Source organism: Bradyrhizobium sp. CCBAU 11434 (assembly GCF_028128895.1).
In the GTDB taxonomy this organism is placed as follows: Bacteria; Pseudomonadota; Alphaproteobacteria; order Rhizobiales; family Xanthobacteraceae; genus Bradyrhizobium; species Bradyrhizobium zhengyangense.
Genome location: NZ_LBJX01000100.1, coordinates 57672 through 288357, shown reverse-complemented (window position 1 = coordinate 288357; position 230686 = coordinate 57672). Strand labels below are relative to the sequence as shown.

Sequence of the window (230686 nt, the reverse complement as noted above, 5' to 3'; positions counted from 1 at the left end):
ACCCTGCTGCATCCAGTCGTTCTCCGGCAGTCGAAGCGTTGCTTCGCTGATGACATCGGAGAGCGTCGTCAGCCAGCGGCCGCGCAAGGTGCCGGGATCGACGGCGATACCGGCATAGATCAGCGCGCGCTCGCCGTCATCGACGGCGAACATCTCGCCGGTAAAGGCCCAGAGGTGATCGATCGCCCGTTGCGCGCGTGCGTGGCTCTCGTCCGTGCCGTCGCCAAGCCGTATGATCCATTCCGAAGCGTGGCGCAGGTGATAGGCGCTCTCCTTCTCCGACTTCGCGGCGATCGCGGCGAGCGTCGTATCGCGCGAGGTCATCATCGCGCGCCAATAGAGGTCGGCGAAGGCGGAATAGAAGAACTGTCGCACCAGCGTCTGGGCGAAGTCGCCATTCGGCTGCTCGACCAGCAGCAGATTGCGGTACTGCCTGACATCCCGCAGGTAAGCGAGCTTGTCCTCGTCGTTATTCCCGCCTTCGGCCTTGGCGGCGTAGCTGTAAAGCTCGCGCGCCTGGCCGATGAGGTCGAGCGCGATGTTGGAGAGCGCCATGTCCTCTTCCAGCATCGGCGCGTGCCCACACCATTCCGACAGCCGGTGACCGAGGATCAGCGCATCGTCAGCACGGCGCAGGGCGTAGAGCACCAGCGGCGTTTCGGAGACCTGGATGTTTGCAGTGGGCATCACATGTGCCCCACTTCCTCGGGCACCTCGTAAAAGGTCGGATGCCGGTAGATCTTCGATTCCGCCGGCTCGAACATCATGCCCTTCTCGGCGGGGTCGCTCGCGGTGATCGCGGTCGACGGCACGACCCAGATCGACAGGCCCTCACCGCGCCGGGTGTAGATGTCGCGGGCGGCTTGCAGGGCCATGGTGGCATCGCTCGCATGCAGCGAGCCGACATGCTTGTGCGCGAGCCCGTTGCGGCTGCGAATGAAGACTTCCCACAACGGAGTGTTCGGCGTGGCCATATTGATCTCCCTATTCCGCGGCTTGTGCGGTCTGACGCTGCGCGCGCTTTGCGGCATAGGCGGCCGCGGCCTCGCGCACCCAGGCGCCGTCATCATGTGCCTTGCGGCGCGCGGCCATGCGGTCGCGGTTGCAGGGACCGTTGCCGGCAAGCACCTGCTTGAACTCGGTCCAGTCGATCTCGCTGTAACGCCAGTGCCCGTCCGCATCCTGCGTCATGCCGGGATCGGGAATAGTAAGGCCGAGATATTGCGCCTGCGGCACAGTGGCGTCGACGAACTTCTGGCGCAGCTCGTCATTGGAAAAGCGCTTGATCTTCCACTTCGTCGAGGTGTCGCTGTGCTGGCTGGTCGCATCGGGCGGACCGAACATCATCAGCACCGGCCACCACCAGCGGTTCAACGCATCCTGCGCCATCGCCTTCTGCTCGTCCGAGCCGCGGCACAGGGTGAGCATGATCTCGTAGCCCTGGCGCTGGTGGAACGACTCTTCCTTGCAGACGCGGATCATCGCGCGCGCATAGGGGCCGTAGGAGCAGCGGCATAGCGGAATCTGGTTCATGATCGCGGCGCCGTCGACCAGCCAGCCGATGGTGCCGATGTCGGCCCAGGTCAGCGTCGGATAGTTGAAGATCGAGGAATACTTTGCTTTCCCCGCGAGCATGGCATCGACCAGCTCTTCGCGAGAGCTGCCGAGCGTTTCGGCGGCGGCATAAAGGTAGAGCCCGTGGCCGCACTCGTCCTGCACCTTGGCGAGCAGCGCAGCCTTGCGGCGCAAGGTCGGCGCGCGCGTGATCCAGTTACCCTCGGGCAGCATGCCGACGATTTCGGAATGAGCGTGCTGGGAGATCTGACGTGTCAGCGTCTTGCGATACGCCGCCGGCATCCAGTCATTCGGCTCGATGCGCTCCTCGGCATCGATGCGGGCCTGGAACTGCGCGGCTCGGCCCGCGTCCTCAAGACCCTGGTCGTCGGTCTCGGCCGTATTCAGCGCCTGGGTATACATGCGCAGTCCTCCCGTTTTCTTGGAGGCAATATATAACAAGAATTATGTCATGCAAGATATTTCTGTAACATGTAGATCAAGCCTCGAACCTCCTTTCCAGGAGCTTTCGCGCCGGGGGCAGCGGGCCTTTTTCATTGGTCCCATGGCGATCAAGCCATTGTTCCGACGGAGCAAGCAGCGCGCGATAGATCTCGCCGCAGAGCGTGCGGGCCGCCCTGCCCGGCCAATCCGCCGGCAATAGGCTTACGGGCAGCAGCGGATCGCGCAGCACGACGCGGCGGTAATAGTGGATCAGCAGGATCCGCGCCGTGAAAGCGTCGGCCTCGGACAGCTCCGTGCCGCGCGCGAGTGCGACGCGCAGCGGCTCGAACGTCTTGATGAATTTCAGATAGGCATCCGCCGTGCGTTCCAGCGGCCAGCTCGCACTGAGCAGGCGACGGCCGCTATCATCCTCAGCCGAGACTTCGAGGCGGATGGCGCCTGCCGCCTCCTCCGGCACCGGTACGCCTGACGGCGCGACCCACACGCCCGGCAGCGGGCTCCCGAAGCCCGCGTTGCGGAGCGCCTCGCGCGAGACGTCGCGATCCTCGCCATTGCCGATCAGCAGCAGCTCGAAGCGCCCGGTCCAGTCGGACGGCGGCGGATCGTAGATGTGACGCGTCGCGGCTTCGAACGTCTCACGTCCTTTCTCGGCGAGGCGATAAAAGCTGTTACGGCCCACCTTCTCGCGCGTCAGCCAGCCATCGGCAGCAAGGCGCGACATCGCCGTGCGCACCACGCTGCCATCGATGTCGAGGCCCTCAAAGAACGCCAGCAGCGTACCAAGCCACACCGAACCGCCGCGCGGCACGACGGCATCGCCGAACATCGTGATGACGATGGAGCCGGTACGTGACGGCTCACGCTTGAGCTGATCGATGATGCGAGAAAGCGGATGCGCCATGCGCGAGGCATAGCGCGTTTGGTGCGGGCGGGACAATGGATGGGAGCGACGGTCTTACTCTCCCTCTCCCCGTTCTTACGGGGGGAGAGGGTTGGGGTGAGGGGCCTCTCTCCTCGAATGAGATCGACGTGAGACCTGTACCCCCTCACCCGGATCGCAAGAGAGCGATCCGACCTCTCCCCGCAAGCGGGGAGAGGTGAAGATGCGCGCTACCGATGCGGATCGGGATAGGCGAGGCTGCGCCAGCCGCTGCGATCGAACGGCCGCCACGCGCCTTCCTTCTGCGCGAGACGGTCGGCGACCGCGTAGACGGCGGCGGGATGATGGCCCATGCCGCAATGGCTGCTGTCGACCTCGATGCTCTCGGTCTGCGCGCCGGTCTTTTCCATGCAGCCTTGCCAGGCGCAGACGCCGTCGGTGCGGCTGAAGATGGCGGTGGTTGGCACCGGCGGCGGCACGGCAAGCTCGCCACCGAAGCGCGGATCAACTTCGTCGGACTTCCGTCCGCTCGCCCATTCGTAGACGCGCCAGGCATTGGTCGACCGGGGGTTACCCGCGAAGGGGCTGCCGAGGGTGATCACCTGACGCACGCGCTCAGGCATCATCTTGGCGAGTTGGCGCGCATAGAGGCCACCAAGGCTCCAGCCGACCAGGCTGATCTTGCGACCGTGCGTGTCGTTGAGCTCCTCGACCAGATCGATCATCCCATCCTGCACGCCCTCGCGCAGGCCGTAATTGCGGCCCTGACGCCAGCCGCTGACCGCATAGCCCTTGCTGGTCAGAAAGGTGCGCAGCGCGCCCGTGGAGGCATCGGAGGCCACAAGGCCGGGCAGCACCAGCACCGGATGCCCGTCGCCACGCGGCGCGAGGCTCAGCAGCGGCAACGCGCCGAGGAATGCGCCGAACTCGTGGATCGCGCGCCCTTCCAGAAACATCAGAGTACGGGACGGCGGACGCAGCGTCTGGGCAGTAGCGGTCATCAATGGATCCCCTTGGAAAGAATTCCTGAAGAGCCCGCCGGCCGCGATGCCGGCAATGGGCATGAATTCCAATACGCCGGCTTCTTGATCGTTCCGCAGCGCAACATGAATCAGCTAGGCGGCCGGTTCCACACATTCAAGCGGGACAGATGCTGGGCCACAATAGGCTCGCGCGTTAATGCTGTTGGGCGTGACGCAAAAGTCACAACAATCGGAGCAGAAATTCTACGCAGTAGAGCGCAAGACCGGCGAGCCCGCCGATCAGCGAACCGTTGAAGCGGATGTATTGCAGGTCGCGTCCGATGTTGATTTCGATCAGCGAAATCAGCTGCGCCATGTCCCACGATTTGACCTGGTCGGAGATGAAGGTCGAGACGCCGCTCTTCTGGTCGGCGACGAAGCTGCGCAGCACCGTCACCAGGCCCTGGTTGATCTCACCGCGCAGCTCGGCATCGCCGGCGAGCGCATCGCCCGCCGAAACGAACATGCCGGCGAGATGATGCTGCAGCACCTGCGTTTCACCGGATGCGCTGCGCTCGATGAAGGAGCGCGTGTTGGCCCAGACGGTGCGGGCGAGATCGGCAAGCTCTGGCCGCGCCAGGAAATCGCGCTTCAAGCCATCGATGCGATCGATATAGGCCTGGTCGGTACCGAGCCGATCGACGAAGCTCAGCACCATGCGGTCGAACTCGCCGCGGAACGGATGCTTGGGATCGCTGCGCACCTCGTTGAAGAAAGCCGTTGCCGACGAGACAATCTTGTTCACGAGAAACTTGTCGGCGCGATAGAGGTTGAGCAGGGTCGGCAACTCCGCGCGCACCTTGTCGCGGATCATTGCCATGGTCTCTTTCTGGGTCAGCGTCTCGTGCATCACGCGCAGCAGATCGTCAAACAGGATCTGGTGCCGCCCCTCCGCGACGAAGCCGCGCAGCGTGCCGGCTGCGAGCGGCGCGAGGTCGATCGCCTGGATTTGTGTCGACATGCGGCGGATGATGAAGGTCATCAGGCCGGAGCTTTCCGTCGCGGACACGGCCTCCGGCAATAGCCGCAGAGCAAAGCGAGCAAGATCATCGCTGCGTTTGCGATCGCGCAGCCAGTCGGCGACGAAAGAGCCGAAATCGATCTCTCTCAGCTTGGCGTCGACCGGACCAGCCTCGAGGAAATGCACCTGGATGAACTCGCCGAGCTTGTCGGCGATGCGGGCCTGATTGCTCTGGATGATCGCGGTGTGCGGAATCGGCAGGCCGAGCGGCCGCTTGAACAGCGCGACCACAGCATACCAGTCGGCGAGCCCGCCGATGGTGGCGGCTTCCGCGAAAGCGGCGATGAAGCCGAACGCGGGATGCACCGGCAGCAGCCATTTCGCGACGACGAACAGCAGAAGCGTCGAGGCCAGCACCAGCGTCGCCAGCGCCTTGACGCGGCGCAGCTCGGCTGCCCGTTCCGCGTCGGCAGGTGTATCAAACGAGAAGTTGGTAGATGAATCCATGACTGCATCACAGTACTCCGTCATTGCGAGCGAAGCGAAGCAATCCAGAGTCTTTCCACGGAGGGACTCTGGATTGCTTCGTCGCATCAGCGCAAAATTGCTACGCAATTTTGTCGCGAGCTCCTCGCAATGACGGCAGCGCAAACAAAAGGCCCGCCGAAGCGGGCCTCAAATTTCAGTTTGGTCTCAGGGCGCCAGATCAGGCGGTCTTGTTGTAGACCTTGGCAAAGTTGTCCTGAGCGGACTTCGCACCGTTGGCGGCGAGCTTGCCGAGATAGTCGGCGGTCGCCTTGGTGCGCGAGACGAACGCTTCGCCGCGGGCGCGGAGCAGGCTCGACTGGATCTCGACGGCTTCGCTGAACGACTTGGCGGACGCGAGCTTGTCGATACCCGCGAAGAACGCCTCGGCGTCCTCGTAGATCGCCTGCTGAATGTTGCGGCTGATCTTGCCGGCTTCAGTGACGGACTCGGTCACCGCGTTCTCGACGGCGGCGGTCACGCGCTCGGAGCCAGCGAACACCTCGGCAGCACGGTCCTTGGCGGTGTTGGCGGTCTTCTTGACGAATTCGCGGGCAGCCTCGGGAACTTCCAGGTTCTGGATGTTCTTGAAAGCGTCTTTGAAGCCCTCGAAGGCGGTGTTGGTTTCGGTGGTCATGGGGGTTCTCTCCATCCTCATTGGGTTGAGCTATGGGCTCACCCCGTCCTCGATGGCCCGGGGCACGGCTTATATGGCATAGTTAATTGTGCGATGCAACAATCATGTTGCATCGCGATATCACGAATTCGTGATCGGCCTTATTTGGAGGCATTCTGATGCCTCCCTGGCCCGCCGCCCTACTGTGCATGGGGTTGATTTCGAGTTTTGGTCGGTAGGCGACGCCTTTAATGCTGGACGGCGCCTGGCAGCCCATACGCCTCCATCTGGGCCTGGACCTGCGCGATGTTGTGGCCGAGCACGACGATGTCGTGGGTCTTGCCGGCGACGTCCCGGACATGGTCCCGGAGCAGCGCCTCGGCCTTGAAGCCGAGGCTCTCGAACAGCGCGATCGCCGCCTGCTGGTCGACCGTCATCTGGACCGAGAGCTTCTCCAGCCCCGCCCCGAGCGCGAGCGCAAAGGTCTCCTGGGACAGCGCCTTCCCCACCCCCTTCCCGCGCACGTCCTGCGACACCACCATGCGGATCTCGCCGACATGGGGCGACCAGGAGTGCGGATCGCGCACCAGCGTGCCGCAGCCGACGACCTTGCCGTCCTTCACCGCGAGCAGGCTCTGAATGGCGCCGCGCTCGATCTCCTTGACCCAGGCCGACAGCACCTTCGGCTCGCTGATGTTGCGCGGCAGGAACAGCAGGTCATGGGTCGGCAGGCCCTTGCCGAAGGCGAGCACGGCCGCTTCATCAGCAGGCGACATCAGGCGGATCTCGATATCGCCCGCGTCAGTCTTGACGTGACGCGGATAGGAACGCTGCTCACTCATGTCGATCTTGTCCCCAGCCAGGAATCCAGTTTCGGCCATAGCCGCTTGATGGCGTTGGCGCCGGCGACCAGCGAAACGTGACCGCCTTTCAGCATCACCTCTTCCTTGTCCACCGAGCCGATCTTCGCGATCAGATGCTTGGCCGCATCATAAGGCACGATGTGATCGTGCTCGGCGACCGCGTGCAGGATCGGCACCTTGATGTTCGCGAGCTTCGCTGGCCGCCCCCCGACCGACATGGTGTCGTTGTAGAGCTTGTTGTCCCACATCAGGTCTTTGGTGATGGTGCGGAAATATTCGCCCGCCAGCGGCAGCGTGTCGGTCGCCCAGCGGTCGAACATCCGGTACGATTTCACGAACTCGTCGTTCCAGATGTTTTCCCACAGCTGGATCTGGCTCGCGGCGCGCGAGGCCGGACGAAGCATCTCGAACGAGGACAGGATCATCTCCGGCGGCACGTTGCCGACGCTGTCGACGAGGCGGTCGACGTCGAAATAGCGGCGGTCGGAGAAATTGGAGAACAGCTTCATCTCGCGAAAGTCGATCGGCGTGGTGAAGCAGATCAGATTCTTCATCGGCCCGTCCGGGAAGATCGAGCCGTAGAGCAGCGACAATACGCCGCCGAAGCAATAGCCGATCACCGAGACGTCCTGCTCGCCGGAATCGGCCTGCACCCGGCGGACGCAATCCGGGATGAAGTCGAGGACATAGTCCTCCATGCGCAGGCTTCGCTCCTCCGGCCGCGGTGCGCTCCAGTCGAGCATGTAGACGTCGTAGCCGCGCCTCAGCAGGAACTCGATGAAACTCTGGCCCGGCACGAGGTCGAGGATGTAGCCGCGATTGGTGGTCGCCATCACGACCAGCACCGGCACGCGATAGATCTCGTCCGACATCGGCCGGTAGTGGTAGAGGCTCATCGTGCCGCGCGAATGCAGCACGTCCTTTGGGGTCGATCCGAGTGTCGGACCGGAGGTCGAGAAATATTCCACGCCCTTGATGCTGCGCTGGATGGCGCGCTGCACCTCGGCCTGGATGCGCTCCGGGATTGCTGCGAAATCAAGTCCCGTCGGCGCGTTCATTTCGGCCCTCCGCCTTCGGACGGCGGACGTTTCGTGCGAGGCGGCCGCGGTGCGGTATCGATCGGCGATCCACCTGACGCCGCCGACATCTGGCTCAGCATCGACTTGATCTCGCCGATCTGCCCCTCGATGGCTTGCAGGCGCTCGGCAATGCCGGTCATCTGCTCGCGGCTCGGCAGATTCATCGAGAGGAGATATTTCTCCATGAGATCGCCGAACTGTTTCTGAGCACCCGCAGCAGCGCCGCCGGCGCGATTCATGGCCTGCGAGAATTCGGGCGTCTCCATCGCCTTGGTGGCGAAGGAGTTGAAGCCCTTCTCCATCTCGCCAACCATCTTCTGCCACAGGGCGACAGGGTCGGTGATCTTGTCGGTCATCGGCGTCCTCCAGGTCTCGAGGGCTTCTTGCGCCCCTCTTTTGTCGCCATACCACACCGTTGCGACGGGCCGGTCAACGGCTAAGCGACAGGGCGATGTCGCACGCACGGCTTCTTTGCGACGGCAAACCATGCGATACAATTCCGGCCTGCCACAGGGGAACAATCCGGTGAACGCCTCCACCCATCAGCCGCCGCAGACCGTCCGCGCCAACGGCATCGACATCTGCTATGAGATCTTCGGCAACGACAATGCCGAGCCGCTGCTGCTGATCATGGGGCTCGGGGCGCAAATGATCCATTGGGACGATGCGTTCTGCGAGCAGCTCGCCGCCCGCGGCTTTCGCGTGATCCGTTTCGACAACCGCGACATCGGAAAGTCGAGCCATCTGACCGGGGGCAAGCGCCTGACGCCGCTCGAACTGCTCAAGCTTCGCTTCCTTAGGATTCCGGTCGCCGCGACGTACAAGCTGATCGACATGGCCAAGGACACGGTCGGCCTGATGGACGCGCTCGGGATCAAATCGGCACATCTGGTCGGCGCATCGATGGGCGGCATGATCGCGCAGGAGGTGACGCTATCGTTTCCGCAGCGCGTGCGCTCGCTGACCTCGATCATGTCGACGACAGGCAATCCGCGCGTGCCGCCGCCGACGCGGGAGGCCGCCGCGATGCTAATGGCGCCGCCGCCGCGCAGCAAGGAAGAGTTCGTCACCCGCTTCGGCGAGACCTGGAAGGTCTTGCGCGCCGGCTCCTTTCCCGAGGAAGAAGCGCTCGACCCAGGTCGTGCCGAACGCGTCTTCGCCCGCGGGCTCAATCCCGCTGGCGTCGGCCGGCAGCTCCGTGCCGTGCTGGCCTCCGGCAGCCGCAAGGAACGGCTGCATGGCGTGAAGACGCCGACGCTCGTGATCCACGGCACGGTCGATCCGCTGGTCCGCCCTGAAGGCGGCAAGGACACGGCGGAGTCAGTTCATGGCGCGAAGTTGTTGATGATCGAGGGCATGGGCCACGCGCTGCCGATGCGGTTCTGGCCAGAGATCATCGGCGCGATCGACAAGCACGCGCATGGTGCAGCGGCGAAGGCAGCTTAAGACTTCTTCGCGATCCAGATCACATGGCGCGCGCCGCCGCCTCTGCCGGTGGCGCGGACGGCGACCTCGTTGACGTCGAAGCCGGCGCGCCCGAGACGCTTGGTGAAGGCGGGGTTCGGTCCTGACGACCAGACAGCGAGCACACCGCCGGGCCGCAGCGCAGCCTTCGCCGCCGCCAATCCGCTCGCACTGTAGAGCGCGTCATTGCCCTTCCGCGTCAGCCCTTCCGGCCCATTGTCGACGTCGAGCAGGATCGCGTCGAAGGCCGAGTCCTTCGCACGGATGATTTCGCCAACATCGGTCTCCCGGATGCTCACCCTGGCATCATCGAGGCTGTCGCCGAAGACCTCCGCCATCGGACCTCGCGCCCACGCAACCACCGCCGGCACCAGTTCAGAGACTATGATCTTTGCCTTGCTTCCGAGCACGGCGAGCGCAGCGCGCAGCGTAAAGCCCATGCCGAGGCCCCCGATCAGAACAGCGGGCTTTGCGACTTTCTCGATCTGCTTCGCCGCAAGCGTCGCGAGCGCGGCTTCGGAGCCCGACAGGCGGTTATTCATCAGCTCGTTAGTGCCGAGCTTGATCGAGAACTCCTTACCCCGCCGCATCAGGCGGAGCTCCTCGTCGGAGCCGGGGATTTTGGCGGTGTCGAGCTTTTCCCAGGGAATCATGGCGGACGTTTAGCACGATTGGCTGGCGGTCACCCGCCGGCCCACACGTCCAGCACGTAGCGGTTCTTCGTACCCATCTCCTCGATCCAGCGGGCGCCCGCAGCCGCATCGCCACCGCTCTTCTCCCGGTAGATCGCAACCAGCGCCGCCTTCACGTCAGGCTCCATCCTGCTGCCGTCGCCGCAGACGTAGATGATCGCGCCCTGCTCGATCAGCGGCCAGACCTTGTCCTTCTGCACGGCGAGCACGTGCTGGACATAGGTCTTCGGTCCTTCCGCCCGCGAGAACGCAGTGAACAGCTCGGTGATGCCGCTCGCAGCCAGTGCCTTCAGCTCGTCAGCATAGAGAAAATCCTGATCGGGATGGCGGCAACCGAAAAACAACATGGACGAGCCGAGGCTGGCCCCCTTGGCCTTGCGCGCCGCTCGCTCCTGGAGGAAGCCGCGGAACGGCGCGAGTCCCGTGCCCGGGCCAATCATGATAACAGGCACGGATGGATCGTCGGGCAGCCGGAAGCCAGCCTTGGTCTCGCGGACAGTCGCGTAGACCGTATCGCCCGCGCGCCGGTTGGCGAGGTAGTTCGAGCAGATGCCCTTGTAGGTGCCGCGCCCTGAGGCCGCCGGTCCTTCGACCACGCCGACGGTGACGCTGCAACGCGCAGGGTCGACCGATGGCGAGGACGAGATTGAGTAATAGCGCGGCGCAAGCAGCGAGAGCATTTCCAGATAGACGTGGAATGGCAATTCGCAGGCTGGGTATTCGAGCAACAGGTCAAACACCGACTTGCGCTTGCCCAAAATCTCGGCGCGGTATCGCTCGAGCGTGTCAGGCTCGTCGCCGACGAAAGCCAGCAGCTTCGGCTTGGTGACCGGGCAGCGGGTGTGCTCGGCCATGGTCTGGATTTGCTTCCGTGTCGCAACCTGCTGCAACTCGACGAACTCGCTGAGCAGGCGTCCGACGGACACGGCATTGCCAACCGGCAATTGCGCGCGGCGGCCCTCGGCAACCTGAAGCCTGATCTGGTCGGCCGGCAGGAAGCCGAACCGCCGGGCGACGGAATCCACCAGCGTCGGATCGTTGCGCGGAACGACGCTCAAGTGATCCCCGACGCGGTAGCTGATATTGGCCGGCAGTTGAACCTCGATATGACGTGTCGAGCGCTCCGACGGATTGGCCCCTGACTTGTTCTGAAGCTCGTCATTGGCCAGCACCTTCATCGCGACGGCGCCACCCTGGGCGACGATGGTGTTGACGGCGGTCACCGCGACAGGCTCGATCGCGTAGAGCGGATCGTCCTCTGCGGTGCGGGTGAAATTCCAGTCGATGCCGAATTCCTTGGTGGCGACCTGGGCAGCCGCTGGGAACCATTTCTGGAACTGACCGTCGAGATCGCTGCGCGCATCGCCCTCGCCGCGCGGATAGACCGCGCGGGCGCCATGCATGGACAATTGCTCGTCGATGAAGCGCGGCACCGATTGATAGGTCGCGGCCCAGTCGCTGTTGCCGCAGCCGAACACGGCGTAGCGCACACCGGCAAAGGCATCCTTCGGCAGATCCTCGCCGAGCCATTTGACGAATTGCGTCGCATTGTCGGGCGGGGCGCCGTTATACGACGCGCAGATGATCAGCACGCCGCCCTGCTGCGGCAGCTTCCCGACATACTCGTCGAGCGGCCCAAGATGCACGGCAAAGCCGTTGATCTCGGCAAGATCGGCCATGCGCGTTGCAAGCTCCTCGGCGGTGCCGAGATTGGAGCCATAAAGAACCAGCATCGGCGTGTTGTGACCGGGCCGCGTGGTCGGCTGGCGCGGTGCCCGTGGCGCAGACGCCGTAGCTGCGACCGGGCCGCCATAGGCACCGCGCTCGCGATCGGCGCGCGGACGCACCTTGATCTTGAAGCCTTCCGGCTTCATTGTCAGCGTTTCCTTCAGGTGCATCTGATAGCGCTGATGGTCGATCAGCTTGAAGCGCTGGAGGATCATGCCGAGCGCGAGCGCGGCCTCGTGCATGGCGAAGCCGCGACCGATGCAGGCACGCTGGCCGTTGCCAAACGGCTTCCAGGCATTGATCGGCCGTTTTGCTTCGGCTTCCTTGCTGAAATTCTCGGGATCGAACGCATCGGGATTGGGTCCCCAGACGCTGGGGTCGCGATGCAGTGCGGTCACCAGGATCGTGATGAACGTGCCTTTCCTGAGCTTGTACTTGCCGCCGCCAATGGTCTCGTCATTCAGTGGTGAGATGCCGTAGGCCGGCGCCGGTGGCCACAGCCGCAGCGCCTCCTTCAGGATCTGCGTGATGTAAGTGAGCTGCGTGACCTGCTGGTAGGTCGGCTTCGCGTTGACGTCTGGGCCGAAGACGCGATCGACCTCGTCATAGGCCTTCTTGAGAATATCCGGGTGCTTCAGAAGCGCATAGAGCGTGTAGGACAAAAGGCCGCTGGTGGTCTCGTGGCCCGCGATCAGGAACGTGTTGATCTGGTAGCGGATGTTGACGTCGTCGAGCTGCTCGCCGGTCGAGCGGTCGACGCCGGTCATCATCGCGGCGAGCATGTCCTTCTTGTCGTCAATGCCTTCCGCGCTCTTGCGGCGCTCGGCGATGATCTCGTCGACCATCTTGTTCATGAAGGCGACGTCTTCGCCAAGCGTCTTTCTGCGCTTCTGCATCCAGAGCTGCTCGAACGGCAGGCCGCGCGTCATCATGATGGTTTCGAGCGAGCGCACCAGCGACTCGACGAAGGGGTGGTAGTCGCGCCGGTAGAACGAGTTGAAGCGGTATTCGAAGCCACAGAGGCCGATGGTATCGAGTGTCAGCGCGGTCATGTCGTGGACGACGTCGATTTCGTCGTCGGCGTTCAGACGCTCCCATTTGTGGACGAGCTGCTCGGCGATATCGACCATGCTCGGATGGTAGGACTGCATGGCGCGGTTACCGAACGGCTGGAGCAGGATGTTGTGCGCCTTGCTCCAGTTCGGCTCCTTGGTATCAGCCGTGAACAGGCCGTCGCCGCCGACCGCACGCACACGCCGCAGCGCACCGCGCACCGTCTTGTCGAAGCGCTTCTCATCGGAGAGCTCGTCGACGAGATCATGGCCGGACACGACGACGATCGGCGAGCCCATCATATCGAGCCAGAAGATAGGGCCGAGCTCCTTGGCAAGTCGCGTCAGATGCTGCACGGGCGCAGCCGAATCCAGCGACAGCATGTTGCCGACCACTGGCTTGGTCGGCGGCTGCGGAATCGGGTCCAGACGGTTCTTCGATGACATTGCTACGCTTCCCCCTGCTCGCAATGACGAGCTAACCAAACCGCCTTCTACGCCATTCGATCAAGATGGCGCTGACCTCTTCCGGCTTCTCCTGCTGCGTCCAATGGCCGCTGTCCTTCACCAGGTATTTCTCGAGGTCAGCCACCAGTCTCTCCATGCCGTCGGCCGCCGACGGCGGCAGCACCGCGTCGTTCTCGGCCATGATCATCAGCGACGGCACGGTGATGTGGTGATCGAGCCCCTTCGAGCGTTCCCAATTGCGGGTGAAATTACGATACCAATTGATGCCGCCGGTGAAGCCGGTTGTCGTGAAGGTGTCGACGAATACTTTCTTCTCGTCTGCCGAGAGGATCGGCGTACGCGGATCGACCTTGGCATCATAGGCCGCGATCATCTGAGGAAACGCCAGATTGGTCTTTGACGATGCGCCAACGCCGGCGATCGGCGGCTCCTCTGATTTCGCCGCCGGCCGCGCCAACGGTTTGCGCATGAAGGCATCAAAGGTCTGCTCGACGCGGCTACCGAAAATCCTGTCCGGCTCGCGCGCGGGATCCTGGAACTGGACAATGTACATGTCGTCGCCGAAGCGCTGGCGGAACAGCGCGATCGGATCCATTGGCGCACGGTCCCAGTGCGGCGTGTTGACACCGACAACGCCGGCAACGCGCTTAGGGTGCCGAAGCGGCATCTGCCAGACAACGAAGCCGCCCCAATCGTGGCCGACGAAGATCGCCTTCTCGATGTCGAGATGATCGAGCAGCCCGACGAGATCGCCGGTCAAGTGCTCCATGTCATAGGCTTCGAGCGGCTCTGGCCGGTCGGTTGCGCCATAGCCGCGCTGGTCCGGTGCGATCACGCGGATGCCGGCTTCGCTCAGCGCTTTGATCTGGTGGCGCCAGGAGAAGGCGAGCTCGGGCCAGCCATGACACAAGACAACCGGCGGCTTGTCAGTTACTGGGCCCGCCTCGTAATAGCCCATGCGGATTCCGTTCGTCTGCGCGAACTTGAGCAGCGGCATTTCGATCATTGCAATAATCCTGACTTCCTATTCAGCCGCGCCTTTGACTTCGGCCGCGGGCGGCGCATAGGCCGCCTCCAACGCAGCGAACTCCTCCGGCAGCATGTCGCACATCACCTGCACATGCGGAATGATGTTGGCGCCGACGATGAAGCCGAAATCGAGCTGGTCGCGATAGCTCTGCACGGTGATGTTGAGCGCCTGCCCGTGCGTCGAGATCGACACTGGGAAGATGTGCAACAGCTCGGCGCCGGCCGCATAGAGCGTCTGCCGCGGCCCCGGCACGTTGGACACGGTGATGTTGGCCGCCGGCGGCAGCACATCCGACAGGTCCGAGCGGCTGTAGAGCAGCGCCAGGATCTGGACGATGATCGGAGTCCCCAGCATCGAGATGTTGGAGACTTGCGGCATCAGGGCCCGCAACGGATGCGACATCTCCTTGGACTTGGTCGACTGCGCGATGATAGCCTCGAGCCGCGCCTTGGGATCCGCGATATTGGTCGCGATCGAGCAGATCATGCCGAACACCTGGTTGTTGGCCTCGGTGTTACCCTCTTCGCGTAGCGAGATCGGCACTGCAGCGGTCAACGATTTCGCCGGCAGCGTGCCGTACTGCAGGAGGTAGCGGCGGACGACGCCGGAGGCGAGCGCCAGCACGACGTCGTTGAGCTTGCCGCCGGCCTGCTTGGCCAGCGCCTTGGAGCGCGACAGCGAGATCGACACGCCGGCAAAGCTCCGCTCCGATGAAATCGTCTTGTTGAGCATGGTCGGCGGCGACACCATGCTGGCGAGGCTTTCGCGCGACTTCGGATCGGAGATCTTTCCGAGAACGTCGGAGACGCTCTTGACCATGGTTGGAATATTTCCGGCGAAGCGTACTGCGCTCTCGATCTGGTACATCGCGTTGTCGAACAGGATCGAGCCGATGTCGCTCTTGCCGGTGCGCGGCAACTGCAGATTCTTCGCAGCCGCCGACGCTTCGAGCGGCTGGCTGAAGAGTTGCTGATAGGAATCGAGCAGGTTGGCTGCGATGTCGCGCGGCTCCTGCCCGGGCTTGGACGCGCCCGTCGGCGGCTCGACCTTCCGCGGGATCGGCGAGATGTCGTAGATCATGTTGGTCAGGGCCGCGCCGGCGCCGCCGTCGATGGCGGCATGGTGCATCTTGGAATAGAGCCCGACCTCATTGTCCTTCATGCCTTCGAACACATAGAATTCCCAGAGCGGGCGGGCACGGTTCAGGAGCTTGGCATGCATCCAGCCGACGATGCGTTCGAGCGTGGCGCGGTCGCGCGGCGCCGGCAGGCTGGCGCGGAAGATGTGACGGTCGATGTCGAACTGGTCGTCTTCAACCCAGGTCGGATGATCAATGTCGAGCGGCGCCTTCTCCAGGCGCGCCTTGAGGATCGGCGCGATGTGCAGCCGCGAGACGATCATCGCCTTGAAGTCTTCGAAAAAGTCGCCCTTGTAGTCGTCGGGCAGGCGAAAGATCGCCATGCTGCCGACATGCATCGGCATCTCAGGCGTTTCCAGATAGAGAAATGATGCGTCCAGCGACGACAGTTTCTTACCGTCAGCCATAGTTCCCTCCACTCATATTCGACTGGCGCCTTGCTGGCGCTTCTCGTCAGGCCGATATTGCCCGCTCCGGCGGGGCATATGCAATGGCAAACGGTCCGGCCCGATCAAATGGCCAGAACTCCCCCTCCGGTTGCGCCAGGCGATCGGCCACGGCCCACAACGCCGCGGGGTTCACCCCGAGCCCGATATGGCTGGCGAAATACACTTCGAGGTTCTCGGCGCGCTCGGAGGGGCGCAACAGGCAGGTCCGCCAATTCACGACGCCATCTGCGCGCGAATAGATCGATGTCGCCGGCACCTTGAGATCCCCGGCGATCGCCTCGCGCAGCTCGGCAAAGTCCTCGACCCGCTCGCCGGATAGCGCCTCGTACAGCGCGGTCGCATTGGTCGCCCGCACATCATTGGCAAAAGGGCTGCCGAGTGTGATGACATAACGGACCAGCTCGGGCGCCTGCAGCGCGAGATCGCGAGCATAGACACCGCCGAGGCTCCATCCGACCAGGCTGACCTTGCGCCCAGTTGCGGCATGGATCTCGGTGAGACGGGCGCGCAAGGCTTCCCGCATCCGCGCCAGCCCGCCGAGATTTCGACCCATCCGCCAGGCATGGGCCTCATAGCCGAGTCCGCCGAGATAGCGCCGCATCGGTGCCATCGACAGATCGCTGGCGAGAAAGCCCGGCAGCGCCAGCACCGGATGGCCATCGCCCCTGGGCGCGCGCATCAGCAGTGGTGACAGCAGGACGCTGGCGTTGAATTCGAACAGACTGCGCGCCTCGGCGAGCAGCAGGCCAAGGGCTGGCGGACGAAGCCCGTCCGAGCCTGGCGCTCCGTCGCGCGCGTCGGGCATTACTTCTTCTTGTCGCCGCTGCGCGGGGCGCCGAGACCGGCCATGGTGACGAACATGTCCTGAAACCGTTCCGCCAGCTTGGGATCGAAGGTGAACCAACTCTGGATCAGCGATTCCGGCGAGACCTTCTCGATGTTGCTCAAAACCTGCTGCTGGAGCTTGTCCATCACCGCGGTCTGCATCGGCGACACATCAGGCAATCCGAAAAACTGGCGGGCCTCGAGGGGGGTGCAGTCGATTTCGATGTTAACTTTCATGTCCCCTCCGGATGAGATTCGAGCGGCGTCACGCAGTATCACCGCGACACGGTGTGCGACGCAAGCGACCTGAGCCGGGGGACGGGGAGCCGGCTTCCGCAACCGGCGGATATGGTCAATCAAATTGTCGGCGCGAACGGGCGCTGGCGGACCGTTTCCACCCTCATTTTCGAGGCCTGACCGGGCCGAAAGTCCAATGTCGCCCGCACGCCTCTCTCCCCTAAAAGCTGGTCAGCATTGCTGCACAGCGGCGCAACTTGGCGCGTTCCTTGCTGGAATGGCGCTTGCACGGGCCGAGAACTCTGGGCAACATGGATCGATCATCCCCACCGAACAATCAAAAATCACGGTGCGGGCGAGTGGAGAGGGTCAAGAATGTCAGTCGGACGAAGTTTGTTTGCGGCGACGCTCGCCGGTGTGGTTGCGTTGGCGGTCTCGCCGGCGTCGAGCCAGACGCTGCGCTACGCCAACCAGGGTGAGCTGAAGTCGCTCGATCCCTACACGCTGAATGAGTCGACCACCAGTGCGCATCTCGGCCATGTCTATGAGGGCCTGGTGGCCCGCGGCAAGGACCTGAAGATCATCCCGGCGCTCGCCGAAAGCTGGGAGACGCCGGAGCCGACACGCTGGCGCTTTCATCTGCGCAAGGGTGTGAAATTCCACAACGGTGACCCCTTCACCGCTGATGACGTCGTATTCTCGGCCGAGCGCGTGCGAGCGAAAGGCTCGAACTTCCAGAGCCGCGTTCCTGCCGACGCCAAGGTCGTCAAGATCGACGATTACACCGTCGATTTCGTCCTGACCTCGCCCAATCCGATCCTGACCGCGTTGTGGGCGACCTGGTACATCATGGACAAGAAATGGGCAGAGGCGAACGATGCGGTGGCACCGACGCCCGCGGCCGCGACGACCCCGAGCTACGCCTCGCTGCATGAAAACGGCACCGGGCCCTTCACCATCGAGAGCCATCAGCCGGGCGTGAAGACTGTCTTCAAGGCCAACCCGAACTGGTGGCGCAAGCCGGAACATAATTTGAAGGAGATCGTCTTCACGCCGATCGCCAACCCCGCCACGCGTGTCGCGGCCCTGTTGTCGGGCGAGGTCGATGTGATCGAGCCAGTTCCGGTGCAGGACATCGAGCGCGTGAAGGCGAGCCCCAATGCCACCGTCCTGACCGGACCTGAACTCCGCACCATCTTCGTCGGCATGGATCAGGCGCGCGACGAGCTCCTTTATTCGAACGTCAAGGGCAAGAACCCGTTCAAGGACGTTCGCGTCCGCGAAGCCGTCTACCGGGCGATCGACGTCGACTTGATCAAGAATCGCGTCATGCGCGGGCTGTCCACGCCGTCCGCACTGATGGTCGCACCAGAGATCTTTTCCGCGAAGGACTTAATCCGGCCGAAGTTCGACCCCGACGCCGCCAAGAAGCTTCTGGCGGACGCCGGATATGCCGACGGTTTCGAAGTGACGATGGACTGTCCGAACGACCGCTACGTCAATGACGCGGCCATCTGCCAGGCGATCGTCGGCATGCTCGCCCGCATCAACATCAAGGTGGATCTGTTGGCGCAGCCCAAGGCCCAGTATTTCGCCAAGGTGCTGAAGCCCGGCGGCTACAAGACCTCGCTGTTCTTGCTGGGCTGGACCCCGGATACGCTCGATTCCCAGAACGTGCTGCACGACATCATGGGCTGCCGGGACGATCCCAAGGATCCCAACCGCGGCGAAGCCAATCTCGCCGGCTATTGCAACAAGCAGTTCGACGAGCTCGCCGACAAGGTTCTCGTGGAGTCCGATGCGGCCAAGCGCGATCAGCTGATCAAGCAGGCCTTCGAGCTGTCGATGAAGGACTGGGCCTATATTCCGCTGCACCAGCAGGCGCTTGCCTGGGGCGTATCGAAAAAGGTGAAGCTGACCCAGCGTGCGGACAACATGGTCATGCTCTACTGGGCGACCAAGCAGGAAGAGTAAGTATCGACCTCTTGTGAAGTCCCGGAAGCCATCGCTTTCAAGATCTGGCTTCCGGGACTTGCTATTTGGAAGACTTGCCGTTTCAGGTTAACGCAATGATGCGTGCTGCTGAAGAGATGTGAAAGGAACAGATGCTCGCTTTCACACTGCGCCGAGCCATCCAGGCCATCGGTGTCATGATCGCCGTCGGGATCATCTCATTTTCGATGTTCCGCTTCGCCGGCGACCCCGTGAACCAGATGGTCGGAATGGATACCTCAGGCGCCGAGCGCGCCGCGATCCGCAAATCGCTCGGCCTGGACGATCCCTTCATCGTGCAGTTCGGCCGCTACGTCGGCAACGCTGCGCAGTTCAAATTCGGCGTGTCCTACCAGTTCCGCCTGCCCGTCTCCGACCTGCTGATGGAGCGGATGCCCGCAACGCTGGAGCTCGCGATTTGCGCCACCATCTTCGCGATGATTAGCGGAATCCTGATGGGGGTCTATTCGGCGCTTCGCCGCGACAGCTGGCTCGCGCACATCTTCCAGGCCGTCTCGCTGATCGGCATCTCGCTGCCGACCTTCCTGATCGGCATTCTCATGATCTACCTTTTCTCGGTGACGCTCGGTTGGCTGCCCTCGTTTGGCCGTGGCGACGTCGTGCATATCGGCTGGTGGACGACGGGGCTGCTGACGCTGTCGGGCCTGAAGGCGCTCATCATGCCCTCGATCACGCTTGGCCTGTTCCAGATGACGCTGATCATGCGGCTGGTGCGCGCCGAGATGCTGGAAGTGCTGCGAACCGACTATATCCGCTTCGCCCGCGCCCGCGGTCTGACCACGCGGGCAATCCATTTCGGACACGCGCTGCGCAACACGCTGGTTCCCGTGATCACCGTTGCAGGTCTACAATTCGGCTCGGTCATTGCTTTCGCGATCATCACCGAAACCGTGTTCCAATGGCCTGGCATGGGGCTCCTGTTCGTGCAGGCCGTTCAGAACGTCGATATCCCAATCATGGCAGCGTATTTGATGATGGTGTCCTTGATCTTCGTCACCATCAACCTCGTGGTTGATATCCTCTACACCATCGTCGATCCGCGGCTGCGCTCGACGGTCAGCCGGGCACACTGACATGAGCGAAGCCGTCGTTCCCCACCCGACCGAGAAGCGAGCTGCGGCGGCGCCTGGCTGGTTCAGGCGCGCGCTCGACAGCGACTTGTTCTATTCGTTCCGTCGCTCCAAGATCACGATGATCGCAGCGGGCGTGACGCTGCTGTTCTTCCTGATCGCGATCTTCGCCTCGGTGCTATCGGTGCAAAATCCGTTCGACCCGGCGCAGCTCCAGCTGATGAATTCGCGCATCTCGCCGCTCTGGACCGCCGACGGCCAGAGCCCGTTCCTGCTCGGCACCGACGAGCAGGGCCGCGACGTGCTGTCGGCGATCCTCTACGGCCTGCGCATCTCGCTGCTCGTCGGCGTGCTCGGCGTGGTTTTGTCCGGCGCGATCGGCATCCTGCTTGGGCTGACGGCGGGCTATTTCGGCGGCGCCGTCGATGGGCTTATCATGCGCATTGCCGACGTGCAGCTTTCGTTTCCGGCCATCCTGATCGCGCTCTTGATCAACGGCATTGCCAAATCGGTCTTTGGCAACAAGCTCGACGAGATGAGCATGCTGGCCGTTCTGGTCTTCGCGATCGGTCTAAGCTTTTGGGTGCAGTATGCGCGTACGGTGCGTGGTTCGGTCCTGGTCGAGAAGAACAAGGATTACGTCGCGGCCGCGCAATTGATCGGCCTTCCCGCCCCCGTGATCATGCTGCGCCACGTGCTGCCGAACACCACGGGGCCGATCCTCGTGATCGCCACCATCAACCTCGCGCTCGCCATCATCACCGAGGCAACGCTCTCGTTCCTCGGCTCGGGCATGCCCGAAACCATGCCGTCGCTCGGCACGCTGATCCGCATCGGCAACGGCTATCTGTTCGCAGGCGAATGGTGGATCGTCGCCTTCCCCGGGATCGCACTCGCGGCGCTGATCCTGTCGATCAATCTGCTCGGCGACTGGCTGCGCGACGCGCTCAACCCCAAACTCCGATGAGTCTACAGCGTTCATGACCGAACCCGTTCTCTCCGTCCGCAATCTCAAGGTGGAGTTCGCCTCTCGCCGCGGCACGTTGCGCGCCATCGACGGCGTCTCCTTCGACATCGCCAAGGGTGAAGTGCTCGGGGTGGTCGGCGAATCCGGCGCCGGCAAATCCGTGACCGGCCTTTCGGTGATCGGCCTGATCGACCCGCCCGGCCGCATTGCCGGCGGCGAGATTCGCCTCGCCGGCCTGCGCATCGACGATCTGCCGCCGGAGGAGATGCGCCGTATCCGCGGCAAACGCATCGGCATGATCTTCCAGGATCCGCTGACCTCGCTCAATCCGCTGTACAGGGTCGGCGACCAGATCGTGGAGACGATCCGGACCCATCTCAATCTGTCCGAACAGGCCGCGCGCCGCCGCGCCATCGACCTGCTCGCCGAAGTCGGCATCCCCGCGCCGGACAAGCGCATCGACGGCTACCCGCACGAGTTCTCCGGCGGCATGCGCCAGCGCGTGGTGATTGCGCTTGCGATCTGCGCCGAGCCCGAACTGATCATCGCGGACGAGCCGACCACCGCGCTCGACGTCTCCGTACAGGCGCAGATCATCTCGCTGATCAAGCGGCTCGGCCGCGACCACGGCACCGCCGTGATGCTGGTCACCCACGACATGGGCGTGATCGCGGAGACCTCGGATCGCGTCGCGGTGATGTATGCCGGTCGTGTCGCCGAGATCGGACCGGTGCAGGACGTTGTCAGGAATCCGCTGCACCCCTACGCCAAGGGCCTGATGGGCGCGATCCCGACGCTTGCCGGCGACGACAAGCGCCTGGTGCAGATCCCCGGCTCGATGCCGCGGCTCTCGAACATCCCGCGCGGCTGCTCGTTCAACCCGCGCTGCGCCTCCGTTTTCGATCGTTGCCGGGTGGACCGGCCGGAGCCGCTGTCGCGCGGCGCGCAATCGGTTGCCTGCCATCTCTATGACCCCGCGTCGGCGGAGACCGCGGCATGAGCACTCCCTTCGTCCAGGGCACAAATCTGCGCCGCGTCTTCGACGTTTCAAAGCCTTGGCTCAACCGCGTGCTCGAGGGCGGCCAACTCGAATATCTCAAGGCCGTCGACGGCGTCACCTTCGATATCAAGAAGGGCGAGACCTTTGCGCTGGTCGGTGAGTCCGGTTCGGGCAAAACCACGGTGGCGCGGATGGTCGTCGGCCTGTTGCCGCCGAGCTCCGGCGACGTCCTGATCGACGGCGTCTCGATGACCGATCCACGGCAAGCCCCGGCTCGCCGAAAGCTGCGCCGGCGCATCCAAATGATCTTCCAGGATCCCTATGCGAGCCTGAACCCGCGCTTCCGGGTCGATGGCATCATCTCCGAGCCGATCCGCGCCTTCGACCTGATCCAGGGCGAACGCGACATCCAGGCCCGCGTCGGCGAGCTGCTCAGCCTCGTCGGCCTGCATCCCGACGACCGGCTGAAATTCCCACACGAATTCTCCGGCGGCCAGCGCCAGCGTATCGCGATCGCGCGGGCGCTCGCCTCCGACGCGGAATTCATCGTCTGTGACGAGCCGACCTCGGCGCTCGACGTCTCCGTGCAGGCACAGATCCTGAACCTGATGCGCGACCTCCAGGACAAGTTCGGCCTGACCTACATGTTCATCAGCCACAACCTCGCCGTGGTCCGCCACATGGCGAGCCGGGTCGGCGTGATGTATCTCGGCCGTATCGTCGAGATCGCGGAGGGGCGCGAGCTGTTTGCCCGCCCGCGCATGCCCTACACGAAGATGCTGTTGGGCGCTGTGCCTGACCTCGCCATGAGCGGCCGCCAGCGCATTCCGGTGAAAGGCGAGATCCCGAACCCGATTAATCCGCCGTCGGGCTGTGCCTTCAATCCGCGATGTCCGCTGGCGTTCGAGCTTTGCCGCAAGGAAGTTCCAAAGCTGATCGACGGCGTCGCGTGCCATGCCGTTAACACCGCGCCGGTCCCGGCATAACGCGCGCGTGCCATGCGGCCTGTGCATTTGGCATCCCAGCGCCTGATGTGATCAATTGCGCGCGCCGTCAATGAGGTAGCCCATGGCCAGCAAAGTCAATCCGGACCCTTTCACGACGCGTCCCGAGATCGAGGGCACGTTCGGGGTCGTCGCGTCAACGCACTGGATCGCGACTGCCGTCGGCATGGCTATCCTGGAAAAGGGCGGCAACGCGTTCGATGCGGGCGTCGCTACCGCCTTCGCCCTTCAGGTGGTCGAGCCGCATCTGAATGGCCCCGGCGGCGATGTCCCCATCATCGTGCACGACGTGAAACGTGGTCGCACCGAGGTGATCTGCGGCCAGGGCCCGGCCCCGGCGCGCGCCACCATCGCGCACTACAAGAGCGAAGGCCTCGATATGGTGCCAGGCACGGGTCTGCTCGCCGCCTGCGTGCCCGGCACCTTCGAATCCTGGATGATGCTGCTGCGCGACTACGGCACGATGCGCGTGCGCGACGTGCTGGAGCCCGCGATCTCCTACGCCCGCGACGGCTATCCGCTGGTTGAGCGCGCCTGCGCCACGATCCAGACCGTCGAGCAATTGTTCCGCAAGCACTGGCCAACTTCGGCCGCGGTCTATCTGCCGAACGGCGAGGTGCCGAAACCCGGCACGATCTTCACCAACAAGACGCTGGCTGCGACCTACGCCAGCATTTTGAATGAGGCCGAGAGCGGCGGTGGCGGCCGCGATGCCGAAATCGAGCGCGCACGCAGGGCCTGGTCGCAAGGCTTCGTGGCCGAAGCCATCGACAGGTTCTGCCGGACGCAGGAGGTGATGGACGTCAGCGGCTCCCCGCATCGCGGCGTGCTATCCGCCCATGACATGGCGCGCTGGCAGCCGACGGTCGAGGCGCCGCTCACCTATGATTATGGCCGCTACACGGTCTGCAAGGCCGGCGTCTGGAGCCAGGGCCCTGTGACACTGCAACAGCTGGCGCTGTTGAAAGGCTTTGCACTCGACGGGCTCGATCCGACCGGGCCGGAGTTCATCCATCTCCAGATCGAATGCGCGAAACTCGCCTTTGCCGACCGCGAAAAATTCTACGGCGACCCCAAGTTCTCCGACATCCCGATCGGAACGCTGCTATCGGACGCATATAACGACGAGCGCCGCAAGCTCGTCACCGACAAGGCATCGCTCGATTTCGTGCCCGGCACGGTCGAAGGTTTTGGTGGTGTGGTGAAGCTGCGCCGCGCCGAGGGACAGCGCGAGGCGGTTGGCGCGCTCGGCGCCGGCGAGCCGACCGTGGGACGCTTCGGCGAGGTGCGCGGCGATACCGTGCATTTCGATATCATCGACAAGGCCGGCAACATGGTGTCCTCGACACCGTCAGGTGGCTGGCTGCAATCCTCGCCTGTTATTCCCGAGCTCGGTTTCTGCCTCGGCAGCCGGGCCCAGATGTTCTGGCTGGAGGAAAATCATCCCGGCTCGCTCGCGCCCGGCAAGCGGCCACGCACGACGTTGTCGCCGACCATGGCACTGCGCGACGGCGAGCCGTATCTCGCCTGGGGCTCGCCCGGCGGCGATCAGCAGGACCAATGGATCACGCAGTTCTTCCTGCGCCACGTCCATTGCAACCTGAATCTGCAGGAGTCTATCGACGCCCCGGCCTGGCACTCCGAGCATTTCCCGATCTCGTTCTGGCCGCGCACCGCGCGTCCTGGCGTGCTCGTGGTCGAGAACCGCGTGCCGAAGGCAACGATCGAGAATTTGCGCGAGCGCGGCCATATCGTCGAGGTCGGGCCCGACTGGTCGGAGGGCCGTCTCACCGCGGCCTCCCGTGTCGGCGTGCGCCGCCGCGCCGCCGCCAATCCGCGCGGCATGCAAGGCTACGCCGCCGGACGCTGAAGGCATCTCATGACCTGGTCGATCATCGCGCGAGATCCTGCCACCGGCCAGTTCGGCATTGCGGTCGCGACCCGCTTCTTTGCCGTCGGCGCCCGCGTGCCCTATATCGCGGCCGGCCTCGGCGCGATCGCAACCCAGGCCTTCGTCAATCCCTATTACGGCATCGATGGCGTCAAGCTGCTCCGCGAAGGCCTTAACGCGCATGACGCGCTCGCCACGCTGCTCGCGACCGATGACGGCCGCGAGAGCCGCCAGATCCACATCATGGATGCGAGCGGCGCGGTCGCCGCGCATACCGGGCGCGACTGTGTCGACTGGTGCGGGCACATCGCCGGCAGCGGATTCTCGGTCGCCGGCAACATGCTTGCGGGCGCCGATGTGCTCGCCGAGACGGCGAAAACCTACATCGCCAATGACAGCCTGCCCTTCCCGCGCCGCCTGCTCGCGGCAATGCGTGCAGGCGAAGCTGCCGGCGGCGACAAGCGCGGCAAGCAATCGGCTGCGCTGCTTATCCACGGCGAGGAGGAATGGCCGGCGCTGGACATCCGCGCCGACGATCATCCCGATCCGCTCGGCGAGCTCGAGCGGCTCGAACGGGTCAGCCACGAGCTCTGGGTCCACTTCCGCCCCTCCATGCCGACCCGGCAAAATCCGGCCGGCAACACCGATCGCAGTGTCATCGATGCCAGCATCGCTGCGGCGCGGGCAAGACAAGCATGAGCCCTCTCATCGAGATCAGGGACCTGCGTATCCGCTTTCACGGCGACGACGGCCGTATCACCCATGCCGTCGATAGCGTCGATCTCAGCGTTGCTAATGGCGCGACGCTCGGTCTCGTTGGCGAATCCGGGTGCGGCAAGAGCGTGACTTCATTGGCGATCATGGGGCTTTTGCCAAAGCAGACGACGGAGATTACTGGCGCGATCCGCTTCGACGGTTTTGATCTCCTGAAGACCCCGGACCAGACTCTGCGCGATTTGCGTGGCAACCGGCTCGCGATGATCTTTCAGGAGCCCATGACGTCGCTCAACCCGAGTTTTACGATCGGCGACCAGATCATCGAGACGATTTTGCGCCATCGCGGCGGCTCGCGGAAAAGCGCGCGCGAGCGGGCCATCGAGTTGCTGCGCCGCGTGCACATACCCTCGCCCGAGCGGAGGATCGACGAATATCCGCACAAGCTCTCCGGCGGCATGCGCCAGCGCGTGATGATCGCGATGGCGCTCGCCTGCGATCCGCAGCTGCTGATCGCGGACGAGCCGACCACCGCGCTCGACGTCACGCTACAAGCCCAGATCCTGGAGTTGATGCGCGAGTTGAAGGCCGCCAGCGGCGCCGCCATCATCCTGATTACTCACGATCTCGGCGTCGTCGCCGAAGTCTGCGACGAAGTCGCGGTGATGTATGCCGGCGAAATCGTCGAGCGCGCGCCGGTCGAAGAATTGTTTTCGGTTCCGCAGCATCCCTACACCATTGGTCTGCTTGGCTCGATCCCGCGGCTCGACCATCGCGCCGAGCAGCTGGCGACCATCGAAGGCATGGTGCCGAACATGGCGCAGCCGCCCGCCGGCTGCCGCTTCGCGGCGCGCTGTCCCTTCGTGCTGGAGGCCTGCACCAAGGCGCCGCCGCCACTGATCGCCGTCAGCCCCGGCCACGTCTCGCGCTGCATCCGCACGCCGCTCGAATTGCTGGTGTCGTGATGGCTCTCCTCGAGGTCAACGGCCTGGTCAAGCATTTCGTCGCCGAGCGCTCGTTGCTCGGCCGGGCGCGCGCGCATGTCAAAGCCGTCGATGGCGTGTCGTTCTCGCTCGAGGCCGGAAAGACTCTCGCCCTGGTCGGCGAGTCCGGCTGCGGCAAGTCCACCGTCAGCCGCCTGGTGCTGCGGCTGATCGAGCCGGATGCAGGCAGCGTGCAGTTCGACGGCCGCGATCTGCTCTCCCTCGATGCCGATGCGCTCCGAAAATTCCGCCGCGAGGCGCAGATCATCTTCCAGGACCCCTACGCCTCGCTCAATCCACGCATGACGGTTGCGCAGATTCTGACCGAGCCGCTGGCGCTGCACGATCTCGTGCCACCGGCGCAGCGGCGCGAGCGCGTCGCGGAAATCTTGCGGCTGGTCGGGCTCGAGCCGCGACTGGCGCGGCGCTATCCGCACGAGTTCTCCGGCGGCCAGCGCCAGCGCATCGCCATTGCGCGCGCGCTCGCGGTCCAGCCGAAGCTGATCATCTGCGACGAGCCGGTCTCGGCGCTCGACGTATCGATCCGCTCGCAGATCCTAAACCTGCTGCGCGAGCTTCAGGATAGACTTGGCCTCGCCTATATCTTCGTCTCGCACGACCTCGCCGTGGTCAAGCACATCGCAGACCGCGTCGCAGTGATGAATCTCGGCTGCATCGTCGAAGAGGCCGACGCGGACAAGTTGTTCGCCCAGCCCCGCCATCCCTATAGTCGCGCGCTGCTGTCCGCGATTCCCCTGCCGCAACCCCACGCCAAGCGGGCGAAGGTCGTACTGCAAGGCGAGATCCCGAGCGCTCTTAATCCGCCATCTGGCTGCCGCTTCCACACCCGCTGCCCCTTCGTGATCGACCGCTGCCGCGCTGAGGCGCCGGCGCTGGTGGCGGACGGCGCTGGCCACGCCACTGCCTGCCACCGGGTCAGCGAACTGCCTTCGGCCGACACGATCCTGCCCGCAACGGCCGGATTTTCACCGGCACTGGCAAAATTAGTCGCGGCTTTCAGCCGAAAGACGGAAGGCGCGAACCCGGCTGGTGTTGGTATACAGAGTGCAAGGCCTACAACGACGTAGCCGGAGCAATGGGGACTGTCCGATGAATATGTTTCGCCTGGCCGCGACGGCTGCCGTCGCCCTGCTGACGCTTGGAGCCGCCCAAGCCCAGACCACGCTGCGGATTGGGCTTGCCGAGGATCCTGATATCCTCGATCCCACCATGGCGCGCACCTATGTCGGCCGCATCGTGTTCGCCGCCTTCTGCGACAAGCTGTTCGACATCGACGAGAAGCTGAACATCGTGCCGCAGCTCGCGCTGTCGAGCGAGACCGTCGATGACGGCAAGGGCCTCGTGATAAAGCTCCGGCCCGGCGTGAAATTCCACGACGGCGAGCCGTTCGATGCTGAGGCCGCCAAGTTCTCACTGGAGCGCCATCTGACCTTCCCCGGCTCGTTCCGCAAGCCGGAGCTCGCCTCGCTCGACCACATCGATGTCGTCGATCCCCTCACCATCAAGCTGGTGCTGAAATCGCCGTTCTCACCGCTGCTCGCCCAGCTCACCGATCGCGCCGGCATGATGGTGTCGCCAAAGGCCGCGAAGGAAGCCGGCGACAAGTTCGGCCTGCATCCGGTCTGCGCCGGCCCTTACAAATTCGTCGAGCGCGTGCAGCAGGATCGCATCGTATTCGAGAAGTTCGCCGACTACTGGAACAAGGACAACGTCTTCATCGACAAGATCGTGTTCCAGCCGATCGTCGACGCCACTGTGCGGCTGGCGAACCTGAAATCCGGCGGCCTCGATCTGATCGAGCGCGTGCTCGCCACTGACCTCAAGGAGGTGCGCAGTGATTCACGGCTCAAGGTCGCCACCGCCATCGAGCTCGGCTATCAAGGCGTCACGCTCAACATCGGCAAGGACAAGGCCAAGGGGCCGCTCAGCCAATCAGCAAAAGTCAGGCAGGCGCTCGATCTTGCCATCGACCGCGAGGCGATCAATCAGGTCGTCTTCAACGGCGAGTTCCAGGTCGGCAATCAATGGGTCAATCCTGACCATCCCTACTATCAGAAATCCCTTCCGGTCCGTGCCCGCGACGTGGAGAAGGCCAAGGCCCTGCTGAAGGAAGCTGGCGTGAAGCCGCCGGTCAGCGTCGATTTCCTGGTGCCGAAGGGCGCGGAGACGGAGACGCCCGCGCAGGTGATCCAATCGATGGCCGCGGAAGCCGGCTTCGACATGAAGATCCGCGTCACCGAATTCGCAACCGGACTGAAGCAGGCTGAGGCCGGTGACTACCAGGCCTTCATGCTCGGCTGGAGCGGCCGTGTCGATCCTGACGGCAACAGCTTCATCTTCCTGCACAGCAACGCGCCTCAGAATTACGGCGACTGGAATAATGCGCAGGCAGACAAGGCACTGGAAGACGCGCGGCTCGTGACGGATCCCGCCAAGCGCAAGGCCAGCTACGAAATCCTGGCCAAGCTCGTCCAGGACGAAGAGCCGATCCTCTATCTCTACCATCGCCGCATCATCATTGCGCACACCACCAAGCTCGAAGGCTACAAGCAGATGCCCGACGGCCTCGTGCGCGTTGTCGGCCTCAAGCTGAAGTAACGCTGCAAGGATGCTGAACTTCCTCGCCCGCCGGCTTGCGCAGATCGTCCCGACGCTATTCTTCGTGTCGGTGCTGATTTTCTCGCTGCAGCAATTGCTGCCGGGCGATCCCGCGCTGGTGATGGCGGGCGAAGAACGCGATCCGGCCGTTATCGAGCAAATCCGGCACCAATACCGGCTCGATCAGCCCGTCCCCGTACAATATGCGTACTGGATCAAGGGTGTGCTTGTCGGCGATTTCGGCGAATCGCTACGCAACAAGATGCCAGTGCGCGAGCTGATTGCGCAAAAGCTGCCGGTGACGCTGCAGCTCGGCGCCATGGCGATCATCATCGCCTTCCTGATCGGCATCCCCGCCGGGATCGTCGCGGCCGTGAAGAAGGGGACGGCTTGGGACTACGGCGCCAATTTCTTTGCGCTGTGGGGCATCTCGACGCCGAATTTCTGGCTCGGCATCATGCTCATCTTCCTGTTCTCGATCGAGCTCGGCTGGCTGCCGGCCTCCGGCTATGTGCCTCTGACCGAGAACTGGCGGGCGAGCCTTGCCGCCACCATCATGCCGGCCTTCGTGCTCGGGAACGCCATTGCAGCGATCCTGATGCGGCATACCCGCAGCGCCATGCTCCAGGTGCTGGAAAGCGATTACGTCCGCACCGCGCGTGCCAAGGGCCTGTCCGAGCGCTCGGTGATTCTCAAGCACGCCATGCGCAACGCGCTCACGCCCATCATCACACTCGGCGCCCTCGAACTCGGTACGCTCTTGTCCGGCGCGGTACTGACCGAGCAGATCTTCTCCATTCCCGGATTCGGCAAGCTGATCGTGGACGCCGTGTTCAACCGCGATTACGCCGTCGTGCAGGGCGTGGTGCTGGTGACCGCCACGGTCTACATCACGCTCAATCTGGTCGCCGACGTCGCCTATATCCTCGTCAATCCGCGGCTGAGGGGCTAGGCCATGACCGACGCCGTGCTCGCGGCCACCTCCGTCACCGATGCCGGGGAGCTCGACAGTCCGGCGCGCCGGGCACGACGTCGCCTGTTCAAGCGCAAGGCTGCGGTCGCGGGCCTTTTGGTCCTCATCGTGTTCATCCTGCTTGCGCTGCTGGCGCCTCTGATCGTGCCATACGACCCCATCGCGACAAGCTGGAGCCTGGTGCGCAAGCCGCCGACAGCAGCGCACTGGTTCGGCACTGACGAGCTCGGCCGCGATATCCTGAGCCGCGTCATCTATGGCGCACGCGCCTCGCTGCTGGCAGGCCTGATCTCGGTTGCGATTGCGCTTGGCATCGGCGTCCCTCTTGGCCTGCTCTCCGGCTATCGCGGCGGATTCGTCGATGCGCTGATCAGCCGGATCACCGATGCGATGCTCGCCTGTCCGTTCCTGATCCTGGCCATTGCGTTGGCGGCGTTCCTTGGTCCGAGCCTCGGCAATGCCATGATCGCGATCGGCATCTCGGCAACGCCGGTCTTCATCCGTCTCACCCGTGGTCAGGTGCTGAGCGTCAAGGCCGAGGACTATGTCGAGGCGGCCCGCGCGCTCGGCAATCCCGACTGGCGAATCGCGGTCTCGCACATCCTGCCGAACATCCTGCCCGCACTGCTGGTCCAGGCGACGCTGTCGATCGCCGCAGCCATCATCGCGGAAGCCGCCCTGTCGTTCCTCGGGTTAGGCCAGCAGCCGCCTTCGCCATCCTGGGGCAGCATGCTCAATGCAGCGCAACGTTTCCTGACCCAGGCACCCTGGATGGCGATCTGGCCGGGGCTGGCGATCTTCCTCGTGGTCTTGTCACTAAACCTGCTTGGCGACGGGCTGCGCGATGCGCTGGATCCGCGGCAACGTTAGATAACAATCTCGCGCATCACGCGCCGGCAATCCATCTCATATTCGAGATCGACCACCGGCGGCCGCGCGAAGTGCCAGGTGAGCCCCGAGCGCAGCGCGCCGCGCCGAACCAGTTCGTCGACCAGCGTGTGATGGAAGTCATGCACGGAATAGGCCTGCACGCCCGTGGTATCCTTCCAGCCGAATCCGAACGTCGTCATCCGACTCTCCATCTGCGAGGTCGTGGTGAAGCGTACCTTCTCGCGCAGGCCTTCCGGACTGAGGTCGCGGTAGCGCACCGTGCGCTCGACATAAGTGCCGCTGCCCTCGCGTGCCTCAGCACCACCGGCGATCACGAAGGACGGCGCCTTCGAATTCGTCGGGCGCGTGAACGAGAACGCGTAGAACGACGGCTCCGCGGGCGGATCGATCTCGGGACAGACATTGCTGCGTGCGACCGGATTGATGCTGCCGTCGAAGATGCCCCACTCCGACAGCGTCTTCACATAGTGCAGGTTGAACGCGCGAAAGCCTTCTTCGCTGAAGGCCGCCGGCGAGCGCAACTCGCAGGCACAGAAGGCCGTCAGTGGACGCCCCGCCGCCTGGATGTAGTTTGCAGCCAGCGCAAACCCGTCGGCGAGCGGGACCAGACGATCGAACCTGACACGCTCGATCTCATAGCCGTCGTTGGCAGCAGCACCAGCAGAATACTGGAACACGGAGGGGATGAACCGGTAATTTCCGGCGGAGAATTCACGCGTCATGTCGAACCCTAATCCAGTTGGATACGAATGCCTTTGGCGCCGTTGAGCAGGCGTCTCAAGTGAAAGCCGGCGAGCGGATCATCGGCGTGCATCCCGACCAGCGCGGCGAAGGCCGGCATCGCCGCGACGTCGCCCGCCTGCATCCTGGCAAACGCCTCGGCATATTGTGCTGTCGCGGGTGCATCAAACCTGTCATGTGGCAGCGGCTCGAATGCGCGCAACGGTTCGCTGCGTCCGCGGAGCATCAAATCACCCACCGGGCGACCCTGAAAGTTCGAGGCTGCCTCGGCGACACTGGAGCTGACACAGATGCGGGTGCCGAGCTGCTTGTTGGCGGCCTCCAGCCGCGCCGCGATGTTGATCGTGTCCCCATAAGCGGTGTAGTCGAAGAAGCGATTGCCGCCGAAATTGCCGACCAGTGCGGATCCTGCGTGAATGCCGATACGGGTTGTGCCAAAATTGACGCCGCTCGCCTTCTGACGCACGCAAAAATCCTGCGCCCAGCGGTCGAGATCGTGCGCGCAGGCGACCGCGCGCGTCGCATAATCGGGCTGATCGCCGGGCGCATTGAACAGCACATGGATCGCGTCGCCGATGATCTTGGCCACCGTCCCCTCATGCGCGAAGATCACTTCGGTCATCCCACCGACATATTCATTGAGGAGCGCGCCCAGGGTCTCAGGCGCCGCGCTCTCGACCAGCGATGTGAAGCCGGTGATGTCAGTGAAGATGACGGCGACATCGCGCCATTGCACCTCGATTCCCTCGCCGTCACCGCTTGACGCCAGACGTTTGGCGAGCTCGGGCGAGAAATGGCGCGACAACGCGGCGTGGGCCCGCTCGGCCTCCGCCTGACGGCGCCGCACCTCGCGCAGCATCTCGATGTGGCGAAGGGTCTTCGCGATCGTGGTCTCGAGGTCGGCGAAATCTATCGGCTTGGTGAGAAAATCGAATGCGCCGCGGTTCATGGCGGTGCGGATATTGCTCATGTCGCCATAGGCCGAGACGATGATGGTCGACTTCTTGTCCTCGGCTTCCTGCAGCTTTTGCAACAGCGACAGCCCGTCCATCCTGGGCATGTTGATGTCCGAGACCACCATGTCGACATGCGGATTCTGCTCGAGCGACTCCAGCGCTTCGAGACCATCGCGTGCGAACATGATGGCGACGAGCCCATCACGGATCTGCCTGCGGAATTTTTGCAGGATCAGCGCCTCGAGATCGGGCTCATCGTCGACGAAGAGGATGGTCGGGGTCATGCCGCCTGCTCGAGCCTCGTGTCGATCTGCTGGCGCAGCAGCGCGAAATCGATCGGCTTGGTGAGGAGCCCGGTGGCGCCGCGCTCGATCGCCTTGCGATACGTCTCGGCATCGCCGTAGGCCGTGATCATGATCACAGGAACATGCGGATGCTCCGCGCGCACCCTGGGCAGCATATCGAGCCCGCTCATGCCGGGCATGTTGATATCAGACAAGATCAGGATCAACGAGGGGTCGCGCACCTCGGCGGCACGCTTCAGCGCATCGGGCGCAGAGGGTGCGAATTCCATCTGGAAACGGCCGGCGCGCAGGTCGCGCCGGAATTGCTGCCGGAACAGCGCCTCGACATCGGGCTCGTCATCGACGACCAGGATGTAAACGTTCACGTCTTGCCTCCGGAAGTGCCGCCTGCCGCCATTGCGCGCGGCAAGGTGATGATGAATTCGGTGAAGACACCGGGTGTGGTGTTCACGTCGATCGTGCCGCCATGCTGTTTCACGACGATGTCGTGGCTCATGGACAGGCCAAGCCCCGTTCCCTCGCCTGCCGGCTTGGTGGTGAAGAAGGGATTGAACATCTTCTCCTTCACCTCCTGCGGAATACCCGTGCCGTTGTCGCGGATCCGGATCTCGACCCTGTTGCCGAGATCCTTCGTCGCTGCGCTCAGGGTCGGCTCGAAGCTGTCAGCAGCGCTCTCCTTGTGCTTGGCCGCCGCATAGAACCCGTTCGAGATCAGGTTGAGGAAGACGCGGGTCATTTCCTGCGGGTAGACATCGACCATGCCGGCTGCGGGGTCGAGATCGCGCTTGAGCGTGACGTTGAAGTTGGGCTTCTCGGCGCGCGCGCCGTGATAGGCCAGATTGAGGCTCTCCTCCACGATCGCGTTGATGTCGGCGGGGCGATGCTCGCCGGAGCCTTCGCGGGAATGCAGCAGCATGTTCCTGACGATGGAATCGGCGCGCTTGCCGTGCTGCACGACCTTCTCGAGATTGCCCTTGAGCATACTTGTCAGCTCGTCGACCTCTTCCTTGGTCTTGTCGTCGAGAGAAGCCGTGTGCAGAACCTCCTTGAGCTCGTCGATCAGCTCGGTCGATACCGAGGAGAAATTATTGACGAAGTTGAGCGGGTTCTTGATCTCGTGGGCGATGCCCGCCGTGAGCTGGCCGAGCGAAGCAAGCTTTTCGGTCTGGATCAGGCGGCCTTGAGCGGCGCGCAGGTCGTCGAGGGATCGTGATAGCTCTCTGGTGCGCTCCTGGACTTCGTCGAACAAGCGTACATTCTCAATCGCGATCAAGGCCTGGTCTGCAAAGGTCGTTGCGAGCTCGATCTGTTTTTCGCTGAAGGGACGCACGACATGCCGCGTCAAGACGAAGACGCCGATGGGCGCCCCCTCCCGCAGCAGTGGAACACCTAGCATCGTACGCACGTTGGCGCGTCTTCGCGCAGACGAAGGTGCATACTCCGGATCGGCCTGCACATCGGGAATATGGACTGTCTTGCGATCGAGCAATGTGCGTCCCACGACGCTTCCGCGCTCCGGCACGGAAGCAAATGTCCGAAGCTTGTTCTCCTGCTCCGCATCGAGGCCGCAGCTTGCTGACAGATAAAAGACGCCATCGCGGGGTCTGAAGATCGTTCCTTCGTCGGCATCGCACAAGCGGGCAGCCGATCCCACCAGCGTGTCGAGCACGGTCTGCAGATCAAATGTCGAGCGGCTGATCACCTTCAGCACATCGGCGGTTGCGGTCTGCTGCTGTAGCGCTTCGCGCAATTCGGCGGTCCGCCGCTCGACCTTGTTCTCGAGGTCGGCATAGGATTCCTGCAAGCGCGAGCCCATGTCATTGAACTGGTCCGCCAGCCCCTCCAGCTCGTCGCCAGTCTTGATCGAGATGCGCTGAGAAAAATCGCCGCCGCCGATCCGCTCGGCGCCGCTGCGCAGTGCCTGGATCGGGCCGACCATGCGGCGCGCCAGGAAAATTCCCGCGAGCACCGCAAAAATCGATGCGGCGAGCAGCACGAACGCGAGCCGCTGCAACGAGGCGTAGAGCGAGGCATAGGCCTCCTCGACGGGCAGCTCGACGAACATGGTCCAATGCAGCGGCTCGATCGGGGCCGAGGCGGTCAGAACCTTCTGACCCTGGATGTTGACCGCCTCCTGAAGCGCATCGGGCATGGCGCCGCCGCCGGCCTGCGCTGCGCGTACCTGTGCAAGGCCGGACATGTCAGTGTTGCGCAGCACCAAGCTGATGTCGGGATGCGCGATCAGCCGCCCTTCGGGGCCGACCACGTAGGCGTGCCCATGCTGGCCGACCTTGATCTGGGAGACGACATCCCAGATCAGCTTCAGGTTCACTTCCGCGATGCTGACCCCGGCATCCTTCCGTGCCCCGGCCAGTGCCAGCGTCATGTAGGGCTCGGACTCGCGGCGAAAATAGACCGGTCCGTAATAGACCTTGTGCGCCACGGCTTCCGTGAACTTTGGATCACCAGACAGATCGATGCCGCTGTCGATCGCGTCCATCGCCAGCCGTGAGACGCGCAGGCGCTCCTTGCCGGTCGAATCCACCTGGGCGAGCTCGGTGATCGCAGGCACCTGGCGCAGCAGGCGCAGCGCGTCGAACCGGCGCGGCTCGACCGAACCCGCAGACCAGGGCAGCTGCGTGGTCCAGCCGAGCTGGCTCTCGATCTCCTTGACGAACTGGCTGATCTTGGCGGCGGCCGCCTCGGCCTGCTCGTGCTGGACCCGGATCAGAGCGGCCTTGTGCTCCCTGTAGTAGAAGAAGACCTCGAACAGGCCATTGGCCAGCAGGGCGACCGCGACCACGGCCACGAACAGCACGACATATTTGGTGAACAGCCGGGTCCTGATCCCCCGACCCGCCTCGGCGGATGCGATCCCGTTCCCGGCCGCGCTCGGCAGAGTCCTGGTTTGCGGGGTGTCGGGATGGACCGAAATGCTCATTGCCCCGAGCCTAGCAAGAAGGCCGCACCTTGTCTCTTGCCACAACGGCAAGATTACTCGATGACCTCGTCGGCAAGTGCAAGCAAGGTCGGGGGAATTTCAAGCCCGGTCGACTTGGCCGTCTTCAGATTGATCACCAGGGGATAGCGGGTCGGCAGCTCGAATGGCAGATCGCCGGGGTTGGCCCCGTTGAAAATGCGGGCGACCAGGGCCGCCGCCCGCTCGAAGGATTCCGAGGAATCCGCGCCATAGGACATCAGACCGCCGTCGCGGGCGAACTGGTCGAATTCGTAGATCGCCGGCAGTTTCCGGACGGCAGCAAACTCGAACACGCGCTCCCGGTTGAGAATGGTCAGCGCATCCGCCACCATCAGGATGCCGTCAGGCAAATCGTTGTTCATCACCGAGAAGGCTTCGTCGAAATCGTCCGGCTCGCGCACGCCGAGCGCCTGTACGGTCAGTCCAAGCGCCTGGGCTGCCTTTGCGGACGCCTGATAGCGCATGGTCATGCCAAGATCGTCCTTATTCCAGAGCATCGCAACCTTGGTCAGCTTTGGCGACAGCTCCTTGAGCAGCGACAGCCGCTTGGCGCTGAGCGTCGCCGCGACATCCGAAATCCCGGTGATCTTGCCACCCGGATGCGCCAGGCTCTCGATCAGCCTGGTTTCGACGGGATCGCCGACACCGCTGGCCGCAACGGTGGCGAGGCCGGCCGCTTTGGCGGCCATCGCGGTCGGGTAGCCAATGATGACGATGACGTCGACATTCTTGGCCTTCAGTTCCGACATCAAAGACGGCAGCATCGCGACGTCGCCCAGCGCACCCCGCGCCTCAAAGGTCAGGTTCTGGCCAAGCTTGAACCCCCGCTCTTCAAGCACCTTGACCAGGATCTTGCCGCCGGGGCTCTCCGCCGTAACAGGCACGATCGGCGTCACGGTGCCGATGCGATAGATGCGGCCCGGCGTATCGGCCGACGCCATGCCCGGCCGAGCCAATGCCGCCCCGCCAAGCACCGCCAGAAATTCACGCCTCTTCATCCGACGCCTCGCCTCAAGCGCACATTCGTGGCGCTCCAGCCATCATATTATGAGATTCTGCACGACAAAAAAAAGCGGCAACAGCGATGGCTGTTGCCGCTTCGCACGTTCATGGAGCGTCGGTCAGGTCGGCCGCAGCGCCTTGGCATTGAGGTCGAGCTCGTTGACCTGCTTGTTCCGCTCGGAATCGGCGGCCGCGCGATGGTCGGTCGCCAGCACGACATAGACGGCCGGCAGTACGAACAGGGTGAACAGCGTCCCGATCGACATACCGGCGACGACCACGAGGCCGATCGAGAAGCGGCTGGCGGCGCCAGCGCCGGTCGCAGTCAGCAGCGGGATCAGACCGGTCACCATCGCAGCCGTCGTCATCAAGATCGGCCGCAAGCGGATGCGGGCCGACATTTCGATGGCCGAGCGGCGGTCAAGCCGTTCATTCACCTGGAGCTCGTTGGCGAACTCCACCATCAGGATGCCGTGCTTGGTGATCAGGCCGACCAGGGTGAGCAGACCGACCTGAGTGTAGATGTTCATGGTCGCCACGCCGAAGAACAGCGGGATCAAGGCACCGACGATCGCCATCGGCACCGAAATCATGATCACCAGTGGATCGCGCAAGCTCTCGAACTGGGCCGCCAGCACCAGGAAGATGATGATCAGCGCGAAACCGAAGGTGATCGCGAGCTGGTTGCCCTCCTGCACATACTGCCTTGAATCCGCGAGATAGTCGTGGCTGAAGCCCTGCGGCAGCTTCTTGGCCTCACCCTCGAGGAAGTCCACTGCGGCGCCGACGGTCACGCCGGGCATCGGCACGGCCGAGAACGTCGCCGAGTTGAGCTGATTGTAGTGCGTCAGCGAGTTCGGATCGGTCTTGGTCTTGATCGACACTACGGTCGACAGCGGGAGCTGCTGGCCGGTGTTGGTCGTCACGTAAAAGCCACCAAGCGATTCCGGCGAGAGACGGTCGCTGCGCGGCACCTGCGGGATCACCTGGTAGGACCGGCCCTCGAGATTGAAGCGGTTGATGTAGTTGCCGCCGAGCAGAACCGCGAGCGTACTACCGAGGTTCTGCATGTTGACGCCGAGATCCTGCGCCTTGCTGCGGTCGATCGTGACCGTCACGCTCGGCTGGTTAAAGGCGAGGTCGCTGTCGGAAACGATGAACATGCCGCTCTTGCGCGCAGCGTCCTTCAGCTTCTCCATCTGCTCAAAGACGGTCTGATAGCCCGCGGTGGAATTGATGACCATCTGCACCGGCAGACCGCCCGGACCACCCGGCAGCGGCGGCAGGTTGAATGCGAACGCCTGCACGCCCTCGATCTTGGAGAGCTCGGCCTGAACCAGCGGCTTCAGCGCGATCGACGAGCGCTTGCGCTCCTCCCACGGCTTGAGCAGCATGCCGGCAATACCGCCCTGCGGGCCGTTGATGCCGTTCAGCACGAAACGCAGATCGGTCTCGGGGAAGCTTTGAAACTTCTTGTCGAGCTTGTCGCCGTAGAAATCGACGTAATCGATGTTGGCGTATTTCGGCGCCTTGGTCACCGCGAAGACAATGCCCTGGTCCTCCTCAGGTGCCAGCTCCTTCGAGGTGTGCATATAGAGGAAGCCGACAAGCCCGAGGATCGTGATCGCGAACAGGCCGGTAATCGCCTTGTAATCGAGCGACCGGTCGAGCCTGCGGCCATACCAGCGCGTCACTGCGCCAAACACCTTGTTGACCAGCTTGGCGAAGCGGCCTTCTTCGGTGTTCTTGAGCAGCACTGAGCACATCATCGGCGACAAGGTCAGCGCGATCACGCCCGATACGATCACCGAGCCGGCGAGCGTGAAGGCGAATTCCCGGAACAGCGAACCGGTGAGACCGCCGAGGAAGCCGATCGGGGCATACACCGCGGCAAGGGTAATGGTCATCGACACGACGGGACCGACGATCTCGCGCGCGCCTTCGAGCGCCGACTGTACCGGTGTCTTTCCCTCCTCGAGATGTCGATGGATGTTCTCCACCACCACGATGGCGTCGTCGACCACGAGGCCGATCGCGAGCACCATCGCGAGCAAGGTCAGCAGATTGAAGGTGAACCCGAGCGCCAGCATCAGGGTACAGACACCGATCATCGACAACGGGATGGTGACAACAGGAATGATGACCGATCGCAGCGAGGCCAGGAACAGGAAGATCACCACGATCACGATGATCACGGCTTCGCCCAGCGTCTTCTTCACCTCGTCGATCGAGGATTGGATGAACTTGGTCGAGTCGTAGGCGACCTTCATCTTCATCGATGGCGGCAGGTTGCGCTCGAGCTCGGGGAACAACGCCCGGACGCCCTTGACCAGCGTCAGCGGATTGCCCTGCGGCGTCGCGTTCACGCCAATGAAGATCGCGTGCTCGCCGTTGAAGGCGACACTCGCATCGGTGCTCTGCGCGGCAAGCTCGACCGTGGCTATGTCCTCCATGCGGACGAAGCCACCATCCTTGGCCTTGACGATCATCTTCCTGAACTGGTTGACGTCGGTCAGACTGGTGTTGGTCGAGATGTTGGAAACGACCAGATAGCCCTTGGTCTGGCCCGCGGCGGACTGGAAGTTGTTGGCCTGAATCGCGGCCGCAACATCGGACGGCGACACGCTGCGGCCGGCCATCTTCACGGGATCGAGCCAGATCCGCATCGCAAAGGTCTGTCCGCCAAGAATGTCGGCGGAGGCGACGCCGTCGACGGTGGACAGCACCGGCTGCACCACGCGCGTCAGATAATCCGATATCGCCGAGCCCGACAGTTCCTCCGAGGAGAAGCCGAGATACATCACGGCCGTGGTCTGGCCCGTGGTCTTGGTGACGATCGGGTCGTTCGATTCCTTCGGAATCAGATATTTGACCGAGTTCGTCTTGGCCAGCACCTCGGTGAGCGCCTGGTTCGGATCGAAGTTCAGCTTGATGTAGACCTGGATCGTCGAGGTGCCGAGCACCGAGGACGAGGTCATGTAGTCGACGCCCTCGGCCGAGGCGACCGCCTGCTCGATCGGCGTCGTGATGAAGCCCTGGATCAAATCCGCGGACGCGCCGGGATAGACGGTCGTGATGTTGATGACCGTATTCGACAGCTTCGGGTACTGCCGGATCGGCAGCACCATCGCCGCGCGCAGCCCGATCAGCAGGATCAGCAGACTGACGACGACCGACAGAACCGGGCGCTTGATGAAAATATCAGTAAAGGCCATCGCGGCGATCTCGATTTCGCTTGTCTCAAGAAACGTGATCCGGCCAGGCCGGATCACGCGATGTATTTATTGTCAGTAGCGCGGCGGCTGCGCCGGGACCGACGGAGCGGGGTCGGTCGAAATTGCGACAGCGGCGCCCGACTGCAGCTTGAGCTGGCCGACGGCGACGACCTTGTCGCCCGCCTTCACGCCCTTGATGATCTCGACGCGGCCGTTGACCCGATTGCCGGTCTGCACGAACGTGCGCACCGCGCTCAGCGTCGTCTTGCCGTCGTCTTCCTTCTTCTCGGTGATCATGAACACGGAGTCGCCGTACAGCGTGTAGTCGACCGCCGTTTCCGGAACGGTGATCACGGCCGGCTTGTCCGGCAGCACCACCGTGGTGGTCACGAACATGCCGGGCTTCAGGATCTTCTCCGGGTTGGCAACCGTTGCCTGCACGCGAATGTTGCGGGTTTCGGCAGCAATCTGAGGCTCGATCGTGGTGATCTTGCCGTCGAAGGTGCGGCCCGGATAGGCGTCGACCTTCAGCCGTACCGACTGGCCAACCTTGAGGTTGCCCGAGTCCTTTTCCGTCACCGTGAAGTTGGCCCAGAGCTCCGACAGGTCGGTCAGCGACACGATCGCCGTACCCGCGGTGAGGTATTGTCCGACCTCGACCTTGCGGACACCGAGATCGCCGGAGAACGGCGCGCGCACCAGCTTCTGCGAGATCAGCGCTTCCGTCTTGCTAATGCCGGCCATGGCCTGGTCATAGGTCGCCTGCGCGGCATCGACGGTCGACTGCGGACCGAACTGGCGCGCCGCCAATTGCTTGGCGCGGTCGAGCGCGAGTTGCGCGCCAGTCGCCTGCGCCTTGTAGTTGGCAAGATCGCCCTGCTCCGGCCCGTCGAACAGCTGCACCAGCGGCATGCCGGCCTCGACGTGCATGCCCGGCTCAAACTTGATCTCGATGACGCGTCCATTGACGTCGGAGGTGACGTCGACCTGGTGCACGGCAGCGAGGCCGCCGACTGCGGTCAGCAGGTTCGGCACCACTTCGGACTTCGCTTCGGCCGCGCTCACCAGGGTCGGCGGCGGCTTGTTGTTGGCAAAGAACTGCTTGATCATCTGGCCACGGAAATAATTGAACCAGACGAAACCACCGACGAGCACGCCCAGAAGCGTGCCGATGATGATGAACCAGAGCACCGGCCGAACCGGACGCTTGGGGGCCTTGCTGTCGATCGGTTCGCCCGAAATCTTGTGTTCGGCTACGATGTTCATGTCATGCACTCTCTGCAATCGCCGTCTTGTCCGCACCCGGGGCCAATTCGTGGCCCAGATGCGAAGCAATTGCGGCGTCGTTAAGTCCGATGCCTCTCAGGAGAAACTCACAGAGCTGCCGCTCCAGATCGTTCGCCCCGCCATAGGCGAGACAGTGCACCGAGGGCAGCCTGGTCAGCGCAGCGGTCATCACCGTGTGGTGCGCAAACCAGAACAGGTTGAGCGGTTCGCTGCCGCAGGCCCGCGCATCCCCGGCAGCGACTGCGCGTTCGAGCGAGGCGACGAAGACCGCGCCGATCAGCGTCTCGATCTTGGCATATAGCAAACGGGCAAACTCGCCGTCATCCAGATGACTGGTGACCATCAGTCGCAGACGCTGGGCCTCTTCCTGGTCGGGGCCGGCGGCGGTCTCCAGGAAATGCTGGACCATGCTGCGGATCAGCTCGACCAGGGTGGCCGTCGACGGCTCCCGCTCGAGCAGTTCCATCAGCGCCGGGTCTGCCTCGCACTCATCGCTGAGGATTTCGGCATACAGCGCCGCCTTGGAAGGGAAATGCTTGAACAGCAGTGCCTCGGAAATGGCAGCGGCGGCCGCCACGCTCTTCGTCGTGGTGCCGGTATAGCCGTGTCGGGCAAAGCAGCGTTTTGCGGCTCCGAGGATCAATTGACGCCTCAGGTCGCTCGTCATACGCAATGAGCTCATGCTAGTGAGTAAGCACTCACCCACGCAAAAGTCAAGCCAAATGGTGCGACGCAACCTAGATGGGTGGGATCTGTTGGAAATTGGTCACAGGTTACCTCCGCGGGGAGAACGCCGCCTGCGGGGACCGGATCAGGAGGGACCGCGTCAGATCGGCTGGAAACCGAGGTCGCCGCGGATCCGATTGACGATGTAAGTCCCGTCCCGGCTCGGCAGGATCCGCTCGACGTTGGCGCTGTCGATCTTCACATTGGCAAAGCGCGGCCCTCCCGAGAGGTCGTGGATGGTCTTGGCGAAGGCTTCGACCTCGGCCATGGTCGAGATCGCACGGCTGTCGGCAATGCCACAGGCCCTGGCGACGCCGACCAGGTCGGCGGCGGCCGAGGTGTGGCTGGTCTGGCCGCCGGTCTCGCCATAGGCCTCGTTGTCGAGCACCACGATTGAGAGATTGGACGGCTTCTGCAGGCCGATGGTGGCAAGGCTCCCCATCCCCATCAGCATCTCGCCGTCGCCGGTGATGACCAGCACCGGCAGTTTTGGCTGCGCCAGCGCCAAGCCTAGCCCAATCATCGCAGCGCCGCCCATGCCACCCCAGAGATAGAAATTGCGGGCATGGTCGCCGGCGGCAGTGATGTCGTTAGTGGAGGCGCCGAGGCCCCCGATGGCGACCACGTCCTTACGATCCGCAAGCAGCGCGGAGACCACCTGGCGGCGGTCGAGAAGATTGGCCTTGCTCATTTGGTGAAAACCTTGGCCCCGATCAGGCGTTGCGACAGCAGGACGGCGGTGGGCGTGAGCGCGTTGTAGGCCTGGGCGGCTGCCGCCTCCAGCACCGCCGGCACTTCGGCTGCGTTCGAGGCGCGGAGCACCTTGACGCCGGACAGTTCGAGCACGCCCTGCGTGGTCGAGCCCATCGGCACCTGCCACGGATTGAACTCGCCCCACTCGCCGCGCATGGTCACGAGGGTGAGGAACGGAAAGCGCAGGATCGGGATCAGCGACAGCATGTTGATACAGTTGCCGACGCCGCTCGACTGCATCAGCAGGACGCCGCGCTGGCCGCCGGTCCAGGCGCCCGCGAGCAGCGCCACGCCCTCCTCCTCCGTCGTCAGGGGAATGCCCCGCATCGTGGATGAGCCGAGCACACGCTGGATCAGCTTCGAATGGCCGGCGTCGGGCACGTAAGGCACCTGCCGCACGTCGAAGCGTTGCAAGGTCGCGAAAATGTCGTCGGGCCAGGTCGGCGTCGTCGTGTCGGCAGCGTCAGCGCGGGCGTGCATTTTTCTGTCCGGTCGGCTAGCAAATCACGGCGAGACTGTAGACGGTGATCCGCACGGCTCGAAAGAGCGAAAACGGCATATCGGTCTCATCAGGCGAGTATGGCGGATGAACGCAAGTGCGAAAGAATTGGCGGCCAGGTTCGATCTGGCGAAGCTGACCAGTGAATTCTACGACGATCCCTACCCGACTTATCGTGCACTGCGGGAGAACGAACCGGTCAAGCGCCTTGCGAGCGGCACCGTGTTCCTGACGCGCTACGACGACCTTCTCACCACCTACAAGAACACAAAGTCGTTCAGCTCCGACAAGAAGCGCGAGTTCGCGCCGAAATATGGCGATACGCCGCTCTACGAGCATCACACCACGAGTCTCGTCTTCAATGATCCGCCCGCTCACACCCGCGTGCGGCGCCTGATCATGGGCGCGCTGTCGCCGCGCGCGATCGCCGGCATGGAGGGCGACCTCGTCAAGCTGGTCGACGGATTGCTCGATGCCATCGCCGCCAAGGGCCATTGCGAGCTGATCGAGGATTTTGCCGCCTCGATCCCGATCGAGGTGATCGGCAATCTGCTCGACGTGCCCCATGACGAACGTGCGCCGCTGCGCGACTGGTCGCTGGCGATCCTTGGCGCGCTCGAGCCGGTCGTCTCGCCGGAGGTTGCCGCGCGCGGCAACAAGGCCGTGACGGATTTCCTCACCTATCTCGAAACGCTGGTCGCGCGCCGGCGCCGGCAGCCGGGCAACCCTGATCGCGACGTGCTGACACGCCTGATCCAGGGTGAAGACAACGGCGAGCGGCTGACCGAGAAGGAGCTGCTGCACAATTGCATCTTCCTGCTCAATGCCGGTCACGAGACCACCACCAATCTGATCGGTAACGGCCTCGTGGCGCTGCATCGCAATCCCGACCAGAAGCAAAGGCTGATCGACAGCCCTGACCTGATCAAGACCGCGGTGGAAGAGATCCTTCGCTACGAAAGCTCGAACCAGCTCGGCAACCGCATGACGACCGAGCCGGTCGAGCTCGGCGGCGTCATGCTGGAGGCCGGCACATCGGTGACGCTGTGCATTGGCGCTGCCAACCGCGACCCCGCGCAGTTTCCCGACCCTGAACGCTTCGACATCGCGCGCACGCCGAACCGGCATCTTGCCTTTGCCACCGGCGCGCATCAATGCGCCGGCATGGCGCTGGCACGGCTCGAGGGCGCGATTGCGATTTCGCGCTTCCTGGCGCGCTTCCCGAACTATGCCGTGAGCGGCCAGCCCGTGCGCGGCGGCCGCGTGCGGTTTCGTGGCTTTCTGAGCGTCCCCTGCTCGATCGGCTGAGGCGTCATGACCATCGATCAATTGCGCGAACGCTGGGCAGATCCCGCCCTGACGGTGCTGACAGTGCTGATGGTGGTCATGATGTTCGTGGTCGCGCCGTTGCAGGCGCTGGGGCTGTTCGCGTTCCAGGTGTCCGAGCTGGTGCTGGCGCTGCTGCTCGTCGTCGGCATCTTCGTGATATCAGGCAGCCCGTTCGCGGTGGTCGGCATGCTGATCGCGCTCGGCATGATCGTAACAGGCGCTATCCTGAGGATCAGATCGCCATCCATCCTCGACCTGAATTTGTTTGCCGGCTCGTGGTTCATCGTGGGAACAACCATGGCCTGGGCGGTGGCGCGGCAGACCTTTGCGCCGGGTCGCGTGACCTACCATCGCGTGATCGGCGCGGTGCTGCTCTATCTGACCGTCGCGGTGATCTTCGCGGCGCTCTACACTTTCATCGGCTCGCTCGATCCAGCCGCCTTTGTCAGCATGAAGGTGGAGGACAGTCCGAAGCTCGCGAGCGAGGTGATCTACTTCAGCTTCGCGACGATGACCACGACCGGATATGGCGACGTCGCGCCGCTGCATCCCGTCGCGCGCAGCCTGTGCAACATGGAGGCGATTTTCGGCCAGCTCTATCCGGCGACGCTGCTGGCCCGGCTGGTCACGCTCGAGATCGAGCATCGCAGGCAGGATTCCTGAGCCCCAACGATCCAAAAGTCGAAAACAACCCCATGCACAGTAGACGGCGGGTTGATCGACAATAACAGGTGGGCACACAGAACCATTTGATACGCCAGAGCAAATCGGCAGCATCGCGCATGACGAGGCGCTCGGGACATTGCGCCCCCCGGCAGCAGGGCTCAACCTTTGGCGGCAAGCTGCTTGCCTGTGCGATTGGCTATCGCGAGATGGCGGCATGGAGTAGAATTCATCGACAACGACGCCAGGCACAAGTGCGCACACCATTGAGCTCCGTCACAGCGAGGCGGCCTCAAGCAGGAGGGGTGGCAGATGGCAGATAAAGTTGCTCGCCGACCGCGCGATTTAGCAGAATGGCATCCCAGCAAATATGCGCTCTGGAGTGAGCGCTGGGGCGATGCGGTCAACGAACCGACCTCTATCGTGCTGCGTCATCCAACGGCTCCGTTTCTGAGAACCGTTCCCAAAATTGATGATTCCAATATGCAACGCGTGGGAAATGCTTACCTCGAAGCGGTGGCAGGCAATCCCGATATCGATCCGCCCATCCGTCTGCCGCGAGTGTTCAAGACCAACTCGCCGGACTTCTTCAAGCGTCGCTTTTCGGGCTTGATGCGGTGGCTGCCCCTTGGCTGGCCTCCTGCCGATCCACACGATGACACGGCCGGCGACCCGTTCGTGTCGTTCCGAGTTGAGCGCGAGCGGGCGGGCGAGATCTTCGATCAGACCGTGATTTTGGTGGCTTCCGAGTGGATTCCCGATCCCAGCTCCAAACTTAAATCGACCGGCCATTTCCTGGGCTCGGGGTTCGGCATCCGCGTCGTCGCGCATGTGCGGCCCAAGAATAAAAAATACGAAATACGCATCACCGGGATGACCGCGTCACTTCCGTTCGGTCCTTACAGCACCGCCGAAGTGTTCGGTTTGTTGAACAAGGACGAGAAAGCGTTCGCAGCGATCTTCAATACGGACAAGCTTGCTCGGGTCAAAGCCGAGATGTCCGGTCAGCTTGGTTTGAAAGATCAATCCGTCTCCATTCGCGGCGTCCGGATCGCCACCACATCCGACGGAGAGACAGCGCTTGTCCAATGGCAAGCTACGAGCAAGCCCGAAACGGAGGGCGGGCGAACCGGGGCCACACCATATTCGTTCGTGTTCTCCGGGACGCCGACTGAGGCTGGGGCTCTTGTCAGCAAGGTTGAGCTCGTCGCCGACGCGCTGACGCCTGGACACGCGTGGGTGTTTCCGCTTGATCCTGCCTCGCAGCAGCCGCCGGCCGATCTTCGCAAGCGGCGCCCGACACGCAGCGAAGAGACACTCGACCAATATCGCGACGATGAGGCAATCACCGCGTATCGGTCGGATCCGTTGATCTTCCCGCCAACGACGTTTCCGCTGCCATCAGGATTCACCGAAGATGAAAGGGTGGTGGTTTGCCCCGGATTTGTCATTGCCGACGGTCCTCCCCCTCCCTATCCCTATCCTCCTCCCCCTTACCCCAAGCCGGGAGATCCGAAGACAGTCGATCTGCCTGGCACGTCCGCGCCTCCCGTTCGATCGAACGGCTTCGCGGCAATCAGCGCCTACAACAATGTCAGGCAATTCTTCCTGCGGCTCGATGCGTATGGAATGAGTGCGGCTTCCTACTTTCGGATCACGAGCCTGCCGCTCAAGATCTTTTATCGCTCCGGGGTGAGGCCGGGGCCGGGCAAGGACGGGCAGACAGTCAACGCGCGTGTTCTTCCGGAGGGCTGGCCGGTCGACTACGTCGGACCGACCGCGCTCGGCGATCGTCCGATTCTGCAACTGCATTTGGCGCTGGGCGACCTGTCGACCCGGGCACGCAAGCCGTGGGACGGAACCAACCGCTCGCAAGCGAAGCCGCTCGGCATCGCGGCCGACGCGCGCTGGATCTGGCACGAGATCGGACACGTGCTTCTGATGTGCTCGGTCGGCGAACTGGAATTCCGTTTCGCCCACAGCGCCGGCGACGCGCTCGCAGCGATCGTCTCAGACCCGCAATCGCAATTGGCGGGAGATGCCAATTGGCGCGGCGCGACGTTCCCGTGGGTGTTTACGCCGCGTCGCCACGACCGATGCGTGTCGCATGGATGGAGCTGGGGCGGCGCGTTGCACTATGCACTGTCCCAGGTTCCCGATTCAACGCCGCCTCGCCGCAAGGGTTATTGGACCGAGCAGATCCTCTCGTCATCACTGTTCCGGCTGTACCGCGCCATTGGCGGCGATACGAAGGTGGTGGGAACGCCAAACCAGCCTGACCGAACCGCTCGCGAGTCGGCTTCGCTCTATTCCGTCTACCTCATCATGAGGGGGATTCAGATTCTGCCGACGTCGACCACGGTGTTGGCCAACGAGCCGGATCAGTTGGTCTCCGCGCTGATCGACGCCGATATCGGCACCATTCCCTGGAACGTCCACTGGGACGTGACTTTTCCTCCGCCCCCGTACGGCACCAGCAGCACCAAATCGTTCTCATTCCAACGGATTGGCGGCTGTGTGCACAAAGTCATTCGCTGGGCGTTCGAAGTCCAGGGCCTGTATACCGCTGCCGGAACGATCACCAACGCGCCAGGCCTTCCACCCCCGGTCGACATCTACATCCTGGACCGACGACCACTTTCGGAAGTCACGCCCTGCGACGATATCGCGTACGGACCGGGCAGCTACAATCCGGTCTCGCTCGATTGGGATCCCCAACAGTCCGGTTCAGATGCCCCGCCCTTGTGGCAGGCCGACCAAGACGCGATCGTCGTGTCGGGCGGCAAGATTTCCGTGAAGGTCGGAAGCCGCGGTAGTCAGCAGGCAAAGAACGTGAAAGTCAGCGTTTGGTGGCACGCATGGCCCAGTGGCAGCGCCCCGCCGAAATGGAATGATCCATCACCAGGATCAACACCGTGGAAAAAGTGCACCCCGTCACCAAGCCCCGGCAAGACCATCAACCCTGGTGCTCCGCCTGTCGAATTTAAATTCACGTTCAACCCACCCTCAACCGGGACCCGCTATGTGGTGCTGGCTATCGCGACATGCGGGGACGATGCAGCCAACACGGACCCAACGACGCTCCTCCCGTGCAGCCAATTGCCCACGGCACTCATTGACCTCGTCCCCAATGACAACAACCTTGGTCTCATCGTCGTTGGCCGCCCCTAAAGCGCGATGAGAGTGGGATGAATCATCATCGCGCTTGAGGTTGTTGTTCGAGCATGATCTCCGCGCAAACGCGTTCCGCTGATGTCGCGAGGGAAAACCGCTGCACACTTTCCCGGATCATGCTCTAGCGGCAGCCCGAGCTTCGTTGTTCAGGTCCCGCGGAGCAGAGCGGACAAAGCTCGCTCAGGTCCACTTCGTCGGCCACTCGGCGGTCGCGTGGGCAAGCACCGAGTTGAGCGTCGAACAATAGATGCGGCTCGGCGTGCTGTCGTGAAGCAGCGCCCGCCAGATACCCGCTGCGATGTGACGACTTCCGGAGGAGTCCGAAGGATAGTGGACGCCGAGACGTTCGCGGTTCTTTGCGATACGCCCGGCAAGCCAAAGCAGCGGCGAATCAATCTCGCGACGCCCCGCCAGTGGGTTTCGGACAAGTGTTTGTACGCCCGATTGCGTGCTTCCGAGAGTACTAACGGGGGTAGGCGTCGTGTTGGGGTTCGGCGGAGAACTGGAAATCTGAAAGGCACCAGCCGTCCCGGTCGGTATCACATAGTAAGTCGTTCCAGGTGCAATCGGCGCTGGAAGCGCGCCGCCAGCCGTCGTCTGGAAAAACACCGGATCGCCGGCGTTCAGTGCCACGTTCCCTTGGACCACAGCCGGGTTAGCCAAAGAAATGGTCACCGTTACGGGTAGACATGGATCGATCGCATTGCCCGGCGAGCCCTTGTAGGGAGCGGCGAACAATCCGTAGCGCTGGCGAAGCGCCGGTATCTCCAGGAGCAGGAGCGCGATGAAGTGACCGATGAAGGAATGCCCGCTGGTAAACGACGGATGGGCGGGAGGACCGAACGGAGGCGCGAGTCCCGGGCATAACGTCGAGGGGCGAACGCGCCTGAACTGCTGCTTGTAGTAAAAATATGCGATGTTGCCGATGGCGTACCCGCAGTTGATGAGCTCCATTGTCCACGGGCGCCGTGCTTCACTGGTGTCGATGAATGAAGTGATGTAGCCGCCACTGCCATCCGCCTGCTCGATGATTTCGGCCATGTAACGATCGCGATCGTCCTGCATCAACATTTGCAGTTGTTCAATTTCGCTGCGGATCGAGTCGAAGGCGTCGGCTATCGCGTTGGTCCAATCGGAACCTGTGGCGCCAGGGTAGTGATCGGGATTCTGAGGATTCCGCCGTGGATCTGGCTGCCACGCCAGATCGAGGCTCTCCAGCCAGCTCCTCGCAAGCAGGTCAGCCCGACTGAATTGCCATTGATGGGGTTGGCCACCGAATTCCTGCGCCACCATGATTGACGGCCGAGAAGGATCGACTGCCTTCAGCCATTGCGTGAGATGACGGTCGTATGGGAGCGTCCAGAACCGCAATGCCGGGTCCCAATCATCGGTCGTCCATTCGAGGAACGCATCCTGCCCGGTTGCGTCGACCTGATAGGGATTTACGACTTCCGCCCACGGATACGGCGGATTCCCGGCGTCATCCGGAGTGAAGTCGAGTGCCCAAGATCGGAAGCCCAGGTCCCATGGAGTTGCGTAAAAACTGCGCCCCGTGCCCGGCCCTGCTTCCCCCCCCCCCCCCCCCCCCCCCGCCGCGGCGGCTCCGGCTCCCGCACCGGCTCCAGCGCCCGCGCCTGCTCCTGCCCCCGCGCCAGCACCTGCCCCGGCGCCAGCACCTGCTCCGGCGCCTGCTCCGGCGCCTGCTCCAGCACCTGCGCCCGCTCCGGCGCCTGCGCCTGCTCCCGCTCCGGCACCTGCCCCCGCACCTGCGCCCGCTCCCGCACCAGCTCCAGCTCCCATGTTAAGCCTCCCTGACGCTTGAAATTTACATGCGGCTATTCCGGTAACCCCGCGGCGCGCAATCCCTTCGCCAAACGATCCAGATCATCCTTACGCAGCGGATACCAGGAAACGAAAGTTGAGACTCTAAACGAAGGTTCAATTTCGAGAAGCTCTCGAGCCGCCAATTCGGCTCCAGCTTCGTCACCCGAAAGGGCGAGCGCGGCGGCGAGAGTTCGTATGCAGGGACGGAAAAGTAGATTCGCCCGCCGTGACCTGTTCAGGTAAACGATCGCTTCATCGTATCGCCCAGCGACGAACTCGGCAATTCCCGCCACGATCCAAAAATAAAAATTCAAGGGATCGAAGGGATTAAGACGCCACACGTTCTGCAATCGCTCCAGCGCTTCGTCGGGCCGCCCCAAATAGGCGAGCGTCAAGGCGCTCAAGCCCCATGCGAACGCCAAGTTCTCGTTGAGCGCCAGCGCCCGCCCAAAAAGCTCCAGCGCTTCTTCCGGTGATTTTCCCATGAAAGAGAGAATGTGCCCGGCCACCGCCAGCGCAAACGGATCGTCGGGGTCGAGTTCGATGGCACGCCGCGACACGATGAGGGCACGCGCCCGATCGCTGTCCGGATCCAGCGACCAACCTTCGCCAAACTGGAAGTTTAGCCACCACGCAAGGTAGGCATGGGCCTGAGCATAGTGCGGATCGAGCACGATCGCCCGCTCCAGGAGTTGACCCGCTTCCCGGTGGCTTTCTTCGGTAAGGAGATAAAGAAGCGACATCGCGCGGAGGACGCAATGGAACGCATCCAAACTCTCGGTCGGGCGGTCAGCGACGCGAGCCATCTCGACTGCACGCACGCGCGGCTCGATCGAGGACAATATGCTTGAGGCAATTCGATCCTGAAATTCAAACAGGTCGTCGGCAGAACCTTCGTAACGTTGGGCCCAGATCGAGACATTCCCCAAGATGTCGGTCAACTCCGTGTTGATTCTCAATCGCCTGCCCTGGCGTTGGACGCTGCCGTCGAGCAGGTAACGAACATCGAGCTCAGTGGCGATCTGTCGCAGGTCTCTTCCGCCGGCGCTATAACGAAGGGTAGAATTGCGCGCAATGACGTAAAGCGACCGATTTCTGGAGAGGCCGGTAATGATCGAGTCCGTGATCCCTTCACCATAATAGCTGTCGTCGTCGGTACCGCCGATTGTCCGGAATGGCAGCACGGCGAGCGTCGGCTTCGACGCCCATTGCAGGTATGGCTGCGCGATCTGGCGGTCAGCGTCTCCCTCAGTCCACTCGACGGAGTAGACATGAATGGTTCGCATGATATTTTTCATCACAGGCGCGCCGAGGTGATGAAATGTCAGTGGCAGTCGATTGATGACATAGTCGCGGACGGCCGCCGTGACGACTATCTGGCCAGGCTGCGCGGCCTGGTGGATACGGGACGCAACGTTGACGCCGTCGCCCTGCAATATTCCATCTTCGTCAATGATATCGTCGACGTTGATGCCAATGCGAAGATGCAGCGCGAATGGATCCTTATCGCCGACGACGCGCTCTTGAACGCGTTGAACGTCGGTAGCCCAACGCACGGCGTTCACGACGCTCGGGAATTCGACCAGAACGGCGTCGCCCGCAATCTCGGCAATCCGTCCACCGTGGCGAGCCATGTGAGGCTCCATAATCTCGGTCCGCAACGCCCTCCAGCGCATGACGGTCTCGACGTCCTTCAGCCCCATGAGCCGGGAAAAGCCGGCGACATCGGCAAAGGCGATGGCAGCTAGCCGCCTCGTAATCATCGACGGTGCGATGGACGGCGCCTCTGTCGCTTGCTCAGCCTGATTCATGCGCACCTTGCCATTCCAACGGACCAAGTACCCGGGCACCTTCCGAGCAGTGACGCGCGATCACGAAACCTTACAACATTCGGTTGACCTGCGCGACCGCCGTTGAGCAGATGGCTGGATCGGGTCGAGCCGGCAGCAAGTCCGACCATGGCCATTCTGCCACCGAAAACGGGGGTAAAGTGTCATGTGCATCACAACCGCCGAGTTTGCCGAACCCGTCCTGGACGATTTCTGTGCCACGCCGAGCGGCGCCCCGAAGGCGCGTCTCTCGTGGCTCATCGCGTGAACGACGAGGGCCTGGGCGGTGGCGTGGCAGATTTTTGCGCCGGGTCGCGTGACCTATCATCGCGTGATCGGTGCGGCGCTGCTCTATCTGACGATCGCGGTGATCCTCGCGGCGCTCTACACTTTCATCGGCTCGCTCGATCCAGCCGCCTTTGTCAGCATGAAGGTGGAGGACAAGGCTCGCGAGCGAGGTGATCCATTTCAGCTTCGCGACCATGACCACGACCGGATATGGCGACGTCGCGCCGCTGCATCCCGTCGCGCGAAGCCTGTCCCCATGGAGGGCGACGCCGCTGGCACGTCTGGTCACGCTCGAGATCGAGCCTTGCAATCAGGACTGAACGCGATACGCGAGTCTTTCCGGCGATGCTCGCATCAAGATGCGACAAAGTTGCCAGATTTATATAATGCAACCCTTTGTTGACAGTCTATTTGAGCAGTATTACAAAATCTCTTCGCGCTTAGTCGCGAGACTGCGATTTCGATAGGCCACTGCGCTTTCGTTTCGGCTCTGACGATTACCGTCCGCCGAATGAATTGACGAAAGTTACTCTCCACAACGGCGAGGAGCATCCTATGGCAGCAGCAAAGAACACCGAACATAAGGTCGTTCTCACTCTCCCCGATATCGGGCTCTCCAAAGCCCAGATCAATTCGCTCAAGAAGAACTTCAAGAACGAGGTCGTGACACACCTCGGCGGCCCGGAGGTGCTCGCGCGCCGCCGCATCGTCGTGGTCGTCGTTGTCGTGATCGTGTTCTCCAGGCCGAAGGCCTGAGGGATTACGTTCCGCCGAGGCAACGGCATTCCGTGTCGCCGATAACATCAAGGGCGGCGAGCCATGCTGCATGAATCATCGTCGGCGCCCGGCGAAACCGAGCGCACGGACAGTTCGTCTCTGCGGTCATCACCCGGCGACGCGCTGAAAGTGTGCCTGGTCGGACCGCCGACCGTGACTGATTTCGAGGATCCCGAGGTTGCCGAGAGCGAAGCGATCCGGCTCATCGCCGAGCACGCACCGATCGGCGTGCTCAGCCTTGCTGCCGTGCTCGAACAATGCGGCGCGGCGCCTCAGATCGTCGATCTCAACCGGCTCTATTACAGCTATCTGCGCGCGCCCGGCGAGACCGCGTCGAAAACCGACTTTTGCTCCTATGTTGCGGCCGAGCTCGATCAGCTGGCATTCGACGTGTTGGGGTTCAGCTCGATCTGCAGCAGCTATCCGCTGACGATCCGGATCGCGGAGCAAATGAAGCGCCGGCGCCCCGGCGTTCCCATCATCTTCGGTGGGCCGCAGGCCTCGGTGGTGGACGTCCCGACGATGAAGGCCTATCCCTTCGTCGACGTCATCGTCCGAGGTGAGGCCGAGGAGACCCTTCCTGCGCTGATCGCTGCGATTGCGAGCGGCGCGACGCCGTCAGGGATTCACGGCATCACCTATCGCGACGGCGGCCGCATCGTCCGGGCTCCGAACGCGGCCGTGATCGCCGATCTCGACGCCATCCCCCTTCCGGCCTTTCACCTCTACCCAGAACTGAGGGATTGCCACTACGTGCCGCTCGAACTCGGCCGCGGCTGCCCGTTCGCCTGCTCGTTCTGTTCGACCAACGACTTCTTCCGCCGGAAATTCCGGCTCAAGTCGCCCGAGACTGTCATCGCGCAGATGCGCCTCGTGCGCGACACCTACGGCATCACGACCTTCGACCTGATCCACGACATGTTCACGGTCGACCGCAAGCGGGTGATGGCATTTTGCGAAGCGGTGATCGCGACAGGCGAGCAGTTCTACTGGAACTGCAGCGCGCGAACCGACTGCATCGACGAGGAGATGATCGCGACCATGGCCCGCGCCGGCTGCAAGGCCATCTTCTTCGGCATCGAGACAGGCTCGGCCCGGCTCCAGACCATCGTCAAGAAGAACATCGATCTCGCCGAGGCTGCGACGCGCATCGAAGCCACGGACCGGCACCAGATCACGACCGCGGTTTCGCTGATCACGGGCTTTCCCGACGAAACGATGGACGACCTGCGCGACACCGTCCACTTTTTCGTGGATTCGCTGCGGTTCGACTTTGCCGAGCCGCAGCTTCACATCCTGGCGCCGCTGGCGGAAACGCCACTGGAATCGCACCATCGCAAAGAGCTCGTTTTCGACGACATCCTGTCCGACATGTCGCATCAGGGATGGCGGCAGGATCCGGTCGACCGCGAGATGATCCAGAGCCACGTCGACATCTTTCCGAACTTCTACTCGATCCCGACGCCCAAACTCGATCGCGCCTATCTGCGGGAGCTGCGCGATTTCCTCTTGAACGGCTCCGTCCGCTTCCGCTGGCTGCTGGTTGCCCTGCATCAGGATTCCGGCGACGTGACGCAGGCATTCGAGGCTTTCCGCCGATGGTATGCAGCCGATCCCGACAGGGGACCGCGGCCCGACCTTCAGGAGAGCCGCTATTATGCGTCAAAGACATTCTGCGACGACTTCATTGCCTTTGTCCGCGACGACTATGCGCCGCGACTCGCCCGCACGCCGCGCGTGCTTCACTCCATACTGGACTACGAACGGGCTTTGCTTGCCGAAGCTCCGCCGCCCACGGAGGTCACGGCTGAAGACCAGGACATCTCGGACATCACTCTGGTGCCGAAGCTCACCGACGGCGTGGTGCTGACGGAATGCGCCGCCGATTATCAGCGGATCATCCGCTGCCTGCGGCGCAAGGGCGATCTGCGCCGGATCCCGCGCAGGCCCGCCACCATCGCAACGCGGCAGCACGCCGACAAGCGCCTGGACGTCGTCATGCTAAGTCCTCTCTCGGCTCAATTGCTGAAGCTATGCGACGGCGCGCGGACCGTATCTGATATTGCAGGCCGGCTCACACCAACGAACCGGACCATATCCGCGATCCCGGCCGAGAAGGTCTGCATGTTCGGGCTCGAAGTGCTGCGCCAACAGGGCCTGATCGCACTTCATCGTGATCTCGCCGCTAAAGCGGGATGAGATTTGGTTGAATCGTCATCGCGCTTTAGCTCTTTGTTTGAGCATGATCTCCGCGCAAACGCGTTCCGCTGATGTCGCGAGGGAAGACCGCTTCACACTTTTCCGGATCATGCTCTAGCGCTTCGCAGGGGCTCGCTTCCTGACGGAATGCGGTTTCAGACGCAGGAAGCCGCCTGGATAATCCAGCGTCACGACAAAGCGCTTCAGGAAATTGTAACCGATCAGCCCGGCGATGCTGACCCCGAGCTGTTGTTCGACCGCATCCAGCGGCATCACCGCCGCGCCGAGATTTCGCACGGTGTGAGACCCGAGCCGGAAGCTGGCAAGCCTTGCAAAGCCGGCTTCGATCTGGCCACCTGCGCCAATGGCAGTCGGCTGCCCACCCTCGAGCGCGATGCCGACAGTACGTGCCGTATCCGGCGTAATCACACAAGCCGACGCACCGGTATCGAGCGTGAAGTTGAACGGACCAAGCCCATTCACCTCCGCATCCACCATCAGCAGCGGACGACTGGCACTGATGCGGAAGCGAATGGCTCCGCGGGGCACGACCTTTTTCGCCATCGGGCATCCACCGGTTCAATGCCCCGCAGCCTAGCGCCTCGACCGGCGGGGGCGCAACGCCTGAGACCTAAACCACCGTCCGGTGTCGCGCGATGCAGGTGCGCAACACCTCGTCCATCGGCTTGCTCCACCAGTCGTTGGAGAAGATTTCGATCTCCGAGTAGCCGGCAAAGCCCTGCGCCTCGACGGCGGCGCGGGCCGATTTGATGTCGATGACGCCGTCGCCCATCATGCCGCGGTCGTTGAGAATATCTTTCGTCGGCACCAGCCAATCGCAGACGTGGAACGCGAGCAGACGATCCTTGCCGGCGCGCGCGATCTGGCTCATCAGCTCCGGGTCCCACCAGATGTGATAGACGTCGAGCGCGACGCCGAGCATGCCGCTGCGATCAGGGTCGAGCCGGTCGCAGATGTCGAGCGCTTGCTTCGTCGTGTTCACGCAGGCGCGATCGGCCGCATAGGCCGGATGCAGCGGCTCGATCGCCAGCGGCAGGTTGGCCTGTCTGGCGTAGTCGAGCATCTCGGCAAGGGCTTCCTCGACCTGCCCGCGCGCCGCCGCGATGTCTTTCGAGGCCTCGCTGCCCGGCCGCGAATATTGCGGCAGGCCGCCGACGACGAGCACGATGCAGGGTGCCCCCAGCGCCCTGGCTTCATCGACACAGCGGCGATTGTCGTCGCGCACCTCGCCCCGGTGCGACGCGTCCGAGGTGAACATGCCGCCGCGGCAATAGCCAGACAGTTCGAGGCCGGCATCACGCACGGCGCGCGCCGCACGATCAAGGCCGACCGAGGCGACCTGGTCGCGCCAGGGGTCGATGGCGCGGATGCCATGCCTCGCACAGGCCTCGATGATCTCGACGAGATCACCTTGCTTGCGGACGGTCGCCGTGTTCAGCGAAAGCCAGCGGTGGTCGGACGAAAAGTCGCGCATCAGTCTTCCAGTCCGTGCGAGGCCAGCACGGTCTTCATCCGCCGCGTCGCCAGTTCAGGATTGGCGAGCAGGCCGGCCTGGTCCGCGAGCCGGAACAGTTCGGCCAGATGCAGCATCGAGCGCGCGCTCTCCTGTCCGCCGACCATGGTGAAATGATCCTGATGGCCGTTGAGATACGCCATCAAGACCACGCCGGTCTTGTAGAAGCGCGTCGGCGCCTTGAAGATGTGGCGCGACAGCGGCACCGTCGGCCCGAGCACATCGTGGAAACCGGCCTCGTCGCCAGCCGCGAGCCGCGACAGCGCGTAGGACGCCGCCGGCGCGATCGCGTCAAAAATGCCGAGCAGCGCGTGCGAAAAGCCCTGCTCGTCGCCGGCGATCAACTCCGCATAATTGAAGTCGTCGCCGGTATACATCTTGATGCGCTTGTCGAGACGCCTGCGCATGTCGATCTCGCGCTGCTTGTCGAGCAGCGAGACCTTTACGCCGTCGACCTTGGCCGCGTTGTTGTTGATGATGGCCACCGCAACGTCCATCGCCTTGTCGAGATTGCTGGTGCCCCAATATCCCGTAAGGGCGGGATCGAACATGTCGCCGAGCCAGTGGATGATCACGGGCTCGCGGACCTGCGACAGCACGCGGTTGTAGACCTTCGCGTAGTCGTCGGCGCCGCGACCAATTTTTGCCAGCGCGCGCGAGGCCATCAGGATGATGCGACCGCCGACCTTCTCAACCGCCGAGACCTGCTCCTCATAGGCGCTGATAACGTCGGCGAGACTCCTGGCATCCTCCACGGCAAGATGATCGGTGCCGGCGCCGGAAAACACCAGCGCATTGCGCCGCTTGGCGGCGGACACAGTACGCGTGATCAGCTCCAGCGAAGTCGGCCAGTCCAGCCCCATGCCGCGCTGCGCGGTGTCCATGGCCTCCGCCACGCCGAGACCGAGGTCCCAGACGTGCTCGCGGAAAGCGATGGTCTTGTCCCAGTCGACGGCCACCGACAACCAGGGATCGTTGTTCGCGAAGGGATCGGTGACTGTGTGCACGGCCGAGAAGGCGATGCGGTTGAGCGGCCCCTCGAGCTTCGCAGGGAACGTGCGCGAGGCCGCGAGCCGGTAGGTCTCGATCGTGCGATCGGCCTTCGGCAGCTTGAGCGACACGGATGACATTGGCAGGACGGGCTTGTTCATGCGTCCCTCCTCAGGCCTTGATCGGGGCGACGTCGATCCAGCGCCGCTCCTTCCAGCTCCTCAGCGCGCATTCGGCGAGTTGCACGCCCTTGGCGCCTTCGAGCAGCGTGAACTTGTAGGGGGCGTCCTCGTAGACGTGGCGGATGAACATCTCCCACTGCTCCTTAAAGCCGTTGTCGTAGCTGACGTTATCAGGGAGCTTCTGCCAGTCGCCGTAGAAATCGTGCAGCCGCTTTTCGTCGGGATTCCAGACCGGACGCGGCGTTGCCTGCCGCGCCTGGATCATGCAGTCGGTCAGACCTGCAACCGCCGAGCCGTGGGTGCCGTCGACCTGGAAGGTGACGAGATCGTCGCGATAGACGCGCGTGACCCAGGACATGTTGATGTGGGCGATGACGCCGCCTTCGAGCTGGAACGTCGCGTAGGCGGAATCGTCCGCGGTCGCCTTGTATTGCTTGCCCTGCTCATCAAAGCGCTCGGGAATGTCGGTGTTGCCGATGCAGACCACGCTCTGGACATTGCCAAAGAGGTTGTCGAGCACGTAGCGCCAGTGGCAGACCATGTCGAGGATGATGCCGCCGCCGTCCTCGCTGCGGTAGTTCCAGGACGGCCGCTGCGCCTCCTGCCAGCCGCCTTCGAATACCCAATAGCCGAACTCGCCGCGCACCGAGAGGATGCGGCCGAAGAAGCCGCTGTCGCGCAGGAACGCGATCTTCTTCAGGCCGGGCAGGAACAGCTTGTCCTGCACCGTGCCGTGCTTGACGCCCCTGGCATTGGCGAGCTTCACAACTTCGAGCGCTTCCTCGAAATTCGTCGCGATCGGCTTCTCGCAATAGACGTGCTTGCCGGCATTGATGGCCTGGGTCAACAGGCCCGGCCGCGCCTGGGTGGTGGCCGCATCGAAGAACATGATGTCGTTGTTGTCGGCGAGCGCCGCATCGAGATCAGTGGTCCAGCGCGTGATGTTGAAGCGCCTGGCGAGCGCCTCCACCTTCTCGGCGCTGCGGCCGACCAGGATCGGATCAGGCATCACGCGATCGCCGTTCTTGAGGCGGACGCCACCCTGGTCGCGGATTGCGACGATCGAGCGGATCAGATGCTGGTTGAGCCCCATGCGGCCGGTGACGCCGTTCATGATGAGGCCGAGGCGTTGGGTGGTCATGCCAGATACTCCTGAGGTGATTTTGGCTGTTCGAGGGTGCGAAGCGCCGACCAGTCCGGATGGACCGACGTCGCAAAGCCCACTGTGTTGAGCGATCCCGTCAGCAGATCGCCGTTGTGAATCTTGAGCCGGATGCCCTGCCCGGCATCGGCATAGAGATCGGGATGCGCGGCCGCGAAGGCCCGCGCTTCAGCGGCGGGCGTGTCGCCAAAGCCATCGACATAGTGATGGCCATTGCGTTCGGCGTGGGTGACGCCAAGGAAGGCACCGAGCGCAAGGTCCTGCTGGACGCCAAGGCCCGCCTGGCAGGTCAAATCCTCGCCGGTCACGAAGAACTTTTCTCCGCTCACGCTCCATTTCGCCGCGCGCGTCGCGTTGACGATGGACTTGTAGAGTCCCTTGCAGGATTTCGAGGAGATGCCGTGATAGCCGAGCGCCCGCGCCGCGGGGAAGGTATTGTAGGACTCATCGGCCTCGTCGATGATGAAGCTGCGCGCGGCGAGCGAGCCGAGCGGCGACTGCCTCGTGATATCGCGCGGCATCGGCTGCTCGATATAGAGCAGCCTCGATGAGATCGACCGCAGAGCGGAATCGCGATCCAGCCGGTCGATCAGGGCCTGCAGCGCGGCAAGGTCGGTATATTGCTCGTTGGCATCGAGTGTAACCTTGTACTCGCGCCCCAGCGCGTCCAGCTCCTTGCCGAAGCGCACCAGCCGCGCCGCATCGGCAGCGGGATTACCCGACAGCTTCAGCTTGAAGTAATTCGCATCCGCACCGGCGACACCACCTTCGCCTTCCACGGCATCCTCAAGTCCCACGGTGTGCCTGATGGCGACGCGCGGCAGCGGTTTCCGCCCCGACTGAAACGCCGCGATGTCCGCGTCCTTCAGATCGGGCGACAGCCGTGCATCGATTCCCGCGATGTTGCTGGCCATCCCGTCGAAGAAATTCGTCTCCACGCCACGCAGGAGCGCATCGAGGATCGCCTTGTCGATTTCCGCTGGACCAAAGGCCGCTGCAAGCGCCGGTATGCTCTCTTTGGCACAGGTCGCGACCTGCGCGCCGATGCACGAGGCGTGCAGATCGAACGCCGTCTGGAAACCGGTCCGCGCCAGATAAAGCCCGCGCGCAATCTGGAGCGACCGTCGCAAGCCGTCCACCGTTTGCGCCGGCGATAATTCCGGCCGCTTGTCGAACCACTTTGGAACCATCATCTCGGCGCTGGCGCCGACCGCGGTTCCTCTGCCCTCGACCTCGATCTCGACCCGCACGAACAGTTGCGGCGTCGCGTTGACGGTCACCGCGCCAAAGCGGAACGGCCGTGCGAAATGCACGGGCCGTTCGAAGAAGGCAATATCTCGCAGCTTCAGGCGCGGCGCCATGGTTTAGTCCAGCGAACCTTGCGAGAAGAAATGCTTGCGGATGCGTTGCACAAGCTCGGTGAAGACGGGGTCGGCCATCACGTCGAGCGAGCGCGGGCGCGGCAGCGGCACGTCATAGATCGCGGCAATCGCGCCCGGCCGCTCGGTCATGACCAGCACGCGGTCGGCGAGGAATACGGCCTCCGGAATCGAATGCGTGATCAGCAGCACCGTTTTCCTCGTCTCGCGCTGGATCCGCATCAGCTCGACATTCATACGCTCGCGCGTCAACGCGTCGAGGGCGCCGAACGGCTCGTCCATCAGCATGATCCTGGGATCATGCACCAGCGCGCGGCAGATCGAGGCACGCTGCTGCATCCCGCCAGAGAGCTGCCAAGGCAGCTTCTTCTCGAACCCCTCCAGCCCGACCAGTTTTAGCAGTGCCTTGGCCCGGACGAGATATTCGTCCCGCGGCAGCCGCTTCATGTCGATCGGCAGCATCACGTTGGAGAGGATGTTTCGCCAGGGCAAGAGCAACGCGTTCTGGAAGACGATGCCGACATTGCCATGCGGCTTGGTCACCTTGTCGCCTTCGACCAGAACCTCGCCTGTGGTTGGCGGCAGCAGGCCGGAGATCAACTTGAGCAGCGTGGACTTGCCGCAGCCTGATGGGCCGACCACGACGAAGAACTCACCGTCATTGATGTGGAAGTCGAGCGGCCGCAGCGACGGCACGTCGCCGTCGCGCGTCCGATAGGTTTTCGATACGCCTGACAGCTTGATGCCGGACGCATCGCCGGCAGCCCGGTCGCTCACCAGTCTCAGATGCGCGGCCGGTTGCACGGCTTCGTTCACGGCTGTCGCAGGTTTCACGTGCCACTCTTCGGCAGATAGTCGTTGGTGTAGAACGCCTTCGGGTTCTCCTTGGCCTTGGCATCGAGCCCGCCAAATTCGACCATCAGGTTGACGCTGTCAGTCATGTTCTGGTCGGTGACCTGGAACGGCCGTTTGCTCTTGGTCTCGGCGGTCCGGTACAGCGGAATGGTCAACTCAAAGCCCTGCGTCAGCGTGTCGATCTTGCCGCCCTTGGGATTGGCATCGAGGATCGACTGCGCCGCCGCCTTCGGCTCCTTCTCGGCGGCTTCGACCGCCTTGGTCGTCGCCGACATGAAACGGCGGACGAGATCGGCGTTGGCCTTCACATAATCGGTGTTGGCGATGATGCCCGAGGAGACCATGTTGATGCCGTAATCGGCGAACTTGATCGGATAGACGTCCTTGCCGGTCGCGTCCTTGATCTTCATCGACTGGTCCATGACGTAGCCGAGCAAGAGATCAGCCTGGCCGTTGATGACAGCGTTGAGCTTGGTCTGGCCGTCGCCGGCCACCGTCTGGAAGTCGCTTTCCTTGAGGCCGGTCTTCTTCAGGAACAGCGGCCAGATCTGGGTCATGGAATCGGCCGGCGTGATCGCGACCGTCTTGCCCTTGATGTCTTCGGGCTTCCTGATGTTCTTGTCGGCAAAACCCATCGCGGACATCGGCGAGGTCTGAAGCAGCACGCCGGTCGCGATCACGGGCGCACCCTTGATCGCCGCGCGCATCATGGTGGGCACGTCGACATAGCCGAAATCGGCGGTCTTGGCGGCAACGGCCTGCGTGGTCGCGGCCGAGCCGCGGCCTTCCTGGATCTCGAGGTCGATGCCTTCGGCGGCATAGATGCCCTTGGCCTTGCCGTAGTAGAACGGCGCGTGTTCGCCATAGACGTACCAGTTCAGCATCAGCACGACCTTGTCGGCCGCCTGCGCCGGCGAAACTGCAAACGCCATCAGCGCCACAGATGCAGCTCCAATCCACCGCTTCATCGTCACTCTCCCTTGTCGTTGTGTTTCGGCCGTTGGTGGCCGTTGCTCAGATTTAAGATGCGAATATCACCTCTTCGCGCTGGCTGACGTGCCAGGGAATGATCAGCTTCTCGATGCGGTCGACGATCCAGAACAGGATGACGCCGAGCAGAGCGAGGATCACGAGCGCTGCAAACATCGTCGGCAGGTCGAACGTGCCGATCGAGCGCTGCATCACGTAGCCGATGCCGGAATTTGAGCCGACGAACTCGCCGACAACGGCGCCGACTACGGCGAGCGTCACCGAGACTTTGAGGCCGGAGAAGATCGCCGGCAGCGCATGCGGCAGGTTCACTGCGCAGAACACCTGGAAGCGGCTGCCCTGCATGGCCCGCGCAAGATCGACCATGTCGGGGTCGACAGACTTGAAGCCCTGCACCGCCGAGACCACGACGGGAAAGAAGCCGAGCAGGAACGCCGAGATCACTTTCGGAATGATGCCGAAGCCGAACCACACCACGAACAAAGGCGCGATGGCGATCTTCGGCACGGACTGGGAGAACACCAGCAGCGGATAGACATAGCTCTCCACCGTCTTCGATCCCGCGATCAGCATCGCAACGGGAATGCCGAACAGCGCCGACAGCAGGAAGCCGCAGACGGTCGCATAGGTCGTCGGCCAGCATTGGCGCAGCAGTTCCGGCCAGTCCGAGCGCAGCACAGCGACGACATCGGCCGGCGCTGGGATCTGATAGGCGGGAATCTTGAAAAGACGGATCGAAAGATCCCAGGCCACGACGATGAAGATCAGGAACAAGAACGGCCGAACCCAGGCCGCATTCAGCAACTTGGACAGCGCACCCTGTGGCTTCGGCTCGGCCAATTTTCACTCCCGGCAGTCTTCTTCGTTGTGTGGAGAAATTAACCCGTTGGATAAATACTGTCCAGAGGTTTCCCTGTGACGTTTTGCGCAGGGGTTCCGGAAGGTGAGCGTGAGAGATGGCGCGTGAAGGCCGCGTGGCAGGATGGTCGCGCCCCACTCTCGGTGTCATTCCCCGCGAAAGCGGGGAATCCAGTACGCCGCGGCTTCTCCGTGTCCCATCGGCGTCTCTGGAATACTGGATCGCCCACCCCAGTGCGCAAGCGCGCACAAGGCGGGCGATGACAGCGGCGCGTTCGGCTAAACCGTCTGCGCCACCGCGCTCCGCGACTTCGGCGCTTTCCCGATCTCGAACAGCGCGACCGATTTTCCCGTCAGCGCGGCCAGCACGAGGCCGACCATATGCGCGAGACGTTCGTCCTTGGCGTCCTTGGCCATCAGATCACGGCCGAAGATCACGCTGAGCGTTGCCGAGTTGGAGAGATAGAAGAAGCTGAGCGCAGCGATCGAGATGTAGAGCTGCACCGGATCGACCGCGACCTGGAAATCGCCGCTGTCGACGCCGCGGTGCACCACGGTGCCGATCATCTCGACAAAAGGCGAGTGCATCGACTTGACCTTGGTCGAGCGCTTCAAATGCTTTGCGCGCGCGAGGTTCTCGGTTTGGAGCAGCGAGAGGAATTCAGGGTTGCGCAGGAAGTAGCCCCAGGTGAACTCGATCAGCCGCCTGATGGCCTCGGGCGGATCGAGATGTTCGAGATCGAGCCCCCGCTCCTCGCTGCGGATCTTGTCATAGGCGCCTTCGAGCACCGCGAGATAGAGGTCGTCTTTGTTGCCGACGTGGTAGTACAGCATGCGCTTGTTGGCGCCGGCCTTGGTGGCGATGCGGTCGACCCGCGCGCCGGCGAGCCCGTGAGCCGAAAACTCCTGCTTGGCAGCCTCGAGAATGCGCAGCCGCATCCCCTCAGGATCGCGCTGCCATTTCAGAGTTCGCTTTGCCGCTGCCTTCGCCAAACCGGGTGCTCGCTGGGTGCTTACGGTATGCCATGTACCACGCCGCCGCCGTCATTGCGAGGAGCGAAGCGACAAAGCAATCACCGCGAAGCGCAGTCTGGATTGCTTCGCTGCGCTCGCAAAGACGGATGAGAGCAGCGGCTAACGAAACCAGTTTCGTAGGGTGGGCAAAGCGAAGCGTGCCCACGTCTTCGGTCCTTACTGAGAAGACGTGGGCACGGCGCAAACGCGCCTTTGCCCACCCTACGGGAGTCTTTGAGTGGATGGTGCCGCCCTACTCCACCGGCTTCGGGGAGCGCTCCAACAGCACAGTCTGGATCCCGCAGGTGCCGCTGCGCACCGTCACGATGCGCGTGCCCGGCTTGCGGCCATTGCGCACTTCGGAGACGTCGAGGCCGCTCGCAAGCAGGCGGGCGCGGGTGGCGTCGATGTCGGCGACGCGCCAGCTCAGGCCCCAGAGCCGGTCATGCTGGGAATCGCCGCCCGCGACGGGGCGGCGCACCACCTCGACGATGAGATCGCCGCAGCGGAAGAACATCAGCTGGCCCCAGTCGTGATGGGAGCGGTCGAGCGCGAGATCGAGCCCGAGCCGGGCGCCATAGAGCGCGGCGGCGCGATCGGAATCCTCTGTCGTGATGACGACGTGATCGAGCCCGTCGATCGGCGCAACGTCTGAGGCAACCGATTTCGGGCGTTCCTCGGCGAGCTCAAGGAAGAACATCCGCACGCCGCGCGTCAGCTCGGTCGCGGCCCGTGTGCGCTTCCAGTGCAGGGCCGCGCCTGATACATCGTCGCTGCTCTCGACCTCGGCGACCGGATCCGGCTTCAGCGCCACCCGGTCCAGCCGCCGGTGCATCTTGCCCATGTCGGCTACACGAAAGCACAGGCTGGCGAGCAAGCCCTCCTGGTCGTCGAGCAGCGCGCGCATCCGGTCCGCGGTCGCGGTGAAGCCGCTCGGCGCCATCAATTCGATGGTCATGTTCTCGAGGGTGAACAGCACGCGGTCGGCGCCCTCGCCGGAATTCTGCCAGGCCGGCGCTCGGGCGAGCAGCGTCTGATAGGCCGCCTTGGCCGCACCGATATCCTTGACCAGAACAACGATGTGATCGAGGCCGGTGATCATGTTTGTCCCTTTTGATCGACCTGGAACCGTGGCCCGGACAACGGCAAATGTCCGGGCTTGGCATAAGCGTAACATGGTCGTATTCCGGCCCTATGCCGACCTCAAGCGCTTCGGGCCGGTTTTGTGAATAATTTCCGCGTCCTTCGCGCGGAACCGGTGCTAGAGTAAGTGCGCCGGCCGGGACCACCCAGCGCATCACGGACAAGCAATGCAGGCTCTCTTTATCGGACAGACCTATATCGACGTCGTCTTCATCACCGACCACATGCCGACCGGCGACGAAAAGCACGTGGCTTCGGACTACGCGGTTTCCTTCGGCGGCAACGCGGTGACGGCGGCGTTCTGCTGCGCCAAACTCGGCATCGTGCCCGATCTGATCGCCACCGCGGCCAATGACTGGCTGGGGCGCATGTTCCAGGACATGTGCGCGAAATACGCGATCTCGCTGCACGGCCGCAAGGTGAACCAGTCCTCGCTGTCCTTCATCATGCCGAAGGACGGCAAGCGCGCCATCGTGCGCTGCCGCGACGACGAGCACATCCATCCCTTCCCCATGCTCAATCTCGGCGGCTGCCGCGCGCTGCATGTCGACGGCCACCAGCCCGATGCGGCACTCCACTACGCAAAAGTCTGCCGCGAGGCCGGCATTCTGACCTCGCTCGACGGCGGCGGCCTGCGCACCAACACGCATGAGCTCTTGGAATTCATCGACGTCGCGATCGTCGCCGAGCGCCTGTGCGAGCAGATGGACCTGACGCCGGAGAAGATGCTCGATTACCTCAAGGCACGCGGCTGCAAGATCGGTGGCGTCACCATGGGCGAAAAGGGCCTGCTCTGGTACGACGAAACCGGGACGGTGCAAGTGATGCCGGCGATGCCGATCCCGCGCGAGCGCGTGATCGACACCAACGGCGCCGGCGATGTCTTCCACGGCGCCTATGTCTATTCCTACCTCGCCCATCCCGGCAAGAGCTGGCGCGAGCATTTTGACTTCGCCCGGGCCGCCTCGACCTTCAAGATCCAGCGCCTCGGCAACGAGGCCGGCCTGCCGACCCTTGTCGACATCGCCAAGGTCAGGCACGAGTTCGAAGTTCGAGTCTAAATTTCGCAAGGGCATATCATGGGGCGCGTCTTCGTCGCCGGCAGCATCAACATGGATGTGGTGGCGACCGCCGATCGCCACCCAAAAGTCGGCGAGACCGTCGCGGGCCGCGAGGTGCTGTATTTTCCAGGCGGCAAGGGCGCGAACCAGGCGGTCGCGGCTGCCAGACTTGGCGCGAAGACGACGCTGATCGGGCGGCTTGGCAAAGATGCGTTCGGGACCGAGCTTCGGACGTTCCTCGCCGCGCAGGGCGTCGATCTCGGCTCGTTGCGCGATGCCGACACGCATAGCGGCACCGCGATCATCACGGTTGCGGCTTCCGACAACACGATCGTCGTCATTCCCGGCAGCAATGCTCTGGTCAGCGCGGAGGATGTCGCGGATACGCCGCTGGCCATGGGTGACGTCGCTGTCAGCCAGTTCGAAATTCCGCTGCCGACGATTGCCGCGTTCTTCCAGCGGGCTCGCAGCGCCGGAGCGACGACGCTGCTTAATCCGGCGCCCGCGCAAAAGATGTCGCCCGAGCTGCTCGCGCTGGTCGATATCCTCGTGCTGAACGAGACCGAACTCGGCTTTCTCGCCGGCACTGAGCTCACCGATAGCGATGACGCCACAAAGATCATCGCCGTCGCGCGACAACTTCAGGCGCGCGCGGACCAGACGATCTGCATCACACTCGGCAAACGCGGCGTCCTCGCGCTCGCTGCCAGTGAGGAGCTCGCGGTGCCCGGCCGTGTGGTGAAAGCGGTCGACACCACAGGCGCCGGCGACTGTTTTGTCGGCGCACTCGCCTCCCAGCTCGCCGATGGCGTACCTCTGCGCGCCGCCCTCGCCTTCGCCAACGCCGCTGCCTCGATCAGCGTGCAGCGGATGGGCGCGGGGCCGTCGATGCCGACTGCCGCGGAGGTGGCGGCGTTGCTTTAGGCAATACTCCTGTCATTGCGAGCGCAGCGAAGCAATCCAGACTGCCTCCGCGGAAAGACTCTGGATTGCATCGCTGCGCTCGCAATGACGAAGAGATCACGCCAGCGCGCTCTTCAGATCAAAACTTTCATCGGCAGCCTGCTCGGGCGTGATCGAGCGGTTCATCGCCTGCAAGCGGCGGCCGAACATGTGATCGCCGGCGCGGTTGATGGATTCGATGCCGAGCAGTCTGTCGCCGTGATAGCAGAACGCTGAGAACGCCTTCCTTGCGGGATCGCCGCGCAGCACCACGCGGTCATAGCCGGTGGTGAGGCCAGCGATCTGGAGCTTGTCGTCGCCCTGGTCGCTCCAGAACCAGGGATGGCCGTCGTAAGGCTTCTTGTCGCCGGTCAGCCGCGCCGCCACACAACGGGCGTGGTCGGTGGCGTTCTGCACCGATTCCAGCCGCAACGAACCGCCGAAGCGCTGACTCGCGAACAGCGCGCAATCGCCGATCGCCGAGATATTGGGATCGGCCGTCGACAGATATTCGTCGACGATGATGCCGGCGGCAACAGGGAGCCCCGCCTCGGCTGCAAGCTCGATGTTCGGCAGCACGCCGACGCCGACGACGACGAGATCGGCAGGCAGATGCCGGCCGTCACTGAGACTGACGCCGGTGACCTTGCCATTCTCGGCCCCGATCGAGGTTGCCTGCACACCGAGGTGAATGCGGATACCGGCTTCGCGATGCCGCGCCTGGAAATACTCGGAGACCTCCGCGGTCACTGCGCGCGCCATCACGCGCGGGGCAAGCTCGAGCACGTCCACTTCCAGGCCCTTGATCCGCGCCGTGGCGGCGAACTCGAGGCCGATGAAGCCGGCACCGATCACCACGACCCGCGTCTTCGTCGGCATGATCTGGCGCAGCGCCTCGCTCTCGTCGAGGATGCGAAGGTATTTCACGTCGGGCAGATTGGCGTTGGGCAGATCGAGCAGACGGTTGCGCGCGCCTGTGGCCAGCACGAGATGGCCATAAGGAAGCGTCTCGCCCGAGGCGAGCAGCACTTTTCGTGCAGCGCGGTCGATCGAGACGGCGCGCCCCGAGATCAGCTCGATCTTCTGGTCCTGGTAGAATTTCTCGGGGCGGAACATCAGGCTGTCGGGCCCGGCCGAGCCCTTGATGTAGGCCTTGGACAGCGGCGGTCGCTGATAGGGTAGATGCGCCTCGTCATTGATCAGGCAGATGCGCTGCGCAAAACCCGCCTGCCGCAGCGACGCAGCGACCTGGTAGCCACCATGGCCGGCGCCGACAATGATCACAGGACCATCAGTCATTGGACAGCCCATTTCTTCAAGACACGAGCATCACCCATGTCGTCTCCTCTCGCTAAAGATGGCTTGGCTAGCCTAGGAGGAGCCGGCGCTCGTGTCCGTCCCTAAACGAAGGCCGCCCATTTGAGCCGATCATTCGGCGCGGCGCAAGGGCCGGGGCGCTGGCGGCCGGGGATTGTCTCCCCTCGCCTTCTGCGATTTAGTTGCAGCAACGGACCTCTAGCCGGGGATTATTCCAATGACAGCTCCTGTCTCAAAACCCGACGATCCCGCGCTGCTGCGGATCGAGGGTGCGATCGCAACGATCACGCTCAACCGTCCCGCCGCGTTCAACTCGGTCAACCTCGCGATCGCCGAGAGGCTCGAGCAGCTCGCGGCCTATATTGAAGGCGACGACGCCATCAAGGTAGTGGTGATCGAGGGCGAAGGCCGCGCCTTCTCCGCCGGCGGCGATCTCCAGACGATTGGTGCTGCGGCCGAAGCCAACAATGTGACGCCGGTCGTCGGCGAACTCCTCAAGCACTATCATGCCTTCATCGAGATCCTCAGGCGCATGCCAAAGATCTCGCTGTCCAGCGTGCACGGCTCGGCCGCCGGCGCCGGCATGGGCCTCGCCTTCGTCACCGATCTCTGCATCGCCGCTGACGACGCCAAGTTCACGCCGGCCTATGCCAAGATCGGCGTGTCACCGGATGGCGGCTCGACCGTCGGGATCGTCGGCACGGTCGGCTCGCGCCGCGCGCTGCAGATTTTTCTCGCCGAGGACAATTTTACCGCGCAGCAGGCCTATGAATGGGGCCTCGTCGTCAAGACCGTTCCGGCGACCGAGTTGAAAGCAGCGACGCGACAGCTCGCCGAGCGCCTCGCGCAAAACCCGGCGGCGGCGATATCAGGCACCAGGTCGCTGGTCTATGCGGCCGCGACTACGCCCGTAAAACAGCAGCTCGATGCCGAGGAGCACAAGATCATCATGGCGATGAACACGGAGGAGTTCCGTATCGCCGTGAAGAAGTTCACGAGCAAGAGCAAGTGAGCCCACTCAGGCCGTCGCGCTCGTTCTGCGGCCTGCGTCACGGCGCGACCGACTGGAATCGGCAGGGACTCTTTCAGGGCCGGACGGACAATCCGCTGAATGAGGACGGTCTCAAGCAGGCGCACGAGGCTGCAAGCTTGTTGCGCGGTGTCGGCATCAGCCGCATCGTCGCAAGCCCGCTGGTGCGTGCGGCCAAAACGGCCGAAATCATCGCGGATGAGATCGCGGTACCGCTCTCGATCGATGCCAGCATCATCGAGCTCGATTTCGGCAGCTTCGAGGGCCGTCCCGTGCGCGACCTGATGATCAAGCACGGCGTCAATTCGGCGACGGGGCTGGTCTCGATCCTGCCCGCCGACGGCGAGGCCTGGGACGCCATGGCCGAACGCTCACTACGCTGTGTGGCTAACTGGCTCGATCGTTATCCGAGCGATAATCTGCTGTTCGTCTGCCATGACGCGGTGATGCAGGGCATGGCGAACGCGCTCTCCGGCAGCTACTTCAAGAACAGTCACGGCATGCCGTTTCGCTATGTCTGCGACGATGCGCAATGGAGCATCGAGCAGCTGATCACTTAGGACAAATATAGCCCGTCCCCGCCGGCGACTTGAAGCAGCCGACCGACTCGGGGAGCACGTGCTGCGGCAGCCACAGCACCACGCTGGGGAAATAGATCGCAAACGCGATGGTGGCGAAGAACACGACATAGATCGGCAGCGCCGCGCGCAGCGCCTTGGCAAAGCTGACGCCGACGAATTTCGAGGCCATCAACAGCACCAGACCATAAGGCGGCGTGATCAGGCCGAAGGCGAGCGTAGCGATAAGCACAACGCCCATGTGGACACCATTGATGTCGCCGGCCTCCGTCAGTGCGTTCACCAGCGGCATGAAGATGATGATGGTGGGCACCGGCTCGATGAAGTCGCCGACCACGGTGAACAGCAGCACCATCAGCAGCATGATCAGGTGCGGATCGTTGCCGGCGATCGAGGTGATCATGTCGGCGATGTAGCTCGCGCCGCGCAAATAGGCGAGCATCCAGCCGAAGGCATTGGCGGCGCCGATGGTGATCAGGGGCAGCGAGAAGATCAGGCCGGCGAGGCAGAAATCGTACGGGATTTTCCTGAAGTGCCCGCGGTTGAGCGCGGGGATCACGACCAGGATGATCCAGACCACGGCGACGACGCCGGCTTCCGTCGGCGTGAACCAGCCGGTCAAAATGCCGCCTAACAGGATCACCGGGATCATCAGCGGCAGGGCCGCATCGCCCGCCGCGAACACCACCTGTCGCAAAGGCGCGCGCGGCTTGCGCAGGCCCGAAGGACCGAAGAAATAGCAATAGATCATAAGGCCGAACCCGATCATCAGGCCGGGCACCACGCCGGCCATGAACAGGCCGGCAATCGAGACGTTGCCGACCGCGCCATAGACCACCGCGGTGATGCTCGGCGGCACCAGCGCAGCGATGGTCGAGGCGGAGGCGATGATCGCGGCGATGAAGGCGGGATCGTAGCCCTCGCGCCTCATCGGGCCGCCGAGCGCGCGGCTCATCACGGCGACGTCGGCCGTGGTCGAGCCGGACATCTCCGAGAAGAACATGCTGAAGACAACCACCACCTGCGACAGGCCGCCCCTGATGTGCCCGACCAAGGACACCGAAAGATTGGCTATTCGTACCACCACGTTGGCCGAGCTCATGAGCTCGCCCACCAGCAGGAAGAACGGAATGGCGAGCAACGCCTCGGAATCGACGCCGTCAAAAATCTTCTGAATGATTGCGGCGAGCGAGACATCAGACAGAAACGCGCCGACGAAGACGCCTGCCATCAGCGAGAACGGCACGGGCACGCCGAGATAGCCGAACGACAGGAAGCAGATCGACATCAACGCGAGGACGATGGGTGCGCTCACGGCTGCGCCCTCACCTGCGCTTCGGTCACAACAGGCGCAGCGTCCTCATCGGGCGGCTCTGGATGATCAAACCCATTGCGCAGGCCGTTGACGAGCTGCTCGATGGTGAACAGGCCGATCAGGATGCCGGACAGCGGAATGATGGCGTAGAGCGAGGCGATCGGCGTGCCCGACGGCAGGCGGAAGCTGCCGAAGCCGCGAAGATAGTTCTGGTAGCCGTACCAGATCAGGCAGAAGGCGACGGCGAGGACGATGAGACGGATGATGATTTCGACGATGATCCGGGGCGTGCCATGCATCGCCTCGGAGATCGCGGTGAGATAGAGGTGATCGTTGCGACGCGTCGCCACGGCCGTCCCGATGAAGATCGCATAAATGAAAAGCGTCGAGGTGACTTCCTGAAGCCATAGCCAGGGATGGCCGATGGTGCGGGTGACGATGTCGGCGGTCACCGACAGCGAGAAGCCGAAGCACAGCGCGCCACAGAGGATCATGAGCGCGAGCTCGAGCCAGTCGAGCCAGCGCCATTTCAGATGACGCTGACGTTGGAGTACGAGCTTGTCGGCGATGGGCATCCACCTCTCCGTCGTCCCGGCGAAAGCCGGGACCCATAACCCCGAAAGGGAGTTGTTGCGCGAGCTGGCGACTCCAAGTCTTCGCCAAACTCAATTCTGTGGTTATGGGTCCCGGCTTTCGCCGGGACGACGCAGATAAGCGCCCGCGCGGTTGCCCTAATTAATGGACCGGATCAGATCCTTGATCTTCTCGGCATGCGGGCCGAGCTCCTTGGCGAGCTTGTCCAGATAGGGATCGGCGATCGCTGTAAAGCTCTTCTTGTCGACGTTATCCACGATCTTGACACCCATCTTCTTCAGCTTCTCGGCCGCGCTGCGCTCGAGGTCGAATGCCTTCGCCGGCTCCTTGGTGCTGATCTCGTTGGCCGCGGTCTGCACCCATCCCTTCTGTTCGGCCGAGAGGCTCTGCCAGAGCTTGTCGGAGACGAACACCAGCGCGTTGTTGGCCTCGTGCTCGGTGATGTTCAGCACCGGGGCGACCTCGTAATGCTTGTTGACGAGATAGACATTGATGCTGTTCTCGGCGACGTCGACCACGCCGGTCTGCAACGAGGTGTAGACGCTGCCGAACGGCATGTGCACGGTCTGGGCGCCGTAGGCCGGGAACATGGTGTCCTCGGTGGCGGTCGCCTGCACACGGACCTTCAGGCCCTTGATATCAGCCACATTGTGGATCTCCTTCTTGGAGTACATGTGGCGGACGCCCTGCGATCCCGTGCCGATGAGATGCAGGCCCTGCGTGGTCTCCTCGATCATCGTCTTGAGCGCTTCGAACACGCGGGGGTCGGCGAGCCCCTTGACGACATGCTGTTCGTCGCGGAACAGATAGTGCAGCGACATCACGCCTGCCTGCGGCGAGATGGTCGCGGTGTTGGCCGAGGAGACGATGGAGAATTCGACGTCGCCGGCTTTCACGAGCTGGAGCACCTGCGGCTCCTGCCCGAGCTGCGCGCCGGGATACTGGTCGATGATCATGGTGCCTTTGCTCAATTCCTTGAGCTTGTCGGCAAAGAGGTCGCCGGCGATCGAATAGCCGGTGTTGCGGGGCTGGTCATAGGCGAAGCGATAATGCTTCACCTCCTGTGCCCCGGCGCCCGTGACGAACAGCATGGCGGCCGCAGCCGCCAACCCACGCAAGGATCGTGCAATCATCGTCTCCCCCTGTGTTTATCGCCCGCCGCCTTTAGCGGTCTCGGCGCTCGTTCAAGTGTTGATCAGCCCTTACTCAGTCTTCTTCCCAGTCCTCTGCATGAAGTCGAAGTCGCAGCCCTCGTCGGCCTGCATGATGGTCTCGTTGAACAGCCAGGCATAGCCTCGGCGTGCCTCATCAGGCGCCGCGGCCGGCTTCAATTGGGCACGGCGGCGCTCCAGCTCGGCAGCATCAACCAAGAGCTCGATGCTGCGCTTGGCCACATCGAGGCTGATCATGTCGCCGTTCTTCACCAGCGCCAGCGGCCCGCCGACGGCGGATTCCGGCGTGATGTGGAGAACGATGGTGCCGAACGCCGTGCCGCTCATGCGCGCATCGGAAATGCGCACCATGTCCTTGGTGCCGCCGCGCGCGAGCTTCTTCGGGATCGGCAGATAGCCGGCCTCGGGCATGCCAGGCGCGCCCTTGGGGCCGGCATTGCGCAGCACCAACACGTCATCGGCCGTGACGTCGAGCTCGGGATCATCCACCCGCAGCGTCATGTCCTCGACGGATTCGAACACCACCGCGCGCCCCGTATGCTGCAGCAGCTTCGGGCTCGCAGCCGATTGCTTGATGACGGCGCCGCGCGGCGCGAGGTTGCCGTGCAGGATGGCGAGGCCGCCTTCCTTCTTGATCGGATTGTCGCGCGAGCGGATCGCGTCCTGGCCCGGGACATCCTCTGCATTGGCGACGACATCGCGCAGCGTCTGGCCCGATATCGTCTTCGCATCGAGGTCGACGAGATCGCCGAGCTGGGCCAGCAGTTTCGGCACACCGCCGGCGTGGTGGAAGTGCTCCATATAGTGCTCGCCCGACGGCTTGAGATCGACCAGCACAGGCACCTCGCGGCCGATCTGGTCGAACACTTCGAGATCGAGCCGATGCGGCGAGCGATGCGCCATCGCGGTCAGATGGATCAGGCCGTTGGTCGAGCCGCCGATCGCCTGCAGCACGACCTGCGCGTTCTTGAATGACGCCGGCGTCAAGAGCTCGCTCGGCTTCGGCCCCTTGGTCTTGGCCATCTCCGCCGCGACCCGACCGCTCGCCTCTGCAAGACGGAAACGCTCGGCATGCGGCGCCGGAATCGTCGCGCTCATCGGCAGCGACAGGCCCATGGCTTCGATCATGCAGGCCATGGTCGAAGCCGTGCCCATCACCATGCAGGTGCCGACGGACGGCGCGAGACGGCCGTTTACCGCCTCGATCTCGGCGTCATCCATTTCGCCGGCGCGATACTTGGCCCACAGACGGCGGCAATCGGTGCAGGCGCCCAGCACCTCGCCCTTGTGATGGCCGACCACCATGGGTCCGACGGGAATGACGACGGTCGGTAAATCGGCGCTGATCGCGGCCATCACCTGCGCCGGCAGCGTCTTGTCGCAGCCGCCGATCACGATCACCGAATCCATCGGCTGGGCCCGGATCATCTCCTCGGTATCCATCGCCATCAGATTGCGCAGGTACATCGAGGTCGGATGCGCGAAGCTCTCGGCGATCGAGATGGTCGGGAACACGAACGGCATCGCGCCCGACAGCATCACGCCGCGCTTTGCGGCCTCGATGATCTGCGGAACGTTGCCGTGACAGGGATTGTAGTCGCTATAGGTATTGGTGATGCCGACGATCGGACGCTCCAGCGCGTCGTCGGAATAGCCCATGGCCTTGATGAACGCCTTGCGCAGGAACAGCGAGAAGCCGGCATCGCCATAGCTCGTCAGACCCTTGCGCAACCCACTCGTCATCCTGCCGCTCCTTCTCGCCGGTCATTGTGCTACAGCCTGCCCCCTGATTGTCAATAAGACAGGCGTATACTTCGCTATTTCTGGACTGGCGCACCGCCAAACAGTCAGATTATTGACAATCTGCCCCTTCCCTGCTCCCTAGGGCGGACCGGCAGACGCCGGAGGCCGAGGGCATGTCCGACATTCGCACCGCAGATGCCATGCCTGTCAGGCGCGACGATCCTGACGACGTCGTCGCGCGGCTGGAAGAGGACATCATCTTCGGCCGCCTCGCGCCGGGCGCGCGACTGACCGAGGACGCGCTGATGTCGGCTTACGGCACCTCGCGCCATTTTGTGCGGCAGGCGCTGGTGGATGCGGAGCGCCGCGGCATCGTCCGCCGCGAGAAGAATGTCGGCGCCACCGTGCGGTTCTATTCGGCCGACGAGGTCCGGCAGATCTACGAAGTCAGGGAGATGCTGACGCGGCAGGCCGCACTGATGATCCCCCTGCCCGCGCAAAAAGACCTGATCGACGAACTCACCGCCCTGCAACGCGACTACTGCGCGAAGGCCGATATAAGCGACCTGCGCGGCATCCACGAAGCCAACGACGCCTTCCACGTCGCGCTTTTTGCCGCCTGCGGCAATCCTTATCTGGTGCGCTCGCTCCAGGACTACATGAACCTGACGCTGCCGATGCGCGCCAAGAACCTCGCCGACCGCGAGGGCCTCGCGCTATCGCGACGCCAGCACGAGTTGATGATCGAGCTGTTGAAAGGCCGCGACAGCTGGGCCCTGGCGCAGCTTTGCGTGGATCACATGCAGTTCAGCAAGGCGGATTATCTGGCGCGGATTGCGGGGGAGGCGCAAGGCTGAGGCGCACGCCAAGGGCCGGAGTACTGCCCGCTCTTCAAAAGGCTATGGACATGATCAAAATCGTGAGGGAGAACGCGGCATCAAGCCAATTTCAGGATGCCGCAAGATGGAATTTGATGATGTCATTCTCGGCCGGCGAAGCATTCGCGGTTACAAGCCCGACCCAGTCTCGCCGGAATTGATCAAGGAAATCCTGGCGCTGGCCATGCGCGCGCCTTCGTCGATGAATACCCAGCCGTGGAATTTCTACGTCATCACCGGAGCACCGCTGGATCGTATCCGTCAGGGCAACACCGAGCGCAATCTGGCGGGTGTGCCGCACTCGCGCGAGTTTCGAACCGGCCAGGCATTCGAGGGCGTGCATCGCGAACGCCAGATCGGCGTTGCCAAGCAGTTGTTCAGCGCAATGGGAATTGCACGAGATGACAAGCAGCAGCGGCAAGACTGGGTCCTGCGCGGCTTTCGCCAGTTCGACGCGCCCGTGTGTGTAATCATCACATACGATCGCGAGCTGGCCTCCAGCGACGATACGGCCTTCGACTGTGGCGCCGTGGCGACAGCGCTCGTCAACGCGGCCTGGTCGCGGGGGCTTGGCGCCGTGATCAACAGCCAGGGCATCATGCAATCGCCCGTCGTGCGCGAGCATGCGGGGATCGCGGATGATCAGGTGATCATGAAAAGCATCGCGTTGGGCTGGCCGGATCACAGCTTTCCCGCCAATGCCGTCATCTCCGAGCGCAAGTCGGTCGATGAAGCGACGACCTTCGTGGGTTTTGCGGGTGAAGCCTAGAAGCAGACTTCGTCAGTCGAGCGTGTCACCCCTTCAGTACCGTCGCAGCAGCCCGCGATCCACGCCGGCATCGCCATAGCCGGCGCAGGCCGCCTTCGGGTCCTTGATCAAATCCGCCCGGACACGCTTGAACGTTTTGCCAGCCGCCTCCGACACCTCAGGACGGAATTTGACGGGATCGTAGCTCTCGCCGTCGCGGGCCTTGATGGCCGCCGAGTAGGCATCGATCATCGCCATCGCTGCCTTGGGGTTGCCGAGCATCCGTGCGCCTAGCTGAACGGCGCCGACGCCATCGACCTCATAGCCGACGCAACGTTGTTCGAGCACCACCGATGCGGTGACGAGCTGATCAAGGAATGTCGCTTCGGCGTCGCTGAGCGGTGCGCCTCGCGCCGGTCCTGACGCGGTCGTTGCGAGGATTGCGACAACCGACAACTTTAATTTCATTTGTCGTTGCTCTCGAAATGGGATCGCACCAATCGAGAGCCAGACAATGGCTGCAGTACCGTTGACCTAGATCAATGGTGGTCTTCGCGAGTCAGATGCTCGCTGACAGAATTCACTCTCTCAACGCGTCATTGCGAGCGCAGCGAAGCAGGGAGCGCATCTATGTTCGCGTCAAGCGTCAGCGCTTATTCCAATCGATGATCCGGCTTGCATCACCATCGAATTCGTTGCTGCAGAACGCGCCGCCCTGGAAGTGGTCGCCGATCGGGTCGGGCTTCAGCTTGGCCTGCTCGGCCATGGCATGAGCCACGTGATCCTCGGAGCGGCCGATGGGACGATAGCCGAATTCGTAGGCGCGATGATTGTCCCACCAGGCCCGCTCGTTCAGCGACACGCCATAGAAGATTTCGAAATGGATGTCGGGATGTTCGAGGCCGATCCGGCAGAGCTGCACGAGATCTTCCGGCATCAGCCACATCGCAATGCGACGGTGGTCGAGCGGCTTCTCGTCGCAATTGCCGATGCGGATGCAGGTGACCTTCAGCCCGTGTTTGTCCGCATAGAGCGCGCCGACCGCTTCGCCGAACACCTTGCTGACGCCGTAGCGTCCGTCGGGGCGCACGGTGACGTCGGTGTCGATTCTGCGGTGGCGCGGATAGAAGCCGACGGTGTGGTTGGACGAGGCGAACACCACGCGCTTGACGCCCTTGCGATAGGCGGCCTCGAACAGATTGTAGCCTCCGATGATGTTGGCCTGGAGAATGTCGTTCCAGGGACCTTCGACCGAATAGCCGCCGAAATGGATGATGCCGTCGACGCCTTCGCAGATCGCCTCGCATTGCGCGAGGTCCGAAAGGTCCGCCGCCTTGAACTGCTCGTTGGGTTCCAAATCCTTGGGCGGGCGAATGTCGCTGAGCAGAAGGTCCGGATAGATCGGCGGCAGCAATTTGCGCAGGCGCGTACCGATCCCGCCCGAAGCTCCCGTCATCAAAATACGCGGCATGTTGTCCCTCGCCGTTGGTGACCGATTTGCCGTCACGTGTCTCTAATGATAGCAGGATTGTCCAGAGGGAACGAAACGAGAGAACCGACATGAATGAGGCATCGTCCCACAATCAGGAGCGGTCAGGCTGGCGGCCGGCGAGCTACTATCCCGATCCAGCCATTCATGCGCTCGATCCCCGCTTCGAAAAATACTGGTTGAAACTTTCGGCCGTGGAACGGCTGGCGACTGGCCTGCGCTGGGCCGAGGGACCGGTCTGGTTCGGCGACGGGCGCTATCTGCTCTGCAGCGACATTCCGAACCAGCGCATCATCAAATGGGAGGAGGAGACCGGTGCGGTCTCAAACTTCCGAAAACCCTCGAATTTCGCCAACGGCAACACCAGGGATCGCCAGGGCCGGCTGGTTACTTGTGAGCACGGCGGCCGTCGCGTCACCCGCACTGAGCATGACGGCGAGATCACCGTGCTGATGGATCAATTCAACGGCAAGCGGTTGAACTCGCCGAACGATGTCGTTGTTAAATCGGACGGCTCGATCTGGTTCACTGATCCGATCTTCGGCATCCTCGGCAATTACGAGGGCTACAAGTCCGAGCCCGAGATCGACATGAACGTCTACAGGCTCGACCCGGAGACCCGCAAAGCCACCGTCGTCGCCGAGGGTGTGCTCGGGCCGAACGGGCTCGCCTTCTCGCCGGACGAGAAAATTCTCTACCTCATCGAATCCCGCGGCGTGCCGACCCGCAAAATTCTCGCCTATGACGTCTCGCCTTCCGGTGACAAGCTTTCGAACAAGCGCGTCTTCGTCGATGCCGGCCCCGGCACGCCGGACGGTTTCCGCGTCGACATCGACGGTAATCTCTGGTGCGGCTGGGGCATGGGCGATCCCGAGCTCGACGGCGTCGTGGTGTTCGCACCCGACGGCGTCATGATCGGCCGCATCGCCCTGCCCGAGCGCTGCGCCAATCTCTGCTTCGGCGGCGTCAAGCGCAACCGCCTGTTCATGGCGGCCAGCCAGTCGATCTACGCGCTGTATGTGAACACGCAGGGCGCGGTGGGGGGATAAATTCTCCGCAAGCGACGGTGCCGTAGGGTGGGCAAAGCAAAGCGTGCCCACGCGCCTTCCGCGATCGAGAGAAATCGTGGGCACGTCGCTGCGCTCCTTTGCCCACCCTACGACACCTCGCTTTGTCGAGGCGCTTCACAAAAAAAAACGCCGGAGCGGTTGCCCGCTCCGGCGCTTTGTTCGTTCAGGCGCTGCCGCTTACGCGGCGTTGAAGCCAGCAACCGCCTTCACTTCGAGGAAATCCTCGAGGCCATACTTGCCCCATTCGCGGCCGTTGCCGGACTGCTTGTAGCCGCCGAACGGCGCGGTGCGGTCGTTGGGCACGCCCTGCAGATTGACGTTGCCGGCGCGGATCTGGCGGCCGACGCGCTTGGCGTCCTCGACCGAAGCGCCGGAGACATAGCCGGCGAGGCCATAGGGCGTATCGTTGGCGATCTGCACCGCCTCAGACTCGTCCTTGGCGCCGATGATAGTCAGCACCGGCCCGAAGATCTCTTCGCGCGCAATCGTCATGTCGGGCGTGACGTCCGCGAAGATGGTCGGGCGGACATAGAAGCCCTTGTTGACGCCTTCGGGCAGGCCCGGGCCGCCGGCGACGAGCGTTGCGCCCTCGTCGATGCCCTTCTTGATCAGGCCCTGGATCTTGTCCCACTGGCCGCGGTTGACCACGGGGCCGATCGTGGTGCCATCGGCGCGCGGATCGCCCGCCTTGGTCTTGTCGGCGACGGCCTTCGCGATCGCGGCGACTTCCTTCATCTTCGAGGCCGGCACGATCATGCGCGAGGGCGCGTTGCAGGATTGGCCGGAGTTGTTGAACATGTGCATCACGCCGCCGGTCACCGCCTTGGTGAGGTCGGCGCCTTCGAGGATGACGTTCGGCGACTTGCCGCCGAGCTCCTGGCTGACGCGCTTCACGGTGGGAGCAGCGCGCTTGGCCACGTCGATGCCGGCGCGGGTCGAGCCGGTGAAGGAGATCATGTCGATGTCGGGGTGCTCGCTCATGGCGGCGCCGACCTCGGGGCCGAGGCCGTTGACGAGATTGAACACGCCCTTCGGCACGCCGGCTTCATGGAGGATTTCCGCAAAGATCAAAGCCGAGGTCGGCGTGAACTCCGACGGCTTCAGGATCATGGTGCAGCCGGCGGCAAGCGCAGGCGCGACCTTGCAGGCGATCTGGTTGAGCGGCCAGTTCCAGGGCGTAATCATGCCGACCACACCGATCGGCTCGCGCAGCACCATGGCGGTGCCGACGGGCTCCTCGAAATGATAGTTCTTGAGCACGTCGAGCGTGGTCATGAGATGGCCGAGACCGGCGCCGGCCTGCAGCTTCTCCGCCATCGGCAGCGGGGCGCCCATCTCATCGGAGACGGCGGCGCCGATCTCCTTGATGCGGGTCTTGTAGACCTCGATCACCTTGGTAAGCAGCGCGACGCGCTCCTCACGGCTGGTCTGGGAGAACGTTGCAAAGGCGCGCTTGGCGGCGGCAACGGCCTTGTCGACGTCAGCCTTGGAGCCCAGCGCAACCTCGTACATCGCCTCTTCCGTCGCGGGATTGACGACCGGAGTGGACTTCTTGACGGCGGGATCGACCCAGGCGCCGTCGATGTAGAATTGCATGCGATTGACCATCGTTAACCTCTTCTTGGGGGCTTAGGGGGCGTTTCGGCAGGCATCCTTGCACGAAAGCGCCGGCAATTGAACCCGCCATATGCGGGGCCAGCGTTGCGGCGGACGGAGGTTATATGAGCCGATGGCGGGAACGAGGCAAGGTGGCAGTCAATGTCGTCCTGGCGAAAGCCAGGACCCATTACCACCGAACCGTGTTGGTTTGCTCAGGCGTCTACCGCCTGTCGCCTACAACGGCTGCCGCGGCTGTATGGGTCCTGGCTTTCGCCAGGACGACGGCAAAGGCCTACACCGCCATCTTCCGATGCAGCACCGGTGCGCCGGTGGTGAGGCTTTCGGCCGCATCGATGATGGCGTTGGCATCGATGCCATAGTGGCGATACAGATCGGCAATGGTGCCGGTCTGGCCGAACTGCTCGACGCCGAGCGCCTCGACGCGATGGCCGCGGACGCTGCCGAGCCAGCCGAGCGCGGATGGGTGGCCGTCGATCACGGTCACGATGCCGCAGTCGCGTGGCAGCGGCGCCAGTAATTGTTCGATATGGCTGAGATGCTGCACGCCGCGCCGGTCGCGCCGCAATTTCCGCGCGGCGGTCCAACCGGCATGCAGGCGATCGGCCGAGGTGATCGCGAGCAGGCCGATGTCGCGCCTGTCTTCACCGATGAAGCCGGTGGCCTCGATCGCCTCCGGCGCGACTGCGCCGGTATAGGCGATCACGAGTTCGGCATTGGGGCCCGGCTTGCGCAGCCAATAGGCGCCATCGGTGATGCCTTGCTGCAGTTCGCCCGTCATGATGCGCTGCGCCTGCTCGATGCTGCGTGTCGACAGGCGCAGATACACCGCGCCACCCTCGCCCGGATCGCGCTGCATGTGCTGGAAGCCCCAGCCCATGATGACCGCGAGCTCGTCGACGAAGGCTGGCTCGAACGAGGCGAGCCCATCCTGCGCCATGCCGATCAGGGGCGTTGCGATCGACTGGTGCGCGCCGCCCTCCGGTGCCAGCGTGATGCCTGACGGCGTCGCCGCCACCATGAAGCGCGCGTCCTGGTAGCAGGCATAGTTCAGCGCATCGAGGCCGCGCTCGATGAAGGGATCGTAGAGCGTGCCGACCGGCAACAGCCGCGCGCCGTTGATCTGGTGCGACAGGCCGAGCGCGGAAAGCATGATGAACAGGTTCATCTCGGCGATGCCGAGCTCGAGGTGCTGGCCCTTGGGCGAGGCATCCCAATTGTAGGTGGACGGAATTTTCTCGCTGCGGAATAAGTCGGCCTTCGCGGCATTGGCGAACAGGCCGCGCCGGTTCACCCACGGGCCAAGATTGGTCGAGACGGTGACGTCGGGCGAGGTCGTGACGATGCGTTTTGCCAGCTCGCTGTCGCCGCGCGCGATCTCATTCAGCACGAGACCAAAACCCTGCTGGGTCGACATTTGCGGCGACGGCCTGAAGGCGAGCTGGGTGGGCACCTCGACGACGGGCGCGGTCAGCCGGCGGCCGTCCTGGTTGAACGGCACGCGTGCGAGGAAGGCGTCGAGCTCGGCGGCGCTCTGCGTGAGGCCCTCGTACTTGTCCCATTCATGGCCGGGGCGGATGTTCAGGCTCTCGCGATATTTCTCCATCTGCGCGACCGTCATCAGACCGGCATGGTTGTCCTTGTGGCCCTGGAACGGCAGGCCGACGCCCTTGATGGTGTAGGCGATGAAGCAGACCGGGCGATCATGGTCGATGGACTCGAACGCCTCCAGCATGCTTGCCATGTCGTGGCCGCCGAGATTCGACATCAGCGCCAGCAGCTCCTCGTCGCTGCGTTTGTCGATCAGTTCAGTGATCGGGCCCTGGTCGCCGATCTCATCGTGCAGATGCTTGCGGAAGGCCGCACCGCCCTGGAAGCACAGCGCGGCGTAGAGCGCGTTCGGGCAATTGTCGATCCACTTCTTCAGCGCCTCGCCGCCCGCTTCCGCAAACGCCTCGCGCATCAGGCGGCCGTATTTGACGATGACGACGTCCCAGCCGAAATTGCGGAACATGGTCTCGAACTTTTCCCACAGACCTTCGCGCACGACGGCATCGAGCGACTGCCTGTTGTAGTCGACCACCCACCAGGTGTTGCGCAGGCCGTGCTTCCAGCCCTCGGCAAGCGCTTCGAAGATGTTGCCCTCGTCCATCTCGGCATCGCCGACCAGCGCGATCATCCGCCCTTCGCGGCGATCCTTCATCCAGCCATGCGCCTTGACGTAATCCTGCACCAGCGAGGCGAACAGCGTCTGCGCAACGCCGAGGCCGACCGAGCCGGTGGAGAAGTCGACGTCGTCGACGTCCTTGGTCCGCGACGGATAGGACTGTGCGCCCTTGAAGCCGCGGAAATTCTCCAGCTTCTCGCGGCTCTGCCGGCCGAACAGATATTGGATGGCGTGGAACACCGGGCTCGCATGCGGCTTCACCGCGACGCGGTCCTCCGGGCGCAGCACGTGAAAGTACAGCGCCGACATGATGGTTGCGAGCGAGGCGGAAGAAGCCTGATGACCGCCGACCTTGAGGCCGTCCGCGTTCGAGCGGATGTGATTGGCGTGGTGGATGGTCCAAGACGACAGCCACAGCGCCTTGCGGGCCAGTGCAGTCAGGGTTTCAAGACGCGCGGAATCGACGGGCATGGCGATGCTCCGAAAAATAAGGCGGATCATACGCCTGCCGGCGACGCCAGATTTCTCAATTTTTCGCGGCATATCCGCAGATATTGGGATATCATACCAATAACCGACCCAAAAATCCAGGTTTTATTCCAATGCCCGAGCTCGACGTCATCGACCGCAAGATCCTCTTCTATCTCCAGAATGACAGCCGCCTGACCATGCAGGAGCTCGCCGACAAGGTCGGTCTCTCGGTCTCGCCCTGCCATCGCCGGGTCAAGCTGCTGGAGGAGCGCGGCGTGATCTCGCGCTATATCGCGACCGTGGACCAGAAGGCGCTGGGGCTGCATGTCAGCGTGTTCATCTCGATCAAGCTGGCGCGGCAGAAGGAGGAGGACCTCAATCGCTTTGCCCGCGCCATCTCGAAATGGGACGAGGTGCTGGAGTGCTATCTCATGACCGGCAACCGCGACTATCTGTTGCGCGTCGTCGCCGCCGACCTCGCCTCCTACGAGACGTTCCTCAAGACCAAACTGACCCGGCTCGACGGCATCGCCTCGATCGAGTCGAGCTTTGCGCTCAGCCAGGTCAAATATTCGATCGCGCTGCCGGTGTAGGCCCTCACCGCCACGGCTGCACGATGATCTTGGTGTGCGCCTCGGGATTGGCGAGATCAGCGAACGCTTTTGCAACGCCGTCGATGCCGACTTCAGCGGTCACCATTGCCGCGGCGTCCACCTGCCCTTCCGCGATCAGGCGCAGCGATGCCGCAAACTCCTCCGGCGTGTAGCCGAGCACGTACTGGACGTTGAGCTCCTTCATGATGCCGAGCATAGGCTCGTTTCTGTCGCTCTCCATGCAGACGCCGACCACGACGATCTTGGCATCGCGCGGGGCGCCCTCGAACACCTGCTGCAGCAGGCCGGGCACGCCGACACATTCGAAGATGATCGCGGGCTTCAGCGCCGGCAGCATGGCCTGGAACGGCGGTCGCGCCGCCTTCTCGGCCTCCGACATCTGCGCGTGCTCGGCCCAGGTCGCATAAGGCTGCGACACCTTGGGGTCGACGACGATGTCGGCACCGAGCTTTGCGGCAAGCGCCCGTCGCGCCGGCGAATAGTCGGCGGCGACGATCGGGTGCAGGCCCTTGATCCTCAGCGCTGCGATCACGGCAAGCCCGACCGGGCCGCAACCGATCACCAGCGGCACCTCGCCGCCGCTTATGCTGGCTTTTTCGACCGCGTGAACGCCGACCGCGAGCGGCTCGGTCAATGCGGCGTGTTCCGGCGCAAGTCCGTTCGGCACTTCCAGCAGCAGCGGCTCGCTGAGCAGCATGTGCTCCGCATAGCCGCCGACAAGCTCGTTGGAATAGCCGATGCCCTTGATGCCCTCAGGCGTCAGCAGCGCAGGTAGCGAGCACACATGCGTGCCCGGCTTGAGCTTGCGCGTTGTGCCGGGGCCGTAGTCGACGATCTCGCAGCAGAACTCGTGGCCGAACACGACATCGCGCGACAGGTCCATCGGCGTGCGCCCGGTCTTCTTTGCCATCTCGACCATTCGCGGCGCGTGCTGGCGCGCGTGCAGGTCGGAACCGCAGATGCCGCAGGCGAGTGTCTTGACCAGCACCTGGCCGGGGCCGGGTTTCGGCTCCGCCATCTGACCGACGACAATCTCACCGTTCCTGAAAATCGCTGCGCGCATCCGGCTCCTCCTGCTTCATCGGAGCCGTTGATAGCACGTATCAGCGCACGCGAACTTGCGTCAGGGGTTCGGAGACCGTGCTGCCTGCACCAAAACCTGGGCGCGGCGGACACGCTCGCGGTGAGCGATGTAGAGCCCGCTGGCGACGATGAAGGCCGCTCCCGTGACGGTCCAGACATCAGGCAGCTCGCCGAAGACGAAGAAGCCCAGAATGCTGACCCACAGCAATTGCGTGTAGGAGAACGGCGCCAGCACCGAGGCGTCGCCGTAGCGATAGGCGAGCACGATGATCCACTGCCCGACGGTGGAGGCCAGGCCGATCACGATCCCGAGCCCGATGCCTGTCCAGGTCGGTGTGACCCAGACGAACGGCACCATCACGGTGAGGATCGCAACGCCCGTGAGCGCGGAATAGGCCATCGTGGTGAGAACGGCCTCGCGCCCGCTCATCATGCGCGTCATGATCAGCGCCGCGGCCCAGCAGAATGCCGAGATGATCGGGAAGAACGCCGCGGCGTGGAACGCGGCCGAGCCCGGACGAATGATGATCATCACGCCAATCAGGCCGACCCCGGTCGCGATCCAGCGGCGCATGCCGACCTTCTCGCTGAGGAAGATGATCGAGAGCGCGGTGACGAACAGCGGCGAGACGAAGCCGGTGGCCGAGGCTTCCGCGATGGGAAGGAAGCGCAAGCCGGTGATGAAGAAGAGCGAAGAGCCGAGCAGCGCCGTGCCGCGCATGATCTGCAGGCCCAGCCGCTCGGTCCGCATCGCATGCAGCGGCGAGCCCGGCAGCATCACCGGCAGGAACATAAGCGCGAAGGTGACGAAGCGAATCCAGGTGATCTCGATCGACGGCAGGCTCGATGACAAATATTTCGAGGTGACGTCAGAGCAGCCGAGGAAGATCGTCGACAGCAGCACCAGCGCGATACCTTTGAAGGGATGGTCGACGCGCGCAGGCGCACGGCGAGCCTCCTGCTTCTTCTCCGGCAAGGGCATGGGAATACTGTCGAGCCTTGCGGCTGCGGCGGGCGGCGGTGTCACTGGTAGACCTGGGAAAAATGCGAATCGAGACCGCCCATAAAAAACGCCAAATGCGCCGCGTTCACAACTTCCGAAAACAGGATGCCGATATGCGCTGACGTCCACGCGTGTCAACGTCCCGTTAATATTGCGCGTTTGTGCGCTACAGCATGGGTAGGCCGCGCGGCTTCGGGCCGCGCGGAAACGCCGCATCCAGTGCCGAAATCTCCTCTTTCGTCAGCACGAGATCGCCCGCCGCCGCATTTTCGCCGGCATGTTCCGCGGACGACGCCTTCGGGATCGCGAACACCGTAGTCGCACGGGTGAGGAAGCTCAGCGCGACCTGACGCGGTGTCGCACGACGCGCCTCCGCAATGCGCGCCAACATCGCGCCGCCTACGCTGCGCGCATCCGGAAAGTCATCGTGTCCGAACGGCGAATAAGCGACGACGGCAACGCCGTGCCGCTCGCACCACGGAATCACCGCGTGCTCGATCGCGCGTTCCTTCAGATGATAGAGCACCTGATTGCAGGCGATCTTGCCTTCGCCGGCAACGTCGAGAATCTCGTCGAGATCGTCAGCGTCGAAATTGGAGACGCCCCAGGATTTGATCTTGCCTGATGTCACCAACTCCTCGAATGCGGCGACGGTGTCTTCAAGATCATACGAGCCGCGCCAGTGCAGGAGATAGCAATCGAGGCTGTCCGTCTTCAGCCGCTTCAGCGAGCGCTCACAGGCCGTGATGGTGCCGCGACGCGAGGCGTTGCTCGGCAGCACCTTGGAGACCAGGAACACCTCATCGCGACGACCCGCGATCGCGTCGGCAATGACGAGCTCGGCATCGCCATACATCTCGGCGGTGTCGATATGGGTCATGCCGAGATCGAGCCCGCGCTGAAGCGCCGCGATCGCGCGCTTGCGGTCGCCATGGTCGAGATACCAGGTGCCCTGCCCGATCACGGAGACGCTGGCGCCTGACTTGCCGAAGGGTTTTGTGTTCATATTCGCTCCGACGCCGGTCTTTGGCTGAGACAAACTGCCGTCACGCTCAAGAGTTCAATCCTCTGATGTTTCGATCAGACGCGGCGGCGTTTCCAGGTACATCATGGTTTATGTGGATGCTGAGGGCAGCACGCCGAACCATAAGGCACAATCGCGGGCGCGTCGATTGGGGGTGGCAAGTTTGGGCTGGGGAGACGGCACCTGCGCGCTGCTCTCGTGTCCCGGACGCGCTGCAACGCGTCAGCGTTGCTGCGCAGAGCCGGGGCACGAGACCGTCTAGAAGACCACCGTCCGGTACTTTAGCTCGCCGCACCCGCGACCTTCGCCTGCTTCGCCGGCGCCAATTCCGTCGTCGCAATCAGGCGCTTCAGTTCGGGGATGCAGGAGCCGCAATTGGTGCCGGCCTTGAGTTTTGCGCCAATCTCGGCGGCTGTCCGCGCTCCGCTCGCGATCGTGTCGCAGATGGTGCCGCGGCCGACGCCGAAGCAGGCGCAGACAACAGGGCCGGTCGAGGCGGCGCCTTCGCTGGACTTGCCGGACAGCAGCATGCGGCGCTGGTCGTCGGTGACACGATCGGCCGCGAACACGTTTTTCACCACGTCCCAGTCGCCGGCATCATGCGCGGGGCCGACGAACAGGCAGGTCTCGATACGATCGCCCGAGAACGAAGCCGCGCGGAAAACGCCGCCGCCGAAATCGCGATACTCGGCCACGTCCTCGCCGGCGGCACTCTCGAGCCAGGCCGGCCAGCGCGACAGGTCCGCGTTGTCGGCAAAGAGATAGCCGAAGCCGCCGCTGACCGTGACGCGCGTCCACAGCAGGTTTGGCGGCAGATCGAGCTGCTTTCGCGACAGCGCAAAACCGCGGAAGACGAATTCATACGGCGCGATCGCAGCTGGCGTCGCCTTCGATTCCGGCTGGCCCGAGAACGGATCGGTGAAGGATTGCACCAGCGCACCGACACGCCCCTGTGAGGCGTTCATCGCGCTCCAATGGATCGGTACGAACAACGTACCGCGCTGTTGGCATTCGCTGACGACGACCTTCAGGATGCACTGGCCGTAATCGGTGGTGATGCGGGCATAGCCGTCATGAGCGATACCGTATTTGCCGGCGTCGTCAGGATGGATCTCGACGAAGGGCTCGGGTAGATGCGCGCCCAGCCGCTGGCTGAGTCCCGTGCGCGTCATGGTGTGCCACTGGTCGCGGATGCGCCCGGTGTTGAGCCTCAGGGGACGCGACGGGCCGGTCTCGCCGCGCAGCGCCGGCACCTCGGGCGCAACGAAGCGGCCCTTGCCGTCATTGGTGAAGAAGCCACCTTGCGCGAAGAAGCGCTCTCCCGGTTCTCCGCCTTCTCGCGCCGGCCACTGCACCGGCTTCAAGGCGTCGAAATCCTCGTCGGACATCGACGTCATCGCGCCGATATCGAAATCGCGGCTGCCATTGTTCTCGAAGGCCGAGAGCGCGGCATGCTCGCGGAAAATCTCGGCGGCGGATTTGTAATCGAAGCTGTCGCCGAAGCCGAGACGCTTGGCGGTCTCGCTGAGAATCCACCAATCGGGCCGCGCCTCCCCGGGCGCCGGCAGGAACGAGCGCTGGCGCGAGATGCGGCGCTCGGAATTGGTCACCGTGCCCGACTTCTCGCCCCACGCCAGCGCCGGCAACAGCACATGCGGGCCGGCTTCGACCGTATCGTTGCTGAGCACGTTCTCGGACACGACGAACAGCTCGAGCTTCTTCAGCGCCTCGCGCACGATGTCCGCGTCGGGCAGCGACACCGCGGGATTGGTGCCCATCACCCACAGCGCCTTGACCTCGCCGCGGTTGATCGCCTCGAACAGCTGCACTGCCTTCAGCCCTTCATGGGTGGCGATACGCGGCGCCTTCCAGAACCGCCTGACGCGGTCGATGTCGGGCGGCGTGAAGCCCATGTGCGCGGCGAGCATATTGGCGAGGCCGCCGACCTCGCGGCCGCCCATCGCATTGGGCTGGCCGGTGAGCGAGAACGGCGACGCGCCCGGCTTGCCGATGCGGCCCGTGGCGAGATGGCAGTTCAGGATCGCGTTGACCTTGTCGGTGCCCTGCGCCGACTGGTTGACGCCCTGCGAGTACAGCGTCACGACGCGGGTCGTGTCGCGGAACATCCTGAAGAAGGTGGCGACGTCCTGCTCGGAAAGCCCCGTCGCCAGCGCGGTCGCGGTGATGCTGCCGGCGATGTTGCGCGCACGCGCCAGCACGTCGTCGAAGCCCGAGGTGTTGTTCGCGATATAATTCCGATCGAGCGCGCCATTGTCGGCGAGATGGACGAACAGGCCGGAGAACAACGCGGTGTCGGTACCGGGCTTGAGGCCGAGGAACAGGTCGACGTCGCTTGCGGTGTCGGTGCGGCGCGGATCGATCACGATCATCCGCGCGCCGCGCTCGGCGCGGTTCTTCAGCATGCGCTGGAACAGCACCGGATGACACCAGGCGGCGTTCGAGCCGACAAACACGAGGAGATCGGCCTGGTCGAGATCCTCATAGCAGCCCGGCACGGTGTCGGCGCCGAAGGCGCGGCGATGGCCGGCGACCGAGGACGACATGCACAGCCGCGAATTGGTATCGACATTGGCGGTGCCGACAAAGCCTTTCATCAGCTTGTTGGCGACGTAATAATCCTCGGTGAGGAGCTGGCCCGACAGATAGAACGCGACCGCGTCGGCGCCGTCGCGCGCGACGATATGCTTCATGCGATGCGCGACATGGTCGAGCGCATCGCTCCAGGCCACGCGTTCGAGCACGCCTTTGCAGCGGATCATCGGATAGAGAAGCCGGCCCTCCAGCCCGATGGTCTCGCCGAGCGCGGAGCCCTTCGAGCACAGCCGGCCGAAATTGGCGGGATGGTCAGGATCGCCCGCGATCGCAGCGCCACCCGCGCCATCCGGCGTTGCAAGCACGCCGCAGCCGACGCCGCAATAGGGACAGGTCGTCTTGGTGGTACGAAGCGAGGGATCGATCGCCGTCATATCAAGCCGCCTCCATCAAGCAGCTTTGGAAGGACGCGCAAGCGCACGGCCGAACATCATGTCAGCGCGAATCCCTGCGATCTTCTCGCGGGTGCGGATCAGCTCGAGATACCAAAGCGCGTCGGCGGTCTCGCCGATCAGCACGGCGCCGGTGAGGCATCCGTCCGAGATAACGAGCTTCTTGTAGGTGCCGCGGCGGCGGTCGGTCAGCACGAGACTCTCGCTGCCTTCACCGCCCATGAAGTCGCCTGCCGAGAACACGCTGACGCCGGACACTTTCAGATTGGTCGAGACCACGCTGCCCTGGTAGGCGGCGGGGCGTCCGCCGAGATGCCGGGCCAGCACGCGCGCCTGCTCATAGGCCGGCTCAACCAGACCGTAGCAGGTGCCGCGATGCTCGGCGCATTCGCCGAGCGCGTAGATGTCGGGAGACGCCGTCTGCATCACATCGTTGACGACGATGCCGCGGTTGACCGCGATGCCGGCGTCCTTGGCGAGCGCAACGTTGGGCCTGATGCCGGCGGCGAAGATCACGGCGTCCGCCTCGATGCGGCTGCCGTCGGCCAGCTCCACGGCTTCGACATGGTGCTCGCCGTGAATGCGCGCGGTGGAGGCGTTGAGCATGACCCGGATGCCCTTGCGCTCGACCAGCGTCTTGAGCAGATCGGCGGCTGGCCCATCGAGCTGGCGTTCCATCAGCCGGTCCATCAGATGCAGCAGGGTCACGGGCGCACCGGCCTTGGCAAGGCCATAGGCCGCCTCGAGGCCGAGCAGGCCGCCGCCGACCACGACGACGCGCTTCTTCGCTGCCGCCAGCGTCAGCAGCAGATCGACGTCGCGGGTGTCGCGAAAGGTGTGCACGCCGGCAAGATCGGCGCCTGCTACGTTGAGCCGCAGGGGCGTCGATCCCGTCGCGAGCACGAGCTTGGAATATTCCATGCTCTCTTCACCCGCGATCTTGAGCTCGCGACGGCCGGTATCGATTTCGGTGACGCGATAGCCATAGCGCACGGTGACGCCGCGATGGCGCCACCAGTCCGCCGGTCGGAGCTCGATCTCGTGCGAGCCGGTCTCGCCGGCCAGCACGGATGAGAGCAGCACTCTGTTGTAAGCGAGCCGCGGCTCTTCGCCGATCACAGCGACCGCATAGCGGCCGAGCGCGGTCATGGCGAGCTCGTCGACCAGACGCGCGGCTGCCATACCGTTACCGACGATGACGAGCGGTTCACTCACAAGGCATCTCCTATTCGGCGGCCTGCGCCTGTGGGCCATAGGCCTCTGAAATCATGTAGCCGGACAGCACGCCGTAAGCGTCGGTCCAGGCGGTTGCGAGCTCGGGCGTCCAGGCCTCGCCGAGGCCCTTCTCCAGCGTCCACAGCAACGTCGCACCGACCACGGGATAGTGCTCGGCCTTGGCGCCGTAAGCGACGTGACGCCTGGCGAGCGCGGAGGCCGCGGGAAGAATCGTCTCGAGATTGGACAGGCCTCCGACGACAGCGGCGAGCATGCCCATCAGCTTCTTGCGCTGCTCGGTCATGTCCTCGGGAAACATCGCGCGCACGGGGGGAGCGACCTCGAACAAGCGGTCGTAGAACAGCTGCGAGGCTGTTTCTGAAATCGGTGCGACCTTGGAAAAGCTCTGCTGCACGAGGGCGATCTGCTGTGGCGTCATGATGGTCTCCTGTCTGTTTCGGTCTGCCTTTGTCCGCGCCGTTGCGGAAAAAGTTCATGGGTCAAACGTCATCAGAGCGGCTTCTCCCCGCGTACGGGGAGAAGCGTGTTTCATGTCAAATCTCACACACGCGCTTCGGCAAGGCTTGGCGCGCCTTCAGCCTGCGAGCTGCGACGCAGGTAGAACCACCAGGTCAGTCCGAGGCAGATGGCATAGAACGCGAGGAAGATCGCGAGCGCGAGCTGCGGACCCCCGGTCGCGGCGATCGACTTGCCGAAGCTGCTCGGGATCAGATAGCCGCCGACGGCGCCAACCGCGCCGATGAATCCGACCGCCGCACCGCTCTCGATGCTCGCCGTCTTCAGTGCCATCGCGCGCGCCGCGTCGCCCTTGCCGCGCACCTTGAACAGGTTTTCTTCGCGGAAGATCGACGGGATCATGCGGTAAGTCGAGCCGTTGCCGATGCCCGTCGTCAGGAACAGGATCAGGAACATCGACAGGAAGCCGGTGAAGTCCTTCTGCCCGACGAAATACAGCACGCCGATCGTGGCCGCCGCCATCGCGATGAAATTCCAGAAGGTGATGATCGAGCCGCCGACCTTGTCCGCGAGCCAGCCGCCGAACGGACGCGACAGCGAGCCGACCAACGGACCGAGGAACGCAATCGAGATCGTGACCGTCGGAAACTGGGTCTTGATCAGCAACGGAAACGCGGCGGAGTAGCCGATGAAGGAGCCGAACGTTCCGATGTAGATGAAGGCCATGATCCAGGTGTGCTTGCGCTTGACGATCGCGAGCTGGTTCTTCACCGACGACTTGGCCGAGGTCAGGTTGTTCATGAAGAACACCGCGCCGAACACCGCGACCGCGATCGGCAGCACCCACATCAGGCCCGCGTTCTGCAGATAGACACCGCCGACCGGCGTCGCCTGGAACAGGTTGATGACGGCGAGCGTCATCAGGATCGGCGTCAGCAACTGCACGCTGGAGACGCCGATGTTGCCGCCGGCCGCATTAAGGCCGAGCGCCCAGCCCTTCATCCTATCCGGAAAGAAGAACGAGATGTTGGTCATGCTGGAGGCGAAATTGCCGCCGCCCAGACCCGCCGTGGAAGCGATCAGCAGCATCAGCCAGAACGGCGTCTCGGGCTGGCTCACGAAGTAGGCGAGCGACAGCGTCGGAATGAACAGGATCGCTGCGCTGAAGATGGTCCAGTTGCGGCCACCGAAAGTAGTCACCGCAAACGTATAGGGGAAGCGCATCAAGGCGCCGATCAGGCCGGGGACGGCCACGAGCTGGAACAGCTCATCGGTCGAGTAGTGGAAGCCTGCCTGCGGCAGCTTGGTCGCGACGATGCTCCAGATCAGCCACACGGAGAAGCCGATATGCTCGGCCACGATCGACCAGATCAAGTTACGCCGGGCGATAGTCTTGCCCGTCGCATTCCAGAATGCCTCATCCTCCGGTCTCCACTCTGAGATCCAGGTCGGACTGTCTTCCCTCATTGGAAAATCCCTTTCGCTAGGAAGGCGCGACACCGACAAATCGCGGACGCAAAGAGGCACGCTCGGGGAAAGCCCCCGATTGGGCGGTGTCACAGATTGGTTGATTGCTTGTGACGGCGTCGATGGCGTCAAAACTCGTAATTCAAGCCTTGTGCCAACGGCGCGCACCAAGAAAATACAATTACAAACAACGGCCTAGACTATTTGATGAATCTTTAGGCTGGCCTATAATTGCATCAAACTTCGGCTTCGCGCTCAATTCTTGAATGCTGATTCGCCCGTTGATTGTGCGTCGCACAAGAGTTGTGCAGTCGCCCGATTTTTCGCCAGAGGCCCCATTGGGTGCCCGGAAAGAGCAAATTCGCGCCGAGCAGTCCCCGGCAAACGGGGCGCAGAACCCCGTGAAGAGCCGGACCAGGCGGCCGCGCGTTTGGCACATCGATTGCTTCGTGACGTGCAGGTCAACGATGACTGCAGTGCGCCCGGGGTAGCGAGCTTCCGACGGCCACTAGGGTAGCGAAACCTGTTCGCTGAACCGCGAAGCGCGGTCATCGTGACGCTATCCCGGTGCATGCCGATATCGCCCAGGTCGCTCCCGCCCCGCGAGGTGCAGTTCATCGTGTTGGCCGTGGCGCGGTCGGGCAACGGTCGCGTCTCAAGGGGTCACACGCACAAAGGAACTGATGATGTCGTATCTCGCGCCTTCGGAATTCGTCACCAAGATGGTGGACGCTGGGGAATCCAAGATCTTCATGTCCACCCGGGATACGGTCATCCGCGCCTATATGGCCGGCGCCATCCTGGCACTCGCGGCGTGGTTCGCCGTCACCATCAACGTCAACACCGGCCAGCCGATCGTCGGCGCGCTGCTGTTTCCGGTCGGCTTCTGCATGCTCTATCTCTTGGGCTTCGACCTTCTGACCGGCGTCTTCGTCCTCTCCCCGCTCGCGCTGCTCGACAAGCGGCCCGGGGTCACGCTCGGCGGCGTCCTGCGCAACTGGGGTCTCGTCTTCATCGGCAATTTCGGCGGCGCGCTGACCGTGGCCTTCATGATGGCGTTCGTCACGACCTTCGGCTTCACCCAGGACCCCGATAAGGTCGGCACGGCGATCGGCAATATTGGCGAAGGCAGAACGCTTGGCTATGCCGCGCACGGCGCGGCGGGCATGGCAACGCTGTTCATCCGCGGCATGCTCTGCAACTGGATGGTCTCGACCGGCGTCGTCGGCGCCATGATTTCCACCACTGTCCCGGGCAAGGTCATCGCGATGTGGATGCCGATCCTGGTGTTCTTCTACATGGTGTTCGAGCACTCCGTGGTGAACATGTTCCTATTCCCGTCGGGGCTGATGCTGCATGCCAAGTTCTCGATCCTGGACTATTTCATCTGGAACGAGATTCCGACCGTGCTGGGCAACCTCGTCGGCGGCCTCGCCTTCACCGGCCTGACCCTCTACACCACGCATGTGCTGACGAAGCCGAAGCGTGAGGTGGCGGCGAAGAGCCAGCCGCGCGCAGCGGCCTGAGCGATCGCTATTCAAACGAGGGAGTGATGTCCGACAAGGGAGCTTTGCCTGCTAGGGTGAGGCTCCCTTTGCATTGGTGGCGAGGATGGGCCGGGGCTTGCAAATTTCGATTGGGCAGCACTCCGACAAGGGGCGCAAGCCGGTCAACCAGGACTTTCACGGCGCGCTGATCCCGACCGAGCCGATGCTGAGTCTCAAGGGCATCGCCGTCGTGCTGGCCGACGGCATCTCGAGCAGCGCGGTGAGCCAGGTCGCGAGCGAGTCGGCGGTCAAGAGCTTCCTGACCGACTATTACTGCACCTCCGAGTCCTGGACAGTGAAAAATTCAGCGCGGCGGGTCCTGGAGGCGACCAACTCCTGGCTGCACGCGGAAACCCGACGCAGCCAATATGCTTACGACCGCGACAAGGGCTACGTCTGCACCTTCACGGCCATGGTCATCAAATCGACCACGGCCCACATCTTTCACGTCGGCGACTGCCGGATCTATCGCGTCGCCGGCAAGGCCCTCGAGCAGCTCACGGACGATCACCGGATCATCGTCTCGTCCGAGCAGACTTATCTTGGCCGCGCGCTCGGGATCAATCCACAGATCGAAATCGACTACCAGGCGCTACAGGTCGAGCCCGGCGACATCTTCCTGCTGGCGACAGACGGCGCCTACGAATTCGTCGATCATCGCTTCGTCACGAGTACCCTTGCGGCCTCTGCCGCCGATCTCGATGCGGCCGCGCAAACCATCGTCGAGGAGGCCTATCGGCGCGGCAGCGACGACAACATCACCGTGCAGATCCTGCGCATTGATCAGGTGCCGCAGGCGGGCTCGGTCGATATGTTCGGCGGCACGGCCGAACTGCCGCTGCCGCCCCTGCTGGAGCCGCGAGCCTTGTTCGACGGCTATCGCATCGTCCGCGAAGTGCATGCCTCCAGCCGCAGCCACATCTACCTCGCCGTCGACACCGAGACCGAAGAGATGGTCGCGCTGAAGATACCGTCGATCGATCTGCGCGACGATCCCGCCTATCTCAAGCGTTTCCTGATGGAGGAGTGGATCGCGCGCCGGATCGACAGCCCCCACGTCCTCAAGCCGCGCTCGCGGTCCAGACGGCGCAACTACCTCTACGTCGCCACCGAGTTCATCGAGGGACAGACACTGAGGCAGTGGATGCTGGACAATCCGCGTCCCGACCTCGAGACCGTGCGCGGCATCGTCGACCAGGTCGCGGCGGGCTTGCGCGCCTTCCACCGCATGGAGATGCTGCATCAGGATTTGAGACCCGACAACATCCTGATCGACAAAACCGGCACGGCGAAGATCATCGACTTCGGAGCGGTCAAGGTCGCCGGCGTCGTCGAGGCGGCCCCCAGTCCGGCTGACGCCGAGATCCTCGGCACGGTCCAGTACACGGCGCCGGAATATTTTCTTGGCGAAGGCGGCTCGCCGCGGTCGGACATGTTTTCGCTGGCCAGCATCTGCTACCAGATGCTGACCGGAGAGCTGCCTTACGGCGCTCAGGTCGCGCGGATCAAGGGACGATCGGATGCCTGGAAGCTCAGGTATCGCCCGGCCAGCCACGACGACCGTGCCGTCCCCGTCTGGATCGACGGTGCGCTGCGCAAGGCGCTGCATCCCGATCCCAACAAGCGCCACGAGGACCTGTTCGAATTCACCTACGAACTCCGGAACCCTAACCCAGCTTATCTCGGCACGCGGACCACGCCCCTGATCGAGCGCAATCCGCTGCTGTTCTGGAAGGTGACGACGGTGACGCTGGCCTGCGTCGTCGTCGCGCTCCTCGCTCTGCTGCACGCGCGCTAGCAGGGCCGATGCCGCTCAGGCCGGCTCGGCCGCCTTCGTCCCCAGCGGCTTCGGTGCGATGCCACCGCCCGGCTTGAGGTGGAATTCGTAGCTCATCAGGTGCCACTTCCCGTTCGCCTTGCCGCCGTCGGGCATCTCAGGCTCGTTGCGCGGCTCGACCTTGGCGACGAGGTCGTCCTTGACGCCGAACACCACGTCGGAATCGAGATATTTGTCGCCGTCCATGAAGACGTGGGTGATCAGCGGCTCGTAGCCCTTGGCATTGACCAGGAAGTGCACATGCGCGGGCCGCATCGGATGGCGCTTGGTCTGCACGATCATCTCACCCACCGGCCCGTCGGTCGGAATCGGATAGCTGCACGGCAGGATGGTGCGGAAGAAGAAGCGGCCGTCGCTGTCGGTGATGAAGCGCGCCCGTGCGGAGGCGCCGACCTCGTCGTAATTCGCCTTCTGGGAATCGTAGAAGCCGTCATCGTCGGCGTGCCAGACGTCGACCGGGACGTTCGCGAGCGGCTTGCCCTGGAGATCGGTGACCCGGCTCTGCACGAACATCCGCTCGCCCGTGAGGTTGTTCGGCGAGATGTCGGTGCCATGGGCGGTGACCTTGTGCTCGCCGACATAGAATGGGCCAAGCACCGTCGTCTGGGTCGCGCCGTCGCGGTCGCGATGGTTGACCGCGTCGACCAGCATGGAGACGCCAAGGACGTCCGAGAGCAGGATGAACTCCTGGCGGGTGTCGGTGCATTTCTGGCCGGTGCGCGTGAGAAAATCGATGGCGTAATCCCACTCCTCGAAGGTGAGACCGGTCTTGCTCACGTAATCGTGCAGCGACTTCACTAATTCCTGGAGCAGGAATTTCGCACGCGGATCTGGCGTGTTGTCGAAGCTTTTGACGACGGCTTCGGTGAGTTCGGTCTCGTTGAACTGGGTCATGGCGCGTTTACCCTGGATTTTCTCGTTGGCCCGGCTGGGCTCTTTGGCGGCGTTCCAGAGCGGAGCCTACACCACCGCCCGGCCCCGCGTTAAGCGCGACAAGCTTGGAATAAGGTCGTCATTTCGGCTATCAACGCCTGACAAAACTGCCCGGAGGAACTGATGCTCGCCCCTACCCCCGCCTCGCCCGAATCCGTGGGCATGTCCAAGGCCGCCCTCGCCCGCGTCGATGCCCATCTGAAGGTCAGGTACATCGATGCCGGCCGTTTCCCGGGCACGCATCTCTTGGTCTACCGCCGCGGCAAGATCGCCCACAGCTCGGTGCAGGGCTTTGCCGATGTCGAGCGCAAGACGCCGGTCAAGGACGACACCATTTACCGCATCTATTCCATGACCAAGCCGCTCACCAGCGTCGCCTTCATGATGCTGGTCGAGGAAGGCCTGGTCGCGATCGATGAGCCGGTCGCAAAGTACATTCCGGAATGGAAGAACCTCGGCGTGTTCGTCGCCGGCACCTGGCCCAACTTCCTGGCGCGGCCGCCGTCTCGGCCGATGCTGATCGTCGATCTCTTGCGCCACACGTCCGGGCTGACTTACGGCTTCCAGCAGCGCTCCAACGTCGATGCCGCCTATCGCGCCGAGAAGATCGGCGAGGTCGAGAAGTCGGGCACGCTCGAAGGCATGATCGAGAGCCTTGCAAAGATCCCCTTGGAATTCTCGCCGGGTGACTCCTGGAACTACTCTGTCGCGACCGACGTGCTCGGCTACCTCGTCGGCAAGATCTCGGGGATGCCGTTCGAGCAGTTCCTGAAGCAACGCATCCTCCATCCGCTCGGCATGACCGACACCGATTTCCACGTCCCGGCCTCGAAGGCGCATCGTTTCGCCGCCTGCTACAATGCCGATCCCGGCGGTGGATTCACCATGCATGCCGGCCAGCGCCGCGAGGGCCTGACGCTCCAGGACGATCCGACCAAGAGCTCGTTCCTGGAACCGCCCTCCCTCATTTCCGGTGGCGGCGGGCTCTGCTCGACGATGGCCGACTATCTCACCTTCTGTCGCGCGCTGCTCAATGGCGGCGAGCTTGGTGGTGTCAGACTGATCGGGCCGAAGACGCTGGCGCTGATGACGACCAACCACATTCCGGGCGGACAGGCGCTGCCGGAAGTGTCGCGCTCGCTGTTCTCGGAGGCGACCTATAACGGCATCGGCTTCGGCCTCGGATTTGCGGTGACGATGCGTCCCGCGGAGACGCTGATCGCGGGCAGCCCCGGCGAATACAATTGGGGCGGCGCGGCCACGACCTCGTTCTGGATCGATCCGGCCGAGGAACTGATCACGATCTTCATGACCCAGGTGCTGCCGTCGAGCGCCTATCCGATCCGGCGCGAGCTGCGCAGCATGGTCTATGCCGCAATCACCGAGAGCAATCTCTGACGTCCCTAACATTTGTTGCAACGGGCTTCGCGAGCATCGCGAAGCCCGTTGCTTTTGTGCTCAGTGGAAATGGCCGATCAGATAGATGCCGCCGCCAATCACCAGCACGGCCGGCACGGCCCACAAAATCAAGACTGGCATTTTGCATCCTCCTCAGTTCGACGTGCAGACCTTGACGGTCTTCATGCCGCTCTCAGCCTCGGTGCGCGATTTGTAGATCGTGCCCGACGGGCTGACGACGGTCGTGCTCGTGTCCATCGGCTTCTTGTCGACGACCGTGCACTTCTTGGTCTTGACGTCCTGCACGACGTAGAACTCGTCGGCCGCGAACGCCGGCAACGAAAACGCAGCAATCATCACTGCCGCGGTTGCGATCCTCAGCTTCATTCTCTCCTCCTCCAATTGCCGGACGTTCCGCGTCCGGTCGATTTGCAAACGGGAAAAAGTAGCAATTTGTTCCTATCCGCCGGGAACGTCGCCTTTGGTGAGATGTTGTCGCGGCGATTGGCCCGATGAGGAGGACAACATGAAGAAGCTATTCCTGCTTTCCGCAGCAGCGCTGATGATCTCGACCGGCGCGTTTGCGCAATCGACCGTGGTGACGACGACCGGAACCGGCCATGCCACAGCGATTCAGATCGAGCCGCAATACCGGACGCGGATCAAATCCTACGTCACCGAGCATCACCTGCGGCCGGTGACGACGAAGGAAAAAATTGTCGTGGGTGCGACGGTTCCGAGCGATGTCGAGCTCGAGGCGGTTCCAACAGATTGGGGTCCGTCGCTGACGCAATATCGCTACGTCTACTCCGGCGAACGCGTCATGCTGGTCGATCCCGGCACGCGGACCGTCGTACAGGAAATCGACTGAGACGTAACGGACGGGCGGTCGCCTCGAAGGCGGCCGCCCTCTCGGAGTTGATCACATGACACCGCATCGAGAAGCCCGGATTGCCGGGCTCAGCCTGGCGGCCGTGTACGCCATGTGCCTGCTGCTCACCGCCATCAGCATGAGCTGAAGCAACGACGTCCGCGCGGGCGTCCGCGACCGCGCTGCAAAAATCCCGTGCGTCCTGCTCGCCCATTCCGAAAATCGTGGCGCCGCACACGTCCTGCCCGTATGGTTCTCTTCAAAATCATAATCCGGCGCAAAGGCGCTGGAATCGGGACGCCCGCGTTTGTCAAAGCTCACTCTGCCGGTCCGGCTCGCTCTCCTGGTCACGGGAACGATGTTGCCGCTGATCATCTTCGCGGTCGGCATCGCAGTCTACAATTACAAGCAGGACCGCAGCGACGCGACCCGCCGCGTGCTGGAGAACGTACGCAGCATGCGCCTTGTGCTGGATTCCGAGGTGCAGCGGATGACCGGCGGGTTGCAGGTGCTGGCGCTCACGAACTCGCTGCGCAACGACGACTTTGTCAGTTTTCGCCGCATCGCGCTCGGCTTCCTCGAGCAATATGGCAAGGGCGGCCTCGTGCTGATCTCCGACAGCAAGGGACGCATCCTGTTTTCGTCCCAGACGGAAGATACAGCGAGCTTGCCGCCGCGTAGCAATATGGCGATCGTGGAGAAGTTGTTCGCGACCAAGGCGCCGCAATATTCCGACTTGTTCAACGGCGCCTACAATCATCGCCAGGTTCTCACCGTCGAGGTTCCGGTGTTCCGCAACGGCGAAGTCATCTACGACCTCTGCTTCAGCCCGCCGCTCGGTATTTTCCAGAACCTCGTCGAGAAACAGCGACCCGACCCGGAATGGACGGTCTCCCTGCTCGACACCGCGGGCACAGTGTTCGCCCGCGTGCCCAATCCAGGCGAAACCTTCGGCAAGCGCGCGTCGCCCTCGCTCTTCACCGAGATGTTCCGCAGCAACGAGGCCGTGCTCTCGTCGGTGTCTCTCGACGGCATATCACTCGCGTCCGCCTATACGCGATCGCATCTGACCGGCTGGACGGTTGCCGCCGGCGTCCCCGAGAGCTCGCTGATCGCGCCGCTGTGGCGCAACATCGCAATTACGAGCCTGATCGGCGGCGTGTTGCTGCTGATCGGCCTCACCTTCGCCGTCAGGATGGCGACCACGATCGCGCGCGGCGAGATGCTGCACAATCTCTTGATCGAGGAGCTCAACCACCGCGTCAAGAACACCTTGGCCTTGATGCAGGCGATCGCGGTGCAGACTTTTCGCAGCGCCAGCCGCGACGAGCGGACCAAGTTCGAGGGACGTCTCGGCGCCCTCGCCGAGGCTCACAATCTTCTCAGCCAGGAGAAATGGGCGGGCTCGGAGCTGCGGGACGTGATCGCCCGCGTGCTCCAGCCGTTCCTGCTGGCGAATCCCGACCGCATCCGCATGGCCGGCCCCGCGGTGCCGCTGTCGCCCCGGCTCGCCGTGGTGCTGTCGATGATCGTGCACGAGATCGCGACCAACGCCGCGAAATACGGCGCGCTCTCCAACGAGACCGGCCGGGTGACGCTGGACTGGGAGGTCATGGCCGATGCACCGAAGCCGCGGCTGCGGCTGATCTGGACCGAGATCGGCGGCCCCCCGGTGACAGAGCCGGTGCGGCGCGGCTTCGGCTCGCGCCTGATCGAGCGCAGCGCACGCGACCAACTCGGCGGCGAGGCTACAGTCGACTTCCTGCCGCGCGGCGTGGTCTGCACGGTGACCTGCGCGCTGGACGAGACGCGGTGAGCGTTGGCGTGCCCGAAGGTCCCGGCCGCGGTATCGAGATCGACCGCGAGGCGCGGGCGCGGTTTGCGGTGAATTAGAACTGGGCCTTGTCTCAGCCTGGCCGGCAAGTCATTGCAGGTTCGAACGCTGCCTTGTGCGACCGAACCTCGAGTTCGACGGCTGTCGGGGCAGTGTTCCAGGGCGCCGCAAACCTGCCCGTCATCCGATCATTTGTCATTTTGCCGTCGAGCTGAATATCGCGCCTCTTACCTTCGTCCCATTCAATCGAAGCCGAAAAAGACAATTGTCCGGACGCTCGATCATAGTTCGTGACCTTCGCCGCGACCGGTTGCTTCAGTGCGCCTTCAGACCAACTCAGCTTGATCGCCGGGAAAGGCTTGCCATCCGAGACGATGACGACATAGCCGCCAACGTCCCCGCTTTCCTTTTCCACGCAACTGTCAGTGTAGTAGACGGTCCCGTCTGCGGACGCAGGCGAACAGGTCGCGCCGACAACAATGCCTGCCGCGGTCGCACAGCAGAACACGCCGCGCTTGAACCTTCTGGTTTGCACAGCCCTACCCGATCGTCTGCAGCACCGGAAACGTCTCCAGCAGCCAGATGCTGACATTGGAGACGGCGCCGGTGAGGAAGCCGATGCCGGTGATGACCATCAGCACGCCCATGGCGCGCTCGACATTGACGAGGTGCCCCTTCATCCGTGCGAACAGTCTTGAGAACTGCTCGATCATCAGCGCCGCGATCAGGAAGGGAATGCCGAGGCCCGCTGAATAGACCGCGAGCAGCCCCGCGCCCTTCGTCACCGTCGTCTCGGCCGCCGCGATCGAGAGGATCGCGGCGAGGATCGGACCGATGCACGGCGTCCAGCCGAATGCGAAGGCGAGCCCCATGATATAGGCGCCCCAGAGTCCGACGGGCTTCGGGATCGGGAGCCGGCCTTCACGCATCAAGATGCCGATGCGCGTCAATCCGAGGAAGTGCAGGCCCATCACGATGATGACGATGCCGGCAAGGATCGACAATTCCGCCGACCAGGCGCGGATCAACCCGCCGATCAGCGAGGCGCTGGCGCCGAGCGCCACGAACACCGTGGAGAAGCCGAGCACGAACAGCACCGCCGCCATCATGATCGCGCGCTTGGAGGCCGTGTCGGGCTCGCCGCTCTCGACGTGCTCGATCGTGGCGCCGGTGAGATAGATCAGATAGGGCGGGACCAGAGGCAGGACGCAGGGCGAGAGGAAGCTGACGAGACCGGCAATCATCGCCGCGGGAATCGAAACATTTTGCATGATGCAGTCGGAGCCATTTGCGGCCGCCGAGCAGCGCGCGGGGAATGCGCGCGGGGCTGTGACCGCACCGGCTCTGGTGTAGCCGATGCCGGGGAATGCGCAACAGAGGCGCGATCAAACCAGGGCTCCTCCCGATGCCGTCTGTGATCACAGATGCGGCATCGGGACGCGCACAAATCTTGCCAAAAAGCGAGATTCGGCGGCGCGGCTACTTCACCACGCGGAGCAGCGGACGCCGGGGCTGGTCCTGCGTCTGCTTGGAGGGGGGCAGCGGCTCGCTGGCAGCGCTCCGCAGCATTTCGTCGCACAGGGCCTTGAGGTCGGCGCTGTCAATTCCTTTAAGCTTCATCCTGACGTCGAGGATGACGATCGAGAGCAACTCGGCCGACTCACGGCTGTTGCTCTCGTTGAGGACCTTGCGGCACTCCTCGAGCGTCTCGAGCACCGACTGCAATTGTTCGTCTATATGCGACACCGGCGTGCTTTCCGTTATTTCGGGCTGCGAGACGTGCTTGAAACCATGCCCTCGGCCCCCAAGGAGACCGGAGGATAGCACGAGGAATCCGAGCCCTCGAATACGATTTCAGTGTGTTTCTGCGTCGAAACTGCGGTTCCCGACGGCATCGCTCCGCGATGCAAGCGGGAACGGTCAAAGATCAAACGTTTGGTGAGACACGATCGATCCACTCCCCGGGGACGCGCGTTTTCTCTCACGCCGTCCTGAGATCCATGTGGACCCGGCAATCCCGCAGCCACTTCAAGGCTCGCAACGGAACGCACAACTACCCCTCTTCCGAGCATTAATTTGCCCGATTCCCAACGCTAGCAACACTCCAATACCATATCGGGCGCGGTAAGTATGGCGTTCAAAACTCACCGTTCCCCAACCCGTCGTGGTTGTGGTTTGCGCTAGATTCTGCCAGTTTAGCGGTCCGAAGGGACTTGTATGCACTCCTTGGCGGAAAGGGGCGTTCCTCTGGAGGAACGCCTAAAAGCAAATATCAGCGGCCTCTCCGATTGGGACGCGGCCCGCATTTTTCTGGAAGTCGTTCGATGCGGAAGTTTCCGCTCGGCGGCCGAACGCTTGTCCTTGTCGATCAACGCTGTCCGCCGCCGTATCGATGATTTCGAGCGCCAGACCGGCACGACCCTGTTCACCCGCGACGTCCACGGCACGCATCTGACCGATGAAGGCGCGATGGTGGTGTCCGCCGTCGAGCGCATGGAGGCGGCAGCCTTCGACGTGCTGCGCACCAGCGATTCCACTGCCAACGCTCTCACCGGCGAGGTCCGCGTCGCCGTGACCGAGGGACTGGGGACGTTCTGGCTCGCTCCGCGGCTGGTCGAATTCCAGCAGGCCTATCCGAAAGTCCTGGTCGATTTGCATTGCGCGATGCGGTCGGCCGACGTCTCCCGCCACGAGGCCGACGTCGCCATCCACCTGTCGCGGCCCTCGGCCCTCGACGTCAAGATGGTGCGGCTCGGCCGCATGCATCTGATGTTCTGGGCTTCGGAAAAGTACCTTGAGAAACACGGCACGCCGCGCTCGGCCCACGAATTGATCAAGCACCGCCTGGTGCTGCAATTCGCCGACCAGCTCGCCGCCAAGGAAACCTTTGAGAGCTTCTTCCCGGGCGTTCAGGAACGTGACCTCCTGGTCATGAAGACCAACGTCTCAAGCGCCAACTACTGGGCGGTCGCGAATGGCGCCGGCATCGGCGTCTTCCCGAGTTATGCCATTGCGCTTGGCGGGAAGTTGATTCCACTGGAGGTCGAATTGAACCGACCGCTGGATATCTGGTTGTCCTACCATCCCGGTAGCGGCCGGATTCCCCGCGTGCGGCACATGATTGACTGGCTGATCGAGGCTTTCAATCCGGCTCGCTTCCCGTGGTTTAAGGAAGAATTCGTGCATCCGCATGAGTTCAAGGACTCGTATATGGGCGAACCCCTGACCCAGCTCTTCGGGGGATTTTCAACCGAAGAACAAAGGTGAAAACTAAGATGAAAGCAGCGGCGAAGAGAATGAAGCAGCGCAGTGCCGGCAAGCCGGACATCGAGCTTGGCAAGCGGATCCGCTTGCGGCGCGTCGAGATGAAGATCTCGCAGGCGGAGCTCGGTGAAAAGCTCGGCGTGAGCTTCCAGCAGGTCCAGAAATACGAGAAGGGCGTCAATCGCGTCGGCGCGGCTCGGCTTCAGCAGATCGCCTCCGCCCTCGACGTGCCCGTGACCTTCTTCTATGACGGCGACAACAAGGCCCGCGAAGTCGAAAGCCTCCTGTTCCTGGACTCGGCTTTCAGCCTCCGCCTGCTGCGCGCCTACAGCAAGATCAAGGATCAGACGGTGCAGCGTCAGCTCGTCTCGCTGATGGAATCGATCGCAGCGAACGAGAGCTGAGCCGACCTGCGGTCCGGCCTTCACGGCCGATGTTCAATCCGCCACGTCACGGGGGCGTGGCCGGATTGGACTGGACTGACGGACCCGATCTGACGGGATCAGATTTGGCCTGCGCGTGATCTGTGCGGTCACGGCTTTTCGGGGCGGCCTCGCCGCCCCTTTTTTGTTGGCAATTGGCGGCCATTGATCGCTGATATCGCGAACCCGTCCCGAGCCTGCTGCGACCAAATCGAGAGCCTCCGCGCCGAACGCGCTGGGGCTCGATGTGCCGCGCTTAATGGGACCGCAACCCTGATGCCCTAGCGTGCCGCCGATTTCAGCGAATCGGTGACACGCCGCGTGGGCGGCCGGGACGCGCCGATGCGAGCGCCCGTTGCGGGCCTCGTCCTCATGGGGAAAACCAGACAGATGTCGAAACGCCATGCCGTGATCATTGCCATGAATCTGTTCGCGACGGGCCTGCTCGCCAGCGCGTCCGCGTTCGCGCAGACCGAGACCACGGGCCAGGCCGGCCCCAAACCTGCCGCCCCGTCCGGTGCAGTGCCGGCAACCGCCAACCCGGCTCACGCCGCCGCGCCCAAAACCGCCGTCGCGGCCCCGGCGTCCACTGCCGAGAGCCGCTCCGCCGCGGCGCTCGCGCTGACGCATGAGCCGACCTATGACGAGGGCACCGCCCAGCGGATCAAGGACGCCGCGCTGAGCTATTCCGATCTCGCGGTGCGCGGCGGCTGGCCGACGATCCCGGCGGACGCCAAGTTCGCGCTCGGCATCCAGGGCGCCAATGACGACCTCCTGCGCAAACGACTGATCCTCTCCGGCGACCTCGCCGCCGACAAGGCGAGCGGAGCCTTCGACCAGGATCTCGCCGACGGCGTGAAACGCTTCCAGGCCCGCCACGGTCTTGCGCCGACCGGCACCATGACGCCGCGCACGCTCGCGGCGATGAACGTGTCCGTGCAGAAGCGCATCCGCCAGCTCGAGGCCTCGCTCGAGCGGCTGGAGAACACGAATTTCTCCTTCGGCCAGCGCTATGTCGTGGTCAACATCCCCGCCGCCTTCGCCGAGGCGGTCGAGAACGACGTCGTGGTGCGGCGCTACCGCGTCATCGTCGGCAAGACCGAAAAACCCTCGCCGACGCTGACGGCCCAGATCACGGGCGTTGTGCTCAATCCGACCTGGACGGTGCCGTCCTCGATCGCCAAGACCGAGATATCAGCCCATATGCGCAAGGACCCGACCTATCTGTCGCGCATGCACATGGAGGTGCTCGATGGCCACGACAATCCGATCGATCCGCATTCGGTCGACTGGTCGGGCACGCACACGCCGAACTTCACCGTGCGCCAGCAGAACGGCAGCTTCAATGCGCTCGGCGCGGTGAAGATCGACATGCCGAACTCCTATTCGGTCTACATGCACGACACCAACCAGCGCAGCCTGTTCAGCGACGACTACCGTTTCGATTCCCACGGCTGCTCCCGCGTCGACAATGTGCGCGATCTCGCCGCCTGGCTGCTCAAGGACCAGCCGAAATGGACGCGCGCGGCGATCGACGCGGAGATCGCCACCGGCCAGCACCAGGAGGTCGCCATGGCCAAGAAGGTGCCGGTGGCCTGGATCTATCTCACGGCCTGGATGACCAAGGACCAGACCATCCAGTTCCGCAACGACGTCTATAACCAGGACGAGCAGTTGCTCGAGGCGACCGCGGAAGAAGCGGCGTTCTTCAGCAATGCCGGCAACCATCCGCTGACCGCGCATATGGCGCAGTAGGCATGCAATCGCGGCACGGGCGGATGCGGAGCCCCCTGCCCTGCCGCGGTTGACCCGTCCCTCGCCAAAGTCGAACATTGCGCCTCGCCAAACGACAAGCGAGCGCGCGATGCCTGATCTGTCCCAAAATACTCCGTACGCCGACGGCAAGATCCTCATGCAGATCACCGACGGCGTCGGCGTCATCACCTTCAACAATCCAGACAAGCGCAACGCGATGTCGCTGGAGATGTGGGAGGGATTTGGCGAGGCGCTGACGGCGTTGCGCGATGACGATGCCGTGCGCGTCGTGATCCTGCGCGGCGCCGGCGGCAAGGCGTTCGTATCGGGCGCCGACATCAGCCAGTTCGAAAAGGTCAGGCACAACGCAGCCGCCTCTGAAGAATACGGCAAGCGCAGTGCCGCCCAGCGCGCGCTGCTCGCCGAATACCCCAAGCCGACGATTGCCTGCATCCAGGGCTTCTGTCTCGGCGGCGGCATGCAGGTCGCGATGCTCGCCGACATCAGGATATCAGCGCATGACAGCCAGTTTGGCATTCCCGCGGCGAAGCTCGGCATCGCCTATGGCTATGACGGCTTGAAGCATCTGGTGTCGCTGGTCGGCCCGTCCTGGGCGCGGCTCTTGATGTATACGGGCATGCGCATCGATTCCACCGAGGCGCTGCGCATTGGCCTCGTCGAACGCGTGATCCCGGACGACCAGCTCTGGGGCGAGACCATGGCCATTGCGCTGACGATCTCGCAGAACGCACCGCTCGCGATCAAGGCCGCCAAGATCACCATCGCAGAAGTGCTGAAAGACGAAAGCGCGCGCGACCTGGGCGCCATCAAGGCGATCGGCACCGCTTGCATGGACAGCGCCGATTTCCGTGAGGGCCGGCAGGCCTTCATGGAGAAGCGCAAGCCGCAGTTCCAGGGAAAGTGACGGCCTGAAGCTGAACCTTCATTCACGAAGATTAAATTCCTCGCCTCTCCGCATCGCGATAGCAACCAATTGATCCGCCGCAGGTTCTCCCGCCACCAACGAGGGAGATCGCGATGACACTCAAACTTGCTGTTCTTGGTCTGGCTGCGCTCGGCAGCGCTGCGCTGGCGTCGGGACAAGCGCTAGCGGCGATGCCGAACGGCATTCCGCAGGCCGATCAGGTCGCCGGCGGCCCGGCCGCGCATGTCGATCAGGTACGGATGGTCTGCAATGCCTGGGGCCGCTGCTGGTGGCGTCCGAACTATTACGGCGCCTACGGCTACTATGGCGGACCGCGACGTTTCTACGGTTATGGCCCCGGCTGGGGCCACCGCCATTGGCGTCGCTGGTAAGCAATGAAGGGGCCGCAAGGCCCCTTTCTCATAGGTGCGTTTCGACTACAGCGCCCCCAGCACCGCCTTCGTGATGTCAGCCGTGCCGCTGCTGCCGCCAAACTCCATCGGCTTGAGGCCGCCGGCATAGACTTGGTCCACCGCGCGCTCGATTGTTTCGCCGGCCTCCGCCGCGCTCTCGACGCCGTGCTTGTCCGCGAGCCAATCCAGCATCATCGCCGCCGACAGGATCATGCCGGTGGGATTGGCCTTGCCCTGCCCCATGATGTCAGGCGCGGTGCCGTGGCATGGCTGGAACACGGCGTATTTATCGCCGATGTCGGCCGAAGGGGCCATGCCGAGACCGCCGATCAGGCTCGCGGTGATGTCGGAGACGATGTCGCCGAACATGTTCTCCATTACCATCACGTCGAAATCCCAGGGACGCTTGACCAGCATCGCCGAGCAGGCATCGACATAGAGATGATCCGTCTTCACGTCGGGATGCCGCTCGGCGGTCTCGTCAAAGATCCGGCGGAAAAAGGCGAACGCCTTGAACACATTCGCCTTGTCGACGCAGGCCAGCGACCCCGGCTTGCCGCGCGCCTTGCGGCGCTCGGCGAGGCGGAAAGAGAACTCGAACAGCCGTTCCGAGGTCTTGCGCGTGATGACCAGCGTCTCGCGCGCGTCTTCATGCGTGACCACGCCCTTGCCCATCGAGGCGAACAGCCCTTCGGTGGATTCGCGGATCACGACGAGATCGATGCCGCGCTTGTCGGCGCCGACGATCGGGCTCGGCACGCCCGGAATGAGACGAGCCGGGCGCACGCCGGCATAGAGATCGAAGATGAAGCGCAACTCGATCTGCGGCGCGATCTCGGTGTTATCGGGGTAGCGTACCGACGGCAGGCCGCAGGCGCCGAGCAGAATTGCGTCCGCTTGTTCGCACAGCTTGATCGTGCTGTCAGGCATCGACTTGCCGGTTGCGAGATAATTGTTGGCGCCGGCCGGTGCCTCCGTGAAGCGGAAGCGCAAGTCCGATTTCGTCTCGATCTTGCGCAGCACTTCGAGCGCCGGCGCCATGACTTCAGGGCCAATGCCGTCACCGGCGAGCACGGCAATGTGGAAGGCGTTGTTTGCGGACATGGTGATTTCCCGAGTGGAAGGAGGTGTTACCTCGTCATTGCGAGGAGCTCTTGCGACGAAGCAATCCAGACTGCGTCCGCGGAGGGATTTCTGGATTGCTTCGCTACGCTCGCAATGACAGAGGAGAGAGCGAATGAAGACTACGGCGTCAGCACCGTGCGTCCCACCACCGCGCCCTGCTGCAACTGCAACAGCGCGTCGTTGGCCTTGTTGAGCGGAGCCGTGGTCACCGGGATCGGCGGGATCTTCTTGGCTCGCACGAGGTCAAGCAGCTCCTGCGTTTCGCGCAAGTTTCCGACGTAGCTGCCCTGGATCGTCACCGCCTTGATCGGAATCAGCGGCAGGGCCCAGGTCGCGCCGCCGCCGAACAGGCCGACGATGACGAGCTTGCCGCCCTTGGTGAGGCAGTCGAAGCCAAGCTGCGTCGTCGCGGCATTGCCGACGAGATCGATCACGGCGCGGATCGGACCACCTGCTTTCTTCGCCAGTTGCTCCAGCGCGTCCGGCGCCTTGGGGTCAACGGTGGCGAGCGCGCCGGCCTTTTCCGCCGCTTCGCGTTTCCTCGCGTCGATGTCGACCATGATCGCGCCCTTGCCGCCCATCGCCTTCAAGAGCGACAGCGCCATCAAGCCAAGGCCGCCGGCGCCGAACATCACGATCGGCGTATCAAAATGCTGCTCGACCTTCTTCAGTGCGCTGTAGGTCGTGACGCCCGAGCAGGCATACGGTGCCGCCGACGCGGGATCGAGCCCTCTAAGATTGAGAAGATAGCGCGGATGCGGCACCAGCATGTGATCGGAATAGCCGCCGTCGCAATAGACGCCGAGCGAGCGCGGCGTCAGGCACATGTTCTCATCGCCGGCAAGGCACGTCGCGCATTTGCCGCAACCGATCCAGGGATAGACCAGGCCGACATCGCCGAGCTTGAGATCGCCCTGGTCGGTCGGCTTCACATCGGGGCCGAACGCCAGGATTTCGCCAACGGTCTCGTGGCCCATGGTCAGCGGCAGGTTGATGCCGCGGTCTTTCAGCGACAGCGGCTTGCGGCCGTGGCCGAGGTCATAGCCGCCTTCCCAGATGTGGAGGTCGCTGTGGCAGACGCCGGCGGCCTTGACCTTGATCAGCACCTGCGTGCCCGAGGGCTGCGGCGTCGCCTCGTCGAACTCCTGCAGCGGCGCCTTGAAATCGGCGACCTTGAAACTCTTCATGGCGTCCTCCCGGCATGCTTGTTGTCGCGCCACCATGCCATGGGCGGCCGGGCGAGACAAACCTAAGAGGCGTCTTAGTTCAGGCCAGTGGATGGTGGCAAGCCGCGAGCTGGCCGGGCGCGACCTCGCGTAGCTCCGGTATCTCCGCGCTGCATTGCTGATCCGCGCGCGGACAGCGGGTGCGAAAGCGGCAGCCGGATGGCGGCGCAATCGGCGACGGCGGCTCGCCGATCGCCACGCTCTCGGGGGGACGAACATCTGGATCAGGCACCGGGATCGCTTGCAGCAGCAGCGCGGTGTAGGGATGCGCGGGTCTCGCAAACAATTGTTCCGACGGGGCGACCTCGCAGAGCCGGCCCAGATACATCACCGCGACGCGATCGCTGACGGCTTTCACCACGGCAAGGTCATGCGCAATGAACAGCAAGGTCAGCCCGAACCGCGCCTTCATCTCCTCAAGCAGGTTGAGGATCTGCGCGCGGATGGAGACATCGAGCGCCGAGACCGGTTCGTCGCAGACGACGAATTCCGGATTGAGCACCAGCGCCCGCGCGATGCAGATGCGCTGGCATTGGCCGCCGGAGAATTCGTGCGGCAGGCGTCCCGCCACGAGATCAGGATCGAGCCCGACCGCAGCGAGCACCTCGATAACGCGCCGTTTGCGCTCGGCCGCATCCTTGACACCGGCGATGATCAGCGGCTCGGCGACGATGTCGCCGATGCGCCGGCGCGGATTGAGCGAGGCGATCGGATCCTGGAAGATCAGCTGCACGCGGCGGCGCATCTTGCGCAGCGCCTCTCCTTCCATCGCGGTGAGGTCCTCACCGTCGAACAGCACGCGGCCGGATTTGGCGCGGCGCAACTGCAGCACCGCGCGCCCCAACGTCGACTTGCCGCAGCCGGATTCGCCGACCAGCCCCAGCGTCTCGCGGCGGGCAACGTGAAGGCTGACCCCTGACACCGCGTGCACAACCTTGTTGCCGAGACCATATTCGACGACGAGATTGTCGACGTTCAACAGCGGCGCGTCGCGCACGGCAAGCTGCGTCATGCGCTCATCCCTTCCGCCATCTGGATCGGGTGGAAGCAGGCATAGAGATGCCCTGATATCTCGGCGCTTTTCAATTCGGGCTTGGCCGCATGACAACGCCCCGCAGCATAGCGGCAGCGCGGCGCGAAAGAGCACCCCTTGAGCGGTCGCGTCGGATCGGGCGGGCGGCCGGAAATGGCCGGCAGCGGCGTGTGCGGCGCGGTCTCCAGCTTCGGGATCGCCGCCAGAAGTGCCTCGGTGTAAGGCATGTGCATGCGCTTGAACAAGGCCTGTGTCGGCGCACGCTCCACCACCCTGCCCGCATACATCACCGCGACCTCATCGGCGCGGCCGGCGACGACGCCGAGATCGTGGGTGATGATGATCATCGCCATATGGCGTCGGCGCTGCTCGCGCGCAAGCAGATCGAGGATCTGCGACTGGATGGTGACATCGAGCGCGGTGGTCGGCTCGTCCGCGATCAGCAGTTTCGGCTCGCAGGACAGCGCGATCGCAATGGCGATACGCTGACGCATGCCGCCGGAGCATTGGTGCGGATATTGCGCCAGCCGCTGCTCCGGCGCGGGAATGCCGACAGCCGCAAGCAGTTCGATGCTACGCTTCCGCGCGGCCGGCGCATCAAGCTCAAGGTGCTCCTGGATCGTCTCCATCAACTGGGTGCCGATGGTGAGCACCGGATTGAGCGAGGTCATGGGATCCTGGAACACGACCGCCAGGTCGCGGGCGCGCAGGCGCCGCAGGCTTTCGGGCGCAAGACGAACCAGATCCCGGCCATCGAACATCACGCGTCCGGAGAGCTTGGCCTTCTTCGGCAGCAGTTGAAGGATTGCGCGCGAGAGCATGGTCTTGCCGCAGCCGGATTCGCCGACGATCCCGAGCGTGCGGCCCGGCTCCAGCGACAGATCGACATGATCGACGGCACGTAAGTTTCCGCGCGGCGTCGGCAGCTCGACGGCGACGTCCTCGATGGTCAGAAGCGGCGGGCTCACAGCGCCCCCTGACGCGGGTCGGTGAGCGCCCGCATGGTGTCGCCGACGAGGTTGAAGGCCAGCACCGTCAAGAACAGTCCGACCGCCGGCAGGAAGGCGAGCCGCGGCGCAACATCGAGACTGTCGCGCCCCTCGCCGATCATGCTGCCCCAGCTCGCCATCGGCGGCGGCACGCCGAGGCCGAGGAATGACAGCGCGCCCTCGGCCACGATGGTGACGGCGACGCCGAGCAGGAAGAAGGCAAGCAGCGGCAGGACCACGTTTGGCAAGAGCTCACGCAGCAGGATGCGCGCGTGGCTGGCGCCGAGCGCCTCGGCCGCGATCACGAACTCGCGCCGCGCCAGCGACAGAGTCGCCGCGCGCGCCACACGCATGAAGGCGGGAATACCGAGCACACCGAGAACGACGGTGAGATTGGGAATGGACTGGCCGAGATACGCTGTTACCGCGAGCGCGAAGATCAGCGGTGGAAAGGCCAACAGCACATCCATGCTGCCGACCACCAGCGTCTCGAACCGGCCGCGGAAATAGCCGGCGAAGAGGCCCAGCGCGCCGCCGATGCCAAGACCGATCATTGGGGCGATCAGTCCAACTGTCAGCGACACGCGCGCGCCAAAGATCAGCCGGGCAAGCTCGTCTCGGCCAAGGCCGTCTGTGCCGAGCCAATGCTCACTGGAGAACGCGGCGCGGCGCTCCAGCATGTCCATGTCGACGGGGTTTTGCAGCGGCAGCACCGGCGCGAGAATCGCAAGCGCGATGATGACGGCAAGCCAGAGGCTCGCGATCCAGAACAGCAAGCCAGGCTTGCGCCTGCGCGTCGTTGGCGCCGCAACCTCATCTCGCATCGAAAGCTCAAGCGTGGCCATGGCGGATCCTTGGATCGAGCACGGCGTAAAGCATGTCGACGATGAAATTGACGATGACGAAGCCGCAGGCCACAAGCAGCACCACGCCCTGGAGGATGACGAGGTCGCGGGTGTAGATTGCGCCGACCAGCAGCCGGCCGATGCCCGGCAGCGCGAAGATCGATTCCACGATCAGGGTGCCGCCAAGCAGGCGACCGATATTGATGCCTGTGACCGTTACCAGCGTCAGCGACGACGGTTTCAGCGCGTGCACGAACAGGATGCGCGAAGGTTTCAGGCCCTTGGCCTTGGCCAGCGCGATGTAGTCTTCCTGCAAGGTTGCGATCATGTCGGAGCGCAGCACGCGCATGATGCCCGGCCATTCCGCCAGCGCCAGTGTCAGCGCCGGCAGCACGAAGAAGCGCAAATTGGCGAGCGGTTCTTCAGTGAACGGCACATAGCCGGTCGCCGGCAGCCAGTGCAGCTCCACTGCGAACAGATAGATCAGAAGGATCGCGACCAGAAAGGACGGCATCGACAGCATCGCGAAGGCGCTGCCGGTCATGAACCGGTCGAACGCGCTGCCGGCGCGCGCGGCGCAGGCAATGGCGACGGGTACGCCGATCAGGAGCCCGATGAATTCGGCCATCAACATCAGCTCGAGCGAAACCGGGATTCGCTCGGAGACCGCCTGCAGCACGGTCTGCCCGGTGCGGAACGAGCGGCCAAGATCGCCCTGAAGAACGTGGCCGAGCCAGCTCAGGTAACGCCACCACAGCGGCTGGTCGAGCCCCATGTCGTGGCGCAGCGCCGCGACCTTCTCAGGCGTCGCCTGATCGCCGAGGATGACATAGGCGAGATCGCCCGGCAGCAACGAAGCGATCAGGAAGGTCAGCAGCGAGACAGCGAGCAGGACCGGCACGACATACAGGAAGCGGCGCGCAATGAAGGCGACCATGCGCGAGCTATTCTTTCCAGACGCGGGACACGTCGATCATCCCGCTGTACATCTTGGGCAGTCCTTTGATGTTGGCGCTGGATACCGCGTAATACGTGTTCTGGAAGGTCCAGAACCAGATGGCTTCCTTGTTGATCATGCGTGTGGCTGCACAGTAATCCTCAATACGCTTGTCGACCTCGGCGGTCACACGCGCGTGCTCGAGGAGCTTGTCCAGCTCCGGATTCGAATAGTTTGCCAGCGCGACCGGGCTGCCGGTGTGGAAATTGGCGAACATCTGCGGATCGGGATCGGCGAGGTCGACGATGCGCCATGGGATAACCTGGAATTGCCGCATGAAGGCGCGTGGTGGAATCGTCGCCTGATCGACCTGGTCAAGCTCCATGCTGGCGCCGATATTCTTCCAGAATTGCTGCAACACCTGTCCAACGATGCGACCGCGCGGCGTGGCCGTGACCACCGTCTTGAACTCGACCGGCTTGCCATACTCCTGGATCAGGGCCTTGGCCTTCGCAACGTCGAACGGCAATGCGCCGTCATCCTTGCACTTGACCCATGAGCCGTCGCCGTAAGGGTTTGTCGCCGGCTTGGCGAGCCCGTTGGTGATCGCCTGCGACATCTTCTTGCGGTCGATCGCCATCACCAGCGCCTGCCGCACCCTGATATCGTCGAACGGCGGCGCCTTTGTATTGATGGCGTAGACCTGAGCGCCCGAGCCCGTATAGCTGTGGACGGTCAGCTTCGGATCCTTCTGAGCCTTCTGAATGTTGTCGGGATCGTATTCGTCATCCCAGATGACGTCGGCTTCGCCCGACTGCAGGCTTGCAAAGCGCGATTGCGCGTCGGGCAGCGGCTTCAGGATGATGCGATCGAGATAGACCTTGTCCTTGTCCCAATAATCGGGATTCCTCTCCAGCACCATGCGATCGCCGGCAGTCCATGACTTCAGAATGTAGGGCCCGGTGCCAACCGGGTTCCGGTTGTAGTCGTCACCTTTGGTCTTCCAGGCGGTCGGCGAATGCACTGCGGCGTTCTGGTGGGGATAGGACACCAGCGTCGGATAATTCACCGAAGGATCGTTCAGATTGTAGACGACCGTCAGTTCGTCGGGCGCCTGAACGTTGTTGACTGCAGCGATGTAGAATGCGCATCGGCACTTGTTGGCAGGATCCTTCTGCCGGTCGAAATTGGCCTTGTAAGCCTCGGCGTTGAACGGCGTACCATCGTGGAATTTGACGCCGGGGCGCAGTTTGAACGTCCAGGTCTTGAAGTCGTCCGAATGCGTCCAGGACAGCGCAAGCTTGGGCTGCGCCTCTCCCTTGTCGTCGAGATAGGTCAGCGTGTCGAAGATGGCGGCTGCCGGGGTGAGCGCGGCCGCGTCATAGACGCCGACCTTCAGCGGATCAAAGCCAGGAACGTCGAGCTCCAGCCCCACGGTGATGCTGCCGCCCGCCTTCTGCGCCTGCGCGGGCCCGGCCAACGGAAGGAACGCAAATGCCGCAGCAAGGAAAATCGGCGCGCGTTTGCACGCCGCGGCAGCGATGTTCGTCATGGTTCCTCCCGGGATCCTCGTCCGATGTTTCGGATCGTTGAATGACAAGGGCGAGATTGGCGACAAATGCTCGCGACGGCAAGAGGAACACACGGGTTCGATGCCGCTTATATGCGGCCTGATGCGCTCAGCTGATCGCTTCTGTTTTGCCTGACGGAATTGCCCCATCATTGGCGAGACCGATCTCCTCGCGCAGTTCGCGCGTGTGCTCTCCGAGCGCCGAGATTGTCTTGCACGGCCTCGTATCCGCCCCCGTCATCCGGAATGGCAGATTGAGGACCTTGAACGAGCCGCCGCCGTCCTCCACCGATGAAAGCGCCTGCCGATGCGCGAGCTGCGGATCGTCAAGCGCTTCCTTGATCGTGCGGTAGGCCGCAGCCGGCACGCCGGCGGCACTGAGGACGACAAGACATGCGGCGGTCGTGAGCTGCTTCGACCACGCTTCGACGCCGTCCATCATGTCGGCCCAATGCTCGCGCCGCGGGGCGTAGGACGCAAAGCGCAGATCGGATATCCATTCGGGGTGGCCGATCACACCCATCAAGGCCTGAAAGGTCTTTTCGCTCGCCACCGTGATCATGACGTAGCCATTGGCGGTCTCGGTCGGGCCGAACATCGGACGCGGCGGCGGCTTCACCGCGAATTGCGAGCTTTGCAATTCGACCACCGTCAGCGTGAGCATCGACTCCAGCATGGAGACGTCGATATGCTGGCCGAGCCCGCTCACGCTGCGCTGATAGAGCGCAGACGCGACCGCACCAAAACCATAGGTCCCGGTGACGACGTCGGCATGGTAGATGCCGCAATAGTCCGGCCTGTTGCGGCCGGGCTGGTAGGCGAGATGCGCCATGTCGTAGCCGGAGGCCGCATGGATCACCGGCGCGTAGGCCGGCAGCTCGGCCGAGGGACCGGTCTGGCCGTAGCCCGAGATCGAGCAGTAGATCAGCCTGGGATTGACGGGGCGGAGGCTGTCGTAGTCGAGCCGCAGCCGGCGCATCACGCCCGGGCGAAAATTCTCGACCAGGATGTCTGCGGTCGCGACCAGACGCCGCACCGCCTCCCGTCCGTCCTCGGACTTGAGATCGAGCACCACGCTCTTCTTGCCGACATTGAGCTGGCCGAACACGGTGCTGTAGCCTTTGCGCAGCGGCGGACGCGTCCGCATCGTCTCGCCCTCGTCGGTCTCGATCTTGATGACCTCGGCGCCCATGTCGGCCAGCATCCGCGCGCAATGGGGACCGGCGATCGTGGTCGAAAAATCCAGGACCCTGAGGCCTGCAAAGGCCTTTGTCGTCGTCGCTTCGTGCTTATCTGGTAGCTGCATTCCTGCTTAGTCCTTGGCCCGTCCCTTAGGAACTATCGTTCTTCTCTCTTGTTGATGCGCCGACCCTAGATGGCGGCAGCTGAGTAGGAAAGTCTTACCGAACGAACGCGTCTCATGGGCAGGCTGAGATTTCCAGGGGCAACTGGACCCGATCTTGCATAGCAGCAATCGGGATCGGATGAGGGCATCGGTTCTTGAGGGTCTTATTCGTTACGACAGAGATGGACGACTTTGTCCGCGTCGGCGGACTTGGTGCCGTTTCCGCTGCCCTTCCAAGAGCGCTCCGCCCCTTCGCCGATATCCGGATCATGCTGCCCGGCTATCGCGACATTATCGAGCAACTCACGCATATTCAGATCGTTGGACGCTGCCCGGCACTTGCGGAGATGCCGGCCTGTTCGCTTGGACGGGCCGCGACCAAGGACGGAATGCCGGTCTATGTGCTGTTGTGCTCGCAACTCTACGATCGCCCCGGCAACCCCTATGGCGACGAGTCCGGGCACGACTGGCCCGATAACGACATCCGTTTCGCGCGCTTTGCTTCAGCTGCCGCTGAGCTTGCCATGGGCAAGCTGGACAAGAATTGGGCAGCAGACCTGATCCATGCCAATGACTGGCAGGCCGCACTCGTACCGGCCTACCTCGCCTGGCGCGGCGCCAAGCTGCCGTCGATCCTGACCATTCACAACCTCGCCTATCAGGGTCTCTTCCCAAAGGAGTCGCTGCGGCGGATCGGCGTCCCCGAAAGCTCCTTCCACATCGACGGCGTCGAGTTCTACGACCAGCTCTCCTTCCTCAAGGCAGGCCTCGTCTACGCCTCGCACCTCACCACCGTCAGCGGCACCTATGCGCGCGAGATCACCACGGAGGAATTCGGCTGCGGCCTCGAAGGCCTGCTGCGCGTCCGCTCGGATGCGTCCGAGCTCACCGGCATCCTCAACGGCATCGACGAGAGCTGGGACCCGCGCTCCTGCGCCCAGCTCGCCCAACAATTCGGTGCCGGCGACTGGGTCGGCAAGAAGGCCAATGCGGATTATGTGCGCAAGCAGTTTGGCCTCGCGGTCTCGCGCGGACCGATGTTCGGCATCGTCGCGCGCCTCGTGCACCAGAAGGGTATCGACCTCGTGCTGTCAGCCGCCGACGAGATCATCGACGCCGGCGGACAGATCGTGGTCACCGGCTCCGGTGAGCCGGCGCTCGAGCAGGCGCTGATCAACGCGCATCGCCGCCGCCCCGACGCCATCGGCGTTGCCATCGGCTTCAACGACGCCCAGGCCCGCCGCATCTTCGCCGGCAGCGATTTCACCCTGATGCCGTCGCGGTTCGAGCCGTGCGGCCTCAGCCAGATGTACGCCCAGCGCTTCGGCTCGTTGCCGATCGGCCACCAGACCGGTGGCCTTGCCGAGACCATCACCGACGGCGAGACCGGTTTCCTGTTCTCGCGGCCCTCGCATGAGTCCTTCCTCGGCGGCGTCCGCCGCGCCTTCGAGGCGTTCATGGCCCAGGACCAGCTCGACACCATGCGCCGCAGCGCCATGGGCCGGTCGTTCTCGTGGAGCATCTCGGCGGGAAGCTACAGCAAGCTGTATCGGAAGCTGGCGACGGCGTGAGGCGTACGCCACTCAACGCCCCGTCACCCCTTCCCGCGCACATCCATCTGCGGCCGGCCGATCCAGGCGCGATTGAGACAGCGCGTCATCCAATCCGGCTGGATCTCTCCCCGCAAGCGCGCCTGTGCTTCCTGATAAGGGCCGACGTAGCGAAGCCGGTCAGGTAGCTTCGGATAGATGCCCTTGATCCAACCCAGGGCGTTGTCGGCCGCACTCTTGTCGCGCGTGTCGAACTCAAACCCAAAGCCCGTGCGCAGGCGCTCCGGCAACAGGCTCGCCGTGAGTGCGCGATACCATCGCGGCGGCCGCAGCCACGGACGCGCGCCGCCAAAGATCTGCCCGGCGATCTCGCGTGCGGCTGGACTGACGGTCAGCGTGTCCGACTGCGCCATCGCTGCCGTGTAGCCTGCGAAGCCGGACCAATCCGCCGGCAGATCGTCGCCCGTCAACCCGAACAACGCACCGAAAGTCCGGCTCTCGGTCCAGTAGCGCTCGCGCTCCTCCGTCGAGAGCGGCGGCAGAACCAGATCGTGCGCCATCAGCGCAGTCTCGACCAGCGTCGCATGAACCCAGCGCAGAGAGGGGATGTCGTTGGCGCAGTATCGTGAGCCTGCCGCGAACGGACCGACGGTCTCCGGCATCTCGCCAACGATCATGCTATGGCGCCGGTGCAGCTGACGCGACGATTGCATGGCCCGGTCGAGCGAGCCGAACACCATGGCAAAGACGATATCGAAGGTGCGATGGAAGCGCCCGATCGGATCGGCAAAGGTCTTGGAGTGCTCGGCGATGGCGGCGGCGACCCAGGGATGGGCGAGCTGAAGCAGAAGCGCGCGGCCGGCGCCGAGAAAGATCACGGCCTCGCGGTCGATCCGCCAGGTGACCGTGTCAGGACCGAACACGCCGGGCACCGGGCCCGCCGCACGCGCGCGGACCTGATCGAGAGCCAGTTCGAGATCGTTCGCGGACACCACTTGCAGAGCCTTTCTGGCGATGGATCGGAGCCGACGATCCACAAGGCCTGTGGCAATTCGATGAAGCGAACCGCTACTCCGCCGCCAGCGGCATCTCGTCGATATGCTCGTGCAGCACGACGCCCGATAACGGATCAAACTCGCCGATCCACGGCGCACGCGCCAGCACCGACCTTGTATGCGCATAGCCGGCGTCCCAGCGCTGCTTGATGCCGGATAGGCTGAAGTCGATGTCCTTGGTATGGGTCTCGCGCTCGAGCTGCGGCGCCAGCAGCCGCACGACATGCATGCGCGTCGAGCAGCCATAGCCGATCAACTCCCTCACCGCGGGATCATCGCGCTCGCCCTCGGGCAATCGCTCCGCAAGCTGGTTGATGACGTGGCGCAGGCGATGGGCCTGTTGCTGGCGCTCGATCTGGCTCGTGATCCGGCTGGAATATTGCACGTCCTTGTGCCGGGTCAGGACCTCTCTCATCGTCGTCGGCTCGGCGCCGACGGGATTCCACAGATGCACGGAGAAGATCAGCGAATTCCGGCGCGGATTGTCGTCGAACACGGCTTCCGTCGGCGAGTTCGAAAGAATGCCGCCGTCCCAATAAAGTTCGCCGTCGATGCGTACCGCCGGGAAGGCCGGCGGCAGCGCGCCAGAGGCCATCACGTGCTTCACGGTCAGCTCGCAGTCGCGCGTGTCGAAATAGCGCATCTGGCTGGTGCCGACATGCGCAGCACCAACCGTGAGGCGCGGCGCGCCGCGATTGGCGCGGCCGAAATCGACCAGCTCGGCCAGCGTGCTCTCCAGCGGCGCGGTCGAATAATAGCCGGCGCGATCGGCCCCCAGCGGGAAGGACTCGCCGGCATGCGCCAGCGGATTGGGCTGGAAGAATCCGGCAATGCCGTGGGCAAGTGTCGACCAATATGCAAGCGTGTCATCGAAGCCGGGAATGCCTGTTGGTAGAGGCCAGACCGGCTTCTGCTCCATCCGCTTCCAGAATTCCGTCAGGCGCGCGAGCCGGTCTTGCGGCGCATTGCCGGCGATCAGGCTGGCATTCATGGCGCCGATCGAGGTGCCGATCACCCAGTCCGGCTCGATGCCCGCCTCGTGCAGGGCCTGGTAGACGCCCGCCTGATAGGCCCCGAGCGCGCCGCCGCCTTGCAGCACCAGCACGACCTGTCCCGGCAGGTCGCTCGGCCTGCACACAATGGCATTTCCTTGCATGCCCGACGCACTCCTGCTCCAGAGAGCCTTACGCAAAATCCTCCACATTGTTACGCCCGACGACCATCGGCCGTCCAGCAACCATCGTTCGGAGGGGAGTGCAGAAAGCTTACGGAACCAAGGATGCGTTAACGCTTTGCTGGCGCCTCTTGTGGCGGCGGGTCGTCGTCCGCAATCGCCCGCCAGGCGGCGCCGTCAAGATCGTCGTACTGCCCGCTGCGGAGCGACCAGAGGAAGGCGGCAAGGCCCGCCCCTCCAAGCATCAGCGCCAGCGGCACCAGGATCACCAGGATCTCCATCACACGATCTCCCGTGAGGCGCTGCGGGCCCGCAGCGAGTTCAGCATGACCAGGATCGAGGATCCGCTCATGGCGGCTGCGGCAATCAAGGGCGTCACCACGCCGCTGATCGCGACCGGCACGGCCAGCACATTATAGGCGATTGCAAGCCAGAGGTTTTGCCGCATCAGGTGCAGGGCCTTGCGCGCGGAATCGATGGCCGCGACGACCGGGGCCAGCGGCCGGCCGAGGAAGACGAGATCGGCGGTGGCCTGGCTCAGATGTGCCGCCGAGATCGGTGACATCGAAACATGGGCTGCCGCCAGCGAGGGTGCATCGTTCATGCCGTCGCCGACCATCAGGACCTTGGTGCCGCGTCGCTTCAGCTCCTCGATCCGTGCGATCTTGTCCGCGGGCGTGACGCCGGCGCGCCATTCGGCGATGCCGAGCGCGTGGGCTGCCGCAATCACCGCGGGCTCCCGGTCGCCGGAGAGGATCTCGACGCCGATGTTGCGATCCTTCAGCGCAGCGATCACGGCCTGCGCATCCGGCCGTAGGCCCTGCCGCACCGAGAGGATGAATTTTTCGTCGCCCTTGCTGAAGGCCACGACGGAGGCTTCGGGATCCAGCGTGGCGTGAGCGACCAGAGCCTCGGCGCCGCAGAATGACGGCCGGCCAAGCCGCACCTCGACACCCTCCACCACGGCTCGGACGCCCTGCCCGGCCTCCTCGACCGCGCCCACGATCGGAGACTTTGCACCCGCAGCCTGCGCGACCGCGGCAGCGACCGGATGATGGCTCGACAGCGCAAGCCGGCCGGCAAGTTCGAAAATATCGGCGGGAATATCGGCTGCGTTTGTGACCTCGAGATCGGGCAGCGTCAGCGTGCCGGTCTTGTCGAAGATGACGTGATCCGCCTCGGCAAGACGCTCGACGGCATCGCCGGAATTGAGCAGCACACCGGCCTTGAACATCGCGCCCGAGGCCACCGTCTGCACGGTCGGAATCGCAAGCCCGAGTGCACAGGGACAGGTGATGATCAGCACCGCAACGCCAGTGATGATCGCATCGTGCCAGCTCGCACCTGCGATGACCCAGCCTAGAACCGTGATGAGCGCCGTCGCATGCACCACCGGCGCATAGAGGCGCGAGGCGCGATCGGCGAGCCGCATGTAGCGCGAGCGCGCGGCAAGGGCGTTGTCGAGCAGCCGCGTGATCTCGGCGAGCAGCGTAGCCTCCGACGCGGCCGAAACCCGCACCCGAAGCGTGCCTGAGATGTTCATGGAGCCGGCATAGACCGGGGTGCCATGGTCGGCCGTGACATAGAGCGTCTCGCCGGTGATCAGGCTCTGGTCGATTTCGGAGCGTCCCTCGATCACGGTGCCATCGACGGCGCAGCGCTCGCCCGGCCGCAGCAGCACGATGTCGCCGGGGTTGATCGCTGCAACCGGCACCTGGGTGATCTCATCGGGCCCGACGAACTTCGCCGCTGTCTCCGCCTTCAGCGCCGCCAGGTTGCCGGCGACCGCGCGCGTCCGCCGCCGCATGTTCTGGTCGAGGAAGCGGCCGACCAGCAGGAAGGTCAGGAGCATGATCGCCGCGTCGAAATAGGCGTGCTCGGCGTGGTTGATCGTCTCGACCACGGACATGCCGAGCGCAAGGCACACGCCGATCGAGATCGGCACGTCCATGTTGGTGGTCTTGTTCGACAGCGCCCGCCAAGCGGAGCGGAAGAAAGGCTGTCCGGCATAGGCCGTGGCCGGCAGCGCGATCAGCGCCGACAGCCAGTGGAAGAAGTCGCGCTGCTCGGGCAGCATGTCCGAAACGTTGCCCGACCACACGGGGATCGACAACATCATCACGTTCATGGTGGCAAAAGCGGCAACGCCGAGACAGCGCAGCAGGAAACGCGATTCCGCGACTTCAGTCGCTTCCGCGCTCTCGGTCTCGTAGGGATAGGCCTTGTAGCCGAGTTCCTCGAGCCGGTCGATGAAGCGGGCGGGATCGAGCGTACCCTCTTTCCATTCCAGCGCGACGCGCCGGTCGGTAAGGTTCACCCGCGCCAGCGTGACATCGGGAATCGCGGACAGGCCACGCTCGATCTTGGCCATGCAGCCGGCGCAGTGAACGCCTTCGACCGCGAGGTCGATGTGCTGAACGCCTGCGCCCGCGGCGCGGACGTAGTGGGAGAAATCGCGTGTCACCTGCATGGCGCGACCTTCAGTTCAGGATCACGCGGTTGCGCGACAGGAATACGCGCTCACCCGCGGCATCGCCCTCGATGACGAGATCCCATTGGCCCGGCGCGACGGAAGCGGCATTGCCGCGATAGATGCCGATGCCGGCCTCCGCGAGTTCGACCGCGAGATCGGCGCGCTTGTCGGTCGGCCGTTCCAGGCGCCCGCCGAATTTCAATCCCGTGACCGGCTGGCCCGCTGCGTCACGCGCCTCGACCTGAAGCACGGCATTGCCGTCGGCGCGACGCTCGATGTGGGCGTTGACCTGCCATTTGCGCGCGGCCTGGTCCTGTGCCGCCGCGATCTCGCGATCATAGGCGAGGCCGGCGGCATAGGGGCTGTCGACATCAGTGCCGGGCAGCGTCGCAATCGCGAGCTTCATCATGGTGACGTTGACACCGATCACGACGCCAAAGAAGGCGACGAGCATCAGGAAGACCTTTGTTCCGGTCAGCGGCTTGGTTGCCATTTCAGTCTCCTGGTCCTACGGCGCGACGAAATTGTCTGTGGTGGATGCAGCCTCGCCGAGTCCGATATCCGTGACGCGGAAGCGAACCGGGATCGACTTCTCCTGATTGCCCTCGGCCGGCGCGGTGACGAGCAGGCGCAGCTCGCTGGTAGAGTCGCGGGGGATCACGATCATCGGGCGGTCCGGCGTCACGGAATCAACACCGACGACATGGATCGTCGAATTGACCGGGCCATCGATATCGATCGCAATCACGCGATCATGTCCGCTCTTGTTCAAAAGCCGCGCAGTGTAGGCATTGCGAATCGACCCGTCGCTGAGCCTGACCGCAACCGGGTTGCGGTCGTGCAGCACGTTGATGTCGAGAAGGGTGCGGGTCGCCAGCACATAGATCATGAAGCCGCCGACCGCCGCGATGATCGCGCTGTAGACCATGGTGCGCGGACGGACGATCCGATAGATCGGCGCTTTGCCTTCCTGGCGGCGGTGGATGTTGATGTCGTTGTCGTAGGCAATCAGGCGGGTTGGCCGGCCGATCTTGGTCATGACGTTGTCGCAGGCGTCGATGCAGAGCCCGCACTGGATGCATTCGAGCTGCGGCCCGTTGCGGATGTCGATGCCGGTCGGGCAAACCGCGACGCATTGGTAGCAGTCGACGCAATCCCCGACTTGCTCACCGAGCGCGCGCAGCTCGGCGGCCTTCTTCACGGATGTACGCTTCTCGCCGCGGTCGTAGCGATAGGTGACGTTGAGCGCCCATTCGTCGGTGAGTGCGGCCTGGATGCGCGGCCACGGGCACATATAGGTGCAGACCTGCTCGCGCATGTAACCGGCGAGCACGTAGGTCGTTGCGGTCAGGATGCCGATCCAGATATAGGCGATCATCGGTCCCTGGAAGGTGACGAGCTCCTTTACCAGCGTCGGCGCGTCGTTGAAATAGAGCACCCAGGCGCCGCCGGTCCACCAGGCGATCAGCAGCCAGATCGAATGCTTGAGCACGATCTCGGAGATGCGCTCGAGCTTCATCGGATCTTTCGACGCATCCTTCTTCATCCGCTCGCGCCGGTCGCCCTCGATCAGGCGCTCGACGGCGTAGAACAGATCAGTCCAGACCGTCTGCGGGCAGAGATAGCCGCACCAGATGCGGCCGCCGACCGAGTTCATCAGGAACAGCGCCACGGCGGCAACGATCAGGAGGCCGGTGAAGTAATAGACCTCCTGCGGCCACAGCTCGATGAAGAAGAAGTAGAAGCGGCTGTTGGGAAGATCGATCAGCACCGCCTGGCTGGGGGCACCAAGGCCGCGGTTCCAGCGCACGAAAGGCAGGAAGTAGTAGACGCCGAGGCAAAACGCCATCAGGCCCCATTTGATCCGGCGGAAGGTGCCGGAGACGCTCTGGGGATAGACCTTCTTGCGGGCTGCGTAGAGCGGCCCGTAGTCATCATCCGATGTGAGGTCTTTCGGGTTCACGGTCTTGTTCATCGCTCAAGTCGCCTCGGGAGGTGCGATTAAACCTAGACCCGACGTCGCTGGGTCCGTTGATCCAGCGCAAACGGGGGCGATTTTATTCGCCCCCGCCTGCCGCCGATCGTCAGTTTTCAGGCTATTTTCCACCACCCAGCGAGTGGACGTAAACCGCCATCGCCTTGATGGTGGCGGGATCGAGCCGCCCTTCCCAGGCCGGCATGACGCCGGCACGGCCATTCGTGATTGTCTCGATCAGAATTGCCTCGTCCGAGCCGTAGAGCCAGATCTTGTCGGTCAGGTTCGGCGCGCCGAGTTCCTGGTTGCCCTTGCCGCCGTCGCCGTGGCAGGCGACGCAATTGTCGGCAAAAATCTTCTCGCCTTTGGCAGCGTCGTAGCCCTTTCGGGTCGGAAGACCCGACAGCGAGCGGACATAATTGGCCACCGTGACGATCTCGTCCGGCTTCAGCACGCCGTCCTTGCCGAAGGCGAGCATCTGGCCCTCGTGGGTCTTGGCATGACCCGAGCGTGCGCCGAACTGGATGGTCTGCATGATCTGGTCGAGCGTGCCGCCCCACAGCCAGTCGTCGTCGTTCAGGTTCGGAAAGCCCTTGGCGCCGGCCGCGCCAGAGCCGTGGCACGGCGCGCAATTGTCGCCGAACACGGTCTTGCCCTTGGCACGGGCGAGCGCCAGCAAAGCCGGATCCTTCTCGATGTCGGCCAGCGAGGCCGCGCCCAGCGCCACCATCTTGTCGCCCCTGATCTTCTCAAGGTTGGCGAGCTCGACCGCGACGTCGGCGCGCGACGAGTAGCCGATCACACCGCGCGTGTTGCTGGAGATCAGCGGCCAAGCCGGATAGACGATCCAGTATCCGATCGCCCAGATGATGGTGAGATAGAATGTAATCACCCACCAGCGCGGCAGCGGCGTGTTGAGCTCCTTGATGCCATCCCACTCATGCCCGGTCGTGGACCTGCCGGTGACGGAATCGAATTCACTTTGATGATCGGTCATGATCTCTTACTCCTCCCGCAACGGCAGACTGGCTGCTTCGTCGAAGCCGGCCTTGTTGCGGGGCCAGAATGCGTAGGCGATGATCGCGAGAAAGATCGCGACGAAGACCGGCGTCCAGATCGTGGTCACGAGACTGGATGCGAGATTGTCGAGTGTCAGGATGGCTTTCATCGGTGATGCCTTCTCAGCGAAGATTGGCTTTCTCGTTGTAGAGCTTGAAGTCGACCAGAGTGCCGAGCATCTGCAAGTAGGCGATCAGCGCGTCCATCTCGGTCGGCGTTCCGGTCTTGCCGTCGAAATTACGCACGACGGCCTTGGCGTAGCGCTTGGTGAAGGCATCCGCGCCGGCATTGTCGGGATCGGCTTGGGCCTTCATGTCGGCGGCCGCGTTGGCGATCTGGTCGTCGGTATAGGGAACGCCGACGGTCCGCAGCGTACGCATGTGATCGGCGATGGTCTCCGGATCGACTTCCGTTGAGCTGAGGAACGGATAACCCGGCATTACCGACTGCGGCACGATCGCACGCGGATTGGTCAGATGGGTGACGTGCCAGTCGTCGGAATATTTGGCGCCGACGCGGGCAAGGTCAGGACCGGTGCGCTTCGAGCCCCACTGGAACGGGTGGTCGAACATGCTTTCGGCGGCGAGCGAGAAGTGGCCGTAGCGCTCGACCTCGTCGCGCAGCGGCCGGATCATCTGCGAGTGGCAGAGATAGCAGCCTTCGCGGACGTAGATGTTGCGCCCCGCCAGTTCGAGCGGCGTGTAGGGCCTGACGCCGTCGACCACCTCGATCGTGCTCTTGAGGTAGAACAGCGGGGTGATCTCGACGAGACCACCGATCGCGATCACCAGCAGAATGCCGACGACCAGGATGATCGAGTTCTTTTCGAAGACTTGGTGGCGTGTCCAGAACGACATGGTGTTGCTCCTCATTCCGCCGGCTGAAGAGCGACGGGCATCTGGACTTCCTGCTCGCCGACGCGAACCGTCATCCACAGATTGTAGGCCATGATCAGCGCGCCGATCAGGAACAGCGCACCGCCGGCGGCACGGATGATGTAGAAGGGATGCATCGCCTCGACGGTCTCGATGAAGGAATATTCGAGGAAGCCGAGCGAGGTATAGGCGCGCCACATCAGGCCCTGGAGGATGCCGGACACCCACATCGCCGAGATGTAGAGCACGATTCCGAGCGTTGCGATCCAGAAGTGCCAGTTGACGAGCTTCAGGCTGTAGAGGCCCTTGCGATTCCACGCCCACGGCACCAGGCAGTACAGTGCGCCGAAGGAGACGAAGCCGACCCAGCCGAGCGCGCCGGAATGCACGTGGCCGATGGTCCAGTCGGTGTAGTGGCTGAGCGAGTTGACCACCTTGATCGACATCATCGGTCCCTCGAAGGTCGACATGCCGTAGAAGGCGACGGAGACGACGAGCATGCGCAGCACGGGGTCAGTCCGCAGCTTGTCCCACGCACCCGACAGCGTCATCAGGCCGTTGATCATGCCGCCCCAGGAGGGCATCCACAGCATGATCGAGAAGGTCATGCCGAGCGTCTGCGTCCAGTCCGGCAGCGCGGTGTAGTGCAGATGGTGCGGGCCAGCCCAGATGTAGAGGAAGATCAGCGCCCAGAAATGGATGATCGAGAGCCGGTAGGAATAGATCGGCCGCTCCGCGCGCTTCGGAATGAAATAATACATGATGGCGAGAAAGCCGGCGGTGAGGAAGAAGCCGACCGCGTTGTGGCCGTACCACCATTGGAACATCGCATCCTGGATGCCGCCCCAGGCGATGTAGGATTTCGAGCCCAGGAACGACACCGGCAGCGCGGGATTGTTGCCGAGATGCAGAACCGCGATCGTCACGATGAAGGCGAGATAGAACCAGTTCGCGACGAAGATGTGAGGTTCCTTGCGCTTGAGGATCGTGCCGAGGAAGACGAGCAGATAGGTGACCCAGACGATGGTCAGCCAGAGGTCGGCATACCATTCCGGCTCGGCATATTCCTTCGACTGCGTGACACCGAGCAGATAGCCCGTGCCGGCGATCAGGATGAAGTAGTTGTAGCCGAGCACGACGAACCAGGGCGCGATATCGCCGGCAAGCCTGGCACGGCACGACTTCTGGACCACGTAGAACGACGTCGCGATCAGGACGTTGCCGCCGAAGGCGAAGATCACGGCCGAGGTATGCAGCGGCCGTAGCCGGCCGAATTGAATCCAGGGCAAGTCGAAGTTCAGAGCGGGCCAGGCCAATTGCGAGGCGATGATCAGTCCGACCAGAAAGCCCGCGATGCCCCAGAACACTGCCATGAAAGAGGAGAACTTGATGGGGCCCATGTTGTAGTTGGGGCGGCCATTGATCTCCGCAGGCGGCAGCGCCGCGGGGCGATCGTAGTAGCGGTTGAAGATGAAGAACACCGCGGCCAGGCTCGCCGCCGCGCTGAGCCCGGCGTGGAAGGCGAAGGGCGCGTCGAGCGCCTTGGCCGAGGCGATCACGCAGAGGAACGCGGTGACTGCGAACACGACAGCCAAGCCGCTTTCACCGATGGTCATTGATTTGGAGATGGAGGGCTGGGGCATCGCGGATTCTCTCTGAAAGAACACGCCGCCAGAAACCACATTCACCCTCGCGAGGAATTGATTGAAATCAAGATAGATGGATTTCTGTTCATGTCGGGCTGGTGTCGATCGGCGAGCGATATCAACCGCTTCGACATCGCGCCAAGCCCATGGCGCGACGCTGGCTCCGGAAAATCACGGAGCCAGAAATCGCCGGATTTCAGGATTGATCCTCAGTCGCTCGCGGTCGCCTTTAGCGCCGCGATGACGTCCTCGCGCGCGACGATTCCGACCAGCTTCTGGGCGCCGTCGAGCACGATGATGCTGCGGATGCGGTGTTCGACCATGATCTGGAGAACACGCGTCAGCCGCGTGTCGGGGCTGACATAGATGAACTCCGGCGTCATGACGTCGCCGACCTTCCGGCTCATCAGGTCATTATAGCGCGGCAGCATCTGGCTCGGCGTGAAGGCAAAGCACTTCAGGATATCGAACTTGGTGACGATGCCGACGACCTGTCCGTCGTCCTCCACAGGGTAGGAATTGAAATCGTCCTGCTCGAACATCTCGCCGAGCGCGAGCAAATTTTGGTCACGCTGCACCGTTCTGACGTTGCGCGTCATGTAGCCGCCGGCAGTCTGCTCAAGGAATTTGTACACGGCACGTCCTCATCGATTTGTCTGTTCGCCTCGCCTTCAATGCGACAGCAGCACACAGCGCGCGGATTGCGTGACCAGATATTCCGTAACGCCGCCGAGAATCAGCTCGCTGAAGCGGGAATGGCCGTAGGCACCTGCGACGATCAGGCCGGCTCCGACATCGCCGGCGATGCTCTCCAATTGCACGTCGGCCGTTTCCTTCCCCGCCTCCACGACACGCGCCGTCGCCGTGACGCCATGGCGCGCGAGCCAGGCGGCGACGTCGCTGACGCGTGTCGCGACGACCGAACGGTCGTCGTCTGCCTCCGGAATCTCGACGATGGTGATCTCCTTCGCCTTGCGCAGCATGGGCAGCGCGTCAGCCACCGCCCGCCGCGCCTCGGGCGTGTCCTTCCAGGCCACAAGCACGCTGCGCAGATCGAGCCAGTCGATCCTGTCGGGCACCACCAGCAGCGGCCGGCCGGCTTGCATCACCAGATCCTTGGGGCTTGCGAGTGCAAAGGAATCGGAGAAGGCCGGGCTCTGTCCCCCGCTGACGACGATGTCGGCACAGCGCGCCTGCGCTGAGACGAATCGTGCGGGGAAGTCCATGGCGCTGCGCCATTCCACCCGTCCGCCGCGGGCCTTGGTTGCGGCGCGGAATTGCGTCTCCAGATCGGCCAAGCGCCTTTTGATGGAGGCTTCCTCCTGATCGATCAGCCGCTGGGCAGCGGTGCCATCCGTGAAATAAAGTGGCGGAGCGAAGCGCGCCGCCGCGACCCCGACGATAGCCGCCTCGAATCGCTCGGCAAGCTCGCCGGCGACCTGAAGGCGGGCATCGTTGGGCTGGCCGAGCGCCAGGCTGACCATCACCGTCGCGTAAGTCATCGGAAGCCTCCAGTGCAATCTGTTTGATGAAATGTACGCCTGCCTGCATTCCGCGAGATGAGATAGATCAAGAGCCCCCGGGGGCGGCTCGCGCCCTCGACCGACCAGCGACGGAACTTGCCTCCGGGCCGGGCTTGGGCGACATTGCGGTAGCGGTATCGGCGTCAGGGCCCCCGCATCAGGAATCAGGAGCATCAGGTGTCGCCGACCCGTGTAACGCATCCCCAAGATGACGGCCGGGGCGAACATTTCCGCGTCCGGATCGAGGGATTCGGCGTCGGCACCTGGGATCTCGACCTCAAGACGATGGAATGGGAATGGTCCGACACCTCGAGGGCCCTGCTTGGGGTCTCACCGGACCAGCCGGAGAGCTACGAGCTGTTCCTGTCGCGTCTGGAGCCGAGGGATCGTGACCGGGTCGAGAGTGCGATCCGGCGGGTCTCCGAGCACGGCGGCGGCTTCGATGTGTCCTTCAGGGTCTCTGGAGCGATAGGCGGGGAAAAATGGATCAGGGCCCGCGCCGGCCTGATTCGCGATGAGGCTGGCGTCGCCCTTCATCTCAGCGGCATCTTCCTCGATATCGACGAGGAGAAGCACGTCGAGGAGGCGCTCCGCACGCGTGAGACCCACCTCCGCTCCATCCTTCATACCATTCCCGACGCCATGATCGTCATCGACGGTCGCGGCATCATGCAGTTGTTCTCGACGGCGGCCGAGCGCCTGTTCGGCTGGTCCGAGCAGGAGGCGATCGGCCAGAACGTCAGCATCTTGATGCCGGAACCCGATCGCTCCCGCCATGACGGCTATATCGCCCGCTATCGCTCGACCCACGATCCGCACATCATCGGCATCGGCCGCATCGTCACCGGCAAGCGTCGCGACGGCACCACTTTTCCGATGCACCTGTCGATCGGCGAGATGCAGTCGGGGGGCGAGCCCTATTTCACCGGCTTCGTGCGCGACCTCACCGAGCATCAGCTGACCCAGGCGCGGCTGCAGGAGTTGCAGTCCGAGCTCGTCCATGTGTCGCGACTGAGCGCGATGGGCGAGATGGCGTCCGCGCTGGCTCACGAGTTGAACCAGCCGCTTGCCGCGATCAGCAACTACATGAAAGGATCGCGGCGACTGCTCGCCGGCAGCGCCGATCCGAATCTGGCCAAGATCGAAAGCGCGCTGGATCGCGCCGCGGAGCAGGCCGTACGTGCAGGCCAGATCATTCGGCGCCTTCGCGATTTCGTCGCGCGCGGTGAGTCCGAAAAGCGGGTTGAAAGCCTCTCCAAGCTGATCGAGGAGGCCGGCGCGCTCGGGCTCGCCGGTGCGCGCGAACAGAACGTCCAGCTCCGGTTCAGTCTGGATCAGAGCGCCGATCTCGTCCTCGCCGACAGGGTCCAGATCCAGCAGGTCCTGGTCAATCTGTTCCGCAACGCGCTGGAGGCAATGGCGCAATCGCCGCGGCGGGAGCTCGTCGTCACCAACGCCCGCGTCGGCGACGACATGATCGAGATCGAGGTTTCCGACACCGGCTCCGGCTTCCAGGATGACGTCATTCCGAATCTGTTTCAGACCTTCTTCACCACCAAGGAAACCGGCATGGGGGTGGGACTGTCGATCAGCCGCTCGATCATCGAGGCTCATGGCGGGCGCATGTGGGCCGAGAGCAACGCATCGGGCGGGGCGACATTCCGCTTCACTCTGCCTGCAGCCGATGAGAGCTGAACCATGACGACCAATGGACTTGTCTACGTAATCGACGACGACGAGGCGATGCGCGATTCGCTGAATTTTCTGCTCGATTCATCGGGTTACAGCGTAACCTTGTTCGACGACGCGCAACGCTTCCTCGATGCCCTCCCCGGCCTCGCGTTCGGTTGCGTCCTCTCCGACGTGCGCATGCCCGGCATCGACGGGATCGAGCTTCTGAAGCTGATGAAGGCGCAGCACTCTCCGTTTCCGATCTTGATCATGACCGGCCACGGCGACGTGCCGCTCGCGGTCGAGGCGATGAAGCTCGGCGCCGTCGACTTCCTGGAAAAGCCGTTCGAGGACGACCGCCTCGTCACGATGATCGAGTCGGCTATCCGGCAGGGCGAGCCGGCCGCAAGGACCGAAGCCATATCCCAGGACATCGCCGCCCGCGTCGCATCCCTCAGCCCGCGCGAGCGCCAGGTCATGGAAGGACTGGTCGCAGGCCTATCCAACAAGCTGATCGCCCGCGAATACGACATCAGCCCGCGCACCATCGAGGTGTACCGAGCCAATGTCATGACCAAGATGCAGGCAAACAGCCTCTCGGAGCTGGTCCGGCTGGCGATGCGCGCCGGCATGCTGAAGGATTGAGGCAAGTCCGGTCGAGAGGTCAGGTCAGGTTGAGGTAAGTCAAAATTCGCCACCTCCCCCTGTGGTAGTCGATCCGAATGGTCGAGATCGGCTCACATCATCAGCGACTGCCAATGGCACCACCACCCGCACGGCCCACCGTCTACGTGGTCGACGACGATGACGCGGTGCTCGGGTCTCTGCGTTTTCTGCTGGAAACCGACGGTTTTGCCGTGCGGACGTTCAGGAACGCCACGGCGCTGCTCAACACGACAAGTCCGTCCGGCGCGGACTGCTACGTGATCGACTACAAGATGCCCGACATCAATGGCATCGAGCTTGCCGGTCGCTTGCTCCAGTCCGACCGCGACACGCCGGTGATCCTGATCACCGGCTATCCCGACAAGAACATCTCGGCTCGGGCGAAGGCGGCAGGCGTGAAAGACGTGATTTTGAAGCCGCTTCTCGACGAGAATCTGGTCAAGCGCATCCGTCGCGCCATCCAGAACAGACGCGGAAATTAGGCAGGCCTCAGAACGCACTCCTGTACTGCGAAATCTCGTTGCGCGGACCGTAAATCCACATCGGCTCACCGCACTCGCTCGGGCCGTGATCCGTCATGCAGGCCGCACTCCAGGGCGGAGCCGCGATCTGGCGACTCTCGATCGGACTTGAATGCGAACGACCGACGATGGCGTTGGATCGAGGCCGGGCTGTCGTTGCCGTAGCCAGCGAGGGCAGAAGCAACAAGGCGGCCAGAACGGGTACAGCAGATTTGGCTAACATCGGGCGTCTCCATAGGCGTGAACGCTTCCGATGACCCGATTTGAGCTGAAGCCCCGTTATTTCCAGGACACCGAATAGTGAGGACAGCGGTATCCCGCCCCGGCAGGTGACCTACGGGGTTCTACGTAGGTAACCCCCCTTAAGATATCTCGCGAAATTTTCGAAGCACCCGATACCGCGTATCAAATCGCCATCACAACGGAGATGGCGCAAATGCTGACGCAGACCCTCAACACCCCGGCGATCAACACCCAAATCGGTGGACGGATTGCTCCACCCCATCCCGTCTCCGACCAGTTCGGCGCGGTCACCGGCCATGTTGGCCTGGTCGCCACGGAGTTCTCCTACCGCAAGGACGAAGAGATCTACGGCGAGGACGAGCCGGCGGAATATGTCTATCAGGTCGTCTCCGGCGCGGTCCGCACCTACAAGCTCCTGTCCGACGGTCGCCGTCAGATCGGCACCTTCCATCTTCCCGGCGACGTGTTCGGCCTCGAATCCGGCGCCAGCCACCGCCTCGCTGCCGAGGCCATCATCGACACCACCGTCCGCCTCGTGAAGCGCGTCAGCCTCGAAAAGGCTGCCGGTACCGACGTGCAGGTTGCCCGCAAGCTCTGGGCCATGACAGCCGGCGAGCTGCGCCACGCCGAAGACCACATGCTGCTCCTGGGCCGCAAGACCGCGATGGAGCGCGTTGCGACCTTCCTGCTCGAAATGGACCGCCGCCTCGCCGTTGCCGGCATGATGGCACTGCCGATGTGCCGCCGCGACATCGGCGACTATCTCGGCCTCACGCTGGAGACCGTGTCGCGCGCGCTGTCGCAGCTCCATGCCCAAGGCATTCTCGGTTTCTCCGGCGCCCGCCAGATCGTGCTGCGCAACCGCCAGCGCCTGCGCAATCTCGACGCCTGATCGTTTCGTCCTCCCCACCCCCTTGGCCGGCTGATCTCGTTCAGCCGGCCATTTCTTTTGTCGCAATGCCAGCGCGCCGGGTCTCCGGCATCACGAAGAGGATCAGCAAGAGCCCGGTCGCTGCGATGCCCGCGAGCCCGAAGAAGGCGGTGGCGTTGCCGAACTTGTCGCTGACATAGCCGCCGAGCGCCGTGCTCAGCGATGCGCCGATGCCGGTCGCTGTGCCGACGATGCCCTGCGCCAGATTGAAGTGCCCGCTGCCGAAGGCAACGTCGGCCACGACAAGCGGAATCATCACCGCGAACACCGCGGCCGTAAAGCCGTCGAACACCTGCACCGCTACCAGCAGATACGGATCGCGCACGGTTGCAAACAACACGCCGCGGATCGCCAGCGCACCGAACCCGATCAGCAGCAGCGGACGCCGTCCCCACGCCTGCGCCTTGCGTCCGACCGTCGGCGACAACAGCGCCACGATCGCCTGGGGGACAACAATGCAGAAAGCCACCAGCACCGTCGCCCACTGGCTCGACCGCGCCGTCACTGCGCTTGCCATCAGCGGCATCATCGAGGCGTTGGCGAGTTGCAACAGCAGCACGCTCAGCGCAAAGACGATCAGCGGCCGTTGCCGGATCAGATGCCAGATATTGGTATCGCCGGGAACAGGCGCTTCGCGCGGCATCTCGCCGTGACAGCGTGCGATATCCACTTCCTCCTCGCGGATGCGCGACAGCGCGATCAAGGTCGGGATCGCGAGCAGGAAAGTGACTAGGAACACCGAACGGCTCGAGAGAAGATAGCCGGCCGTGCCCATCACTGCGGCGGCGACGCCGTTGCCGAGCGAGGCAAATCGCGCGTTGCGGCCGAGCCTCTCGCCGATCTTGAGCGGGCCGACCAGGCCAAGGCTGATCGCCGCGATCGCCGGCCCCAGCACGCAACTCGCCGCCGCATGCAGCGTTGCCGCCGCCACCACCACGGGGAAGATCGGCATCGCCGCATAGGCGAGCGCACAGCAGCCGATGGTCGCGATCGCGAGCCCCGCGACCAGTCGTTCCGATTTCGCAGCATCGATGATGGCGCCGCCCGGCATCTGGCCGATCAGCGCGACGATGCCGCCGATCGACAGCACGAAGCCGATCTCGACTTGCGTCCATTTCTGCGTCGTCAGATAGACCGCGATGAAGGGGCCGAAGCCGGTCTGCACGTCGGCGAGGAAGAAGATGAACCAATCGAGACCGCGCAGGCTCCGCTGCGACGGCGCCGGAATGGCCGCAAGGACGGGTACGGCGACGTTGTCCTGTTCAACGCGTCCCTCGCGATTTGCATGATCAGGCTTCCTCGACAAGAGCACAGGCGGTCAGCCCTCCCCCCTCCTCACTGGATGGCTTGCAGCGGTTGAAGACTGCCGGACGCACCTAACACGACCATCGGCATGTCTTCCTTGTATTCCGGCGCGGCTGCGACCTGCGCCTTGGTCAGTTCCAGCGTGATGCTGTCCTTCTTGTTGGTGATCTTGCCGAAGCGCAGCGCATTCCAGTCCACCACGATCTTGCGGCTGCCGACGCCGAGGAAGCCGCCGAAATCGATGACGGCGGCGGGCACATGGCCGCTGAGATCGACGATGACGTCGACGATATGGCCCATGTCCTCGTCCGCCGCGCTGCGCACGTCGCGGCCGAGCACGCCATGAGCGTCGCTGGCGCCGATGATGGTCACCGACGGCGGCGGCGCGGCATCCTTCGGGGTGACGGGCACCACTGAGGCCGGCGGCGCAGCCGCCGGCGGTGCGTTTGCCTCAGTCGGGGCTGCATTGGCCGACGCGGGCAGCTCCTCCGCGGCACGCGATACGGCAACCGTCAATCCCGCGGCGACGGCGAAGCTTAGGGACAACCATCCGGCGGTACGCATGACACCCTCCTCGCTGGCGCCGCTAGTGCGTCAGCACGATCGACACCTGGATCTGGCCCCGCGTGCGCAGCACCTCCAGCGCCACGTCGTGGCCGTGACGGCTGACGCGCAGATCCACGCTGGATTCGCCCAAGCGCAGATCGCGCAGGATGACCTCGTTCAGAAAGGCCGGCAGATGCGGATTGCGCAGCCGGATCTCGCAGCGCGCGACGTCGAACTCGATGCCGAGCGCCGCCTCCAGCAGCGTGAACGGCGTTGCGCTGGCCCAGGCCTGCGGCGCGCAGGCGACCGGATAGAGCGTCGGGCCGCGCCGCTTCTCGCGACGAAAGCCGCAGAACAACTCCGGCAATCGCCTCAGATCCATATAGGTCGCGGCCTCGAACAGGCCCTTGAAGACGTGCGCGACCGAATGCTTGAGCCCGTAATGGGCAAGCCCAAGCGCGATCAGTGCGTTGTCGTGCGGCCAGATCGATCCGTCGTGATAGGACATCGGATTGTAGCGGACTTCGCCGCGGGCAACGGTGCGGATGCCCCAGCCCGAGAAGAAGTGCGGGCGCATCAGATCGGCGGCCACGAGCCGGGCGCGATCCTCACGGATCATGCCACTGAACAGCACCTGCCCGGCATTCGAGGTGCGGACCTCGCAGCGCCGCTTTTGACCGTCGAGCGCGACGGCATAGGTCCCAAGCTCCTCGCACCAGAATGCCTGTTCGAAGCGCTCGGCGAGCGCCTTGGCTTCCGCCTCGAGCTTCCTCGCGAGATCGGGTTTGCCGAGCCTTAGCGCGCATCGCGCGGCGAGCTGCTTGGCCATAAAGACGTAGCCTTGGACCTCGGCGAGCGCGATATTGCCTTCCGCGAGCTTGCCGTCGGCGTGGAAGATCGCATCGTAAGAATCCTTCCAGCCCTGGTTGGCCAGCCCTTTTTCGGTGGCGCGCTGGTACTCGACGAAGCCGTCCTGATCAGGATCTCCGGGACCGTCGATCCAGGCGAGGCCCGCCTCGATCGCAGGCCACAGCTCGACCAGTGTCTTCTCATCGCCGGTCCGCTCGAAATAGCGCCCCGCGAGCAGCACGAACAGTGCAGTTGAGTCCACGCTGCCGTAATATTGCGAGAATGGCACCTCGCGCAGCGCCGCCATCTCGCCGCCGCGCATCTCGTGCAGGATCTTTCCCGGTGCGGCATCGGCGAGCGGATCAACCGCCTTGGCCTGGAAATGCGCAAGCCGCCGCAGCACGCCTTTTGCCACCCGAGGATCGACCCACAGCATCTGCAGCGCCGTAATCAGACCGTCACGGCCGAACGTCGTCGAATACCAGGGGATGCCGGCATAGGGATAGCGCCCCTGCGGCGTCTCCGTCATCAGCATGTTGAGGTCGGCCATGGCCTGGCACAGCACCTCGTTGAAGATGTTGTTGGAGGTTTCGATGCTGGCCGCGCCGATCGTCGACTGCCGCATCTCGCGGCGATGCGCCAGCAGACCCCGGAAGAAGCGCGCCGGCTTCTCCGCGAGCGGCCGGTTGCAGGACACGGCCACGAACAATGATTTGGCTTCGTGTGGATCGAGCTCCAGCTGCCAGGTCGCGGCATTCACCGAGAGCCGCGTCGGGCGCGGATCGAAATGCAGGCCGGTGGTGCGCTCGGCCTCGTCGAGGCCGCGATATTCGAACAGCACGTCGGTCGGCCCGAGCAGCCTGCTGGTGCCTGTGCCGCGGCGCGGCCGCCGCTCGCCCCGCACCTCGAACAGATCGGCAAAATCATTGTCGAACAGCAGCGTCAGCTCGAAGCTGGCCCGCTGTTCGCCGTGGTTCTGAAGTCCGATGCGCTGATACGCGGTGCCGCGCCACAGGAAGATCGTGCGGACGATGTGCAGCAGGTCCTTTTGCAGGACGATGCGACCCTGGCGATAGATATCGGGGTTGGTAAGGTCGACCGTCAGACCCGAATTGTCGTCGCGCAGGTTCGAGCCGAGCAGCAGCGGCTGGAGATCGTCGAGCACCAGCTCCAGCCGCGCCAGATAACGCGTGTCGTGGTTGAACAGGCCGTCGGGCCCGCCGGCGGAGGCACCGATGTCGCCATGGCTGTCCAGCACGATGAAGGTGTCGTCGTGCTTGAGCGAACGGCGGGGCCGCGCGGCGGGCCCCGTCATGGGAATGTAGAACGCCTGCTCGGCGACGGTCTCCATCGTCTGCGATACCGAGATGATCTTGGTTGCGGCTTCGGCTGCCATGAGCTGCTCCCCTGCTGCCAGTGTTTCGAACGCGACCGAGGCAAACGCAACTGTTGGATTTACGCGGCGAACTTCGCGAGCCGGCTCATTTCCTGCGTCACCAGCTCACGGTACGGACCATGCCCCTGCATCAGCCGGTCGGGCGCACCGTCCTCGATGATCTTACCGTTTCTGAGCACGACCACACGGTCGAAATTGCGCAGCGTTGCGAGACGATGCGCGATCGCGATCACGGTGCGACCGCGCATCAGGCGCGACAGCGCCTCGCGGATCGCCTCCTCGGATTCGCTGTCGAGCGCGGCAGTGGCCTCATCCAGCAGCAGGATCGGCGCGTCCTTCACGAAGGCGCGCGCGATCGCGATGCGCTGGCGCTGGCCGCCGGACATTTTGACGCCGCGGTCGCCGACCATGGTGTCGAGACCGTCAGGCAGGCTGTCGATGAAATCGCAGCGCGCAGCGATCGCAGCGCGCAACACCTCATCGTCGGTCGCGTTCGGCCGGCCGTAGCGGATGTTCTCGCGGATCGAGCGATGAAACAGCGAGATGTCCTGCGGCACCACCGAGATCGCCTCGCGCAGACTCTGCTGCGTGACCATGGAGATGTCCTGGCCATCGATCATCACACTGCCCTCGTCGACATCGTAGAAGCGTTGGAGCAGCGTGAACAGGGTGGATTTGCCGCCGCCGGACTGCCCGACCAGGCCGACGCGCTGACCGGGCTGGAGCCGCAGGCTGAAGCGCTCGAAGATCTTCTCGCCGCCCGGATAGCCGAAGGTGACGTTGTTGAACGCGATCGCGGCGCCGCTCTTGACCAGCGGCTCGGCCTCGGGATGATCGCGCAGCTCGTGCGGCACCAGCAAAGTCGCGATCGCCTCGGTCAGGCGGGCGACATGCTGGGTAACATCGACCAGGGCAACCGCGAGGTCGCGCGTCGCGCTCAGGATCGAGATACCGAGGGTGCAGACCAGAACGACGTCGCCGGTGGTCGCCTCGCCCTGCTGCCAGAGCGTGACGGCCCAGGCCATCAGAGCAATCGTCAGGATCACGGTCACGGCGGCATGCAACAGCCGCAGCTTCTCCAGATAGCGCAGGCTGCGTCCGCGCGCATTGACTTCCCGGTTCACCGTGGCGTCAAACCGCTCGTGCTCGTGGCCGATGCCGCAGAAGGCGCGGACTAGCGGCATATTGCTGATCACGTCGATCATCTCGCCGTCGACGGCGGCCGCCTTGTCGGCAAAGTCGTCATGCAACGGCTTGCCTGCCGCGGCCAGACGGAACATCGCCGCCACCATGCCGCCGGCGATCACGACCAGGCCTGCCGCCATATAGGGGCTTACGGTTCCAATCAACCCGATTGCGGCAATTGTGGCAATGCACGGCGGCAGCACATTCCAGACGAACATGTTCTCGACGGTGAACACCGCGTTGGATGTCGCCGTGATGCGGCTCGTCAGCATGCCCGGCATCCGGTCCAGGAAATAACTCGGCGCATGTCCGGTCAGATGACGAAATATGTCACGACGTAAATCGCCCGTGACACGAACGAAGGTGAAGCTCGCCGTCCAGCTCGCGATCCGCCACAGAAAATTGTCGGCAGCAATCAGCGACATGAGCAGGATGAATGCCAGCCATACGCTGCCACCATGCGAGGTTCCCGCCGACAAGGCGTCGACGAGAGATTTGACGCCGTACTGCGTGCCCACGGAGCAGGCAACCGCCGCCACGACCGCGAACAGGATCACCAGATGCGACGCCAATCGCCGCCGTAGATAGCGCAAGACAAAGGCAAATGGCCTGCGCGCGTATCCAGAAAGATGATCCATGTGACCCCGTCGTGATGATTTCAGTTGTTCTGACTGGTCGAGTGAACAACGACCAGTTCGCCTCGGTTCCCGGGCAACGTCATCACGACATGCGGATGCGGACGATCTGCGAAGAGGAGATGGCAGCATCGAGACAAGCGCGCGATGTGTCGAATAAGTAACGTTTGTTGAGAGGAACTTCGCAACTGCGGGAACGTTCCCTTCTCGGCATGCCGGTGCCGATACACGGCGGGGGTTCCAACGTTCACATGATCGTAGAGGAGAAGGTGAGATGCGCATCGCGCAGGTAGCTCCGTTGACGGAGGCTGTTCCACCCAAGCTGTATGGCGGCACCGAGCGGGTGGTGCATTGGTTGACGGAAGAGTTGGTGGCCCTTGGACACGACGTCACGCTGTTCGCCAGCGGCGACTCGCAGACGTCGGCGAAGCTCGACGCATTATGGCCGCGGGCGCTTCGCCTTGATGGTTCCGTGCGCGATCCCAACGCGCTGCACATGGTGCTCTTGGAGCGCGTGCGGCAGAAATGTGACGACGAGGAGTTCGACTTCCTCCACTTCCATCTCGACTATTACCCCTGGTCGCTGTTCTACCGGCAGCCGACGCCGTTCCTGACCACGCTGCATGGCCGGCTCGACCTGCCGGAGCATCAGCCTGTGTTCAACACCTTCTCCAAGATGCCTGTGATCTCGATCTCCAACGCGCAGCGACGGCCGGTGCCGCAGGCGAACTGGGTCTCGACGATTCATCACGGCCTGCCGGAAAACCTGCTGACGCCGAAGCCGGCCAAGCAGGAATATCTCGCGGTGCTCGGCCGCATCGCGCCGGAGAAGGGCGTCGATCGCGCCATCAAGATCGCGATGCATTGCGGCATTCCGCTGAAGATCGCGGCCAAGGTCGACCGCGCCGACCAGGACTATTATGACGAGCTGATCAAGCCGATGATCGCAGGCAATCCGCTGGTCGATTTCATCGGCGAGATCGGCGATCACGAGAAGTCGGACTTCCTCAGCGGCGCACTGGGCCTGTTGCTGCCGATCGACTGGCCGGAGCCGTTCGGCCTCGTGATGATCGAAGCCATGGCCTGCGGTACGCCGGTGGTTGCCTTCAATCGCGGCTCGGTGCCGGAGATTATCGATGAGGGCCTCACCGGCTTCGTCGTCGAGGACATCATCAGCGCCGCCGGCGTGGTGAAGCGCCTCGCGCAACTCGACCGCGCCGCGATCCGCAAGCAGTTCGAAAAGCGCTTCACCGCGCGACGAATGGCGCTCGACTATCTTGCCGCCTATCGCGGGCTGATCGAGGCCCAAGCGCCGCGGATCAAGCTGGTGAGCAGCGCGGAGTAGCAGCTACACAAACAGTGTCGTCCCGGACAAGCGCGACCAAAGCGCGCGCCTGGGGTTATGCGTCCCGGCCTTCGCCGGGACGACACCAAGTCTGCTACAACCGCAATGCCTACCCCACCACCGCCCGCTTCGGCTCCACAATCTCAAACATCCGCGGGAATTCGTCCATCAATCCCATCAGCTCGGCGAGCTTCATCGGGTTGCCCGAAAGCTTGACCTTCCCGCCCGCCACCGCTTCCGGAAAGCTCGTCAGCTTCGCGATCACCTCGTCCAGCGTGGCACGCGCCAGCGTGAAGCTGGCGTCGGCATTGTCGGCCTGAACGCCTTCGGCATAGGTGAGCGCGCAGTTCTCGAGATTGAGCACGAACCTTTCGCCGGTGTCCGAAAAGCTCCAGTTCAGCACGATGCGCTTGCCTTCCGCCTTGGGACCGTTGAGGCGGATGCCGAGCACGTCCCAGAGCTGCTCCGTGCGCAGCGCCGCCAGCGTCTCGCGCGGCATCGGCGGACGCGGCGGGGTCTTCGGCATGCCTTGCCGAAGCTCCTGTGCGCCAAACAGATAGGCGTTGCGCCAGGTCGAGCTCTCCGCGGCGTAGCCGAGCTGCTCGAGCGTGTCGGCCAGCAACGCGCGCGCCGCCGCATTGTCGGGCTCGGCGAAGACGAGATGACCGAGCGCCTGCGCGACGAAGCGGAATTCCCCCTTGTCGAAATCCGCGCGCGCCCGCGTCAGGATCGCATCGGCGCCGCCCATATACTCGACATATTTCTTGCCTGACTCCACCGGCGGCAGCGGATCGAGATTGACCGGATTGGCGTCGTACCAGCCGAGGTATTTCTGGTAGATCGCCTTCACATTGTGCCTGATGTGGCCGTAGTAACCGCGACCGTGCCAGGCGCCCTCCAGGCTCTTCGGCAGCTGGATCGTCTCGGCGATCTCGGCCGCAGTGAGGCCGTGATTCATCAGGCGGATGGTCTGGTCATGCGCAAATTTGTAGAGGTCGCGCTGCTCGCGGATCATGCTGTCGATGCGCTCAGCTCCCCACACAGGCCAGTGATGCTGGCCGCACATCGCCTCGGCCCTGCCACCCCACAGCTGCAGCGCCTCGCCCAGATACTTTGACCAGGCCAGCGCGTCGCGCACGTCGGCGCCGCGGAACGGCAGCAGATTGTGGAAATTATGCGTGCAGTTCTCAGCCAAATTCAGCAGCTTGTAGCGCGGCAGGAAGAAGTGTATCTCCGCCGGTGCTTCGCTGTTCGGCGCCATCTGGAATTCGAACTCGACGCCGTCGATGACACGCTTGTCGCCGGTCGCCATGATCAGATCGGTCGGACGCAGCAGCGCGACCGCACCCGCTGCCATGCTCTTGCCGAGGCCGCAATCGACCTGCCCTCGCGCCCCCTTGGCGAGGAACGGCCCGAACTGATATTGCGCCCGGCGCAGCATCGCTGGCCCAGCGATGATGTTCTCGGAGACCGCGTGCTCCATGAACAGGTTCGGCGCGATGATCGGTACACGACCGGTGGCGAGCGCGTCCTCCTCCAGCACGCCGCGCGCGCCGCCCCAGTGATCGGTGTGGGTGTGGGTGAAGATGACGGCCGCAACCGGCTTCAAGCCGCGGTGTTTGAAATAGAGATCGAGCGCAGCCCGCGCGCCTTCGATGGAGGTCAGGGTGTCGACCACGATGACGCCGCTGTCGCCCTCGATCAGCGTCATGTTGGCGATGTCGAGGCCGCGCACCTGGTAGACGCCTGGCACCACCTCGAACAACCCGTGCTGCATATTCAGCCGCGACTGCCGCCACAGGCTGGGATTGACCGTCGGCGGGGCCTTCTCGCTGGACAGAAAGCCATAGGGCTCGAGGCTCCAGACCGTCCGCCCTTGAGGATTTGTAATCTTCGCGTGCTCGATGGTGCCGACGAAGCCGCGCGCCGCATCGTCGAAATCCCGCGTGTCGGAAAACGGCAACGCGTTCAGCATCGCCTGTTGCTGCGCAATGACTGAAGGCGTCGCGTCCTTCGGCGTGTCGGCTACTTCGGTGCTGTTCATGGCATTCCTCCCCCGTCTTGTCTGGGAGGCATCTAACCGTATCTCGATTGCGGTTCCAACCGCTGCTTATGCCGCCAGCCCTTCGGAAACGCTTTGGCCCGCTGCGGTCGCATCCGCCATCCTCAATTCGCGGGCCAGCACATAGCCGCCGCGATGTTGCTTGGCACGGTAGAGCGCCTTGTCGGAGCGCGACAGCAGCGCCTCCGCGGTTCGTCCGTCGCCCGGCGCGACGGCAACGCCCACGCTCGCGCCGAGCTCGACCGTCTGTCCGTCGATATCATAAGGCAAGCTGATCGACCGCACGATACGCTGGGCCGTCGCTTCCGCATCGGTCGCCGCGCGCTGGACCAGGACGAATTCGTCGCCGCCCATCCGCACCACGAGGTCGTCGGTCGCGGCGATCGCTCTGAGCCGCCCGGCCACCTGCTTCAGCAACGCGTCGCCGACGGGATGGCCGAAGCGGTCGTTCGCTTCCTTGAAGCGGTCGAGATCGAGCGTATGAACGGCGATCGTCCCCGCCGCGAGCATGGCAGGCAAGTCCGTCGCGAGCACCGAACGATTGGCCAGGCCAGTCATCGGATCGATGCGCGACAGCTGCTCGAACTGCCGCTTCAGCGTGATCTGGTTGATCGAGGCGTTGAAGCTCAGCCGCACCATCTCGAAGCTCGCGGCGACATACATCAGGATCAGGAGCCCGAGCCCGACATGGCGCAGATCGGGCTGCATGAAAATCACGATCGCAGCGGGCGCGGCGATCGCGACGAGATCGAGCAGCGCCGCGACGGGGCGCAGCGCCAGCCGCGCCACCACGCCGGCGCCAAAGCCGAAGCCGATGCCGACCGCCATCACGCAGCAGAGCGCATCACCCAGCACGATGCTGCGCGCTGCAAACAGGCCGAGGATGAGGGCTGTCACGACGGTGCCGGCCACATAGCGCCGCTCCCAGCGCCCGCCCTCGGCCCGGCCGAGCTGCGGCGAACGCGCAAGCCGGCGGCGGAATGCAAAGATCTCGACCAGACGAACAATGGCCACCAGCACGCCCGCGACCGTCAGTCCGGCCGTCACCATGTCGCCGGTCTCGTAGGTCGTGATCGCGCCAACCATCGCCAGGCAGGCGGCCGCAAGAATGTTGGGCACCGTCGTGCCGTGAAGGCCCGTGATGACTTCCATATAGACGGCGTCGGAAATCGACGCCCGTCCGGATTCCATTCTTTTGAACAACATGCCAGCACCCATCCGCTGGCACGTTCTTACCGCAGACCCGTAAAAATGGATTCCATGCGCAACAATGGCATTTGAACGCGCGGGTTTACCCCGCGTTAGCCATATCCCACCTACACGCAGGCTAATGCATTCCCAGCACCCGCGGCAGCCACAGCGTCAGGTCGGGCCAATAGGTCACGATGACGAGGAAGCCGAGCATGGTGAGCAGCCACGGCATCACCGCGCCCGCGAGGTCCGTGATGCGCATGCGCGCTATCATCGAGGCGACATAGAGGTTCAGGCCGACAGGCGGATGGCAGAGGCCGACCTCCATGTTGACGTCCATGACGATGCCGAAATGGACGAGGTCGATGCCGAGCTTCTTGGCCGCGGGCGCCAGGATCGGCGCCATGATCAGGATGATCGAGTTCGGCTCCATGAAGTTGCCGGCGAGCAGCAGCAGCACGTTGACGACGAGCAGGAAGCCGACCCAGCCGAGATTCTGCGCCGCGATCCAGTCGGCCAGCGTCGCCGGCAAATTTTCGTTGGAGAGCACGAAGGAGAACAGCACCGCGTTGGTGACGATGTAGAGCAGCATCGCGCTGGTATTGGCGGCGCGCAGCAGCACGCGCGGCACGTCCTTCAGGCCGATCGCCTTGTAGACGAACACCGCAATGATGAAGGAATAGACCGCGGCCATCGCGGCGGCTTCGGTGGCGGTGAACAGGCCGCTATAGATGCCGCCGATGATGATGACGACCAGCATCAATCCCCAGACGCTCTCGCGGAAGGCGTGGACCGTCTCACCCCAGGTCGCCTTCTTCATTCGCGGATAGTCGCGGTTGCGCGCCAGCCACCAGGTGACGATGCAGAGCATCGTCGTCAGCAGGATGCCGGGCAGCAGGCCCGCGACGAACAGCGCGCCGATCGAGGTATTGGTCGAGACTGCGTAGACGATCTTCGGGATCGACGGCAGCATCAGGATGCCGAGCGACCCCGCAACCGTGATGATGCCGGCGCCGAAGCGCATGGGATAACCGTGGCGGACCATCTCCGGCAGCACGATGGCGCCGATCGCCGCCACCGTGGCCACGCTCGAGCCGCAGACCAGCGCGAACATCGCGCAGGCGACGATGCCGGCAAGGCCCAGGCCGCCGTGCCAATGTCCGATCAGCGACGTCGCGAAGTTGATCATCCGGCGCGCCACGCCGCCGTGGGTAAGGAAATTGCCGGCGAGGATGAAGAACGGGATCGCCATGATCTCGAAGCCCTCGATGCCGGTGAAGAGCTTCATCGAGACGGCTTCGATCGGCACTGCGGTCAACGTGAACAGGAACGTCATCACGGTGAGGCCGAGCGCGATCGAGACCGGAATGCCTGTGAGCATCAGCGCGATCAGCAGCGCGAATACGGTTGCGGCGCGCATCCAGTGCGGCAGCACGATGAAGCCGGTCTTTTCGCCAAGGCACAGCGCGAAGATCAGGATCGGGGCCATGATCAGGATGACGCCAAGCGGCGAGACTTTTCGCGCGGCGGCCCTGGTGGCGGCGCCGGCAGGCTGCGGATGCAGCGCCGGCGAGACGTCGGCCTCCACGCCCTCGACATGGGTCTCGTCATGATGCGGCAGCTGCCCGGTCCAGAAATAGAACCACGAGACCTGCAGGAAGCGGAAGCACATCAGGCCGGAGCCGAGCGGGATCGCCAGATAGACGAACCACATCGGCGCTTCCAGGTCGTTGGATTGCTGGCCGGTCTTGAACATCTCGGAGACAAAGGAGGCGCCGAAGGCGGCGATCATGCCGGTGAATAGCGCGCCGCACAGCAGCGAGAACAGGATGACGTGCTTGCGCGAATGCTCAGGCAGCCGGTTGACGAGCAGGTCGACGCCGACATGGATGCCGGTGCGCACGCCATAGGCGGCGCCGAACTTCGCCATCCAGATGAACATGTAGATGCAGAGTTCCTGCGCCCAGGACAGATCCAGTTCGGACAGGAACGTGAACACGACCATCGACAGCGACGCCAGCCAGGTCAGCCCGTGCGCGGTGGCCCATCGCGAGAACACGATCGATTCGCCCGCACCGTAACGGTGCACGACGGCGATGAAGATCAGTCCGGTTGCGGCCGCAATGAGCGTCGCGATCAACCATTCTTCGAGATGATTGAGCAGCTGGTTGAGCACGCGCAGCAAATCAAAGCCCCCCTATCGATACGAAACGGTCGGGAGTGCCTGCACTCCCGACCGTTGGTATATTCTTGCCGGAAACCGCGTCAGTTCATCTTGACGTCGAGTTCCTTGGCGATGACATCGAGCACTTCCTGCCCGACCCGGCCCTTGGCCCAAGTATAAGTCGGCCGCATCGCTTCCTGCCATGCCTTGCGGTCGGCATCGGTGAGGTAATGCAGCGTGGTCTTGCCCGACTTCTTGATCTCGGCCAGCGCGTCCTCGTTCTCCTGGTGCGCGATCTGGTTGGTGTAGTCGGTCGCGTCCGCCATCGCCTTCTCGAGCTGGCTGCGGATGTCAGGCGGCAGGCCGGACCAGAATTTCGAATTGACGATGACGGCATATTGCAGATGCGCGTGATAGGACACGGTGATGTCCTTCTGCACCTCATAGAACTTCTGCGTCAGGTAGTTCGAGGCGGTGTTCTCGCAGCCGTCGACCACGCCGGTCTGGAGCGCCTGGTACACTTCGGAGAACGCCATGATCTGCGGGATCGAACCCATCAGGCGGAAATACTGGTCGGCGATCTTCGATCCGGAGATGCGGAACTTCAGGCCCTTGAAATCCTCCGGCTTCGCCAGCGGACGATTCGACGACACCATGTGGAAGCCGTTGTCCCAATAAGCGAGACCGGTGATGCCTTTGGCCTCGAGCTTCTGGAACAGCCACTTGCCGACGGTGCCCTTCATCGCGGCGGAATAGGTCGCGTCGTCCTTGAACAGCCAGGGCAGGTCCAGCGCCTCGAATTCCTTGATGCCGAGCGGCGCAAATTTCGCGGTCGAGGGCGCGAGCATCTGCACCGAGCCGAGCTGGAGCGCCTCGATCTCCTCCTTGTCCTTGTAGAGCGAGGAGTTCGGATAGACTTCGATCTTGACCTTGCCGTCGGTGTACTTCTCGGCCAGTTCCTTGAACTTTAGCGCGCCCTTACCCTTCGGGGTATCGTTGGCGACGACGTGGCTGAACTTGATGATGATCGGACTCTGAGCCTCGGCGACCACAGGGGCCAAAGCGAGCGCGGCCGCGGCGGCCGCAAAGAGCAGTTTGCGCATGAAGGACCTCCCAACAACCCTAGAAAACCGTGTTCTTTTTTGTTTTGCAGGTCAGTAGTGGCAGCAATCCGCAAGCCGAACAACTAGACCTAAGCCCAATTTGCCGCAGCGAAGCTTTGCCGCAGCGAGGCTATATTGGCGGCGGTCGCACGCGCAACCCGGCGCCCGCTCCACCGATGGGAGCGAGCGCTTATGTCGCATCGCCGAAATGGCGTTAACCCTTGCGCTGGGCGACGATGAACAGGCGCCGGAACGGGAAGAGCGTCTGCCCCGCCGCATTCTTCGGATAGGCTTTCGCGACCCGCATCCCATAGGCGTCCTCGAACGCGGCCTTCTCGTCGCCCTGCAATACGTCGAGATACCGTGTCAGCCAGGTCCCCTTGGTCCATTCCTTCACGGGATTTTCGCCTTCGAGGACCTGAAGATATTCGGTCTCCCAGATGTCGATGTTCTGCGCGAGCGGAGCGAGAAGATCGTGATAGAAGGCCGGCCCCTCGACCGGCGGCGGCGTCACGAGGTGCTCGACCTTGGACCGCCAGGGCCCGTTCAGGGCGGTCTCGCCGATCAGGACATGCGACGGCGCCAGGAAGTTGCGTGGCATCTGCACTGCAAGCATGCCGCCGGGCGCGACCTTCTCCATGACAGAGGGGAAGAGTGCCGCATGATTGGGCAGCCAGTGCAGTGCGGCATTGGAATAGACCACGTCATATTGCTTCGCGGGACGCCAATGGCCGAGGTCTTCATGGGACCATTCCACGTCCGGCGCGGCCTTGCGCCCTGCAGCCACCATCTCGGCCGAGCCCTCGACACCTGTGACGGCGGCGGACGGCCAGCGTTCCTTGATGAGCTTGGTGACATTGCCGGCACCGGCGCCGAGGTCAGCGACCGTGCGCGGGCCGACATCGGGAATGCGCATCAACAGGTCGACCGCCGGCCGGAGCCGGTGGCCGGAGAATTTCAGATATTGCTGCGGATCCCAGACCATGGCCTGCGCCTTTTCTTTTTGGTGTTTCCTTCGCGAGGCCTCTTGGTTACCACTGCTCGTCCCGCTCAGGCAATTCGGTAGGGGCCAGCGGGACGGGCAGGAAAGCAAAAAGCAAGAACCAATCAAGAGAGCGTGTGACCATGGACCTCGGGCTGAAATCGAAAACCGCTATCGTCACCGGAGCCAGCATCGGCATCGGCCGCGCCATCGCCAAGGGCCTCGCTGCCGAAGGCGTACGCGTCGTCGGCGTGGCGCGCCGCACCGACCTGCTCGCCGAGTTGGTGCAGGAGGTCGGCGGCGGGCTGATCACGCCGTTCGAGCAGGACGTCATGGCCAAGGACGCAGCGGAAAAGATTTCAGCCTTCGCCGTGAGCGAGCTCGGCCATGTCGACATCCTCATCAACAACGCCGGCGGCAGCCGCCCCCTGCCCGTCGACGCGCCCGACAGCAAATGGGACGAGGCGTTCGCGCTCAACTTCACCAGCTATCGCCGCATCGCCCATGCGCTGCTGCCGCAGATGATCGAGCGCAAATGGGGCCGCATCGTCAACATCACCGGCAAGTCCGAGCCGGAAGGCCTCAACGCCGCCTTCGCCGCCAAGGCCGCCGTACACGCCTGGGCCAAGGGCCTGTCGCGCGAGATCGGCGAGCACGGCATCACCATCAACTGCATCCCGCCCGGCCGCATCATGAGCGAACAGATCCGCCGCAACTATCCGCCCGACTATCGCGAGCGTTTTGCCGAGGAGGAGATTCCGGTCGGCTATTGGGGCGAGCCGGAAGACCTCGCCGCACTCGCGGTGTTCCTGGCCTCGCCCGTGGCGCGCTACATCACCGGCACGGTGATCCCGGTGGACGGAGGATTGAGGCGGTATCAGTTCTAGGGCGCAAGCTGGTCAATTCTGATCCGCTCTCACATTGCGCGCCGCCATGGGGTGGGCACAGGTGCGCTTTTGCGCGCCGTGCGTTTCATAGCAGATGCAAGCGGCCAAAGCCCGGCAGGCCGTCGGCCGCAAGCATGGCTTCCAGTTCCCGCATCCGTTCCGGAGTCGGATTTTGGAGATGCCACAAGCCGGGGTCATCACCACCTGGTGCCGCGGTTGCGGTACCGTCCAGGTGCGGAGCCCTGCTGACCGTCGGCTCCGCGAGATGTCCGCTGAGCGCTCCGGCGACGCTCCTGGGCAACTGCATCGGCTGGTTCTGCAGACACCGGAAGACGTCCGTGTACACGGCTTCGATGTTGGTCAACCCGCCGTGCACGCCGTAAACGTAGCGAGTGTCGCCAACATTCTCCAGTCGCGCCGATGCAAGCGGAACGCGGCCATCGCCTTCGCGGTGAGGATCGTTGACGACCCGGGCGAAAATCTTGCTCGTCTTTTCCCACAGGCCGAAGAATCCGGGTTCGTAGGAGAGACGAAACAGCGTTTGAAAACCCACGCCGGCAATCACGATCATCTGATCGCGCTTTTCCTGATCCAGATTGCGATGCGTCTCGTAAAGGCGCCGATGGAGGTCGGCCGTAGCGTCAAGGATTCGTTGCAGGTTCGCAGTGGCTGCCACGTCGAGGTCCAGTTTCCACGCGTGGGCGTCGTAAAAATCGAAATTGGTACACGGGTGAACATAGAGATCGCCTGGATCTTCCGACGGCCACGGGCTGGGGTCGTTCTCGCGTGTGCCGGGATAAATGCCGCGAGGCGCCGGTAGCAAGCCGATCACGCCCCACAAGGACCGCAACGTGGGGCGGCTGAGATATTCGCCGAGCACAGCCATCAGCTCGAAGCCCCACAGATGGTTCTTCAAGTAGCCGGCGATCGCGGTTGCACCGTAGTGAGGCGTTCCAATGAATACGATCTTGCCGAGCCTCGGCCAAAGCTCGGCCGCATGCTGCATCAAGGCGGTGCGCACCATCAGCCCGCCCAAGCTGTGAGCGACGAGATGAACTTTCTTGCCGCCATTCTGCCCATGCAGCTTCAGCACAAGATCTCGCAGTGCGGCGCTGCTGTGGAGCAGGGACTTGCGCCAGTCGTAAGGAAAGATCTCGTGGTTGAGGCCGCTCTGCTTGAGCGCCGTCGAGAGAAACGGCGTGTAGCTCGGGTCGGCCGTCACAGGCGCGATCGTGTTGTCAGGATCAGCTTCCCCTGTCCCGTCTGAGGACAAGCCGAGGCTGTCGATGAAATTCCGCGTGCGAACGTCGAGCCACCAAATCCCTCCCTTGGCGCTGTTCATGAGCAACGAGCCCATGATGCCAGGAACGAAGATGACGTTCTTGGGGTCTGCGGGAGCTAGATGGAAGCCGTCAAACCACTCCTTCGCGAGTGCGCGCAGCTCCAGATAGGCAGGCTCGCCAAGAAGGCGACCGAGCGCAGGTCCGTTGCTATCGTCCAATGCCATGGTCAGGCGATCGTCGGTATTCGCCTGCAGGAACGCCTTGATCGTTTCCATGGTGTCCTCATCCGCGAAGTGCGAGAACCTCGTCCTCACGCGCCAGAAACAGATCGTATTGGTTCACATAGCTGTAGAAGAGCCCACCGATGTTGCGGTAGTGAGTCCATAGGAAAAGGCGCGCCTGCGTCACAGCTTCCCCGGCCGCCATCGGATCGGGATCGGCCAGACGATAGAAAAATCGAAAAAAGATCTCCGCGAAGCGGCTGCCGAACACGATCGGAACCTTGGTTTCGGTGCCGATATAGGCGCGACAGCCCCGCTCGAAGAACGCTTCTTCCAGATCGTTGGCCATATAGGGGTCGGCGGCCGCCGTTGTGCAGGCGTTCGCGAACACCAGCGGTCTGTCAACCAGCACAGACGTTCCGAAATCCGTTTGCGCGACGACGTTGGCAGGATCGTTGGTGCTGCCGAAGCGCAGCGTCGGATTATTGCCGGCGCCGGTACTGCATTGGCAGAAGAGATAAAGGACAGAGGTCGGCGACGGCTGCGGGTCGTTCAGCAGCGTGAGCAATTCCGCCTTGGCGTTCTGCACCTTGTGAGGAACGAAAACCTGGTTCTGCCAGGCGCTCCACTGCGCACGCTGCCATTGTGCCTCCTGTCCGGTCACGTCGGTGGGAGCGTCGCCCCAATAGAGGAAGTGAGCTCGATGCGTTGCATCAAGTGCGCCGAGAGATCGCGATGCCGGGGCCGCAACGTGGGACGTGTAAGCTATCCGGCACCTCAGGCCGAGAAAGCCCATCGGATCGATCGGCTGCCCCTCAGGTGGCACGTCAGCCGTGTACATCAGACCGAACGGCACGTGCGGAATAAACCCTGCACCGGCCTTTGGGGTCCATGAAACATTCAAGCGCGCTCCTGGGACGAGCGCGGCGATCCATTGGTTGAGATTGGAATTGCGCGGGAAGAATGCGTGAAACAACAGCCGGCCGTGCTGCGCGACCTTGCGCAGCTCCGGGCTGGCGGCCATTTTGTCCCACTCCTGTTGGTGCGACGGATCGGCGTAATTGCCGAGTGAGCTCCAACTATATTCGGGTCCCCCCTGGTGCTGGCTCCAGCGCGTCAGGCGACCAGCAAGATCCGCCGGATCGATATTGTTGAAGTGGTGTTCCCACGCAGCCCGCATCTCCTCCGCTGCGTCCCGAACGTTCTGAATTTTCCCACTGACTTGAGCCGGCACGCCGAGCCATGGCTCCAGCGAATCCACCTGCTCGGTGCCGGCCAAGCCTTGCACATAGGCCTGCGGCCCCAACACCGCGACGCCCAGGATCCCGTTAGGCGTCGTCCATTCATGCGTGGTGCCCAGGCCAACGTGGACTGTTGCCGTCGGCATGATCTCGTCGGCGATGTGGACCGGCTCGACAGGCGCAACGTCAGGACTGTCGGCGGCGGCCAGTTCGATCCTGAATTGCCGATAGGTTTCGTTGAACCTCGGAAACCCTCCCTCTCTCCGCGCTGTGATGCAGACATCGATCGCTGGAGAGGCTTGCAACGGCTTGATCCGAAGCTGCGGCGTTGCACTGTCACCTTCTTTGGGAATGAGGACCTTGAAGCGTCCGCTCCAGGTCGATACACCGCCGACGGTTTCAACCTTCGCTTCAGTATCGGGCGTGCCGGCGGCGAGTTCGGCGCCGCGAGCAACGATCAACCAATCGGTTGGCAATCCCGCTGGCGGAACATCGTTCGGATTGACCGCGGCCGCTTCTCCAGATGTCAGGCTGCCGCTGACCGGTTGCCCGACCCTGAAATTGAGAAGATAGGTCTCACCAATCTTCAGGGCCTGCTTCAGGCCCACCTTCCCCCCTCCTATCCAAATGTTGATCTGGCGCTCGCTCGCGGGCACGAGCGAAGCGGGAGGATTTGCTCTGACCTTCGGCGCCAGGAGTGGCTCCACCGCCTCAACGGCTGTCTGAAGCTCGCGCTGGTCCGAAACAATGACCTCACGCTCTCCAATCTTGATGCTGATTTGTCCGCCCTGCCTCATTCGCTCCAGCATTCCGGCGAATTCGCTCTTGATGATGGTCAGAGCGACAGCAGGCTCGGCAATGAGCAGCTTGTTGTCGGTAACGATCACTGTGTCGAAGCCAAGATCGGAAAAGAATTTTCCCTTCACGTTGCTTTGTCGGCGATCCGTCTCTACGGCGACGCGCCCGTATTTCTTCGTCGAGTCGGCAAATTCAGCAAAGAGCCTCTGCGACTCCCGATGCCTTTCAGCATCCCGTTTCTCGCGTTCGAGAAAATCCCAGGAATCGACCCGCTCCGCTACTCCCGGCGTATGGATGGTGTAACTGGAAAAATACTTTATCACCACCGCGGGAGCGAAGTCGGCGCTCATAGGGAGCCTCTTTGGCTACAGACTAATGTCCGGACTCTATCGGCCGATCATACAATACTCTCTCCGAAACGAAATCGGCAATCTGCGGTAGAATATGATGGTCATAGCCGCGCGACCGCGGAAGCGCCAGCACCCTTGCGGAGGCTTCGGTTCTAGGGCCGCGACTGCTGAAGCGGGTCAGCCCGCGAAAGCTTGCCACGCGGACAACCCGCCACGCCGCAGCGAGGCGCCTGAGCGCCAATGGGGCTGAAATCGCGCGAGTCGATGCTTGAGATCACCCGAGGTTCGCCGCTGTGTGCGACGAACCTCGCGCTGTCTCAATAGCAAGGCGGATAAGGATAATATCCGCAGGCCCTCCGGTAGCCGTACGCACCGTAAGCCCCGGCAGCTCCGACCGCCGCTGCGCCGTAATAGGCGCGCCGATGCACCCTGCGGTTCACGCCCGCGACGCTCATCGGCGTCAGCGGTCGCCCTACTCTCGCTTCTGCACGGTCGATCGAGACCGATGGCAGTGTTGAGGACGAGGTGTGTACCGACAAAGGTGCGGCGGTTGACAGAGCCACCGCCACGACCAGCCCAAGACGCCTGACGTTGAAGATCATGTTGTTTCCTCCCGTTCGAACGCTGACCCGCCCAACGTGATGTGCCCCCACGGCCGAACCTTTGATCAGGGTCAACACCAGGCACAAATGTGAGACAGAGGTACTGACGTGCCTCCGATCGGGTCACAGCCTCTTGGCGCGAACAAGGCCGTCACTTGCCTTCGCAAGAGGCGCAAGGAGGCTCAGCTTTACACGATCACAAAGTTCGACGCGTGCAATTGGCTGATCGCGGTGTCGGCGAAATCGATCGACCCGGCGTTGGGCACACTGCCCAGCGCAAGCACCGTCCCGCCATGGCCATCGCTCCTGAGCGCGCTCATGATGTCGGCGACGGAGCGATAATTGCCGGCGCCGTTTGCAAGATCGATGACGCCGAGCGCATCATGACCAAATCCGGCAATCGTATCGATCTGGTTGCCGGAGTTGACAGAGACGGTCAGACCCGAGCTGTGATCGGTGATGTCGACATGGGCCGGGCCATTGATGATCGCCTGGTTTCCGAATCCGACAAAGTTGAACTGATCTGATCCGCCATTGGCTGTGATGACGTCCTGGCCAATCTGGTTCGTCACATTTGCCGTGGAGCCGTTGAGCACGACGTGATTGGCGACCCCGCCGAGGGTGATCGTATCGTGGCCCGCGCCGGCGACGATGCTGTCCACTCCGTTGCCGGCTATGATCGTGTTCGTCCCGGAACCGACGCTGATCTGGTTGGCCATCCCGTCGAGGTCAACGGTGTTGTCGCCATCGCCGAGAGTGATGTTATTGGCGCCGCCTCCGCTCGTGACGACGTCGTTGCCGTTTCCAAGCACGACTTTGTTGCCAAATCCGGAGAGCGTCACCTGGTCGTCGCCATTGCCTGATGTCGTCGTGCTCGCGCCGTCACCCGGATGAACGATATCCTTGCCGTTGCCCAGCGTGATGATGTTTCCGTATCCGCTGGCGTCGATGCTGTCGTTGCCATTGCCGAGCGCAATCGTGGTCGCGCCTGTCGCCCCCTTCACCGTGACATTGCCGTCGCCGCCGGTGACACGGTTGTCGAAGCCCGCGAGATAGACGGAGCTGTCGCCACTTGGCACATCGACAGCGGCGTACAGTCCGGCGTAGATCGCGTCGTCCCCGCCGTTGCCGTGGATGATATTGAACATTCCATAGGCATGGATGATGTCGTTGCCCGTCGTGCCCTCGATGATCGCATAACCGGATGCCGGACCGTTGATCGTCGTAGGACCGGTCGGATGCGTGTCCGCCGTTAGCAAAATGCCGTCGGCGCCGTCTTTCGTGATGCCGAAATGCGTGACTGACGTATCCGCCAGGATGAAAGTCTCGCTCGCCGTGCCGTTACTGACCGTAAGTGTCGAGCCGGACACAGTCGCCGTTGCACCGTTTGTATAGGACAGCCCGGAAAGGTCGATCTGGTCACCGAGCGCAATGCCTTTGATCGCGCTTGCGAAGGTCGATGGGCCCGAGACCAGCTTCTGCTCGATCCTGAGCGTGCCCTGGCCGGAGAAAGTGATCACGTCGTCAGCGATTGCACCCGCCTTGAGGTCAAGCGTCCCTCCAGCGATCGTGGTTGCGCCGACAATGCCGCCTGCTTCCACGAGCTCTGTGGCGCCATGATGGATTGTCGAAGCGTTCGCGGTGCCCTGATCGAGCACGTCAAGCGTGCCGCTGTTCAGGGTGGTGGAGGTGACGATGCCGCCGTCCGAGACGGAAACGCTACCGGAATTGAGGATTGTTCCAGTCGCCTCGCTGGCGTCGACCGCTGGTGCGCTTGGATCGGGCGGTAAACTTGGGTCGTTGGTCACGGGATCCGGTATCGATCCCGAGACCGTCATCGCACCGCCATCGATGGTGGCGTTCTTGGCGATCCCCGCCCCGGTCAGGTGCAATTGTCCGCCGCTGCCAACATCAGCCGAATCGAATTCGCTTCTGATGACGGTGGCATAATAACCACCGGGCGAATAATAAACGGTCTCTCCCGACGCATTGACGATACCGCCTGACGCCACGATGGTATCGCTGGCAATCCCCCCATTGGTGAGATTCTGGACGCCGCCGGCATTGACTGTGGTCGACGAGACGATGCCGGTGTCGACATCCTGTTCGCCGCCAGTGTTGATGGTGGTGTGATCGGCCCGTCCTGGTCCCGGCTCATCATGGATATAAAGGCCGGCGACATGCTGAATGCCGCCCATGCTGATCGTCGTATAGCTGGCGGTGGCGAGAAGCTCGACATCCTGTTCGCCGCCATTGATGACGGTGTTGGTCGCTGAGCCTCCCTCGCCGAAGTTGCCGACGATTTGCTTGCCGCCCGCCGATATCGTCGTGTTCGTGGCTGCGCCGATCACCTTATACGTGACGCCGCTCGCTACGGTGAAGCCGTCTACCGCATAGTCATAGTCAACGACAAACGTTGCGCCACTCTGGAAGGTGGCATTGGAAAACGTCGCACCGGCTTCAAGGATGAGCGTTCCGCCTGTGGTGACAATGCTGTTCTTGAGAATGCCGCCGTCCAAAACGGTCAACGTCACGCCATTCGCAACCGCAAATCCGTTCTCAATCGTGCCGCCGCCGATCTCGAAGGTGCTGCCGGCATTGAAGACCGTCCCCGAAAAACTGGCATTTCCGAGTACGATGAAAGCGCCACCTAGATTGACGACCGTGTTGGTCGCCGTCGCGCCGGCGGATAGTTGCATCGTTCCCAGATCGATTGTCGTGTCGGTCGCTGTGCCACCTGCATCCACATTCAGCGTAGCGAAGTTTTGCAGGGTCGTGCCGGATGCCAACGCGCCGTTCGATACCGCCAAGGTTCCACCATTTTCGATAGTGGTGCCGATCGCCATGCTGGCGTCGACGGCCGGCTGGCCGGGGACGCCAGCAAACGGATCCGGTATCGATCCCGAGACCGTCATGACGCCGCCATGGACGATGGCATCCACTGCGGTTCCGCCCCCCGTGACGTCGAATTCGCCCTGGTAGTTGATGGTTGCACCGGTCGCTACGCTTCGGATCACCGGTTCCGGATACACGGGTGCCGTTTCGACAGTCTCTCCCGAGACTTTGAGAACGCCGCCGGATTCGACAATGGTGCCGCTGGCGCTACCACCATTGGTCACGTTCTGGATGCCGCCTGAATTGACCCTCGTCGCCGTTGCGATACCGGTGTCGACGTCCTGCTCGCCGCCATCGATGGCGGTGTGATCGGCCTTGCCGGGGGTTGGGCCCTCATGGACATATTCGCCAGTGACGCGCTGGACGCCCTGGTAGATGGTCGTATAGCTGGCGAGGCCATTGGAGACGACGTCCTGCTCTCCGCCAAAGATGTTCGTGTTGGTTGCCGTGGATGTCGTGGAGGATCCGCCGACTGTCTGCGAACCACCAGTCAGGATCCATGTGCGATCGACGGAAATGCCGCCACTGACATCCATCGTATCGCCATCGTGGAGCGTGACTCCACTGGCGGGAGGAACAACCGTCATATGAATGCTCCGCGTTTGGTTCCCAAGACATCAAACGAGCAAAGCAAAAATCATTGGAAGGTTATTCAACCTGAGACTGCTGGAGATGAGAATGGCTGTCAAGCAACCATTGTCTCGAGTCTTGAACGAATGCTCGCGCGATGCAGCTCACGAAAATCGCGACGCTTATGCGGGTTCATCTTGCTGGATGAATTTTTATCAACAGCATGACGGAACTTCCGGCGACCGCACGCTTTCGAAATTGCGCGAGACATCCGCATCGACGAGGATCAATTCCCGCTTCGTGGGGGAGACCAGGGCGTGTCCCCATAAATCTGACACGTCCGCTCTGCATCCAACAGTGGCCGAACGGCCGACATCGATCTTCATCGGCTATGCGCACACAAGCTGACATCGCCAAAGTTAGGTTCGGGGCGACGGCTGCGCTACAGGTTGCTGCGACGATGGCGTAGAAGATTGCTGCTGCGGAGCGGTGACCGCCTGCTGATCGCCGCCACCATGCGGAACGCATGTCGACATTGCTCAACAGCGGTCTGGCTTCGACATCACGGACGATCTATTCGGGCAATCCCGCTTTTCGAAGCCCCTCAATAAACAGCTTTGGGCTCTTGGGAGACCGGGCGATATGCGCCGATATTGTAAAGGAAGGATCGATCTCAAGCACACGCGCCGCCGCAGCACGCGCCTCAACGTCGCGTCCTAGATGGGCGAAGGCGGACGCAAGGCCGCGGCAAGCTGGCAAAAATGAGGGATTATGACGAAGGGCTCTCTTCAGTGCGACGATTGCCTCGTCAAAGCGCCGAAGTGCTATAAGGGCATGCGCAATGCCAAGAAACGTCATGTGTAGCAGCGGATCTACCGGGCTCATGCGAATTGCGCGTTCAAAGCTAAGTATCGCCTCCTCCGGCAGACCCGCCATCGTATAGACCCAGCCTCTGTTGTTCCAAGTACGCCATGAATTTGGGTTGAGTGCGACCGCCCTGTCAGCCATTTCAATCTCGGCTTCACTATCGCCGACCATGCCCGCCAGGATCACCGCAACCCGCGACAAGATATCTGGATCATCATCACCGATCCTTAATGCCAAACGAGCGAGCCGGACTGCTTCCTTGCGGTCAAACTGAGGATCGTTGGTATAGCCCAAGGCGACGTTGCTCGCATGGCAGTCGCCTGCCAGCGCCGCTGCAGACCCGAATCTCGGATCCAGATCCAAAGCGCAATGAGCCAGCCTGATCGCCTCGGCCAAACTTTCCCGGGTCGTCAGGTAATACTGCTGCATGGATCGCAGGAACAAGTCATACGCGGTGAGGTTCTCCGGTCGCCTCCGCGTCGCCACTTCAATTTCTGTTTGAATCATCTTCGGTTGAATAGCCGAGACAACCGCGACCGCTACTTCGTCCTGGAGGGCAAACACATCGGCAAGGTCACGCTCAAACCTTTCCGCCCATAGATGCGCACCTGTAACCGCATCGATCAACTGCCCTGCGATGCGAACCTTCCCCGACGCCTTCCGCACAGACCCCTCGAGGACATAGCGCACGCCGAGCCTGCGTCCGATTTCCTTGATATCGACGGCTTTTCCCTTGAACGTAAAGGTCGAGTGACGTGCGATGACAAACAGAGACTTAAACCGCGACAGCGCTGTGATGATCTCCTCTACCATGCCCTCCGCAAAATATTCCTGCTCCGGCTCGCCGCTCATGTTCTCAAACGGCAGCACGGCGATGGAAGGTCTGTCGGGGAGTGCAAGATCGACTTTCTGAACTTCCACCTGATCGTCGGCAACTATTGCCTCTGCCGGTTCCTTCGCTTCCCGAACAGCTCCAACGAAACGAAAGCCCTTGCGCTGTAGTGTCTTGATGAAGCGCTGTTCGTCGCCAGAATCACCAATTGCAACCCGGGCGGCGTTTAAGCGGGTTGTCAGCGCCGCATCGGATACGCTACGGCCATTCCAAATGGTTTTGATGAGGTCATCCTTGCTGACAACTCGCTCCCTATTGCGGATCAAGTAATCAATGAGGTCAAACACCTGTGGTGCGACGGAGACGACGTCCGCCCCGCGATGCAGTTCGCGTCGGTCGGTATCGAATACGTACTCTGCAAAGAGATAGCGCACGATGCGAATCCCGTTGGATGAGCCTTGCCAGGACGGGGGGGCGTCCTGGCCCACCGTAAATCGCGAGAATAAGCCGTCAGTACGGAAAATGTAAGCTGCCGGTTAAGCGTCCCCGCTAATCCCGCGCCACTCTCCGGTCGGTGCAAAACACCGTCCAGGAGACACCGAAATGACCACGATGCATGGCCCGGCATGGCTGGAATGGACATTTGTATCGACCCGGCATGTCACCAGCTTCATCTGGAAATGTTGGGATGCCCTTCAGGAGCGCCGCCGACGCCAGAAATTGAGCGCTACCTTGTCCGACTTGAGCGACGGAGAACTGATGGATATCGGCACCACGCGCGGCGAGATCGACTACGTCGCCTCGCACCGAGGTCTTGACCCTCGAGGCATCCGGTCCGGTGAATGGCTGCGATATCTGCCAACTGTGGACGGTCAGTTAGGACCGACTGACTTTCGGTAGAGGTCACGAGCGCTGGATGGCCGCGCCTGAATTCCCACTGATCCTCCTAAGACACCAGGCATTGGGACTTGTCGCGGTAAGGTCCAGACGGGCCACTTCCGGATGTAGGCACCGCAACAACAAGGAGACGAAGCCTCTTGCTCTAACCAAACTGAGCAACCGATCCCAAGGGTGGACCAGACCATCGATCTTGGATCATACGCGTGGTTCATAGACGATCGTCGACGTATCACGTCATGCTACCCGGAATGAAACAACGGACACGCGGATGTCCGTCGATGTAGTGCTTCCAGACCATGGTCCGTCCGGCAAGATTGGGCTGCTTGATGACAGCGCCGTCTGGCACCAGGACCCATTCGTCGTCGATGCGAACGCGATATTGTCCGTGATCGGACTTCCAATTCGGTTCGGAGACCACGTAGGCGTCGGAGTCCTCACAGCACTTCCCGAATTCGCTTTGCAGACTCTCGAACCAGGGCTTCAGCGGGGAATTCGCATAGCGCCCGTCGTCGCGCGCAAACGTCGCGGTGGACACCAGCACCAGGCAGATTTGAGCTGCCAAGCGCTTCACCGCTCTGATCGCCAGCATTTCGTCACCTCGGCCATCTCGTAAAATCAGTTTCGATTCAGCGCAGCTGGCGCAATGGGCAAGGAGCGCAGGAACACGAAGCGGGAGGTCACGGGTATTTCCGCCTCGGCGCGACCATCCTGGCCGATGAGAATGAGACCTGCTCCCCCATTTGCCACGGTCAGGATGACCTCTTCACCAGTCCATGTCCGGATCGGATTCATCCCGATGACGAGAAACTCACCTACGGGCTGGTCCAGATATTGAAGTCTGAGCTGCGGAGCGATTTCGGGCGGTGCAAGCCCGAAGCCGAATTGCTGCGCGAGTTCGTAGATTTGCCGCAACGGCACCGTCTCACCCCTGAAACCCAGATCGGCCGCGGTCACTGTCAGAAGTGTTACCGCCGTTCTGACACCGCTGAGCGTAAACGCAGGTCGGGCAAGAGCCTCCGCAGCCGAGTTACCGACGCCGCAACCAATCGCACTCAGCGCGGTGAGGAGAGCAAACGTATCCGGGAACGTCCCGATGCTGATCGTTTTCCATTCGGCAACATCCGAAACGGACGTTACCGGACCCATGCGTGTCGGGACAACGGGCGCCGCCTTGAGCACTAGCTGCCTCTGCAACACATCGCGCGCCGAGCATTGGGCGTGAGCGCGGCTCGCGGAGGCGAGAACGCATACGACCCAGATCAAAAGCCTGGCTGCAGTAGCAGCCCACGTCAGTGCAGCCATCCGCCTCATGACATCCTCCCTCGTGACGTGATATCCGCAAGCAGTTCATATTTTTCAGCCGTGCACGAGGATGCGCCAAGGTCATGGGAAGCGCTTTACAGGCGCCTTCCATTCTTCTTACCGTCTGCTTACATATCGGCTCCACGGGGAGCGATCGGACCGCAGGAGGATGCATTTGCTTTACTCCTTTTCGATTTTCACGCTGGATACGGAACGGAGGGAGCTGCGGCGAGGAGCCGAGACCCTCTCTGTCGCGCCGCAGGTATTCGACCTTCTGAACTATCTGATCCGGAACAGGGACCGCGTCGTCAGTAAGGACGAGCTCATCGCGGGCGTTTGGAATGGTCGCATCGTCTCGGATGCCGCGCTGACGACGCGCATCAATGGTGCCCGTTGTGCAATCGGCGATACTGGTGAGAAACAGGACCTGATCAAGACGCTCCCGCGCAAGGGTTTCCGCTTCGTGGGCGCAGTGCGGGAAGCCGAGAGCTCGGCAATAGAGACGATTGGCTCGGTCGAGCGAACCGGCGGCGCACCGCCGCGCCTATCCATCGTCGTGCTACCCTTCACGAACCTTGGCGCTGATCGTGAGCAGGACTATTTCGTGGATGGTGTAACCGAGAATTTGACTACAGACTTGTCGCGCATCGCTGGTTCATTTGTAATCGCACGGAACAGCGCCTTCTCCTACGAGGGTAGAGCAGTCGATGTAAGGCAAGTCGGCCGCGAATTGAACGTTCGCTACGTGCTCGAAGGTTCAGTGCAACGCAGCGGCAAGCGGCTTCGCATGAACGTGCAGCTGATTGATGCTATCAGCGGCCAGCATCTTTGGGCGGAGCGCTTCGAGAAGTCTGTCGTCGACCTGTTCGACCTGCAGGACGAAATCGTATCCTGGCTCGCCAATACGTTAGGTCGCCAGCTCATCGAGGCTGAGGCGCAACGAGCCGAGCGTACGCTGCATCCCGATGCGATGGACCTATACTTCCAGGGCCGGGCCTGGCTGATGAAGGGGTTTAGCCCTGAATGCTTAACGCAAGCGCGGAGCTTCTTCGAACGCTCTCTGTCGTACGACTCCGGCAACGTCGAAGCAATGATTGGCCTGGCAAATGTTGATACGGCAGTTGGAACCAGCTTTACGACGGATGATGCGCCTGCGCGGTTTGCAGCGGCCGAGGCGATGGTGAATAAGGCATTGTCGATCAGGCCGAACCGCACTTCAGCCCACTTGGCTCGGGGGTGGGTCCAGATCTTTACCTACCGGGCCGCCCAAGGCGTCCGTGAATTCGAGCATGCGTTGGCGCTGAATTCGAACATCGCCAGCGCTCATGCTGCCATCGGTTTTGCCAAATTCTATATGGGGCGTGCTGCCGAGACCGAAGGCCACATATTCGACGCTTTACGTCTCTCCCCTCGCGACGTTGAGGCCTACCAATGGGCGTGTTTTGTAGGCGTGGCCAAGTTACAACTGGGTTTGGACGTCGAAGCGGTCAGCTGGCTACGACGAAGCACTGAGGCGAATCGCAACTTTCCGATCGCTCATTTGGCGCTCGCCGCTGCGTTAGGCCTGACCGGCGCCCTCGATGAGGCGCAAACTGCTGCAAGAACAGGACTTGCGCTCAACTCTCGTTTCACCATCCGTCGCTTCGTCACTGCTCAACAAAGCGACAATCCAACTTTCCTTGCTGGGGTCGAGCACGTGTGTGAAGGCTTCCGCCTCGCTGGCGTGCCGGAAGAGTGATGGACGTTTCCGGCGGGAAAGCATCATCCTCCCTCCCGTCCGTATGCGCATTCTATCTGGAATCGAGGCGGAACGGCAGCGGCGGCTAAGTGGCTGCTACTCGCAGGACCAGCCGTTACTGCCCCCTCGCCCTTTGCTCGAACGCGCTCAGCACGGCGAGCGTCATCGCGGTGATGCCGGTCTGGATGGTCGGCTTCGGCACCGGCGCGAACAGCGGGGAATGGTTGCCGGGAAGCGGCGTTCCGCTCTTGTTGGCGGCCAGCCACGCATCCGGGTCATAGACGCCGATATTGAACATCATCAACGGTACGCCAGATGCGCCGAACTCGGAGAAGTCCTCGCTCGCGGTGTTCGCCGGCGACAGGATCAGCTTCTCGCCGAACGCGGCCTTTGAACCTGATATAAAGGTCGTCGGCGCTGTGACCTCCCTGCGCTTTCCTCTCGCCCAGCCGGATCGACCGCCATGATGACATCGTGCCGGTGTTTTGCCCGACGTGTCAACGTCGACGCGATTCAGGGGGTCGTCGCGTCCGCGTCTGAAAAAGCCCTTGTCGTTCAAAGGCCGTTCTACTGTGCATGGGGTTGTTTTCGGTTTCTGATCTTGGCCGTCTGACAAAAAGCAGCTGCGGCTCACTCCGCCTGCAGGATTTCGGCAATCGCAGCGGCCGCTGCGATCGTGCCGAGCCTGCCGCCGACGTCGCGCGTCGCCCTGCCCGCCCCGAGCGCCTTCGCCACCGCCGCCTCGATCGCGCGCGCCGCTTCCTCGTAGCGCACCGCATTGTTCCTCTCGCCGTGCCAGGCCAGCAGCAGCGCAGTCGACAGGATCAGCGAGACCGGATTGGCGACGTCCTGGCCTGCGATGTCGGGCGCCGAGCCGTGCGCGGCCTGCGCCATGGCATAGCGGTCGCCGACATTGAGCGAGCCGCCGAGGCCGAGGCTGCCGGAGAGCTCGGCGGTGAGATCGGAGAGGATGTCCCCGAACATGTTGGTGGCGACGATGACGTCGAAGCGGTCGGGGCTCCGCACCATATGCGCCATCATGGCGTCGACGAGGACGTCGTCGACAGCAAGGCCCGGGTACGCGTTCGCCGCCGCGCGGCAGATGTCGAGGAACATGCCGTCGCCGATCTTGAGCACATTGGCCTTGTGCACGATGGTGAGATGCTTGCGTCGTTTCATCGCCAGGCGACAGGCAGCGTGGGCGATGCGCTCGCAGCACAGGCGCGTGATCCGGCGCAGCGAGATCACGACGTCTGATGTGACCAGCATCTCGCCATTGCCTTGCTCCATGTTGCGGTCGGCGTAAAAGCCTTCCGTGTTCTCGCGCACGACGACGAGATCGAAATCGCCGAGCCTGCCGGGCCGCCCGGCATAGGTGCGCGCGGGCCTGATGTTGGCGTAGAGGTCCAGGTTCTTGCGAAAGTACCTGGACGGATTGATCTCGCCATGCGCCTCGTCCTTGAAGTCGAAGGTCGCGGTGGGCCCCAGGATCAGGCCGTCGGCGGCGCGGACGCTGTCGAGCAGCTCGGGGCGCACCGTGGTGCCTGATAGCTTCAGGCTCGCATGCCCCACCGCATGCTCTTCCAGCCGCAGGTTGAGCTGGAAGCGCTCGGACGCCGCGCGCAGCACGCCTGATGTCGCGGCCGTGATCTCCGGTCCGATGCCGTCTCCCGGCAGAACGACGATGTGCATGGTGATCCCCTTCCGAGAGCGGCGCCTGATCTTCGCGCATACAATGCATGCAAGCATAAGCCTGTGGAAGCAGCCTCAGGCGTAGTACATGCCCTAAACCATTTGAGCCACGCTGTCGGAGAACGCGCAAGGCAATGACATCAACGTTACCTGCCGCTGCGCGCGAGCCCGATCATCCCAAAGCCGATGGCCTGCCGGCCGAGCAGCGGCGCTGGGCGATTGCCGCGATCTTCACCGCGCTGGCGATGGCCTCGCTCGACACCGCGATCGCCAACATCGCGCTGCCGGCCATCGCCGCCGATCTGCATGTTAGCCCGGAGCAATCGGTCTGGGTGGTCAATGTCTACCAGATCGCGCTGGTGGCAACGCTGCTGCCGCTCGGGGCGCTCGGCGAGATCGTCGGGCACCAGCGCATCTATCTCGGGGGGCTGATCCTGTTCACCATCGCCTCGCTGCTTTGCGCGGTGGCGTGGTCGCTGGAGAGCCTGCTGGTCGCGCGCACGCTTCAGGGCCTCGGCGCGAGCGGCATCATGAGCGTCAACACCGCGCTGGTGCGCTTCGTCTATCCCGGACGGATGCAGGGCCGCGGCTTCGGCCATAACGCGCTGGTGGTAGCCACCGCTTTCACTTTCGGCCCGTCGATCGCGTCAGCGATCCTCGCGGTCGGACCGTGGCCGTGGCTGTTCGCCGTCAACATCCCCTTCGGCCTCATCGCAACAGGCATCGGCTTTGCGATGCTGCCGAAGACGCCGCGCGCTGATCACGATTTTGATTTTGTTGGCGCTGCCCTCGCCTCAGCCTGCCTCGGCCTGTTCATCATCGGCATCGGCAGCGCCGCGCACAATCTGTCGCCTGTCGTCGTCGGCATCGAGTTGATCGCTGCCCTGGTGCTCGGCTTCATCCTGACGCGACGTCACGCCGATCATCCCGCGCCGATGTTGCCGATCGATTTGTTCGCGCGGCCGATGTTCGCGCTGTCGGCGGCAACTGCGGTCTGCTCCTTCGCCGTGCAAGGCCTCGCCTTCGTCTCATTGCCTTTTTACTTCGAGGATGTGCTCGGCCGCTCCCAGGTCGAGACCGGCTTCTTCATGACGCCGTGGCCGCTGGTGGTCGGCATCATGGCGCCGATCGCCGGGCGCCTCTCCGACCGGCATCCGGTTGGCCTTTTGGGCGGGATCGGCCTCATTCTGCTCGGCCTCGGCATGGCGCTGCTGGCGCTGCTTCCGGCGAGCCCGAGCATCCCTGACATCATCTGGCGGATCATGATCTGCGGCATGGGCTTCGGCTTCTTCCAGGCGCCGAACATGAAGGCGATCATGGGAAGCGCCCCGCCACACCGCGGCGGCAGCGCCTCGGGCATCGTGGCCACGGCGCGCCTGACCGGTCAGACGACCGGCGCCGCGCTTGCCGCGGCGTGCTTTGCCATGGCCGGTCACAACGGCGCCACCGTTGCGCTAGCACTCGGCGCAGGCTTTGCCGGGCTCGGCAGCGTGATGAGTTTTTTGCGGCTGGCAGTGAAATAGGCTGTGCTTCAGGGCGCCTTCTGCGCGATCGGCTGGCTGACGATGGTTGCCGTATCGAGCGGCTCGCATGTGATCGTGCGCCGCAGCTTGGGTGGACCTGCCCAACCCGCAGAGTCGCTCACAGACACGAACGTGTCCCCTTGTGGGGCGAGAATGATCGGCTCCGACTTCAGGCAGGCGTCAGGAAATGCGATGGCGTGGCCCGCGCTCTTCGAGAGATGCCCAATCAGCATCTGTGCCCCCTGCATTCGCGCAGCCGGCGAGGCCCGCATCGAACGATCAGAATCGAAGGCGCGGTAGCACGGCCAGTCGGTGTGACCAGGCGCGAACTCATAGGTGATCCTGCAAGCCGCCCCGGCCGATTTCACGAATGGCGCATCCGAAGGCGCCGCGACGTCGCGTTCGAAGACCAGCGTCTGTAATGTCAGTGCTTCCGTCGTCGCATCCGGCGAGACGGGCTTGTCCGGGTCGATTGCGATTTCACCGCGCGAGAACACCAGCTTCGTCTTGGGCTGAACATCCCGGGTCTCCAGCACCATCATAGGCCGTGCAGCCCAGGAGCGATCCAGATCAAGGTCCTTGCCCTCCATCGTCAGCCGGACGGTACCGACGGCGGGATTATCCTTGGCGAAATCGATCGTCCGGACGCGCACGGTCTCCTTCGATGCCTCCAGGCTCAGGAAACGCAGATCATCGATCTTGCGCGTGATCGGCATCATCGGATCGAACCGATCGTCGATATTGAACCGGACGATCTTCTTCAGCTTGGCCAACGCAGGTCCCTTGGGCGTAGCCGGGGGCGCGACGTCGATCACGAGCAGCGCACCACCCGGTGAATAGGTATCGCCAAGCACACGCTGCCAGATCGCCGTCAACGGCGAGTTCGTCCGCTGGTCAACATCTCGCGCGAAGACGATCTGCTGTCCGGGACGAATGACCGGAAAGTCCTGGAACGCGCCGAGCGCTGCGCCTTTGCTGACGTCATCCCCGGAGAAGTTGATGCATTTGGACTGGTCGTCATGACCGGATGGATCGATTGGCCTCGATGCCGAACGCGAGCAGAAGCTAAGATCATTGTCGACCGTCTTCTGCGGGCTGATGGCGGTCGCGTAGATCGGTTCGCTCGCGCCCGGAATTTCCATCGGGAGCGGAGACGTCGCGAACATGTCGACCTCCACCATGGTCAACGACGAACCGGCATCTTTCGAGCAGAGATCCCGCCGAGGCAGCGTATTGGTGAGAAGCCGCGCGGCATCCGCGCCAACGATGCAGGACATCGTGTCCTGCGGATTGTTGCGGCTCATCCAGATCAGATGGTTCTTGCCCGCACTGTCGACCAGCAAATGCGGCGCGGCATGATGACGACGCGGCGGCAGCCAGATCGGCACGGTCTCCGAGAGCATCGGCTCGCGCTTGAGCAATGCCTCAGGCAGCTTCGTCACGCCGACCGAGCGCAGTTCGGCGTCGACCTCGTTCGGGTCCTGCGTGTATTCGAACACCGGAATTTGTCCGCAAGTCATGCAGGTTACGGCGATGTCGGATCGAACGTTCTCGAACGACAGGATGACTTGGTCCGGATCGTTGCGATATTTGACGGGATCCACGGCCTTGAACGGATGATCCACGACGCGGCTCGCCTGGAAACCATCCGAGCGGAACGGATCGGATTCGAACTCGAAATAGGTCGATCGATCCCAGCCGCGAAAGGCGTTGTATCCACCCATACTGACGCCTGCGAGGACCATCTTCGAATCGGTCTGGCAGCGCGTAGCGCTGCCGGTCCCGCTGCCGTTGCGAATATAGGTGCACAGACGGAACGCCGCATTTTGCAGGATGCGGTCGCAATCGTTCTGGTTATAGCCATAGGTAGCGAGGCCGTGGCGGTAGCAGAGGTCATGGAACACGCAGGCCTGCCGGAAGCGCTGCAGGACGAGATGACGCTTGCCCTTGGAATCCCTGCTTCCATCGAAGAAGACGTTGGTCAGAGCAGGCAGGCTGCAATTCAACCCCTCCCCGCTGCCACCAATCGTGCTGACGACATCCGGTCCCGCTTCAAAGGAGGTGACGGTGGCGGGCATCTCACCATCGGTAGTGTCGTCGACATTCTTGTAGATGGAGTCGGCGACTAACGAGGGCAGATAATTGAAGACAAGAACAATCGCGACGATCGCCGCGACCATCCAGCCGATCACCTTCCTTGACATGCCGCACCCCCCCCTCCGCAAAAGCTATTCTCGTAGCAATGCCGATCTTGATCGCCGACAGGCCTGGAAGTCCGCTGGAATCGCCGCAATCGATGGCGCCCCCGTGTTGTCCCGGAAACGATCACCCCCAGGTTGTCGCACTGTCAAGCGAGCCCGCAGGGTCAGCCCTGAATTTTGGGGACGTCAGGGCTGATTTTGCGCTGCGGCCGCGCCGGCAGCAACGACTGGAACCGGCAGTTGCTCACCCAGCGCGGGCCTTCGCGTGGCCATCTCAAAGCGCGCAACACCGCCCGATCCACTATCTTCCCGCAGTCGCGAGAATCTTCGATACCTGCCCCTCAGAGTCTTGATTTGAAAGGTTCGAGTTTGCCGGACACATTGCGCCCCCGAGTCCATCGGTGGATGGGCCAATCAGGGGACTTGCGATGGCAAACCTAACAATCAACGGAAAAACCTTCACGCTCGATGTCGAGGCGGATACGCCGCTGCTCTGGGCGATCCGCGAGAATGCCGGCCTGACCGGGACCAAATATGGCTGCGGGATCGCACAATGCGGGGCCTGCACCGTGCACTTGGACAGTGTCGCCACCCGTTCCTGCGGGATTTCAGTCGCCGAGGCCGAGGGCAAGAAGATCACCACCATCGAAGGGCTCGGCTCCGGTGCGACGCTGCATAAGGTGCAGGAGGCCTGGATCGCCCAGGACGTTCCGCAATGCGGCTATTGCCAGAGCGGCATGATCATGGCGGTGACGGCGCTCCTGAACGAGAAGCCGAAGCCGACCGACGCCGACATCGACGAGGCCATCACCAATATCTGCCGCTGCGGCACCTTCCAGCAGGTGCGCGAGGCGATCCACACGATCGCAAGCGCGTAAGGGAGCTGGCACATGAACAAGCATGTTTCTCCCAAATTGAACCGCCGCGCCTTCGTAATCGGCACCGCCGCTGTCGGCGCTGGTCTTGCCATCGGCTTCGACCTGCCGTTTGGGGGTCCCACCGTGGTTCGCGCGGCTGACGGCTCGCCCGAGGTCAATGCCTGGGTCGTGATCCGGCCTGACGATACAGTGGTGATCCGCGTCGCCCGCTCGGAGATGGGCCAGGGCTCACTGACGGGTCTCGCCCAGCTCGTCGCCGAGGAACTCGAATGCGACTGGACCAAGGTCACCACCGAATTCCCCTCGCCTGGCCAGAACGTCGCGCGCAAGCGAGTCTGGGGAGATTACTCGACCGGCGGCAGCCGCGGCATCCGCGGCTCCCACGACTATGTCCGCAAGGGCGGCGCCGCCGCACGCATGATGCTGATCCAGGCCGCGGCCAATGACTGGAAGGTGCCGGCCTCTGAATGCACGGCCGTCAATAGCGTCATCACCCACACGCCATCGGGCAAGACCACGACCTACGGCAAGGTCGCCGAAGCCGCGGCCAAGCTGACGCCCCCGACTGACGTCAAGCTGAAGGATCCCAAGGATTGGCGGGTGATCGGCAAGGGCGTGAAGCGGCTCGACACCCCGGACAAGGTCACCGGCACCACCGTCTATGGCATCGACGTCAAGCTGCCCGGCATGCTCAACGCTGCGATCAAGGATTGCCCTGTTACCGGCGGCAAGCTGAAAAGCTATGACGAAGCCAAGATCGCCGGCATGAAAGGCGTGAAGAAGGTGATGAAGGTCGGCGACACCGCAGTTGCGGTCGTGGCCGACACGTTCTGGCACGCCAAGACCGCGCTCGATGCGCTGCCGATCGTCTGGGACGAAGGCGAGAACGCCAAAGTCTCCAGCGCCTCGATCGCAAAATGGCTGGCCGAAGGCCTCGACGGCGGTCCGGCCTATGTCGGCAATTCCGACGGCGATGCGAAGGCCGCCCTTGCCGGTGCCGCCAAGACGATCGAAGCCGTCTACAACTATCCCTACCAGAACCACGCTACGATGGAGCCGATGAACGCCACCGCGCTCTACACGGCCGACAAATGCGAGGTCTGGTGTGGCACGCAGAATGGCGAGGCGGCGTTCGCCGCCGCACTGGAAGCATCAGAACTTCCGGCCGAGAAATGCGACGTCAACAAGCTGCTGCTCGGCGGCGGCTTCGGCCGGCGCGGCCAGACCGACTATGTCCGGCAGGCCGTGCTGATCGCCAAGCAGATGCCGGGCACGCCGATCAAGCTGATATGGACGCGCGAAGAGGACATGACGCACGGCCGGTACCATCCGGTCACGCAATGCAAACTGACCGCGGGCTTCGATGCCGACAACAATCTGACGGCATTCCATATGCGGATCTCCGGCCAGTCGATCCTCGCGAGCTTGAGGCCGGACGCACTCGTCAAGGGCATGGACCCAGCGACATTCGCCGGCCTCAACGCCAAGGGCGATGCACCGTTTGGATACTCGGTGCCCAATCTCCTGATCGAGCATTCGATGCGCAACCCGCACATCATCCCAGGCTTCTGGCGCGGAGTGAACGTGAATCAGAACGCCATCTATGTCGAATGCTTCATGGATGAGCTGGCGCACGCAGCAGGGCAAGACCCCCTCGAGTTCCGGCGCAAGCTGATGAAGGATCATCCGAAGCATCTCGCTGTGCTGGAGGCCGTGGCCGAGAAGATTGGCTGGAGCACTGCGCCGCCGCAGGGCGTTTATCGCGGACTTGCGCACTTCGCCTCCTACGGCAGCTATGTCGCGGCGGCCGCGGAGATCTCCGTCATCGACGGCACCAAGATCAAGGTGCATCGCATCGTCGCGGCGACCGACCCCGGCTATGCCGTCAACCCGGCCCAGATCGAACGGCAGATTGCCGGGTCGTTCGTCTACGGCCTGAGCGGACTGTTCTATGGCGGCATCACGGTCAAGGATGGCGCCGTCGAACAGACAAACTTCGATACCTACGATTCGATGCGGATCGCGGCGATGCCGAAGGTGGAATCGATCGTGATGCCGAGTGGCGGTTTCTGGGGCGGTGTCGGCGAGCCGACGATCGGCGTTGCTGGACCAGCCGTGCTCAACGCCTACTTCGCAGCCACCGGCAAACGAATCCGTTCCGTGCCGCTGCGCGATCAGAACATCACCTTCGCATGAGAAACACCGCGGCGGCCATCATGGCCGCCGCGGTACTTGCCTGGATGACCTCAATGACCACGCGACCGGTGACACGTCGGAGCGCCGTGCTCGGCATCACCGCCGCGGCGGCTACATTGGCACGGCCATCGGTCCTGCTTGCGCAATCGACAGGTCGCATCGTCGTGGTCGGCGGCGGCTTCGGGGGAGCCGCCTGCGCCCGCGCGCTCAAGCGGGCGCAGGTAGACCTGCAGGTGATCCTGATCGATCCCAATGCGGTCTTCACCGCCTGTCCTCTCAGCAACGAGGTGATCGCGGGCTTGCACGATATCGAGGCGCAGCAGTTTGGCCATGAAAAGGTCGCCGCCGAAGGCGTCACCGTGATCGGCCAGACCGTAACCACCATCGCGCCGGAGCAGCGCAGCGTCATGACCGCCGACGGCGTCGCGCTGCCCTATGACCGCCTCGTGCTCTCGCCCGGCATCGACTTCCATTTCGAGGCGCTGCCCGGCTACGACGAGGCCGCGTCGGAAACAATGCCGCATGCGTGGAAGGCCGGCGCGCAGACGTTGCTGCTGCGCAGGCAGTTGGAAGCGATGGACGATGGTGGCACTGTCGCCATCGCCGTCCCCGCCAATCCCTCGCGCTGTCCGCCCGCGCCTTACGAGCGCGCCAGCCTGATCGCGCATTATTTGAAGACGAAGAAGCCGCGCTCGAAAGTGCTGATCCTCGATGCCAAGGACACTTTCTCGCAGCAGCGGCTGTTCGAGCAGGCGTGGAAAGAACTGTACGGCGACATGATCGAACGAATCGGCCTGTCACAAGGCGGTCGCGTCACCTCGATCGATCCCGCCACCAAGACCATCGTCACCGAATTCGGCAATTACAGCCCTGACGTCGCCAATGTCATCCCGCCGCAGCGCGCTGGGCGCATTGCCGAGATCGCGGGTGCAACTGATGCCACCGGTTGGTGCCCGATCGACCCCGTCACCTTCGAGTCAAAGCTTGTCAAGAATATTCACGTCATCGGCGACGCTTGCCTTGGCGGCGGCATTCCCAAATCGGCATCGGCCGCAAATGCGCAAGGCAAGGCGTGCGCTGCCGCCATCGTCAATCTGCTCGCCGGCCGCACGCCGGAGACACCGCGGCTCACCGGCGTCTGCTACAACATTGTCGCACCCGGTTATGGCTTCTCGCTCGCGGGCAACTACCAACCCAGGGGCGACATCTTTGTCGAGGTCGAGGGCGGCGCTACGAGCCCGGTCGATGCGCCGCGTGAGCTGCGCACCCGCGAAGCGGCCGAGGCGGAGCGCTGGTTTCAAACCATCACGGCGGACACCTTTGGCTAGGTCGACGATTACCATCGCAGTGCTGTTTGCCAGTCTGGTGCACGTCGCCAACGCACGTGCGGACGGATTAGCCCGCTACGAGATCACCGGCGACGGCATCACGACATCGCTCACGGGCGCGCCCGGCGATGCCGTGCGCGGGCGCACGCTGGCGCTGGCGCGAACGACGACCTGCATCCTCTGCCATTCCGGCCCCTTCCCGGAAGCGCGGTTCCAGGGCGACTTGGCGCCCGATCTCACCGGCGCGGGGAACCGCTGGACGGCAAGCCAGTTGCGGCTTCGGCTGGTTGACGCCTCACGCTTCAATCCGGACACCATCATGCCGTCCTATTATCGCAACGAGGGGCTGGTTCGGGTCGGACGCAATTTCGCGGAGAAACCGATATTGTCGGCCACAGAGATCGAGGACATCGTGGCCTTTCTCGCAACACTTCGGGACTAAGCTGATGCGGACGACGCGACGACAATTCTTGAGCTTGGCCGGAGGCGTCACAGTCGCCGGGACGATCCCGGTCGTCACGCTGCGGCCGCTCAAAGCGACGCCCGCGATGCTCAACACTGCGATCCGGAACCTCGTCGGCGAGGTCCCCATTCACACCGGCAAGGTCAAGCTCGACATTCCGCCGCTGGTCGAGAACGGCAACACGGTGCCGATGACGGTCAGCGTCGCGAGCGCGATGACCGCGGACGACTACGTGAAGAGCATCCACGTCTTCAACGAGAAGAACCCTCAGCCCAACATCGGAAATTTCTACCTGAACCCGTCCTCCGGACGCGCGCAGGTCTCGACGCGGATCCGGCTTGCCGACACCCAGAAAGTGGTCGCAATCGCCCGCCTCTCCGACGATAGTTTCTGGCAGGTCGCCGCGGATATTGTCGTGACGCTCGCCGCCTGCACCGAGGAGGTGAATTGATGGCCGCGCTCATCAACGTCCCCTCAAAAGCCAAACGCGGCGACATCATCGAGATCCGCACGCTGACCTCACACATCATGGAAACCGGTTTTCGCCGCACCATGGATGGCGCGCTGGTGCCGCGCGACATCATCACGAGCTTCACCTGCCGCTACAACGGCACCGAGATTTTTCGCGCGGATCTGTTTCCGGCGATCGCCGCCAACCCGTACTTGTCCTTCTTCACGATCGCCAAGGAGAGCGGCAAGCTCGAGTTCGAATGGATCGGCGACAACGGCTACTCGTCCAGGGCATCGGCATCGATCACGGTCGAATGATTTTCTGGCGCGCGATAGCGGTGGCGGCGCTTGCCGCCACGACCTCTGCCCTTCTGGCCGGTGAGATCCCGCCCGATGCGCGCCGCTCCGGCTATTCCTTCATGAGTCCTGATACGCGCGCCATGCAGGATGACGACACCTCCAATCCGGGCATGCTGTTCGTGCTGGATGGCGAGGCCTTATGGGGTAGGAAGGTCGGCAGCGCCGACAAGGCGTGCGCCGACTGTCACGGCGATGCGCGAAGCAGTATGAAGGGCGTCGCGGCGCGCTATCCGGCGTTCGACCGGACGCTGGGGCGCCCCGTCACCCTCGACCAGCGCATCAACCTTTGCCGTGCCAATCATCAGCAGGCGAGCTCACTGCCTTACGAGGGCCACGACATCCTGGCGCTGTCCGCCTTCGTTGCTCATCAGTCGCGCGGCGTTGCGATCACCACAGGCGATGATCCACAACTTATTGCTTTCGTCGAACAGGGGCGCAGCCTCTTCATGCAGCGCGAGGGACAACTCAACCTGGCCTGCACCAATTGCCATGACGACAACTTTGACAAGCACCTTGCAGGCTCGCCGATCACGCAAGGGCAGCCGACCGGCTATCCGCTCTATCGGCTGGAATGGCAGACGCTGGGATCCCTGGAGCGGCGCTTGCGCAGCTGCATGACCGGCGTCCGCGCCCAAGCCTATGAGTATGGCGCGCCCGAATTGGTCGCGCTCGAACTCTACCTGATGTCGCGGGCCCGCGGAATGCCGATGGAAACGCCGGCGGTGCGACCGTAACGCATAAATTAGGGCTAGGCAGGCGTGGAACGGTCGCTAGTATCCCCCCAAAGAATTGAATCAGAGGGAGGGACTAAAGTGGCTGACCATAAAATCTCGCGCCGTACGCTGCTGACGGGCACCGCTGCGGCGGGCGCACTCAGCCTCACCGGGCTTCCGGCGCGCGCCGAGGTGAATTGGAAGAAATATGCAGGTACCAAGCTGGAGGTGATCCTCGCCAAGGGGCCGCGCGGCGACAACCTGCAAAAATACGTCAAGGAATTCACCGACCTCACCGGCATCCAGGTCGAATCCGAGCAAATCCCCGAGCAGCAGCAGCGGCAGAAATGCGTCATCGAGCTCACCTCGGGCCGGCCGAGTTTCGACGTTGTCCATCTCAGCTATCATGTGCAGAAGCGGCAGTTCGAGAAAGCCGGCTGGCTCGCCGACCTCACGCCCTACATGAAGGACCCGACGCTGACCGCGCCCGACCTCGTCGAGAGCGATTTCTCGGCCGCAGGTCTGCAGTACTGCAAGAACGACAAGGGTCAGATGCTGTCCCTGCCGTGGTCGGTCGACTATTTCATCCTCTACTACAACAAGGAGCTGTTCCAGAAGAAGGGCGTCGCAGTGCCCAAAACGCTGGACGAGATGGTTGCCGCCGCCGAAAAGCTCACTGATGCGAAGGACGGCACCTATGGCTTCGTCGGGCGGGGCCTGCGCAACGCCAATATGACGTTGTGGACGAACTTCTTCCTCGATTATGGCGGCGAATTCCTCGACGCCAAGGGCAACATTCTGACTGACGGTCCCGAAGCCGTCGCAGCGACCAAGCTCTACCAGACTCTGCTGACGAAAGTGGCTCCGCCCGGCGTCGCCGGCTTCAACTGGATGGAGTCGATGGCCTCGTTCACGCAAGGCAAATCGGCGATGTGGATCGACGGCGTCGGCTGGGCGCCGCCGCTGGAGGATCCGGCTGCCTCGCGCGTCGTCGGCAAGGTCGGCTACACCGTCGTGCCGGCCGGTCCGAAGGGGCAATATTCGGCGACCTATGGCGACGGTATCGGTGTCGCCGCCGCGAGCAAGAACAAGGAAGCCGCCTATCTGCTCTGCCAGTGGATCGTCTCGAAGCAGCAGGGTGCGCGGCTCTTGCAGGCCGGTGGCGGCGTGCCGTTCCGCAACTCGATCCTGAACGATGCTGAGGTCCAGAAGGGCGTGAAGATGCCCAAGGAGTGGCTGCAGTCGGTGATTGATTCCGCCAAGATCAGCAAGCTCGGCCTGCCGGTGATCATCCCGGTCGCCGAATTCCGCGATCTCGTCGGCGCCGCTATCACCTCGACCCTGGCCGGCTCCGATCCCGCGGCAGAGCTGAAGAAAGCCCACGATCAGTTCCGGCCGATCCTGGAGCGTAGCGAAAAGGCGTGAGTGCGTTGACACAATCGACTCCGCGCGCGGCACAGTCTGATGCCGCGCCGGAGAAGGAGCTGCGGCCGCCGTCCTATTGGCCGTTCGTGGTGCCGGCGCTGGTCGTCGTCCTCGCGATCATCATCTTCCCGTGGGTGTTCACCATCTGGATGAGCCTGAACGAGTGGAAGGTCGGCTCGCCGACCACCTTCGTCGGATTCTCCAACTATTTGCGCCTGACCGGCGATCCGCGCTTCATCGAGGCGATCGGACACACGCTGGTCTACACCGTGCTGTCCGTGGTGCTGCCGCTCGTGTTCGGCACATTTGCGGCCGTGGTTTTTCACCAGAAATTCGCCGGCCGCGGCTTCCTGCGCGGCATCTTCATCATGCCGATGATGGCAACGCCGGTGGCAATCGCGCTGGTCTGGACCATGATGTTCCACCCGCAACTCGGCGTGCTCAACTATTTGCTGTCACTGGTCGGCATCCCTGCGCAGCTCTGGGTGTTTCATCCGGCAACGGTGATTCCCTCGCTGGTGCTGGTCGAGACCTGGCAATGGACACCGCTGGTGATGTTGATCGTGCTCGGCGGGCTCGCTGCGATCCCGACCGAACCCTACGAGAGCGCGCAGATCGACGGCGCCAGCCTGTGGCAGGTGTTCCGGTTCATCACCCTGCCGCTGATCATGCCGTTCCTGTTCATCGCCGGCATGATCCGCATGATCGACGCGGTGAAGAGCTTTGACGTCATCTTCGCGATCACGCAGGGCGGACCGGGATCAGCGTCGGAGACCATCAACCTCTACCTCTACAGCGTCGCCTTCGTTTATTACGACCTCGGCTACGGCTCGGCGATCGCAGTCGTGTTCTTCCTGCTGATTGTCCTGCTTGCGGCGGTGATGCTCTACGCCCGCCAGCGCATGCTGTGGACCGAAATCGCGAGCGACGCATGACCCCGAAGCAAATCATCGGCAAGATCGGCCTGTGGTTCGCGGTGCTCGTCATCGTGTCGCCGGCGATCCTGTTCTTCCTCTGGATGCTGTCGCTCTCGCTCAAATTCGAGGTCGACAACGCCGCCTACCCGCCGGTGTTCATCCCAGAGCATTTCGCCTGGAAGAACTACGCCGACGTGCTCGCCTCCAACCGCTTCGTCACCTATTTCTTCAACAGCCTGATCGTGACAGGCAGCGCGGTACTGGCGCTGATGGTCGGCGTCCCCGCCGGCTACGGCATCGCGCGGATGGCCGCGCACAAATCGGCGATCGTGATCCTGATCGCCCGCATCACGCCCGGCCTGTCCTATCTGATCCCGTTGTTCCTGCTGTTCCAGTGGCTCGGCCTGCTCGGCACGCTGGTGCCGCAGATCATCATCCATCTCGTGGTGACGGTGCCGATCGTGATCTGGATCATGATCGGCTATTTCGAGACCACGCCGCTGGAGCTGGAAGAAGCCGCCCTCATCGACGGTGCAGGCCGCTGGCAGGTATTCCGCCACGTCGCGCTGCCGATCGCCAAGCCCGGCATCGCGGTCGCCTTCATTCTCGCGGTGATCTTCTCCTGGAATAATTTTGTGTTCGGCATCGTGCTGGCGGGGCGCGAGACCCGCACCCTGCCCGTCGCCGTCTACAACATGATCTCGTTCGACCAGTTGAGTTGGGGCCCGCTCGCCGCAGCTGCGTTGGTCGTGACGCTGCCGGTGCTGCTGCTTACGGTATTCGCGCAGCGGCAGATCGTGGCAGGGCTGACGGCGGGGGCCGTGAAGGGCGGATGATCGCTGCTCATCCCTGTCGACGCCTTTAGCTGATCCGGACGACGACCTTTCCCTTGGCTCGGCCCGTCTCGAGATACGCCAGCGCCTCCTTTGCCTGCGCGAACGGAAAGACCTTGTCGATCACCGGCCGGATGTGCCCGGCCTCGATAAGCTTACCGAGCTCTGCGAGTAGACTGCCGTCCGGGTGTACGAACAGGAAGGAATACGCAGCGCGGCTTGCCTTGGCACGCCGCAGGATCTTGCGGCTCAGCAACCCGAACAGCAGCACCATGAAGAAATTCATGCCGCGGGCGCGAGCGAACGCAGCGTCGGGTGGCCCAATGAGTGAGACGATTGCGCTCCCGGGTTTCAATATCCGAAGCGACTTCTCGAGTGCGTCGCCCCTGACTGTGCCCAGCACAGCATCGTAGCCGCGCAGCACATCCTCGAATTGCTGCTTCTTGTAGTCGACCACCTCGTGGGCTCCGAGGCTCCGGACCAGATCCACATTTCCGGTACTCGTCGTCGTCCCGACCTTCGCGCCGAGATATTTCGCCAGCTGGATCGCAAACGTACCAATGCCGCCCGCGCCTGCCGGAATGAATACCTTTTGGCCGGGTTGGAGCCGTGCGCGGACCTTGAGCGCCTGCCACGACGTCAGTCCAACCATCGGTATCGAGGCCGCCTGCACGAAGTCCAGATTTGCCGGTTTGAGCGCGGCCGCGTCCTCGGGCACCGTCGCAAACTCAGCGAGAGCACCCGAGCCGCTCAGGTCGAAGATGCTGGCGAAGACGGCATCACCCGGCTTGAAGCGGGTGACGCGACTTCCGACCTCCACCACGACACCGGCCAAATCGCTGCCCAGCGTGGCCGGAAGCTGAAAGCGAAGGATCGGCTTGAAGGTTCCTTTCGGAATCATGTTGTCGATAGGGTTCAAACCAGCCGCATGGACCTGGACGAGAATCTCGTTCGGCTTCGGCGACGGCCGAGGCGTATCAACGAACGTAACCTGGTCCGGTCTACCATAACGCTTGAAGACGAGTGCTCTCATGGTTGCTGATGTCCGGTTTTCGGGTGCTTGCGCCGGCCGCATGCCGTCAGAAGGCTCGGGCGGTGCGGGCAGGCTGCAATGCAGTTGCCGCATCGAGCCGCAGGTCCTTTCGAATCCCGGCGTCGACCAGTCCAGCCGGCGCAAATCTGCGAAGCAACCGCAGGCGGTTGGCGAGCTTGCCGGCCGCGTACCGGACTTTCGGATGCGCCGCGCTGGCCGCTTTCAGAACGGTGTCGGCCACCACGCTTGGGTCCTCAGCCGTCGTCATAACCTCGTTCACCCGTTTGGTGACGTGCGCACGCGCCTCGCGATACTCGTCGAGCTTGGCATCCGGCTCCATGAAGTTCGCGTCGAACGGCGTCTTGGTGTACGCGGGCTCGATGACCGAGACCCGGATGCCTCTCGTGCGCAGCTCATGGTCGAGCGATTCCGAATAGCCTTCCACGGCGTGTTTGGTGGCGGCATAGAGCGCGCCGTAGGGCATCGGCAGAAAGCCGAGAACGGAGCCGATATTGATGATGCGACCATTCCCCTGCCGCCGCATGTGGGGCAGGACGGCCTGTGTCATCCGGATCAGTCCAAAGAAGTTCGTCTCGAAAATCGATCGGGCCTGATCGATCGAGCTCTCTTCCGCGCCGGCAGGGGCAACACCGAAGCCGGCGTTGTTCACGAGCAGATCGATGCGGCCATCGCACCGTATGACATTACTGACGGCGGCTTTGGCGGATTCATCGCTGGTCACGTCGAGGACCAGCATCTCGAACGATCGCCTGCCGGCCTGCGCGCCTCGTCTGCTGGTGCCGTAGACCTTGTAGCCGGCTTTCGCGAGCCGCTCCGCCGTGGCTTCGCCGATGCCTGATGAGGCGCCGGTAACAAGCGCTATTCCAGTGTTGGTCGTATTCACGAGCTTCTCCTGTGAGGGTGCCAGCTTCGAACCACTTTGATTACGATCGTAATTATTGATATACATGACGATCGCCATTATAATTGTCAAGACCCGGGACCAAGGATCTGCGACATGCGCGTTTCAAAGGAACAGGCGGCGAAGAATCGCGAGCGTATTCTCGAGGCCGCTTCCCGCCTCATGCGGGAGCGCGGCATCTCCGGCATGGGTGTGGACGCGCTGGCCGATGCTGCGGGGATGACCCACGGCAGCATGTACAGTCAATTCGGCTCCAAGGAACGACTCGTCGAAGAAGCGGTGGCCCACGCCATCGTCGCCAAAGGGCGAGAAGTGCCCGACGAATTTGCGCTCGGCGACTACGTTTCCGAATACCTCTCAGCGGGGCATCGCGACGAACCGGGAAGCGGTTGCCCCTTCGCGGCCCTGTCTTGTGAGATGGCTCGACAAAGCGGTGGCGTGAGAGACCGTTTCACAGCCGGAGTACGTGGCATGATCGGGCTGCTGAGCGGTCGAATGACCTCGACGCTGAAGCCGCGGCAGCGCGAGGAGAAGGCCCTCGCGACGGCCGCCTCCCTGGTCGGGGCACTCGTGCTGGCCCGGGCCGTGAATGATCCCAAGCTGTCGGACGATATTCTTCGCGCGACCAGGAACCAGATAGGCGTTTGATCGCGCGGCGCAGTGCGGGGCTAGACCTGCCACCATGATGGGTGGCGGCAGTCGAGCAACTGGCTGGATTAAGACAAAGATGCGGCCTGGCGACGCGACGTCGTCCGGCCGCAGACTTTATTCGCCCAGCCTACTCTGCCGGTGCGGCGTGCATCTCCGGATGCGCGGCATAGTGCTCGCTGGCGCCGAGCTTGCTGGCCGCGAACAGGCCGGCAGCCATCACGGCGTAGGAGAGGGCCACGGCAGGCGTGACACCAAAGCCGCCGCCGATGCCGACGGCTTCGCCATGCATGAAGCCGAAGTACGTCAGCACCGCGCCGACCAGCGCGAAGGCCGACGCCTTTTCGAAGTCACGCTCGATGATGAAGACGCCGATCGCACCAAGGATGAGGCCGGCGAGGATGGAGCCGCCGCCCATCACCTCCAGCCCGTGATAAAACACGCCCTGCTGCGGCAGAGCGGCAACCGCCGCAATCTTCACTGCGTCGGCTTTGTCGGCCGCCATGCCGCCGACAGTCGCTGCCGCCGTCATGGTCGAGGCCAGCATCGTGTCGATCTGGAGCTTGGCCCAGGCGGCGAGATGCGGGGTCAGCGCCAGCACGATTGCGGGCGCATGCTTGACCGGCGTGGTCTGGAACGCCTGCGCGCCGATCAGCATGCCGATATACAGCAGGATCGGCGAGATCGCGACCACGGGCACGAGCGCCAGCAGCACCGAGATGATGCCGAACCAAGCCAGCACAACCACCATGATGCCGGTCGCCGCCGAGTAGCCGATGCGACCACCCATCGCCTTCCAACCGGGATGGCCGATGTAGACGGCGTTGATGAAAGGATTGCCCATCAGGCAGCCGATCAGGCTGACGACGCCGTCGGCGGTCAGCACGCGCGTGGTCGGATATTCGTCGCCGGCAGCCTCCGCGCTCTCGACATTGTCCATGGCCTCGACGAGGTCATAGATGCCGAACGGAATGGCGGTAACCAGGATGACGCCGAGATATTCGAAGCCTGAGAAGACGTAGCCCACGGCGGGAAGCGGCACCGAGAAGCCGAAATTGGAGAAGGCGGCGCTGACGCCTTTGAGGCTCAATCCGCCGAGGCCAAGCCCGAACAGATTCGAGCCCCATGCGATGATCATGCCGGCCGCGATGGCGACGAGACCCGCGGGAATCCCCTTCGGATACTTCACGCCGCCGAACCAGCTCACCAGGATGATGGCAAAGCAGACGAGGCCGATCTGAGGCGTCATGTACATCTCGAGCGCAGGCCGCATCGAGATGAAGGTGATGGAGACACCCGCGAGCGTGCCAAGCAGCGCCGCGCGCGGTGTGATCTTGCGGATGAACGGCGCGATGAAGCCGCCGATCATCAGGATGAAGCTCTGGAAGAACACCCAGACGAGGCCCGCGGACCAGCCCTTGAGCGGATCGCCCGTCTTCAGCGTGATCGGCAGCATGATCACGAAAGTGACGATAAACATGTGCGGCACGCTGACGCCCGACGGCAGCGCGCAGACATCGCTGCGGCCGGTCTTTTGCGCGAGACGATAGGCGAGAAAGGCGTAGTAGAAGGTCGACAGGCACATCATCAGCCCGAGCGCGGGCAGGATGCGGCCGAACACGAGACTGTCAGGCATCTTCAACACGAAGCGAAGCAGGCCCGTGAGCACCAGCATGTTGACGAGGATGTTGGTGCCGAAGCCGAAAAACGCGTTCCAGTCGCCCGATGTCCATAGCGCCGGTTTGAAGTCGGACGTATTGCTTGCAGACTTGCCGGCCGTCCCCGTCAATGTGCTCATGAGAATACCCCTGTGTGGTCTAAACCTTCATTGCCTCCAAGACCGCGGCTGAGGTTGCGACCCAGCCGAAGATGCCGCCCTGGGCCTTGATCATCTTCAGGCCCATCTCGTGAAACTCGGGGAAGTAGGATGCGCAGCCGTCCGAGATGACGACGCAGCGATAGCCGCGGTCGTTGGCCTCGCGCACGGTGGTGTTGACACACACCTCAGTGGTGACGCCGCACACGAGCAAATTCTCGATGCCGTATTTCTCCAGCACATCGGTGAGCTCGGTGGCGTAGAACGCGCCCTTGCCGGGCTTGTCGATCACGACCTCGCTGTCGAGCGGATAAAGCTCGGGAATGATGTCGTGACCAGCTTCACCGCGAATGAGGATGCGGCCCATCGGGCCGGGATCGCCGATACGCAAGGACGGCGCGCCGCGCTCGACTTTCGCCGGCGGCGCATCGGACAGATCAGGCAGATGCCCTTCGCGGGTATGGATCACCAGCATGCCGGTGTCGCGTGCGGCCTTCAGCACCGCGCCGATCGGCTTCACCGCACGCGCGAGTTGGCTGACGTCGTTGCCAAGCGTCTCGCCGAAACCGCCGGGCTCCATGAAGTCGCGCTGCATGTCGATGATCACAAGCGCGGTCGACGACCAATCGAGCTTGATTGGCTCGGGCTCGGCGCTGATGACGCCCAATGTCGGCTTGGTTGAGTTCAACATGACGCAGGCCCCCGCGAGAACTCTCTTTGCGGGGAGTTCTGCAAGCGCCGTGCCATTGTGTACAATTGCAGTGACGTACGAGGCGCAACGAAAATCGATGCGTACTCAGAAGGTTACGCCCGAGATCGAGGACTGCTTATTCCCTGTGCGACGGCTTTGCGAGGTGCATTTGCCTAGAGGATGAGCGTTGGTCGCGCACTCTCCGCCCGTCATTCCGGGCTCGCGACTTTGTCGCGCCCCGGAATGACGGACAGAGAGACTACCGCCCCGCTCCATACAGCCACCGATACTCCTCCTCATAGGGCGCATAAGAGTCCTTCAGCGTCGCCATGTTGAGGAGCATGGTCGCAACCACCGCGCCAGCCTTGTCGAACGCTCGCGTCTTGACCCAGGCGCTCTCGGTGCGTCGGCTGCCGGACAGTGCGACGACCTCGCGCTCGACTTCGTACTCCTCGTCAACGAAGAGCGGCCCCTTCATCAGCCGGATCTCCTGGTCGGCGAACAGGCCGACGGCCGGTCCCTTCGCCGGCAGCGGATCGTCCTTGGAGCGGTACTGGAACAGCACGCTCAGCATCTCCATCGGGATGATCGCCTTCCGCCACGGATTGTCGGCGCTGGAATAGTAAGGCGAGTTTTCGGTGATGACTGCGAGCTTCTGCCTGAGGGAAAACGGATAGAGGTCGCCCATGTTCTGGTCGAACGCCATCCGCACCGGCTGCCGCCTGCTCGTCTGCGCCACCTTCACGTCGCGCAGGATGACAGGATCGGTGAGTGGCTTGAGCTCGGTCAGGCGCGTCTCGAGCGCCGTCGCGACTTGCGCATCGCCGACCGAGGCGGTGCCGCGCAATACCTCGGTGCCGTCGCGCTTCACCATCTGGATCTGGCACTGGCTCGTTCCGGGCAACGGCTTCGACAGGATCGCCTGCACGTCCTCGCCTTCGAAGCAGGCGTTGCGATAATGTGCGGAGAGACAGCCGCTCTCGAACCACGCCTGGCCCCACAGCCGCGCGCCGAGCGGCGCGAACTGGCTGAAATGCGTGGGGCCCTCGATGGTGCCGCCCCTGAAGCCAAGCTTCTGAGCGGTGGCATCGTCGTGGATGGAGGCATGCGCATCGTAAACCTGCGCGTGCAGCATCTGGCGCGGCTGACGCCACGGCCCGATCAGGACCTCGGCGGTTTCGGTGATGTCGGTATTGAACGCGTTCGCGGTCATGGGCTCCTCCACAGGCAGCCATGACTAGCAGGCCCGCCACGGATGCGGCCAGCGATATTGACTTCGGTGCTCCATGCCTTTGACTGCGGCATCCGCTTCGCAAGTCGCCGATCTTTCCGCGGCGCAAAATTCCCACCTTATGCGACGACGAGGACTCCTAAAATGGCGCTGTTGCAGGTCGAGCTGGACGATAAATACCGGCTCGAATCGAAGCGGATCTTCCTGTCCGGCACTCAGGCCCTGGTCCGCTTGCCCATGTTGCAGCGCGAACGTGACCGGCTCGAGGGACTCAACACCGGCGGCTTCATCTCGGGCTATCGCGGTTCCCCGCTCGGCATGTACGACCACGCGCTGTGGCGCGCGAAGTCGCACCTTCAGCAGCACGACATCGCCTTCGTCCCCGGCCTGAACGAGGATCTGGCGGCGACCGCGGTCTGGGGCAGCCAGCAGGTCGGCCTGTTTCCCGGCGCCAAGGTCGATGGCGTGTTCGGCATCTGGTACGGCAAGGGTCCGGGCGTCGACCGCTCGGTCGATGCGCTCAAGCATGCCAATGCCGCCGGCACCTCGCTCAATGGTGGCGTGCTCGCGCTCGCCGGCGACGACCATGGCTGCCAGTCCTCGACGCTGGCGCATCAGAGCGAGCAGGTGTTCGCGGCGGCAATGATTCCCGTGATCAATCCCGCCACGCTCCAGGACTATCTCGATCTCGGCCTCTACGGTTTTGCGCTGTCGCGTTTCTCCGGATGCTGGGTCGGCTTCAAGGCGATCAGCGAGACGGTCGAGAGCTCCGCCTCGATCGACAGCGATCCCGCACGCATCAAGATCGTCCTTCCCGATGATTTCGAGATGCCGCCCGGCGGCCTCAACATCCGCTGGCCCGATCCGCCGCTGGAGGCCGAGCGGCGCCTGTTCGGGCCGAAGATGGCCGCAGTGCAGGCCTTCGCCCGCGCCAACCGGCTCGATCGCATCGTGCTCGATTCCAAGCCCGCAAGGCTCGGCATCGTCGCGACCGGCAAGGCCTATCTCGATCTGCGCCAGGCGCTGGCCGACCTCGGCATCACCGACAAGGACGCCCAGGATCTGGGCTTGCGCATCTACAAGGTCGCGCTGACCTGGCCGCTGGAGGAAAGCGGCGCGAGGCGCTTTGCCGAGGGCCTGCAGGACGTGCTGGTGGTCGAAGAGAAGCGCGGCTTCATCGAAGACCAGTTGATGCGCATCCTCTACAACATTGATGGGTCGAGGCGCCCGACCGTCACCGGCAAGCGCGACGAGAGCGGTGCACCGTTGCTGCCGAGCGAGGGCGAGTTGACGCCGACCATCGTCGCGGGGGCGCTGGTGGCACGCTTGCGCAAGCTCGGCCATCACAGCCCGGTGCTGGAGCAGCGCCTTGCCCGGCTTGAGGCCTTCGACAATCCTGTGACGACCACAACGCAGATCAAACTCGCGCGCACGCCGTTCTTCTGCTCGGGCTGCCCGCACAATACCTCGACGCGCGTGCCCGAAGGCAGCCGCGCCATGGCTGGTATCGGCTGCCACGGCATGGCCCTGAGCATGCCCACTCGCCGTACCGACCTGATCTCTCATATGGGCGCCGAGGGCGTGAACTGGATCGGCCAGTCGCCCTTCACCACCGAAAAGCACATCTTCCAGAATCTTGGCGACGGCACCTATACGCACTCCGGCTTGCTGGCGCTCCGCGCAGCATCGGCGGCCGGCATCAACATCACCTACAAGATCCTCTACAACGACGCCGTCGCGATGACCGGCGGCCAGCCGGCCGAAGGTGCCTTCAATGTCGCGCAGATCGCGCACCAGGTCTGGGCCGAGGGCGTCAAGCGGCTTGCGATCGTCTCGGACGATCCGAGCAAATACCCTGAGGGCAACTACTTCCCGCAGGGCGCGACGATTCATCACCGCCGCGAGCTCGATGCTGTGCAGCGCGAGCTGCGCGATATCAAGGGGCTCACGGTCGTGATCTACGACCAGACCTGCGCCGCCGAAAAACGCCGCCGCCGCAAGCGCGGGCTCTATCCCGATCCCGCCAAGCGCGCCTTCATCAACGAGCTGGTCTGCGAAGGTTGCGGCGATTGCTCGCAGGCGTCCAACTGCGTCTCGGTGCAGCCGCTCGAGACCGAGTTCGGCCGCAAGCGCCAGATCGACCAGTCCAACTGCAACAAGGACTTTTCCTGCGTCGAGGGCTTCTGCCCGAGCTTTGTCACCGTGCACGGTGGTTCGCTGAAGCGGATGAAGACCTCGGCGGTGGACTCCGGCCAATTGTTCGCCGACCTGCCGCTGCCGTCCGCGCGTGAGCTTGATGGACCCTACAACATCCTCGTCACCGGCATTGGCGGCACCGGCGTCATCACCATCGGCGCGCTGCTCGGCATGGCCGCCCATGTCGACGGCCGCGGCTGCTCGGCGCTCGATTTCACCGGCCTTTCGCAGAAGAACGGCGCGGTGATGAGCCATGTCCGCATCGCACCGAAGCCGGAAGACATCTCGGCGGTCCGCATTACCACCGGCGGCGCCGACGTCATCCTCGGTTGCGACATGATCGTCTCGGCCGGCCCGGCGGCGCTGAGCCGCGCCGAGCGTGGCGTGACCAAGGCCTATATCAACGCCGACCTGCAGCCGACCGCGAGCTTCGTGCAGAACCCCGATATCGATTTCGAGATGGGCACGATGCAGACCGTGCTGCGCGATGCGGTCGGCGACAAGAATCTCGACATCATCGACGCGACAGGCATTGCCGGCGCGCTAATGGGCGACAGCATCGCAACCAATCCCTTCATGCTGGGGTTCGCCTTCCAGAAGGGGTCGATCCCCCTGTCGTTGGAGGCCCTGCTGCGCGCCATCGAGATCAACGGCGCCGCGATCGAGATGAACAAGCTCGCCTTCACCTGGGGCCGCCTCGCCGCTCACGACATGTCGCGCGTGCGTAGCGTGCTTCAATTCAAGAACCGGGCGTCCGCGCCGACCAAATCGCTTGACGATATCATCGCAACCCGTGCCGAATTCCTGACCAGCTATCAGGATAAGGCGTACGCGGACCGCTACCTCGCAGCTGTGGCCAAAGTGCGCAAGGCGGAAGCTGCCGCCTCGCCCGCCTCCACGGAGCTGACCGAGGCCGTGGCAAAGAACCTGTTCAAGCTGATGTCCTACAAGGACGAGTACGAGGTCGCGCGGCTCTATACCGATGGCAGCTTTGCCAGGAAGGTGTCGGAAAAGTTCGACGGCAACTTCACACTGAAGTACCACCTCGCACCGCCGATCTTCACCAAGCGCGACAAGTCGACGGGACGGCTTCAGAAGCAGGAATTCGGCGGCTGGATGATCCACGCCTTTCGCGTGCTGGCGAAGCTGAAATTCCTGCGCGGCGGCGCTTTTGATCTGTTCGGCCGCTCCGAAGAGCGCCGGACCGAGCGGAAGCTGGTCGCGGATTATCTCGGCATGATCGATCAGCAGATGCCCGGACTGAAAGCGGAGCAGATCCCGCTTCTGACGAGACTAGCGCGTGTACCGGAAACCATCCGCGGCTTCGGCCACGTCAAGGAGGCCAACATCAAGCTGGCGGCAGCGGAGAAGGCGCGGCTAGAGGCGGAGCTGGAGAACAGCCGATTTGCTGCGGCGGCGGAGTAGAGGTTAGAGCACACTCTCTCCACGTCATTGCGAGGAGCGACGAAGCAATGACGCGGATGTCACGAATGCGCCTTCAGACAGCCGCCTTCTCGGCGCTCGGCGTATTCGCCGCCCCCTCCGCCAGATGCCGCCCCGCGATATACCCGAACGTCAGCGCCGGCCCGAGCGTGATGCCCGGACCGGGATAATTCCCGTTCATGATCGAGCCCATGTCGTTGCCACAGGCATAAAGCCCCGCAACCGGCATGCCGTCCTCGCGCAGCACGCGCGCCTGCGCATCGACGTTCATGCCGATTGCGGTGCCGAGATCGGCCGGATAGATGCGCATGGCGAAGAAGGGCGCACAATGAATAGGCGCAACGCAGGGGTTGGGCTTATGAGCGGCGTCGCCGAGGTGGCGCTGGTAGATGGTGCTGCCACGACCGAATTCAGGGTCGCGGCCTTCCTTTGCACCATCGTTGTAAGCCGCGATCGTCGCGGTAAGCAGGGCCGGCTTGATGCCGATCTTGGCCGCAAGCTCTGAGATATCGGGAGCCTCGATCAATTCACCGCTCGCCACATAGCAGCGCACACTGCGCGTGAACGGCTTGATGCGACCGAGACCGTAGCTCCACAGGAACGGCCGGTCGCAGACCAGATAGAACGGCCGGTCCGGTTCGCCATTGGCATCGCGCAGCATCGCGAGCACGAACTCATGGTAAGAGAGCGCCTCGTTGACGAAGCGCCGGCCCGCGCCATTCACGGCGATGACGCCGGGCTTCGCGCGGTCAGTCACAGTGTGCGGGAACACGCCGCGGCTGCCGTCGGTGCGGCGGAACAGCGAGGCCGGTACCCAATAGGCCGGGCTTGTCGCGTCCGTATTCAGCGCCGCATTGGCCGTCGCCGCAAGCCGAAGCCCATCGCCCGTGCCCGCTATGTTGGTGGCCGAGACAAATCCAGCCGAGGGCGGGAAAAAGCGTTTGCGCAAGACCGCATCATGCGAAAAGCCGCCGGTTGCAAGCACGACGCCGCGCCTCGCGGCGATCAAGCGGTCGCGCGAGCCATGGCGAATCACGACGCCACCGACGCGATCGCCTTGCATCAACAAATCCTCGACATCGGCACTGAAGAGAATCTCGACCTGCCGCGCCAGCAGCGAGGCATAGAGCCGAGCAGCGAGCGCATTGCCGAGATGCAGCGTCGTTCCGCGCGGGCTGCGCAGTCGTTGCAGCGCATATCCGGAGACCAACCGTGCCGCGCGCAAAGTCGAGCGCAGCGATTTTCCGACACGGCGCAGATGCGGGATGTCGAGCCGGTTGACCATCATCCCGCCGAACAGCGTGAATTCCGGCAGCGGCGCGCGCAGCCGCGCGAAAGCTTGGCCCAGCCGCGTGCCGTCGAACGCGACCGGCTCCAGCACGCGCCCGCCTGATGTCGCGCCCAGCCGCTCCGGATAATAGTCCGGATAGGCCTTCACTGGCTGAAGGCGAACTTCCGTGTTGCTTTCGAGATAGGCGATCGCTTCCGGCCCACGCGCAAGAAATGCCGCGCGCAAGCCCGCGTTGGCAGGTTCGGGCACGGTGCTCGACAGATACCGGACCGCATCCGTGATGCTGTCGGAGAGCCCCGCCTCTTTCATCTTGGCATTGGCGGGGATCCAGACCATGCCTCCGGACCACGCGGTCGTGCCGCCAACGAAAGCGGTCTTCTCGATCACCAGCACGCGCAGACCTTCGGCGGCAGCGACGGCCGCAGCTGTCATACCGCCGGCGCCAGCGCCGATGACAATGACGTCGTAGGTCTCATGCGCCGGCATCATGCGGCAGGAGTCCGGAGGGGAGGCATGACACCGTCATACCCCGCCTGCCGTCCCGCAGCTAGCGGGCCGGTTTCCGCTCGATGGGATCGATATCGATCGCCCGCAGCCGGCCGAGCCGCAACACGTCCATGGCGAGCCGCCGGCCGATCCGGTCGCGGTCGAGCACGCGGATCAGATCATCCACGCCGTTGATCTCGACACCGTCCAGCTTGATGACGACGTCGCCGGGCAACAGCCCCGCCTTCGCCGCCGGGCCGTCCTGCTCGATCTGCATCAAGAGCGCGCCCATCTTGTTCTCGACGCCGGCCAGCACCGCATGCCGCCGCGGGACCGGCGCGGTCTGCCCGGCAACACCGATAAAGGCGCGGCGGACATAGCCGTGGCGGATGATCTCCGACAGTACGAATTGCGCCGTGTTGCTCGCAACCGCAAAGCAGATGCCCTGCGCACCATTGATGATAGCCGTGTTGATGCCGATCACCTCGGCATTCGACGACACCAGCGGCCCGCCCGAATTGCCGGGATTGAGCGCGGCATCGGTCTGGATCACGTCCTCAATGGTCCGGCCGCTGACCGAGCGGATCGAGCGCCCGAGCGCAGAAACCACGCCGGCGGTGACGGTCGATTCGAAACCGAGCGGGTTGCCGATCGCGATCACGAGCTGGCCGCGCCGCAGCGTTTTGGAATTGCCAAGCGCGGCATAGGGCAAGTCGCGCACGCCGTTGGCGCGCAGGAGCGCGAGATCCGTATCGGGATCGACGCCCAGCACGCGCGCATCGCCAACATGACCTTCGACGTCCCGCAGCCGGATCTCCTTGGCCGAGCCGACCACGTGGCTGTTGGTAAGTACGAGGCCGTCAGGCGAGATCACGATGCCGGAGCCGAGCCCGCCGCGCTCGCGGCCGTTCGGCGTCTTTGGTCCGGTCTCGACGCGCACGACGGCGGGACCGACGCGGTCGGTCACATCGATCAAAGCGTTGGAATAGGCGTCCAGCAGGGCCCGGTCATCGACCGGAGCAGATTCTGTCGTTCGCGATGACGGTGCGTCATCGACGATATCTGAAGTGAAATCCAGCATGGCAAAAGTCCTTGAGGCTCACACAGATGGTGGCCTGTTCCATCGGGCGCAAGGTGCACGCCCGGGGTGCAAGGCTGGACTGCCCAGATGGCTAGGGCGCGCGCCGCAACGTGCCGCCCCTGGCTTTGACCGGATCGAGCAGCGACCAGTCGCCATCCGGGAGCACGTAGCCCTTGGGAAACGGTGCACGCAACTCCAGCCCGAGCGAGCGCAGCACGCGGTCGTCGCGGTAGTAGCATTGCAGCACAACGCGCACGAGCGTTGCCGCGGCCGCGCCGCCTTTCTTGCGAAACTCCTGCGCCACGGCATCGCGCTTCGTCGCGTCGAGCTCGGCGAGCGACCCACCGGCCAGGCGCGCCAGATGGTCCAGCGCCGCCGTCACCATCTTGGTGTCGCGGCCGAGCGTCGCGAGTATATCTGCCTGGATCGCAGCGTCGTCAGCGCCGGGCACCTTGTATTCGTCGCTGGCGGGCACGATCATCGCGGCGATGGTGCGGAGGTCGTCGCGTTGAGCGCGCGTGAGTTGAAGACTTTCGGACATGTCGGCCTCAGTCGAACAGGTTGGCGAGACGCTGCTTCATCTGGTCGGCGATGTAGAGCGCGAGGGCCTGGATTGTGGAGGTCGGGTTCACGCCACCCGAGGTGACGAAGATGCTGCCGTCGACGATGAAGAGGTTCTTGACGTCGTGCGTGCGGCCCCATTCGTTGACGACGGAGCGCTGGGGGTCTGTGCCCATCCGCGCGGTGCCAAGCAGATGCCAGCCGCCCCATGGGATCGGGGAGTTGACGCAGATGTCGGTGGCGCCCGCCATCTCCAGAACCTCGCGACCGCGGGCGAGCGCATGGTCCATCATCTTCCGGCTGTTCTCGGAGATCGTGTAGTCGATCCTCGGGGCGGGAATGCCGTGGCTGTCCTTCAGCACGGGATCGAGCGTGACCTGGTTGTGCTGCTCCGGCAGGTCCTCGCAGATCGCGGAGAAGCCAAGCCGATGGCCGTTGAGCTTGCGGAAGACGCGGTGGTGATCTTCACCCCAGGGCAGAATGCCCTTCTGCTCGCTGACCACAGCCTCGAACACCGGCCCGGCGCCACGCACGAACTGGACGCCATAGCCGCGCACGAAGCCGCGCGACAGGTCGGTGTCGTACCACTCCTTGCTCCACAGACAGGTCGGCGGCGCGCGATTAGAGTCGGTCGGCTCCTTCACATAGCCGTAGATCTGCGCATAGGGGTGGAACATCAAATTCTTGCCGACAAGGCCCGACGAATTGGCAAGGCCGTTCGGGAAGCGGTCGGATTTGGAGTTGAGCAGCAGCCGCGGCGTGCCCACGCCGTTGCAGGCGATGATCACGACATGCGCGGGCTGGAACTGCTCGATGCCGTCCTTGTCGTAATACACCACGCCCGTGGCCATGCCGTTCTCGTCGGTCGTGATCTCGCGCACCCGGCAATGCGTGCGCAGCTCGACGCCGGCCCGAACCGCATGCGGCCAATAGGTGATGTCGGTCGAGGATTTTGCGCCTTGTGCGCAGGCGGGCGTGCAATGGCCGAGATTGATGCAGCGCGCCCGCCCCTCATAGTCCATGGTCGCGACCGTCGTATCCGACGGCCACCAGTGCCAGCCGAGCTTGTTCATGGCCTTGGCGACGATGGCGCCAGACAGGCCCATCGGCTGCTGGGGCATCGGCGGATGCGTCAGCGGCGACAGCGGATCGCCTGACAGGCCAGACGTGCCCATCATGCGGTCGTTCTCTTCGAAGAACGGTGTCAGCGCATCCTAGTCGATCGGCCAGTCGTCAGCGACACCGTCGAGCGTCTTCACCTTGAAATCGGAAGGATGCAGCCGCGGCCAGTGCGCGGTGTACATCACCGTCGAGCCCCCGACCGCGTTATAATTCACGACCTTGATCGGGGAATTGTCGTCGTTAACAGGATAGTCCTCGGGCCGGCCGCGGATATTGGGGCTCGACGACCACTCGCCGAAGAACCTGGCCTCCCAGTCCCGGCCCGTGCTCGGATATTCCGCCGGGTTCATCCAGCCGCCCTGCTCCAGGCAGAGAATGTGCATCTTGGTCTCGGCCAACGACCACGCCACTGCCGCGCCTGAAGCGCCAGCGCCGATGATCAGGACGTCCACGGGGTCTTTCATCGAAAAGTCTTCCTCCCGCCCTCGCCACTTCCCGGGCGATTCGGCCATCACGGCTCACAAGGCCATCAAACGATAGGGGCAGACCGGCCGGCGAGTAAAGGCTGGCTGGCGAATGTCGCACTTCGCACAGCGCAGACCATTGGTCTCGCGTCTGCCGGATGCTAGGAACGAGGAGCAAGAGCAATCGATAGCGAGAAATTATGTCCTTCGAATATTCATTGGCCGCTGCCCGCGCCTTCGCGCTTGTTTTATTTCTCGCTCTTTCCGGATTTTTGGGGACCTCCAGTCCTGCCACCGCGCTGACTGCGGCCGCGACGGTCCGGGATGCCAATTCGATCCAGCTTGGCGACATCACCTACCGGCTCGATGGCGTCGACGCGCCCGAGTTGGACCAGGTCTGCATCGACGACCACGCCGATCCCTGGACCTGCGGCATCGAGGCCCGCGACCAGCTCGCCAAGCTGATCGGCGGCAAGCCGGTGCGCTGTGACGACGTCGGTCCCGAGAAGAATTTCGGCAAGCGCCACCGCGCGATCTGCACGGTCGAGGGCGAGAAGGTATCATTGAACGAGCAACTCGTCAGGCTGGGCTTCGCCATCGCGCGCGAGCCTCTCAAGGCCAATGTCAAGCCGGCGGCCGCCGAGGCGAAGACGGCGTCATCAGGCATCTGGAAGGGCTGCTTTGTTGCACCGCAAGAATTCCGTACCGGCAAGAAGGACGGCTCCCTGCTGGGCGCCGCCTGCCGCCCCGACCGCGACAAGGAGATTCGGGCGGTGCTGTTTCCGGAGGAGCTGACGGCGCCGCCGAGCTGCACCATCAAAGGTAAGCTCGCGGTGCGCGCCCGCGTCACCGGCAATATCGGCATTTATCACTTGAGGGGCTGCCCGAGCTATGCCGCAACGACCAAGCCGGACCGCTGGTTCTGCTCGGAGGACGACGCCCAGGCCTCCGGCTTCCGCAAGGCGTACAACTGCCGCCGGCCAAAGTGAACATTTTGGTTCACGCACCCGTGAGTAGTAGTCCGAGACCGTATTGATCCGGAATTGAACTGAATCGGGAGTTGCCGCACCTATATGTGTACGCAAGCGCTTTGCGCGGGCGTTTCCTTGGCAGACGATCCTCATCGGATTGTCCTTGCTCGGGCGTTTCCTCCCTAGACTTGGGCCGCTTGTCATAACAAGCGGCTCTTCTTTTTTGTGCAGCGCTAGCTGTGCATCCGGATGAACTGATCCATCGGCGGCATGTTCTGGTTGAGATGCGCCATGATCCAGACGGTGCCACCGACCACCAGGAAAACGACCAGCAGCCCGAAGGCCAGCGCCAGCACGTTGTTGGTGTTGTCGGGTCCCGTGGTGATGTGCAGGAAGAAGACGAGGTGCACGCCCATCTGCGCGATCGCGAGCACGATCAGCGCGACGGGGATCGAAGGCTGCCAGACCAGATCCGTGCCGGCGATGAAGAACGAGGTCGCGGTGAGCAGCAGCGCGAGACCCAGGCCGACGACGTAGCCGACGATGCGCTCACCGACGCTGTGCTGCTCTTCTTCGCCCGGCGCGAGGTCATGTTCGATGTGCGTCTGATCGCTCATACGCCACTCCCAAGCAAGTAGACCACGGAAAAGACTCCAACCCAAATGATGTCGAGCGCGTGCCAGAACAGCGCAAAGCACATCATCCGGCGCAGCACATCGGCGCGAAAGCCCTTGGCAAAGACCTGTGCCATCATGGTGAGCAGCCAAAGCACGCCTGCCGAGACATGCAGGCCGTGGCAGCCGACCAGTGAGAAGAACGCGCTCAGGAAGGCGCTGCGCGACGGGCCATAGCCGCGGGAGACGAGATCGGCGAACTCCCTCAACTCGATGGCGAGGAAGATCAGCCCCAGCACGCAAGTTACGGCCATGCCGAGATAGAACCAGAACCGGTTGCGCACGTCGGCGGCGATGCTGGCCATACCGCACGTGAAACTCGACAGCAGCAGGCAGACGGTTTCGATCGCGACGTTGCGCTGCTCGAAAATCTCCGAGCCCTTCGGACCGTCGGCGGTCTGGCTGACCAGCACGGCGTAGGCCGCAAAAAAGCAGGAGAACATCACGATGTCGGAGAGCAGGAACACCCAGAAGCCATAGGCGGTCACGATCCGCTTCGGCGCGGGCCCGCGATGCTCGATGACAACACCGATGTGATGAGGATCGGCATGCGCGCGGCCGACGGTCGCGGTCATCGACATCAGATTGCCCCCGCCATGCTGACAAGGTTGCGCCGTTCCTCGAGATTGGCGCGGTCGATCGCGGCGACCTCCGCGGCCGGGATGACGTATTCGTCATGGTCGCGCCAGGCGAACACGACGAAGGTCGCGAAGGCGCCAATGCCGCCCAAAATCACCATCCACCAGATGTGCCAGATCAACGCAAAGCCCATGATCGCGGCGAAAAACGCGCAGACGAAGCCGGTCGGCGAGTTCCTGGGCATCTCGATGTCGTGATATTCGGGCACTTCGTGTTCGAGCGATTGCTGCTGGGCCGCGATCTTCATGTCCCAATAGGCGTCCTCGCCGCGGACATCAGGATGGAAGGCGAAGTTGAACACCGGCGGCGGCGAGGAGGTCGCCCATTCCAGCGACCGGCCGTCCCAGGGGTCGCCGGTGCGGTCGCGCAAGGCCTCGCGATTACGGATGCTGACGACGAGCTGCATGATCTGGCAGATCACGCCGATCGACAGCACGGCCATGCCGATTGCTGCCACGATCATCCACGGCCGCCACGCCGCGACGTCATAATGCTGCAAGCGCCGCGTCATGCCGAGCATGCCGGCAACATAGAGCGGCACGAAGGTGATGTAGAAGCCGAGGAAGGTAAACCAGAACGCCCGCTTGCCCCAGCGCTCGTCAAGCCGAAAGCCGAAGGCCTTCGGAAACCAGTATTCGAAGCCGGCAAAGGCGCCGAACAGCACGCCGCCGATGATCACGTTGTGGAAGTGGGCGACCAGGAACATGCTGTTGTGGAGCATGAAATCCGCCGGCGGCACCGCGACCAGAACGCCGGTCAATCCGCCGATGATGAAGGTGACCATGAAGCCGACCGCCCACAGCATCGGCGTCGCAAAACGGATGCGACCGCCATACATCGTGAACAGCCAGTTGTAGATCTTCACGCCCGTCGGCACCGCGATGATCATGCTCGCGATGCCGAAGATGGCGTTGACGTCGGGGCCTGCGCCCATCGTAAAGAAGTGATGCAGCCAGACCATGAAGGAGATGACGCAGATCGCCATGGTGGCCAGCACCATGGAGCGATAGCCGAATAGCGCCTTGCCGGAGAAGGTCGAGACCACCTCGGAGAAGATGCCGAAGGCCGGCAGCACGAGGATGTAGACCTCCGGATGCCCCCAGGCCCAGATCAGGTTCATGAACATCATGACGTTGCCGCCGGCCTCGTTGGTGAAGAAATGGAAGCCGAGGTAACGGTCGAGCAGCAGCATCGCCAGCGTCGCGGTGAGGATCGGGAACGCCGCGACGATGAGGAGGTTCGAAGCGAGCGTGGTCCAGCAGAACATCGGCATGCGCAGATAGTTCATGCCCTTGGTCCGCAGCTTCAGCACTGTCGTGACAAGGTTGATGCCTGCCACCAGCGTGCCGACGCCTGATATCTGGAGCGACCAGGCGTAATAATCGACACCTACTCCAGGCGAGTAAGACAGCTCCGAGAGCGGTGGAAAGGCAAGCCAGCCGGTGCGGGCGAACTCACCGATCACGAGCGAGAGATTGACCAGCAAGGCACCTGTCGCGGTGAGCCAGAAGCCGACCGAATTGAGCGTCGGAAACGCGACGTCGCGCACGCCGAGCTGAAGTGGCACCACCAAATTCATCAGTCCGATCACGAACGGCATCGCCACGAAGAAGATCATGATGGTGCCATGCGCAGAAAAGATCTGGTTGTAGTGCTCCGGCGGCAGATAGCCTTGCGATTGATAGGCGATCGCCTGCTGGACCCGCATCATGATGGCATCGCTGCCGCCGCGCAGCAGCATCACCGAGGCCAGCAGGATGTACATCACGCCAATGCGCTTGTGATCGACGCTGGTGATCCATTCGTGCCAGAGATAGGACAGATGCCCTTTCACGACGACCCAGATCAGCACGGCGAGGATCGCAACCAGCACCACGCCACCCGCTATCAGCGGAATCGGCTGATCGAACGGAATGGCCGACCAGTCGAGCTTACCGAGCATCAACGCCTCCACTGTGGGGACGGCCGGCATCGGAGAGGAGCTCCGGCCCCGGTCCCGGCGGAATGTGCTGGGTTGCTATCAGGTCGAACAGGCGGGGATCGTCCAGCCGATAGGTCGGCCTACCCTTCTCGATGCCCTGCTGCATCAGCTTCTTGTAGCTGTCCTCGTTCAGCACGGCATCGCTTTTCGCCGTGCCCGCCACCCAATCAGGGAAGGCGAGCGGCGAGATCACGTTGACGTCGAACATCATGTCCGGAAAGCCATCGCCGGAAAAATGTGCCGAGAGGCCTTGCAGCTTGCCCTCATTGTCAGCACGCAGGTTCAACCTCGTCACCATGCCGTTCATGGTGTAGATCATGCTGCCGAGCTGCGGGATGAAGAACACGTTCATCACGCTCGACGATGTCAGCTGGAAATTGAGCTCAGCGCCTGCGGGTACTGTCAACGTGTTGACGGTGGCGATCCGCTGGTCCGGATAGATGAAAAGCCACTTCCAGTCGAGCGACACTGCCTGAATGCGCACCGGGCTGCCGGTGCCTGGCACGGGCGCTCTCGGATCGAGCTGGTGCGAGCCGATCCAGGCGACGCCGCCGAGCAGGATGACCGTTAGCGCGGGGATCGCCCACACCACCATCTCGACGCGGCCGGAATAGACGAAGTCAGGCTGAAAGCGTGCTTTCGTGTTGGAGGCGCGAAACCAGAACGCAAAAGCGAGGATCGCGAAAATGGTTGGCACCACGATCGCGAGCATGATGAAGACGGAATCGACCAGGATGGTGCTGTTGGCGGCAGCCACCGGCCCTTGTGGATCGAGCAGATTCATCGGCAAGCCACTGGCGATTGGGAGACCCCGACGACGACGGTAACGCGAAAAGCGCTCCAGCCACAAACGCAGTTGCGTGAAGACGGTTCCGAGCAGTTGCTGCTCAACCGCAGCTCATCTCGTCCGGCGGCATGCAATTCCGTGCGATGTCAATGACATCGACGCGGGACGGCGGGCCTTCTCACCCAGGCGGCGCGTTGCTAGTTTGCACGAAAATATCGGGATGAAACGACATGCAGGGCCCTGAGGACGATGCCGGCCTCGCCGGCAAGGTGGCGCTGATCAGCGGCGGTGGCGCCGCTGGTGACGGCATCGGCAACGGTCGCGCCGCAGCAATTCTGCTGGCCCGCGCCGGCGTAAAGGTGCTGGTCGCCGATCTCGACCTCAAGCTCGCCGAGCGCACCGTCGAGATGATCAAAGCCGAGGGCGGCACGGCCGCGCCCCACGGCGGTGACGTCACCAGCGAAGGTGATTGCAAACAGCTCGTCGACGCCGCACTCGACCGCTGGGGTCGGCTCGATTTCCTTGACAACAATGTCGGCATCGGCAGCCGCGGCAGCGTGGTCGACGAGGCACCCGAGCAATATCGCCGCGTCATGCAGGTCAATGTCGAGACCATGTTCCTACTGTCGAAGCATGCGATTCCCGCCATGATCAAAACCGCCAAGGGCGGCGCGATCGTCAATATCTCCTCGATCTCCGCGCTACGGCCGCGCGGGCTCACGACCTACACGACCTCCAAGGCGGCCATCATTGGCCTCACGCGCGCGATGGCGGTCGATCACGGCCGCGACAACATCCGTGTCAACTGCATCTGCCCCGGGCCGATGTACACGCCGATGGTCTATGCCCGCGGCATGAGCGAGCAGGCGCGCGCCAACCGCGCCAGGGCCTCCCTGCTCAAGACCGAAGGCACCGGCTGGGACGTCGGCCATGCCGTCAAATTTCTGCTCAGCAATTTCGCGCGCTACATCACCGGCCAGGTGCTGGTGGTCGACGGCGGCGTCACGCTGCAGGCGCCCGAACGCGAGTCACAAGAACACTAGAGGAAACACAATGGCCCGCCTGCCCTATCTCGAGGCCGACCAGGTCGCGCCCGAATATCGCGATATGCTCAAGCGCAACACCAACCTGCACAAGCTGCTGGTCAACTCACCGGAGATGGCGCGCGCTTTCAACGGCATCGGCGGCTACATCCGCTTCAAGAGCAAGCTCGACCCGCGCCTGCGGGAGCTGGCGATCCTCCAGGTCGGCTGGATGGAGAAGTCGGAATACGAGTTCACGCACCACGTGAAGATCGGCAAGGAGTTCGGCGTTACAGACGAAGACATCGCCGGCCTGATGGCGGAGACCGAGGGCAAGCCGTCGAAGCTCGAGCCGCTCGCCAAGTCGATCCTGAAAGGCGCCCGCGAAATGGTGCGGGACCTTGCGATGTCGGACGCAACTTTCGCCGAACTCAAGCAGCATCTCTCCGACGAGCACATGGTCGACCTTGTGCTCACCATCGCCTTTTATTGTGGTGTGGTACGCGTGCTCGCTACCATGAAGATCGACAACGAGCCTTATTACAAAGAGGTACTCCAGCAGTACCCGATCCCGGGAGTGAATTGACATGCGCATGAAAGACAAGGTTGCGATCGTGGTCGGTGCCGGCCAGAGCCCCGGCGAAGGCATGGGCAACGGCCGCGCCACCGCGCTGACCTTCGCGCGCGAGGGCGCGAAGGTGTTGTGCGTCGATCACCATCTGGAATCGGCGCAGGAGACCGTCGATCTGATCGTTGCGAAGCAAGGCACCGCAGCAGCCTTCAAGGCCGACGTGACAAAGTCTGCCGACATCAAGGCGATGGTCGCCGACGCCAAATCGCGCTGGGGCCGGATCGACGTCCTGCACAACAATGTCGGCGTGAGCCTCGCCGGCGGCGATGCCGAGCTGCTGCAAATCACCGAGGAAGCATTCGACCGCGTGGTCGCGATCAATCTGAAGAGCTGTATCCTCGCCGCCAAAGAAGTGATCCCGATCATGCGCGCGCAGAAGGGCGGGGTCATCATCAACATCTCGTCGATGGCGGCGATCACCACCTATCCTTACGTCGCCTACAAGGCGACGAAATCGGCGATGATCGCCTTCACCGAACAGCTCGCCTACCAGAACGCCGAATACGGCATCCGCGCCAACGTCATCCTGCCCGGCCTGATGAACACGCCGATGGCTGTCGATACCCGCGCCCGCGAATGGCACAAGAGCCGAGCCGAAGTCGAAGCCGAGCGCGACAACAAGGTGCCGCTGCGCAAGAAGATGGGTACGGGCTGGGACGTCGCCAATGCCGCCCTGTTTCTCGCGTCGGATGAGGCGAATTTCATCACCGGCGTGACGTTGCCGGTGGATGGCGGAGCGAGTGTGCGGCGGGGATAGGTCGCAGCGCGATTGCTAGTGCCTCACCCGCCAGATCGATCCGCCGGTATCTTCCGAGATCAGCAGCGACCCATCCTTCGCGACCGCAATTCCAACCGGTCGTCCCCACACCTGACTGTCATTCACGACGAAGCCCGTGACAAAATCCTCGTACTCGCCGGTCGGCTTGCCGTCCTTCATCCGGATGCGGATCACCTTGTAGCCGGTGCGCTTCGACCGGTTCCACGAGCCATGCTCGGCGGCGAAGGCGTCGCCCTGATATTCGGACGGAAACAGCGCGCCCTGGTAGAAGGTCATGCCGAGCGAGGCCGAATGCGGCTGCACCAGCACATCGGGTACCGTCACCTTGTCCTTGAGGTCCGGCCGCGCGCCGGCATGACGCGGGTCTTCGTTGTTGCCGATGTAGAACCACGGCCAGCCGTAGAAGCCACCCTCCTTTACGCTGGTGACATAGTCGGGCACGAGATCGTCGCCGAGGCCATCGCGCTCGTTGGTCGAGCACCACGGCATGCCGGTCTGCGGCTGGATCGCGAGGCCGACACAATTGCGGATGCCGGTGGCATAGAGCTTGCGGTCCTTACCCTCTGGCGTGAATGAGAGCACCGCGGCACGCTCGGCCTCATAGCCCCAGGACGCGCCGAGCGCCTGCGAGCGCGCCCAGGCCTCGAGCCCACCGGGCGGGCTGCCCATGCCCTCGGCGACGTTGCTGACTGAACCGACCGACACCAGCATGCGCTTGCCGTCTGGCGTGAACACGATGTCGCGGGTCGAATGGCCCGATCCGTGTGCGAGATCCGCCACCACAACATCGGCCTTGCCCGAGGCCTTCAGGTCGCCGGCGTGATAGGGAAAGCGGACGACATTGCCGGTATTGGCGACGTAAACCCATTGCGGATTGTCGCCGTTCGGAAAGAAAGCGATCCCAAACGGGCGGCTCAGCCCGCTGGCAAAGACCTCGTTGGTCGCAACCTTGCCGCCCTCCCCGAGACGCAATACGCGAATGCGCCCCGGCCCGGTCTCGGCAACGAAGATATCGCCATTCGGCGCGACGCGAAGCACGCGGGCGTCGGAGAGGCCGTCGGCGAACAGCTCGATCTTGAATCCGTCAGGCACATCGGGTGTTGCGCTGCCACGCGACGTCACTCGCGTCGGATTTGAGACCGAGGGCGTGGCGCCGGGCTTGGCCAGATCCTGTGGGCGGATCAGCCTGATGGTACCGGGCTTGTCGGCCTGCCAGCTGCCATAGGCATCCTTGCCCCGCAGCACGGGCTCTCCTTGCGCGCCTGCACAGACGACCAACAGCCATGCGGCCACCATCATGTGCGAAACATGAATCTTCACGCCAGCTTCCTCCCGGACTTATCTGCCAAATCCCACGTCAGCTCATGCCCGCACGATGTGCAGATGGTGTGACCCATCGTACTGGAAAACGTCGCGGATCGGTGCAACAGATTGTAAGGGCACGGCCGCAGGTTGCGGTCATCAAGGCTGCGGCATCGGTGTCGCGATTGATGGGATGATCATGTGGGGATCGATCATATCGGAATGGGCGAGTCTGCTGCTGCGCTGGCTGCACGTGGTGGCCGCGATCGCCTGGATCGGAAGTTCCTTCTATTTCATCGCCCTCGACCTCAGCCTCAAGCCCAGGAGCGACCTGCCTGATGGCGTGCAGGGCGAGGCCTGGCAGGTCCATGGCGGCGGCTTCTACCGGATCACGAAATATCTGGTGGCCCCGAGCCAAATGCCGGACGAGTTGACCTGGTTCAAATGGGAGGCCTACACCACCTGGCTGTCCGGCTTCGCGCTGATGGTGGTGGTGTATTATCTCGACGCCGATTTGTTCCTGGTCGACAAGTCGATCCTCGACCTCACGCCGTTCCAGGCCGGGCTGTTCAGCTTCGGCAGCCTCGCACTGGCGTGGTTGCTTTACGAGGCCGCCTGCCGCACCGGGCTTGCGCAGCGCGAGCTGCCCTTCGCCGTCGGCGGCTATCTGTTCCTGGTCGCGCTGACCTACGCCTTTACCCATGTGCTGAGCGGCCGCGGCGCCTTCAACCAGATCGGCGCATTGATCGGCACCATCATGGTCGCCAACGTCTTCGCGGTGATCATTCCGAACCAGAAGAAAATCGTCGCGGCGCTTATCGCGGGTCAGGCGCCCGACCCGAAGCTCGGCAAGACCAGCAAGGAACGTTCGGTCCACAACAACTATCTGACCCTGCCCGTCGTCGTGCTGATGATCAGCAATCACTATCCCCTGCTCTACGCCACGCGCTTCAACTGGATCATCGTCGCGATCGTGCTGGCGCTGGGACCGGTGATCCGCCACTTCTTCAACGAAGGCCATGCCGGACGCAAATCGCCGTGGTGGGTGTGGGGCGTGGCGGCAGCGGGCGCGATCGCGATCCTCTTCCTCTCTGCAGCCGGACCACGCGAGGTCAAGACGGGCGCGCTCTCGGCGCAGCCCACCCTCGCCAATGTCGAGGAGATCGTGATGTCCCGCTGCAGCATGTGCCATGCGGCCGAGCCGGTCTGGGCCGGCATCGTGACCGCGCCGAAGGGCATTTTGCTCGATGCGCCCGAGCACATCCATCGCAACATCCGTCTGATCGGCCGCGTCGCGGCCTGGTCCAACGCGATGCCGCCGGGCAATATCACCGAAATGACCAGCGAGGAACGCGCCGTCCTCGCCGCCTATATCAGCGAGCAGGATCGCTGATCACAGCGCGGCGATGCCGCGTTTCGCGGAATGAAATTCCTGATCTCCCCTCGATTTGAAAATGACTCGAGCGCCTATCCGGCGTAGACAGGACTGGCGGCGCAGGCCGTCCAACGTCAGTTCGCAATTGCCGGGGAAATCGCAAGTGGCCCTCAAGAACGTCATCGGGATCGACCACGCCGTGGTCATGGTGAAAGACCTCGACAAGGCTGCCGAGAACTATCGCCAACTCGGCTTCACGCTTTCGCCGCGCGGCACCCACAGCGCGCATATGGGCACCGGCAACTACACCATCATGTTCGACCCTGATTATATGGAGCTGCTCGGCGTGCTGGTCGCAACCGAGCACAACGCGCCGGCGCGCGCCTTTGTCGAGCGACAGGGTGAAGGCATCGAACGCATCGCCTTCACCGCGATCGATTCCGCCGCCGGTGCCGAGGAAATCCGCGCACGCGGCTTCACGCCGATCGGCCCGACCGATTTCGAGCGACCGGTCACGCTGCCTGATGGCACGGTCTCGGCCGCAAAATTCCGCACCTTCATGTGGCCGACCGCGGAAGCGCCCGGCGGGGTGCGCATCTTCGCCTGTCAGCACAAGACCCGCGAGACGGTGTGGATTCCCGAGCTGATGAAACATGCGAACGCGGCCAAGCGGATTAGCCAAGTGCTGATCGCAGCGCCCGAGCCCGCAGCGGAAGCCGCGCATCTGGCGCGGCTGATCGATCGCGAGCCGAAGGCAGAGGCCGACGGCGCGGTGACGGTGACCTCAGGCGGCGACCGCGCCGACTTCGTCTATCTGACACTGGAGCAGCTCGGCCAACGCTATCCCGGCGTGCCGCTCGCTGGCCTCTCGGGGCGCGGCGGTGCGGCGCTGGTGCTCGTCAGCGGTGATCTCGCGGCGACCGAGAAGGCCCTCGGCCCCGCAGGCGTCCGTAGCGGTGCGGCGATCGTCGTGCCCCCGGCGAAGGCCAACGGCACCCTCCTTGCCTTCATCGCCGGCTGATTTGAAGCAATTCTTTAACGCGCGTTTACCTGGCGGCTTTAGGGTTCCCCTGAAGTCCAAGCCGCCCGGGGACACGCATGTTCAAAGAGGGATCGCCGATCGCTTACGACGCGCCGGCCGAGCTGAAGAAGTGGCCGTCGCTGAAGGGCGAGCGGCAGAAGGACCGTGGTCCGCCCTACCTCGTCTACAACGGCACGCTCGCCGACTGCGTCCGCGAGCTCATGGGCAAGCCCGTCAAGGGCATCTCGCTCTACGACATCATGACGAAGCCGCAAGCGGCCTTCGACCAGACGGTGCTGTCGCCCGGCGATGCCGCCGAGATCGCGATGCGCAAGGATTTTCCCAAGCCTTAGGCGGCGCCGACCTGCCGCAAGATCGTTTGCAGCTGTGAGCCCCTCGCGGTTTCCGTAGAACCGCGGGAGCGGCGCCCCGCGTTCCTGCGACGGGAACACCGTACTAACACCGGTGGTCTTTCGGAATCGCAGCTTCGCCGCAATTACGGTTAAGAAGTCCTTGTCGCCGGCACCCGCTGGTCGTTCCCCCACAGTTCGAGGACTCTTACCGAGATGCGATTTCTCGTCGCGGCTTGCGCTGCGTTCCTGCTTCTGATGTGCGACGTCGGCCCGGAGCCGACATGGCAAACCTCACATGTCGACCAGGCCACGCCGAAGTCCGACCGCGCGCCTTCGTTGGTGCCGATCGTCGAGCTGTTCCTCGCAAGTGTGCAGGCCATTGAACTTGCCAATGCGCGTGCCTCCTATGAGGAGACGATCGAGCGGGAGCCCGCCGTCGAAGCTGCCGTAGAGACTTCGCCTTCACCGACCGAACAATTCTGCCGCGCGCTCAAGGAAGCGGCCGAGGAGAGCGGCATTCCTGTGCCGTTCTTCGCCCGCCTGCTCTGGCAGGAGAGCCGTTTCAAATCCGACGAGGTCAGCCAGGCCGGCGCGCAAGGCGTTGCGCAATTCATGCCGGAGACCGCCGCTGAAATGGGGCTCGACGATCCCTTCGATCCCATGAAGGCGCTGCCCGCATCGGCAAGATTCCTGCGCAAGCTCCGCGACGATTTCGGCAATCTCGGCCTCGCCGCAGCCGCCTACAACGCCGGCCCCGGCCGCATCCAGAAATGGCTCGCCAAGGAGAGCGACTTGCCGCGCGAGACGCGCGACTATGTCCGCATCATCACCGGCACCAAAGCCGAAGACTGGATCGAGCGTTCGGATGCGCTGGCGATCCGGATCGACCTGCCGCGCGAGGCGCCTTGCGAGGGCGTCGGCAGCCTGTCCAAGATCAAGGACGTCGCCTGGGTGCCCGCGAATCTCACGCCGTCGACCGCCACCATCATTCGCAAGGCCGAGCAGCTGGCGGCGCGGCTCGCAGCAAACCGCGCCCGCAAGCACCTCGTGGCGCTGCTCCGCAAGGGCGGCGCAGCCCATGGCAAGGCGCGCAGCATGATCGCGGCCCGCGCCAAGGGGGCAAAGGCCCACACCATCCGTGTGGCGGCGCGCGAGCGGTCTTCGGGCTGAACGCCCCGCCGCGACCGAAACACGAAAACAACCCCATGCACAGTAGCTTGACGCCCCCGTCAGAACGGGGGCTTGCGCGCGGTCGACTGCTGAATTTCAGAAAATCACTTTGACTCGTCGGGCAAAACAGGAGCATGATGGCATCATCGCGAGATCAGCCCGTGTCCAGCCCTGCCCGATGATGGGCGCGCTCGACCCGGCAGCGCGACAACGCCTCGTCACCACCTGAAAATCCCAACCGCCGCGTCAGCAGACGCGCGATCGGCTTCGCTTGCCGCGAGGCCGCGCCCTGCTGCGGCAAAGGACACATCGCATGACCACGTCCCTGACATCTCCCGAAACGACGGCCATCACGGCCAGCGATCGCGCCGCGACCATTGCAAGCCCGAAAGTCAAGCTCCGCCGCCGGAGCATCGTGATCGAACACCCTGATACGAACGCCGGCGAAGCGCTGCTGGCCGAAGCGCTCGGCGCCGCCGACCGCGACGCGCTGCATGGCCTGTTGAGCCAGCTGGTGAAGGCGAGCGTCGTCGCGTGCAAGCCCGACCAGGGCAATCTCGCCTTCATGGTCTCGACGCTGAAGAGCATCGCGCCGAAGGACTCGCTCGAATCCATGCTGGCGGCGCAGATGGTGAGCATTCAGGTCGCGACGATGCGCTGCGCCTGTCGCCTCGCCTGCACCGATGACGTGCAGCAGCAGGAAAGCCTGACACGCGCCCTGACCCGGCTAGCCCGCACTTACGCGGCCCAGGTGGAGGCCTTGAACCGGCACCGCAGCAACGGCGCGTGCGCGATCACGGTGCAGAATTTGTCCGTGCAGGACGGCGGCAAGGCCGTCGTCGGCAACTTCACGCAACATGCGAACTTGATCGCTGCACAGCCTGGCCTGGTGGACGCCGTTCCCGCATGAGCCACGTCCGCAACACAGGGGCGATGCGAACGAGTCGACGTTGCGGGGCGCAAACCCGCAACGGTGCAACGTGTCGCGCGCCGGCGCTGCGCGGCAGGATACGCTGCCGCATGCACGGCGGTGCATGGGGATCCGGGGCGCCGATTGGGAACGGCAATGCCGTCAAGCACGGCTATTTCAGCAGCGAGGCGATCGAAGAGCGGAAGTTCGTTCGCACCCTATTGGCTGAAGCGGAGAACTTGCTCGGCCAATTGCCCGCACAGCCGAACGCAAATTGCAACCCGCGCAAGAACCGAACCCAACTCACTCCGGGAACTGACCAGGCAAGCTCTACTTCGGCCATAGGGTATTGCTCCGCGAAGCTCGTCGTTGATCGCGTCTGCAAAAGATCGGAATAGAGCAGATCATCGTGCTGTTCCACGGGCGTTGCTCCAACAACCAACGATGGAGCCGCGCGTCGATGCATCGTAAATGAGCAAGCAGTATAATTCGCGAGCACTCCTGCGACAGCGGCAAGGTAGTACCAGCCTTCCCCTGCTGATTTAATGATCGTTTTGCTCAATATTTACGCGACATTCAGTCATTTGGAAAAGAATCGTGCTCATGAGACTTCACCCTCGCAACGTTGCAGAGGTACCATCATGCGCAAGAACCTTCCGGTCACAGCAACTGAATTTCCCATTACGGACGAGACGCTGATCGTCTCAAGGACCGACCTCAAAGGGAAGCTCACCTACTTCAATGACCAGTTCGTGGCGGCCGCCGGGTTTGCGCCCGACGAGTTGATGGGCCAGCCGCATAACATTGTTCGGCATCCGGATATGCCGGAGGCGGCTTTCGAAAATCTTTGGCAGACGCTCAAGGATGGTAAGCCGTGGTCGGGTGCGGTCAAGAACAGGCGCAAGAATGGTGACTTCTACTGGGTGTTGGCGAACGCCTCCCCAATCCGCGAAAACGGCGAAGTCACAGGCTTTACCTCAGTTCGGACGAAGCTTGCTCCGGAGGACCGCGCCGAGGCCGAAAAAGTCTACGCGCTCATGCGCGCCAACAAGGGGCAAGACTATCAGATAGGCGCGGGCATCATTCGCCGTCGGTCAGTCCTGGACAAGCTATCCTTTTTCACGGGCACGTTGAGGGCGCGCCTAACGACCTTGGTCGCGATCCTCAGCATCTTCATGCTTGTTGCCGGAATTTCGGGACTTCTGTCCACCAATGCCAGCAACAGGCGAATGCAATCGATCTATGAAGACCGGACAATCCCGCTGGCTCAATTGTTCGATATCAACGACCGAATGCTGCAAAACACGGCGATCCAGCTCGCCGCGGCTGCCGATGGACGCGCCGGCAGGCCAGTCGGAGACGTCGCTGCTGCAGTCAACGAAAACATCGACAAGATCTCGAGAGTTTGGGGCGAGTACTTGGCCACTTATCTCACGCCCGAAGAGAAGATGGCGGCCGAGCGATTCACCGTGAAGCGCCAGGCCTACGCGGAGAATGCGGTCAAACCTTCGCTTGCCCTGCTTGGAGAACGCAAATTCGACGAAGCCTCCTCTCTCCTCGCCGGCAAAGCGCGTCAACTTTTCGACGAAGCGAAGCGTGAGCTGGATGTGCTTGTTGCCATCCAGGTGAACGAGGCCAAAGCCGAATACGAGGCGGCACAGCATCAGTTCTACATGACGATTGCGATCGTCGGCTTGATGATCCTCGCCGGCCTTGCCTTCGGTGGATTCATCGGTGTGCAGACGATCCGCTCCGTGCTGCGTCCGTTGAAAGTGCTCAACGAGGCAATGCTCAACGTCACGTTTGGCAAGCTGGACAACGCCATCCCCGTCGAGAAAGACGACGAGCTTGGCGAAGCTCTTCGCAATATGCGCAGTGTGCAGGCGATCGTCCGATTTAATGCCGAGGAAGTGAAAGCGGTCCAGCGCGCCGCTGAGGCAAAGCGCAAGCTCGACATGGACAAGCTGGCAAACGAGTTCGAGGGCACAGTCGGCAGCATCATCCAGACCGTATCTTCCGCTTCAGCCGAGCTCGAATCCTCTGCAACCACCTTGTCATCATCGGCCACGAGATCGCAGGAGCTGGCCACGCGAGTAGCTGCGGCATCGGAGGAGGCCTCGACAAACGTTCAGTCGGTCGCCTCAGCTACGGAAGAGCTTACGTCGTCCGTCAATGAGATCAGCCGACAGGTTCAGGAGTCCGCCCGGATCGCCAATGGCGCCGTGGAGCAGGCAAGATCGACCAACGAGCGGGTCACTGAACTTTCCAAGGCGGCAGCCCGGATCGGCGACGTCGTCGAGCTAATCAATACCATTGCCGGGCAAACCAATTTGCTCGCTCTCAATGCGACGATTGAGGCGGCCCGCGCCGGCGATGCTGGTCGGGGGTTCGCCGTGGTAGCTTCCGAGGTGAAAGCCCTTGCCGAGCAAACCGCGAAGGCAACAGGAGAAATCGGGCAACAGATTTCCGGAATTCAGGCCGCGACGGAGGATTCGGTCGTCGCGATCAAGGACATCAGCACGACAATCGAGCGCCTGTCTGAAATCTCCTCCACCATTGCGGCCGCGGTTGAAGAGCAAGGCGCTGCCACGCAGGAAATCTCGCGCAATATCCAAGAAGCTTCGCGCGGAACGTCCGACGTGAGCACGAACATCGTTGATGTCGAGAGCGGCGCCAGCCAGACGGGCGCCGCATCGGGAAGCGTGTTATCCGCGGCACAATCGCTCTCGCAGGAGAGTCGCCGTCTTCAGCAGGAGGTCGACCAGTTCTTGAGGACGGTACGGGTTGCGTAAGACCGCAAGCGATTGCCTTCTCTCGACTACCTCTGCCGACCAGGCGCTGAGCGCCGCCAATGAAGGCGACCCCGCAAAGCTGAGGCCGCTCAACTGGCGGCGCGCGGTCACAACCAGCATCGACACCTTCGAGCGGGCGTAACGTCATTTACCCAGCGCCGCTGCGACCTGACCGACCAGTTGCTCGGCCAGCATGTGATAGCCCTCTGGCGTGAGAAGCTGCCCGTCGGGTTGATGCGGCAGTCCATGCAGCATCCCGTTCGGGAGCATGACCACCTTGATGCCCATCGCGCCCAGCCGGCTTTGGATTTCGGGCGTGTTGTCGGCCGCCAGCTTTCTCCGGTCGTTTCCGCCGGGTTGGAGGATCACGACGCTTGTTCCCTTCGGAACGACTCGATCGATGCGAGCCAGCATGCCTCCTGTGGTGTCACCGTTGATGCCAGCATTGATGACACGGACGCCAAGACCCCTCGCACGGAGAAGCGCTTCAAGCTGTGCGGGATAGGCCTGGCTGCGCGACACGCCTTTGCCAAACGTGTTGCTGGCGCCAAGGGCCACGTCGATTGCTGCTTGGGACATCGCTGTAATTCCGTTCGCAGGCACTACAGCCTAAATGGCAAATCTATCCGAAATGCCAATCGGCCCGGATAAATTTGTCAAATCCTCCGACGCCCGCTTCGGGTCAATTGGGTCGGTTTGACGCTCGGTTGCAAACTTCCGGTATGGGCCCATAAGTCGGCATGACGCGGCACCGCGTCAACAGAAGCGAAGGGCCAGCAGCCGCCCTCGCAGCTAGGGCAGGCCCGCCGGCAGCTTATGTTCTGCAACGACCCGCACGGGCGGGAAAACGACGCAGTCCGCAACGTCAAACAACACCGAGATGCTTCGGTTGAACGAGCCCGCGAAGGCGATCGCGTCATGGCGCCTTCCATCAATGATGCGAGTGCCAAGCGTACAATGAGGTATCCATTGTCCCGGCCGATAGTGGAGCCGACAATAGGCCGGGTCGATAGCTGCACTAACCGAAGCGTGCCACCTCCTGAGGGCCACATCGTCTGCAGGCTCCATCCAAAGAACAAGGGGCGGCCCGACAAACCACCGAATGCGCCTAAACTCGATGCGAAGTTGCACTTCGCTCGTCGCCGCACTCAGCATCGCTTGTCGTGCGGTATCCTCTTCAATTGCAAGCGAGTCATAGATCGCGAGCGTAAAATGTGGCCGGTAGCCGAGCGTGCGCATCGAGGGTTCGTCCTCGAATGCCGCAACCTGATCCCATAGCTGTTCGACCTCACTTGAGGAGTCTCCATCGGCCCGTACGTTGATCGCTATTGCCATCGATCGCTCTGACTTTAGGAGTTCTCCAACTTTAGCTGCGCGTGTGAGGTCTGCAACGGGGTCACTTGCTGCTGTCCCGCACCATTGCCGCGATTGGCCAGCTAATGGCCAACAAGAGACAATATGGCCGCCGCGAATTTCGTTTGGAATCGAACGGTGTCTATACGGCGAAGGTCTGCGCTCGTGGCCGTCGGCAACTCGTGGAGGAGCAGCTCCGTGAGTCACGCCCCCGGCACAGCGCGACCTTGCGCACTGGCGGGCCGGTCATGACCGCGGCCCGATGCAAAATCGTGGATCCTGATCATGGCAACGTCACTGCAACATCGTCTCGAGGCGGATGTAGCTCGCTTCCATGCCATGCTCCATGCCGCTTGAGAGCATCGCCGCGCGCGTCTTTGCATCGGGCAGCGTCATGCGCATGGTCATCAGAGTGCCACGCCCATCGGGCTCGAACGTCGTGACGACGTGATTGTCCGGACACGGATCGGGCATATGCATGCGCTCGACGTGCACGATGCGACTGAACGGCGTCAGCTCCACAAACTCGCCAGTCAGGTAGAAGCCGTGGCCTTCGCCGTTGGTCCACTCGTAGCGGATCTTGCCGCCTGGGCGGGCATCGGCGATGCACACCGGCATGGTCCAGCCGTCGGGGCCGAGCATCCACTTCTGGATCAACGCCGGCTCGGTATGAGCGCGATAAACGGCTTCGGGTGGCGCGGCAAAGCGCCTGACGGCAACGACATGTGTCTCGCCTTCGGTTTTCAGGATCAGTTTGCTCATCGGCGTGCCTTTCGCGGCTTGGGCTTCATGGTAGCGAGAACGTCGTCCAGTCGGTCGTAGTTCTTGGCCAGCGCATCGCGCAAAAGCCCGAGCCACTGGTCGATCTCGGTAATCGCCGCAGGCGCCAGACGGCAGGGACGCTTGGTGCCTTCGACGCGGCGAACGATCAGGCCCGCGCCTTCGAGCACTTTGAGGTGCCGGCTGATGGCGGGCTGCGTCATGTCGAAGGGCTCGGCGAGTTCCAAAACGGTCGCCTCGCCCCGGGCGAGCCGGGCGAGCAGGGCCCGCCGTGTGGGATCGGCGAGCGCGGAAAAGGCGGCATCCAGGTTTCGCATGAATTCCGTTCTCGTTATATAACAGAACGCTTATATAAATGGATGAGCATGGTCAAGTGCGTTGTTCGGAGGCTCACGGTTTCGTAGGCGCGCGTCGCGACGGGTTCACCAAACTTGCCGACATCGCGTGAGCACGCGCCGTCGTCAGCTCAGCGCTATGAGCGGAAGTTGGCCGGATGGGTCGGCAGGCGACATTCGAGAATGAAGGTGTTCGACGGCTGAGGGACGACTCAACTGTCTCTATTTAAGTTTCGACAGGACATCCTCGTAAAACAGGTCGCTGATGCTTCTGAGGACGTATCGGAGCATCCGTCCAATGAACCAGAGCGTGGCAGCAATGCCCAAGATAAAAAGAAGAATGATCGTCCCCTTCCATTGAAGGGCCAAACCTATCCAAAGCGGCGCAGTTCCGCTGAAAAACGCGAAAAGGACGTGTTCAAGCCAACCTGACATCGCCACCTCCTGCCTGGGCCGAATAAGGGTTAGCCGAACCTTCGTCCTCTGCACTCGGGCGAAGATCACTATCCATAGAACTGCAACGCCGACCGCGCAGACGGAAATAAGGTCCCCAATGTTTATCTGGAAACTCATTGCACACACTGAAACCTAAGAACACGTGCCCAGGTCGCATAACTGAACTATATCAACCTTTGTACTTGCGGAATGCTCAACTTTGAATGATTGGTGGGAGGAGGTCCAAGCGGGGCAACAACGGGCATCGCAACGCCGTCTTACCTCGGTTCGCTCTTAGTCCTATAGCCGACATCGCGGGAGCCCGCGCCGTCGTCAGCTCAGCGCTATCGGCGGAAGTTAGCCAGAGCGAAAATGTCGAACGGCAAGCTCGTTCCGACTTGGGCCTTTTGACCTCAACAGACGGCTTGACGCTATTTGCCGAGTGCCGCGGCGACCTCGCCGACCAGCTGCTCTGCCAGCATGTGATAGCCCTCCGGCGTGAGATGCTGCCCATCGGGCTGATGCGGCAGCCCGTGCAGCATCCCGTTCGGCAGCATGACAATTTTGATCCCCATCGCGCTTAACCGGCTTTGGATGGCGGGGGTGTTGTCGGCGGCGAGCTTTCTCCGGTCGTTTCCACCTGGTTGAAGGATCACCACGCTCGTTCCCTTCGGAACGACGCGATCCAGCCGGGCCAGCATGCTTGCCGTGGTGTCACCGTTGACGCCGGCATTGATGACATGGACGCCAAGACCCCTCGCACGGAGAAGCGCTTCGAGCTGTGCCGGATAGGCCTGGCTGCGCGAGACACCCTTGCCGAAGGTGTTGCTGGCGCCAAGGGCCACGACGGTTGCGGCGTGAGCGGTGCCAAGCGCGGCGAACATGGCGAATGCATCAAGAAGAACGATCCGGCTAAGCTTTGCGATCACTTTTGCGTCCCCTGATCGGCATGAGATTCCCACCCCATGCTTATCACCGATTAGTCCATCGTGGCATGCCGAACCACGGGCGGCCTTAAGCACCTGGCTCGGCTATCGCCTCGCTCTGGTCCGCCACAATCGGCGCAGACCAAGATTGAGCTGCCCCTTGATCTCAGACGTCGGCAAATCTTCGCCGGCGACCCATGACTTGAAATCAACGTCCAGCATGTCCTCTTCGAGCGCGGCTGCATCGCCCCCGATACCGATCAGGAGCCGTCGCTTTCCCGGCTCGGCAACGATGGTGTGCAGCGTTTGGGCGCGACCGTAATTATGGAAGGCCGGCGAGGCCGAAAAGTTCAGCGCCTGGAACGTCTGCTCGGCCGTCAGATTTCGCGCGGCCCAACCTTCCAGCGGCGGGAGCCGGTCGATCGAATGCGCGACCCGGCGATTGAGGCGCCGCAATTGCGGCGACTGGAAATGATTGGTGCAGGCAAGCCAGTCGCCACCGCGCACCGCGACCGCGCCGGCCCCTGCTTCAACCACCGCAGCCACGCCGCCGGAATCGAGCAGCGAATAATTGTACTGCATGGCATGAGGCGTGCGGCGCAGAAGGTCGATGGCCTCCGCCGTCGTCGCACAGCTATCCAGGACGCGCCTGACCAGTAACACGCTGTTGAGACCGGGCGCACGCGGTCGCGCCTTGACCAGATGCAAGCCGATGGCGAGACCGTGTTCATTCATGCCGTCCAGTCGTCCGGTCAGCTGATGGCTGCCGCCGATGCTGGCATAGCTGCCGCTGATCTGGACGAGCGCGAAGCGTCCCTCATACCCTCGCGGCCAGAAATCATAGTTGCGGCCATAAACACCACCAGACATCACGGCCGAGCAGCCGCCTGTCGGCATCCTCATGCCTTCGTTGCCGAAATAGGTGACGGCATGCTCCATCGAGATGTTGAGCCCCTCGGCGATCCCGCCGATCTCCTCCCACAGAGCAGGCGCATACGCCCTGAATGCACGCTCCTCGGTGCGGATGTTCAACCACCAGGGCAGCTTCAACCGCTTGCGGAGAAATGCCTTGCCCTTGCGGGTCGCGGCAAACGCATCCGCTTGGGCGCGGCCGACCTCGTAAGCAGTGCCGCGACATTGCACAAGGCTGACGCGAAGCGTCTTGGGCTTGTCCGCCATGTGATGCTCTGGTGGGACGGAATCGGGACGGCTGGGCTACAACCTCTATAGCCTAGAGCCGAGCGGTCGTAACGCGACTCACACGCGAAAGTCTGGCGGGCCATGCGATAAGCCGCCCCCTCCCGGCATTGGCACGCCTCCCCCAATCGTGTAACCCGGCCAAAACGTTGCCGGGACGGAACGCTGATGAGTGCGGTTGCCAATGATGAGGCGGGACATGGCACACGCGCGCTGATCTTTGCGCTGGTGGCGCTGGCCTGTGGGCACATGCTCTCTACGCTGCTGCGCACCATCCCGGCGCTCAGCCTCGACCTGATGGCGGTGGATTTCCACGTACAGCCGCAGGCGCTGGCGAGCCTCACCTCGGTCTATCATTTTGCGTTCGCCGCTTCGCAAATCCCTGTGGGCGCCGCAATGGACCGCTTTGGCGTGCGGCCGGTGTCGCTGAGCCTGCTTGCGGGCACCGTGGTCGGCGCGACCGCGTCGGGCTTTGCGACCGGGCCTGAGAGTTTTGCCTTCGGGCAATTGCTGCTGGGCATCGCGACGTCAGGCATGCTGATGTGCCCGATGACGCTGGCGGCGAAGCAATTGTCGGCGGCGCGCTTCGGGCTGTGGTCGGGCGCGATCCTGTCGATCGGCAATATCGGCATGCTGCTGTCGTCGAGCCCGCTCGCCTTCGTGGTCGACACTTACGGCTGGCGCGCCGGGTTCTGGATCGCCGCGGCCGGCGGCATCGCGGTGGCGCTCGCCGTGTTTGCGCTGGTGCCGAACCAGCCAGCCGAGCACAAGGACGATTCCTCGCCGCTGTCGCAGATGATCGAGGTGCTCAGGCTCGGCCTGTCGCGGCCCTTGCGCGGGCTGATCGCGTTGGCGCTGGTGTCGCTCGCGACCTCGCTGGTGCTGCGCGGCTTGTGGGGCGGGCCGTGGCTGATGCAGGTCAAGGGCCTGTCGCGGGTCGAGGCCGGCAACCAGCTCGGCGCCTACACGCTGGCGATGATCGCAGGTCCCCTGCTGATGGGCATGGTCGACCGCAAGGTCGGCCACCGCCGCGAACTGGTGGCTGGCACGCACACGATCGCAGCTCTGCTGGTGGTGCTGATGGCGCTCGGCGCGCCGCATTATGCGGTTGCATGGCTGTTCGGCGTTGAGGTCATGCCACCGCAATACGACCTCGTGCTGTTCGTGCTGATTGGCCTTGCGACCTCGGCTCAGCCGCTGCTGTTCGGCATGTGCCGGCAACTGGTGGACGCGCAGACCGCCGGAAAGGCGCTAGCCGCCGTGAACCTCGCCTTCTTCCTTGGCACCGCGCTGATGCAGTCGATGTCAGGCGCTGTCGCATCGGTCGCGGGATTGCCGGCGGTGCTGCTGTTCATGGCGGCGATGCTGCTCGTCGGCGTGACGATCTTTTTGACTTACACCTCACAGCATTCGTAAGGTAGGCGCTTCGCATCTGTAGGGAATTCAGTTCATGCCTGTCGACGCCAAAGCCGCCACCGACCGTCTCATGCGCTTCCTCTCCATCGAGGGCGTCACCGGACAGGAGGCGGCGATCGGGCGTGAGCTCACCGCCGCGCTGAAGGAAAGCGGCGTGCCGGCGAAGGCGATCCGGCTGGACGATGCCAACACCCGCATTCCCGTGCCGACCGAAACCGGCAATCTCATCGTCGACCTGCCCGGCCGCGGCGCGCTGCACAACCAGCCGCGCATCATGTTCATGACCCACATGGACACGGTGCCGCTCTGCGCCGGCGCGAAGCCAAAGAAATCCGGCCGCAAGATCGTCAACGAGGCCAAGACCGCGCTCGGCGGCGACAACCGCTGCGGCTGCGGCGTGCTGGTGACCTTGGCCGCCGAGCTCGAGAAGCAGCAGCTCGACCATCCGCCGATCACGCTGTTGTTCTGCGTGCGCGAGGAGAGCGGGCTCTACGGCGCGCGCCACGTCAAGCTGGATGAGCTGGGGTCACCGGTGATGGCCTTCAACTATGACGGCGGCTCGGCCTCCAACGTCGTGATCGGCGCTGTTGGCGCCGACCGCTGGACCGTCGAGATTTTTGGCCGCGCCTCGCATGCCGGCGTCGCGCCGGAGCGCGGCATCTCCTCGACCATGATCATGGCGCTGGCGCTTGCCGACGTGAAGGCCGGCGGCTGGTTCGGCAAGGTGGTGAAGGGCAAGGGCGCGAGCGCGCGGCAGGGCACCAGCAATGTCGGCCCCGTCACCGGCGGCGAGGGCCGCCCCGCGGGCGATGCCACCAACGTCGTCACCGACTACGTGCATGTGCGCGGCGAGTGCCGCAGCCATGACGGAAAATTCTTCAAGGAGATCACCAAGGCCTACAAGGCCGCGTTCGAGAAGGCGGCCAAGAAGGTGACAAACGCGCAGGGCAAGTCCGGCAAGGTCAAGTTCAAGGCCGAGACCGACTATTATCCGTTCCGCATGAAGGAGAACCTGCCGGTGGTGAAGCGCGCCATCGAGGCCGTGTCCGCCGTTGGCGGCACCCCGAACGTGCGCGCCGCCAATGGCGGCCTGGACGCCAACTGGATGGTCCGCCACGGCATTCCGACCGTGACCTTCGGCGCCGGGCAGAATGAGGCGCATACGATCGACGAGTGGATCAATCTCGACGAATACGATCGCGCGTGCGCGCTGGCGGTGCAGCTGGCGACGACGCGGTGAAGGAGGTTCGTAGGGTGGGTTAGCCCCGCGGATCGCGCGAAGCGCAAACCGGGGCGCGTAACCCACCACTGTTCGTAGCCGCAGGAGACAGCAGAGGTGGGTTACGCCAGCGGACTGCGCTTCGCGCAGCCGCTAGCTAACCCACCCTACGAAGAAGAAGAAAAAGAAGATACAGGGAGGCCACATGCCGCGCATCGCTGATATCGAGACCGGACTCTACCGGATCCCCCTGCCCGTCACGCTGTCCGATTCCACGCATGGCGACATGTCGGCGTTCGAGCTGATCACCTGCCGCGTGCGCGATGCCGATGGCGCTGAGGGCGTCGGCTACACCTACACGGTCGGGCGCAATGGCGGCGCCATCGCAGACATCTTGAAGCGCGAGATTCCGCCGTTGGTCGAGGGCCGCGAGGCCGACGACACCGAGGCGCTCTGGCATCACGTCTGGTGGGGATTGCACTATGGCGGGCGGGGCGGGCCGACGGTGCTGGCGCTGTCCGCGCTCGACATCGCGCTGTGGGACCTGAAGGCGCGGCGCGCGAACTTGCCGCTGTATCGGCTGCTCGGCGGCTTCGATGCGCGCGTGCCCTGCTATGCCGGCGGCATCGATCTCGATCTCTCCGTGGAAGCGCTGCTCAAGCAGACCGACGGCAATCTCGCCAAGGGGTTTCGCGCCATCAAGATGAAGGTCGGCCGGCCCGATCTCAAATCCGACGTCGCGCGCGTCGCGGCCATGCGCAAACATCTCGGCGACGGCTTTCCGCTGATGGCCGACGCCAACATGAAGTGGACGGTGGAGGAAGCGATCCGCGCTGCGCGCGCGTTTGTGCCGCATGATTTGACCTGGCTGGAAGAGCCCATCATCCCCGACGACGTCGCCGGACACGCACGCATCATGCAGGCCGGCGGCGTGCCGATCGCGGCGGGCGAGAATCTGCGCTCGCTGTGGGAGTTCAAGAACTACATCACCGCGGGCGCGGTGTCCTATCCCGAACCCGACGTCACCAATTGCGGCGGCGTTTCCGCGTTCATGAAGATCGCGCGGCTGGCGGAGGCGTTCAACCTGCCCGTCACCAGCCACGGCGCGCATGACATCACCGTGCATCTGCTCGCGGCCTGCCCGAACCGTTCCTATCTCGAGGCGCACGGTTTCGGGCTGGACAAATATATCGAGCATCCGCTGGTGCTGGAGGACGGCAAGGCGCTGGCCCCGGCACGCCCCGGCCACGGCATCGGCTTCGACTGGAAGGGACTGGCGAAGCTGGTGTGATACCCATTGCTCGTCATTCCGGGGCGCGACGAAGTCGCGAGCCCGGAATCCATCGGGCCACAGAGATAGCTGCGCGATGGATTCGGGGTTCGCGCCGAGAGGCGCGCCCCGGAATGACGGGCGATATGGCGCGCATTGCTGCACGCGAGGCATTCCAAGGGGCTTGATGCGGAGCGTGGATAATCGGCTAGAGTGGAGGCAGCCGACACCCTTCGAGAGAGCCCGCCTTGCCCCCCGAACTGCACAAGAAACTGACCGCATGGCGCCAGCATCTGCATGCCCATCCCGAGCTATCCCTGCAGGAAAAGGCGACCGCCGCCTTCGTGCAGGAGCGACTCACCGAGCTCGGCATTCCCTTCGTGTCAGGCATCGGCGGCCACGGCATCGTCGCGACGCTGACGCGCGGTTCAGCCGAGGGTCGCGTCGGCCTGCGTGCCGACATGGATGCGCTGCCGATCACCGAGGATACGGGCCTCAGCTACGCCTCGAAACATCCGGGCGTGATGCATGCCTGCGGCCATGACGGGCACACCGCCTCGCTGCTCGGTGCCGCCGCGCTGCTTGCCGCCGACAGCAGCTGGAGCGGCACGGTCGACTTCATCTTCCAGCCGGCCGAGGAAGGTTTTGGCGGCTCGCGCGCGATGGTCGGGGCCGGGCTGTTCGAGCGCTTCCCGATGGAGCGCGTGTTCGGCTTCCACAACTGGCCGGGTCTCGAGGCCGGAACCATCGCGGTCCATGACGGTGCGGTCATGGCCTCGGGCGGACGCGTCACCATCACCATCGAGGGCCATGCCGGCCACGCCGGGATGCCGCATCTGACCCGCGATCCCGTGATGGCCGCCGGCCATCTGATCGTGGCGATGCAGGGAATCGTGTCGCGCAGCGTCGATCCGCTCGACACCGCCGTGCTCTCGCTGTCGACGATCGAGGGCGGCACCGCGCCCAACCAGATCGCGGGGAAAGTCACGATCCGCGGCACGCTGCGGCATCACCGCAATGGCGTGAAGGACATCATCCTGGCGCGGATCGCCGAGATCTGCGCCGGCATCGCCACGAGCTTCGACGTCAAGGTGACGCCCGATATCGTCATGGGCGTCGGCGTGACGATCAACTCGCCGGAGGAAGCGGGCCTTGCGCGCATGGCCGCGGACAAGGTGCGGGCCAAGGTCAGGCGCGATCTCGCGCCGAGCATGGCGGGCGAGGATTTCGCGTTCTATCTCAAGCACCGGCCCGGTGCATTCGTGTGGATCGGCAACGGACCTTTGCGCGACGGCGCCGAGCTGCACGGCCCGCGCTATGATTTCAACGACGCGATCCTGCCGGTGGCATCGGGCTGGATGGCTGAGGTCGCCAAGACGGCGCTGTCGGCGAACTAAGCGAGGGCCTGTGGCTCCGCCGGAGCGGTTGCGCTAGGATCGAGACGCGGTCGAGCCAGCGAGTTCAGGATGAACCGGCGCGAATTCGTTTCGGGATTGACGGCGGCGTCGGTGTTTGCGGGCGCGGCGCGCGCGGCCGCAACTGCCGAAGGCCGGCGGGTCGCGCTCGTCATCGGCAATGGCGCCTACAGGAACGTACCGGCGCTGCTCAATCCGCCGAACGACGCGAGCGACATTGCCGCGGCGCTGAAACGACTTGGCTTCACCGTCACCCTGGCAACGAATGCGAGCTTCGACGAGATGCGGCGCGGCCTGATCGCGCTGGGGCGCGAGGCCGCCGGAGCCGACATGGCGGCTGTGTATTTCGCCGGCCATGGCATGGAGATCAACGGCGAGAACTGGCTGATCCCCGTTGACGCGGAGCTGAAGCGGGATACGGACGCGGCGAATGAAGCCATCAATTTGCAGAGCGTGATGTTGCAGGTGTCGAACACCACGAGCCTCGGCCTCGTCATCCTCGACGCCTGCCGCAACAATCCGTTTGCGGCAAAGATGAACAGGTCGATCGCCACGCGCGCAGCTCCCGCGAGCGGGCTCGGCCGCATCGAGCCTGTTGGTAACGTTCTCGTCGCTTATGCCGCGCGCGACGGCACCACGGCGCTGGACGGCGACGCGCGCAACAGCCCGTTTGCGGCGGCGCTCCTGCGCAATATCGAGGTATCAGGCGTCGAGGTCACCTTCATGTTCCGCAATGTCCGCGACGACGTGATGGAGGCAACGCGCAACGAGCAACAGCCGTTCGTCTACGGCTCGCTGTCACGCAAGGCGATCTACCTCGCCGGCAGGCCAGCCGATGGCAGCGAGCAGGCGGCCCCGCCCGGCCCGCTACCAGCTGCCGTGTCCCCTGCTCCGCAAACGCCGACGCCGCCAGCGATCGATCCCGCGCTGGTCGGCACCTGGGAGATCATGGTGCCGAGCGGCCGCGGCCAATCACGCTGGATCTGGCAGATCATGGGCGATGGCACTTACCGCTTCCACGCCGAGCCGCAGCGCTCGGCGCGTCCGCACGAAGGCACGATCACCGCCGCGAACGGCCGCTGGACCCTGCACGCGACCAGGGGCCTGTCGAACTACAGCGATGGCGGCGCCTACGAGATCCACGACACGCTGGCTGTCATCACAGGCAAGCTCGGCACCGGCGCCTGGAAGCGTGGCGCCGAGTAGCTCGCACATTCGCACGATGATGGCTCCCCGCTGAAGGCCGCAGTTACGGCGGCGTCATAGCGCCAACCCTGCTCCTGGAACCCGGATTTTCCCAACTGCTCGGCCCCCCGCGCCTTGACGCGCCGAGCACGGGCAGGTTTAATGAATTTCAACAACATTTGTTCGCATTCCGAACATTTTTATTGGCTGGGCAAAGCGGGATCACAACACCGCGTCCGCAACACCAGAGGAAACGTCACCGATGCAAGCCATCCTCAACGGCGACAGCACGCTCGTCATCGCGATGATCGTCGCCTATATCGCCTTCACCTCCTGGCTCACGTTCAAGCTGCGCAGCCGCACCAGCGATCAGTTCATGACCGCTTCGCGCGCGATGCCGGCCGTGGTCGTCGGCGTGCTGATGATGAGCGAATTCGTCGGCGCAAAATCGACCGTCGGCACCGCGCAGGAAGCGTTCCAGTCGGGCATGGCCGCAGGCTGGGCCGTGCTCGGCGCCTCGATCGGCTTCCTGCTGTTTGGCCTCTTGATGGTGAGGAAGCTCTACAATTCCGGCGAATACACCATCTCGGCGGCGATCGCGCAGAAATACGGCAAGTCGACCATGCTCACGGTGTCGGTGATCATGATCTACGCGCTGCTGCTGGTTAATGTCGGCAATTACGTCAGCGGCGCCGCTGCGATCGCCACCGCGCTGCATGTCAGCCTGCCGGTTGCGATGTGCATCATCGCCGTGGTCTCGACCTTCTACTATGTCTTCGGCGGACTGAAGGGCGTCGCCTGGGTGACGATCCTGCACAGCGCCTTCAAGGTGGTCGGCGTCATCATCATCTTTGCGGTCGCGATGTCGCTGACCGGTGGCATCGCGCCGATGCAGGCCAAGCTGCCGGCCTATTATTTCAGCTGGGACGGCAAGATCGGCTTTGCCACCATCTTCGCCTGGACCTTCGGCACCGTGGGCGCGATCTTCTCGACGCAGTTCATCGTGCAGGCGATCTCCTCGACGCCGAGCGCGAATGAGGCCCGCAGGGCGACCTACTACGCGGCGGCGTTCTGCCTTCCGCTCGGCTTCCTGCTCGCGCTGATCGGCGTTGCCGCGAAGTATCTCTATCCCGACATGAACAGCCTCTACGCGCTGCCGGTATTTTTGGAGAAGATGCCGCCGCTGGCCTCCGCCTTCGTGACGACCTCGCTGGTCGCCTCGATCTTCGTCAGCGTCTGCACCGTGGCGCTCGCGATCGCCTCGCTCGTGGTGCGCGATTTCTACGTGCCCTATTGGAAGCCTACGCCGGAGCGCGAGTTGAAGATGACGCGCGTGTTCTCGATCGTGATCGCGATCGTGCCGCTGGTGTTCGTGTTCTTCATTCCGGAGATCCTGAAACTGTCGTTCTTCACGCGCGCGCTGCGGCTGTCGATCACGATGGTGGCGATGCTGGGCTTCTATCTGCCGCTGTTCGCCAGCAACCGCGGCGCCACAGCCGGCCTGATCGGCGCTGCGGTCTCGACCACGGTCTGGTACCTGCTCGGCAATCCCTTCGGCGTCGACAACATGTACATCGCCGCGGTGACGCCGTTGGTGGTGATGGCGATCGAGCGCCTGGTGATGGGTGCTGCGCCACAGCCGGCGCAATCCAATGCTTTCGTTGAAAGGACTTCGACATGACCATCGGGACCGAGGTCGTGACCAACGAACTCGAGATCGCGGCCGACGGCACCGTTCGCCAGGCGGCCGGCGATCCCGATAGGTTCGACGCCTTCATTCCCTCGCCTTGCGTACAGAACCACGCCGCCAATCTGATGCCGCTCGCCAATGGCGATCTCGCCTGCGTCTGGTTCGGCGGCACGCAGGAGGGCATGTCCGACATCTCGGTCTATTTCTCGCGGCTTCCGCGCGGCGCGACGCAATGGTCGCCCGCGAAAAAACTGTCGGATGATTCCGGCCGCTCCGAGCAGAACCCGGTGCTGTTCCCTGCCCCCGACGGCACGCTGTGGCTGATGTGGACGGCGCAGCTTGCGGGCAACCAGGACACCGCCATCATCCGCCGCCGCCTCTCGCGCGATCATGGCAAGAGCTGGGGCCCGATCGGAACGCTGTTTCCTGAATATCGCGGCCGCGGCACCTTCATCCGCCAGCCGATCGTCGTGCTCGACAATGGCGACTGGCTGTTGCCGGTGTTCTATTGCCACAGCACTCCGGGCCAAAAATGGAACGGCGACGAGGACACCAGCGCGGTGAAGATCTCGTCCGATGCCGGCAAGACCTGGCGCGATGTCGAGGTATCAGGCAGCCGCGGCTGCGTGCATATGAGCATCGTGCGCCTCGACGACGGCTCGCTGCTGGCAATGTATCGCAGCCGCTGGGCCGACAACATCTATCAGAGCCGGTCGACCGATCACGGCCGCAGCTGGTCGGCGCCTGAAGCGACCGCGCTGCCCAACAACAACTCCTCGATCCAACTGACGCGGCTCGGCAACGGCCATCTCGCGCTGGTCTTCAACGATTCCAGCGCCAAGGACGCAACCGGGCGGCGCCTCTCGCTCTATGACGAGATCGAGGACGACCTTCCGCCCGTGCTCGCCGGCGACGGCAGCAAGGCGGATGGACGCACTGCGTTCTGGGGCGCGCCGAGGGCGCCGATGACGCTGGCGATCTCGGCCGACGGTGGCAAGAGCTGGCGCAAGCGCAATGTGGAAATTGGCGACGGCTATTGCATGACCAACAATTCACGCGACCAGACCAATCGTGAGCTGTCCTACCCCTCCGTCAAGCAGACCGCCGACGGCGCGATCCACATGGCCTTCACGTTCCATCGCCGCGCGATCAAATATGTCCGCGTGACCGAGCCATGGGTGACGCGGGGCTGAAGCGATGGACAAGCGGCCACACGCGCTCGTCACGGGCGCCAGCTCGGGGATTGGCGCAGCGATCGTCGAGCGCCTGCTGCGCGACGACTGGCGCGTCACCGGGATCAGCCGCCGGCCTGTCACGTTCGATCATCCGGCGTTCGAGCATTTGTCGCTCGATCTTGCAGAGGTCGATTCCATTGCCGCTGCCGTCGCCGATCTCGCGCCGACGGCGCTGGTTCATGCCGCTGGCCTGCTGAAGGTCGCCCCGCTCGGATCGCTCGACCATGACGACGGCGCTGCGATGTGGCGGCTACATGTCGATGTCGCCGAACGCCTCGCCGATGCGCTGGCGCCGCGCCTGCCGAAGGGCGGGCGCATCGTCTTCATCGGCAGCCGCACCGCATCGGGCGCAGCCGGCCGCGGTCAATATGCCGCAACGAAGGCGGCGCTGGTGGCGCTGGCGCGATCCTGGGCCAGCGAGCTCGCGCCACGCGGCATCACGGTGAATGTCGTCGCGCCCGCCGCGACCGAGACGCCGATGTTGAAGGACCCGACGCGCGCCACCATCGCGCCAAAGCTGCCGCCGATCGGCCGCTTCATTCAGCCGGAGGAAGTCGCGGCCGCCGTGGCATTCCTGCTCTCGGACGAAGCTGCCGCCATCACCGGGCAGCAGTTCGTGATCTGTGGCGGCAGCTCGCTTTAGACCAGGGCGCGTCCGCATTTGAGGGGCAGGTCGACCGATCTCCGGTCAACCTCCAAATACCGGACCAGAACTGGACATTCTCTTGAGGTCGCAATTGGCCAGCGTTCTTTACCTCGCGGTATCCGTATTTGACATCAAAGTTGGCGTTCTCCTAAAGGAGTGTATTATTCCAACAATTCAACTCTTGGGAGAGGATTTTGATGGCGTACATTCGCTCTCCCGAGGTCGGAATGTTTGTCGCTGGGGGTATGGCAATAATCGGCTTCTTAGCAGCCGGAAATTGGCTCAGGAGCGATGGCATCGCCGACGTAGTTGGCGAACCGACGAGAAATACCGAGCGTTTTGGCATAGCCGGATTTTGCCAATGATTGTCTGGTTAGGCGGCTCCCTCATCGTATTGGCGGCATACATTCAGGATTATCGCAATCAACTGATGCACGGCCCGTAGCGGTTTCGAATTGCTGATGAACTCTTCTAGCGACTGATCGTGGAGAAAGGAGATGTGGGCTGGCAAAGCACTTGGCTTGATCTTGGTTGCGGCTCTAGGCCTCGGGCTTCTATTCGGCGGATATCAAGACCCGAAAACGCTCTGCTACCCTGCGCTCGCACTCCTTTGGTTCGGAGTTTTCACACTTCGTCCCATCCACCCGTACGTGCTGGTCCTTTTGACGCTGTTGGCGACGCTGATTTCGGGCGCGCTTTATCGGATATTTAGTATTGGGCTAGATGCCTTGGTCTACTCGGCATTCTTCCTTTTCGTTTTCGTAGCCGCAATCGCCATTCCTTTTGGATTAACGTCAATTTCGGCTTACGTAAGGTCCAGAAAGCCATGACCAAAGAGTTCGCTTCGGGTCAAAACCTGTAAAGCTCAAACCACGTAGATGCTTTCCGCTCGGTCCTCCGGACCAGACATGGCCTCTATGAGTCCACGCCCCCTTCACGTCTCGTCGAGAACCTCGAACAATTCCTCGACCATGTCGAACGGGGCATCGCGGGTCTGGCTGTGGTAGATGACGCGGTCGCCATCGCGTTGCAGCGACTTCCCCTTGGACTTTCGCAGCCGTCCCGGCAGGAACGTCGCGGCCACCGCGCTTTGCCCGACGTCGAGGCGGATGATGCCGCGGCGCTTGCAATCCAGCCGCAGTCGCGCCGCCGCAAAGAAATCGCGGGCGGCCTGCGGCAACGGTCCGAAGCGGCGCGAGGTTTCCTCTTCGAGATCGTCGAGATCGTCCTCGCTGGCGCAGCGTGCGGCGCGGGCATAGAGCTCCAGCCGCACGGGGTTGGATTGCACGTAGCTCGGCGGCAGCATGTCCGCGATCGGCAGATTGAGGTCGGGTACCCACACCACGGACATGCCGTCATCGACCTTCTCCGAGGCCATCTTCAGGAGGTGGCTGTAGAGCACCGGGCCGAACACCTGGACGTGGCCGGATTGCTGCTCCGAGAACAGGTCGCCCGCGCCGCGTAGATCGAGGTCGCGCTCGCTGATGGCAAAGCCCGCGCCCGGCCGGCTGAACTCTTCCAGCACGGCGAGCCGCTTCTCTGATTGCCCCGAGGCCGACTCGGTCAGGAGATAGGCGAAGGCGCGGATGCCGCCACGCCCGACGCGCCCGCGCAGCTGGTGCAATTGGGCGAGACCGAAATTTTCCGGCCAGCACACCACGATGGTGTTGGCGCGCGGGATGTCGAGACCGCTCTCGACGATGTTGGTGGCCAGCAGCACGTCGGCCCTACCCTCGACGAAGGTCATCATGCGCTCGTCGATCTCATCGGCCGGCAATTTGCCGTGCAGGCAGACGATCTTCAGATCGGGCGCCACCGCCTGCACCCGCGCCAGCATCGGCTCGAGATCCTGGATGCGCGGGCAGATCAGAAAGCTCTGGCCGTGCCGCCGTTGCTCGCGCAGCAGGGCCGAGGCGATGGCAGCATCCGACAACGGCGCGATCTTGGTTGCGACCGGCAAACGATGCACTGGCGGCGAGGCGATGAGGCTGAGATCCCTGAAACCGGCAAGACCCGCGGCGAGCGTGCGCGGGATCGGCGTGGCGCTCATCCAGAGCGTATGTGCATTCTTGGCGAGCCCGGAGAGTTTTGCCTTCTCGGCCGCACCAAAATGCTGCTCCTCGTCGATGATGACAAGGCCGAGATCGTCAAACTTCACGTCCTTCGACGTGAGCGCCTGCGTGCCGACCACGATCTTGATCCGGCCGCTGCGCAGGCCTTCCCTGGTCTCGCGCACCTCGGCGCCCGAGGTGGCGCGCGACAGGCTGCCGACCTCGATTTCGAGGGGCGCGAAGCGCTTGCGGAAGGTCGCAACATGCTGCCGCGCCAGCACGGTCGTCGGCACCGCGATCGCGACCTGCTTGCCCGAAAGCACCACGGCCGCCGCCGCGCGCAGCGCCACCTCGGTCTTGCCGAAGCCGACGTCGCCGCAGATCACGCGGTCCATGGGATGGCCGGATGCGAGGTCGTCCAGAACGTCGTGGATCGCCTTGGCCTGATCGATGGTGGTGAAATAAGGAAAGCGCGCGACGAATTTTTCGTAAGGCGCCCCCGGCGGGACCAGCTTTTCTGCCTTGCGGCGCTTGCGCTGGCTGATGTGCTTGGCAAGCACCTTGCCGGCGGCCTGGATCTCCTGCTCGGCCGCGCTACGGCGCGCCCACCATGTGCTGCCATCGGCCTTGTCGAGCGCGAGCTTGCCCCGCTCGGTCGAATACGGCCACATCAGCGCCAGATCAGGCGGCGGCACGAGGACCGCATTGTCGCCGGCGAAGGACAGGCGGACCATCTCGCGCATGGCCCCGCCGCCGGTGTTGACGGTCTGAAGACCGTCTAGCACGCCGATGCCGCGCTGCAGATGCACTACCACCGTGCCCTGCTCCGGCACGTCGGCATGATCGAACGCCGCGCTCCAGCTTCGTGCCATCGGTTGCGGATGATGTGCGCGGCTGCCGAGCACGTCGGTCGCGGTCAGCACGACGGTTGGCTTCTTGCCTGGAATGACAAAGCCGCCATCGAGATCGGCGAGCAGCGCTACGTCGCGATGGCGCGCGTCCTCGGCCTCTGCCCAATCGGCGACGCGCTCCGTCTTGACGCCGCTCATCCGCTCCATCATGCGCAGGTCTTCCTCCTGCGCGGCGACGAAGATGAAGCGCGAGCCGACGCGCCTGATCTCTTCGACGAAGGCGCGCAGGGCCTTCCTGGCGGACGACAGTTTTGAGAATTCCGGCGTCGGCTGGAACGGAGAGATGCGCGCCAGCACTTTCATGCCGCGGGTCGCCTGCTTCCAGTCGCTGCGCGCCAGATATTCGCGCTCCCTGTCAGCGCGGCCGCCAGCCTCCTCGATCGTGCTCAACCAGGCATCGGCATGATCGGACACGCCGGCATCCGCAATCCACTTGGCCTTGCCGCAATAGTCGAACAGCGTCGCACGCCTGGCGCGCGCCCCTGATAGGGCTGTTCGTTCCGACATGGGATCGACGAGAAGCTCTTTTGTCTCGAAGATGATGTCGTGCTGTTGCGGGTCGAACGCCACGATCCGCTTGATGGCGCGCCCGGAATGCTCCACCCGGAACGGCCCCAGCGCTCCGGCCGGAAAGATCTCGAAAGTCTGGCCGTGAAACAGCGCACCGCCCGGGTAATCCGGCTCGTCGTCGAGATCGTAGCCCAGCTCTTCCAGGCGGGCGCGAAGCTCGCCCTCGGAAAACGTGCCGCCGACCTTCAAATCCGTGTTCAGGCGCAACAGGTTCGCCGCGGGCGGCAGGCGCTCCATCACGGCTTCGGCTGTGGAGATGAGGAAGATCGGCTGTTTGGCTTTCGCCAGGCGCCGCAGCACCGAGGCACGACGGCCCGCGATCTCGCGCGATGGTTCCAACTGGTCGAACGGCAGAGTATTCAGCCGCGGAAACACCAGGACCTCGCAGGACGGGTCCAGCGCATGAATGATACTGCCGAGTCGCTCCGCCCTGTTCTCGCTCTCGGCGAGGAACGCGAGACCGCCGCGGCCGGACTCTTTCCATTGTGCCAGCAGATGCAGCGCCATCATGCCCAGCGGCGACGACGAGGAGATCGTGGCGCGCTGCGCGCCCTTGCTCGGCTTCGGCGAAGACTTGGCTGGCGTGCGCCTGCTTGTCGGGCTCTTTGCGAGCGCGCGCTTCTTGGGCGAACTCTTGACTGCCGCTTTCTTGATTGCTGCGTTCTTGGCTGGCCGCAATGGCTTGGAATGACGCACGTGAATCCGTTTCTCGTCGTAAGCAATCGTCAATGCCAGGCGCCACCGAGCTCATGTTGATTCGGTTGCGAATGGTCATGCATATGGGATGGGGCGCACGAACATGCGCCTCTCCACCAACCTCGTGCGACGCAGAGGTCGCCGGCAAACGCACAATGCGCGAGGATGAGCCGCCAGTCGTCTAGCAGACGCGCCGGCC

Annotated in this window: 199 protein-coding genes and 3 pseudogenes (1 of these 202 running past the window's edge); 80 read left to right on the top strand and 122 right to left on the bottom strand. The window is 63.3% G+C overall.

Features of this window, described 5'->3' with window-relative positions; genetic code table 11:
- The 10 genes from paaC to XI06_RS33700 all read right to left on the bottom strand — a co-directional run.
- Nucleotides 1–687 carry the 5' portion of a 1,2-phenylacetyl-CoA epoxidase subunit PaaC gene (gene paaC / locus XI06_RS33745; RefSeq protein ID WP_237889588.1) on the bottom strand. Its footprint begins 90 nt before the window's first position, so only the first 687 of its 777 coding nucleotides appear in the window; the start codon lies at nucleotides 685–687; the stop codon falls past the left edge of the window.
- Complete coding sequence (paaB, locus tag XI06_RS33740; protein ID WP_008136594.1) at nucleotides 687–974, bottom strand: 1,2-phenylacetyl-CoA epoxidase subunit PaaB; 288 nt, start codon at nucleotides 972–974, stop codon at nucleotides 687–689. Before paaB ends, paaC begins: the two co-directional genes overlap by 1 nt.
- A 10-nt stretch (nucleotides 975–984) precedes the next feature.
- The gene (paaA, locus tag XI06_RS33735; RefSeq protein WP_237889585.1) at nucleotides 985–1977 is read right to left on the bottom strand and encodes a 1,2-phenylacetyl-CoA epoxidase subunit PaaA; all 993 of its coding nucleotides are present in this window, start codon (nucleotides 1975–1977) and stop codon (nucleotides 985–987) included.
- A gap of 76 nt (nucleotides 1978–2053) precedes the next feature.
- Nucleotides 2054–2920, bottom strand: a complete 867-nt coding sequence (gene paaX, locus XI06_RS33730) for a phenylacetic acid degradation operon negative regulatory protein PaaX (RefSeq protein WP_237889584.1) — start codon at nucleotides 2918–2920, stop codon at nucleotides 2054–2056.
- A 209-nt stretch (nucleotides 2921–3129) separates the two neighbouring features.
- Nucleotides 3130–3900 carry an esterase/lipase family protein gene (locus XI06_RS33725; RefSeq protein ID WP_237863695.1) on the bottom strand — a complete coding sequence of 257 codons (771 nt, stop codon included), beginning with the start codon at nucleotides 3898–3900 and terminating at the stop codon, nucleotides 3130–3132.
- 202 nt (nucleotides 3901–4102) lie between these two features.
- Nucleotides 4103–5389: a DUF445 domain-containing protein gene (locus tag XI06_RS33720; protein WP_237863694.1), complete on the bottom strand. Its 1287-nt coding sequence runs from the start codon at nucleotides 5387–5389 to the stop codon at nucleotides 4103–4105.
- A gap of 199 nt (nucleotides 5390–5588) precedes the next feature.
- Entirely contained in the window at nucleotides 5589–6044 is a 456-nt protein-coding gene (locus XI06_RS33715; protein WP_237863693.1) for a phasin, read from the bottom strand.
- Between the two features lie 227 nt (nucleotides 6045–6271).
- Nucleotides 6272–6865 carry a GNAT family N-acetyltransferase gene (locus tag XI06_RS33710; RefSeq protein ID WP_237863692.1) on the bottom strand — a complete coding sequence of 198 codons (594 nt, stop codon included), beginning with the start codon at nucleotides 6863–6865 and terminating at the stop codon, nucleotides 6272–6274.
- Nucleotides 6862–7944 carry a PHA/PHB synthase family protein gene (locus XI06_RS33705; RefSeq protein ID WP_237863691.1) on the bottom strand — a complete coding sequence of 361 codons (1083 nt, stop codon included), beginning with the start codon at nucleotides 7942–7944 and terminating at the stop codon, nucleotides 6862–6864. Before XI06_RS33705 ends, XI06_RS33710 begins: the two co-directional genes overlap by 4 nt.
- Nucleotides 7941–8321 (bottom strand): hypothetical protein, encoded by a 381-nt coding sequence (locus XI06_RS33700; protein WP_237863690.1) that lies wholly within the window; start codon nucleotides 8319–8321, stop codon nucleotides 7941–7943. Before XI06_RS33700 ends, XI06_RS33705 begins: the two co-directional genes overlap by 4 nt.
- A 130-nt stretch (nucleotides 8322–8451) precedes the next feature.
- Here XI06_RS33700 and XI06_RS33695 point away from each other — a divergent pair, with 130 nt between their 5' ends.
- Nucleotides 8452–9411, top strand: a complete 960-nt coding sequence (locus XI06_RS33695) for an alpha/beta fold hydrolase (protein WP_237863689.1) — start codon at nucleotides 8452–8454, stop codon at nucleotides 9409–9411.
- On the opposite strand, the gene XI06_RS33690 is transcribed toward XI06_RS33695, so the two are convergent.
- From XI06_RS33690 to XI06_RS33665, 6 genes are read right to left on the bottom strand one after another with little or no spacing between them, the layout of a single operon-like run.
- On the bottom strand, nucleotides 9408–10082 hold the full coding sequence (locus tag XI06_RS33690) for a spermidine synthase (protein ID WP_237863688.1): 675 nt from the start codon (nucleotides 10080–10082) through the stop codon (nucleotides 9408–9410). The genes XI06_RS33695 and XI06_RS33690 overlap by 4 nt on opposite strands.
- 29 nt (nucleotides 10083–10111) lie before the next feature.
- The gene (locus tag XI06_RS33685; protein WP_237889583.1) at nucleotides 10112–13348 is read right to left on the bottom strand and encodes a bifunctional cytochrome P450/NADPH--P450 reductase; all 3237 of its coding nucleotides are present in this window, start codon (nucleotides 13346–13348) and stop codon (nucleotides 10112–10114) included.
- Nucleotides 13349–13379: 31 nt separating this feature from the next.
- A complete protein-coding gene (locus XI06_RS33680) occupies nucleotides 13380–14375 on the bottom strand; it encodes an alpha/beta fold hydrolase (RefSeq protein ID WP_271607305.1) in 996 nt (331 codons plus the stop codon).
- 18 nt (nucleotides 14376–14393) lie between these two features.
- Entirely contained in the window at nucleotides 14394–15944 is a 1551-nt protein-coding gene (locus XI06_RS33675; RefSeq protein ID WP_237863685.1) for a wax ester/triacylglycerol synthase family O-acyltransferase, read from the bottom strand.
- Nucleotides 15945–15990: 46 nt separating this feature from the next.
- Nucleotides 15991–16791, bottom strand: coding sequence for an alpha/beta hydrolase family protein (locus XI06_RS33670; RefSeq protein ID WP_237863684.1), 801 nt, complete (start codon nucleotides 16789–16791; stop codon nucleotides 15991–15993).
- Nucleotides 16791–17048 carry a DUF6489 family protein gene (locus XI06_RS33665; protein WP_128953009.1) on the bottom strand — a complete coding sequence of 86 codons (258 nt, stop codon included), beginning with the start codon at nucleotides 17046–17048 and terminating at the stop codon, nucleotides 16791–16793. The genes XI06_RS33670 and XI06_RS33665 overlap by 1 nt, the downstream gene beginning before the upstream one ends.
- A 375-nt stretch (nucleotides 17049–17423) precedes the next feature.
- Between XI06_RS33665 and XI06_RS33660 the strand changes: the two genes are divergently transcribed.
- From XI06_RS33660 to XI06_RS33605, 12 genes are all read left to right on the top strand, one after another.
- Nucleotides 17424–19022, top strand: a complete 1599-nt coding sequence (locus tag XI06_RS33660; RefSeq protein WP_237863683.1) for an ABC transporter substrate-binding protein — start codon at nucleotides 17424–17426, stop codon at nucleotides 19020–19022.
- A gap of 131 nt (nucleotides 19023–19153) precedes the next feature.
- Nucleotides 19154–20134, top strand: coding sequence for an ABC transporter permease (locus tag XI06_RS33655; protein ID WP_237863682.1), 981 nt, complete (start codon nucleotides 19154–19156; stop codon nucleotides 20132–20134).
- Nucleotide 20135: 1 nt separating this feature from the next.
- The gene (locus XI06_RS33650; protein ID WP_237889581.1) at nucleotides 20136–21098 is read left to right on the top strand and encodes an ABC transporter permease; all 963 of its coding nucleotides are present in this window, start codon (nucleotides 20136–20138) and stop codon (nucleotides 21096–21098) included.
- A gap of 13 nt (nucleotides 21099–21111) precedes the next feature.
- Nucleotides 21112–22098 (top strand): ABC transporter ATP-binding protein, encoded by a 987-nt coding sequence (locus XI06_RS33645; RefSeq protein ID WP_237863680.1) that lies wholly within the window; start codon nucleotides 21112–21114, stop codon nucleotides 22096–22098.
- Nucleotides 22095–23084, top strand: a complete 990-nt coding sequence (locus tag XI06_RS33640; RefSeq protein ID WP_237863679.1) for an ABC transporter ATP-binding protein — start codon at nucleotides 22095–22097, stop codon at nucleotides 23082–23084. The genes XI06_RS33645 and XI06_RS33640 overlap by 4 nt, the downstream gene beginning before the upstream one ends.
- Nucleotides 23085–23166: 82 nt before the next feature.
- Nucleotides 23167–24972, top strand: coding sequence for a gamma-glutamyltransferase family protein (locus tag XI06_RS33635; RefSeq protein ID WP_237889580.1), 1806 nt, complete (start codon nucleotides 23167–23169; stop codon nucleotides 24970–24972).
- 9 nt (nucleotides 24973–24981) lie between these two features.
- Nucleotides 24982–25692, top strand: a complete 711-nt coding sequence (locus XI06_RS33630; protein ID WP_237863677.1) for a DUF1028 domain-containing protein — start codon at nucleotides 24982–24984, stop codon at nucleotides 25690–25692.
- The gene (locus XI06_RS33625) at nucleotides 25689–26672 is read left to right on the top strand and encodes an ABC transporter ATP-binding protein (protein ID WP_237863676.1); all 984 of its coding nucleotides are present in this window, start codon (nucleotides 25689–25691) and stop codon (nucleotides 26670–26672) included. The genes XI06_RS33630 and XI06_RS33625 overlap by 4 nt, the downstream gene beginning before the upstream one ends.
- Nucleotides 26672–27778 carry an ABC transporter ATP-binding protein gene (locus XI06_RS33620; protein WP_237870554.1) on the top strand — a complete coding sequence of 369 codons (1107 nt, stop codon included), beginning with the start codon at nucleotides 26672–26674 and terminating at the stop codon, nucleotides 27776–27778. Before XI06_RS33625 ends, XI06_RS33620 begins: the two co-directional genes overlap by 1 nt.
- A gap of 22 nt (nucleotides 27779–27800) precedes the next feature.
- On the top strand, nucleotides 27801–29309 hold the full coding sequence (locus XI06_RS33615) for an ABC transporter substrate-binding protein (RefSeq protein ID WP_237863674.1): 1509 nt from the start codon (nucleotides 27801–27803) through the stop codon (nucleotides 29307–29309).
- A 10-nt stretch (nucleotides 29310–29319) separates the two neighbouring features.
- Nucleotides 29320–30261 carry an ABC transporter permease gene (locus XI06_RS33610; protein ID WP_237863673.1) on the top strand — a complete coding sequence of 314 codons (942 nt, stop codon included), beginning with the start codon at nucleotides 29320–29322 and terminating at the stop codon, nucleotides 30259–30261.
- A gap of 3 nt (nucleotides 30262–30264) precedes the next feature.
- Nucleotides 30265–31152: an ABC transporter permease gene (locus tag XI06_RS33605; RefSeq protein ID WP_237863672.1), complete on the top strand. Its 888-nt coding sequence runs from the start codon at nucleotides 30265–30267 to the stop codon at nucleotides 31150–31152.
- Here XI06_RS33605 and cnbZ read toward each other — a convergent pair.
- From cnbZ to XI06_RS33555, 10 genes are all read right to left on the bottom strand, one after another.
- Nucleotides 31149–31895, bottom strand: coding sequence for a 2-amino-5-chloromuconate deaminase CnbZ (gene cnbZ / locus XI06_RS33600; RefSeq protein ID WP_271607304.1), 747 nt, complete (start codon nucleotides 31893–31895; stop codon nucleotides 31149–31151). The genes XI06_RS33605 and cnbZ overlap by 4 nt on opposite strands.
- A gap of 8 nt (nucleotides 31896–31903) precedes the next feature.
- A complete protein-coding gene (locus tag XI06_RS33595) occupies nucleotides 31904–33154 on the bottom strand; it encodes an adenylate/guanylate cyclase domain-containing protein (RefSeq protein WP_271607303.1) in 1251 nt (416 codons plus the stop codon).
- Nucleotides 33151–33540 carry a response regulator gene (locus XI06_RS33590; RefSeq protein WP_237863669.1) on the bottom strand — a complete coding sequence of 130 codons (390 nt, stop codon included), beginning with the start codon at nucleotides 33538–33540 and terminating at the stop codon, nucleotides 33151–33153. Before XI06_RS33590 ends, XI06_RS33595 begins: the two co-directional genes overlap by 4 nt.
- A complete protein-coding gene (locus tag XI06_RS33585) occupies nucleotides 33537–36116 on the bottom strand; it encodes a sensor histidine kinase (protein ID WP_271607302.1) in 2580 nt (859 codons plus the stop codon). The genes XI06_RS33590 and XI06_RS33585 overlap by 4 nt, the downstream gene beginning before the upstream one ends.
- A 53-nt stretch (nucleotides 36117–36169) precedes the next feature.
- A complete protein-coding gene (locus tag XI06_RS33580) occupies nucleotides 36170–37153 on the bottom strand; it encodes an ABC transporter substrate-binding protein (RefSeq protein ID WP_237863667.1) in 984 nt (327 codons plus the stop codon).
- A gap of 123 nt (nucleotides 37154–37276) precedes the next feature.
- On the bottom strand, nucleotides 37277–40372 hold the full coding sequence (locus XI06_RS33575; protein WP_237863666.1) for a MexW/MexI family multidrug efflux RND transporter permease subunit: 3096 nt from the start codon (nucleotides 40370–40372) through the stop codon (nucleotides 37277–37279).
- 72 nt (nucleotides 40373–40444) lie between these two features.
- Nucleotides 40445–41638 (bottom strand): efflux RND transporter periplasmic adaptor subunit, encoded by a 1194-nt coding sequence (locus XI06_RS33570; RefSeq protein ID WP_237863665.1) that lies wholly within the window; start codon nucleotides 41636–41638, stop codon nucleotides 40445–40447.
- A 1-nt stretch (nucleotide 41639) separates the two neighbouring features.
- Complete coding sequence (locus tag XI06_RS33565; RefSeq protein ID WP_271607301.1) at nucleotides 41640–42341, bottom strand: TetR/AcrR family transcriptional regulator; 702 nt, start codon at nucleotides 42339–42341, stop codon at nucleotides 41640–41642.
- Between the two features lie 144 nt (nucleotides 42342–42485).
- Nucleotides 42486–43076 (bottom strand): thiamine pyrophosphate-dependent enzyme, encoded by a 591-nt coding sequence (locus tag XI06_RS33560; protein WP_237863663.1) that lies wholly within the window; start codon nucleotides 43074–43076, stop codon nucleotides 42486–42488.
- Nucleotides 43073–43618, bottom strand: a complete 546-nt coding sequence (locus XI06_RS33555) for a phosphonopyruvate decarboxylase (protein WP_237863662.1) — start codon at nucleotides 43616–43618, stop codon at nucleotides 43073–43075. Before XI06_RS33555 ends, XI06_RS33560 begins: the two co-directional genes overlap by 4 nt.
- Nucleotides 43619–43724: 106 nt before the next feature.
- Here XI06_RS33555 and XI06_RS33550 point away from each other — a divergent pair, with 106 nt between their 5' ends.
- From XI06_RS33550 to XI06_RS33540, 3 genes are all read left to right on the top strand, one after another.
- Nucleotides 43725–44945 carry a cytochrome P450 gene (locus XI06_RS33550; RefSeq protein WP_237889575.1) on the top strand — a complete coding sequence of 407 codons (1221 nt, stop codon included), beginning with the start codon at nucleotides 43725–43727 and terminating at the stop codon, nucleotides 44943–44945.
- A gap of 6 nt (nucleotides 44946–44951) precedes the next feature.
- Nucleotides 44952–45629, top strand: coding sequence for a potassium channel family protein (locus XI06_RS33545; protein WP_237863660.1), 678 nt, complete (start codon nucleotides 44952–44954; stop codon nucleotides 45627–45629).
- 312 nt (nucleotides 45630–45941) lie between these two features.
- Nucleotides 45942–48800 carry a hypothetical protein gene (locus XI06_RS33540; RefSeq protein ID WP_271607300.1) on the top strand — a complete coding sequence of 953 codons (2859 nt, stop codon included), beginning with the start codon at nucleotides 45942–45944 and terminating at the stop codon, nucleotides 48798–48800.
- Nucleotides 48801–48983: 183 nt separating this feature from the next.
- On the opposite strand, the gene XI06_RS33535 is transcribed toward XI06_RS33540, so the two are convergent.
- On the bottom strand, nucleotides 48984–50174 hold the full coding sequence (locus XI06_RS33535) for a hypothetical protein (protein WP_271607299.1): 1191 nt from the start codon (nucleotides 50172–50174) through the stop codon (nucleotides 48984–48986).
- Nucleotides 50175–50638: 464 nt separating this feature from the next.
- Entirely contained in the window at nucleotides 50639–52438 is a 1800-nt protein-coding gene (locus XI06_RS33530; RefSeq protein WP_237863657.1) for an adenylate/guanylate cyclase domain-containing protein, read from the bottom strand.
- Between the two features lie 304 nt (nucleotides 52439–52742).
- On the opposite strand from XI06_RS33530, the gene XI06_RS33525 reads away from it, so the two are divergent.
- From XI06_RS33525 to XI06_RS33515, 3 genes are all read left to right on the top strand, one after another.
- Complete coding sequence (locus XI06_RS33525; RefSeq protein ID WP_271607298.1) at nucleotides 52743–53147, top strand: hypothetical protein; 405 nt, start codon at nucleotides 52743–52745, stop codon at nucleotides 53145–53147.
- Between the two features lie 152 nt (nucleotides 53148–53299).
- Nucleotides 53300–53500 carry a hypothetical protein gene (locus XI06_RS33520; RefSeq protein WP_237863656.1) on the top strand — a complete coding sequence of 67 codons (201 nt, stop codon included), beginning with the start codon at nucleotides 53300–53302 and terminating at the stop codon, nucleotides 53498–53500.
- A gap of 63 nt (nucleotides 53501–53563) precedes the next feature.
- On the top strand, nucleotides 53564–55720 hold the full coding sequence (locus XI06_RS33515; protein ID WP_237863655.1) for a B12-binding domain-containing radical SAM protein: 2157 nt from the start codon (nucleotides 53564–53566) through the stop codon (nucleotides 55718–55720).
- Nucleotides 55721–55834: 114 nt separating this feature from the next.
- On the opposite strand, the gene XI06_RS33510 is transcribed toward XI06_RS33515, so the two are convergent.
- From XI06_RS33510 to XI06_RS33465, 10 genes are all read right to left on the bottom strand, one after another.
- Nucleotides 55835–56284 carry a retropepsin-like aspartic protease family protein gene (locus XI06_RS33510; protein ID WP_237863654.1) on the bottom strand — a complete coding sequence of 150 codons (450 nt, stop codon included), beginning with the start codon at nucleotides 56282–56284 and terminating at the stop codon, nucleotides 55835–55837.
- 67 nt (nucleotides 56285–56351) lie between these two features.
- Nucleotides 56352–57215, bottom strand: a complete 864-nt coding sequence (locus tag XI06_RS33505; RefSeq protein ID WP_237889573.1) for a sugar phosphate isomerase/epimerase family protein — start codon at nucleotides 57213–57215, stop codon at nucleotides 56352–56354.
- Complete coding sequence (locus XI06_RS33500; RefSeq protein WP_237863652.1) at nucleotides 57215–58405, bottom strand: dihydrodipicolinate synthase family protein; 1191 nt, start codon at nucleotides 58403–58405, stop codon at nucleotides 57215–57217. The genes XI06_RS33505 and XI06_RS33500 overlap by 1 nt, the downstream gene beginning before the upstream one ends.
- Before the next feature lie 10 nt (nucleotides 58406–58415).
- Nucleotides 58416–59567: a Gfo/Idh/MocA family protein gene (locus XI06_RS33495; RefSeq protein ID WP_237863651.1), complete on the bottom strand. Its 1152-nt coding sequence runs from the start codon at nucleotides 59565–59567 to the stop codon at nucleotides 58416–58418.
- Entirely contained in the window at nucleotides 59564–60949 is a 1386-nt protein-coding gene (locus XI06_RS33490) for a hypothetical protein (protein WP_237863650.1), read from the bottom strand. Before XI06_RS33490 ends, XI06_RS33495 begins: the two co-directional genes overlap by 4 nt.
- Before the next feature lie 3 nt (nucleotides 60950–60952).
- A complete protein-coding gene (locus XI06_RS33485; protein WP_237863649.1) occupies nucleotides 60953–61801 on the bottom strand; it encodes an ABC transporter ATP-binding protein in 849 nt (282 codons plus the stop codon).
- A complete protein-coding gene (locus tag XI06_RS33480) occupies nucleotides 61798–62790 on the bottom strand; it encodes an ABC transporter substrate-binding protein (RefSeq protein WP_237863648.1) in 993 nt (330 codons plus the stop codon). The genes XI06_RS33485 and XI06_RS33480 overlap by 4 nt, the downstream gene beginning before the upstream one ends.
- Nucleotides 62791–62842: 52 nt before the next feature.
- Entirely contained in the window at nucleotides 62843–63652 is an 810-nt protein-coding gene (locus XI06_RS33475; protein WP_237863647.1) for an ABC transporter permease, read from the bottom strand.
- A gap of 297 nt (nucleotides 63653–63949) precedes the next feature.
- A complete protein-coding gene (locus XI06_RS33470) occupies nucleotides 63950–64609 on the bottom strand; it encodes a TetR/AcrR family transcriptional regulator (RefSeq protein ID WP_333909387.1) in 660 nt (219 codons plus the stop codon).
- Between the two features lie 328 nt (nucleotides 64610–64937).
- Nucleotides 64938–65786 carry a VOC family protein gene (locus XI06_RS33465; RefSeq protein ID WP_237863645.1) on the bottom strand — a complete coding sequence of 283 codons (849 nt, stop codon included), beginning with the start codon at nucleotides 65784–65786 and terminating at the stop codon, nucleotides 64938–64940.
- A gap of 208 nt (nucleotides 65787–65994) precedes the next feature.
- Between XI06_RS33465 and XI06_RS33460 the strand changes: the two genes are divergently transcribed.
- Both XI06_RS33460 and rbsK read left to right on the top strand, forming a co-directional pair.
- The gene (locus XI06_RS33460; protein WP_237863644.1) at nucleotides 65995–66888 is read left to right on the top strand and encodes a sugar kinase; all 894 of its coding nucleotides are present in this window, start codon (nucleotides 65995–65997) and stop codon (nucleotides 66886–66888) included.
- Nucleotides 66889–66906: 18 nt separating this feature from the next.
- Nucleotides 66907–67812, top strand: a complete 906-nt coding sequence (rbsK, locus tag XI06_RS33455; RefSeq protein WP_237889572.1) for a ribokinase — start codon at nucleotides 66907–66909, stop codon at nucleotides 67810–67812.
- A 96-nt stretch (nucleotides 67813–67908) separates the two neighbouring features.
- On the opposite strand, the gene XI06_RS33450 is transcribed toward rbsK, so the two are convergent.
- Nucleotides 67909–69129, bottom strand: a complete 1221-nt coding sequence (locus XI06_RS33450; RefSeq protein WP_237889571.1) for an NAD(P)/FAD-dependent oxidoreductase — start codon at nucleotides 69127–69129, stop codon at nucleotides 67909–67911.
- A 235-nt stretch (nucleotides 69130–69364) separates the two neighbouring features.
- Here XI06_RS33450 and XI06_RS33445 point away from each other — a divergent pair, with 235 nt between their 5' ends.
- The gene (locus XI06_RS33445; RefSeq protein WP_237863641.1) at nucleotides 69365–70159 is read left to right on the top strand and encodes an enoyl-CoA hydratase/isomerase family protein; all 795 of its coding nucleotides are present in this window, start codon (nucleotides 69365–69367) and stop codon (nucleotides 70157–70159) included.
- Nucleotides 70156–70737 (top strand): histidine phosphatase family protein, encoded by a 582-nt coding sequence (locus XI06_RS33440; protein WP_237889569.1) that lies wholly within the window; start codon nucleotides 70156–70158, stop codon nucleotides 70735–70737. Before XI06_RS33445 ends, XI06_RS33440 begins: the two co-directional genes overlap by 4 nt.
- Here XI06_RS33440 and XI06_RS33435 read toward each other — a convergent pair.
- The 4 genes from XI06_RS33435 to XI06_RS33420 form a co-directional block, all read right to left on the bottom strand.
- A complete protein-coding gene (locus tag XI06_RS33435) occupies nucleotides 70730–72070 on the bottom strand; it encodes a TRAP transporter large permease (RefSeq protein WP_237889567.1) in 1341 nt (446 codons plus the stop codon). The genes XI06_RS33440 and XI06_RS33435 overlap by 8 nt on opposite strands.
- Entirely contained in the window at nucleotides 72067–72645 is a 579-nt protein-coding gene (locus XI06_RS33430) for a TRAP transporter small permease (RefSeq protein WP_237870519.1), read from the bottom strand. Before XI06_RS33430 ends, XI06_RS33435 begins: the two co-directional genes overlap by 4 nt.
- 156 nt (nucleotides 72646–72801) lie before the next feature.
- Nucleotides 72802–73797: a TRAP transporter substrate-binding protein gene (locus XI06_RS33425; protein WP_237863637.1), complete on the bottom strand. Its 996-nt coding sequence runs from the start codon at nucleotides 73795–73797 to the stop codon at nucleotides 72802–72804.
- Between the two features lie 69 nt (nucleotides 73798–73866).
- A complete protein-coding gene (locus XI06_RS33420) occupies nucleotides 73867–75579 on the bottom strand; it encodes an IlvD/Edd family dehydratase (RefSeq protein WP_237863636.1) in 1713 nt (570 codons plus the stop codon).
- Between the two features lie 173 nt (nucleotides 75580–75752).
- Here XI06_RS33420 and XI06_RS33415 point away from each other — a divergent pair, with 173 nt between their 5' ends.
- Nucleotides 75753–76436, top strand: coding sequence for a GntR family transcriptional regulator (locus XI06_RS33415; RefSeq protein ID WP_237863635.1), 684 nt, complete (start codon nucleotides 75753–75755; stop codon nucleotides 76434–76436).
- Nucleotides 76437–76542: 106 nt separating this feature from the next.
- Nucleotides 76543–77226 (top strand): nitroreductase, encoded by a 684-nt coding sequence (locus XI06_RS33410; RefSeq protein ID WP_237863887.1) that lies wholly within the window; start codon nucleotides 76543–76545, stop codon nucleotides 77224–77226.
- Nucleotides 77227–77259: 33 nt separating this feature from the next.
- On the opposite strand, the gene XI06_RS33405 is transcribed toward XI06_RS33410, so the two are convergent.
- Together XI06_RS33405 and XI06_RS33400 are read right to left on the bottom strand one after the other, a co-directional pair.
- Complete coding sequence (locus XI06_RS33405; protein WP_237863634.1) at nucleotides 77260–77673, bottom strand: hypothetical protein; 414 nt, start codon at nucleotides 77671–77673, stop codon at nucleotides 77260–77262.
- A 178-nt stretch (nucleotides 77674–77851) separates the two neighbouring features.
- Entirely contained in the window at nucleotides 77852–78676 is an 825-nt protein-coding gene (locus tag XI06_RS33400) for an NAD-dependent epimerase/dehydratase family protein (protein ID WP_237863633.1), read from the bottom strand.
- A gap of 89 nt (nucleotides 78677–78765) precedes the next feature.
- Here XI06_RS33400 and XI06_RS33395 point away from each other — a divergent pair, with 89 nt between their 5' ends.
- Entirely contained in the window at nucleotides 78766–79743 is a 978-nt protein-coding gene (locus XI06_RS33395; RefSeq protein ID WP_237863632.1) for an SMP-30/gluconolactonase/LRE family protein, read from the top strand.
- A 198-nt stretch (nucleotides 79744–79941) separates the two neighbouring features.
- Here the strand turns inward: XI06_RS33395 and XI06_RS33390 are convergent, their stop codons facing one another.
- Both XI06_RS33390 and XI06_RS33385 read right to left on the bottom strand, forming a co-directional pair.
- The gene (locus tag XI06_RS33390; protein WP_237863631.1) at nucleotides 79942–81372 is read right to left on the bottom strand and encodes an aldehyde dehydrogenase family protein; all 1431 of its coding nucleotides are present in this window, start codon (nucleotides 81370–81372) and stop codon (nucleotides 79942–79944) included.
- Nucleotides 81373–81655: 283 nt separating this feature from the next.
- Nucleotides 81656–84019: a transketolase gene (locus tag XI06_RS33385; RefSeq protein WP_271607297.1), complete on the bottom strand. Its 2364-nt coding sequence runs from the start codon at nucleotides 84017–84019 to the stop codon at nucleotides 81656–81658.
- Between the two features lie 131 nt (nucleotides 84020–84150).
- Here XI06_RS33385 and XI06_RS33380 point away from each other — a divergent pair, with 131 nt between their 5' ends.
- Nucleotides 84151–84612: an Lrp/AsnC family transcriptional regulator gene (locus XI06_RS33380; protein WP_237863629.1), complete on the top strand. Its 462-nt coding sequence runs from the start codon at nucleotides 84151–84153 to the stop codon at nucleotides 84610–84612.
- A 4-nt stretch (nucleotides 84613–84616) separates the two neighbouring features.
- Here the strand turns inward: XI06_RS33380 and XI06_RS33375 are convergent, their stop codons facing one another.
- From XI06_RS33375 to XI06_RS33345, 7 genes are all read right to left on the bottom strand, one after another.
- The gene (locus XI06_RS33375) at nucleotides 84617–85696 is read right to left on the bottom strand and encodes a zinc-binding dehydrogenase (RefSeq protein WP_237863628.1); all 1080 of its coding nucleotides are present in this window, start codon (nucleotides 85694–85696) and stop codon (nucleotides 84617–84619) included.
- Between the two features lie 60 nt (nucleotides 85697–85756).
- A complete protein-coding gene (locus tag XI06_RS33370; protein WP_237870712.1) occupies nucleotides 85757–86698 on the bottom strand; it encodes a DMT family transporter in 942 nt (313 codons plus the stop codon).
- A 187-nt stretch (nucleotides 86699–86885) separates the two neighbouring features.
- Nucleotides 86886–87725: an aldo/keto reductase gene (locus XI06_RS33365; protein WP_237889563.1), complete on the bottom strand. Its 840-nt coding sequence runs from the start codon at nucleotides 87723–87725 to the stop codon at nucleotides 86886–86888.
- Nucleotides 87726–88024: 299 nt separating this feature from the next.
- The gene (locus XI06_RS33360; protein WP_237889561.1) at nucleotides 88025–90730 is read right to left on the bottom strand and encodes a nitrate reductase; all 2706 of its coding nucleotides are present in this window, start codon (nucleotides 90728–90730) and stop codon (nucleotides 88025–88027) included.
- 15 nt (nucleotides 90731–90745) lie between these two features.
- Nucleotides 90746–91963 carry an NAD(P)/FAD-dependent oxidoreductase gene (locus XI06_RS33355; protein ID WP_237889559.1) on the bottom strand — a complete coding sequence of 406 codons (1218 nt, stop codon included), beginning with the start codon at nucleotides 91961–91963 and terminating at the stop codon, nucleotides 90746–90748.
- A 10-nt stretch (nucleotides 91964–91973) separates the two neighbouring features.
- Nucleotides 91974–92402, bottom strand: coding sequence for a globin family protein (locus tag XI06_RS33350; RefSeq protein WP_237863624.1), 429 nt, complete (start codon nucleotides 92400–92402; stop codon nucleotides 91974–91976).
- A gap of 122 nt (nucleotides 92403–92524) precedes the next feature.
- Complete coding sequence (locus tag XI06_RS33345; RefSeq protein WP_237863623.1) at nucleotides 92525–93907, bottom strand: MFS transporter; 1383 nt, start codon at nucleotides 93905–93907, stop codon at nucleotides 92525–92527.
- A gap of 686 nt (nucleotides 93908–94593) precedes the next feature.
- Here XI06_RS33345 and XI06_RS33340 point away from each other — a divergent pair.
- Together XI06_RS33340 and XI06_RS33335 are read left to right on the top strand one after the other, a co-directional pair.
- Complete coding sequence (locus XI06_RS33340; RefSeq protein WP_128953064.1) at nucleotides 94594–95433, top strand: formate/nitrite transporter family protein; 840 nt, start codon at nucleotides 94594–94596, stop codon at nucleotides 95431–95433.
- 85 nt (nucleotides 95434–95518) lie between these two features.
- Entirely contained in the window at nucleotides 95519–97252 is a 1734-nt protein-coding gene (locus XI06_RS33335; protein WP_237870497.1) for a bifunctional protein-serine/threonine kinase/phosphatase, read from the top strand.
- 15 nt (nucleotides 97253–97267) lie between these two features.
- On the opposite strand, the gene XI06_RS33330 is transcribed toward XI06_RS33335, so the two are convergent.
- Nucleotides 97268–98185, bottom strand: coding sequence for an intradiol ring-cleavage dioxygenase (locus tag XI06_RS33330; protein WP_237870495.1), 918 nt, complete (start codon nucleotides 98183–98185; stop codon nucleotides 97268–97270).
- A 162-nt stretch (nucleotides 98186–98347) separates the two neighbouring features.
- On the opposite strand from XI06_RS33330, the gene XI06_RS33325 reads away from it, so the two are divergent.
- On the top strand, nucleotides 98348–99622 hold the full coding sequence (locus tag XI06_RS33325; protein ID WP_237889557.1) for a serine hydrolase domain-containing protein: 1275 nt from the start codon (nucleotides 98348–98350) through the stop codon (nucleotides 99620–99622).
- Nucleotides 99623–99775: 153 nt separating this feature from the next.
- Here the strand turns inward: XI06_RS33325 and XI06_RS33320 are convergent, their stop codons facing one another.
- Nucleotides 99776–100009, bottom strand: a complete 234-nt coding sequence (locus XI06_RS33320) for a hypothetical protein (RefSeq protein ID WP_237889555.1) — start codon at nucleotides 100007–100009, stop codon at nucleotides 99776–99778.
- 139 nt (nucleotides 100010–100148) lie between these two features.
- Here XI06_RS33320 and XI06_RS33315 point away from each other — a divergent pair, with 139 nt between their 5' ends.
- The gene (locus XI06_RS33315; protein ID WP_237889553.1) at nucleotides 100149–100493 is read left to right on the top strand and encodes a DUF1236 domain-containing protein; all 345 of its coding nucleotides are present in this window, start codon (nucleotides 100149–100151) and stop codon (nucleotides 100491–100493) included.
- Between the two features lie 358 nt (nucleotides 100494–100851).
- Nucleotides 100852–102309, top strand: coding sequence for a sensor histidine kinase (locus XI06_RS33310; protein WP_237889662.1), 1458 nt, complete (start codon nucleotides 100852–100854; stop codon nucleotides 102307–102309).
- A gap of 91 nt (nucleotides 102310–102400) precedes the next feature.
- Here the strand turns inward: XI06_RS33310 and XI06_RS33305 are convergent, their stop codons facing one another.
- From XI06_RS33305 to XI06_RS33295, 3 genes are all read right to left on the bottom strand, one after another.
- Nucleotides 102401–102742: a DUF748 domain-containing protein gene (locus tag XI06_RS33305; protein ID WP_237863617.1), complete on the bottom strand. Its 342-nt coding sequence runs from the start codon at nucleotides 102740–102742 to the stop codon at nucleotides 102401–102403.
- Between the two features lie 124 nt (nucleotides 102743–102866).
- Entirely contained in the window at nucleotides 102867–103598 is a 732-nt protein-coding gene (locus XI06_RS33300; RefSeq protein ID WP_237863616.1) for a cytochrome c biogenesis CcdA family protein, read from the bottom strand.
- Nucleotides 103599–103806: 208 nt separating this feature from the next.
- Entirely contained in the window at nucleotides 103807–104073 is a 267-nt protein-coding gene (locus tag XI06_RS33295) for a hypothetical protein (protein WP_237863615.1), read from the bottom strand.
- Nucleotides 104074–104544: 471 nt separating this feature from the next.
- Between XI06_RS33295 and XI06_RS33290 the strand changes: the two genes are divergently transcribed.
- The 5 genes from XI06_RS33290 to XI06_RS33270 all read left to right on the top strand — a co-directional run bounded on the left by XI06_RS33290 (nucleotide 104545) and on the right by XI06_RS33270 (nucleotide 109085).
- Nucleotides 104545–105594 (top strand): LysR family transcriptional regulator, encoded by a 1050-nt coding sequence (locus XI06_RS33290; RefSeq protein WP_237870486.1) that lies wholly within the window; start codon nucleotides 104545–104547, stop codon nucleotides 105592–105594.
- Between the two features lie 29 nt (nucleotides 105595–105623).
- The gene (locus XI06_RS33285) at nucleotides 105624–105995 is read left to right on the top strand and encodes a helix-turn-helix domain-containing protein (RefSeq protein ID WP_020608151.1); all 372 of its coding nucleotides are present in this window, start codon (nucleotides 105624–105626) and stop codon (nucleotides 105993–105995) included.
- A 408-nt stretch (nucleotides 105996–106403) separates the two neighbouring features.
- Nucleotides 106404–107768, top strand: coding sequence for a L,D-transpeptidase family protein (locus tag XI06_RS33280; protein WP_237870484.1), 1365 nt, complete (start codon nucleotides 106404–106406; stop codon nucleotides 107766–107768).
- Between the two features lie 109 nt (nucleotides 107769–107877).
- Nucleotides 107878–108693 carry an enoyl-CoA hydratase gene (locus tag XI06_RS33275; protein ID WP_237870482.1) on the top strand — a complete coding sequence of 272 codons (816 nt, stop codon included), beginning with the start codon at nucleotides 107878–107880 and terminating at the stop codon, nucleotides 108691–108693.
- A gap of 113 nt (nucleotides 108694–108806) precedes the next feature.
- Nucleotides 108807–109085 carry a hypothetical protein gene (locus XI06_RS33270; RefSeq protein WP_237863611.1) on the top strand — a complete coding sequence of 93 codons (279 nt, stop codon included), beginning with the start codon at nucleotides 108807–108809 and terminating at the stop codon, nucleotides 109083–109085.
- 45 nt (nucleotides 109086–109130) lie between these two features.
- Here XI06_RS33270 and XI06_RS33265 read toward each other — a convergent pair whose 3' ends face one another.
- The 8 genes from XI06_RS33265 to XI06_RS33230 form a co-directional block, all read right to left on the bottom strand.
- Nucleotides 109131–110210, bottom strand: coding sequence for an isocitrate/isopropylmalate dehydrogenase family protein (locus tag XI06_RS33265; RefSeq protein ID WP_237863610.1), 1080 nt, complete (start codon nucleotides 110208–110210; stop codon nucleotides 109131–109133).
- A gap of 140 nt (nucleotides 110211–110350) precedes the next feature.
- Nucleotides 110351–111418 carry an alcohol dehydrogenase gene (locus tag XI06_RS33260; protein WP_237870478.1) on the bottom strand — a complete coding sequence of 356 codons (1068 nt, stop codon included), beginning with the start codon at nucleotides 111416–111418 and terminating at the stop codon, nucleotides 110351–110353.
- 79 nt (nucleotides 111419–111497) lie between these two features.
- Entirely contained in the window at nucleotides 111498–112469 is a 972-nt protein-coding gene (locus XI06_RS33255) for an ABC transporter ATP-binding protein (RefSeq protein ID WP_237870476.1), read from the bottom strand.
- Nucleotides 112466–113458 carry an ABC transporter ATP-binding protein gene (locus XI06_RS33250; RefSeq protein ID WP_237889551.1) on the bottom strand — a complete coding sequence of 331 codons (993 nt, stop codon included), beginning with the start codon at nucleotides 113456–113458 and terminating at the stop codon, nucleotides 112466–112468. The genes XI06_RS33255 and XI06_RS33250 overlap by 4 nt, the downstream gene beginning before the upstream one ends.
- Nucleotides 113455–114324 (bottom strand): ABC transporter permease, encoded by an 870-nt coding sequence (locus XI06_RS33245; protein ID WP_237863606.1) that lies wholly within the window; start codon nucleotides 114322–114324, stop codon nucleotides 113455–113457. Before XI06_RS33245 ends, XI06_RS33250 begins: the two co-directional genes overlap by 4 nt.
- Entirely contained in the window at nucleotides 114311–115261 is a 951-nt protein-coding gene (locus tag XI06_RS33240) for an ABC transporter permease (RefSeq protein ID WP_237863605.1), read from the bottom strand. Before XI06_RS33240 ends, XI06_RS33245 begins: the two co-directional genes overlap by 14 nt.
- A gap of 7 nt (nucleotides 115262–115268) precedes the next feature.
- Complete coding sequence (locus tag XI06_RS33235) at nucleotides 115269–116813, bottom strand: ABC transporter substrate-binding protein (RefSeq protein WP_237863604.1); 1545 nt, start codon at nucleotides 116811–116813, stop codon at nucleotides 115269–115271.
- A gap of 127 nt (nucleotides 116814–116940) precedes the next feature.
- The gene (locus XI06_RS33230) at nucleotides 116941–118137 is read right to left on the bottom strand and encodes a CaiB/BaiF CoA transferase family protein (RefSeq protein ID WP_237863603.1); all 1197 of its coding nucleotides are present in this window, start codon (nucleotides 118135–118137) and stop codon (nucleotides 116941–116943) included.
- Between the two features lie 194 nt (nucleotides 118138–118331).
- Here XI06_RS33230 and glgA point away from each other — a divergent pair, with 194 nt between their 5' ends.
- A complete protein-coding gene (gene glgA / locus XI06_RS33225) occupies nucleotides 118332–119747 on the top strand; it encodes a glycogen synthase GlgA (protein ID WP_271607296.1) in 1416 nt (471 codons plus the stop codon).
- Between the two features lie 23 nt (nucleotides 119748–119770).
- Here the strand turns inward: glgA and XI06_RS33220 are convergent, their stop codons facing one another.
- From XI06_RS33220 to XI06_RS33165, 12 genes are all read right to left on the bottom strand, one after another.
- Nucleotides 119771–120721: an oxygenase MpaB family protein gene (locus tag XI06_RS33220; RefSeq protein ID WP_237863601.1), complete on the bottom strand. Its 951-nt coding sequence runs from the start codon at nucleotides 120719–120721 to the stop codon at nucleotides 119771–119773.
- Nucleotides 120722–120794: 73 nt separating this feature from the next.
- Nucleotides 120795–121937: a patatin-like phospholipase family protein gene (locus XI06_RS33215; RefSeq protein WP_237889549.1), complete on the bottom strand. Its 1143-nt coding sequence runs from the start codon at nucleotides 121935–121937 to the stop codon at nucleotides 120795–120797.
- A gap of 128 nt (nucleotides 121938–122065) precedes the next feature.
- Nucleotides 122066–122236, bottom strand: coding sequence for a cbb3-type cytochrome oxidase assembly protein CcoS (ccoS, locus tag XI06_RS33210; protein WP_128961986.1), 171 nt, complete (start codon nucleotides 122234–122236; stop codon nucleotides 122066–122068).
- Nucleotides 122236–124425: a cation-translocating P-type ATPase gene (locus XI06_RS33205; protein ID WP_237863599.1), complete on the bottom strand. Its 2190-nt coding sequence runs from the start codon at nucleotides 124423–124425 to the stop codon at nucleotides 122236–122238. The genes ccoS and XI06_RS33205 overlap by 1 nt, the downstream gene beginning before the upstream one ends.
- Nucleotides 124426–124435: 10 nt before the next feature.
- Nucleotides 124436–124921 (bottom strand): FixH family protein, encoded by a 486-nt coding sequence (locus tag XI06_RS33200; protein ID WP_237863598.1) that lies wholly within the window; start codon nucleotides 124919–124921, stop codon nucleotides 124436–124438.
- A gap of 15 nt (nucleotides 124922–124936) precedes the next feature.
- Nucleotides 124937–126403 (bottom strand): cytochrome c oxidase accessory protein CcoG, encoded by a 1467-nt coding sequence (gene ccoG, locus XI06_RS33195; RefSeq protein ID WP_237863597.1) that lies wholly within the window; start codon nucleotides 126401–126403, stop codon nucleotides 124937–124939.
- A 121-nt stretch (nucleotides 126404–126524) separates the two neighbouring features.
- On the bottom strand, nucleotides 126525–127400 hold the full coding sequence (ccoP, locus tag XI06_RS33190; RefSeq protein ID WP_237863596.1) for a cytochrome-c oxidase, cbb3-type subunit III: 876 nt from the start codon (nucleotides 127398–127400) through the stop codon (nucleotides 126525–126527).
- A gap of 6 nt (nucleotides 127401–127406) precedes the next feature.
- Entirely contained in the window at nucleotides 127407–127571 is a 165-nt protein-coding gene (locus tag XI06_RS33185) for a cbb3-type cytochrome c oxidase subunit 3 (RefSeq protein WP_237889546.1), read from the bottom strand.
- Between the two features lie 13 nt (nucleotides 127572–127584).
- Nucleotides 127585–128319 (bottom strand): cytochrome-c oxidase, cbb3-type subunit II, encoded by a 735-nt coding sequence (gene ccoO, locus XI06_RS33180; protein WP_237863595.1) that lies wholly within the window; start codon nucleotides 128317–128319, stop codon nucleotides 127585–127587.
- 11 nt (nucleotides 128320–128330) lie between these two features.
- A complete protein-coding gene (ccoN, locus tag XI06_RS33175; RefSeq protein ID WP_237863594.1) occupies nucleotides 128331–129980 on the bottom strand; it encodes a cytochrome-c oxidase, cbb3-type subunit I in 1650 nt (549 codons plus the stop codon).
- Between the two features lie 212 nt (nucleotides 129981–130192).
- Nucleotides 130193–130618 carry a CBS domain-containing protein gene (locus XI06_RS33170; protein ID WP_237889545.1) on the bottom strand — a complete coding sequence of 142 codons (426 nt, stop codon included), beginning with the start codon at nucleotides 130616–130618 and terminating at the stop codon, nucleotides 130193–130195.
- A gap of 36 nt (nucleotides 130619–130654) precedes the next feature.
- On the bottom strand, nucleotides 130655–131485 hold the full coding sequence (locus tag XI06_RS33165; RefSeq protein ID WP_237889542.1) for a universal stress protein: 831 nt from the start codon (nucleotides 131483–131485) through the stop codon (nucleotides 130655–130657).
- A gap of 198 nt (nucleotides 131486–131683) precedes the next feature.
- Between XI06_RS33165 and fixL the strand changes: the two genes are divergently transcribed.
- From fixL to XI06_RS33145, 4 genes are all read left to right on the top strand, one after another.
- Nucleotides 131684–133201, top strand: a complete 1518-nt coding sequence (fixL, locus tag XI06_RS33160) for a sensor protein FixL (protein ID WP_271607295.1) — start codon at nucleotides 131684–131686, stop codon at nucleotides 133199–133201.
- A 3-nt stretch (nucleotides 133202–133204) separates the two neighbouring features.
- The gene (gene fixJ, locus XI06_RS33155; protein WP_237889538.1) at nucleotides 133205–133822 is read left to right on the top strand and encodes a response regulator FixJ; all 618 of its coding nucleotides are present in this window, start codon (nucleotides 133205–133207) and stop codon (nucleotides 133820–133822) included.
- A gap of 77 nt (nucleotides 133823–133899) precedes the next feature.
- Complete coding sequence (locus XI06_RS33150) at nucleotides 133900–134325, top strand: response regulator (protein WP_237863589.1); 426 nt, start codon at nucleotides 133900–133902, stop codon at nucleotides 134323–134325.
- A gap of 475 nt (nucleotides 134326–134800) precedes the next feature.
- Nucleotides 134801–135499: a helix-turn-helix domain-containing protein gene (locus XI06_RS33145; protein ID WP_237863588.1), complete on the top strand. Its 699-nt coding sequence runs from the start codon at nucleotides 134801–134803 to the stop codon at nucleotides 135497–135499.
- A 40-nt stretch (nucleotides 135500–135539) separates the two neighbouring features.
- On the opposite strand, the gene XI06_RS33140 is transcribed toward XI06_RS33145, so the two are convergent.
- The 4 genes from XI06_RS33140 to XI06_RS33125 are packed head-to-tail and all read right to left on the bottom strand — an operon-like array spanning nucleotide 135540 to nucleotide 141457.
- Complete coding sequence (locus tag XI06_RS33140; protein ID WP_237889536.1) at nucleotides 135540–136850, bottom strand: MFS transporter; 1311 nt, start codon at nucleotides 136848–136850, stop codon at nucleotides 135540–135542.
- A 23-nt stretch (nucleotides 136851–136873) separates the two neighbouring features.
- Entirely contained in the window at nucleotides 136874–137407 is a 534-nt protein-coding gene (locus tag XI06_RS33135; RefSeq protein ID WP_271607294.1) for a PRC-barrel domain-containing protein, read from the bottom strand.
- A 22-nt stretch (nucleotides 137408–137429) separates the two neighbouring features.
- Nucleotides 137430–139634 carry an amylo-alpha-1,6-glucosidase gene (locus tag XI06_RS33130; RefSeq protein WP_237863585.1) on the bottom strand — a complete coding sequence of 735 codons (2205 nt, stop codon included), beginning with the start codon at nucleotides 139632–139634 and terminating at the stop codon, nucleotides 137430–137432.
- A gap of 59 nt (nucleotides 139635–139693) precedes the next feature.
- Nucleotides 139694–141457: an ABC transporter ATP-binding protein gene (locus XI06_RS33125; RefSeq protein ID WP_237870448.1), complete on the bottom strand. Its 1764-nt coding sequence runs from the start codon at nucleotides 141455–141457 to the stop codon at nucleotides 139694–139696.
- Nucleotides 141458–141728: 271 nt separating this feature from the next.
- On the opposite strand from XI06_RS33125, the gene XI06_RS33120 reads away from it, so the two are divergent.
- Complete coding sequence (locus XI06_RS33120; protein ID WP_237870446.1) at nucleotides 141729–142799, top strand: glycosyltransferase family 4 protein; 1071 nt, start codon at nucleotides 141729–141731, stop codon at nucleotides 142797–142799.
- Between the two features lie 109 nt (nucleotides 142800–142908).
- Here the strand turns inward: XI06_RS33120 and XI06_RS33115 are convergent, their stop codons facing one another.
- The 6 genes and pseudogenes from XI06_RS33115 to XI06_RS33090 form a co-directional block, all read right to left on the bottom strand.
- Nucleotides 142909–144843 carry an alkyl/aryl-sulfatase gene (locus XI06_RS33115; RefSeq protein WP_271607293.1) on the bottom strand — a complete coding sequence of 645 codons (1935 nt, stop codon included), beginning with the start codon at nucleotides 144841–144843 and terminating at the stop codon, nucleotides 142909–142911.
- Between the two features lie 66 nt (nucleotides 144844–144909).
- Nucleotides 144910–146067, bottom strand: coding sequence for a GGDEF domain-containing protein (locus XI06_RS33110; RefSeq protein ID WP_237863581.1), 1158 nt, complete (start codon nucleotides 146065–146067; stop codon nucleotides 144910–144912).
- Nucleotides 146068–146188: 121 nt separating this feature from the next.
- Complete coding sequence (locus XI06_RS33105; RefSeq protein WP_237863884.1) at nucleotides 146189–147472, bottom strand: TRAP transporter large permease; 1284 nt, start codon at nucleotides 147470–147472, stop codon at nucleotides 146189–146191.
- 243 nt (nucleotides 147473–147715) lie between these two features.
- Nucleotides 147716–148057, bottom strand: a pseudogene (locus XI06_RS33100) (TRAP transporter small permease); the annotation flags it as partial.
- Nucleotides 148058–148317: 260 nt separating this feature from the next.
- Complete coding sequence (locus XI06_RS33095) at nucleotides 148318–149319, bottom strand: DctP family TRAP transporter solute-binding subunit (protein ID WP_237863580.1); 1002 nt, start codon at nucleotides 149317–149319, stop codon at nucleotides 148318–148320.
- Nucleotides 149320–149533: 214 nt separating this feature from the next.
- Nucleotides 149534–150304 carry a methyltransferase domain-containing protein gene (locus XI06_RS33090; RefSeq protein WP_237863579.1) on the bottom strand — a complete coding sequence of 257 codons (771 nt, stop codon included), beginning with the start codon at nucleotides 150302–150304 and terminating at the stop codon, nucleotides 149534–149536.
- A 140-nt stretch (nucleotides 150305–150444) separates the two neighbouring features.
- Here XI06_RS33090 and XI06_RS33085 point away from each other — a divergent pair, with 140 nt between their 5' ends.
- The gene (locus tag XI06_RS33085) at nucleotides 150445–151188 is read left to right on the top strand and encodes an SDR family NAD(P)-dependent oxidoreductase (RefSeq protein ID WP_237863883.1); all 744 of its coding nucleotides are present in this window, start codon (nucleotides 150445–150447) and stop codon (nucleotides 151186–151188) included.
- An 85-nt stretch (nucleotides 151189–151273) separates the two neighbouring features.
- Here the strand turns inward: XI06_RS33085 and XI06_RS33080 are convergent, their stop codons facing one another.
- The 4 genes from XI06_RS33080 to XI06_RS33065 form a co-directional block, all read right to left on the bottom strand.
- Nucleotides 151274–152746 (bottom strand): lipase family alpha/beta hydrolase, encoded by a 1473-nt coding sequence (locus tag XI06_RS33080; protein WP_237870441.1) that lies wholly within the window; start codon nucleotides 152744–152746, stop codon nucleotides 151274–151276.
- Nucleotides 152747–152753: 7 nt separating this feature from the next.
- Entirely contained in the window at nucleotides 152754–155081 is a 2328-nt protein-coding gene (locus XI06_RS33075) for a C25 family cysteine peptidase (protein WP_237870439.1), read from the bottom strand.
- A 317-nt stretch (nucleotides 155082–155398) separates the two neighbouring features.
- A complete protein-coding gene (locus tag XI06_RS33070; protein WP_237863576.1) occupies nucleotides 155399–155683 on the bottom strand; it encodes a hypothetical protein in 285 nt (94 codons plus the stop codon).
- A 188-nt stretch (nucleotides 155684–155871) separates the two neighbouring features.
- Nucleotides 155872–159114, bottom strand: coding sequence for a hypothetical protein (locus XI06_RS33065; protein ID WP_237870710.1), 3243 nt, complete (start codon nucleotides 159112–159114; stop codon nucleotides 155872–155874).
- Between the two features lie 142 nt (nucleotides 159115–159256).
- Between XI06_RS33065 and XI06_RS33060 the strand changes: the two genes are divergently transcribed.
- The gene (locus tag XI06_RS33060; RefSeq protein WP_237870437.1) at nucleotides 159257–159556 is read left to right on the top strand and encodes a hypothetical protein; all 300 of its coding nucleotides are present in this window, start codon (nucleotides 159257–159259) and stop codon (nucleotides 159554–159556) included.
- Between the two features lie 165 nt (nucleotides 159557–159721).
- On the opposite strand, the gene XI06_RS33055 is transcribed toward XI06_RS33060, so the two are convergent.
- Nucleotides 159722–161281, bottom strand: a complete 1560-nt coding sequence (locus XI06_RS33055; protein WP_237889528.1) for a winged helix-turn-helix domain-containing tetratricopeptide repeat protein — start codon at nucleotides 161279–161281, stop codon at nucleotides 159722–159724.
- A gap of 169 nt (nucleotides 161282–161450) precedes the next feature.
- Here XI06_RS33055 and XI06_RS33050 point away from each other — a divergent pair, with 169 nt between their 5' ends.
- Entirely contained in the window at nucleotides 161451–161747 is a 297-nt protein-coding gene (locus tag XI06_RS33050; protein WP_237870433.1) for a DUF1127 domain-containing protein, read from the top strand.
- A 229-nt stretch (nucleotides 161748–161976) separates the two neighbouring features.
- Here XI06_RS33050 and XI06_RS33045 read toward each other — a convergent pair whose 3' ends face one another.
- The gene (locus tag XI06_RS33045) at nucleotides 161977–162336 is read right to left on the bottom strand and encodes a hypothetical protein (RefSeq protein ID WP_237863571.1); all 360 of its coding nucleotides are present in this window, start codon (nucleotides 162334–162336) and stop codon (nucleotides 161977–161979) included.
- A gap of 26 nt (nucleotides 162337–162362) precedes the next feature.
- Complete coding sequence (locus tag XI06_RS33040) at nucleotides 162363–163058, bottom strand: hypothetical protein (protein WP_237889527.1); 696 nt, start codon at nucleotides 163056–163058, stop codon at nucleotides 162363–162365.
- A gap of 160 nt (nucleotides 163059–163218) precedes the next feature.
- Here XI06_RS33040 and XI06_RS33035 point away from each other — a divergent pair, with 160 nt between their 5' ends.
- Nucleotides 163219–164787 (top strand): winged helix-turn-helix domain-containing protein, encoded by a 1569-nt coding sequence (locus tag XI06_RS33035; RefSeq protein WP_237889526.1) that lies wholly within the window; start codon nucleotides 163219–163221, stop codon nucleotides 164785–164787.
- Between the two features lie 115 nt (nucleotides 164788–164902).
- Here XI06_RS33035 and XI06_RS33030 read toward each other — a convergent pair whose 3' ends face one another.
- Entirely contained in the window at nucleotides 164903–165346 is a 444-nt protein-coding gene (locus tag XI06_RS33030; protein ID WP_271607292.1) for a hypothetical protein, read from the bottom strand.
- A 71-nt stretch (nucleotides 165347–165417) separates the two neighbouring features.
- The gene (locus XI06_RS33025; RefSeq protein ID WP_237889523.1) at nucleotides 165418–166479 is read right to left on the bottom strand and encodes an isocitrate/isopropylmalate dehydrogenase family protein; all 1062 of its coding nucleotides are present in this window, start codon (nucleotides 166477–166479) and stop codon (nucleotides 165418–165420) included.
- Between the two features lie 134 nt (nucleotides 166480–166613).
- Between XI06_RS33025 and XI06_RS33020 the strand changes: the two genes are divergently transcribed.
- Nucleotides 166614–168002, top strand: coding sequence for an MFS transporter (locus tag XI06_RS33020; protein ID WP_237863566.1), 1389 nt, complete (start codon nucleotides 166614–166616; stop codon nucleotides 168000–168002).
- A gap of 8 nt (nucleotides 168003–168010) precedes the next feature.
- On the opposite strand, the gene XI06_RS33015 is transcribed toward XI06_RS33020, so the two are convergent.
- Nucleotides 168011–170206, bottom strand: coding sequence for a hypothetical protein (locus XI06_RS33015; protein WP_237863565.1), 2196 nt, complete (start codon nucleotides 170204–170206; stop codon nucleotides 168011–168013).
- Between the two features lie 425 nt (nucleotides 170207–170631).
- On the opposite strand from XI06_RS33015, the gene XI06_RS33010 reads away from it, so the two are divergent.
- From XI06_RS33010 to XI06_RS32965, 10 genes are all read left to right on the top strand, one after another.
- The gene (locus XI06_RS33010; protein WP_237863564.1) at nucleotides 170632–171081 is read left to right on the top strand and encodes a (2Fe-2S)-binding protein; all 450 of its coding nucleotides are present in this window, start codon (nucleotides 170632–170634) and stop codon (nucleotides 171079–171081) included.
- A gap of 12 nt (nucleotides 171082–171093) precedes the next feature.
- Entirely contained in the window at nucleotides 171094–173277 is a 2184-nt protein-coding gene (locus tag XI06_RS33005; RefSeq protein WP_237889521.1) for a xanthine dehydrogenase family protein molybdopterin-binding subunit, read from the top strand.
- Nucleotides 173278–173321: 44 nt separating this feature from the next.
- The gene (locus tag XI06_RS33000) at nucleotides 173322–174605 is read left to right on the top strand and encodes an NAD(P)/FAD-dependent oxidoreductase (RefSeq protein ID WP_237863882.1); all 1284 of its coding nucleotides are present in this window, start codon (nucleotides 173322–173324) and stop codon (nucleotides 174603–174605) included.
- Nucleotides 174598–175047, top strand: coding sequence for a sulfur oxidation c-type cytochrome SoxX (soxX, locus tag XI06_RS32995; RefSeq protein WP_271607291.1), 450 nt, complete (start codon nucleotides 174598–174600; stop codon nucleotides 175045–175047). Before XI06_RS33000 ends, soxX begins: the two co-directional genes overlap by 8 nt.
- Nucleotides 175048–175051: 4 nt before the next feature.
- Nucleotides 175052–175519, top strand: a complete 468-nt coding sequence (locus tag XI06_RS32990) for a SoxY-related AACIE arm protein (protein WP_271607290.1) — start codon at nucleotides 175052–175054, stop codon at nucleotides 175517–175519.
- Nucleotides 175519–175836 (top strand): thiosulfate oxidation carrier complex protein SoxZ, encoded by a 318-nt coding sequence (soxZ, locus tag XI06_RS32985; protein ID WP_237863560.1) that lies wholly within the window; start codon nucleotides 175519–175521, stop codon nucleotides 175834–175836. The genes XI06_RS32990 and soxZ overlap by 1 nt, the downstream gene beginning before the upstream one ends.
- Nucleotides 175833–176612 carry a sulfur oxidation c-type cytochrome SoxA gene (gene soxA / locus XI06_RS32980; protein ID WP_237863559.1) on the top strand — a complete coding sequence of 260 codons (780 nt, stop codon included), beginning with the start codon at nucleotides 175833–175835 and terminating at the stop codon, nucleotides 176610–176612. Before soxZ ends, soxA begins: the two co-directional genes overlap by 4 nt.
- Nucleotides 176613–176690: 78 nt before the next feature.
- Nucleotides 176691–178016 carry an ABC transporter substrate-binding protein gene (locus XI06_RS32975; RefSeq protein WP_237863558.1) on the top strand — a complete coding sequence of 442 codons (1326 nt, stop codon included), beginning with the start codon at nucleotides 176691–176693 and terminating at the stop codon, nucleotides 178014–178016.
- Nucleotides 178013–178951 carry a carbohydrate ABC transporter permease gene (locus XI06_RS32970; protein WP_237863557.1) on the top strand — a complete coding sequence of 313 codons (939 nt, stop codon included), beginning with the start codon at nucleotides 178013–178015 and terminating at the stop codon, nucleotides 178949–178951. Before XI06_RS32975 ends, XI06_RS32970 begins: the two co-directional genes overlap by 4 nt.
- The gene (locus XI06_RS32965; RefSeq protein WP_271607289.1) at nucleotides 178948–179769 is read left to right on the top strand and encodes a carbohydrate ABC transporter permease; all 822 of its coding nucleotides are present in this window, start codon (nucleotides 178948–178950) and stop codon (nucleotides 179767–179769) included. The genes XI06_RS32970 and XI06_RS32965 overlap by 4 nt, the downstream gene beginning before the upstream one ends.
- 25 nt (nucleotides 179770–179794) lie before the next feature.
- Here XI06_RS32965 and XI06_RS32960 read toward each other — a convergent pair whose 3' ends face one another.
- Nucleotides 179795–180799: an NADP-dependent oxidoreductase gene (locus XI06_RS32960; RefSeq protein WP_237863555.1), complete on the bottom strand. Its 1005-nt coding sequence runs from the start codon at nucleotides 180797–180799 to the stop codon at nucleotides 179795–179797.
- A gap of 46 nt (nucleotides 180800–180845) precedes the next feature.
- Nucleotides 180846–181781, bottom strand: a complete 936-nt coding sequence (locus XI06_RS32955) for an oxidoreductase (RefSeq protein ID WP_237863554.1) — start codon at nucleotides 181779–181781, stop codon at nucleotides 180846–180848.
- 36 nt (nucleotides 181782–181817) lie between these two features.
- On the opposite strand from XI06_RS32955, the gene XI06_RS32950 reads away from it, so the two are divergent.
- Entirely contained in the window at nucleotides 181818–182369 is a 552-nt protein-coding gene (locus XI06_RS32950) for a TetR/AcrR family transcriptional regulator (protein WP_237863553.1), read from the top strand.
- Between the two features lie 130 nt (nucleotides 182370–182499).
- On the opposite strand, the gene XI06_RS32945 is transcribed toward XI06_RS32950, so the two are convergent.
- From XI06_RS32945 to XI06_RS32935, 3 genes are all read right to left on the bottom strand, one after another.
- Nucleotides 182500–184167 (bottom strand): regulator, encoded by a 1668-nt coding sequence (locus XI06_RS32945; RefSeq protein WP_271607288.1) that lies wholly within the window; start codon nucleotides 184165–184167, stop codon nucleotides 182500–182502.
- Nucleotides 184168–184186: 19 nt separating this feature from the next.
- The gene (locus XI06_RS32940; RefSeq protein WP_194463565.1) at nucleotides 184187–184876 is read right to left on the bottom strand and encodes a cysteine hydrolase family protein; all 690 of its coding nucleotides are present in this window, start codon (nucleotides 184874–184876) and stop codon (nucleotides 184187–184189) included.
- 259 nt (nucleotides 184877–185135) lie between these two features.
- Entirely contained in the window at nucleotides 185136–186089 is a 954-nt protein-coding gene (locus tag XI06_RS32935) for a hypothetical protein (RefSeq protein ID WP_271607287.1), read from the bottom strand.
- Between the two features lie 162 nt (nucleotides 186090–186251).
- On the opposite strand from XI06_RS32935, the gene XI06_RS32930 reads away from it, so the two are divergent.
- A complete protein-coding gene (locus XI06_RS32930; protein ID WP_271607286.1) occupies nucleotides 186252–189728 on the top strand; it encodes an indolepyruvate ferredoxin oxidoreductase family protein in 3477 nt (1158 codons plus the stop codon).
- A gap of 73 nt (nucleotides 189729–189801) precedes the next feature.
- Here XI06_RS32930 and XI06_RS32925 read toward each other — a convergent pair whose 3' ends face one another.
- The 4 genes and pseudogenes from XI06_RS32925 to XI06_RS32910 form a co-directional block, all read right to left on the bottom strand.
- On the bottom strand, nucleotides 189802–191526 hold the full coding sequence (locus tag XI06_RS32925; RefSeq protein WP_271607285.1) for an FAD-dependent oxidoreductase: 1725 nt from the start codon (nucleotides 191524–191526) through the stop codon (nucleotides 189802–189804).
- A 58-nt stretch (nucleotides 191527–191584) separates the two neighbouring features.
- Complete coding sequence (locus tag XI06_RS32920; protein ID WP_271607284.1) at nucleotides 191585–192604, bottom strand: S1C family serine protease; 1020 nt, start codon at nucleotides 192602–192604, stop codon at nucleotides 191585–191587.
- A gap of 91 nt (nucleotides 192605–192695) precedes the next feature.
- Nucleotides 192696–193145: a hypothetical protein gene (locus tag XI06_RS32915; protein WP_237889515.1), complete on the bottom strand. Its 450-nt coding sequence runs from the start codon at nucleotides 193143–193145 to the stop codon at nucleotides 192696–192698.
- A gap of 7 nt (nucleotides 193146–193152) precedes the next feature.
- Nucleotides 193153–194751 (bottom strand): annotated as a pseudogene (locus XI06_RS32910) (GMC family oxidoreductase).
- Between the two features lie 200 nt (nucleotides 194752–194951).
- Between XI06_RS32910 and XI06_RS32900 the strand changes: the two are divergent.
- Nucleotides 194952–195740 carry a thermonuclease family protein gene (locus XI06_RS32900; protein ID WP_271607281.1) on the top strand — a complete coding sequence of 263 codons (789 nt, stop codon included), beginning with the start codon at nucleotides 194952–194954 and terminating at the stop codon, nucleotides 195738–195740.
- Between the two features lie 215 nt (nucleotides 195741–195955).
- Here XI06_RS32900 and cyoD read toward each other — a convergent pair whose 3' ends face one another.
- Genes cyoD through XI06_RS32880 form a run of 4 tightly spaced genes read right to left on the bottom strand, consistent with a single transcriptional unit; the run spans nucleotide 195956 to nucleotide 199800 of the window.
- Entirely contained in the window at nucleotides 195956–196339 is a 384-nt protein-coding gene (gene cyoD, locus XI06_RS32895) for a cytochrome o ubiquinol oxidase subunit IV (protein ID WP_237863543.1), read from the bottom strand.
- Nucleotides 196336–196977 carry a cytochrome (ubi)quinol oxidase subunit III gene (locus XI06_RS32890; RefSeq protein ID WP_237863542.1) on the bottom strand — a complete coding sequence of 214 codons (642 nt, stop codon included), beginning with the start codon at nucleotides 196975–196977 and terminating at the stop codon, nucleotides 196336–196338. Before XI06_RS32890 ends, cyoD begins: the two co-directional genes overlap by 4 nt.
- Nucleotides 196977–198977, bottom strand: coding sequence for a cytochrome o ubiquinol oxidase subunit I (cyoB, locus tag XI06_RS32885; protein ID WP_237863541.1), 2001 nt, complete (start codon nucleotides 198975–198977; stop codon nucleotides 196977–196979). Before cyoB ends, XI06_RS32890 begins: the two co-directional genes overlap by 1 nt.
- Nucleotides 198967–199800, bottom strand: coding sequence for a cytochrome ubiquinol oxidase subunit II (locus XI06_RS32880; protein WP_237863540.1), 834 nt, complete (start codon nucleotides 199798–199800; stop codon nucleotides 198967–198969). The genes cyoB and XI06_RS32880 overlap by 11 nt, the downstream gene beginning before the upstream one ends.
- Nucleotides 199801–200033: 233 nt before the next feature.
- Between XI06_RS32880 and XI06_RS32875 the strand changes: the two genes are divergently transcribed.
- Genes XI06_RS32875 through XI06_RS32865 form a run of 3 tightly spaced genes read left to right on the top strand, consistent with a single transcriptional unit; the run spans nucleotide 200034 to nucleotide 202213 of the window.
- Nucleotides 200034–200846: an SDR family NAD(P)-dependent oxidoreductase gene (locus tag XI06_RS32875; protein ID WP_237863539.1), complete on the top strand. Its 813-nt coding sequence runs from the start codon at nucleotides 200034–200036 to the stop codon at nucleotides 200844–200846.
- 10 nt (nucleotides 200847–200856) lie between these two features.
- Nucleotides 200857–201411, top strand: a complete 555-nt coding sequence (locus tag XI06_RS32870; RefSeq protein ID WP_237863538.1) for a carboxymuconolactone decarboxylase family protein — start codon at nucleotides 200857–200859, stop codon at nucleotides 201409–201411.
- A gap of 1 nt (nucleotide 201412) precedes the next feature.
- A complete protein-coding gene (locus tag XI06_RS32865; protein WP_237863537.1) occupies nucleotides 201413–202213 on the top strand; it encodes an SDR family NAD(P)-dependent oxidoreductase in 801 nt (266 codons plus the stop codon).
- Between the two features lie 15 nt (nucleotides 202214–202228).
- Here XI06_RS32865 and XI06_RS32860 read toward each other — a convergent pair whose 3' ends face one another.
- Complete coding sequence (locus XI06_RS32860) at nucleotides 202229–203533, bottom strand: PQQ-dependent sugar dehydrogenase (RefSeq protein WP_237889660.1); 1305 nt, start codon at nucleotides 203531–203533, stop codon at nucleotides 202229–202231.
- 202 nt (nucleotides 203534–203735) lie between these two features.
- Here XI06_RS32860 and XI06_RS32855 point away from each other — a divergent pair, with 202 nt between their 5' ends.
- From XI06_RS32855 to XI06_RS32830, 6 genes and pseudogenes are all read left to right on the top strand, one after another.
- Complete coding sequence (locus XI06_RS32855; protein ID WP_237889511.1) at nucleotides 203736–204929, top strand: urate hydroxylase PuuD; 1194 nt, start codon at nucleotides 203736–203738, stop codon at nucleotides 204927–204929.
- 145 nt (nucleotides 204930–205074) lie between these two features.
- The gene (locus XI06_RS32850; protein ID WP_237863535.1) at nucleotides 205075–205932 is read left to right on the top strand and encodes a VOC family protein; all 858 of its coding nucleotides are present in this window, start codon (nucleotides 205075–205077) and stop codon (nucleotides 205930–205932) included.
- 77 nt (nucleotides 205933–206009) lie between these two features.
- A complete protein-coding gene (locus tag XI06_RS32845) occupies nucleotides 206010–206285 on the top strand; it encodes a hypothetical protein (protein ID WP_237889509.1) in 276 nt (91 codons plus the stop codon).
- Nucleotides 206286–206498: 213 nt separating this feature from the next.
- Entirely contained in the window at nucleotides 206499–207455 is a 957-nt protein-coding gene (locus tag XI06_RS32840) for a lytic transglycosylase domain-containing protein (RefSeq protein ID WP_271607280.1), read from the top strand.
- Nucleotides 207456–207768: 313 nt separating this feature from the next.
- Nucleotides 207769–208365, top strand: a complete 597-nt coding sequence (locus XI06_RS32835) for a hypothetical protein (RefSeq protein WP_271607279.1) — start codon at nucleotides 207769–207771, stop codon at nucleotides 208363–208365.
- Nucleotides 208362–208499, top strand: a pseudogene (locus tag XI06_RS32830) (HGGxSTG domain-containing protein); the annotation flags it as partial. The gene XI06_RS32835 and the pseudogene XI06_RS32830, both read left to right, overlap by 4 nt.
- 38 nt (nucleotides 208500–208537) lie before the next feature.
- On the opposite strand, the gene XI06_RS32825 reads toward XI06_RS32830, so the two are convergent.
- The gene (locus XI06_RS32825) at nucleotides 208538–208786 is read right to left on the bottom strand and encodes a hypothetical protein (RefSeq protein ID WP_237863531.1); all 249 of its coding nucleotides are present in this window, start codon (nucleotides 208784–208786) and stop codon (nucleotides 208538–208540) included.
- Nucleotides 208787–209006: 220 nt separating this feature from the next.
- Here XI06_RS32825 and XI06_RS32820 point away from each other — a divergent pair, with 220 nt between their 5' ends.
- Nucleotides 209007–211157 carry a methyl-accepting chemotaxis protein gene (locus tag XI06_RS32820; RefSeq protein WP_237870389.1) on the top strand — a complete coding sequence of 717 codons (2151 nt, stop codon included), beginning with the start codon at nucleotides 209007–209009 and terminating at the stop codon, nucleotides 211155–211157.
- Nucleotides 211158–211301: 144 nt separating this feature from the next.
- On the opposite strand, the gene XI06_RS32815 is transcribed toward XI06_RS32820, so the two are convergent.
- The 7 genes from XI06_RS32815 to XI06_RS32785 all read right to left on the bottom strand — a co-directional run bounded on the left by XI06_RS32815 (nucleotide 211302) and on the right by XI06_RS32785 (nucleotide 216165).
- Nucleotides 211302–211736, bottom strand: coding sequence for a GDSL-type esterase/lipase family protein (locus tag XI06_RS32815; RefSeq protein WP_271607278.1), 435 nt, complete (start codon nucleotides 211734–211736; stop codon nucleotides 211302–211304).
- A 213-nt stretch (nucleotides 211737–211949) separates the two neighbouring features.
- Nucleotides 211950–212492 carry a 2'-5' RNA ligase family protein gene (locus tag XI06_RS32810; RefSeq protein ID WP_237870385.1) on the bottom strand — a complete coding sequence of 181 codons (543 nt, stop codon included), beginning with the start codon at nucleotides 212490–212492 and terminating at the stop codon, nucleotides 211950–211952.
- A gap of 312 nt (nucleotides 212493–212804) precedes the next feature.
- The gene (locus tag XI06_RS32805; RefSeq protein WP_237870383.1) at nucleotides 212805–213272 is read right to left on the bottom strand and encodes an SRPBCC domain-containing protein; all 468 of its coding nucleotides are present in this window, start codon (nucleotides 213270–213272) and stop codon (nucleotides 212805–212807) included.
- Nucleotides 213269–213607: an ArsR/SmtB family transcription factor gene (locus tag XI06_RS32800; RefSeq protein WP_237870381.1), complete on the bottom strand. Its 339-nt coding sequence runs from the start codon at nucleotides 213605–213607 to the stop codon at nucleotides 213269–213271. Before XI06_RS32800 ends, XI06_RS32805 begins: the two co-directional genes overlap by 4 nt.
- 240 nt (nucleotides 213608–213847) lie before the next feature.
- Entirely contained in the window at nucleotides 213848–214060 is a 213-nt protein-coding gene (locus XI06_RS32795) for a hypothetical protein (RefSeq protein WP_237870379.1), read from the bottom strand.
- 431 nt (nucleotides 214061–214491) lie between these two features.
- Nucleotides 214492–214989, bottom strand: a complete 498-nt coding sequence (locus XI06_RS32790) for a GDSL-type esterase/lipase family protein (protein ID WP_237870377.1) — start codon at nucleotides 214987–214989, stop codon at nucleotides 214492–214494.
- 102 nt (nucleotides 214990–215091) lie between these two features.
- Nucleotides 215092–216165 (bottom strand): C45 family autoproteolytic acyltransferase/hydolase, encoded by a 1074-nt coding sequence (locus tag XI06_RS32785; protein ID WP_271607277.1) that lies wholly within the window; start codon nucleotides 216163–216165, stop codon nucleotides 215092–215094.
- Nucleotides 216166–216351: 186 nt separating this feature from the next.
- Between XI06_RS32785 and XI06_RS32780 the strand changes: the two genes are divergently transcribed.
- From XI06_RS32780 to XI06_RS32745, 8 genes are all read left to right on the top strand, one after another.
- Nucleotides 216352–217599, top strand: a complete 1248-nt coding sequence (locus tag XI06_RS32780) for an MFS transporter (protein ID WP_237870373.1) — start codon at nucleotides 216352–216354, stop codon at nucleotides 217597–217599.
- A 34-nt stretch (nucleotides 217600–217633) separates the two neighbouring features.
- The gene (locus XI06_RS32775) at nucleotides 217634–218839 is read left to right on the top strand and encodes a M20/M25/M40 family metallo-hydrolase (protein WP_237870371.1); all 1206 of its coding nucleotides are present in this window, start codon (nucleotides 217634–217636) and stop codon (nucleotides 218837–218839) included.
- A gap of 184 nt (nucleotides 218840–219023) precedes the next feature.
- Nucleotides 219024–220109: a mandelate racemase/muconate lactonizing enzyme family protein gene (locus XI06_RS32770; protein WP_237889503.1), complete on the top strand. Its 1086-nt coding sequence runs from the start codon at nucleotides 219024–219026 to the stop codon at nucleotides 220107–220109.
- Nucleotides 220110–220336: 227 nt separating this feature from the next.
- Complete coding sequence (locus XI06_RS32765) at nucleotides 220337–221485, top strand: amidohydrolase (protein ID WP_237889502.1); 1149 nt, start codon at nucleotides 220337–220339, stop codon at nucleotides 221483–221485.
- 69 nt (nucleotides 221486–221554) lie between these two features.
- A complete protein-coding gene (locus XI06_RS32760; RefSeq protein WP_237863522.1) occupies nucleotides 221555–222709 on the top strand; it encodes a caspase family protein in 1155 nt (384 codons plus the stop codon).
- A 241-nt stretch (nucleotides 222710–222950) separates the two neighbouring features.
- Complete coding sequence (locus XI06_RS32755) at nucleotides 222951–224369, top strand: sodium:solute symporter family protein (RefSeq protein ID WP_271607276.1); 1419 nt, start codon at nucleotides 222951–222953, stop codon at nucleotides 224367–224369.
- A complete protein-coding gene (locus XI06_RS32750) occupies nucleotides 224366–225571 on the top strand; it encodes a sialidase family protein (RefSeq protein ID WP_271607275.1) in 1206 nt (401 codons plus the stop codon). Before XI06_RS32755 ends, XI06_RS32750 begins: the two co-directional genes overlap by 4 nt.
- A 4-nt stretch (nucleotides 225572–225575) precedes the next feature.
- On the top strand, nucleotides 225576–226256 hold the full coding sequence (locus XI06_RS32745; protein WP_237889497.1) for an SDR family NAD(P)-dependent oxidoreductase: 681 nt from the start codon (nucleotides 225576–225578) through the stop codon (nucleotides 226254–226256).
- Between the two features lie 937 nt (nucleotides 226257–227193).
- On the opposite strand, the gene XI06_RS32740 is transcribed toward XI06_RS32745, so the two are convergent.
- Entirely contained in the window at nucleotides 227194–230301 is a 3108-nt protein-coding gene (locus XI06_RS32740; RefSeq protein WP_333909384.1) for a DEAD/DEAH box helicase, read from the bottom strand.
- On the opposite strand from XI06_RS32740, the gene XI06_RS43610 reads away from it, so the two are divergent.
- On the top strand, nucleotides 230300–230482 hold the full coding sequence (locus XI06_RS43610; protein WP_333909383.1) for a hypothetical protein: 183 nt from the start codon (nucleotides 230300–230302) through the stop codon (nucleotides 230480–230482). The genes XI06_RS32740 and XI06_RS43610 overlap by 2 nt on opposite strands.
- The last annotated feature ends 204 nt before the right edge of the window (nucleotides 230483–230686 follow it).

Coding starts and splice junctions, on each gene's coding strand:
- soxA (WP_237863559.1), top strand. CDS start 175,833: ATGATTTTCTGGCGCGCGATAGCGGTGGCGGCGCTTGCCGCCACGACC.
- XI06_RS33500 (WP_237863652.1), bottom strand. CDS start 58,405: ATGAACAAGCCCGTCCTGCCAATGTCATCCGTGTCGCTCAAGCTGCCG.
- XI06_RS33050 (WP_237870433.1), top strand. CDS start 161,451: ATGACCACGATGCATGGCCCGGCATGGCTGGAATGGACATTTGTATCG.
- XI06_RS33620 (WP_237870554.1), top strand. CDS start 26,672: ATGGCTCTCCTCGAGGTCAACGGCCTGGTCAAGCATTTCGTCGCCGAG.
- XI06_RS32755 (WP_271607276.1), top strand. CDS start 222,951: ATGCAAGCCATCCTCAACGGCGACAGCACGCTCGTCATCGCGATGATC.
- XI06_RS32835 (WP_271607279.1), top strand. CDS start 207,769: ATGACCACGTCCCTGACATCTCCCGAAACGACGGCCATCACGGCCAGC.
- XI06_RS33565 (WP_271607301.1), bottom strand. CDS start 42,341: ATGAGCTCATTGCGTATGACGAGCGACCTGAGGCGTCAATTGATCCTC.
- XI06_RS32795 (WP_237870379.1), bottom strand. CDS start 214,060: ATGTCAGGTTGGCTTGAACACGTCCTTTTCGCGTTTTTCAGCGGAACT.
- XI06_RS33625 (WP_237863676.1), top strand. CDS start 25,689: ATGAGCCCTCTCATCGAGATCAGGGACCTGCGTATCCGCTTTCACGGC.
- XI06_RS33640 (WP_237863679.1), top strand. CDS start 22,095: ATGAGCACTCCCTTCGTCCAGGGCACAAATCTGCGCCGCGTCTTCGAC.
- XI06_RS33505 (WP_237889573.1), bottom strand. CDS start 57,215: ATGCGCGACTTTTCGTCCGACCACCGCTGGCTTTCGCTGAACACGGCG.
- XI06_RS33165 (WP_237889542.1), bottom strand. CDS start 131,485: ATGACTTACGCGACGGTGATGGTCAGCCTGGCGCTCGGCCAGCCCAAC.
- XI06_RS33570 (WP_237863665.1), bottom strand. CDS start 41,638: ATGAACATCGTAGCCGAACACAAGATTTCGGGCGAACCGATCGACAGC.
- XI06_RS32930 (WP_271607286.1), top strand. CDS start 186,252: ATGGCGCTGTTGCAGGTCGAGCTGGACGATAAATACCGGCTCGAATCG.
- XI06_RS33465 (WP_237863645.1), bottom strand. CDS start 65,786: ATGATCACCGGCCTCGATCACATCGTTGTTCTGGTCAAGGATATCGGT.
- XI06_RS33085 (WP_237863883.1), top strand. CDS start 150,445: ATGGACCTCGGGCTGAAATCGAAAACCGCTATCGTCACCGGAGCCAGC.
- XI06_RS33690 (WP_237863688.1), bottom strand. CDS start 10,082: ATGATTCCCTGGGAAAAGCTCGACACCGCCAAAATCCCCGGCTCCGAC.
- XI06_RS33115 (WP_271607293.1), bottom strand. CDS start 144,843: ATGAACAGCACCGAAGTAGCCGACACGCCGAAGGACGCGACGCCTTCA.
- XI06_RS43610 (WP_333909383.1), top strand. CDS start 230,300: ATGCCCAGCGGCGACGACGAGGAGATCGTGGCGCGCTGCGCGCCCTTG.
- XI06_RS32935 (WP_271607287.1), bottom strand. CDS start 186,089: ATGACCGCGAACGCGTTCAATACCGACATCACCGAAACCGCCGAGGTC.
- XI06_RS33545 (WP_237863660.1), top strand. CDS start 44,952: ATGACCATCGATCAATTGCGCGAACGCTGGGCAGATCCCGCCCTGACG.
- XI06_RS33665 (WP_128953009.1), bottom strand. CDS start 17,048: ATGAAAGTTAACATCGAAATCGACTGCACCCCCCTCGAGGCCCGCCAG.
- XI06_RS33065 (WP_237870710.1), bottom strand. CDS start 159,114: ATGGATGTCAGTGGCGGCATTTCCGTCGATCGCACATGGATCCTGACT.
- XI06_RS32855 (WP_237889511.1), top strand. CDS start 203,736: ATGTGGGGATCGATCATATCGGAATGGGCGAGTCTGCTGCTGCGCTGG.
- XI06_RS33575 (WP_237863666.1), bottom strand. CDS start 40,372: ATGGCCTTTACTGATATTTTCATCAAGCGCCCGGTTCTGTCGGTCGTC.
- XI06_RS33230 (WP_237863603.1), bottom strand. CDS start 118,137: ATGCAGCTACCAGATAAGCACGAAGCGACGACGACAAAGGCCTTTGCA.
- soxZ (WP_237863560.1), top strand. CDS start 175,519: ATGGCCGCGCTCATCAACGTCCCCTCAAAAGCCAAACGCGGCGACATC.
- ccoN (WP_237863594.1), bottom strand. CDS start 129,980: ATGCCCCAGCCCTCCATCTCCAAATCAATGACCATCGGTGAAAGCGGC.
- XI06_RS33095 (WP_237863580.1), bottom strand. CDS start 149,319: ATGCGCAAACTGCTCTTTGCGGCCGCCGCGGCCGCGCTCGCTTTGGCC.
- XI06_RS33675 (WP_237863685.1), bottom strand. CDS start 15,944: ATGGCTGACGGTAAGAAACTGTCGTCGCTGGACGCATCATTTCTCTAT.
- XI06_RS33110 (WP_237863581.1), bottom strand. CDS start 146,067: ATGTTGTTCAAAAGAATGGAATCCGGACGGGCGTCGATTTCCGACGCC.
- XI06_RS32785 (WP_271607277.1), bottom strand. CDS start 216,165: ATGGCGGACAAGCCCAAGACGCTTCGCGTCAGCCTTGTGCAATGTCGC.
- XI06_RS32865 (WP_237863537.1), top strand. CDS start 201,413: ATGCGCATGAAAGACAAGGTTGCGATCGTGGTCGGTGCCGGCCAGAGC.
- XI06_RS33240 (WP_237863605.1), bottom strand. CDS start 115,261: ATGGTCGCCTTCATTGCGCGCCGCTTCCTGTATGTCGTGCCGGTCCTG.
- XI06_RS32890 (WP_237863542.1), bottom strand. CDS start 196,977: ATGTCGATGACCGCGACCGTCGGCCGCGCGCATGCCGATCCTCATCAC.
- XI06_RS33490 (WP_237863650.1), bottom strand. CDS start 60,949: ATGGCGCCGCGCCTGAAGCTGCGAGATATTGCCTTCTTCGAACGGCCC.
- XI06_RS33345 (WP_237863623.1), bottom strand. CDS start 93,907: ATGAGGGAAGACAGTCCGACCTGGATCTCAGAGTGGAGACCGGAGGAT.
- XI06_RS33530 (WP_237863657.1), bottom strand. CDS start 52,438: ATGAATCAGGCTGAGCAAGCGACAGAGGCGCCGTCCATCGCACCGTCG.
- XI06_RS32965 (WP_271607289.1), top strand. CDS start 178,948: ATGACCCCGAAGCAAATCATCGGCAAGATCGGCCTGTGGTTCGCGGTG.
- XI06_RS32990 (WP_271607290.1), top strand. CDS start 175,052: ATGCGGACGACGCGACGACAATTCTTGAGCTTGGCCGGAGGCGTCACA.
- XI06_RS33415 (WP_237863635.1), top strand. CDS start 75,753: ATGTCCGACATTCGCACCGCAGATGCCATGCCTGTCAGGCGCGACGAT.
- XI06_RS33200 (WP_237863598.1), bottom strand. CDS start 124,921: ATGGCAACCAAGCCGCTGACCGGAACAAAGGTCTTCCTGATGCTCGTC.
- XI06_RS33700 (WP_237863690.1), bottom strand. CDS start 8,321: ATGACCGACAAGATCACCGACCCTGTCGCCCTGTGGCAGAAGATGGTT.
- XI06_RS33235 (WP_237863604.1), bottom strand. CDS start 116,813: ATGACGAACATCGCTGCCGCGGCGTGCAAACGCGCGCCGATTTTCCTT.
- XI06_RS32870 (WP_237863538.1), top strand. CDS start 200,857: ATGGCCCGCCTGCCCTATCTCGAGGCCGACCAGGTCGCGCCCGAATAT.
- XI06_RS33470 (WP_333909387.1), bottom strand. CDS start 64,609: ATGCGGCTGCGCATTCTCGAGGCTGCCAAGCAGGAGTTTTCGGCTCAC.
- paaX (WP_237889584.1), bottom strand. CDS start 2,920: ATGGCGCATCCGCTTTCTCGCATCATCGATCAGCTCAAGCGTGAGCCG.
- XI06_RS33145 (WP_237863588.1), top strand. CDS start 134,801: ATGCTGACGCAGACCCTCAACACCCCGGCGATCAACACCCAAATCGGT.
- XI06_RS33615 (WP_237863674.1), top strand. CDS start 27,801: ATGAATATGTTTCGCCTGGCCGCGACGGCTGCCGTCGCCCTGCTGACG.
- XI06_RS32800 (WP_237870381.1), bottom strand. CDS start 213,607: ATGCGAAACCTGGATGCCGCCTTTTCCGCGCTCGCCGATCCCACACGG.
- XI06_RS32780 (WP_237870373.1), top strand. CDS start 216,352: ATGAGTGCGGTTGCCAATGATGAGGCGGGACATGGCACACGCGCGCTG.
- XI06_RS33350 (WP_237863624.1), bottom strand. CDS start 92,402: ATGACGCCACAGCAGATCGCCCTCGTGCAGCAGAGCTTTTCCAAGGTC.
- XI06_RS33015 (WP_237863565.1), bottom strand. CDS start 170,206: ATGTCAAGGAAGGTGATCGGCTGGATGGTCGCGGCGATCGTCGCGATT.
- XI06_RS32775 (WP_237870371.1), top strand. CDS start 217,634: ATGCCTGTCGACGCCAAAGCCGCCACCGACCGTCTCATGCGCTTCCTC.
- XI06_RS33090 (WP_237863579.1), bottom strand. CDS start 150,304: ATGGTCTGGGATCCGCAGCAATATCTGAAATTCTCCGGCCACCGGCTC.
- XI06_RS33520 (WP_237863656.1), top strand. CDS start 53,300: ATGGCAGCAGCAAAGAACACCGAACATAAGGTCGTTCTCACTCTCCCC.
- XI06_RS33420 (WP_237863636.1), bottom strand. CDS start 75,579: ATGACGAGTGGGTTGCGCAAGGGTCTGACGAGCTATGGCGATGCCGGC.
- XI06_RS33185 (WP_237889546.1), bottom strand. CDS start 127,571: ATGAAAGCCATCCTGACACTCGACAATCTCGCATCCAGTCTCGTGACC.
- XI06_RS33550 (WP_237889575.1), top strand. CDS start 43,725: ATGAACGCAAGTGCGAAAGAATTGGCGGCCAGGTTCGATCTGGCGAAG.
- XI06_RS33040 (WP_237889527.1), bottom strand. CDS start 163,058: ATGAGGCGGATGGCTGCACTGACGTGGGCTGCTACTGCAGCCAGGCTT.
- XI06_RS33060 (WP_237870437.1), top strand. CDS start 159,257: ATGGCTGTCAAGCAACCATTGTCTCGAGTCTTGAACGAATGCTCGCGC.
- XI06_RS33325 (WP_237889557.1), top strand. CDS start 98,348: ATGCTCGCCCCTACCCCCGCCTCGCCCGAATCCGTGGGCATGTCCAAG.
- XI06_RS33255 (WP_237870476.1), bottom strand. CDS start 112,469: ATGACGCAGCTTGCCGTGCGCGACGCGCCGCTGTTGAACGTCGACAAT.
- XI06_RS33705 (WP_237863691.1), bottom strand. CDS start 7,944: ATGAACGCGCCGACGGGACTTGATTTCGCAGCAATCCCGGAGCGCATC.
- cyoD (WP_237863543.1), bottom strand. CDS start 196,339: ATGAGCGATCAGACGCACATCGAACATGACCTCGCGCCGGGCGAAGAA.
- XI06_RS33385 (WP_271607297.1), bottom strand. CDS start 84,019: ATGCCCGTCGATTCCGCGCGTCTTGAAACCCTGACTGCACTGGCCCGC.
- XI06_RS33445 (WP_237863641.1), top strand. CDS start 69,365: ATGACAGCTCCTGTCTCAAAACCCGACGATCCCGCGCTGCTGCGGATC.
- XI06_RS33370 (WP_237870712.1), bottom strand. CDS start 86,698: ATGCCCTTGCCGGAGAAGAAGCAGGAGGCTCGCCGTGCGCCTGCGCGC.
- XI06_RS33025 (WP_237889523.1), bottom strand. CDS start 166,479: ATGCACATCGTCGTTCTGCCGGGAGACGGCATCGGACCGGAGATCACG.
- XI06_RS33495 (WP_237863651.1), bottom strand. CDS start 59,567: ATGACCACCCAACGCCTCGGCCTCATCATGAACGGCGTCACCGGCCGC.
- XI06_RS33540 (WP_271607300.1), top strand. CDS start 45,942: ATGGCAGATAAAGTTGCTCGCCGACCGCGCGATTTAGCAGAATGGCAT.
- XI06_RS32760 (WP_237863522.1), top strand. CDS start 221,555: ATGAACCGGCGCGAATTCGTTTCGGGATTGACGGCGGCGTCGGTGTTT.
- XI06_RS32915 (WP_237889515.1), bottom strand. CDS start 193,145: ATGTCCGAAAGTCTTCAACTCACGCGCGCTCAACGCGACGACCTCCGC.
- ccoS (WP_128961986.1), bottom strand. CDS start 122,236: ATGGAGATCCTGGTGATCCTGGTGCCGCTGGCGCTGATGCTTGGAGGG.
- XI06_RS32820 (WP_237870389.1), top strand. CDS start 209,007: ATGCGCAAGAACCTTCCGGTCACAGCAACTGAATTTCCCATTACGGAC.
- XI06_RS33135 (WP_271607294.1), bottom strand. CDS start 137,407: ATGCGTACCGCCGGATGGTTGTCCCTAAGCTTCGCCGTCGCCGCGGGA.
- XI06_RS33595 (WP_271607303.1), bottom strand. CDS start 33,154: ATGACCCCGACCATCCTCTTCGTCGACGATGAGCCCGATCTCGAGGCG.
- XI06_RS33330 (WP_237870495.1), bottom strand. CDS start 98,185: ATGACCCAGTTCAACGAGACCGAACTCACCGAAGCCGTCGTCAAAAGC.
- paaB (WP_008136594.1), bottom strand. CDS start 974: ATGGCCACGCCGAACACTCCGTTGTGGGAAGTCTTCATTCGCAGCCGC.
- XI06_RS33320 (WP_237889555.1), bottom strand. CDS start 100,009: ATGAAGCTGAGGATCGCAACCGCGGCAGTGATGATTGCTGCGTTTTCG.
- XI06_RS32955 (WP_237863554.1), bottom strand. CDS start 181,781: ATGGCGATCGTCATGTATATCAATAATTACGATCGTAATCAAAGTGGT.
- ccoO (WP_237863595.1), bottom strand. CDS start 128,319: ATGTCGTTCTGGACACGCCACCAAGTCTTCGAAAAGAACTCGATCATC.
- XI06_RS33380 (WP_237863629.1), top strand. CDS start 84,151: ATGCCCGAGCTCGACGTCATCGACCGCAAGATCCTCTTCTATCTCCAG.
- XI06_RS33070 (WP_237863576.1), bottom strand. CDS start 155,683: ATGATCTTCAACGTCAGGCGTCTTGGGCTGGTCGTGGCGGTGGCTCTG.
- XI06_RS33655 (WP_237863682.1), top strand. CDS start 19,154: ATGCTCGCTTTCACACTGCGCCGAGCCATCCAGGCCATCGGTGTCATG.
- XI06_RS32940 (WP_194463565.1), bottom strand. CDS start 184,876: ATGTTGAACTCAACCAAGCCGACATTGGGCGTCATCAGCGCCGAGCCC.
- XI06_RS33390 (WP_237863631.1), bottom strand. CDS start 81,372: ATGGTCAATCGCATGCAATTCTACATCGACGGCGCCTGGGTCGATCCC.
- XI06_RS33245 (WP_237863606.1), bottom strand. CDS start 114,324: ATGGCCACGCTTGAGCTTTCGATGCGAGATGAGGTTGCGGCGCCAACG.
- XI06_RS32745 (WP_237889497.1), top strand. CDS start 225,576: ATGGACAAGCGGCCACACGCGCTCGTCACGGGCGCCAGCTCGGGGATT.
- XI06_RS33395 (WP_237863632.1), top strand. CDS start 78,766: ATGAATGAGGCATCGTCCCACAATCAGGAGCGGTCAGGCTGGCGGCCG.
- XI06_RS33680 (WP_271607305.1), bottom strand. CDS start 14,375: ATGATCGAAATGCCGCTGCTCAAGTTCGCGCAGACGAACGGAATCCGC.
- XI06_RS33130 (WP_237863585.1), bottom strand. CDS start 139,634: ATGGCAGCCGAAGCCGCAACCAAGATCATCTCGGTATCGCAGACGATG.
- XI06_RS33010 (WP_237863564.1), top strand. CDS start 170,632: ATGGCAAACCTAACAATCAACGGAAAAACCTTCACGCTCGATGTCGAG.
- XI06_RS33480 (WP_237863648.1), bottom strand. CDS start 62,790: ATGAAGCGGTGGATTGGAGCTGCATCTGTGGCGCTGATGGCGTTTGCA.
- XI06_RS32750 (WP_271607275.1), top strand. CDS start 224,366: ATGACCATCGGGACCGAGGTCGTGACCAACGAACTCGAGATCGCGGCC.
- XI06_RS33715 (WP_237863693.1), bottom strand. CDS start 6,044: ATGACCACCGAAACCAACACCGCCTTCGAGGGCTTCAAAGACGCTTTC.
- XI06_RS33725 (WP_237863695.1), bottom strand. CDS start 3,900: ATGACCGCTACTGCCCAGACGCTGCGTCCGCCGTCCCGTACTCTGATG.
- XI06_RS33560 (WP_237863663.1), bottom strand. CDS start 43,076: ATGAGCAAGGCCAATCTTCTCGACCGCCGCCAGGTGGTCTCCGCGCTG.
- XI06_RS33510 (WP_237863654.1), bottom strand. CDS start 56,284: ATGGCGAAAAAGGTCGTGCCCCGCGGAGCCATTCGCTTCCGCATCAGT.
- XI06_RS33410 (WP_237863887.1), top strand. CDS start 76,543: ATGGAATTTGATGATGTCATTCTCGGCCGGCGAAGCATTCGCGGTTAC.
- XI06_RS33275 (WP_237870482.1), top strand. CDS start 107,878: ATGCCTGATCTGTCCCAAAATACTCCGTACGCCGACGGCAAGATCCTC.
- XI06_RS33365 (WP_237889563.1), bottom strand. CDS start 87,725: ATGAACACAAAACCCTTCGGCAAGTCAGGCGCCAGCGTCTCCGTGATC.
- XI06_RS33645 (WP_237863680.1), top strand. CDS start 21,112: ATGACCGAACCCGTTCTCTCCGTCCGCAATCTCAAGGTGGAGTTCGCC.
- XI06_RS33430 (WP_237870519.1), bottom strand. CDS start 72,645: ATGCCCATCGCCGACAAGCTCGTACTCCAACGTCAGCGTCATCTGAAA.
- XI06_RS32920 (WP_271607284.1), bottom strand. CDS start 192,604: ATGCTGGATTTCACTTCAGATATCGTCGATGACGCACCGTCATCGCGA.
- XI06_RS32805 (WP_237870383.1), bottom strand. CDS start 213,272: ATGAGCAAACTGATCCTGAAAACCGAAGGCGAGACACATGTCGTTGCC.
- XI06_RS33000 (WP_237863882.1), top strand. CDS start 173,322: ATGACCTCAATGACCACGCGACCGGTGACACGTCGGAGCGCCGTGCTC.
- XI06_RS32960 (WP_237863555.1), bottom strand. CDS start 180,799: ATGAGAGCACTCGTCTTCAAGCGTTATGGTAGACCGGACCAGGTTACG.
- XI06_RS33290 (WP_237870486.1), top strand. CDS start 104,545: ATGCACTCCTTGGCGGAAAGGGGCGTTCCTCTGGAGGAACGCCTAAAA.
- XI06_RS33555 (WP_237863662.1), bottom strand. CDS start 43,618: ATGCACGCCCGCGCTGACGCTGCCGACACGACGACGCCGACCTGGCCC.
- XI06_RS33580 (WP_237863667.1), bottom strand. CDS start 37,153: ATGAAGAGGCGTGAATTTCTGGCGGTGCTTGGCGGGGCGGCATTGGCT.
- XI06_RS32875 (WP_237863539.1), top strand. CDS start 200,034: ATGCAGGGCCCTGAGGACGATGCCGGCCTCGCCGGCAAGGTGGCGCTG.
- XI06_RS33515 (WP_237863655.1), top strand. CDS start 53,564: ATGCTGCATGAATCATCGTCGGCGCCCGGCGAAACCGAGCGCACGGAC.
- XI06_RS33265 (WP_237863610.1), bottom strand. CDS start 110,210: ATGTCCGCAAACAACGCCTTCCACATTGCCGTGCTCGCCGGTGACGGC.
- XI06_RS32840 (WP_271607280.1), top strand. CDS start 206,499: ATGCGATTTCTCGTCGCGGCTTGCGCTGCGTTCCTGCTTCTGATGTGC.
- XI06_RS33035 (WP_237889526.1), top strand. CDS start 163,219: ATGCATTTGCTTTACTCCTTTTCGATTTTCACGCTGGATACGGAACGG.
- rbsK (WP_237889572.1), top strand. CDS start 66,907: ATGGGGCGCGTCTTCGTCGCCGGCAGCATCAACATGGATGTGGTGGCG.
- XI06_RS33635 (WP_237889580.1), top strand. CDS start 23,167: ATGGCCAGCAAAGTCAATCCGGACCCTTTCACGACGCGTCCCGAGATC.
- ccoP (WP_237863596.1), bottom strand. CDS start 127,400: ATGACCGATCATCAAAGTGAATTCGATTCCGTCACCGGCAGGTCCACG.
- cyoB (WP_237863541.1), bottom strand. CDS start 198,977: ATGCTCGGTAAGCTCGACTGGTCGGCCATTCCGTTCGATCAGCCGATT.
- XI06_RS33270 (WP_237863611.1), top strand. CDS start 108,807: ATGACACTCAAACTTGCTGTTCTTGGTCTGGCTGCGCTCGGCAGCGCT.
- XI06_RS33315 (WP_237889553.1), top strand. CDS start 100,149: ATGAAGAAGCTATTCCTGCTTTCCGCAGCAGCGCTGATGATCTCGACC.
- XI06_RS33150 (WP_237863589.1), top strand. CDS start 133,900: ATGGTCGAGATCGGCTCACATCATCAGCGACTGCCAATGGCACCACCA.
- XI06_RS33660 (WP_237863683.1), top strand. CDS start 17,424: ATGTCAGTCGGACGAAGTTTGTTTGCGGCGACGCTCGCCGGTGTGGTT.
- XI06_RS33005 (WP_237889521.1), top strand. CDS start 171,094: ATGAACAAGCATGTTTCTCCCAAATTGAACCGCCGCGCCTTCGTAATC.
- XI06_RS33630 (WP_237863677.1), top strand. CDS start 24,982: ATGACCTGGTCGATCATCGCGCGAGATCCTGCCACCGGCCAGTTCGGC.
- XI06_RS33405 (WP_237863634.1), bottom strand. CDS start 77,673: ATGAAATTAAAGTTGTCGGTTGTCGCAATCCTCGCAACGACCGCGTCA.
- XI06_RS33650 (WP_237889581.1), top strand. CDS start 20,136: ATGAGCGAAGCCGTCGTTCCCCACCCGACCGAGAAGCGAGCTGCGGCG.
- XI06_RS33460 (WP_237863644.1), top strand. CDS start 65,995: ATGCAGGCTCTCTTTATCGGACAGACCTATATCGACGTCGTCTTCATC.
- XI06_RS33400 (WP_237863633.1), bottom strand. CDS start 78,676: ATGCCGCGTATTTTGATGACGGGAGCTTCGGGCGGGATCGGTACGCGC.
- XI06_RS32810 (WP_237870385.1), bottom strand. CDS start 212,492: ATGGCAATAGCGATCAACGTACGGGCCGATGGAGACTCCTCAAGTGAG.
- XI06_RS33260 (WP_237870478.1), bottom strand. CDS start 111,418: ATGAAGAGTTTCAAGGTCGCCGATTTCAAGGCGCCGCTGCAGGAGTTC.
- fixJ (WP_237889538.1), top strand. CDS start 133,205: ATGACGACCAATGGACTTGTCTACGTAATCGACGACGACGAGGCGATG.
- XI06_RS33280 (WP_237870484.1), top strand. CDS start 106,404: ATGTCGAAACGCCATGCCGTGATCATTGCCATGAATCTGTTCGCGACG.
- XI06_RS33205 (WP_237863599.1), bottom strand. CDS start 124,425: ATGCAGGTGACACGCGATTTCTCCCACTACGTCCGCGCCGCGGGCGCA.
- XI06_RS33310 (WP_237889662.1), top strand. CDS start 100,852: ATGTTGCCGCTGATCATCTTCGCGGTCGGCATCGCAGTCTACAATTAC.
- XI06_RS32845 (WP_237889509.1), top strand. CDS start 206,010: ATGTTCAAAGAGGGATCGCCGATCGCTTACGACGCGCCGGCCGAGCTG.
- XI06_RS33425 (WP_237863637.1), bottom strand. CDS start 73,797: ATGATTGCACGATCCTTGCGTGGGTTGGCGGCTGCGGCCGCCATGCTG.
- XI06_RS33045 (WP_237863571.1), bottom strand. CDS start 162,336: ATGCTGGCGATCAGAGCGGTGAAGCGCTTGGCAGCTCAAATCTGCCTG.
- XI06_RS33585 (WP_271607302.1), bottom strand. CDS start 36,116: ATGAGCATTTCGGTCCATCCCGACACCCCGCAAACCAGGACTCTGCCG.
- XI06_RS32815 (WP_271607278.1), bottom strand. CDS start 211,736: ATGTCCCAAGCAGCAATCGACGTGGCCCTTGGCGCCAGCAACACGTTT.
- XI06_RS33710 (WP_237863692.1), bottom strand. CDS start 6,865: ATGAGTGAGCAGCGTTCCTATCCGCGTCACGTCAAGACTGACGCGGGC.
- XI06_RS32770 (WP_237889503.1), top strand. CDS start 219,024: ATGCCGCGCATCGCTGATATCGAGACCGGACTCTACCGGATCCCCCTG.
- paaA (WP_237889585.1), bottom strand. CDS start 1,977: ATGTATACCCAGGCGCTGAATACGGCCGAGACCGACGACCAGGGTCTT.
- XI06_RS33300 (WP_237863616.1), bottom strand. CDS start 103,598: ATGCAAAATGTTTCGATTCCCGCGGCGATGATTGCCGGTCTCGTCAGC.
- XI06_RS32925 (WP_271607285.1), bottom strand. CDS start 191,526: ATGATGCCGGCGCATGAGACCTACGACGTCATTGTCATCGGCGCTGGC.
- XI06_RS33285 (WP_020608151.1), top strand. CDS start 105,624: ATGAAGCAGCGCAGTGCCGGCAAGCCGGACATCGAGCTTGGCAAGCGG.
- XI06_RS33670 (WP_237863684.1), bottom strand. CDS start 16,791: ATGCCCGACGCGCGCGACGGAGCGCCAGGCTCGGACGGGCTTCGTCCG.
- cnbZ (WP_271607304.1), bottom strand. CDS start 31,895: ATGACGCGTGAATTCTCCGCCGGAAATTACCGGTTCATCCCCTCCGTG.
- XI06_RS32950 (WP_237863553.1), top strand. CDS start 181,818: ATGCGCGTTTCAAAGGAACAGGCGGCGAAGAATCGCGAGCGTATTCTC.
- XI06_RS33605 (WP_237863672.1), top strand. CDS start 30,265: ATGACCGACGCCGTGCTCGCGGCCACCTCCGTCACCGATGCCGGGGAG.
- XI06_RS33695 (WP_237863689.1), top strand. CDS start 8,452: ATGCGATACAATTCCGGCCTGCCACAGGGGAACAATCCGGTGAACGCC.
- XI06_RS33340 (WP_128953064.1), top strand. CDS start 94,594: ATGTCGTATCTCGCGCCTTCGGAATTCGTCACCAAGATGGTGGACGCT.
- XI06_RS33120 (WP_237870446.1), top strand. CDS start 141,729: ATGCGCATCGCGCAGGTAGCTCCGTTGACGGAGGCTGTTCCACCCAAG.
- XI06_RS33335 (WP_237870497.1), top strand. CDS start 95,519: ATGGGCCGGGGCTTGCAAATTTCGATTGGGCAGCACTCCGACAAGGGG.
- XI06_RS33450 (WP_237889571.1), bottom strand. CDS start 69,129: ATGACTGATGGTCCTGTGATCATTGTCGGCGCCGGCCATGGTGGCTAC.
- XI06_RS32900 (WP_271607281.1), top strand. CDS start 194,952: ATGTCCTTCGAATATTCATTGGCCGCTGCCCGCGCCTTCGCGCTTGTT.
- XI06_RS33685 (WP_237889583.1), bottom strand. CDS start 13,348: ATGTCATCGAAGAACCGTCTGGACCCGATTCCGCAGCCGCCGACCAAG.
- XI06_RS33075 (WP_237870439.1), bottom strand. CDS start 155,081: ATGAGCGCCGACTTCGCTCCCGCGGTGGTGATAAAGTATTTTTCCAGT.
- XI06_RS32945 (WP_271607288.1), bottom strand. CDS start 184,167: ATGAGCACATTGACGGGGACGGCCGGCAAGTCTGCAAGCAATACGTCC.
- XI06_RS33720 (WP_237863694.1), bottom strand. CDS start 5,389: ATGGATTCATCTACCAACTTCTCGTTTGATACACCTGCCGACGCGGAA.
- XI06_RS33080 (WP_237870441.1), bottom strand. CDS start 152,746: ATGGAAACGATCAAGGCGTTCCTGCAGGCGAATACCGACGATCGCCTG.
- XI06_RS32740 (WP_333909384.1), bottom strand. CDS start 230,301: ATGATGGCGCTGCATCTGCTGGCACAATGGAAAGAGTCCGGCCGCGGC.
- XI06_RS33125 (WP_237870448.1), bottom strand. CDS start 141,457: ATGGATCATCTTTCTGGATACGCGCGCAGGCCATTTGCCTTTGTCTTG.
- XI06_RS32880 (WP_237863540.1), bottom strand. CDS start 199,800: ATGAATCTGCTCGATCCACAAGGGCCGGTGGCTGCCGCCAACAGCACC.
- XI06_RS32860 (WP_237889660.1), bottom strand. CDS start 203,533: ATGATGGTGGCCGCATGGCTGTTGGTCGTCTGTGCAGGCGCGCAAGGA.
- XI06_RS33020 (WP_237863566.1), top strand. CDS start 166,614: ATGACATCAACGTTACCTGCCGCTGCGCGCGAGCCCGATCATCCCAAA.
- XI06_RS33610 (WP_237863673.1), top strand. CDS start 29,320: ATGCTGAACTTCCTCGCCCGCCGGCTTGCGCAGATCGTCCCGACGCTA.
- XI06_RS33105 (WP_237863884.1), bottom strand. CDS start 147,472: ATGCGCGCCGCAACCGTATTCGCGCTGCTGATCGCGCTGATGCTCACA.
- XI06_RS33375 (WP_237863628.1), bottom strand. CDS start 85,696: ATGCGCGCAGCGATTTTCAGGAACGGTGAGATTGTCGTCGGTCAGATG.
- ccoG (WP_237863597.1), bottom strand. CDS start 126,403: ATGAACAAGACCGTGAACCCGAAAGACCTCACATCGGATGATGACTAC.
- XI06_RS33215 (WP_237889549.1), bottom strand. CDS start 121,937: ATGCAAGGAAATGCCATTGTGTGCAGGCCGAGCGACCTGCCGGGACAG.
- XI06_RS33360 (WP_237889561.1), bottom strand. CDS start 90,730: ATGACGGCGATCGATCCCTCGCTTCGTACCACCAAGACGACCTGTCCC.